The organism is Pseudomonas delhiensis, assembly GCF_900187975.1.
Classification (GTDB): domain Bacteria; phylum Pseudomonadota; class Gammaproteobacteria; order Pseudomonadales; family Pseudomonadaceae; genus Pseudomonas; species Pseudomonas delhiensis.
Genome location: NZ_FZPC01000006.1, coordinates 1 through 222,958, shown reverse-complemented (window position 1 = coordinate 222,958; position 222,958 = coordinate 1). Strand labels below are relative to the sequence as shown.

204 protein-coding genes and 1 rRNA gene (1 of these 205 cut by a window edge) are annotated in these 222,958 nt (G+C 68.5%); 96 read left to right on the top strand and 109 right to left on the bottom strand.

The genetic code is table 11. The features are described from left to right. Positions 1–875: the 3' portion of a carbamate kinase gene (arcC, locus tag CHC02_RS07660; RefSeq protein WP_089390889.1), read on the top strand. Its footprint begins 58 nt before the window's first position; 875 of the gene's 933 nt are visible here — the last part of the coding sequence; its start codon lies beyond the left edge, outside the window; it ends in the stop codon at positions 873–875. A 284-nt stretch (positions 876–1,159) separates the two neighbouring features. Next, on the top strand, positions 1,160–3,064 hold the full coding sequence (locus CHC02_RS07655; protein ID WP_089390888.1) for a beta-ketoacyl synthase: 1,905 nt from the start codon (positions 1,160–1,162) through the stop codon (positions 3,062–3,064). A 449-nt stretch (positions 3,065–3,513) separates the two neighbouring features. Here the strand turns inward: CHC02_RS07655 and CHC02_RS07650 are convergent, their stop codons facing one another. After that, entirely contained in the window at positions 3,514–4,338 is an 825-nt protein-coding gene (locus tag CHC02_RS07650) for an HDOD domain-containing protein (protein ID WP_089390921.1), read from the bottom strand. A gap of 243 nt (positions 4,339–4,581) precedes the next feature. Here CHC02_RS07650 and CHC02_RS07645 point away from each other — a divergent pair, with 243 nt between their 5' ends. After that, complete coding sequence (locus tag CHC02_RS07645) at positions 4,582–5,778, top strand: class I SAM-dependent rRNA methyltransferase (RefSeq protein WP_089390887.1); 1,197 nt, start codon at positions 4,582–4,584, stop codon at positions 5,776–5,778. A 403-nt stretch (positions 5,779–6,181) separates the two neighbouring features. Continuing rightward, on the top strand, positions 6,182–8,020 hold the full coding sequence (ilvD, locus tag CHC02_RS07640) for a dihydroxy-acid dehydratase (RefSeq protein WP_089390886.1): 1,839 nt from the start codon (positions 6,182–6,184) through the stop codon (positions 8,018–8,020). Between the two features lie 169 nt (positions 8,021–8,189). Here the strand turns inward: ilvD and CHC02_RS07635 are convergent, their stop codons facing one another. Continuing rightward, positions 8,190–8,732 carry a pilin gene (locus tag CHC02_RS07635; protein WP_089390885.1) on the bottom strand — a complete coding sequence of 181 codons (543 nt, stop codon included), beginning with the start codon at positions 8,730–8,732 and terminating at the stop codon, positions 8,190–8,192. 298 nt (positions 8,733–9,030) lie between these two features. On the opposite strand from CHC02_RS07635, the gene CHC02_RS07630 reads away from it, so the two are divergent. Together CHC02_RS07630 and CHC02_RS07625 are read left to right on the top strand one after the other, a co-directional pair. After that, entirely contained in the window at positions 9,031–10,419 is a 1,389-nt protein-coding gene (locus CHC02_RS07630; RefSeq protein ID WP_089390884.1) for a nucleobase:cation symporter-2 family protein, read from the top strand. 49 nt (positions 10,420–10,468) lie between these two features. After that, positions 10,469–10,936 carry a metallophosphoesterase family protein gene (locus CHC02_RS07625; protein WP_089390883.1) on the top strand — a complete coding sequence of 156 codons (468 nt, stop codon included), beginning with the start codon at positions 10,469–10,471 and terminating at the stop codon, positions 10,934–10,936. 34 nt (positions 10,937–10,970) lie between these two features. Here CHC02_RS07625 and CHC02_RS07620 read toward each other — a convergent pair whose 3' ends face one another. Then, entirely contained in the window at positions 10,971–12,344 is a 1,374-nt protein-coding gene (locus tag CHC02_RS07620; protein WP_089390882.1) for a GTPase/DUF3482 domain-containing protein, read from the bottom strand. Beyond that, entirely contained in the window at positions 12,337–13,728 is a 1,392-nt protein-coding gene (locus CHC02_RS07615; RefSeq protein WP_089390881.1) for a DUF2868 domain-containing protein, read from the bottom strand. The genes CHC02_RS07620 and CHC02_RS07615 overlap by 8 nt, the downstream gene beginning before the upstream one ends. A gap of 183 nt (positions 13,729–13,911) precedes the next feature. Between CHC02_RS07615 and CHC02_RS07610 the strand changes: the two genes are divergently transcribed. Genes CHC02_RS07610 through CHC02_RS07600 form a run of 3 tightly spaced genes read left to right on the top strand, consistent with a single transcriptional unit; the run spans position 13,912 to position 16,542 of the window. Further along, on the top strand, positions 13,912–14,931 hold the full coding sequence (locus CHC02_RS07610) for a hypothetical protein (protein WP_089390880.1): 1,020 nt from the start codon (positions 13,912–13,914) through the stop codon (positions 14,929–14,931). Continuing rightward, positions 14,928–16,001: a hypothetical protein gene (locus tag CHC02_RS07605; protein WP_089390879.1), complete on the top strand. Its 1,074-nt coding sequence runs from the start codon at positions 14,928–14,930 to the stop codon at positions 15,999–16,001. Before CHC02_RS07610 ends, CHC02_RS07605 begins: the two co-directional genes overlap by 4 nt. 19 nt (positions 16,002–16,020) lie before the next feature. Further along, positions 16,021–16,542, top strand: coding sequence for a dihydrofolate reductase (locus tag CHC02_RS07600; RefSeq protein WP_089390878.1), 522 nt, complete (start codon positions 16,021–16,023; stop codon positions 16,540–16,542). A 212-nt stretch (positions 16,543–16,754) separates the two neighbouring features. On the opposite strand, the gene lgt is transcribed toward CHC02_RS07600, so the two are convergent. Then, entirely contained in the window at positions 16,755–17,588 is an 834-nt protein-coding gene (gene lgt, locus CHC02_RS07595) for a prolipoprotein diacylglyceryl transferase (protein ID WP_089390877.1), read from the bottom strand. A 9-nt stretch (positions 17,589–17,597) separates the two neighbouring features. Then, a complete protein-coding gene (locus CHC02_RS07590; RefSeq protein ID WP_089390876.1) occupies positions 17,598–18,386 on the bottom strand; it encodes a sulfite exporter TauE/SafE family protein in 789 nt (262 codons plus the stop codon). Positions 18,387–18,579: 193 nt separating this feature from the next. Between CHC02_RS07590 and CHC02_RS07585 the strand changes: the two genes are divergently transcribed. Beyond that, positions 18,580–19,332: an NRDE family protein gene (locus CHC02_RS07585; protein ID WP_089390875.1), complete on the top strand. Its 753-nt coding sequence runs from the start codon at positions 18,580–18,582 to the stop codon at positions 19,330–19,332. A gap of 416 nt (positions 19,333–19,748) precedes the next feature. Here the strand turns inward: CHC02_RS07585 and CHC02_RS07580 are convergent, their stop codons facing one another. From CHC02_RS07580 to CHC02_RS07570, 3 genes are all read right to left on the bottom strand, one after another. After that, positions 19,749–20,771: a sensor domain-containing diguanylate cyclase gene (locus CHC02_RS07580; protein WP_089390874.1), complete on the bottom strand. Its 1,023-nt coding sequence runs from the start codon at positions 20,769–20,771 to the stop codon at positions 19,749–19,751. 76 nt (positions 20,772–20,847) lie between these two features. Beyond that, positions 20,848–23,127, bottom strand: a complete 2,280-nt coding sequence (gene ptsP / locus CHC02_RS07575; protein ID WP_089390873.1) for a phosphoenolpyruvate--protein phosphotransferase — start codon at positions 23,125–23,127, stop codon at positions 20,848–20,850. 21 nt (positions 23,128–23,148) lie between these two features. Next, complete coding sequence (locus CHC02_RS07570) at positions 23,149–23,628, bottom strand: RNA pyrophosphohydrolase (RefSeq protein WP_089390872.1); 480 nt, start codon at positions 23,626–23,628, stop codon at positions 23,149–23,151. A gap of 145 nt (positions 23,629–23,773) precedes the next feature. On the opposite strand from CHC02_RS07570, the gene CHC02_RS07565 reads away from it, so the two are divergent. Then, positions 23,774–24,433, top strand: coding sequence for a histidinol-phosphatase (locus tag CHC02_RS07565; RefSeq protein ID WP_089390871.1), 660 nt, complete (start codon positions 23,774–23,776; stop codon positions 24,431–24,433). A gap of 6 nt (positions 24,434–24,439) precedes the next feature. Here CHC02_RS07565 and CHC02_RS07560 read toward each other — a convergent pair whose 3' ends face one another. The 3 genes from CHC02_RS07560 to ilvA all read right to left on the bottom strand — a co-directional run bounded on the left by CHC02_RS07560 (position 24,440) and on the right by ilvA (position 27,058). Beyond that, positions 24,440–24,907, bottom strand: coding sequence for a DUF2269 family protein (locus CHC02_RS07560; protein ID WP_089390870.1), 468 nt, complete (start codon positions 24,905–24,907; stop codon positions 24,440–24,442). A 22-nt stretch (positions 24,908–24,929) separates the two neighbouring features. Continuing rightward, the gene (locus tag CHC02_RS07555) at positions 24,930–25,397 is read right to left on the bottom strand and encodes a DUF2269 domain-containing protein (RefSeq protein WP_089390869.1); all 468 of its coding nucleotides are present in this window, start codon (positions 25,395–25,397) and stop codon (positions 24,930–24,932) included. 116 nt (positions 25,398–25,513) lie between these two features. After that, entirely contained in the window at positions 25,514–27,058 is a 1,545-nt protein-coding gene (gene ilvA, locus CHC02_RS07550) for a threonine ammonia-lyase, biosynthetic (RefSeq protein ID WP_279615521.1), read from the bottom strand. A gap of 106 nt (positions 27,059–27,164) precedes the next feature. Between ilvA and rpiA the strand changes: the two genes are divergently transcribed. Together rpiA and CHC02_RS07540 are read left to right on the top strand one after the other, a co-directional pair. Beyond that, positions 27,165–27,836, top strand: coding sequence for a ribose-5-phosphate isomerase RpiA (gene rpiA / locus CHC02_RS07545; protein WP_089390867.1), 672 nt, complete (start codon positions 27,165–27,167; stop codon positions 27,834–27,836). 125 nt (positions 27,837–27,961) lie between these two features. Continuing rightward, positions 27,962–28,294 carry a YegP family protein gene (locus CHC02_RS07540; protein ID WP_089390866.1) on the top strand — a complete coding sequence of 111 codons (333 nt, stop codon included), beginning with the start codon at positions 27,962–27,964 and terminating at the stop codon, positions 28,292–28,294. A 6-nt stretch (positions 28,295–28,300) separates the two neighbouring features. Here CHC02_RS07540 and CHC02_RS07535 read toward each other — a convergent pair whose 3' ends face one another. Together CHC02_RS07535 and CHC02_RS07530 are read right to left on the bottom strand one after the other, a co-directional pair. Beyond that, positions 28,301–29,029 (bottom strand): CatB-related O-acetyltransferase, encoded by a 729-nt coding sequence (locus tag CHC02_RS07535; protein WP_089390865.1) that lies wholly within the window; start codon positions 29,027–29,029, stop codon positions 28,301–28,303. Between the two features lie 51 nt (positions 29,030–29,080). Further along, on the bottom strand, positions 29,081–30,013 hold the full coding sequence (locus tag CHC02_RS07530) for an SdiA-regulated domain-containing protein (protein ID WP_089390864.1): 933 nt from the start codon (positions 30,011–30,013) through the stop codon (positions 29,081–29,083). A 141-nt stretch (positions 30,014–30,154) separates the two neighbouring features. On the opposite strand from CHC02_RS07530, the gene CHC02_RS07525 reads away from it, so the two are divergent. The 7 genes from CHC02_RS07525 (at position 30,155) to CHC02_RS07495 (ending at position 38,220) form a co-directional block, all read left to right on the top strand. Continuing rightward, positions 30,155–31,171: an AraC family transcriptional regulator gene (locus CHC02_RS07525; RefSeq protein ID WP_089390863.1), complete on the top strand. Its 1,017-nt coding sequence runs from the start codon at positions 30,155–30,157 to the stop codon at positions 31,169–31,171. A 340-nt stretch (positions 31,172–31,511) separates the two neighbouring features. Next, positions 31,512–32,561, top strand: a complete 1,050-nt coding sequence (locus tag CHC02_RS07520) for an ABC transporter ATP-binding protein (RefSeq protein ID WP_089390862.1) — start codon at positions 31,512–31,514, stop codon at positions 32,559–32,561. Beyond that, complete coding sequence (locus CHC02_RS07515) at positions 32,558–33,472, top strand: ABC transporter permease (RefSeq protein WP_089390861.1); 915 nt, start codon at positions 32,558–32,560, stop codon at positions 33,470–33,472. The genes CHC02_RS07520 and CHC02_RS07515 overlap by 4 nt, the downstream gene beginning before the upstream one ends. Next, positions 33,469–34,257 carry an ABC transporter permease gene (locus CHC02_RS07510; protein ID WP_009613945.1) on the top strand — a complete coding sequence of 263 codons (789 nt, stop codon included), beginning with the start codon at positions 33,469–33,471 and terminating at the stop codon, positions 34,255–34,257. Before CHC02_RS07515 ends, CHC02_RS07510 begins: the two co-directional genes overlap by 4 nt. A gap of 40 nt (positions 34,258–34,297) precedes the next feature. Further along, on the top strand, positions 34,298–35,350 hold the full coding sequence (locus tag CHC02_RS07505; RefSeq protein WP_089390860.1) for an ABC transporter substrate-binding protein: 1,053 nt from the start codon (positions 34,298–34,300) through the stop codon (positions 35,348–35,350). A 424-nt stretch (positions 35,351–35,774) separates the two neighbouring features. Further along, the gene (locus CHC02_RS07500) at positions 35,775–37,139 is read left to right on the top strand and encodes an APC family permease (RefSeq protein WP_167364786.1); all 1,365 of its coding nucleotides are present in this window, start codon (positions 35,775–35,777) and stop codon (positions 37,137–37,139) included. A 49-nt stretch (positions 37,140–37,188) separates the two neighbouring features. Beyond that, positions 37,189–38,220, top strand: a complete 1,032-nt coding sequence (locus CHC02_RS07495) for a histone deacetylase family protein (protein WP_089390858.1) — start codon at positions 37,189–37,191, stop codon at positions 38,218–38,220. 339 nt (positions 38,221–38,559) lie between these two features. Here the strand turns inward: CHC02_RS07495 and CHC02_RS07490 are convergent, their stop codons facing one another. The 4 genes from CHC02_RS07490 to CHC02_RS07475 all read right to left on the bottom strand — a co-directional run bounded on the left by CHC02_RS07490 (position 38,560) and on the right by CHC02_RS07475 (position 42,236). Continuing rightward, complete coding sequence (locus CHC02_RS07490) at positions 38,560–38,934, bottom strand: NirD/YgiW/YdeI family stress tolerance protein (RefSeq protein ID WP_089390857.1); 375 nt, start codon at positions 38,932–38,934, stop codon at positions 38,560–38,562. 82 nt (positions 38,935–39,016) lie between these two features. Beyond that, positions 39,017–39,949 carry an SdiA-regulated domain-containing protein gene (locus CHC02_RS07485; protein WP_089390856.1) on the bottom strand — a complete coding sequence of 311 codons (933 nt, stop codon included), beginning with the start codon at positions 39,947–39,949 and terminating at the stop codon, positions 39,017–39,019. 82 nt (positions 39,950–40,031) lie between these two features. Beyond that, positions 40,032–40,697, bottom strand: coding sequence for a fumarylacetoacetate hydrolase family protein (locus CHC02_RS07480; RefSeq protein WP_089390855.1), 666 nt, complete (start codon positions 40,695–40,697; stop codon positions 40,032–40,034). A 144-nt stretch (positions 40,698–40,841) separates the two neighbouring features. Beyond that, positions 40,842–42,236 carry an FAD-binding oxidoreductase gene (locus tag CHC02_RS07475; protein ID WP_089390854.1) on the bottom strand — a complete coding sequence of 465 codons (1,395 nt, stop codon included), beginning with the start codon at positions 42,234–42,236 and terminating at the stop codon, positions 40,842–40,844. 191 nt (positions 42,237–42,427) lie between these two features. Here CHC02_RS07475 and serA point away from each other — a divergent pair, with 191 nt between their 5' ends. Continuing rightward, positions 42,428–43,657, top strand: a complete 1,230-nt coding sequence (serA, locus tag CHC02_RS07470; RefSeq protein WP_089390853.1) for a phosphoglycerate dehydrogenase — start codon at positions 42,428–42,430, stop codon at positions 43,655–43,657. 335 nt (positions 43,658–43,992) lie between these two features. Here the strand turns inward: serA and CHC02_RS07465 are convergent, their stop codons facing one another. Further along, a complete protein-coding gene (locus tag CHC02_RS07465) occupies positions 43,993–44,430 on the bottom strand; it encodes a DUF4399 domain-containing protein (RefSeq protein ID WP_089390852.1) in 438 nt (145 codons plus the stop codon). Between the two features lie 161 nt (positions 44,431–44,591). Then, complete coding sequence (locus tag CHC02_RS07460; RefSeq protein WP_089390851.1) at positions 44,592–45,086, bottom strand: 2-thiouracil desulfurase family protein; 495 nt, start codon at positions 45,084–45,086, stop codon at positions 44,592–44,594. Between the two features lie 192 nt (positions 45,087–45,278). On the opposite strand from CHC02_RS07460, the gene CHC02_RS07455 reads away from it, so the two are divergent. Continuing rightward, positions 45,279–45,836, top strand: a complete 558-nt coding sequence (locus CHC02_RS07455) for a DUF6160 family protein (protein WP_089390850.1) — start codon at positions 45,279–45,281, stop codon at positions 45,834–45,836. Positions 45,837–45,839: 3 nt separating this feature from the next. On the opposite strand, the gene CHC02_RS07450 is transcribed toward CHC02_RS07455, so the two are convergent. Next, positions 45,840–46,463 (bottom strand): 2OG-Fe(II) oxygenase, encoded by a 624-nt coding sequence (locus tag CHC02_RS07450; RefSeq protein WP_089390849.1) that lies wholly within the window; start codon positions 46,461–46,463, stop codon positions 45,840–45,842. Between the two features lie 98 nt (positions 46,464–46,561). Between CHC02_RS07450 and CHC02_RS07445 the strand changes: the two genes are divergently transcribed. Beyond that, on the top strand, positions 46,562–47,290 hold the full coding sequence (locus CHC02_RS07445) for a hypothetical protein (RefSeq protein WP_089390848.1): 729 nt from the start codon (positions 46,562–46,564) through the stop codon (positions 47,288–47,290). Here CHC02_RS07445 and bipL read toward each other — a convergent pair. Further along, on the bottom strand, positions 47,287–48,225 hold the full coding sequence (bipL, locus tag CHC02_RS07440) for a phospholipase BipL (protein WP_089390847.1): 939 nt from the start codon (positions 48,223–48,225) through the stop codon (positions 47,287–47,289). The genes CHC02_RS07445 and bipL overlap by 4 nt on opposite strands. A gap of 76 nt (positions 48,226–48,301) precedes the next feature. Between bipL and CHC02_RS07435 the strand changes: the two genes are divergently transcribed. Together CHC02_RS07435 and CHC02_RS07430 are read left to right on the top strand one after the other, a co-directional pair. Next, a complete protein-coding gene (locus CHC02_RS07435) occupies positions 48,302–48,946 on the top strand; it encodes a DUF6436 domain-containing protein (RefSeq protein WP_425262386.1) in 645 nt (214 codons plus the stop codon). Between the two features lie 31 nt (positions 48,947–48,977). Beyond that, on the top strand, positions 48,978–49,481 hold the full coding sequence (locus CHC02_RS07430) for a transcriptional regulator (protein ID WP_089390845.1): 504 nt from the start codon (positions 48,978–48,980) through the stop codon (positions 49,479–49,481). 18 nt (positions 49,482–49,499) lie between these two features. Here CHC02_RS07430 and CHC02_RS07425 read toward each other — a convergent pair whose 3' ends face one another. Continuing rightward, positions 49,500–50,534 carry an AraC family transcriptional regulator gene (locus CHC02_RS07425; protein WP_089390844.1) on the bottom strand — a complete coding sequence of 345 codons (1,035 nt, stop codon included), beginning with the start codon at positions 50,532–50,534 and terminating at the stop codon, positions 49,500–49,502. Between the two features lie 105 nt (positions 50,535–50,639). Between CHC02_RS07425 and CHC02_RS07420 the strand changes: the two genes are divergently transcribed. Beyond that, positions 50,640–53,030: a penicillin acylase family protein gene (locus CHC02_RS07420; RefSeq protein WP_089390843.1), complete on the top strand. Its 2,391-nt coding sequence runs from the start codon at positions 50,640–50,642 to the stop codon at positions 53,028–53,030. Between the two features lie 409 nt (positions 53,031–53,439). On the opposite strand, the gene CHC02_RS07415 is transcribed toward CHC02_RS07420, so the two are convergent. From CHC02_RS07415 to CHC02_RS07380, 8 genes are all read right to left on the bottom strand, one after another. Next, entirely contained in the window at positions 53,440–54,312 is an 873-nt protein-coding gene (locus CHC02_RS07415) for an ABC transporter permease subunit (protein WP_089390842.1), read from the bottom strand. After that, positions 54,309–55,190, bottom strand: a complete 882-nt coding sequence (locus CHC02_RS07410) for an ABC transporter permease subunit (RefSeq protein ID WP_173427895.1) — start codon at positions 55,188–55,190, stop codon at positions 54,309–54,311. The genes CHC02_RS07415 and CHC02_RS07410 overlap by 4 nt, the downstream gene beginning before the upstream one ends. 26 nt (positions 55,191–55,216) lie before the next feature. Continuing rightward, the gene (locus tag CHC02_RS07405) at positions 55,217–56,371 is read right to left on the bottom strand and encodes an ABC transporter ATP-binding protein (RefSeq protein ID WP_074980346.1); all 1,155 of its coding nucleotides are present in this window, start codon (positions 56,369–56,371) and stop codon (positions 55,217–55,219) included. Between the two features lie 58 nt (positions 56,372–56,429). After that, complete coding sequence (locus CHC02_RS07400; protein WP_089390920.1) at positions 56,430–57,485, bottom strand: polyamine ABC transporter substrate-binding protein; 1,056 nt, start codon at positions 57,483–57,485, stop codon at positions 56,430–56,432. Between the two features lie 270 nt (positions 57,486–57,755). After that, entirely contained in the window at positions 57,756–58,856 is a 1,101-nt protein-coding gene (locus CHC02_RS07395) for a polyamine ABC transporter substrate-binding protein (RefSeq protein ID WP_089390841.1), read from the bottom strand. 116 nt (positions 58,857–58,972) lie between these two features. Further along, positions 58,973–60,337: an aspartate aminotransferase family protein gene (locus CHC02_RS07390; RefSeq protein ID WP_089390840.1), complete on the bottom strand. Its 1,365-nt coding sequence runs from the start codon at positions 60,335–60,337 to the stop codon at positions 58,973–58,975. 62 nt (positions 60,338–60,399) lie between these two features. After that, positions 60,400–61,758, bottom strand: a complete 1,359-nt coding sequence (locus tag CHC02_RS07385; protein WP_089390839.1) for a glutamine synthetase family protein — start codon at positions 61,756–61,758, stop codon at positions 60,400–60,402. Between the two features lie 41 nt (positions 61,759–61,799). After that, a complete protein-coding gene (locus CHC02_RS07380) occupies positions 61,800–62,552 on the bottom strand; it encodes a gamma-glutamyl-gamma-aminobutyrate hydrolase family protein (RefSeq protein ID WP_089390838.1) in 753 nt (250 codons plus the stop codon). 277 nt (positions 62,553–62,829) lie between these two features. On the opposite strand from CHC02_RS07380, the gene CHC02_RS07375 reads away from it, so the two are divergent. The 5 genes from CHC02_RS07375 (at position 62,830) to aguA (ending at position 68,540) form a co-directional block, all read left to right on the top strand. Then, positions 62,830–64,206 carry a glutamine synthetase family protein gene (locus tag CHC02_RS07375; protein ID WP_089390837.1) on the top strand — a complete coding sequence of 459 codons (1,377 nt, stop codon included), beginning with the start codon at positions 62,830–62,832 and terminating at the stop codon, positions 64,204–64,206. A gap of 206 nt (positions 64,207–64,412) precedes the next feature. Then, on the top strand, positions 64,413–65,471 hold the full coding sequence (locus tag CHC02_RS07370) for a polyamine ABC transporter substrate-binding protein (RefSeq protein ID WP_089390836.1): 1,059 nt from the start codon (positions 64,413–64,415) through the stop codon (positions 65,469–65,471). Positions 65,472–65,572: 101 nt separating this feature from the next. Further along, entirely contained in the window at positions 65,573–66,205 is a 633-nt protein-coding gene (locus CHC02_RS07365) for a TetR/AcrR family transcriptional regulator (RefSeq protein WP_089390835.1), read from the top strand. 284 nt (positions 66,206–66,489) lie between these two features. Then, positions 66,490–67,371 (top strand): N-carbamoylputrescine amidase, encoded by an 882-nt coding sequence (gene aguB / locus CHC02_RS07360; RefSeq protein ID WP_089390834.1) that lies wholly within the window; start codon positions 66,490–66,492, stop codon positions 67,369–67,371. Positions 67,372–67,436: 65 nt separating this feature from the next. Continuing rightward, positions 67,437–68,540, top strand: coding sequence for an agmatine deiminase (gene aguA, locus CHC02_RS07355; protein WP_089390833.1), 1,104 nt, complete (start codon positions 67,437–67,439; stop codon positions 68,538–68,540). A 296-nt stretch (positions 68,541–68,836) separates the two neighbouring features. On the opposite strand, the gene CHC02_RS07350 is transcribed toward aguA, so the two are convergent. From CHC02_RS07350 to desA, 3 genes are all read right to left on the bottom strand, one after another. Further along, positions 68,837–70,201 (bottom strand): OprD family porin, encoded by a 1,365-nt coding sequence (locus tag CHC02_RS07350; RefSeq protein WP_089390832.1) that lies wholly within the window; start codon positions 70,199–70,201, stop codon positions 68,837–68,839. A 598-nt stretch (positions 70,202–70,799) separates the two neighbouring features. Continuing rightward, a complete protein-coding gene (locus CHC02_RS07345) occupies positions 70,800–71,771 on the bottom strand; it encodes a GGDEF domain-containing protein (protein WP_089390831.1) in 972 nt (323 codons plus the stop codon). A gap of 126 nt (positions 71,772–71,897) precedes the next feature. Next, positions 71,898–73,079 carry a delta-9 fatty acid desaturase DesA gene (gene desA / locus CHC02_RS07340; RefSeq protein ID WP_089390830.1) on the bottom strand — a complete coding sequence of 394 codons (1,182 nt, stop codon included), beginning with the start codon at positions 73,077–73,079 and terminating at the stop codon, positions 71,898–71,900. A 160-nt stretch (positions 73,080–73,239) separates the two neighbouring features. Here desA and CHC02_RS07335 point away from each other — a divergent pair, with 160 nt between their 5' ends. The 6 genes from CHC02_RS07335 (at position 73,240) to CHC02_RS07310 (ending at position 79,712) form a co-directional block, all read left to right on the top strand. Continuing rightward, positions 73,240–75,516 carry a putative bifunctional diguanylate cyclase/phosphodiesterase gene (locus CHC02_RS07335; protein WP_089390829.1) on the top strand — a complete coding sequence of 759 codons (2,277 nt, stop codon included), beginning with the start codon at positions 73,240–73,242 and terminating at the stop codon, positions 75,514–75,516. A 129-nt stretch (positions 75,517–75,645) separates the two neighbouring features. Further along, the gene (gene oscA, locus CHC02_RS07330) at positions 75,646–75,828 is read left to right on the top strand and encodes a sulfur starvation response protein OscA (RefSeq protein WP_009614015.1); all 183 of its coding nucleotides are present in this window, start codon (positions 75,646–75,648) and stop codon (positions 75,826–75,828) included. 89 nt (positions 75,829–75,917) lie between these two features. Next, positions 75,918–76,928, top strand: coding sequence for a sulfate ABC transporter substrate-binding protein (locus tag CHC02_RS07325; RefSeq protein WP_089390828.1), 1,011 nt, complete (start codon positions 75,918–75,920; stop codon positions 76,926–76,928). An 89-nt stretch (positions 76,929–77,017) separates the two neighbouring features. Then, on the top strand, positions 77,018–77,836 hold the full coding sequence (gene cysT, locus CHC02_RS07320; RefSeq protein WP_089390827.1) for a sulfate ABC transporter permease subunit CysT: 819 nt from the start codon (positions 77,018–77,020) through the stop codon (positions 77,834–77,836). A gap of 10 nt (positions 77,837–77,846) precedes the next feature. Beyond that, positions 77,847–78,719, top strand: a complete 873-nt coding sequence (gene cysW, locus CHC02_RS07315; RefSeq protein ID WP_089390826.1) for a sulfate ABC transporter permease subunit CysW — start codon at positions 77,847–77,849, stop codon at positions 78,717–78,719. Positions 78,720–78,722: 3 nt separating this feature from the next. After that, positions 78,723–79,712, top strand: coding sequence for a sulfate/molybdate ABC transporter ATP-binding protein (locus CHC02_RS07310; protein ID WP_089390825.1), 990 nt, complete (start codon positions 78,723–78,725; stop codon positions 79,710–79,712). 346 nt (positions 79,713–80,058) lie between these two features. On the opposite strand, the gene CHC02_RS07305 is transcribed toward CHC02_RS07310, so the two are convergent. Next, positions 80,059–80,631: a TetR/AcrR family transcriptional regulator gene (locus CHC02_RS07305; protein WP_089390824.1), complete on the bottom strand. Its 573-nt coding sequence runs from the start codon at positions 80,629–80,631 to the stop codon at positions 80,059–80,061. Positions 80,632–80,730: 99 nt separating this feature from the next. On the opposite strand from CHC02_RS07305, the gene CHC02_RS07300 reads away from it, so the two are divergent. Both CHC02_RS07300 and CHC02_RS07295 read left to right on the top strand, forming a co-directional pair. Beyond that, complete coding sequence (locus CHC02_RS07300; protein WP_089390823.1) at positions 80,731–81,474, top strand: SDR family oxidoreductase; 744 nt, start codon at positions 80,731–80,733, stop codon at positions 81,472–81,474. 32 nt (positions 81,475–81,506) lie between these two features. Further along, on the top strand, positions 81,507–82,097 hold the full coding sequence (locus CHC02_RS07295) for a 2-hydroxychromene-2-carboxylate isomerase (RefSeq protein WP_089390822.1): 591 nt from the start codon (positions 81,507–81,509) through the stop codon (positions 82,095–82,097). A 36-nt stretch (positions 82,098–82,133) separates the two neighbouring features. Here CHC02_RS07295 and CHC02_RS07290 read toward each other — a convergent pair whose 3' ends face one another. Continuing rightward, a complete protein-coding gene (locus tag CHC02_RS07290) occupies positions 82,134–82,538 on the bottom strand; it encodes a hypothetical protein (protein ID WP_089390821.1) in 405 nt (134 codons plus the stop codon). A gap of 129 nt (positions 82,539–82,667) precedes the next feature. Between CHC02_RS07290 and CHC02_RS07285 the strand changes: the two genes are divergently transcribed. Continuing rightward, a complete protein-coding gene (locus CHC02_RS07285) occupies positions 82,668–83,456 on the top strand; it encodes an MmyB family transcriptional regulator (protein WP_089390820.1) in 789 nt (262 codons plus the stop codon). Between the two features lie 4 nt (positions 83,457–83,460). On the opposite strand, the gene CHC02_RS07280 is transcribed toward CHC02_RS07285, so the two are convergent. Beyond that, positions 83,461–83,985: an Mpo1 family 2-hydroxy fatty acid dioxygenase gene (locus CHC02_RS07280; protein ID WP_089390819.1), complete on the bottom strand. Its 525-nt coding sequence runs from the start codon at positions 83,983–83,985 to the stop codon at positions 83,461–83,463. A 79-nt stretch (positions 83,986–84,064) separates the two neighbouring features. Between CHC02_RS07280 and CHC02_RS07275 the strand changes: the two genes are divergently transcribed. Further along, the gene (locus CHC02_RS07275; protein WP_089390818.1) at positions 84,065–84,760 is read left to right on the top strand and encodes a Crp/Fnr family transcriptional regulator; all 696 of its coding nucleotides are present in this window, start codon (positions 84,065–84,067) and stop codon (positions 84,758–84,760) included. A gap of 232 nt (positions 84,761–84,992) precedes the next feature. Continuing rightward, on the top strand, positions 84,993–85,757 hold the full coding sequence (locus CHC02_RS07270) for a hypothetical protein (RefSeq protein ID WP_089390817.1): 765 nt from the start codon (positions 84,993–84,995) through the stop codon (positions 85,755–85,757). Positions 85,758–85,782: 25 nt separating this feature from the next. Here CHC02_RS07270 and ppk2 read toward each other — a convergent pair whose 3' ends face one another. Then, positions 85,783–86,673: a polyphosphate kinase 2 gene (gene ppk2 / locus CHC02_RS07265; protein WP_244160905.1), complete on the bottom strand. Its 891-nt coding sequence runs from the start codon at positions 86,671–86,673 to the stop codon at positions 85,783–85,785. A 219-nt stretch (positions 86,674–86,892) separates the two neighbouring features. Beyond that, entirely contained in the window at positions 86,893–87,879 is a 987-nt protein-coding gene (locus tag CHC02_RS07260) for a magnesium transporter CorA family protein (RefSeq protein ID WP_089390815.1), read from the bottom strand. An 89-nt stretch (positions 87,880–87,968) separates the two neighbouring features. Here CHC02_RS07260 and CHC02_RS07255 point away from each other — a divergent pair, with 89 nt between their 5' ends. The 3 genes from CHC02_RS07255 to CHC02_RS07245 all read left to right on the top strand — a co-directional run bounded on the left by CHC02_RS07255 (position 87,969) and on the right by CHC02_RS07245 (position 91,516). Further along, positions 87,969–88,241 carry a hypothetical protein gene (locus CHC02_RS07255; protein ID WP_089390814.1) on the top strand — a complete coding sequence of 91 codons (273 nt, stop codon included), beginning with the start codon at positions 87,969–87,971 and terminating at the stop codon, positions 88,239–88,241. Between the two features lie 61 nt (positions 88,242–88,302). Further along, on the top strand, positions 88,303–88,539 hold the full coding sequence (locus CHC02_RS07250; RefSeq protein WP_089390813.1) for a TIGR02647 family protein: 237 nt from the start codon (positions 88,303–88,305) through the stop codon (positions 88,537–88,539). Positions 88,540–88,672: 133 nt separating this feature from the next. Next, positions 88,673–91,516, top strand: coding sequence for a class I adenylate cyclase (locus CHC02_RS07245; RefSeq protein ID WP_089390812.1), 2,844 nt, complete (start codon positions 88,673–88,675; stop codon positions 91,514–91,516). A 37-nt stretch (positions 91,517–91,553) separates the two neighbouring features. On the opposite strand, the gene rnk is transcribed toward CHC02_RS07245, so the two are convergent. From rnk to CHC02_RS07225, 4 genes are all read right to left on the bottom strand, one after another. Continuing rightward, entirely contained in the window at positions 91,554–91,961 is a 408-nt protein-coding gene (rnk, locus tag CHC02_RS07240) for a nucleoside diphosphate kinase regulator (RefSeq protein WP_089390811.1), read from the bottom strand. Positions 91,962–92,081: 120 nt separating this feature from the next. Then, complete coding sequence (locus tag CHC02_RS07235) at positions 92,082–92,270, bottom strand: DUF1289 domain-containing protein (RefSeq protein WP_089390810.1); 189 nt, start codon at positions 92,268–92,270, stop codon at positions 92,082–92,084. Beyond that, entirely contained in the window at positions 92,248–92,583 is a 336-nt protein-coding gene (cyaY, locus tag CHC02_RS07230) for an iron donor protein CyaY (protein ID WP_089390809.1), read from the bottom strand. Before cyaY ends, CHC02_RS07235 begins: the two co-directional genes overlap by 23 nt. A 9-nt stretch (positions 92,584–92,592) precedes the next feature. Next, on the bottom strand, positions 92,593–93,642 hold the full coding sequence (locus CHC02_RS07225; RefSeq protein ID WP_089390808.1) for an AraC family transcriptional regulator: 1,050 nt from the start codon (positions 93,640–93,642) through the stop codon (positions 92,593–92,595). A gap of 386 nt (positions 93,643–94,028) precedes the next feature. Between CHC02_RS07225 and lptM the strand changes: the two genes are divergently transcribed. The 6 genes from lptM (at position 94,029) to CHC02_RS07190 (ending at position 98,687) form a co-directional block, all read left to right on the top strand. Continuing rightward, positions 94,029–94,169, top strand: coding sequence for an LPS translocon maturation chaperone LptM (lptM, locus tag CHC02_RS07215; RefSeq protein WP_009614052.1), 141 nt, complete (start codon positions 94,029–94,031; stop codon positions 94,167–94,169). An 11-nt stretch (positions 94,170–94,180) separates the two neighbouring features. Continuing rightward, positions 94,181–95,428, top strand: a complete 1,248-nt coding sequence (lysA, locus tag CHC02_RS07210; protein ID WP_089390806.1) for a diaminopimelate decarboxylase — start codon at positions 94,181–94,183, stop codon at positions 95,426–95,428. A gap of 10 nt (positions 95,429–95,438) precedes the next feature. Beyond that, positions 95,439–96,269: a diaminopimelate epimerase gene (gene dapF, locus CHC02_RS07205; protein ID WP_089390805.1), complete on the top strand. Its 831-nt coding sequence runs from the start codon at positions 95,439–95,441 to the stop codon at positions 96,267–96,269. 25 nt (positions 96,270–96,294) lie between these two features. Then, positions 96,295–96,996: a DUF484 family protein gene (locus CHC02_RS07200; protein ID WP_089390804.1), complete on the top strand. Its 702-nt coding sequence runs from the start codon at positions 96,295–96,297 to the stop codon at positions 96,994–96,996. An 81-nt stretch (positions 96,997–97,077) separates the two neighbouring features. Beyond that, on the top strand, positions 97,078–97,998 hold the full coding sequence (gene xerC / locus CHC02_RS07195) for a tyrosine recombinase XerC (RefSeq protein ID WP_089390803.1): 921 nt from the start codon (positions 97,078–97,080) through the stop codon (positions 97,996–97,998). Further along, the gene (locus CHC02_RS07190; RefSeq protein WP_089390802.1) at positions 97,995–98,687 is read left to right on the top strand and encodes an HAD family hydrolase; all 693 of its coding nucleotides are present in this window, start codon (positions 97,995–97,997) and stop codon (positions 98,685–98,687) included. The genes xerC and CHC02_RS07190 overlap by 4 nt, the downstream gene beginning before the upstream one ends. Positions 98,688–98,905: 218 nt before the next feature. Here CHC02_RS07190 and sutA read toward each other — a convergent pair whose 3' ends face one another. The 4 genes from sutA to glnK all read right to left on the bottom strand — a co-directional run bounded on the left by sutA (position 98,906) and on the right by glnK (position 101,537). After that, positions 98,906–99,226, bottom strand: a complete 321-nt coding sequence (gene sutA, locus CHC02_RS07185; protein ID WP_089390801.1) for a transcriptional regulator SutA — start codon at positions 99,224–99,226, stop codon at positions 98,906–98,908. A gap of 77 nt (positions 99,227–99,303) precedes the next feature. Next, positions 99,304–99,729: a secondary thiamine-phosphate synthase enzyme YjbQ gene (locus tag CHC02_RS07180; protein WP_089390800.1), complete on the bottom strand. Its 426-nt coding sequence runs from the start codon at positions 99,727–99,729 to the stop codon at positions 99,304–99,306. A 100-nt stretch (positions 99,730–99,829) separates the two neighbouring features. Beyond that, on the bottom strand, positions 99,830–101,164 hold the full coding sequence (locus CHC02_RS07175) for an ammonium transporter (RefSeq protein ID WP_089390799.1): 1,335 nt from the start codon (positions 101,162–101,164) through the stop codon (positions 99,830–99,832). Positions 101,165–101,198: 34 nt separating this feature from the next. Then, positions 101,199–101,537, bottom strand: a complete 339-nt coding sequence (gene glnK, locus CHC02_RS07170; RefSeq protein ID WP_003457590.1) for a P-II family nitrogen regulator — start codon at positions 101,535–101,537, stop codon at positions 101,199–101,201. Positions 101,538–101,956: 419 nt separating this feature from the next. Here glnK and CHC02_RS07165 point away from each other — a divergent pair, with 419 nt between their 5' ends. Together CHC02_RS07165 and CHC02_RS07160 are read left to right on the top strand one after the other, a co-directional pair. Further along, positions 101,957–102,223 carry an accessory factor UbiK family protein gene (locus CHC02_RS07165; RefSeq protein WP_089390798.1) on the top strand — a complete coding sequence of 89 codons (267 nt, stop codon included), beginning with the start codon at positions 101,957–101,959 and terminating at the stop codon, positions 102,221–102,223. Between the two features lie 178 nt (positions 102,224–102,401). Further along, the gene (locus tag CHC02_RS07160; protein ID WP_089390797.1) at positions 102,402–103,889 is read left to right on the top strand and encodes a YifB family Mg chelatase-like AAA ATPase; all 1,488 of its coding nucleotides are present in this window, start codon (positions 102,402–102,404) and stop codon (positions 103,887–103,889) included. Between the two features lie 3 nt (positions 103,890–103,892). Here the strand turns inward: CHC02_RS07160 and CHC02_RS07155 are convergent, their stop codons facing one another. Next, complete coding sequence (locus tag CHC02_RS07155; RefSeq protein WP_089390796.1) at positions 103,893–104,123, bottom strand: DUF1127 domain-containing protein; 231 nt, start codon at positions 104,121–104,123, stop codon at positions 103,893–103,895. A gap of 174 nt (positions 104,124–104,297) precedes the next feature. On the opposite strand from CHC02_RS07155, the gene CHC02_RS07150 reads away from it, so the two are divergent. Continuing rightward, positions 104,298–105,749: an aminotransferase-like domain-containing protein gene (locus CHC02_RS07150; RefSeq protein ID WP_089390795.1), complete on the top strand. Its 1,452-nt coding sequence runs from the start codon at positions 104,298–104,300 to the stop codon at positions 105,747–105,749. Between the two features lie 341 nt (positions 105,750–106,090). Here the strand turns inward: CHC02_RS07150 and cfaB are convergent, their stop codons facing one another. Next, positions 106,091–107,275 (bottom strand): C17 cyclopropane fatty acid synthase CfaB, encoded by a 1,185-nt coding sequence (cfaB, locus tag CHC02_RS07145; RefSeq protein WP_089390794.1) that lies wholly within the window; start codon positions 107,273–107,275, stop codon positions 106,091–106,093. 279 nt (positions 107,276–107,554) lie between these two features. Here cfaB and CHC02_RS07140 point away from each other — a divergent pair, with 279 nt between their 5' ends. Beyond that, the gene (locus CHC02_RS07140; protein ID WP_089390793.1) at positions 107,555–109,033 is read left to right on the top strand and encodes an MDR family MFS transporter; all 1,479 of its coding nucleotides are present in this window, start codon (positions 107,555–107,557) and stop codon (positions 109,031–109,033) included. Between the two features lie 21 nt (positions 109,034–109,054). Here the strand turns inward: CHC02_RS07140 and CHC02_RS07135 are convergent, their stop codons facing one another. After that, a complete protein-coding gene (locus CHC02_RS07135) occupies positions 109,055–110,356 on the bottom strand; it encodes an MFS family transporter (protein ID WP_089390792.1) in 1,302 nt (433 codons plus the stop codon). 617 nt (positions 110,357–110,973) lie between these two features. Here CHC02_RS07135 and CHC02_RS07130 point away from each other — a divergent pair. After that, complete coding sequence (locus tag CHC02_RS07130) at positions 110,974–112,299, top strand: OprD family porin (protein WP_089390791.1); 1,326 nt, start codon at positions 110,974–110,976, stop codon at positions 112,297–112,299. Positions 112,300–112,759: 460 nt separating this feature from the next. Here CHC02_RS07130 and CHC02_RS07125 read toward each other — a convergent pair whose 3' ends face one another. From CHC02_RS07125 to CHC02_RS07115, 4 genes are read right to left on the bottom strand one after another with little or no spacing between them, the layout of a single operon-like run. Then, positions 112,760–115,891, bottom strand: coding sequence for a CusA/CzcA family heavy metal efflux RND transporter (locus CHC02_RS07125; protein WP_089390790.1), 3,132 nt, complete (start codon positions 115,889–115,891; stop codon positions 112,760–112,762). Between the two features lie 15 nt (positions 115,892–115,906). Further along, on the bottom strand, positions 115,907–117,157 hold the full coding sequence (locus CHC02_RS07120; protein ID WP_089390789.1) for an efflux RND transporter periplasmic adaptor subunit: 1,251 nt from the start codon (positions 117,155–117,157) through the stop codon (positions 115,907–115,909). 25 nt (positions 117,158–117,182) lie between these two features. Continuing rightward, complete coding sequence (locus CHC02_RS30170) at positions 117,183–117,353, bottom strand: hypothetical protein (protein ID WP_167364785.1); 171 nt, start codon at positions 117,351–117,353, stop codon at positions 117,183–117,185. After that, complete coding sequence (locus tag CHC02_RS07115) at positions 117,353–118,615, bottom strand: TolC family protein (protein WP_089390788.1); 1,263 nt, start codon at positions 118,613–118,615, stop codon at positions 117,353–117,355. The genes CHC02_RS30170 and CHC02_RS07115 overlap by 1 nt, the downstream gene beginning before the upstream one ends. A 450-nt stretch (positions 118,616–119,065) precedes the next feature. Here CHC02_RS07115 and CHC02_RS07110 point away from each other — a divergent pair, with 450 nt between their 5' ends. Both CHC02_RS07110 and CHC02_RS07105 read left to right on the top strand, forming a co-directional pair. Beyond that, the gene (locus CHC02_RS07110) at positions 119,066–119,740 is read left to right on the top strand and encodes a heavy metal response regulator transcription factor (protein ID WP_089390787.1); all 675 of its coding nucleotides are present in this window, start codon (positions 119,066–119,068) and stop codon (positions 119,738–119,740) included. Then, entirely contained in the window at positions 119,737–121,122 is a 1,386-nt protein-coding gene (locus CHC02_RS07105; protein WP_089390786.1) for a heavy metal sensor histidine kinase, read from the top strand. The genes CHC02_RS07110 and CHC02_RS07105 overlap by 4 nt, the downstream gene beginning before the upstream one ends. Here the strand turns inward: CHC02_RS07105 and CHC02_RS07100 are convergent, their stop codons facing one another. The 8 genes from CHC02_RS07100 to CHC02_RS07065 form a co-directional block, all read right to left on the bottom strand. Next, complete coding sequence (locus CHC02_RS07100) at positions 121,123–121,443, bottom strand: co-regulatory protein PtrA N-terminal domain-containing protein (protein WP_089390785.1); 321 nt, start codon at positions 121,441–121,443, stop codon at positions 121,123–121,125. A gap of 342 nt (positions 121,444–121,785) precedes the next feature. Beyond that, positions 121,786–123,621 (bottom strand): glutamine--fructose-6-phosphate transaminase (isomerizing), encoded by a 1,836-nt coding sequence (glmS, locus tag CHC02_RS07095; protein ID WP_089390784.1) that lies wholly within the window; start codon positions 123,619–123,621, stop codon positions 121,786–121,788. A gap of 21 nt (positions 123,622–123,642) precedes the next feature. Continuing rightward, on the bottom strand, positions 123,643–124,404 hold the full coding sequence (locus tag CHC02_RS07090; protein ID WP_089390783.1) for a DeoR/GlpR family DNA-binding transcription regulator: 762 nt from the start codon (positions 124,402–124,404) through the stop codon (positions 123,643–123,645). 245 nt (positions 124,405–124,649) lie between these two features. Then, on the bottom strand, positions 124,650–126,500 hold the full coding sequence (locus CHC02_RS07085; RefSeq protein WP_089390782.1) for a GGDEF domain-containing protein: 1,851 nt from the start codon (positions 126,498–126,500) through the stop codon (positions 124,650–124,652). Continuing rightward, positions 126,497–127,360: an endonuclease/exonuclease/phosphatase family protein gene (locus CHC02_RS07080; protein WP_089390781.1), complete on the bottom strand. Its 864-nt coding sequence runs from the start codon at positions 127,358–127,360 to the stop codon at positions 126,497–126,499. The genes CHC02_RS07085 and CHC02_RS07080 overlap by 4 nt, the downstream gene beginning before the upstream one ends. 11 nt (positions 127,361–127,371) lie before the next feature. Continuing rightward, entirely contained in the window at positions 127,372–128,013 is a 642-nt protein-coding gene (gene dsbA, locus CHC02_RS07075; RefSeq protein WP_089390780.1) for a thiol:disulfide interchange protein DsbA, read from the bottom strand. 154 nt (positions 128,014–128,167) lie between these two features. Then, positions 128,168–128,776: a c-type cytochrome gene (locus CHC02_RS07070; protein ID WP_089390779.1), complete on the bottom strand. Its 609-nt coding sequence runs from the start codon at positions 128,774–128,776 to the stop codon at positions 128,168–128,170. A 44-nt stretch (positions 128,777–128,820) separates the two neighbouring features. Further along, positions 128,821–129,111: a c-type cytochrome gene (locus CHC02_RS07065; protein ID WP_089390778.1), complete on the bottom strand. Its 291-nt coding sequence runs from the start codon at positions 129,109–129,111 to the stop codon at positions 128,821–128,823. A gap of 190 nt (positions 129,112–129,301) precedes the next feature. Here CHC02_RS07065 and yihA point away from each other — a divergent pair, with 190 nt between their 5' ends. Further along, the gene (gene yihA / locus CHC02_RS07060) at positions 129,302–129,964 is read left to right on the top strand and encodes a ribosome biogenesis GTP-binding protein YihA/YsxC (protein WP_089390777.1); all 663 of its coding nucleotides are present in this window, start codon (positions 129,302–129,304) and stop codon (positions 129,962–129,964) included. A 303-nt stretch (positions 129,965–130,267) separates the two neighbouring features. Here yihA and polA read toward each other — a convergent pair whose 3' ends face one another. Continuing rightward, complete coding sequence (gene polA, locus CHC02_RS07055) at positions 130,268–133,006, bottom strand: DNA polymerase I (RefSeq protein WP_089390776.1); 2,739 nt, start codon at positions 133,004–133,006, stop codon at positions 130,268–130,270. Between the two features lie 74 nt (positions 133,007–133,080). Between polA and CHC02_RS07050 the strand changes: the two genes are divergently transcribed. The 3 genes from CHC02_RS07050 to CHC02_RS07040 all read left to right on the top strand — a co-directional run bounded on the left by CHC02_RS07050 (position 133,081) and on the right by CHC02_RS07040 (position 135,545). Next, positions 133,081–133,371 carry a DUF2782 domain-containing protein gene (locus CHC02_RS07050; RefSeq protein WP_089390775.1) on the top strand — a complete coding sequence of 97 codons (291 nt, stop codon included), beginning with the start codon at positions 133,081–133,083 and terminating at the stop codon, positions 133,369–133,371. A 34-nt stretch (positions 133,372–133,405) separates the two neighbouring features. Then, complete coding sequence (locus CHC02_RS07045; protein WP_089390774.1) at positions 133,406–134,356, top strand: homoserine kinase; 951 nt, start codon at positions 133,406–133,408, stop codon at positions 134,354–134,356. Positions 134,357–134,732: 376 nt separating this feature from the next. Then, positions 134,733–135,545, top strand: coding sequence for a prolipoprotein diacylglyceryl transferase family protein (locus CHC02_RS07040; protein WP_089390773.1), 813 nt, complete (start codon positions 134,733–134,735; stop codon positions 135,543–135,545). 22 nt (positions 135,546–135,567) lie between these two features. Here the strand turns inward: CHC02_RS07040 and CHC02_RS07035 are convergent, their stop codons facing one another. The 3 genes from CHC02_RS07035 to CHC02_RS07025 form a co-directional block, all read right to left on the bottom strand. Beyond that, complete coding sequence (locus CHC02_RS07035; RefSeq protein ID WP_371921193.1) at positions 135,568–136,620, bottom strand: haloacid dehalogenase-like hydrolase; 1,053 nt, start codon at positions 136,618–136,620, stop codon at positions 135,568–135,570. A gap of 208 nt (positions 136,621–136,828) precedes the next feature. Further along, positions 136,829–137,881 carry an HAD family hydrolase gene (locus tag CHC02_RS07030; protein WP_089390772.1) on the bottom strand — a complete coding sequence of 351 codons (1,053 nt, stop codon included), beginning with the start codon at positions 137,879–137,881 and terminating at the stop codon, positions 136,829–136,831. A gap of 177 nt (positions 137,882–138,058) precedes the next feature. Next, positions 138,059–138,979, bottom strand: a complete 921-nt coding sequence (locus CHC02_RS07025; RefSeq protein WP_089390771.1) for a LysR substrate-binding domain-containing protein — start codon at positions 138,977–138,979, stop codon at positions 138,059–138,061. A gap of 142 nt (positions 138,980–139,121) precedes the next feature. Here CHC02_RS07025 and CHC02_RS07020 point away from each other — a divergent pair, with 142 nt between their 5' ends. Continuing rightward, the gene (locus tag CHC02_RS07020; protein ID WP_089390770.1) at positions 139,122–140,519 is read left to right on the top strand and encodes a NorM family multidrug efflux MATE transporter; all 1,398 of its coding nucleotides are present in this window, start codon (positions 139,122–139,124) and stop codon (positions 140,517–140,519) included. Here CHC02_RS07020 and CHC02_RS07015 read toward each other — a convergent pair. Then, on the bottom strand, positions 140,491–142,215 hold the full coding sequence (locus CHC02_RS07015) for a putative bifunctional diguanylate cyclase/phosphodiesterase (protein ID WP_425262385.1): 1,725 nt from the start codon (positions 142,213–142,215) through the stop codon (positions 140,491–140,493). The two genes, CHC02_RS07020 and CHC02_RS07015, sit on opposite strands and share 29 nt — an antisense overlap. Before the next feature lie 232 nt (positions 142,216–142,447). Here CHC02_RS07015 and rep point away from each other — a divergent pair, with 232 nt between their 5' ends. Together rep and CHC02_RS07005 are read left to right on the top strand one after the other, a co-directional pair. Continuing rightward, positions 142,448–144,457, top strand: a complete 2,010-nt coding sequence (gene rep / locus CHC02_RS07010) for a DNA helicase Rep (protein WP_089390768.1) — start codon at positions 142,448–142,450, stop codon at positions 144,455–144,457. Between the two features lie 268 nt (positions 144,458–144,725). Next, positions 144,726–145,298, top strand: coding sequence for a xanthine phosphoribosyltransferase (locus tag CHC02_RS07005; protein WP_089390767.1), 573 nt, complete (start codon positions 144,726–144,728; stop codon positions 145,296–145,298). A gap of 152 nt (positions 145,299–145,450) precedes the next feature. Here the strand turns inward: CHC02_RS07005 and CHC02_RS07000 are convergent, their stop codons facing one another. From CHC02_RS07000 to CHC02_RS06960, 9 genes are all read right to left on the bottom strand, one after another. Beyond that, a complete protein-coding gene (locus CHC02_RS07000) occupies positions 145,451–147,304 on the bottom strand; it encodes an acetyl-CoA hydrolase/transferase C-terminal domain-containing protein (protein WP_089390918.1) in 1,854 nt (617 codons plus the stop codon). Positions 147,305–147,955: 651 nt separating this feature from the next. Continuing rightward, entirely contained in the window at positions 147,956–148,381 is a 426-nt protein-coding gene (locus tag CHC02_RS06995; protein WP_341845126.1) for a c-type cytochrome, read from the bottom strand. A gap of 158 nt (positions 148,382–148,539) precedes the next feature. Then, entirely contained in the window at positions 148,540–149,088 is a 549-nt protein-coding gene (locus CHC02_RS06990) for a cupin domain-containing protein (RefSeq protein WP_089390766.1), read from the bottom strand. 165 nt (positions 149,089–149,253) lie between these two features. Continuing rightward, on the bottom strand, positions 149,254–150,333 hold the full coding sequence (gene alr, locus CHC02_RS06985) for an alanine racemase (protein WP_089390765.1): 1,080 nt from the start codon (positions 150,331–150,333) through the stop codon (positions 149,254–149,256). A 111-nt stretch (positions 150,334–150,444) separates the two neighbouring features. Next, positions 150,445–150,798 carry a RidA family protein gene (locus CHC02_RS06980; protein ID WP_089390764.1) on the bottom strand — a complete coding sequence of 118 codons (354 nt, stop codon included), beginning with the start codon at positions 150,796–150,798 and terminating at the stop codon, positions 150,445–150,447. Continuing rightward, on the bottom strand, positions 150,773–152,068 hold the full coding sequence (gene dadA / locus CHC02_RS06975) for a D-amino acid dehydrogenase (RefSeq protein ID WP_089390763.1): 1,296 nt from the start codon (positions 152,066–152,068) through the stop codon (positions 150,773–150,775). The genes CHC02_RS06980 and dadA overlap by 26 nt, the downstream gene beginning before the upstream one ends. Before the next feature lie 352 nt (positions 152,069–152,420). After that, positions 152,421–152,765, bottom strand: a complete 345-nt coding sequence (locus CHC02_RS06970; protein WP_089390762.1) for a YdbL family probable chaperone protein — start codon at positions 152,763–152,765, stop codon at positions 152,421–152,423. A gap of 11 nt (positions 152,766–152,776) precedes the next feature. Next, the gene (locus CHC02_RS06965; protein WP_089390761.1) at positions 152,777–152,968 is read right to left on the bottom strand and encodes a YnbE family lipoprotein; all 192 of its coding nucleotides are present in this window, start codon (positions 152,966–152,968) and stop codon (positions 152,777–152,779) included. A 16-nt stretch (positions 152,969–152,984) separates the two neighbouring features. After that, a complete protein-coding gene (locus tag CHC02_RS06960; RefSeq protein ID WP_089390760.1) occupies positions 152,985–155,543 on the bottom strand; it encodes an intermembrane phospholipid transport YdbH family protein in 2,559 nt (852 codons plus the stop codon). Positions 155,544–155,705: 162 nt separating this feature from the next. Between CHC02_RS06960 and dadR the strand changes: the two genes are divergently transcribed. The 3 genes from dadR (at position 155,706) to CHC02_RS06945 (ending at position 159,216) form a co-directional block, all read left to right on the top strand. Then, on the top strand, positions 155,706–156,194 hold the full coding sequence (gene dadR / locus CHC02_RS06955; RefSeq protein WP_009614106.1) for a transcriptional regulator DadR: 489 nt from the start codon (positions 155,706–155,708) through the stop codon (positions 156,192–156,194). Between the two features lie 105 nt (positions 156,195–156,299). Continuing rightward, on the top strand, positions 156,300–157,619 hold the full coding sequence (locus tag CHC02_RS06950) for an NAD(P)/FAD-dependent oxidoreductase (protein WP_089390759.1): 1,320 nt from the start codon (positions 156,300–156,302) through the stop codon (positions 157,617–157,619). A gap of 43 nt (positions 157,620–157,662) precedes the next feature. After that, positions 157,663–159,216, top strand: a complete 1,554-nt coding sequence (locus CHC02_RS06945) for a phospholipase D family protein (RefSeq protein WP_089390758.1) — start codon at positions 157,663–157,665, stop codon at positions 159,214–159,216. 637 nt (positions 159,217–159,853) lie between these two features. Here CHC02_RS06945 and CHC02_RS06940 read toward each other — a convergent pair. Together CHC02_RS06940 and CHC02_RS06935 are read right to left on the bottom strand one after the other, a co-directional pair. Further along, complete coding sequence (locus CHC02_RS06940; protein WP_089390757.1) at positions 159,854–161,023, bottom strand: MFS transporter; 1,170 nt, start codon at positions 161,021–161,023, stop codon at positions 159,854–159,856. Between the two features lie 170 nt (positions 161,024–161,193). After that, on the bottom strand, positions 161,194–162,687 hold the full coding sequence (locus CHC02_RS06935) for an aldehyde dehydrogenase (protein WP_089390756.1): 1,494 nt from the start codon (positions 162,685–162,687) through the stop codon (positions 161,194–161,196). Positions 162,688–162,956: 269 nt separating this feature from the next. On the opposite strand from CHC02_RS06935, the gene CHC02_RS06930 reads away from it, so the two are divergent. Continuing rightward, positions 162,957–163,319 carry a cupin domain-containing protein gene (locus CHC02_RS06930; protein WP_089390755.1) on the top strand — a complete coding sequence of 121 codons (363 nt, stop codon included), beginning with the start codon at positions 162,957–162,959 and terminating at the stop codon, positions 163,317–163,319. A gap of 368 nt (positions 163,320–163,687) precedes the next feature. Here the strand turns inward: CHC02_RS06930 and rpmG are convergent, their stop codons facing one another. Together rpmG and rpmB are read right to left on the bottom strand one after the other, a co-directional pair. Further along, on the bottom strand, positions 163,688–163,843 hold the full coding sequence (gene rpmG / locus CHC02_RS06925; RefSeq protein WP_009614117.1) for a 50S ribosomal protein L33: 156 nt from the start codon (positions 163,841–163,843) through the stop codon (positions 163,688–163,690). 12 nt (positions 163,844–163,855) lie between these two features. Further along, complete coding sequence (rpmB, locus tag CHC02_RS06920) at positions 163,856–164,092, bottom strand: 50S ribosomal protein L28 (RefSeq protein WP_009614118.1); 237 nt, start codon at positions 164,090–164,092, stop codon at positions 163,856–163,858. A 367-nt stretch (positions 164,093–164,459) separates the two neighbouring features. Between rpmB and CHC02_RS06915 the strand changes: the two genes are divergently transcribed. Both CHC02_RS06915 and CHC02_RS06910 read left to right on the top strand, forming a co-directional pair. Further along, on the top strand, positions 164,460–166,031 hold the full coding sequence (locus tag CHC02_RS06915) for an ABC transporter substrate-binding protein (protein WP_089390754.1): 1,572 nt from the start codon (positions 164,460–164,462) through the stop codon (positions 166,029–166,031). Positions 166,032–166,198: 167 nt separating this feature from the next. Beyond that, positions 166,199–166,750 carry a hypothetical protein gene (locus CHC02_RS06910; RefSeq protein ID WP_089390753.1) on the top strand — a complete coding sequence of 184 codons (552 nt, stop codon included), beginning with the start codon at positions 166,199–166,201 and terminating at the stop codon, positions 166,748–166,750. Between the two features lie 3 nt (positions 166,751–166,753). Here CHC02_RS06910 and radC read toward each other — a convergent pair whose 3' ends face one another. Further along, positions 166,754–167,428: a RadC family protein gene (radC, locus tag CHC02_RS06905; RefSeq protein WP_089390752.1), complete on the bottom strand. Its 675-nt coding sequence runs from the start codon at positions 167,426–167,428 to the stop codon at positions 166,754–166,756. A gap of 140 nt (positions 167,429–167,568) precedes the next feature. On the opposite strand from radC, the gene coaBC reads away from it, so the two are divergent. The 5 genes from coaBC to CHC02_RS06880 are packed head-to-tail and all read left to right on the top strand — an operon-like array spanning position 167,569 to position 173,319. Beyond that, complete coding sequence (gene coaBC, locus CHC02_RS06900) at positions 167,569–168,777, top strand: bifunctional phosphopantothenoylcysteine decarboxylase/phosphopantothenate--cysteine ligase CoaBC (RefSeq protein ID WP_089390751.1); 1,209 nt, start codon at positions 167,569–167,571, stop codon at positions 168,775–168,777. 7 nt (positions 168,778–168,784) lie between these two features. After that, positions 168,785–169,240, top strand: coding sequence for a dUTP diphosphatase (gene dut, locus CHC02_RS06895; RefSeq protein WP_089390750.1), 456 nt, complete (start codon positions 168,785–168,787; stop codon positions 169,238–169,240). Between the two features lie 37 nt (positions 169,241–169,277). Next, complete coding sequence (locus CHC02_RS06890; protein ID WP_089390749.1) at positions 169,278–171,884, top strand: phosphomannomutase/phosphoglucomutase; 2,607 nt, start codon at positions 169,278–169,280, stop codon at positions 171,882–171,884. Positions 171,885–171,909: 25 nt separating this feature from the next. Continuing rightward, positions 171,910–172,818, top strand: coding sequence for an acetylglutamate kinase (gene argB, locus CHC02_RS06885; protein ID WP_089390748.1), 909 nt, complete (start codon positions 171,910–171,912; stop codon positions 172,816–172,818). 57 nt (positions 172,819–172,875) lie between these two features. Then, positions 172,876–173,319 carry an acyl-CoA thioesterase gene (locus CHC02_RS06880; protein WP_089390747.1) on the top strand — a complete coding sequence of 148 codons (444 nt, stop codon included), beginning with the start codon at positions 172,876–172,878 and terminating at the stop codon, positions 173,317–173,319. Between the two features lie 4 nt (positions 173,320–173,323). Here CHC02_RS06880 and CHC02_RS06875 read toward each other — a convergent pair whose 3' ends face one another. Further along, positions 173,324–173,962, bottom strand: coding sequence for a DUF4124 domain-containing protein (locus tag CHC02_RS06875; protein ID WP_089390746.1), 639 nt, complete (start codon positions 173,960–173,962; stop codon positions 173,324–173,326). Between the two features lie 18 nt (positions 173,963–173,980). After that, positions 173,981–174,622, bottom strand: a complete 642-nt coding sequence (pyrE, locus tag CHC02_RS06870) for an orotate phosphoribosyltransferase (protein WP_089390745.1) — start codon at positions 174,620–174,622, stop codon at positions 173,981–173,983. An 81-nt stretch (positions 174,623–174,703) separates the two neighbouring features. On the opposite strand from pyrE, the gene CHC02_RS06865 reads away from it, so the two are divergent. Beyond that, positions 174,704–175,483, top strand: coding sequence for an exodeoxyribonuclease III (locus CHC02_RS06865; RefSeq protein ID WP_009614136.1), 780 nt, complete (start codon positions 174,704–174,706; stop codon positions 175,481–175,483). Between the two features lie 90 nt (positions 175,484–175,573). Here CHC02_RS06865 and CHC02_RS06860 read toward each other — a convergent pair whose 3' ends face one another. Both CHC02_RS06860 and rph read right to left on the bottom strand, forming a co-directional pair. Then, positions 175,574–175,936, bottom strand: coding sequence for a DUF4870 domain-containing protein (locus CHC02_RS06860; protein WP_089390744.1), 363 nt, complete (start codon positions 175,934–175,936; stop codon positions 175,574–175,576). 16 nt (positions 175,937–175,952) lie between these two features. Continuing rightward, positions 175,953–176,672 carry a ribonuclease PH gene (gene rph, locus CHC02_RS06855; RefSeq protein ID WP_089390743.1) on the bottom strand — a complete coding sequence of 240 codons (720 nt, stop codon included), beginning with the start codon at positions 176,670–176,672 and terminating at the stop codon, positions 175,953–175,955. A 304-nt stretch (positions 176,673–176,976) separates the two neighbouring features. Here rph and CHC02_RS06850 point away from each other — a divergent pair, with 304 nt between their 5' ends. From CHC02_RS06850 to CHC02_RS06825, 6 genes are all read left to right on the top strand, one after another. After that, on the top strand, positions 176,977–177,840 hold the full coding sequence (locus tag CHC02_RS06850) for a YicC/YloC family endoribonuclease (protein WP_089390742.1): 864 nt from the start codon (positions 176,977–176,979) through the stop codon (positions 177,838–177,840). 41 nt (positions 177,841–177,881) lie between these two features. After that, positions 177,882–178,502, top strand: a complete 621-nt coding sequence (gmk, locus tag CHC02_RS06845) for a guanylate kinase (RefSeq protein ID WP_089390741.1) — start codon at positions 177,882–177,884, stop codon at positions 178,500–178,502. An 89-nt stretch (positions 178,503–178,591) separates the two neighbouring features. Continuing rightward, the gene (rpoZ, locus tag CHC02_RS06840) at positions 178,592–178,858 is read left to right on the top strand and encodes a DNA-directed RNA polymerase subunit omega (RefSeq protein WP_009614145.1); all 267 of its coding nucleotides are present in this window, start codon (positions 178,592–178,594) and stop codon (positions 178,856–178,858) included. Positions 178,859–178,912: 54 nt separating this feature from the next. Beyond that, entirely contained in the window at positions 178,913–181,024 is a 2,112-nt protein-coding gene (gene spoT / locus CHC02_RS06835) for a bifunctional GTP diphosphokinase/guanosine-3',5'-bis pyrophosphate 3'-pyrophosphohydrolase (RefSeq protein ID WP_043268111.1), read from the top strand. A 24-nt stretch (positions 181,025–181,048) separates the two neighbouring features. Continuing rightward, complete coding sequence (locus CHC02_RS06830; protein WP_089390740.1) at positions 181,049–181,429, top strand: RidA family protein; 381 nt, start codon at positions 181,049–181,051, stop codon at positions 181,427–181,429. A gap of 70 nt (positions 181,430–181,499) precedes the next feature. After that, on the top strand, positions 181,500–182,231 hold the full coding sequence (locus tag CHC02_RS06825) for a hypothetical protein (RefSeq protein WP_089390739.1): 732 nt from the start codon (positions 181,500–181,502) through the stop codon (positions 182,229–182,231). Positions 182,232–182,259: 28 nt separating this feature from the next. On the opposite strand, the gene CHC02_RS06820 is transcribed toward CHC02_RS06825, so the two are convergent. From CHC02_RS06820 to CHC02_RS06810, 3 genes are all read right to left on the bottom strand, one after another. Next, the gene (locus CHC02_RS06820; RefSeq protein ID WP_089390738.1) at positions 182,260–182,883 is read right to left on the bottom strand and encodes a LysE family translocator; all 624 of its coding nucleotides are present in this window, start codon (positions 182,881–182,883) and stop codon (positions 182,260–182,262) included. 67 nt (positions 182,884–182,950) lie between these two features. Next, on the bottom strand, positions 182,951–183,751 hold the full coding sequence (locus tag CHC02_RS06815; RefSeq protein WP_089390737.1) for a helix-turn-helix transcriptional regulator: 801 nt from the start codon (positions 183,749–183,751) through the stop codon (positions 182,951–182,953). Position 183,752: 1 nt separating this feature from the next. Continuing rightward, a complete protein-coding gene (locus tag CHC02_RS06810) occupies positions 183,753–184,610 on the bottom strand; it encodes an NAD-dependent epimerase/dehydratase family protein (protein ID WP_089390736.1) in 858 nt (285 codons plus the stop codon). 94 nt (positions 184,611–184,704) lie between these two features. Between CHC02_RS06810 and CHC02_RS06805 the strand changes: the two genes are divergently transcribed. The 3 genes from CHC02_RS06805 to CHC02_RS06795 all read left to right on the top strand — a co-directional run bounded on the left by CHC02_RS06805 (position 184,705) and on the right by CHC02_RS06795 (position 189,203). Then, on the top strand, positions 184,705–185,637 hold the full coding sequence (locus CHC02_RS06805) for a hydrogen peroxide-inducible genes activator (protein WP_089390735.1): 933 nt from the start codon (positions 184,705–184,707) through the stop codon (positions 185,635–185,637). Then, positions 185,634–187,709, top strand: a complete 2,076-nt coding sequence (gene recG, locus CHC02_RS06800; RefSeq protein WP_089390734.1) for an ATP-dependent DNA helicase RecG — start codon at positions 185,634–185,636, stop codon at positions 187,707–187,709. The genes CHC02_RS06805 and recG overlap by 4 nt, the downstream gene beginning before the upstream one ends. Before the next feature lie 93 nt (positions 187,710–187,802). Further along, positions 187,803–189,203, top strand: a complete 1,401-nt coding sequence (locus CHC02_RS06795; RefSeq protein WP_089390733.1) for an aminoacyl-tRNA deacylase and HDOD domain-containing protein — start codon at positions 187,803–187,805, stop codon at positions 189,201–189,203. Positions 189,204–189,412: 209 nt separating this feature from the next. Here CHC02_RS06795 and CHC02_RS06790 read toward each other — a convergent pair whose 3' ends face one another. The 10 genes from CHC02_RS06790 to glcD form a co-directional block, all read right to left on the bottom strand. Continuing rightward, the gene (locus tag CHC02_RS06790; protein WP_089390732.1) at positions 189,413–189,817 is read right to left on the bottom strand and encodes a helicase; all 405 of its coding nucleotides are present in this window, start codon (positions 189,815–189,817) and stop codon (positions 189,413–189,415) included. A 137-nt stretch (positions 189,818–189,954) separates the two neighbouring features. After that, positions 189,955–190,227 carry an HU family DNA-binding protein gene (locus CHC02_RS06785; RefSeq protein ID WP_009614168.1) on the bottom strand — a complete coding sequence of 91 codons (273 nt, stop codon included), beginning with the start codon at positions 190,225–190,227 and terminating at the stop codon, positions 189,955–189,957. Between the two features lie 197 nt (positions 190,228–190,424). Continuing rightward, positions 190,425–191,579 carry an NAD(P)/FAD-dependent oxidoreductase gene (locus CHC02_RS06780; protein WP_089390731.1) on the bottom strand — a complete coding sequence of 385 codons (1,155 nt, stop codon included), beginning with the start codon at positions 191,577–191,579 and terminating at the stop codon, positions 190,425–190,427. A 72-nt stretch (positions 191,580–191,651) separates the two neighbouring features. Further along, positions 191,652–191,819 (bottom strand): rubredoxin, encoded by a 168-nt coding sequence (locus CHC02_RS06775; protein WP_009614171.1) that lies wholly within the window; start codon positions 191,817–191,819, stop codon positions 191,652–191,654. A 174-nt stretch (positions 191,820–191,993) separates the two neighbouring features. Then, a complete protein-coding gene (locus CHC02_RS06770) occupies positions 191,994–192,161 on the bottom strand; it encodes a rubredoxin (protein ID WP_009614173.1) in 168 nt (55 codons plus the stop codon). Positions 192,162–192,626: 465 nt separating this feature from the next. After that, the gene (locus CHC02_RS06765) at positions 192,627–194,804 is read right to left on the bottom strand and encodes a malate synthase G (RefSeq protein ID WP_089390730.1); all 2,178 of its coding nucleotides are present in this window, start codon (positions 194,802–194,804) and stop codon (positions 192,627–192,629) included. 29 nt (positions 194,805–194,833) lie between these two features. Further along, entirely contained in the window at positions 194,834–195,235 is a 402-nt protein-coding gene (locus CHC02_RS06760; protein ID WP_089390729.1) for a heme-binding protein, read from the bottom strand. Positions 195,236–195,239: 4 nt separating this feature from the next. Further along, a complete protein-coding gene (gene glcF, locus CHC02_RS06755; protein WP_089390728.1) occupies positions 195,240–196,466 on the bottom strand; it encodes a glycolate oxidase subunit GlcF in 1,227 nt (408 codons plus the stop codon). 13 nt (positions 196,467–196,479) lie between these two features. Beyond that, entirely contained in the window at positions 196,480–197,559 is a 1,080-nt protein-coding gene (gene glcE, locus CHC02_RS06750; RefSeq protein WP_089390727.1) for a glycolate oxidase subunit GlcE, read from the bottom strand. After that, positions 197,559–199,058 carry a glycolate oxidase subunit GlcD gene (glcD, locus tag CHC02_RS06745; RefSeq protein WP_089390726.1) on the bottom strand — a complete coding sequence of 500 codons (1,500 nt, stop codon included), beginning with the start codon at positions 199,056–199,058 and terminating at the stop codon, positions 197,559–197,561. Before glcD ends, glcE begins: the two co-directional genes overlap by 1 nt. Positions 199,059–199,311: 253 nt before the next feature. Here glcD and glcC point away from each other — a divergent pair, with 253 nt between their 5' ends. The 3 genes from glcC to ubiA all read left to right on the top strand — a co-directional run bounded on the left by glcC (position 199,312) and on the right by ubiA (position 201,637). Continuing rightward, complete coding sequence (gene glcC, locus CHC02_RS06740) at positions 199,312–200,085, top strand: transcriptional regulator GlcC (RefSeq protein ID WP_089390725.1); 774 nt, start codon at positions 199,312–199,314, stop codon at positions 200,083–200,085. 76 nt (positions 200,086–200,161) lie between these two features. Continuing rightward, positions 200,162–200,719 carry a chorismate lyase gene (locus CHC02_RS06735; protein ID WP_371921205.1) on the top strand — a complete coding sequence of 186 codons (558 nt, stop codon included), beginning with the start codon at positions 200,162–200,164 and terminating at the stop codon, positions 200,717–200,719. A gap of 27 nt (positions 200,720–200,746) precedes the next feature. Continuing rightward, positions 200,747–201,637, top strand: a complete 891-nt coding sequence (gene ubiA / locus CHC02_RS06730; RefSeq protein ID WP_089390724.1) for a 4-hydroxybenzoate octaprenyltransferase — start codon at positions 200,747–200,749, stop codon at positions 201,635–201,637. Between the two features lie 805 nt (positions 201,638–202,442). Here ubiA and CHC02_RS06725 read toward each other — a convergent pair. Then, positions 202,443–202,808, bottom strand: coding sequence for a COG4315 family predicted lipoprotein (locus tag CHC02_RS06725; protein ID WP_089390723.1), 366 nt, complete (start codon positions 202,806–202,808; stop codon positions 202,443–202,445). 245 nt (positions 202,809–203,053) lie between these two features. Between CHC02_RS06725 and phoB the strand changes: the two genes are divergently transcribed. The 6 genes from phoB (at position 203,054) to CHC02_RS06695 (ending at position 209,714) form a co-directional block, all read left to right on the top strand. After that, positions 203,054–203,743: a phosphate regulon transcriptional regulator PhoB gene (gene phoB / locus CHC02_RS06720; protein WP_089390722.1), complete on the top strand. Its 690-nt coding sequence runs from the start codon at positions 203,054–203,056 to the stop codon at positions 203,741–203,743. Positions 203,744–203,783: 40 nt separating this feature from the next. Then, positions 203,784–205,079: a phosphate regulon sensor histidine kinase PhoR gene (gene phoR, locus CHC02_RS06715; protein ID WP_089390721.1), complete on the top strand. Its 1,296-nt coding sequence runs from the start codon at positions 203,784–203,786 to the stop codon at positions 205,077–205,079. Positions 205,080–205,149: 70 nt separating this feature from the next. After that, on the top strand, positions 205,150–206,490 hold the full coding sequence (locus CHC02_RS06710; protein ID WP_089390720.1) for a hemolysin family protein: 1,341 nt from the start codon (positions 205,150–205,152) through the stop codon (positions 206,488–206,490). Between the two features lie 420 nt (positions 206,491–206,910). Further along, positions 206,911–208,224: a C4-dicarboxylate transporter DctA gene (locus tag CHC02_RS06705; protein ID WP_089390719.1), complete on the top strand. Its 1,314-nt coding sequence runs from the start codon at positions 206,911–206,913 to the stop codon at positions 208,222–208,224. Positions 208,225–208,314: 90 nt separating this feature from the next. Continuing rightward, on the top strand, positions 208,315–209,016 hold the full coding sequence (locus CHC02_RS06700; RefSeq protein ID WP_089390718.1) for a FadR/GntR family transcriptional regulator: 702 nt from the start codon (positions 208,315–208,317) through the stop codon (positions 209,014–209,016). Continuing rightward, positions 209,013–209,714: a GntR family transcriptional regulator gene (locus CHC02_RS06695; protein ID WP_089390717.1), complete on the top strand. Its 702-nt coding sequence runs from the start codon at positions 209,013–209,015 to the stop codon at positions 209,712–209,714. The genes CHC02_RS06700 and CHC02_RS06695 overlap by 4 nt, the downstream gene beginning before the upstream one ends. Here the strand turns inward: CHC02_RS06695 and CHC02_RS06690 are convergent. The 4 genes from CHC02_RS06690 to CHC02_RS06675 all read right to left on the bottom strand — a co-directional run bounded on the left by CHC02_RS06690 (position 209,704) and on the right by CHC02_RS06675 (position 214,190). Beyond that, entirely contained in the window at positions 209,704–210,600 is an 897-nt protein-coding gene (locus CHC02_RS06690) for a peptidoglycan DD-metalloendopeptidase family protein (protein ID WP_089390716.1), read from the bottom strand. The two genes, CHC02_RS06695 and CHC02_RS06690, sit on opposite strands and share 11 nt — an antisense overlap. Before the next feature lie 92 nt (positions 210,601–210,692). Then, positions 210,693–211,583: a response regulator gene (locus CHC02_RS06685; RefSeq protein ID WP_089390715.1), complete on the bottom strand. Its 891-nt coding sequence runs from the start codon at positions 211,581–211,583 to the stop codon at positions 210,693–210,695. Between the two features lie 89 nt (positions 211,584–211,672). Beyond that, entirely contained in the window at positions 211,673–212,986 is a 1,314-nt protein-coding gene (locus CHC02_RS06680; RefSeq protein ID WP_089390714.1) for an MFS transporter, read from the bottom strand. A 28-nt stretch (positions 212,987–213,014) separates the two neighbouring features. Further along, positions 213,015–214,190: a M20 aminoacylase family protein gene (locus CHC02_RS06675; RefSeq protein ID WP_089390713.1), complete on the bottom strand. Its 1,176-nt coding sequence runs from the start codon at positions 214,188–214,190 to the stop codon at positions 213,015–213,017. A 154-nt stretch (positions 214,191–214,344) separates the two neighbouring features. Here CHC02_RS06675 and CHC02_RS06670 point away from each other — a divergent pair, with 154 nt between their 5' ends. Next, positions 214,345–215,295 (top strand): LysR family transcriptional regulator, encoded by a 951-nt coding sequence (locus CHC02_RS06670; protein ID WP_089390712.1) that lies wholly within the window; start codon positions 214,345–214,347, stop codon positions 215,293–215,295. A 259-nt stretch (positions 215,296–215,554) separates the two neighbouring features. Here the strand turns inward: CHC02_RS06670 and phoU are convergent, their stop codons facing one another. The 6 genes from phoU to rrf all read right to left on the bottom strand — a co-directional run. Beyond that, positions 215,555–216,283, bottom strand: coding sequence for a phosphate signaling complex protein PhoU (gene phoU, locus CHC02_RS06665; RefSeq protein ID WP_009614205.1), 729 nt, complete (start codon positions 216,281–216,283; stop codon positions 215,555–215,557). Between the two features lie 72 nt (positions 216,284–216,355). Continuing rightward, positions 216,356–217,192: a phosphate ABC transporter ATP-binding protein PstB gene (pstB, locus tag CHC02_RS06660; protein WP_089390711.1), complete on the bottom strand. Its 837-nt coding sequence runs from the start codon at positions 217,190–217,192 to the stop codon at positions 216,356–216,358. A gap of 55 nt (positions 217,193–217,247) precedes the next feature. Further along, the gene (pstA, locus tag CHC02_RS06655; protein WP_089390710.1) at positions 217,248–218,924 is read right to left on the bottom strand and encodes a phosphate ABC transporter permease PstA; all 1,677 of its coding nucleotides are present in this window, start codon (positions 218,922–218,924) and stop codon (positions 217,248–217,250) included. A 25-nt stretch (positions 218,925–218,949) separates the two neighbouring features. After that, entirely contained in the window at positions 218,950–220,926 is a 1,977-nt protein-coding gene (locus tag CHC02_RS06650) for an ABC transporter permease subunit (RefSeq protein ID WP_425262425.1), read from the bottom strand. A 441-nt stretch (positions 220,927–221,367) separates the two neighbouring features. Further along, a complete protein-coding gene (locus CHC02_RS06645) occupies positions 221,368–222,339 on the bottom strand; it encodes a phosphate ABC transporter substrate-binding protein PstS (RefSeq protein WP_089390708.1) in 972 nt (323 codons plus the stop codon). A gap of 541 nt (positions 222,340–222,880) precedes the next feature. Further along, positions 222,881–222,958, bottom strand: a 5S ribosomal RNA gene (gene rrf, locus CHC02_RS30925); the annotation flags it as partial.

The window sequence follows — 222,958 nt, the reverse complement described above, 5'->3', positions numbered from 1 at the left end:
CTGCGGACAACCAGCGCGAAAACGTACGGATCGCCGCCGAACAGATCGCCAAAGTGGCACCTGGCAACGAGCTGGTGATCGCCCACGGCAACGGCCCGCAAGTGGGCCTGCTGGCCCTGCAGGGCGCCGCCTACGACAAGGTCACGCCGTACCCGCTGGACGTCCTCGGCGCCGAGACCGAGGGCATGATCGGCTACATGATCGAACAGGAAATGGGCAACCTGCTGCCCTTCGAAGTGCCCTTCGCCACCATCCTCACCCAGGTCGAGGTGGACGCCAAGGACCCGGCCTTCCAGAAGCCGACCAAGCCGATCGGCCCGGTCTACGCCAGGGAAGAAGCCGAAGCCCTGGCCAGGGAAAAAGGCTGGAGCATCGCCCCGGACGGCGACAAGTTCCGCCGCGTGGTGGCAAGCCCCCGGCCCAAGCGCATCTTCGAGATCCGCCCGGTGAAATGGCTGCTGGAGAAAGGCACCATCGTCATCTGCGCCGGCGGCGGCGGCATCCCGACCATGTACGACGAGTCCGGCAAGAAGCTCTCCGGCGTCGAGGCGGTGATCGACAAGGACCTGTGCTCCTCGCTGCTGGCCCAGGAACTGGACGCCGACATCCTGATCATCGCCACCGACGTGGACGCGGCCTACATCGACTGGGGCAAGCCGACGCAGAAGGCCATTGCCCAGGCCCACCCGGACGAGCTGGAACGCCTCGGCTTCGCCGCCGGCTCCATGGGCCCGAAGGTCCAGGCCGCCGCCGAGTTCGCCCGCGCCACCGGCAAGGACGCGGTGATCGGCTCGCTGGAAAACATCGTGGCCATCACCCAGGGCAAGTCCGGCACCCGCGTCAGCACCAGGAAGCCCGGCATCGAGTACCGCTGAGCCCGCACTGCAACCCCGCCCGGGAGCCGTCCTGGCTCCCGGCGTCTTCGCGCAGCCGCGCGAGCGCCCCCATCCATGCAAGTTCGTCGCCTTTCGCCGTCAATCCCTGGCCAAAAGCGTGACTCGGCAGTCATCATCCTCGTCAGCATAAGCATTCCAATCACAGAGCCGCCGCCGGGCTTGTGCCCCCGATCCGTGATGCCGCCTTTCAGCGCCTCGCGTGCAACCTGGTCGCGCCATCCGGTCCTGTACAGGACGGGCCTATATGAAGGAGTTTGCGAGAGATGTCTCGACTACCGGTCATCGTTGGTTTTGGTGGGTATAACGCCGCGGGTCGCAGTTCCTTCCACCACGCGTTCCGCCGCACCGTCCTGGAGTCCCTGGACGCGGCCGCCCGCCAGGAAACCCTCGCCGGCCTGGCGGTGATGATGAAGCTGGTCAGGTTCGAGGACGGCCACTACCTGGACGCCGCCGACGGCGCGCGCCTGGACCTGGCCGCCATCGAGCGGCGGCATGCCGCGCAGATCCTCGGCTCCACCCTGATCCGCCGCATCGAGAAGCAGTACTTCGACGTCGATGCCGCGCACTGGCACAAGAACCTCACCCTGGAAGCCAGCGATGCCCAGCCGCTGAGCTTCACCACCACCCGCAAGCAGTTGCCCGAGCCACTGCCGGCCAACTGGTCGGTGGAAGAGCTGGCCGACAACCAGGTGCGCGTGACCCTCCACGACAGCGTCGAGGTCAAGGTCGACAGCTACCGCGAGATGCCGGTGAAGTCCGCCGGCCAGTTGCCCACCGGCTTCGAGCCGGGCGAGCTGTACGCCTCGCGCTTCCACCCGCGCGGCCTGCAGATGGCCGTGGTGGGCGCCACCGACGCCATCCGCTCCACCGGCATCGACTGGCAGCGCATCGTCGACCGCGTGCAGCCCGACGAAATCGCCGTGTTCTCCAGCAGTATCATGAGCCAGCTCGACGACAACGGCTTCGGTGGCCTGCTGCAGTCGCGCCTGAAGGGCCACCGCGTCAGCGCCAAGCAGCTGCCGCTGGGCTTCAACAGCATGCCCACCGACTTCATCAACGCCTACGTGCTGGGCAGCGTCGGCCTCACCGGCAGCGTCACCGGCGCCTGCGCCACCTTCCTCTACAACCTGCAGAAGGGCATCGAGGCGATCACCTCCGGCCAGGCGCGGGTGGTGGTGGTGGGCAACAGCGAGGCGCCGATAACCTCGGAAATCGTCGAGGGCTACGCGGCCATGAGCGCCCTGGCCACCGAAGAAGGCCTGCGCAACATCGAAGGCCGCCCTGACGTGGACTTCCGCCGCGCCAGCCGCCCGTTCGGCGAGAACTGCGGCTTCACCCTGGCCGAATCCAGCCAGTACGTGGTGCTGATGGACGATGCCCTGGCCCTGGAGCTGGGCGCCGACATCCACGGCGCGGCGACCGACGTCTTCATCAACGCCGACGGCTTCAAGAAATCCATTTCCGCCCCCGGTCCGGGCAACTACCTGACCATGGCCAAGGCCGTGGCCGCCGCCATGCAGATCGTCGGCGAGGAAGGCGTGCGCCGCCACAGCTTCGTCCACGCCCACGGCTCCAGCACCCCGGCCAACCGCGTCACCGAGTCGGAAATCCTCGACCGCGTGGCCAAGGCCTTCGGCATCGCCGACTGGCCGGTGGCGGCGGTCAAGGCCTTCGTCGGCCACTCCCTGGCCACCGCCAGCGCCGACCAGCTGGTCTCCGCCCTGGGTACCTTCAGGTACGGCCTGCTGCCGGGCATCAAGACCGTCGAGACCTTCGCCGACGACGTCCACAAGGACCGCATCGCGCTGTCCACCAGGGACCGCAAGCGCGACGACCTCGACGTCTGCTTCATCAACTCCAAGGGCTTCGGCGGCAACAACGCCACCGGCGTGCTGCTCTCCCCGCGCCTGGCCGAGAAGATGCTGCGCAAGCGCCACGGCGCCGCCGCCTTCGACGCCTACCAGGCACGCCGCGAGCAAACCCGCGCCGCCGCCCGGCGCTACGAGGAGCAGGCGCTCAAGGGCCAGTTCGACATCATCTACAACTTCGGCAACGACATGATCGACGACCGCGACATCCGCATCAGCGCCGAGGAACTGACGGTACCGGGCTTCGCCCAGCCGCTGGTGTACCGGAAGGACGAGCGCTTCGGCGACATGCTCGACTGAGGGCCGCGCCATCCCGTACCTTGGCGCGCTTCGGCCGGTTCTCGTGCACTTGTAGGAGCGCGCCCTGCGCGCGAATCGCGGGCAGGGCCCGCTCCTACGTTTCCAGGAAACACAGCTTTTCGTAGGAGCGAGCTTGCTCGCGAACACAGTCCGCCGCGGGGCTCATTCGCGAGCAAGCTCGCTCCTACGAAGAACACCTCGGCGCAACCGGCAAGACAGTTGCTCCTACGCTGTTCTCTGGGTTCCCGCGTTCGCGGGGGTATGAGGATGGCGCCTGGCTTCGACGCCGCTCAGGACAGCCCCCTCTCCCGCTTGCGGGAGAGGGTTGGGGAGAGGGCGCTCTTGAAGGGCACCTGTGTTCCCCCGCCAACGGCGTATAACCGCGAACGGTTATACGCCCTACGGTTGCGGGGAAGCACGATCGCAGGAGCGGACGCCGTCCGCGGTCCCTAGTAGCTCCCCTGCCCCACACCCAGCTCGAGGATGCTCGACTTCAGGTTCTCGAAGTCGTACTCGGTCAGCCCCACGTAATCCAGTACCAGGGCGCTGATGCTCTGCCACTCGTGGTCTTCCGGCTGGTTGCCCAGCACCCGGTGCGAGCCGCAGATGTGCTCGGCCATCTTGAGGATCGCCAGGAGGTTCTTCAGCTGGGTGTTGCGGCTGCTTTCCTCGCTGAATACCGAGAGCGCGTTGTGGTGGTTGGCGATGGCCTCGCAGACGTGCTCCGGCAGGCGCCAGGAACGCGCGGTGAAGTAGCCGACCACGGCGTGGTTGGTGTTCAGCACGCGGTTCTCGGTATCCACCACGCGGCGTTCGTCGCTGGCGCTGGCGTAGGCCTCCTCCAGCACCGCCATGTAGTGCGGGAAGCGCTTGAGCATCAGCGGGATGCCGCAGTTGTGGAACAGCCCCAGGGCATAGGCCTCGTCCACCGGCTCGTAGCCGATGCGCTTGGCCAGGGTCAGGCAGCTCATGGCCACGTCCTGGGCGGTGTCCCAGAAGCGGTTGAGGGTGACGATGGTGTCGTCGCTCATCTCGCCCTTGATCGACTGGGCGTTGATCAGGTTGATCACCGAGCGGCTGCCGAGCAGGTTGACCGCGCGCTGGATCGAGGTGATGCGGTTGGCCAGGCCGAAGAACGGCGAGTTGACCAGCTTGAGCAAGGCGCCGGACAACCCCGGGTCCTGGCTGATGAGCTTGGCGATGGCCTTCAGGTCAGGGTTGGGCATGACCTGTTCCATCTGCAGGTCGACCATGATCTGCGGTTGCGGCGGCACGCTGATGCCCTGCAGGGTCTGGCGGATCTGTTCGGCGGAGAGTTCTTGGACCATGGGGACGGTCTGGAAAAGTTGACGGGGCGCACAGTTTACCCAGACGGAGCACTTCTGGAACTGCCGATCTAGACAGAACCGTATCGGCAGCCTCGGCGCGAACTTTATGCTCGGCCGCCACGCCTGCGCGGCATCGGCAACCCCGGCGGGCAACGGTTATAATCTCGCTCTTTTTCCCGGAGCACCGCCATGACCCTGCCCAGCTTGCGTCTGAAAGCCAATGCCGAGCGCCGCCTGCGCGCCGGCCACCTGTGGGTCTACAGCAACGAGGTGGACGTCCAGGCCACCCCGCTGAACGCCTTCGCCGCCGGCGACCAGGCGATCCTCGAGATGGCCAACGGCAAGCCGCTGGGCGTGGTGGCGCTGAGCCCGAACAACCTGATCTGCGCACGCCTGGTTTCCCGCGATACCAAGCACGTCCTCGACAAATCGCTGCTGGTTCACCGCCTCAACGTCGCCCTCAGCCTGCGCGATCGTCTCTTCGACAAGCCCTTCTACCGCCTGGTCTACGGTGACTCCGACCTGCTGCCCGGCCTGGTGGTGGACCGCTTCAGCGACGTGCTGGTGGTGCAGCTCGCCTCCGCCGCCATGGAGAAGCACCGTGACGACGTGCTCGCCGCCCTGCTGCAGGTGCTCAAGCCCAGCGCCGTGCTGTGGAAGAACGACTCCAGCGCGCGCGACGCCGAAGGCCTGGAGCGCTACGTGGAAAACGCCTACGGCGAAGTGCCCGAGTGGGTCGCCCTGGAAGAGAACGGCGTGAAGTTCGAAGCACCGGTGCTGGCCGGGCAGAAGACCGGCTGGTTCTACGACCACCGCATGAACCGCGCGCGCCTGGCGCCCTATGTGAAAGGCAGGCGCGTGCTCGATCTGTTCAGCTACATCGGCGGCTGGGGCATCCAGGCCGCGGCCTTCGGCGCCAGCGACGTGATGTGCGTGGATGCCTCCGGCTTCGCCCTCGACGGCGTGGAGCGCAACGCCACCCTCAACGGCCTGGCCGAGAAGGTCGCCTGCGTGGAAGGCGACGTGTTCGACGCCCTGCGCGAGCTGAAGGCCGCCGACGAGCGCTTCGACGTGGTCATCGCCGACCCGCCGGCCTTCATCAAGCGCAAGAAGGACCTGAAGAACGGCGAAGCCGCCTACCGCCGCCTCAACGAACAGGCCATGCGCCTGCTGAACAAGGACGGCATCCTGGTCAGCGCCTCCTGCTCCATGCACCTGCCCGAGGACGACCTGCAGAACATCCTGCTCGGCAGCGCCCGCCACCTGGACCGCAACCTCCAGCTGCTGGAGCGCGGCGGCCAGGGCCCGGACCACCCGGTGCACCCGGCCATCGCCGAGACCCGCTACATCAAGAGCCTGACCGTGCGGCTGCTGCCGAACGGCTGAAGCAAGCTGCAAGCTGCAAGCTGCAAGCTGCAAGCTGCAAGCTGCAAGCTGCAAGCTGCAAGCTGCAAGCTAGGATTGGCGCCCTGGCGCCGTCCACGCAAGCCAGCCCGACCGCCAGCCTTCCCCTGGCGGTCGGGGCGGGCGTAGAATCGCGGGATTCCTGCCATTTATCCCCCGGCGGACCTGTGAGCCCCCGGCCGAGCAGGCGGTGACCCCGCCACGCCCCGCGCCACCAACGCCCATGCAACCTCATCTGCCGTTTGCATCCGGTGCGCCCGACGCTCACGATACGACTTAAAAGAGCCCGTCCGAGGTCTCGCCGGCCCGCGCCACCCGCTGCGTGCCGTCGCCATGACGACCCGGAAGGCTCCCATCGAGACCTGATTAGCCGCAGGAACCCGTCATGCCCGATTACCGCTCGAAAACCTCCACCCACGGCCGCAACATGGCCGGCGCCCGCGCCCTCTGGCGCGCCACCGGGATGAAGGACGAAGACTTCAAGAAGCCGATCATCGCCATCGCCAACTCCTTCACCCAGTTCGTGCCCGGCCACGTGCACCTGAAGGACCTGGGCCAGCTGGTCGCCCGCGAGATCGAGAAGGCCGGCGGCGTGGCCAAGGAATTCAACACCATCGCCGTGGACGACGGCATCGCCATGGGCCACGACGGCATGCTCTATTCGCTGCCCAGCCGCGAGATCATCGCCGACTCGGTGGAATACATGGTCAACGCCCACTGCGCCGACGCCATCGTCTGCATCTCCAACTGCGACAAGATCACCCCCGGCATGCTGATGGCCGCCCTGCGCCTGAACATCCCGGTGGTGTTCGTCTCCGGCGGGCCGATGGAAGCCGGCAAGACCAAGCTGGCCAGCCACGGCCTGGACCTGGTGGACGCCATGGTGGTCGCGGCGGACGACTCCTGCTCCGACGAGAAGGTCGCCGAGTACGAGCGCAGCGCCTGCCCCACCTGCGGTTCCTGCTCCGGCATGTTCACCGCCAACTCGATGAACTGCCTGACCGAGGCCCTGGGCCTGTCGTTGCCGGGCAACGGCTCGACCCTGGCCACCCACGCCGACCGCGAGCAGTTGTTCCTGCGCGCCGGGCGCCTGGCCGTCGAGCTGTGCCAGCGCTACTACGGCGAGGGCGACGATTCCGTGCTGCCGCGCAACGTCGCCAGCTTCAAGGCCTTCGAGAACGCCATGACCCTGGACATCGCCATGGGCGGCTCGACCAACACCATCCTGCACCTGCTGGCCGCTGCGCAAGAGGCGGAGATCGCCTTCGACCTGCGCGACATCGATCGCCTGTCGCGCAAGGTGCCGCAGCTGTGCAAGGTGGCGCCGAACATCCAGAAGTACCACATGGAAGACGTGCATCGCGCCGGCGGCATCTTCTCCATCCTCGGCGAACTGGCCCGCGGCGGCCTGCTGCACACCGACGTGCCGACCGTGCACAGCCCGAGCATGGCCGATGCCATCGCCCAGTGGGACATCACCCAGACCCGCGACGAAGCCGTGCACACCTTCTTCAAGGCAGGCCCGGCCGGCATCCCCACCCAGACCGCGTTCAGCCAGAACACCCGCTGGCCGAGCCTGGACGACGACCGCGCCGAAGGCTGCATCCGCAGCGTCGAGCACGCCTACTCCACCGAGGGCGGCCTGGCCGTGCTCTACGGCAACATCGCCCTGGACGGCTGCGTGGTGAAGACCGCCGGCGTGGACGAATCCATCCACGTGTTCGAAGGCAGCGCGAAGATCTTCGAGAGCCAGGACGCGGCGGTGAAGGGCATCCTCGCCGACGAAGTGAAGCCGGGCGACATCGTGATCATCCGCTACGAAGGCCCGAAAGGCGGCCCGGGTATGCAGGAAATGCTCTACCCCACCAGCTACCTGAAGTCCAAGGGCCTGGGCAAGCAGTGCGCGCTGCTCACCGACGGCCGCTTCTCCGGCGGCACCTCGGGCCTGTCCATCGGCCACGCCTCCCCGGAAGCCGCTGCCGGCGGCGCCATCGGCCTGGTGCAGGACGGCGACAAGGTACTGATCGACATCCCCAACCGCAGCATCAACCTGCTGGTCAGCGACGAGGAACTCGCCGCCCGCCGCATCGAGCAGGACAGGAAGGGCTGGAAGCCGGCGCAGCCGCGTGCCCGTCGCGTCAGTACGGCGCTGAAGGCTTATGCGTTGCTGGCTACCAGTGCTGACAAAGGGGCTGTCCGAAATAAAGCTCTACTGGAGGGCTAAGCAGTTAGCTGTAGAGAAAAACTCCCGACGTCAACAAAGCCCGGCATGATTACCGGGCTTTGTTTTATTAGGAGTAAAACCACGTGAATGCTCACACCGCATCCAAACAGCAACAATTCTCAGAAACTTAGCACATATAAATCCTCGCCAGCCAATAGCTCAAGCCAACTTAAAGCCTGCAATTAGCAGGAACAAAACTATTATTGGCAACGTCATTTACAGCACAGCCCCAAACTATGGGTAAATTTGGATTCAAAGTGCCAGCCGGAACACCTGCAGTAATGGCACCCGTTCCAGGCGTAAGTGTCAAGGTCAAGGGGCTTTGCGGGACAGGGACAACCCCAGTATAGGTAATGGTTATGGCACCATCTCCAGCAGTCGCGGCGCCAGCGCTTACAGCCGCAATCGCTATGCTTGCAACATCACGCGTAGCGGCGAACTGAAACCCAGTATTCACAGTGTTAGCTGCGGCGGCAGTTGGTGCACCGGTGCCAGCATACGCATTGACCGCCAAACCGGCATTGGCTGCATATGTTTCGCTCAGAGCAACTTTCGCTGCCGTGGCCAAATTCAACCCCTCGGTAACACGTGCTCGTATGGTGTAGTTCTGGTACTGCGGAATCGCAATGGCGGCCAAGATACCGATGATAGCCACAACGATCATTAGCTCAATAAGGGTGAAACCTTTCTGTGTAGTATATCGCCTTTTCATTTCAGTCTCCATGATCATGAATTTAGTCCGCCCAAAGAACCATGGGCGAAGTTAATTAAATGACTCATGAATGGGACCGATATGTAGTCCACTTCCGCAAGGAAAAGCTGAAATTTCTGCTGACTTCGATATATCTGGACAATACCCAAACAAGTGACCAATAACGGCAGATAATGCCCTTAAAACTGAAACTGCCTGACAGTTAGTGTCACCTCTCAAAGAAAAATCCCTGCCCCATGGCACTGTCCGATCCCGCTCCCACCCCGTAAAATCCCGCTCTTTTTCCCGGACTGCCGCCATGAGCTCCCTCGAGAACCCCGTCACCGCCGACAAGGCCCAGCGCGACCTGGTCTACGGCCTGGAAGACCGCCCCGCCCTGCCCGTCACGCTGCTCGCCGCGCTGCAGCACCTGCTGGCGATCATCGTGCCCATCGTCACCCCCGGCCTGCTGATCTGCCAGGCGCTGGGCGTTTCCGCGCGGGACACCAACCTGATCGTGTCCATGTCGCTGGTCATCTCCGGCATCGCCACCTTCGTCCAGTGCAAGCGCTTCGGGCCCTTCGGCGCCGGCCTGCTGATCGTCCAGGGCACCAGCTTCAACTTCGTCGGGCCGCTGATCGCCGGCGGCGCGCTGATGGTCAAGCAGGGCACGCCGGTGGAACAGGTGATGGCGGCCATCTTCGGCGTGGTCATGGCCGGCTCCTTCGTGGAGATGGGCGTGTCGCGCATCCTGCCGTTCGTGAAGCGCCTGATCACCCCGCTGGTGACCGGCATCGTGGTGCTGATGATCGGCCTCACCCTGATCAAGGTCGGCCTGATCAGCATGGGCGGCGGCTTCTCGGCGATGGCCAACGGCACCTTCGCCAACGGCGAGAACCTGCTGCTGTCGGGCGTGGTGCTGGCGATCATCGTGGTGCTCAACCGCATCCCGGTGGTGTGGATGCGCAGCGGCGCCATCGTCATCGCCCTGGCCGTGGGCTACGTGCTGGCCGGCTACCTGGGCCGCCTGGACTTCACCGGCATGCACCAGGCCGCGCGGTTCCAGGTGCCGGTTCCGCTGCACTTCGGCCTGAGCTTCTCCTGGAGCCTGTTCATCCCCATGCTGGTGATCTACCTGGTCACCTCGCTGGAGGCCATCGGCGACGTCACCGCCACCAGCAAGGTGTCGAAGCAGCCGGTGGAAGGCCCGCTGTGGATGCAGCGGATCAAGGGCGGGGTGCTGGTCAACGGCGCCAACTCGCTGCTGGCCGGCCTCTTCAACACCTTCCCCAGTTCGGTCTTCGCGCAGAACAACGGGGTGATCCAGCTGACCGGCGTGGCCAGCCGCCACATCGGCCTGTGGATCGCCGCGATGCTCATCCTCCTGGGCCTGTTCCCCAGCGTCGCCGGGGTCATCCAGGCGGTGCCCGAGCCGGTGCTCGGCGGCGCGGCCATGGTGATGTTCGGCGCGGTGGCCGCCTCGGGCATCAACATCCTCGCCAGCGTCCAGCTGGACCGCCGCGCGCTGCTGATCATCGCGGTCAGCCTGGCCCTGGGCCTGGGCGTGTCGCAGGTGCCGGAGTTCCTCGCGCACATGCCGGCGGCGCTGCGCAACGTGCTGGAATCCGGCGTCGCCACCGGCGGCATCTGCGCCCTGCTGCTGAACTGGTTCCTGCCGGAAACGCCGGCGGCCCAGGCCCGGCACTGAGCCCGCCACGACGCCACCTGCCGGTGGCGTCGTCGTTTATGCTGGGGGCATGAGCACTCCCCTGCGCGTCGGCGTGATCGCCGACACCCACAACCTGCTGCGCCCCGAGGCCCTGGATGCCCTGCGGGGTTGCGGGCGCATCCTGCACCTGGGCGACATCGGCAAGCCGGGCATTCTCGATGCGCTACGCCAACTGGCGCCGCTGGACATGGTGCGCGGCAACAACGACACCGAAGCCTGGGCCGAGGCGATCCCCGAGACCCTGGTCCTGGCGTTGGGCGGACTGCGCCTGTATCTGATCCACGACCTCAAGCAACTGGCCGTCGATCCGCGCGCGGAAGGCTTCGACGTGGTGCTAGCCGGGCATTCGCACAAGCCGCTGCAGGAGGTGCGCGACGGCGTGCTCTACCTCAACCCCGGCAGCGCCGGGCCGAGGCGCTTCAAGCTGCCGATCACGCTGGCGATCCTGAGCATCGCGGACGGACAGGCTTCGGTGGAAATGATCACGCTAGGCTGAACGTAGGGCGAATAACCGCTAGCGGTTATTCGCCCTACGGTTCCAATAACTGTCGAGCCAGGGCGTCGACCTGTTCCTGGCGTTCGCTCTTGTCCACCCGCTTGCGGCCATTCAAGGTCGACCACTCCGGGTGCGCCCGCGCCTTGCGCAGCGCCTCGGGCAGCTTGCCTTCGCGCCACTGCTTGTCTTCCGGCGAGTCGACGCGTATCGCCTCCATGGCCGCGTGGCCGCGCGCCTGCAACGCTGCCAGCAGTTGCCGCTGGCGCAGGGCGAGCAGGCGCAGCACGCTGTCGTCCACCGAGAGTTCGCGCTGGCCCTTGAGCTTGCCGAGCAGGCGCTGGCCGTAGTGGCCGACGGTCTGCCAGGCGCCGCCGGCCAGGGCGCCGAGGGCGGTGGCGGCGCCCAGGGTCAGGCCGCCCACCAGCAGGTCGATGCCGGCGCCGGCCGCGGCGCCGGCAGCCACGCCGCCGCCCAGGCGCACGCCGAGCTGGCGCAGGGTCTCGGGGTTGAACAGGTCATCGCCCCAACGCCCGTCCAGCAGCGGCAGGTCGGCGGCGCGGGCATCGTCCTTGCGGAAGGCATGGAGGCGCAGCAGGGCCTGCACGCAGGCTTCCTCGCGCTTGCGCACGCGGTCGCGCAGGGCCTCGGTGGCCTTGCGGATGGCCTCGGCGTCGCCGGGCACCAGGTCGCGGCAGGCGGCGACGTCCACCAGCAGTTCGGCGATCAGCTTGGCGCCGGCCTCGCGCCGCGCCACGGCCTGGACCTCGTGGTCCTGGATCAGCCGCTCCAACTGCGGGCGGGACTTCTCCAGCAGCAGCGCCAGGCTTTCGTAGAGTCGCCGTTCGCCGTCCAGCGGCGGCGCCACGCTGTCGAAGCGCACCAGGGCGTGCAGGCCCAGGCGCGACAGGGCCTCGCGCCACTGCGCCTCGCGGTGGCTGGCGCTGGCGACGAAGTTCAGCACCGGCAGCAGCGGCCGCGCGCAGCCGGCGAGCACCGCCAGTTCGTCGCGGTACTTGGCCAGCACCGGCTCGCGGGCGTCGATCACGTAGAGCCCGGCATCGGAGGCCTGCAACTGGCGCAGCACCTTGGCTTCCTGCTCGAAGCGCCCGCGCGCCTCGCTGCCGTCGAGGAAGCGGCGCAGCTTCTCCGGGCCGTCCAGGCGCTCGCCGGGGCGCTCCAGGGCGTCGAGGTAGTCGCGCAGGGCGATGGCGTCCTCCAGGCCCGGCGTGTCGTACAGCTCCAGCAGCGCCTGGCCGTCCACCGACAGGCGCGCCCCCTCGACGTGGCGGGTGGTGCTGGGGCGGTGCGAGACCTCGCCGAAGCCGACGTCACGGGTCAGGGTGCGCAGCAGCGAGGTCTTGCCGACGTTGGTGTGGCCGACCACGGCCAGCCTGAGGGGCTCAGTCATGTCCGCTCTCCAGCCAGGCCAGGGGCGATGCGCCGCTGTGCGGCAGGTTCAGCCTGTCGATGGCGGCATGCCAGTCGGCCAGGCGGTCGCTGTCCAGGCCGATGCCCGCCGGCGGCTGCAGCAGCCAGACGCGGGTGGCGCCGGCGCAGCGCGACAGCTCGGCGATCAGCGCCAGGGTGCCGCGGTCCGGCGAGCGCCGCGGGTCGCAGGCGATGGCCAGGCGCGCCGGCGGGTAGCGGGTCAGCTGTTCCAGCAGGCGGCGGCGTTGCGCGCCATCGTCCAGCACGCCGGCATCGGCCACGCCGGCCGGCAGCTTCGGCGGCCAGCTCTGGCTGTCGTCCAGTTCGATGGCCACCAGCAAGGCGCCCTCTGCGCTGGCCGCAGGGTTCTGCGCCTGCGGCTCGACCAGGCTGGCCGGCGCGGCATCGTTCACGCCCAGGCGCTCGCTGCCGGGCTGCAGGCGCTCGCGCAGCAGGCTGTAGCCCGGCAGCGAGAGGTCCAGGCGCAACGCCGCGCGGCCGCTGCGCCAGCGCCACAGGCAGAAGGCCCAGAGCAGCAGGCGCGGCAGCAGCCCATAGACCAGCAGGATGCCCACCAGCCAGCCGGCCCAGGCGTGGCGCGCGGCCTCGCTGGCCACCAGGGCGTCGCCGCTGGCGCGCACCAGGTCGCTGTCCGGCAGCGGGAAACCCAGCAGCGAAGGCAATGCGCCCAGCCCCTGGGTAAGGAAGACGAAGGTGTCGCCGCCGAGGATGGTGGTTTCCCAGACGAAGCCGTAGCGCCGCGTCGACAGCAACGCCAGCAGCACCACCAGGGCCGCGCCCAGGGCCAGCAGCCACAGGCCGTGGACCAGCATGCCCAGCGCCCAGCGCGTCAGGCGCTGGCGGCCGAGCAGCACCAGCAGCGACGGCGCCAGCTGCGCGGCGCGGGCGTCGCGCGCCAGCTTGCCGCTCAGCCACAGCCACAGGCGGCCCAGGGCGCCGGCCGCCTCGCCGCCGCCGAGGGCGAAGCCGCAGGCCCAGCCCAGCAGCATCAGCAGGTCCAGGCCGAGCAGGCTGGCCAGGGCCCAGAACACGTTGACCGGGCGCTGGCCGTCACCCAGGGCGGCCAGCGCCAGGCCGGCGCCGCTGAGCAGGGCGAGGACGATCAGCAGATAGAAGGCCAGTTGCGCGCCCTGTTTCCACAGGCGCAGGGCGCTGTCCAACTGGTCGCGCCCGGCCAGCCACAGGGCGCGGTGCTCGATGCGCCGGGGCAGTTCGCCGCCGGCGGCGATGGCGCGGCGGTTGGCTTCGGCATCCTCCAGCGGGCCGGCCTGCTCCTCGCGCAGGCGCACGGCTTCGCACAGCCACAGTCGGTCGAAGGCGGAAGGTGGGGCGGTATCGCTCACGGGGTCTCCGGCGCTGGTTCCTGGGCGCAAGCATAACCGCTGCGCCGCGCCGCGTCCGCCCGCCAGCTCTCCGGGGTAACGGTAACACCGGCGGCCACCGACCGAACCAAGGAAGGGCTTACCCGGCGCGCGCACGGGTATAGGGTGCCAAAGCCAACCAGAACAACAACAACGAGGCCCGCCATGCCGCGCGTCCTGCCCTGCGCCCTGCTCCTGCTGGCCGCCGCCCGCGCGGCGGCCGTGGAAACGCCCCCGCCCCGGCCCTCCGACTGGGGCCCGGACACCCCGCTGATGCAGGCGGTGCCGCCGCGCCAGCTGGACGACAAGGTCGGCCAGCGCGACTCCGACAGCGACGAGTCGAAGCTGTGGATAAGCCACACCGACTTCCGCCTGCACGACGACATCGGCTTCTTCATCCGCCGCATGCTGATCCGCATGAGCTCGGTGGGGCCCAAGGGCACGCCGCTCATGCTCGACGACCCCAGGGCCATGGTGGCGCGCATCCAGGCCGGCGACATCTTCGTCGCCGACGCCACCCTCGCCACCCTGCTCAACGCCGAGCTGCGCAGCGCCGACGCGCCGGTGCGCAACCTGGTGCTGAGCACCCGCAAGGACGGCCAGGAGGTGCGCGGCGAGCTGCTGCGCAAGGGGCGCTGGCGGCCGCTGCGGATGCTCACCGGGATCGAGCAGGCCGGCCCGCTGAAGGTGGCCCTGGTGCCGCAACGCATCTTCGTCGACGGCGTGGACGTCACCCCTTCGCTCAGCGCCGCCTCCATCGAGATGTCCGAGGTGCTGCGGCTGCACACCGCGCACATGCAGCTGCTCGGCAACCGCATCCTGGTCGACCTCGACGGCCTGTTCCCGCCACCGCGCCTGGACTTCGCCGTGCGCAGCCTGAAGCTGGCCGACGGCGGCATGGACCTGCTGCTGGGCGAGGACCTGGCCGGCCTGCAATGGCCGCGGTTGCAGGCGCCGGAGAGCTACATGTTCATCAAGGGCGGCGACATCAAGATGGCCCGCACCATCCTGGTCAAGGCCTACGCCCTATTCACCAGCCTCAGCCCCGGGCAGCCGCTGCTGTTCAACCTCTACGACTACCGCCGCCAGCTGCAGTACGGCGAGATCCGCCTGCGCCAGGACGGCATGGTGCACATCGCGGTGTCGCCGGTGAAGGCGCCGGCGCCGCAGGAGAAAGCCCTATGAAGCGCCTGCTGCCCCTGGTCCTCGCCCTGCCCCTGCTGGCCGCCGTTCCGGCCTGGGCGCAAACCGCCATCGACCGCCAGCAGCAGGAACTGCAGCTGCTGCGCCAGGGCTGGTTCCAGCAGACGCCGCCGGAGGCCGGCCACGCCGCCAGCCGCCCGGGCGGGATTCGCGATTCCGGCCAGGACGGCGTCGGCCTGCTGCTGCATGACGTGGACATGTACTTCGAAGGCGGCATCGGCTTCCACAGCCCGCAGCTCAAGGGCTGGCTGCTGCCGCTGCAGGCCGGCGCGCCGGTGGACTTCGACCGCCCGCAGGACATGCGCATCCAGGTCACCGAGGGCGAGGTGATCCTCGACCCGCAGCAACTGGCCAACCTGTTCAACCAGCGCATCCTGGCTTATCCACAGAGCATGCTGCGCGACTTCGCCATGAGCGTGGACGGCGAGCGCCTGCTGGTCAGCGGCCAGGTGCAGCCCCTGGGCATCGGCCCCTGGCTGCCGCTGCGGCTGTCCGGCAGCGTGCGCCTGGAGGGCGACGAGATCCTCTACCAGCCGGACCAGGTCAAGGTCCTCGGCGTGCCGGCCTACGGCGCCATGAGCCTGGTCGGCCTGCACCTGGATTCGCTGGTCGAGCTGGAGCGCCCCGGCGCCCTGCTGCGCGACAACGCCATGCGCCTGAACTACCACCAGGTGTTCCCGCTGGCGGGCATCGACGGCAAGGTCGACGCCGCCTGGCTCGATGCGCAGGGCCTGCACCTGCGCTTCGCCCGCCCGGCCGGCAGCCCGCCGCCGCGCTTCGAGCCGCCCACCCTGGCCGGCCCCTCGTACATCTGGCTGCAGTCGGGCGACCTGAAGATCTTCGAGATCCTCATCACCTACGCGCAGGTGCTGCTCAAGGCCGAGCAGCCGGACCAGAGGCTGGTGTTCAACCTCAGGGACTACCGCAAGGTGCTGGCCACCGGCATCACCCAGGTCAACGAGGACGGCACCTTCTTCATGCGCGTGCCGCCCTATGCGAACGACGCGCCGGCCCAGCGGCTGGTATCCTCTGCCACCGACGGATCACCCTGAGCACATGACCGGAGCCACGATGTCCCAAGCCCCTTCCCGCCTGCCGCTGGCGATGATCGCCGCCCTCGCCGAGAACCGCGTGATCGGCATCGACAACCGCCTGCCCTGGCACCTGCCGGCCGACCTCAAGCACTTCAAGGCGCTGACCCTCGGCAAGCCGATCATCATGGGCCGCAAGACCTGGGACTCCCTCGGCCGCCCGCTGCCCGGCCGGCTCAACCTGGTGGTCAGCCGCCAGGCCGGCCTGCAGCTGGAAGGCGCGGAAGTCTTCACCTCGCTGGACGCCGCCCTGGCGCGCGCCGACGCCTGGGCCCGGGAGGAGGAAGCCGAGGAGCTGATGCTGATCGGCGGCGCCCAGTTGTACGCCGAAGCCCTGCCCGTAGCCGAGCGCCTGTACCTGACCCGCGTGGCCCTGAGCCCGGCGGGCGACGCGCACTTCCCCGAGCTGGACGAAAGCCGCTGGCGCCTGGCGTCCAGCATCGAGCATGAAGCCGCGGCGGAAACGCCGGCCTATGCCTTCGAGGTCTGGGATCGCGCTTGAGGGGTGTCTGCCGGTGAGCAGTGGGTCCGGGGTTGACTCCGGCCCTCTCCCCAACCCTCTCCCTGAAGGGAGAGGGAGCCGTTCGGAGTGGCTTGTAGGCCAGACACCATCCTTCCACCCCGTCATTCCCGCGAACGCGGGAACCCAGAGACGTTGGGTTCGCGAGCAAGAACCAGGCGTCCCCCTCGCTCCTACGAAAAGCCGCCGTCCCGTCAGTGGGTCGCCGGCTTCGCCGCCGCGCGGCGGTAGGCCCAGACCATCAGCGCGATGCCGCCGAGGATCATCGGCACGCACAGCAGCTGGCCCATGGTCAGCCAGTCCCAGGCCAGGTAGCCCGGGCCGCCGTTGCCGCCGGCGCCCTGGTCGGCATCCGGCAGGCGGAAGAACTCGACGAAGAAGCGGAAGCAGCCGTAGCAGAGGATGAACAGGCCCGATACCGAGGCGGTCGGCCGCGGCTTGCGCGAGAAAATCCAGAGGATGGCGAACAGCACTATGCCTTCCAGGGCGAACTCGTACAGCTGCGAGGGGTGGCGCGGCAGCTGCGCGGGGTCGCTGTAGGGCGGGAAGATCATCGCCCAGGGCACGTCGGTGGGCTTGCCCCACAGCTCGGCGTTGATGAAGTTGCCGATGCGCCCGGCGCCCAGGCCGATCGGCACCAGCGGGGCGATGAAGTCCATCAGCTGGAAGAAGCTCTTGCCGTTGCGCCTGCCGAACCACCAGGTGGCCAGCATCACCCCCAGCAGGCCGCCGTGGAAGGACATGCCGCCCTCCCAGACCTTGAACAGGTTCAGCGGGTTGGCCAGGTAGAAGTCCAGCTTGTAGAACAGCACGTAGCCCAGGCGCCCGCCCAGCACCACGCCGCAGGCGACCCAGAACACCAGGTCGGAGAGCTTCTCCTTGCTCCAGGTCGCATCGAAACGGTTCAGCCGGCGCGAGGCCAGCAGCCAGGCGCCGCCGATGCCGATCAGGTACATAAGCCCGTACCAGTGGATCTTCAGGGGGCCCAGCGACACCGCTACGGGGTCGATCTGTGGATAGGGCAGCATCGCTTACTCCTAGGGTTTGATCAGGAAACTCATGCCGATGCAGAACATCAGCAGAGCGAACAGGCGCTTGAGCACCTTGGCCGGCAGGCGGTGCGCCAGGCGCGCGCCGATGCGGGCGAAGAACATGCTGGTGACGGCGATGCCCACCAGCGCCGGCAGGTAGACGAAGCCGAAGCTCCACTGCGGCAGTTCGGGCCGGTGCCAGCCGACCGCGATGAACGAAACCGCCCCGGCGATGGCGATGGGCAGGCCGCAGGCGGAAGAGGTAGCCACCGCCTGCTGCATGGAGACGCCGCGCCAGGACAGGAAAGGCACGGTCAGCGAGCCGCCGCCGATGCCGAAGATCGCCGAGGCCCAGCCGATGAAGCCGCCCGCCGCGCCCAGCCCGCCCTTGCCCGGCAGGCTGCCGCCGGCCTTGGGTTGCAGGCCCAGGGTCATCTGGATGGAAATGAGCACGGCGAAGACGCCGATGATCTTCTGCAGCACCGGGCCCTTGATGGCCGAGGCGGTCAGGGCGCCCAGGGCGCTGCCGACGACGATGCCCACGGTCATCCACAGGACCACCGGCCAGAGCACCGCGCCGCGGCGGTGGTGCTCGAGGATGGAGTTGACCGAGGTGAAGACGATGGTCGCCAGGGAGGTGCCCACCGCCATCTGCGTCAGCACCTCGACGGGGAAGCCATGGGCGGTGAAGCTGAACACCAGCACCGGGACGATGATCAGGCCGCCGCCGACGCCGAACAGCCCGGCCAGCACCCCCGCGCAGGCACCCAGCACCAGGTAGAGAAGGAACTCCATGGAGACCTCGGGTGGCAAAAGCGGCATGGTACCGAAAATGCGCCGGCGACGGCAGCCGCCCGCGGTGCAACGGGCCTTTCGGTACCGATATGAAGAAAATTTCATCCTGCGCCGCGCGCGGGCAACGGCGGCTATTGAGTTGCCACCGCCAGTTACCTACCCTGCCTGGACCACCACCGCAGGGCCCTGCCCCATGTGCCTGATCGTCCTTGCCTGGCGCCCCGGACACGCCATGCCGCTGATAGTCGCGGCCAACCGCGACGAGTTCTATGCCCGCCCCACCCTGCCGCTGGCGGCCTGGGAGGATGCGCCGGAGGTCTATGCCGGGCGCGACCTGGAGGCCGGCGGCACGTGGATGGGCCTGGGGCCTGGCGGGCGTTTCGCCGCCCTGACCAACGTGCGTGATCCGGGCCAGCCGCTGGGGCCGCGCTCCCGCGGCGAACTGGTGGCCGGCTTCCTGCGCGGCCGCCAGGCGCCGCTGGCCTACCTCGCCGAGGTGCAGCGCCGCGCCAGCGAATATTCCGGGTTCAACCTGCTGGTCGGCGACGCCCGCCAGCTCTGCTACTTCAACCCCCGCGACGGCGCGCCACGGGAACTGCCGGCCGGGCTGCACGGCCTGTCCAATGCCACGCTGGATACGCCCTGGCCCAAGCTGCTGCGCGCCCGCGCCGCCCTTGAGGAACACCTCGACGAAGCCGAGCCCGATACCCTGCTGGGGCTGCTCGGCGACCGCGAGCGCCCCGCCGACGAACGGCTGCCGGAAACCGGCGTCGGCCTGGCCACCGAGCGCCTGCTGTCCAGCGTGTTCATCGCCAGCGCCAACTATGGCACCCGTGCCAGCAGCGTGCTGCGGGTGCATGCCGACGGGCGCCGGGAGTTCATCGAACGCAGCTTCGGTCCGGAAGGGGCCCACCTGGGCGAGGTGCGCCTGGTGCTCGACGCCTAGGGCCCGCTACGGGGGAAAGCTCGCGCCTACGAAAGGCACCCGTAGGGCGAATAACCCCGAAGGGGTTATCCGCCGTTCCGAATGCCAATCCCGCGCAGGGGCCAACGGCGGATAACCGCGAACGGTTATGCGCCCTACGGGATCAGCCGTGAGGCACACGCTTCCAGCAGGCACGGACGATCCCCTCTCCCGCTTGCGGGGGAGGGTTAGGGAGGGGGTTGCGGGTTCGTCCTACAGTTGCCGGGCGGCACGGTATTCCCTCCCGTAGGAGCGGAACTTTTCCGCGATAGCCGGAGGTTCCGGCGCGATTCGCGGATGAGATCCGCTCCTACGCCGCCCCACCCACGCCATCTCCATGTAGGAGCGCGCCCTGCGCGCGATTCGCGGGCAGGGCCCGCTACACCATGCGCTGCGGCCTAGCACACCTCGATGGCATCGCGCAGGCGCTTGGCCCGGTAGAGCGCGTCGTCCAGGCGACGCAGCAGGCCCTCCAGGGATTCGGCGCGGCGCATGCCGGCCAGGGCGAAGCTGGCGGTGAGGGGTTGCTCCAGCTCGCCGCAGGCCTCGCGGATGTGCAGGCGCAAGCGCTCGGCCAGGCGGGTGGCGGAGGCCACCGGGGTGTTGGGCAGCAGCACGATGAATTCCTCGCCGCCCCAGCGGGCGAAGCAGTCTTCCTCGCGCAGGGTCTGGCGCACCGCCTGGGTCACCGCCACCAGTACGCGGTCGCCGACCGGGTGGCCGAAGAGGTCGTTGATGCGCTTGAAGTGGTCGAGGTCGAACATCAGCAGGCTGACCTGCTGGTCGTGGCGCTGGAAGCGCTGCCACTCCTGCTGCAGGCTGCTTTCGAAGCGGCGCCGGTTGAAGATCTGCGTCAGCGGGTCGGTCTCGCTCAGGCGCACCGCCACCGCGGCCTGCTCGGCCAGGGCCAGGTTGGCCTGGCGCAGGGCCTCGGTGCGCTGTTCGACCAGTTGTTCGAGGTTGCGGTTGAGTTCGCGCAGCTCCTCGTTGCGCCGCTTCAGCTCCAGCTCGATCAGCTTGCGCTCGTGGATGTTGTGGTGGGCGCCGATCATCCGCGTGGCACGGCCCTGCTCGTCGAATTCGACGAAGCGGCCATGGTCCCTTATCCACAGGTACTCGCCGTTGGCGCAGAGGCAGCGGTACTCCTCGGCGTAGGCCGCCTGCCGCCCGTCCAGGTAGGCCTGGAAGCTGCGCATGACGCGGGGGAAGTCGTCCGGGTGGATCACCGAGTGCCAGGTGGCGACGTTCTCCGGCAGGCCGTCGATGGGGTAGCCGAGCATGCGGTACCAGCCGGGGCTGCGCTTGACGTCGTCGCTGCGGATGTCCCAGTCCCAGATGCCGTCGCTGACGATCTCCAGGGCATAGCGGAGGGTCTTCTCGATGGCTTCGCGGTCGTCCGCGCACGCTTGTTGCTCATCCATAAGCCTTCTCCCGGCGCTGCCGGCGTGTACGGGGCCCCGGGGACGACTCGGCTCCGGGGAGGGCGGCGCCCCAGGCTCAGCCCTGGATGGTCGCCGCCGGGTTGATCACCCGGCCGAGGCCGAGGTTGCGCAAAGCCAGGTGCAGGGAGCTGTGGATCACCTGCGGGTTGTCGAAGGTCATCAGTTGGCCGAGCAGCTCGCGGGCCTTGCCCAGGGTGATCTGGCGCAACAGCCACTTCACCTTGGGCAGGTTGGTGGCGTTCATCGACAGCGAGTCGAAGCCCATGGCCATGAGCAGCACCGCGGCCGCCGGGTCGCCGGCCATCTCGCCGCAGATGCTCACCGGCTTGCCTTCGGCGTGGGCGTCGTCGACCACCTTCTTCAGCGCCTGCAGCACCGCCGGGTGCAGGTAGTCGTAGAGGTCGGCCACGCGGGGGTTGTTGCGGTCCACCGCCAGCAGGTACTGGGTCAGGTCGTTGGAGCCGACCGAGAGGAAGTCCACCTGGCGCGCCAGCTCGCGGGTCTGGTACACCGCCGCGGGGATCTCCACCATCATGCCGATGGGCGGCATGGGGATGTCCACGCCTTCGTCGCGGATCTCGCCCCAGGCGCGGTGGATCAGGTGCAGCGCCTCTTCCAGCTCGTGGGTGCCGGAGATCATCGGCAGCAGGATGCGCAGGTTGTTCAGGCCCTCGCTGGCCTTGAGCATGGCGCGCGTCTGCACCAGGAAGATTTCCGGGTGGTCTAGGGTGACGCGGATGCCGCGCCAGCCGAGGAAGGGGTTGTCTTCCTTGATCGGGAAGTAGGACAGCGCCTTGTCGCCGCCGATGTCCAGGGTGCGCATGGTCACCGGCAGCGGGTGGAAGGCCGAGAGCTGCTCGCGGTAGATCGCCAGCTGCTCCTTTTCGCTGGGGAAGCGGTCGTTGATCATGAACGGCACTTCCGTGCGGTACAGGCCCACGCCCTCGGCGCCGCGCTCCTGGGCGCGGGCCACGTCGGCCAGCAGGCCGGTGTTGACCCACAGCGGCATGCGGTGGCCGTCGAGGGTCTCGCAGGGCAGCTCGCGCAGCGCGGCCAGGCCCTTGCTCAGCTCCTTCTCCTCGGCGACCACTTCGCCGTACTGCTTGACCAGCTGCGGCGACGGGTTGGTGTAGATCTCGCCGTGGTAGCCGTCGACGATCAGGTCGATGCCGTCGACCTTGGAATACGGCAGGTCGACCGCGCCCATCACCGTGGGGATGCCCATGGCGCGGGCAAGGATCGCCACGTGGGAGTTGCCCGAGCCGAGCACCGAGATCAGGCCCACCAGCTTGCCCTCGGGCACCTCGCCGAGCATCGCCGGGGACAGTTCCTCGCTGACGATGATGGTCTGGTCCGGGTAGGTCAGGTTCTGCTTACGCTCTTCCTGCAGGTAGGCGAGGATGCGCCGGCCGATGTCCTTGACGTCGGAGGCGCGCTCGCGCAGGTAGGCGTCGTCCATCAGCTCGAAGCGCGCCACGTGCTCCATCACCACCTGGCGCAGGGCGCCCTGGGCCCACTGGCCGGAGCGGATGATGCGCTTGACCTCCTGGCCGATGGAGGCGTCGTCGAGCATCATCAGGTAGACGTCGAACAGCGCGCGTTCTTCCTTGCGCAGCTGGGTGGCGAGCTTGCTGGAGAGGTTGCGCATGTCCTCGCGGACCGACTCCAGGGCCTGTTTGAAGCGCTCGACCTCGGCCTCGACGTCGTCGATGGGCTTGTCCGGGACCACTTCCAGGTCGGCCGGCGGCAGCACCACCACGGCCTTGCCCACGGCCACGCCGGGGGCGCCGGGCACGCCGACGAACTTGGCCTCCTGGATGCCCTTGCCGAGCTTGCCCAGGCCACGGATCGAACCGGTGGCCTCGGCGTGGGCGATGACCCCGGCGAGCTGCGCGCTCATGGTCACCAGGAAGGCTTCCTCGCCCTCGTCGAACTGGCGCTTCTCCTTCTGCTGCACCACCAGCACGCCCATCACCCGGCGGTGGTGGATGATCGGGGCGCCGAGGAAGGAAGCGTAGCGTTCCTCGCCGGTCTCGGCGAAGTAGCGGTAGCGCGGGTGCTCGGAGGCGTTCTCCAGGTTCAGCGGCTCCTCGCGGGTGCCCACCAGGCCCACCAGGCCTTCGTTGGGGGCCATGCTGACCTTGCCGATGGAGCGCTTGTTCAGGCCCTCGGTGGCCATCAGGACGAAACGGTTGGTGTCGGCGTCGAGCAGATAGACCGAGCACACCTGGGTGCCCATGGCTTCCTTGACCCGCAGCACGATGATGCCCAGCGCCGCCCTCAGGTCCTTGGCGGCGTTCACTTCCTGGACGATCTTGCGCAGCGTGTTGAGCATGCTCAGGGCCTTATCTCCTATTCAGTCCCGCGCCAGCAGGCGCGGCGCCAGTTCCTTCAGGGCCCGCCGGTAGACCTCGCGCTTGAAGGTCACCACCTGCCCCAGGGGATACCAGTAACTCACCCAGCGCCAGCCATCGAACTCCGGCTTGCCGGTCACATCCATGCGTACCCGGTTCTCGTCGCCGGTCAGGCGCAGCAGGAACCACTTCTGTTTCTGGCCGATGCACAGCGGTTGGCTGTTGGTGCGCACCAGCCGTTGCGGCAGACGATAGCGCAACCAGCCGCGGGTGCAGGCGAGAATGCGCACATCCTGCTCTTCCAGGCCGATCTCTTCGTTCAACTCGCGGAACAGCGCCTCTTCAGGAGTTTCCCGGGCGTTGATGCCGCCTTGCGGGAACTGCCAGGCCTCCTGGTTGATGCGCCGCGCCCACAGAACCTGACCGGCCTCGTTGGAGAGGATGATGCCGACATTGGGGCGAAAACCATCGGGATCGATCACGGCGGTACATCCTCGAAAACGCGTGTGCCCGCATTGTTCCACAAAGCCTGTGACAGCGGCAACGCGAGGCTTGGCGCGCATGGGCAGGGCGGGCAAAAGCCGTTACTCTAGGCGACTTTTCCGCTTTCGCAATCAATGGTGAACCATGGCGCGTCTGGCCCTCTTCGACCTCGACAACACCCTGCTGGCCGGTGACAGCGACCACAGCTGGGGCGAATGGCTGTGCCAGCGCGGCCTGGTCGACGCCGGCGAATACCAGGCGCGCAACGATGCCTTCTATGCCGACTACCAGGCCGGCACCCTGGACGTGTTCGCCTACCAGGCCTTCACCCAGGCGATCCTCGGCCGCAACAGCCTGGAGCAGCTGGCCACCTGGCATCGCCAGTTCATGGAAGAGGTCATCGAGCCGATCATCCTGCCCCGCGGCGAAGCCCTGCTGGCCGAGCACCGCGCCGCCGGCGACCGCCTGGTGATCATCACCGCCACCAACCGCTTCGTCACCGGCCCCATCGCCGAGCGCCTGGGCGTGGAAACGCTGATCGCCACCGAGTGCGAGATGCGCGACGGCCTCTACACCGGCCGCACCTTCGACGTGCCCTGCTTCCAGGGCGGCAAGGTGACGCGCCTGCAGCGCTGGCTGCAGGAAACCGGCATGGGCCTGGAAGACAGCTACTTCTATAGCGACTCGCGCAACGACCTGCCGCTGCTGGAAGTGGTGGCCCACCCGGTGGCGGTCGACCCGGACGAGGTCCTGCGCGCCACCGCCCAGGCGCGCGGCTGGCCGGTGCTCAGCCTGCGCGACTGAGCCGCCTCAGAAGCCCTTGTTGACCATCAGGTGGAAGATCGCCAGGAAGGCCAGGAACGCCGGCCAGCCCAGGGCGAACCACCAGCGCATGTAGAGGAAGGCCCGCGGCGGCAGCGCCGTGCCATCGCGGTGCGCCGCCTCGGCCATGTCGCGCACGCGGATCTGCAGCCACACCACCGGCAGCCAGCAGGCGCCGGCGAAGACGTACAGCGCCAGGCTCCACGACAGCCAGCCCGAGTCCAGCGGCCAACCGGCCAGGTGCGCCATGGCGGCGCCGCTGAGCGGCTGGAACACCGCCGTGGTGGCGATGAACAGCCAGTCGGCGGTGACCAGGTGGCGGAAGGTCGCCCGGATCACCTCCAGGTGGCCGCTGCGCCAGGCCCGCCAGGCGTAGTAGGCCGAGCCCAGGCCGGTGCCGAACAGCAAGGTGGAAGACAGGATGTGCAGGGTCTTGAGCAGCAGGTAGGGGCTCATCGGCGCTCCGTCGCCGTCGATCTCACAGCGGCTTGGCCAGCATCAGCGCGAGTATCGCCAGCCAGCCGAGCAGGGCCAGGGCGAAGAACACCGCGCCGAAGCGCAGCTCGCGCACCGCCGCCTCGGCCAGCGGCTCGCCGCTGTCGCGGGCGCTCACCGCCAGGCGGCGGATGCGCCACAGGCGGCCGGTGAACAGCAGCCAGAAGATCGCCACCAGGATCAGCAGGCAGGCGCTGGCCAGCAGCCAGGTCTGCCCCAGCGGGAAGCCGGCGCGGTGGACCATCTGCCAGCCGGTGAGCGGCAGGCTGGCCACGCAGCCGGCGACCAGTACCCAGGCGGCCAGGCCGATGCGCCGCAGCGCCTTGGCCAGCACGCCGGCATCCCCGCCGCGCCAGCTGCGCCAGCCGTACCAGGCGAGGCCGGCGATGGCCAGCAGCGGCACGGCCACGGCGACGCCGTGGAGGATCTTGAGGGTCTGGTAGGTTTCCATGCGGGCGGTCCCTGTCGCGATTCGGGCTGTTCCCTCAGCCTAGCAGCGCTGCCGGCCGGCGGGTTGAGCTGGGACAGCGCGTGCCGCCCCGGCGTTCCCCACCCGGCCGCCCGGCCTCAGCCGAGGAACAGCTTGTAGGCCGGGTTGTCGGTCTCGTCCCAGTACGGGTAGCCGATTTCCTCCAGCGCCTGCGCCACCTTGTGGCGCTCCTCCTCCGGCACCTGCAGGCCGGCGACCACGCGGCCGTCGGCGGCGCCGTGGTTGCGGTAGTGGAACATGGTGATGTTCCAGCGCCCGCCGAGCTTGTTGAGGAAGTTGAACAGCGCGCCGGGGCGCTCGGGGAACTCGAAGCGGAACACCTGCTCGTCGCTGACCCGCGGCGAGTGGCCGCCGACCATGTGGCGGATGTGCAGCTTGGCCAGCTCGTTGTCGGTCAGGTCCAGCACCGGGAAGCCCTGCTCGCGCAGCTGCTCGACCAGCACGGCGCGCGGGTCGCTGTCCGGGTGGGTCTGCACGCCGACGAAGATGTGCGCCTCGCTGTCGGTGTTGTAGCGGTAGTTGAACTCGGTGATCTGGCGCTTGCCGATGGCCTCGCAGAAGGCCTTGAAGCTGCCCGGGCGCTCGGGGATGGTCACGGCGATGATGGCTTCGCGCTTCTCGCCCAGCTCGGCGCGCTCGGCGACGTGGCGCAGGCGGTCGAAGTTGATGTTGGCGCCGGAGTCGATGGCCACCAGGGTCTGCCCGCGCGCGTCGTCGCGCTCGACGTACTTCTTGATCCCGGCCACCGCCAGGGCGCCGGCCGGCTCGGTGATGGAGCGGGTGTCGTCGTAGATGTCCTTGATCGCCGCGCAGATTTCGTCGGTGCTGACGGTGATGACTTCGTCCACGTAGCGCTTGCAGATGTCGAAGGTGTGCTGGCCGATCTGCGCCACCGCCACGCCGTCGGCGAACAGCCCGACCTGGCCCAGCACCACGCGCTCGCCGGCGGCCATGGCGGCCTGCAGGCAGTTGGAGTCGTCCGGCTCGACGCCGATGACCTTCACCTCCGGGCGCAGGTACTTCACGTAGGCGGCGATGCCGGCGATCAGCCCGCCGCCGCCCACCGGCACGAAGATGGCGTCCAGGCGCCCCGGGTGCTGGCGGAGGATCTCCATGGCCACGGTGCCTTGGCCTGCGATCACGTCCGGGTCGTCGTAGGGGTGGATGTAGACGTAGCCCTTCTCTTCCACCAGCTTCAGCGAATACGCCAGCGCCTCGGGGAAGGCGTCGCCGTGCAGCACCGCCTTGCCGCCGCGGGCGCGCACGCCCTGGACCTTCAGCTCCGGCGTGGTGCGCGGCATGACGATGGTCGCCTTCACCCCCAGCTCCTTCGCCGCCAGGGCCACGCCCTGGGCGTGGTTGCCGGCCGAGGCGGTGACCACGCCGCGCGCCAGTTCCCCGGGGCTCAGCTGCGCCAGCTTGTTGTAGGCGCCGCGGATCTTGAAGGAGAACACCGGCTGCAGGTCCTCGCGCTTGAGCAGCACCTGGTTGTCCAGGCGCTCGGAGAGGCGGCGGGCCGGTTGCAGGGGCGTTTCCCCGGCGACGTCGTAGACGCGCGAGGTGAGGATCTTCTTGACGTACTGTTCGAGCATCGGGGCGGGCTTCGCAGGGACGGGGCACAAAGCCGGCAGTCTACTCCAGTCGGCGGCCGGCGGGAGCGGCGAATCCACATTCGCCCGGCGGCCCCGCTATAATTCGCGCCCCAAGCCCCTTTGCCGGAACCCCCAGATGAACCAGGACCAGCTCAAGCAGGCCGTGGCCCAGGCCGCCGTCGACCACATCCTCCCGCACCTCGACAGCAAGAGCATCGTCGGCGTCGGCACCGGCTCCACCGCCAACTTCTTCATCGACCTGCTGGCCCGCCACAAGGCCGAGTTCGACGGCGCCGTGGCCAGCTCCGAGGCCACCGCCCAGCGCCTGAAGGGCCACGGCATCCCGGTCTACGACCTGAACAGCGTCAGCGAGCTGGAGTTCTACGTCGACGGCGCCGACGAGAGCAACGAGCGCCTGGAGCTGATCAAGGGCGGCGGCGCCGCGCTGACCCGCGAGAAGATCGTCGCGGCCGTGGCCAAGCGGTTCATCTGCATCGCCGACCAGAGCAAGCTGGTGCCGCTGCTCGGCGCCTTCCCGCTGCCGGTGGAAGTCATCCCCATGGCCCGCAGCCACGTGGCCCGCGAGCTGGTCAAGCTGGGCGGCGACCCGGTCTACCGCGACGGCGTGCTGACCGACAACGGCAACATCATCCTCGACGTGCACAACCTGCGCATCGACAGCCCGGTGGCCCTGGAAGAGAAGATCAACAACATCGTCGGCGTGGTCACCGTGGGCCTGTTCGCCGCGCGCCCGGCCGACCTGCTGCTGCTCGGCACCGCCGAGGGCGTGAAGACGCTCAAGGCCTGAGCCCCAGGCGGCCGCCGTGCCGGCGGCCACCCCCGGCCCTCTCAAGGGCCCCTGAAACTTTCCGCCGGCCGGCTGCCGAACGTCTACCCTGGGTCTGGGTAGACGGCTCAGCACAGGAGGCAGCCATGTCCGCGAAATACCATCTGAAGAAGGCCAGCGACGGCCAGTTCCACTTCACCCTGCACGCCAGCAACGGCGAGGTCGTGCTCAGCAGCGAGCTGTACAAGGCCAAGACCTCGGCCACCGAGGGCATCGAGTCGGTGCGCAAGAACTCGCAGCGCGAGGGCGCCTTCGAGGTGAAGGAGGCGAGCAACGGCAAGCACTACTTCGTGCTCAAGGCCACCAACGGCCAGGTGGTCGGGCAAAGCCAGATGTACGCCAGCCGCGCCAACGCCGAGAACGGCGTCGCCGCGGTGAAGCGCTACGCGCCGGACGCCGGTATCAGCGACGATACCTGAGGCGGCTCAGCCGCCGAGCCGCTCGATCCCCCAGGGCCTGGAGCTGACCTGCAGGCGCGGCGGCGTGCCCCGCGCCTGCGGGGCCTCGCGCTCCAGCTGCGCCAGGCAGGCCCGGGGGTCGTCCAGCGGCAATTCCCCGAGGGCCTCCAGCGGCAGTTCCCACCAGCGGCTGGCCAGCAGGCGCTCGACCAGCTCCGGCGGGAAGCGGTAGCGGATCACCCGCGCCGGGCTTCCCGCGACCACCGCGTAGGGCGGCACGTCCTTGTTGACCAGGGACTGCGCGCCTATCACCGCCCCCGTCCCCACCGTCAGGCCGTCGAGGATCAGCACGTCGCGGCCGATCCACACGTCATGGCCGATGGACGAGGGGCGCCGGGGCTCGTCGCGGAGGATCGGGCGGCTGATCAGCCTGGGGTTGGACGGGAAGTTGTGGGTGGTCAGCCAGTCCATCGGGTGCGAATGGCGGCCCTGGCCGATCACCACGCCGGTGGCGATCGAGCAGTAGCGGCCGATGTGCGAGACGTCGAGGAATTCGCAGCCGCTGACCACGTCGGTGTGCGCGCCGATTTCCAGGGAGGGCGAGTAGATCTTCGCCTTGCCGATCTTCACCCCCGGCTCCAGGACCAGCCGCGCGCCGTCGCGCAATGACTTGATCCCGCCGGCCAGGCGGCAGCCGTGCTCGCTCAGCGCCTTGTGCAGGCGGCGGTTGATCAGGGCTTCGCGGATGATGTTCAAGGTCGCTCCAGGGCCGAGTCCGCAGGTGGGGGCGACAATGTAAGCCTTTTGTTACTCGGACTCCACGCCCGGCGCCTTGCGGAACACGTAGAACAGGTTGGGCTCGCTGACCAGGTACAGCGTGCCCGCCTCGTCCATGGCCAGGCCCTCGGCCTGCGGCACGCTGCGCTTGAGCCCCTGCATGCCGCGCAGCAGCGACAGGCTGCTGATGGGCTCGCCGTTGACGTCCAGCTCCAGCACCAGGCGCGACTCGTCCGACAGCGCCAGCAGGTGGCCGCTGCCCTCGTCGTACTGCAGGCTGGAAAGGTCGCGGACGAACAGCCGGCGGTCGCGCTTGAGGTCGTCCAGCACGTGCACGGCGAAGGGCTTGCCGGCCTGGGTGTGGGGGAAACCGCGAATCTCGTAGATGCGCACCGGGTCGCGCTCCTTGGCGACGAACAGGCGCTGGCCGACCGAGTCGTAGGCCAGCCCCTCGAAGCCCTTGTTGCCCATCGGCCCCAGGCCCAGGGACAGCTGCTGCGCCTGGGCGGCGTCCAGCTCGCGGGTGTCGTTCTCCAGGCGCACCTTGAACAGCCGCTGGCGGCGCTCGTCGCTGAGCACGTAGAGGCCGGGGCCGATGTACTCGATGGCCTCGGTGTCGCCGAAATCGTGCAGGGTGATCTTGCGCAGCACGCGGCCGTCCAGGGACAGCTCGACGATCTGCGCCGGCTGGTTGGTGACGGTGAACAGGCTGCGCCGCTCGGGGTCGTAGGTCAGCGCCGAGACGTCGTCGTCCAGGCCCTCGATGGGCTGCGCCTCGATCTCCACGCGGTAGTCGGGCAGCCAGATCGACTGCTCGCGCCAGCTTTCCGCATGGTGCCATTCGCGCACGGCGAACCAGGCGCGTTCGTAGACGCGGAACTGCTGGCCGAGCCAGGCCAGGGCGAGCAGCAGGAGCAGCAGCAGCGCCGCCAGGCAGCGGCGCGGGGTGAGGGAACGGAGCATCGCAGGTCCATGTCGATGGGAGCGCGCAGTAATAGCACAGGGCCGCTGAAGCCAGGCTTAATCGCCGTGCAGGAAATTTCTCCAAGGCTAGAGTCAGGCTAGCGTAATCCCGTGTCCTCGCCGCCCCCGCAAGGAGTTCCGATGAGCGCCGTCCCGCTTCCCGAGCAGCGAACCCTGACCACCCTGCACACGGTGGTGCTGGCCACCGAGGTGCTGAGCCAGGCCGGCATCCCCCGCGGACGGCTGCTGGAAGGCAGCGGCATCGCCGAGGCCGACCTGCTGACGCCGGAGAAATTCATCAGCCACGCCCAGGAACTGCGGGTGTTCGCCAATGCCCTGAACTGCCACCAGGACCCGGCCCTGGGCCTGTACCTCGGCCTGCGCATGCACGTTTCGGCCTACGGCATGCTCGGCTACAGCATGCTGGCCAGCCGCACCCTGCGCGACGCCCTGCAGCTGGCCCTGGCCCACCCGGACCTGCTCGGCACCTACTTCCGCCTGGCCCTGCAGGACCACGGCGACGAGGTCTGGCTGAGCGCCGAGGGCTACCGCTACGCGCCGGAGCTGACGGTGTTCAACACCGAGTTGTGCCTGACCTCGCTGCTCACCGTGGTACGCGACCTGCTCGGCGAATCGGTGCGTCCGCGGCGCCTGCTGCTGGCCTACCGCCCGCCGCTGCACGCCAGCACCTACACCGAGCGCCTGGGCTGCCCGGTGGAGTTCGGCGCCGCCACCAGCGCCCTGTGCCTGGGCCCGGCGCTGCTCGACCGCGCCCTGCCGCTGGCCGACCCGGTCAGCTGCCACAACGGCCTGCAGCAATGCCAGCGCCTGAGCGCGGCCATGAGCGGGCGCGACGACATCCTCGAACTGATCCGCCGCCACCTCGCCAACCACCTGCAGGAAGCCCGCGGCCTGGACGAGGTGGCGCGCCACCTGCACCGCTCCAGCCGCACCCTGCGCCGCCACCTGCAGCAGCACAACACCAGCTACCAGCAGGTGCTGGACGAGGTGCGCTACGACAAGGCCCGGCAGTTGCTCAAGGACACCGACCTGCCGATCTACCTGATCGCCGAGCGGCTCGGCTACAGCGAGACCGCCAGCTTCCGCCACGCCTTCCAGCGCTGGAGCGGGGCGAGCCCGAGCCTGTATCGCGGCTAGGGCCAATCGCGTCCCCACCAGACGGCACAGCTCGCTCTACGAAGAGCAGGACGTAGGGCGAGTAACCGTTCGCGGTTATCCGCCGTTGGCCGATGCACCGAAGCCCGACGACAACGGCGGATAACGCCGTAGGCGTTATGCGCCCTACAGGGGAACGACAGGTTGCCATGGCCGGTGAATATGGCCCTTCAACTTGGCCTGATTTATCCCTTATTGGCCTGTTCTATCGTTCTGCCGCCGCAAAAAGGCGGGCCATTATCAAGCCGCAGCTAGGTGAAGCGGTCGGCAGAACCGCACAACCGCAAACAATAACAACTGCTTGACTGCATGGTATTGAAGCATGACCAGCGCGATTGCCATCGAGCGAATCGGCATGGAATTCGGTACCCCCGGCCAAGGCCTCAAGGCCCTGGACGACGTGTCCCTGGACATCCGCGCCAACGAGTTCTTCACCCTCCTCGGCCCCTCGGGCTGTGGCAAGACCACCCTCCTGCGGCTCATCGCCGGCTTCGAACAACCCACCTCCGGCAGCATCCGCCTCTACGGCGAGCCCATGCAGGGCCTCCCGCCCTTCCGCCGCCCGGTCAACACCGTGTTCCAGAGCTATGCCCTGTTCCCGCACATGACGGTGGCGCAGAACATCGCCTTCGGCCTGGAAATGCAGGGCAAGCCCAAGGCCGAGACCGAGGCCACGGTGAAGGCCATGCTGGAGCTGGTGCGCCTGCCCGACGTCGGCTCGCGGCGCGCCGACCAGCTTTCCGGCGGCCAGCAGCAGCGCATCGCCCTGGCCCGGGCACTGGCCAGCCGGCCCAAGGTGCTGCTGCTGGACGAATCGCTCTCGGCGCTGGACCTGAAGCTGCGCAAGGAAATGCAGATCGAGCTCAAGCGCCTGCAGCACGAGACCGGCATCACCTTCATCTTCGTCACCCACGACCAGGAAGAAGCCCTGACCATGTCCGACCGCATCGCGGTGATGAACAAGGGCCAGGTCCTGCAGATCGGCACCCCCACCGAGATCTACGACGCCCCGGCCAACCGCTGGGTGGCCGACTTCATCGGCGAGACCAACTTCCTCGAGGCCGAGGCCAGTGGCGACGGCGTGGTGCTCGCCGACGGCCAGCGCCTGGCCGCCGCCACCACCCTGCCGGGCAAGGTGACCCTGGCCATCCGCCCGGAACGCACCGAGCTGGCCCAGGACGGCGAGCTGGAAGGCGTGGTGGAGAACGTGGTCTACGTCGGCACCGATACCGTCTACCACCTGAAGGTCGCGGGCCAGCCGGGCTTCCGCGTGCGCCAGCAGAACCGCCAGGGCGCGGTCGGCGCCCATCAGCCCGGCGCGCAGGTGCGCGTGCGGGTGCCCGGCAACGCCATCCGGGTGCTGGCCGAATGAGTACGCTGCGCCTGCAGGCCGAGCGCAAGAGCCTGCGCGCCCGGCTGGCGCTGACCACCCCGGCCATGCTGGTGCTGCTGGTGTTCCTGGTGCTGCCGCTGGGCATCATGTTCGCCGTGTCCATCCAGGCCCCCGGCGACTACGGCGGCGTGAAATGGGGCCAGCACACCCTGGAGGCGTACATCAACTTCCTCTGGGAGCGCGACCTGGACGACGCCCTGGTGTTCAACACCGACTACCTGGGCATCTTCCAGCGCTCCTTCTGGCTGTCCATCCTGACCACCGCAGGCTGCCTGCTGATCGGCTTCCCCACCGCGCTGTACCTGGCGCTGCAGGACGAGCGCCGGCGCAACATGCTGCTGTTCCTGGTCACGGTGCCGTTCTGGACCAACCTGCTGGTGCGCGTCTACGCCTGGATACTGCTGCTGCGCAACGGCGGGCTGATCGACGAGGGCCTGCACAAGCTGGGCTTCAGCGACGCCGCCATCGGCCTGCTCTACACCGACAACGCGGTGATCATCGGCCTGCTCTACACCTACCTGCCGTTCATGGTGCTGCCCATCTACACCAGCCTGGAGAAGATGGACTGGCGCCTGGTGGAAGCCGCCTTCGACCTCGGCGCCAACCGCTGGAAGGCGCTCAGGCGCATCATCATCCCGCTGGCGATGCCTGGCGTTGTGGCCGGCTGCATCCTGGTGTTCATCCCCTCGCTGGGCAACTACATCATTCCCGAGCTGCTCGGCGGCGGTAAGTCGCTGATGATCGGCAACCTGATCCAGCTGCAGTTCGGCACGGCGCACAACTGGCCGTTCGGCGCGGCGCTGTCCTTCGCCCTGCTCGCCTTCGTCCTCGCCGCCATGCTGGTCTACAGCATGCGCTTCAGGCAGGGCGCCGCCGGAGGTCACCCATGAACTCGCTGAACCCGCTGTGGCGCTTCGCCGGCGTGCGCCCGGCCGCCTGGCTGTTCTTCGCCTTCCTCTACGTGCCGATCCTGGTGCTGGTGGTGCTCAGCTTCAACAGCGGCCAGTCGGCGACCCTGTGGGAAAGCTTCAGCTTCAAGTGGTACGCGGTGGTGGCCAACGACCCGGAGATCGTCCGCGCGGCGAAGAACTCGCTGATAGTCGCAAGCCTGGCCACGGTGTTCGCCACCCTGCTCGCCACCCTGGCGGCGCTGGGCATGCGCGGCCGCGCCTTCCGCGGCCAGAGCCTGATGAACGGGGTGCTCGGCCTGCCGCTGCTGGTGCCGGAGATAGTGGTCGCGGTGGCCACGCTGATGTTCTTCGCCTTCATCGGCCTGAAGCTGTCGCTGTTCACCATCCTCATCGCCCACGTGGTGTTCTGCATCCCCTTCGCCTACCTGCCGATCCGCGCCCGCCTGGAGGGCATGGACCCGCGCCTGGCGGAGGCCGCGGCGGACCTCTACGCCTCGCCCTGGAAGGCCTTCTGGAAGGTGACCTGCCCGCTGCTGATGCCCGGCATCCTCTCCGGGGCGATGCTGGCGTTCATCATCTCGATGGACGACTTCGTCATCACCTACTTCGTCGCCGGCGCCGGGGCCACCACCCTGCCGGTGTACATCTTCAGTTCCATAAGAATGGGCATATCGCCGAAGATCAATGCGATCTCCTCGATCATCCTGCTGATTTCCATCGCGTTCGTTGCGTTGTCGTACTACGTCGGCCAGCGCCGGCGTTGACTGCCTCCCGATAAAAACCATTCGCACAGGAGCTTCACCGATGACCATCCGCCGCCTTCCCCTGGCCCTCAAGGCCGCCGCCCTGGCGGGCCTGACCCTGGCCAGCCAGGCTCACGCCGACGGCACCCTGCACTTCGCCAACTGGTCGGACTACTTCCCGCCGGAGCTGCTGAAGAAGTTCGAGAAGGACACCGGCATCCACGCCACCCTCGACTCCTACGACAGCAACGAGACCCTGCTGGCCAAGCTCAAGGCCGGCGGCGGCGCCTACGACGTGGTGGTGCCCTCGGACAGCTTCATCGAGATCTTCGTCAAGGAAGGCCTGCTGCAGAAACTGGACAAGTCGCAGCTGCCGAACCTGGCCAACCTCAAGGACAAGTTCAAGACCCTCTCCTACGACCCCGGCCACGACTACACCGTGCCCTACCTGTGGGGCAGCACCGGCTACAGCTACGACAGCGCCAAGGCCCCGGGCGGCAAGTTCGACGAGAGCTGGAAGCCGTTCTTCGAGCCGCCGGAGGCGTTCAAGGGCAAGGTGGTGGCGCTCAACTCCATCGAGGAGCTGTGGGCCCCGGCGACCTACTACCTCGGCGTGGACGAGTGCACCGAGGACCCGAAACAGGCCGAGAAGGTCCTCGACCTGCTGCTGAAGCAGAAGCCGCTGCTGGCGATGTACAACAGCGACGGCACCATCGAGCGCATGGCCGCCGGCGAGGTGTACATGCACCAGCAGTGGAACGGCGCCTTCCACCGCGCCCACGCCCAGCGCGCCAGCCTGGTCTACGTCTATCCGAAGGAAGGCGTGCGCCTGTTCATCGACAACCTGGCCATCCCCAAGGACGCCACCAACATCAAGGAAGCCCACGTCTTCCTCAACTGGATGATGCAGCCGGAGAACATCGCCGCCGCCTCCAACTTCGCCAAGTACAACAACGCCATCACCGGCTCCGAGAAGTTCATGGACAAGGAGCTGTTCGACGACCCGGCGATCAACACCCCGGAAGACAAGATCGACCGCCTGAAGCCGTTCCAGCTGTGCTCGCCGAAGTCCCTGGCGCTGCGCGCCAAGGTCTGGACCAAGCTGAAGAAATGACCGGTGGGTCCCGCGGCGGGACGGGCGCCCGCCGCAGGGCTGACAGTCAGTTTGGCCACTTCGATCCCTTTTTGACCCTTTACAGGGTTCTGCGGGGCGGCGCGGCGGCCTAAAGTCCGGGTACTCGCCCAGGGAATGGCCGCCAGGGCCGCGACCGCCGCCGCAGCATGCGGCGGCATCCAGGGAGCGCCGCCAGCGAGCATCCACAAGAACAATGCCCCGAGAACGCTCATGAACAGCCCTTGCTCCACCCCGGTTCGCGGCCGTCACCGCGCCCACCCCTTCCTCGCCCGTTCCGTCCGCCGGCAGCGCTGCGGCTGACCGCCCCGCTCCGTCCGCGCGGCCGCCAGCGGCGCCCCGCGCCAGCGCAACAACGACAAGAATTCGCGAGGAAACATCGATGGCCATCGAACAAGGCGCCCGCATGAGCGCCAGCACCGGCAACGCCCCCCAAGCCCAGGCGGACGCCCGCCTCAAACGCATCCTGGGGCTGCCCGCCCTGGTCTTCTTCGGCCTGGTCTACATGGTCCCGCTGACCATGTTCACCACCTACGGCGTGGTCACCGAGATGACCGGCGGGCGCACCGCCAGCGCCTACCTGATCACCCTGCTGGCGATGCTGTTCACCGCCGCCTCCTACAGCTTCATGGTGCGTAAGTACCCGATCGCCGGCTCCGCCTACTCCTACACCAGCCTGAGCTTCGGCCCGGCGGTGGGCTTCCTGTCCGGCTGGTCGCTGCTGCTCGACTACCTGTTCCTGCCGATGATCAACTACCTGCTCATCGGCCTGTTCATGAACATCGCCTTCCCGGAAATCCCCGCGTGGGTCTTCGTGGTCGCCTCCATCGCCCTGGTCACCGTGCTCAACGTGGTGGGCATCAGCCAGGTGGCCGGCATGAGCAACGCCATCGTCGGCGCCCAGCTGGTGTTCATCGTGGTGTTCGTCGGCATGTCGCTGAAGAGCCTGGCCGGCGCCCCGGCCCTGGACCTGGCCGCGCCCTTCGTCGGCGACGGCAGCAAGCCCGGCTTCGCCCCGCTGATGGCCGGCGCCGCGGTGCTGTGCCTGTCGTTCCTGGGCTTCGACGCGGTCTCCACCATGGCCGAGGAAACCCGTGACGCGCGCCGCGACATCCCGCGGGCGATCATCATCACCACGGTGCTGGCCGGCCTGATGTTCACCCTGCTGGCGATCATCAGCCAGCTGGTGTTCCCCGGCAGCGTGTTCCAGAACGCCGACTCGGCGGCCAACGAGGTGATGCTCAAGGCCGGCGGCCAGTTCCTCGGCAACTTCTTCACCGCCGCCTACATCGCCGGCTGCATCGGCTCGGCGCTGGCGTCCCAGGCCTCGGTGTCGCGCATCCTCTTCACCATGGGCCGCGACGGCATCCTCCCGCGCAGCCTGTTCGGCACCCTGCACGCGCGCTTCCAGACGCCGGTGGTGGCGATCCTGGTGGTCTCGGCCATCTCCCTGCTGGCCCTGGTGCTGGACCTGACCACCCTGGCCTCGATGATCAGCTTCGGCGCCCTGGTGGCCTTCTCGGTGGTCAACCTGGCGGTGATCCGCACCTACCTGGGCGTCGAAGGCCGCCGCGCGCCGGCCGACCTGCTGCGCTACGGCCTGGTGCCCTTCGTCGGCCTGTGCCTGACCCTCTGGCTGTGGACCAGCCTGTCGCAGCTGACGCTGATCGTCGGCCTGAGCTGGTTCGCCGTCGGCTTCGTCTACCTGGCGCTGCACACCGGCGGCTTCCGCCGCAAGGCGCCGAGCGTGAACTTCGAGGAAAACGCCTGACACCCCACGGACCCAACCGGGCGCCGCCGGGCGCCCACTGGAGCGCAAGATGCTGACGATCTACACCGACGACCATCGCTTGCACCACGGCCAACATGAGCTGATCGGCGGCCAGTTCACGCCCTGCTTCGAGAAGCCCAGCCGCGCCGACATGGTCCTGGACCGCGTCAAGGCCGTGGGCCTGGGCGAAATCCAGGCCCCGCGCGACTTCGGCCTGGAGCCGATCCGGCGCATCCACACCGAGGGCTTCGTCAACTTCCTCCAGCACGCCTGGCGCGACTGGCTGGCCACCGGCCGCAGCCACGACATGCTGCCCATCGCCTGGCCGACCCGGCGCCTGCGGCAGAAGGAGCCCGACAGCATCGACGGGCGCCTGGGCTACTACAGCTTCGACGCCGGCGCGCCCATCACCGCCGGCACCTGGCAGGCCATCACCAGCTCGGCGAACGTGGCCCTGACCGGCCAGGCCGAACTGGCCAAGGGCGCCCGCTCGGTGTTCAGCCTGTGCCGCCCGCCGGGCCACCACGCCTCGGCCGACTACATGGGCGGCTACTGCTTCCTGAACAACGCCGCCATCGCCGCCCAGGCCATCCTCGACCAGGGCGCGGCGCGGGTGGCCGTCCTCGACGTGGACTACCACCACGGCAACGGCACCCAGGACATCTTCTACGACCGCGCCGACGTGCTCTTCACCTCGATCCACGGCGACCCGCGCTTCGAGTACCCCTACTTCCTCGGCTACGCCGACGAGAAGGGCCTGGGCGTGGGCGAAGGCTTCAACTTCAACTACCCGCTGGCCTCGGGCAGCGACTGGTCGGTCTGGAGCCTGGCGCTGCAGGCGGCGATCCGCCAGATAGCCGCCTACGGGCCGGAAGTGCTGATCGTCTCCCTGGGCGTGGACACCTTCAAGGAAGACCCCATCTCGCAGTTCAAGCTGGACAGCCCGGACTACCTGCGCATGGGGGAGGCCATCGGGAGGCTGGGCCTGCCGACGCTGTTCGTCATGGAGGGGGGGTATGCGGTGGAGGAGATCGGGATCAATGCGGTGAATGTGCTGCAGGGGTTCGAGAGCGTTGGTTGATCGCCATTCCGGGGGCTCGCCGGTGACGCCGGCATGTTGGGTGGACGCCGTACCCTCTCCCCAGCCCTCTCCCTGAAGGGAGAGGGAGCTTGTCCGTGCCAGCGGAAAGCATGGCGTTCGCTGGATATTTCATGATCGCCGGCTGACTCAGGAATACCCATGCGCGCCGAACGGTCCCCTCTCCCTTCAGGGAGAGGGTTAGGGAGAGGGCGCTCTACAGCCCAACCCCCAAAGTCCCGAGCAAGCACCGTTCGCGAGCAAGCTCGCTCCTACGAAAAGCCGAATACGAAAAGGCCGCGCCAGGATCACTCCCGGCGCGGCCTTTTCATATGCATCTCGTTACTGCAGAACGTCCACGCGATCTACATCGATCTCCACGCCCTTGCGGTCATGGTCGACCTCGCCGGTCAGGCGCACCTTGGTCTTGTCGGAGACATCCACGCCCTGCGGCCAGTCCTCGTGGTCGATCTCCACCTGCATGCTGCCGGTGGCGTCCTTGAACTCGTAGTGCTCGCCGTGCAGGCGCTTGGTGATCACACCCTCCAGCACGGCCGGAGCGTCGTCGGCGGCGGCCTGGGCGGCTTTCACGGTGTTCACCGGGCCGGTTGCCGCGGGCTTGGCGGCGTCGCTGCCCGGGCCGGTGTAGCCGGCGGCGAAGGTGGCACCGGAGAACAGGGCGATGGCGGCGATCAGGGGAAGACGGATGGATTTCATGAAGTAGCCTCCTGGCTGTTTTCGTTGAAATCAGATTAGCCAAACAGCCTGAAACCAGCCTGAATCCGCCCTTAATCCAGGCTTAACCGCCCTTGCCGTCGTCCTTGAGCTTGCGGAACACGTAGAACAGCTCCGGCTCGCTGACCATGTAGATGGTGCCCTGCTCGTCGATGGCCACGCCCTCGGCGCGGGGGATCTTGTCGTGCAGGCCGTTGAGCCCGCCCAGCAGGCTGATGAAGCTGACCGGCTCGCCTTTCTCGTCCAGCTCCAGCAGCAGGTGCGACTCCGCCGACAGCACCAGGGTGTGTCCGGTGCGCGGGTCGACGCTGAGCGCCGAGACGTTGCGCATGTACAGCTGTTCGCTGGGCAGCGGCCGCATGCTGCCGGTCAGCCCCGGGCTGCCGTCGCTGGCCCAGCTGAAGAGGGTCATGGGGTCGCGCTCGCGGCCCAGCAGCAGGCGTTTCTGCGCCGGGTCCCAGGCGATGCCCTCGAAGCCCTTGTTGCTCTTCTCCCCGAGGTTGCCCAGGTCGAAGCTGGCCAGCTTGGCGGTGCTCAGCTCGTGGGTCTGCGGGTCCAGGTGGAAGATGGTCAGGGAGTTTTGCCGCTCGTCGGTCACCGCGACGTTGCCGTTGGGCAGCACCGCCACCCCTTCGGGGTTCTCCAGGCCCAGCAGCGGGATCACCCGCAGCACCTCGCCGTCCAGCGACAGCTCGCCGAGCAGCGGCTTCTTGCCGGTCACGGTGAACAACGTGCGGGTCACCGGGTTGTAGGCCAGGTCGGAGGTCTCCTGCCCCTCCAGGCCGCCCTTGAGCGGCTTGCCCTGGATCACCGCGCGGTAGCCGGGCAGCCAGACGCTGCCGGCGCGCTCCTGCGCACTGGTGTTCTCTTCCTGCCACCACAGGCGGGCGCGGTCGTCCCAGTGGAACAGCTTGGCCAGCACCACCAGCACCACGGCGGCGAAGAGCAATGCCAGCAGCAGCCAGCGCAGAAGACGGGAGGATCGGACCTGGGTCATCGAGGGTTCTTGTTGTCTGGGTTTGGCAACGCCCCGCAGAAAGCAAAGGCCGCACGGAGGGCGGCCTTTGGCGGGGTACGGATCAGAGGACGCGGCTTTCGAACCGGCTGGCGCCGGGAAGTTCCAGCACCAGCGCGCTGCCGCGCTTGAGCGGGCCCACGCCCACCGGCGTGCCGGTGGAGACCACGTCGCCCGGCTGCAGCGAGAAGTGCCCGCAGATGTGCTGGATCAGCGGCACGATCGGGTTGAGCATGTCGCGGCTGTTGCCGTCCTGGCGCACTTCGCCGTCGATGCTCAGGCGGATGCCGATGTCGGTCGGGTCGGGGAAGCGGTCGGCGCTGACGAAGGGCGCCAGCACGAAGGCGCCGTCGAAGGACTTGGCCAGCTCCCAGGGCAGGCCCTTTTCCTTGAGCTTGGCCTGCACGTCGCGCAGGGTCAGGTCCAGGGCCGGGGCGTAGCCGGAGATGGCGTCCAGCACCTCTTCCGCGCTGGGCTGGCGCGACAGCGGCTTGCCGATCAGCACGGCGATCTCCGCCTCGTAGTGCACGTCGCCACGGCCCTCGGGGATGACGAAGCCGCCTTCCACCGGCACGGTGCAGGAACCGGGCTTGATGAACAGCAGCGGCTCGGTGGGCACCGGGTTGTTCAGCTCCCTGGCGTGCTCGGCGTAGTTGCGCCCGACGCAGACCACCTTGCCCAGCGGGAAGTGGATGCGGGTGCCGTCGACGTACTGATGCTGGTAACTCATGACCGACTCCTGGACGGATGAATGGGATCGCCCCGCGGCGCTCGTGACGCTGCGCGGTGCCCGCCTCCCGCGGGCGCTGCCGGCCGTTCCGTCGGCCCCGAACATGAGAAGGGCCGGTGAACCGGCCCTTCTGGGATGACTGGCTTACTCGGCGAAGATCTTGCCGGGATTCATGATCCCGTTGGGGTCGAACACCGCCTTGACCGCCTTCATGTAGCCGATCTCGGCCTCGGAGCGAGAGTAACCCAGGTAGTCGCGCTTGGTCATGCCCACGCCGTGCTCGGCGGAAATGGAGCCAGCGTACTTCTGCACGGTCTCGAACACCCACTTGTTGACGGTGGCGCACTTGGCGAAGAACTCGTCCTTGGACAGGTTCTCGGGCTTGAGGATATTCAGGTGCAGGTTGCCGTCGCCGATATGGCCGAACCAGACCACTTCGAAGTCCGGGTAGTTGGCCTCGACGATGGCGTCGATGTCCTTGAGGAAGGCCGGGACCTTGCTGACGGTGACGGAGATGTCGTTCTTGTACGGCGTCCAGTGCGAGATGGTCTCGGAGATGTACTCGCGCAGCTTCCACAGGTTCTGCAGCTGCTGCTCGCTCTGGCTCATCACGCCGTCCAGCACCCAGCCCTGCTCCACGCAGTGCTCGAAGGTGGCCAGGGCCTCGTTGGCCACTTCCTCGGTGCTGGCCTCGAACTCCAGCAGCGCGTAGAACGGGCAGTCGGTCTCGAAGGCCGCCGGCACGTCGCCGCGGGCCAGGACCTTGGCCAGGGCCTTGTCGGAGAAGAATTCGAAGGCGGTCAGGTCGAGCTTGCCCTGGAAGGCGTGCAGCACCGGCATGATCGAGTCGAAGTCGGGGGTGCCCAGGACCATGGCGGTGAGGTTCTTCGGCGTGCGCTCCAGGCGCATGGTGGCCTCGACCACGAAGCCCAGGGTGCCTTCGGCGCCGATGAACAGCTGGCGCAGGTCGTAGCCGGTGGCGTTCTTGATCAGGTCCTTGTTCAGCTCCAGCAGGTCGCCCTTGCCGGTGACGACCTTCATGCCGGCCACCCAGTTGCGCGTCATGCCGTAGCGAATGACCTTGATCCCGCCGGCATTGGTGCCGATGTTGCCGCCGATCTGGCTGGAACCGGAGGAGGCGAAGTCCACCGGGTAGTACAGGCCCTGCTCCTCGGCGAACAGCTGCAGCTGCTTGGTCACCACGCCCGGCTGGCACACCACGGTGCGGTCGAAGGCGTTGAAGTCGAGGATCTTGTTCATGTAGTCGAACGACACCACCACCTCGCCGTTGGCGGCGACGGCGGCGGCGGACAGCCCGGTGCGGCCGCCCGAGGGCACCAGGCCGACCTTGTGCTCGTTGGCCCAGCGCACCACGGCCTGCACCTGCTCGATGCTCTTGGGGAAGGCGATGGCCAGCGGCGCCGGGGCGAAATGCTTGGTCCAGTCCTTGCCATAGGCATCCAGGGAATCGGCATCGGTCAGCAGCTTGCCGGGCTCCAGCAGGGGCTTGAGCGATTCGATCAGGGCTTCGCGGGTCATCGGAGGAACTCTCAAATGGTTCATGGTCGTCCTGAGAACAGCTCAGGTCGCAACCGGACAAGGAAAAGGGAGAACATGCTAGCATACGCACCCCACGCAGTTCGCCACCTGGCGCCGAGCTGCGGCACCGGCCGGTTCGGCCAGAGCTGTTCATTTTCTAGCCATTATCCCGGGACTACAGGTTCAAGCAGATGAGCAAGACTTCTCTCGACAAGAGCAAGATCAAATTCCTTCTCCTGGAAGGCGTGCACCAGAATGCCGTTGATACCCTCAAGGCCGCCGGCTACACCAACATCGAGTACCTCAAGACCGCGCTGTCCGGCGACGAGCTGAAGGAAAAGATCGCCGACGCCCACTTCATCGGCATCCGCTCCCGCACCCAGCTCACCGAGGAAGTCTTCGACTGCGCCAAGAAGCTGATCGCCGTCGGCTGCTTCTGCATCGGCACCAACCAGGTCAACCTGAACGCCGCCCGCGAGCGCGGCATCGCGGTGTTCAACGCGCCCTACTCCAACACCCGCTCGGTGGCCGAGCTGGTGCTGGCCGAGGCCATCCTGCTGCTGCGCGGCATCCCCGAGAAGAACGCTTCCTGCCACCGCGGCGGCTGGATCAAGTCGGCGGCCAACTCCTTCGAGATCCGCGGCAAGAAGCTGGGCATCGTCGGCTACGGCTCCATCGGCACCCAGCTCTCGGTGCTGGCCGAGGCCCTGGGCATGCAGGTGTTCTTCTACGACGTGGTGACCAAGCTGCCGCTGGGCAACGCGCAGCAGATCGGCTCGCTGCACGAGCTGCTGGGCCTGTGCGACATCGTCTCGCTGCACGTCCCGGAGCTGCCGTCCACCCAGTGGATGATCGGCGAGAAGGAAATCCGCGCCATGAAGAAGGGCGGCATCCTGATCAACGCCGCCCGCGGCACCGTGGTCGAGCTGGACCACCTGGCCAACGCCATCAAGGACGAGCACCTGATCGGCGCCGCCATCGACGTGTTCCCGGTCGAGCCCAAGTCCAACGACGAGGAGTTCGCCAGCCCCCTGCGCGGCCTGGACCGCGTGATCCTCACCCCGCACATCGGCGGCTCCACCGCCGAGGCCCAGGCCAACATCGGCCTGGAAGTGGCCGAGAAGCTGGTCAAGTACAGCGACAACGGCACCTCGGTGTCCTCGGTCAACTTCCCCGAGGTGGCCCTGCCGTCGCACCCCGGCAAGCACCGCCTGCTGCACATCCACGCCAACATCCCGGGCGTGATGAGCGAGATCAACAAGGTGTTCGCCGACAACGGCATCAACATCTCCGGCCAGTACCTGCAGACCAACGAGAAGGTCGGCTACGTGGTGATCGACGTCGACGCCGAGTACTCGGACCTGGCGCTGGAGAAGCTGCAGCACGTCAACGGCACCATCCGCAGCCGCGTCCTGTTCTAAGGCGCGCCGGCAATGAAAAAGGGAGGCCTCGGCCTCCCTTTTTCATTTTCTTAGCAGGAGCGACTGTCTTGCCCACCGCGGCGGGGCGCTTTTCGTAGGATGGGTTGAGCCTGCGAAACCCATCCTACGCCGCCCCTTCCAACCCGTAGGGCGCATAACGCCTACGGCGTTATCCGCCAATGGTCCCGGGCACCGCTGTTCCGGCCGGCGGCGGATAACCGCGAACGGTTATTCGCCCTACGGTCGAGCACGGACGTAGGACTCCGTCCGCGATGGGTTATCCGCCGCTCAGGAGCATCGCGGATAAATCCGCTCCTACGACGCTAACCCGACCATCACTTCACGTTGACGGTGATCTGCTTCGATTCCACGTTCGGCTCGAAGGGCACGTGGTTCTTGTCGCCCAGCAGCAGCTGCAGGGTGTGCTTGCCCGGCGGCAGGGTGATCTTCGCCTCCGTCTGGCCCTTGCCGAAGTGGCGGATGTTGTCGGTCATCGGCAGCGGCATGTCCATGGCCGGCTGCTCCTTGAGGTCGACCAGCAGGTGGTGGTGCCCGGTGCTCGGCGCGTCGACGCCGGCCGGCGCCACGCCCATGCCTTCCAGGCCGAACTTGACGGTGAAGGTCTGGCCGACGGTGGCGCCGTCCTGCGGTTCGATGAAATACACCTTGGCCCCCTCGGGCGCCGGGGTACGCGGCATGCCGGCCGCCAGCGCGGCGGTGGAGGCGGCGAGCAGCAGGCCGGCGAGGCCGAGGCAAGGCAACGTGAGCTTCATGGAGTTCTCCTTGTGAGCGGGATGGGGAGGCCCGGCACGCTAAAGCGAGCCTCCAGCGGGACTCTTCAGCATAGGCCGCCACGCCGACGGCTCAAGGGCAAGAGTGCTACAAGGGCTGTCGGGTGGCTCTACGCCGCGCCTTTCAGGCTACCACAGCGCGCTCAGCCGCCGGCTTCCAGGCCGGCCAGGCAGACCGCCGCCGCGTCCAGCTCCTCTTCGCTGAACACCAGCACGCCCATGCGCTTGAGCGCCGCCGCGGTGACGCCCTCGCCAGGCACGCGCAGGCCGGAGAAGCTGCCGTCGTAGTTCTCGCGGTTGCCGCAGGAGGGGCTGCGCGCCTTGAGGATGGCCAGGCGGATGCCGTGGCGGTCGACCAGGGCCATCGCCTGTTCGGCGCCGCGGACGAAGGCGCCGGTGACGTCCGCACCATCCACCGTCACCACCGGCGCCCGGCCTTCCAGCACCAGGGCGCCGCGGCCGCCGGGGATCTCCGCCGGCGCCCGCGGCGTGGGCAGGCCGCCGGCCACTTCCGGGCACAGCGCGACCACCCGGCCCTGCGCCTGCCAGCGTTCCAGCAGGTCGAAGGGGCCGTGGCTGCCACCGTCGTAGCGCACCCGGTGGCCCAGCAGGCAGCGGCTGACGAGAATCTTCTGCATGGGCGAAGCGCTCCCTTTTCGATCGCAACAGACTAGCCCGCACATCCGCCCCGGTCACCTGGCAACCGATGGCGGGCCGCCGACGGCGGCCGGGCCCATCCTTCGGCTGGAACTGCCGCGCCGGCATGGCGGGCCGGCCGCATCGCGCGCAGACTGCCTCGCCATGTCGCCCACCGCGAGGGAACCGCCACCATGGTCAAGTTTCTCGACAGCCTGCCGCACCTGCTCGGCGGCCTGCTGCTGTGCGCCGCCGGCGCCAGCCAGGCCGCGCTCGAACCGCTGGACAACGAAAACCTCGGCCGCATCAGCGGCCAGGAAGGCCTGAGCATCCGCGCCGACGTCATGGCGAGCATCGGCAAGGCCGCCTGGGTCGACGACGGCGGCAGCGTCTCGCTGCGCAACCTGAAGATCGACAACGGCTGCACCAGCGCCGCCGTCTGCCCGGACGGCCGCGGCGGCGCGCTGCCCCTGGGCGCCGCGCAACTAGGCCTGAGCCTGCCGATCTTCGGCGTCGAGCTGCCGACCCTGCAGGTCGACGTGGTCCAGGGCAGCAACGGCCAGCAGCAGCTGGCGCTGACCCTGCCGGACCTGACCACCATCAACAAGCAGCTCAATGCCGGCGGCCTGCCGGCGCAGACCATCCGCGTACGCGTCGCCGGCGACCTCTACGTCGGGGAAAGCCGCCTGGGCAGCCTGGAAGTCCGCGACATCCAGGACATCAGCGGCACCCTCCGCGTCTGGGGCCACTGAGCCCTAGAGCGGGGCATCGCCGCGGCGGCGGAACCAGCCGGTCAGAGACAGGCGCTCGCGGTGGGCCGGCAGCACCTCGTGGGGGAACTCGCCGGAGAGGAACAGCACCAGGCTGCCGCCCAGCGGCGGCACGTCGTCGTGGCTGCCGTCGGCGAAGTACAGGCGCAGCTCGCCGGCATGCTCGGGCAGCCAGCCGTCGTTGAGGTAGAGCACCGCCGACACGCTGCGGCGGTCATCGTCGCGGAAGCGGTCCAGGTGTTTCTGGTAGAAGGCGCCCGGCGGGTACAGGGCGAAGTGGCACTCGAAGTCCTCCAGGCCCAGGAACAGCGCGCGGTTGAGCGCCACGCGCAACTCGTCCATCAGCCCCAGGTAACGATCGCAGGCCACGGCCTGGCCCGGCTCCAGCCACTGGATGCGGTCGCCGCGGATGCCCTCGCGCACCGCCTGGCCGGCACCGCGCCCCACCGAGGCCGAGGCCAGCTCGCCGGCGGCGGCGCGCTTGCGGCACTCCGTGGCCAGGGCGGCGACCAGGTCCGCGGGCAGGAAGTCGCGCTGCAGCGACCAGCCCCGTTCGGCCAGGTCGCCGACGGCGTTTTGCAGGGGGAAGGAATCGGAATGCGGGTTCATGCGCTATTGTAACGCCGGCGACAAGCGCCTCGACAAGCGGGGCCGGGCTTGCCGACAATAGCCGCGGCGGATGGCCACTGTCGCCAGGAGGACCCGATTTGCGTGCACTGTTTGCCCTAGCCCTGCTGATGCTGGGCCTACCCGTCCTGGCCGACGACTACCAGCGCCTGTACCAGGCCGCCGGCTGGCCGGAACAACGCGCGCACTTCAACGATGCCCTGCACGCCGCGCAGAAGCGCTACCAGGCCAACCTGCCGCCGGCGCTGTACCAGGCCCTGGTGAACAACAGCAACCAGCGCTTCGCCCCGGCGCAGATCGATGCCCGGGCGCTGGCCGGGCTGCGCCAGAACCTGGCGGACAGCGGGCCGGCGCTGGCCTTCTTCGAATCGCCCCTGGGGCACAAGATCGCCGCCGCGGAAACCCTCGCCACCCGCAGCGACCAGCTCGCCCAGTACGCCAACGGCCTGCCGCGCCAGCAGGCCACGCCGCAGCGCCAGCAGCTCGCCCAGCGCCTGAGCCGGGCCCTGCCGGCCAGCGAGGCGGGCGCCGAGGTCAGCATGGCGCTGGCCAGCGTGGCCGCCGACAGCCTCAGCCAGATGCTCCCCGGCCTGCTCGGCCAGGGCCAGGGGCTGCTCGAAGGGCAGCGGCAGAACGTCGTGCAGCAGATCGGCGCCGACCTCGACAACACCCTGCTGTACGTCTACCGCAGCCTCTCCGACGCCGAGCTGCAGCAGTTCGCCGACTTCGCCGAGTCGCCGGCCGGCCAGGCCTACTACCAGGCCGCCCTGGCCGCGGTGAAGGCCGGGCTGGCCGCCCCCGCCAACTAGCTCAGGCGCTCGCCGAGGAAGTCGAAGTAGCGCCGGCGCAGCGCCTCGCTCTCGTTGGCCAGGTGGTGCCGCGCGCCGGTGAGCAGCAGGCACTCGATGCGCTCGAACTTCTCCTCCAGCACCCTCAGGTTGTAGCGCCAGTCCACCGTTTCGTCGGCGTCGCCCTGCACCACCAGCAGGTTGCGCGGGCTGGGCGGCGCGCCCTCGATGTGCGGGATCCAGCGCGCCAGCGCGCCCACCCAGGCGGTGGGCAGGATGCGCGGCTGCAGCGGGTCGCGATCGCGGAGGAAGGCGAGGAAGCCGGCGTCGTTGGAGTTGTCGGTGAACTTGCGCGGGATGGAATCGACGAAGGGCCGCAGCAGCTGGTAGCTGAGCTTCGACCAGCCCCAGGCCCGCGGCCGCACCAGCGGCGCCAGCAGCAGGGTGTGGCCCAGCTCCGGGCGCGGCGCGCCGGTGAGCAGGTAGTCCAGCAGGATGGCGCCGCCGGTGCTCTGCCCGAAGAGGTGCCAGGGTTGCGGCAGGTCCAGCTGCGCCGCCGCGTCCAGCAGGCCGGCGAGCACCGCCTGGTATTCGGCGAAGTCGTTGATGCTGGCTGCCGGGCCGTTGGACAGGCCGTGCCCCGGCAGGTCGCAGGCGATCACCGCCAGGCCCAGGCCCAGCGCCCAGTCGACGACATGGCCGTAGAGCCCCATGTGGTCGTAGTAGCCGTGCAGCAACAGCAGGCTGCCGCGGGCCAGGGCCGGGCGCCAGGTCTGCACGGCGATGCGGTAGCCGGCGCACTCGAGGTAGCCCAGGCGGCTGTCCAGGCCCGGGTAGCGGGCCGCCAGGTCGAGCCCGTAGAAGGACTGGTAGGCGGCGACCTGGCCATCGCGCCCGGCTGCGGTCAGGGGTCGCAGGCGCTGGCGCAGCAGATCGGGCTGGAAGGCTTCTGGCATCGGGGTTTTCCGCGTTTACGGTGGCACTGGGGCGAGTGCCCGGCAGCAACCGGGCCGTTCTGCCGCGGGCGGCGGCATGGCACTCTTGGGGGCTATCTTACCGGGATTCGCCATGCCTGCCCGCCGCAAGCTCATCCTCGCCAGCCTGGCCGCGCTGCTCGCCGGCGCCACCCTGCTGGGCGCCTACCACTGGTTCCAGCAGCGCTACATCCGCCCCTTCGACACCCAGCCGACGCTGTTCAGCGGCGCCGGCCTGCAGTTGCCGGCGGGGCTGGCCGGCCCCGGCGCCATCCGCCTGGTGCACTTCTGGGACCCGGCCTGCCCGTGCAACGTCGGCAACCAGCAGCACCTGGCCGAGCTGCTGGCGCGCTTCGCGCCGCTCGGCGTGCAGTTCTTCGCCGTGCAGAAGCCCGCCAGCCAGGGCCGCCTGCCCGCCACCCTCCAGGCCCTGCGGCCGCTGGCCATGCCGCCCGGCGCCGAGGCGCTGCCGGCAAGCCCGGCGGTGGCCATCTGGGACCGCCAGGGCCGCCTGGCCTATTTCGGCCCCTACAGCGAAGGCGCGGTGTGCAGCTCGGCCAACAGCTTCATCGAACCGGTGCTGCAGGCCCTCGTCGACGGCCGCCCGGTGCAGGCCACCCAGACTCTTGCGCAAGGCTGCTATTGCCCCTGGCGGGCGGACAGCCGGGCGCCAGCATCTACACTTGCCGGAGCCGGCCCATGAAGGGCCGGCGCGCGACCACAAGGAGCCTCCCATGCCGCTACGCCCCGCCCTCGCCCTGTGCGCCCTGCTCGCCCTGCCGACACTGGCCGTCGCCGACGACCCGGCGCCCAACCCCGACCAGGTGATGTCCGAGCACAAGGCCGAGATCGACAACCGCCTGGCCGACATCGACTACAAGCGCAAACGCATCGTCGAAGCCAACATGAACCTCACTGACAAGGAAGGCGAGGCGTTCTGGCCGATCTACAACACCTACCGCAGCGAAGCCGAGAAGCTGAGCAAGCAGCACCTGGCGCTGATCCTCGACTACGCCAGGTCCTACAACACCGGCAAGGTCGCCGATGCCGACGCCAGCAAGCTGATCAAGCGCGCCGAGAAGCTCCAGCAGATGCGCCTGGACCTGCGCAACCGCTACATCACGCGCATGGCCAAGGCCGTCTCGCCGACGCGCGCCATGCGTTTCCTGCAGATCGAGACACAGCTCGACGCCATGGCCCTGCTGGACGTGTCCCGCGAGATCCCGCTGGCCGAATGAGCCCGGCGCGGGCACGCCTCAGCGTGCCTGCGCCATCTCCCACAAGCGCCGCCGGTAGGCCTCCGGCGGCACCCCGAACCAGCGCCGGAAGGCGCGGTAGAACGGCGACAGCTCGGCGAAGCCGCAGGTCCGCGCAACCTCGCGGATGGCCACGCCCTCGGCCAGCAGTTCGGTGGCGCGCTGGCGGCGCACTTCCTCGTGCAGCTCGCGGAAGCCGCTGCCCTGCCCGGCCAGGCTGCGCTGCAGGGCCCCGGCCGGCAGCCCCAGCAGCTCGGCGCAGGCCTCCAGGGTACAGGGCTCGCGGCCCAGGCGGTGGGCCAGCAGGTAGCGCAGGCGGTTGAGCAGGTCGTTCTCCTGCAGGCGTTGCAGTTCCTCCTCGGCATGCCGGGTGAGCACGCCGTGCAAGGCAGCGTTGGCCGTGCGCGACGGGCGCCGCAGCAGGGCGCGGGGGAACAGCAGGGCGTCGTGTTCGCAGGCGAAGCGCGGCGTCAGCCCGAACAGCCGGCGGTGCTCGGCCAGGCGCCGGGGCGCGGCGTGGCGGAACTCGATGGCGGAACAGGCGAACTCGTCGTCGGTGACCGCCTTCAGCAGTTTGATGAACAGCAGCAGCAGGCATTCCATCTGCTGGCGCAGCGGCGGGCAGTCGCGGTAGTGGATGTCGAGCACCAGCCGCACCTGCTCGCCCTCCTCGCGCAACTGCGCGGCCAGGCCGCCGGAAAGGATGTGCTGGAAGCGCAGGAAGCTGTGCAGCGCCTGCTCCAGGTCGCGGCTGGCGAGCAGCAGGTAGCCGACCACGTCGAGCAGGCGCGGCTTCATCGCCTCGCCCAGGTGCAGGCCGATGTCCGCGTCGCCGCTCAGCTCCGGCAGCGCCGCCCAGAACAGCGGCACCTCGTCGTGCAGCAGGCGGCCGTCGGCGCTCACCGGCGCCAGGCGCACCCGGCGCAGCGCCTGGCGGTAGATGCGCGCCGGCTCCAGCCCCAGGCTGGCGAGGGCCTCGTAGAGCAGGCGGCGCAGGGTGGCCGAGTGGGTGAGTGGTGCGCGCGCAGCGGGCATGCGGCCTCCTTTTGACCGAAGACTTGCAGCTTGCGGGCGTTTGGTCAATGCAAGCGCCCGGCGCGAATGCGCAGAATCCGCGCAGAACAACAGGGAGAGCCTTGCATGAAACGTACGTTGACCGTTCTTGCCGTGCTGGTGGCGGCGGCCGCCGCCGGGGGCGCCTGGTACCTGCATGGCAAGCAGCCGACCCGCGACGGCCTGGCCGGGCTGCCGGGGCTGCAGGCCGAGGTCGAGGTGCGCTACGACGAGCGTGGCGTGCCGCACATCCGTGCGCAGAACGAAAGCGACCTGTACCGCGCGCTGGGCTACGTGCACGCCCAGGACCGGCTGTTCCAGATGGAGATGCTGCGCCGCCTGGCCAACGGCGAACTGGCCGAGGTGCTGGGGCCCAGGCTGGTGGACACCGACCGCCTGTTCCGCACCCTGCGCCTGCGCAGCCATGCCGCCGAGTACGCCGCCCGCCAGGACCGCCAGTCGCCGGCCTGGAAGGCCCTGGAGGCCTACCTGGACGGCATCAACCAGTACCAGGCCAGCCACCCGAAGCCGCTGGAGTTCGACGTGCTGGGCATTCCCAAGCGGCCGTTCACGGTGGAGGACACCCTCGCCGTGTCCGGCTACCTGGCCTACAGCTTCGCCGTGGCCCTGCGCACCGAGCCGGTGCTCACCTACATCCGCGACGACCTGGGCGCCGACTACCTGAAGGCCTTCGACCTGGCCTGGCACCCGGAGGGCGTGCTGCAGCGGCCCACCGCGCTGGCCGCCGGCGACTGGAAGGACCTCGGCGCCCTGGCGCAGATCAGCCAGCAGGCCCTGGAGGCCGCCGGCCTGCCGCAGTACGAGGGCAGCAACGCCTGGGTGGTCTCCGGCAGCCGCACGCGCAGCGGCAGGCCGCTGCTGGCGGGCGACCCGCACATCCGCTTCGCCGCGCCCTCGGTGTGGTACGAGGCGCAGCTCAGCGCCCCGGGCTTCGAACTCTACGGCCACCACCAGGCCCTGGTGCCCTTCGCCATGCTCGGCCACAACAAGGACTTCGGCTGGAGCCTGACCATGTTCCAGAACGACGACATGGACCTGGTGGCCGAGAAGACCAACCCGGCCAACCCCGAGCAGGTCTGGTACCACGGCCAGTGGGTGGACCTGCAGCGCGAGGAGCAGAGCATCGCGGTCAAGGGCCAGGCGCCGGTCAGGCTGGTGCTGCGCAGCTCGCCCCACGGGCCGATCGTCAACGACGCCCTGGGCGCCGCCTCCGGCAAGACGCCCATCGCCATGTGGTGGGGCTTCCTGCAGACCGAGAACCCGCTGCTGGACGCCTTCTACCACCTCGACCGCGCCGACACCCTGGACAAGGCCCGCGCCGCCGCCGCGCAGATCCACGCGCCGGGGCTCAACGTGGTCTGGGCCAACGCCCGCGGCGACATCGCCTGGTGGGCCTCGGCGCAGCTGCCGCGGCGCCCGGCCGGCGTCGATCCGAACTTCATCCTCGACGGCAGCACCGCCGTGGCGGACAAGGACGGCTTCTACCCCTTCGTCGAGAACCCCCACGAGGAGAACCCGGCGCGCGGCTACATCGTCTCGGCCAACTTCCAGCCGGTGCCCGCCAACGGCCGGCCGATCCCCGGCTACTACAACCTGGCCGACCGCGGCCAGCGCCTGGACCACCGCCTGGCCGACACCTCGGTGAAGTGGGACCTGCAGAACAGCCAGGCGCTGCAGCTGGACACCGGCACCGACTACGGCCCGCGCACCCTGGCCCCGCTGCTGCCGAGCCTGCGCCAGGTGGCGGCCGGCGACCAGGAGAAGGCGCTGGTGGAGCAACTGGCGGCCTGGAAGGGCGACTACCCGCTGGACTCGGTGGCCGCCACCCTGTTCAGCCAGTTCCTCTACCAGTTGGCCTACGCCGCCATGCACGACGAGATGGGCGACGCCTTCTTCAACACCCTGCTGAGCACCCGGGCGATCGACAGCGCCCTGCCGCGGCTGGCCGCCGACGACGCCTCGCCCTGGTGGGACGACCGCGGCACGGCGCAGAAGGAAAGCCGCGCGGACATCGTCAGGGCCGCCTGGCAGGCGAGCCTTGCGCACCTGCGCGACACCTTCGGCCAGGACCCGGCCAAGTGGAAATGGGGCGAGGCGCACACCCTCACCCACGTGCACCCGCTGGGCATGCAGAAGCCGCTGGACCGCCTGTTCAACATCGGCCCCTTCGCCGCCCCCGGCAGCCACGAGGTGCCGAACAACCTCTCGGCGCCCATCGGCCCGGCGCCCTGGGCCGTCACCTACGGGCCCTCGACGCGGCGCCTGGTGGACTTCGCCGACCCGACCCACGCCCTGGGCATCAACCCGGTGGGCCAGAGCGGCGTGCCGTTCGATGCGCACTACAAGGACCAGGCCGAGGACTACGTCGAAGGCCGCTACCACGCCGAGCATTTCCAGCCCGACGAGGTCGCCGCCAACAGCCATGGCCTGCTCAGGCTGGTGCCTCAAGGCCGCTAGCTGGCGCCGGAAACGACGAACCCCGCGCAATGCGGGGTTCGTCGTTTCCGTGAGAAGGGACTGCGGGAGGCGCCGAAGCTCCCTGGCGCGTTATTCCCCCTAGGGATAACTGTCGGGGTGTTGTATTTGCGCGCCACCTCCCGCCTGGGTGCTGTGGTAAGCACTGGCAAGTTGCCCGGGATCACGGAGGCCGACCAAGCTGCGGGGAATAGCCGGCAACCGCCAACGGACACACTGAATAGTAGTTGGCAAATGCGCGGAAGTTGCAGCGATTGACTGTCAGATTCTTCTGAAAAAACAGATTCTTCTTGCCCTTCGGCATATGTCCGCATCCCCAAAAAACATGGGCCACCCGAAGGTGGCCCATGGCTTTCGCAGGCACCGGCTGCAGCCGGCCGACAAGACGACGTCAGGCGGTGGCCGGCGAACCTTTCTGCCAGTCGGTGGCCGTGGCTTCCATGGCCTCCTGGATGGCACGCTTGCGGCGCTCCTCGGCCTGGCGGGTGAAGTACCAGGCGAAGAAGGTGAACAGCGAGACGGTCAGCAGGATCAGGCTGGCCACCGCGTTGATCTCCGGCTTCACACCCAGGCGCACGGCGGAGAACACTTCCATCGGCAGGGTGGTGGAGCCGGGGCCGGACACGAAGCTGGCCAGCACCAGGTCGTCCAGCGACAGGGCGAAGGACATCATGCCGCCGGCCGCCAGCGAAGGCGCGATCATCGGGATGGTGATCAGCAGGAACACTTTCCAGGGCTTGGCGCCCAGGTCCATGGCCGCTTCCTCGATGGACAGGTCCAGTTCACGCAGGCGCGCCGACACCACCACCGCCACGTAGGACGAGCAGAAGCTGGTATGGGCGATCCAGATGGTGACGATGCCGCGCTCCTGCGGCCAGCCGATCAGCTGGGCCATGGCCACGAACAGCAGCAGCAGCGACAGGCCGGTGATCACCTCGGGCATGACCAGCGGCGCGGTGACCATGCCGCCGAACAGCGTGCGCCCGCGGAAACGCGGGATGCGCGTCAGCACGAAGGCCGCCAGGGTGCCCAGGGCCACCGAGGAAATCGCCGTGTACACGGCGATTTCCAGGGAGCGGAACACCGAGCTGATCAGTTGGGTGTTGTCCAGCAGGCCGACGTACCACTTCACCGACCAGCCGCCCCACACCGTCACCAGCTTGGAGCCGTTGAAGGAGTAGATGACCAGGATGACCATCGGCACGTAGATGAACAGCAGGCCCAACACCAGCATGATGTTGGAGAACGACCAGCGCTTGTTCATACCTTGCCCTCCAGTTCCTTCGCTTGGTTCTTGTTGAACAGGATGATGGGCACGATGAGGATCGCCAGCATGACCACCGCCAGGGCGGATGCCACCGGCCAGTCACGGTTGTTGAAGAACTCCTGCCACAGCACCTTGCCGATCATCAGCGTCTCGGGGCCGCCGAGCAGTTCCGGGATGACGAACTCGCCCACCGCCGGGATGAACACCAGCATGCAGCCGGCGATGATGCCGTTCTTCGACAGCGGCACGGTGATCTTCCAGAAGCTGGTGAAGTTGCGCGCCCCCAGGTCGGACGCGGCTTCCAGCAGGCTCATGTCGTGCTTCACCAGGTTGGCGTACAGCGGCATCACCATGAACGGCAGGTACGAGTAGACGATACCGATGTACACCGCCAGGTTGGTGTTGAGGATGGTCAGCGGTTCGTTGATCACCCCCAGCCACATCAGGAAGCCGTTGAGCAGCCCGTTGTTGGACAGGATGCCCATCCAGGCGTACACGCGGATCAGGATCGCCGTCCAGGTCGGCATCATGATCAGCAGCAGCAGGACGGTCTGCATTTCCTTGCTGGCGCGGGCGATGGCGTAGGCCATCGGGTAGCCGATCAGCAGGCACAGGAAGGTGCTGATCGCCGCCATCTTCAGCGAGCCCAGGTAGGCGTCGATGTAGAGCGGGTCGTCCGTCAGCATCAGGTAGTTGCCGAGGTTCAGCACCAGTTGCAGGGTCTGGTCGGCGTACTGGAACACTTCGGTGTACGGCGGAATGGCCACGTCCGCTGCCGCCAGGCTGATTTTCAGCACGATGGCGAAGGGCAGCAGGAAGAACAGGAACAGCCAGATGAACGGCACACCGATCACGGCGTGCCGGCCACGCGGCAGGCGCTTCATGAGCGATTTGCTGATGTTCATGATTGCAGCACCACACCGCTGTCGTCGTACCAGCTGATGTACACCGGCTGGTCCCAGGTCGGGCGTGCCACGTGGCGTTCGGCGTTGGCCATGAAGGCCTGGACGATCATCCCCGAGGCCAGCTTGATGTAGTACACCGAGTGGCCGCCCAGGTAGGCGATGTCGTAGACGGTGCCCTGGGCCCAGTTGAAGCCCTCGTGCTCGAGGTTCTCCGGCTTCTGCGCGCTGACCATGACCTTCTCCGGACGCAGCGCGTAGGTGATGCGCTTGTCTTCGGCACGGGTGCTGATGCCATGGCCGATGTAGATCGGGTTCTCCAGCTGCGGGCAGGCGATCACCGCGTGGTCCTGCACGTCCTCGACCAGTTGGCCGTCGAACATGTTGACGTTGCCGATGAACTCGCAGATCAGGCGGCTGGCCGGGGTCTCGTAGATGTCCATCGGGCTGCCGATCTGCTCGATGCAGCCCAGGTGCATGATGGCGATGCGCTGGGCCATGGTCATGGCCTCTTCCTGGTCGTGGGTCACCATCACGCAGGTCACGCCGACGCGTTCGATGATCTCCACCAGCTCCAGCTGCATCTGCGAACGCAGCTTCTTGTCCAGGGCGCCCATGGGCTCGTCGAGCAGCAGCAGCTTCGGCCGCTTGGCCAGCGAACGGGCCAGGGCCACGCGCTGGCGCTGGCCGCCGGACAGCTGGTGCGGCTTGCGCTTGGCGTACTGGGTCATCTGCACCAGCTTGAGCATCTCCTCGACGATCTTGTCGATCTCGGCCTTGGGCAGGCCGTCCTGCTTCAGGCCGAAGGCGATGTTCTGCGCCACCGACATGTGCGGGAAGAGCGCATAGGACTGGAACATCATGTTGATCGGCCGCTCGTAGGGCGGCAGGTCGGTGATGTCCTGGCCGTCCAGGAAGATGCGACCTTCGGTCGGCCGCTCGAAGCCGGCCAGCATGCGCAACAGGGTGGATTTACCGGAACCGGAACCGCCGAGCAATGCGAAGATCTCGCCCTTCTTGATGGTCAGGGAAACACTGTCCACCGCAAGGGTTTCGTCGAACTGCTTGGTGACCCGGTCGATTTTTACCAACACCTCTTTGGGCTGCTGGTCGCCCGCGAGGGCTTTCTTGTAGGCACCGGAGGCTATAGCCATTACCACAACTCCCAACTTTTAGACGCCCGGCCCCCGCGGCCGGGCGTACTCGGATTGCTTACTTGCCGGACTTGATCTTGGTCCAGGAACGGGTCTCCAGGCGCTGCACCTTGGGCGGCAGAGGGACGGAGACATAGGTGCGGTCCAGCACCTCCTTCGGTGGATAGACCGAAGGGTTGTTGCGCAGCTCCTGGTCCATCACGGAGTCGGCCTTGCTGTTGGGGTTGGCGTACCCCACGTACTCGCTGACCTTGGCGATCACCTCAGGCTGCAGCAGGTAATTGATGAAGGCATGCGCCTGCTTCACGTTGGGCGCATCGGCCGGAATGGCCAGCATGTCGAACCACAGGTTGCCGCCTTCCTTGGGAATGGAGTAGGCGATCTTGACGCCCTTGCCAGCCTCTTCGGCACGGCTGGCGGCCTGGAATACGTCGCCGGAGAAGCCGGCGGCAACGCAGATGTTGCCGTTGGCCAGGTCGGAAATGTACTTCGACGAGTGGAAATAGGTGACGTAGGGACGTACGGCCAGCAGCTTGGCCTCGGCCTTCTCGTAGTCCTTGACGTTGGTGCTGTTGGGGTCCAGCCCCAGGTAGTTCAGGACCGCCGGAAACATTTCATCCGGCGAGTCGAGGAAGGCGACCCCGCACTTGGTCAGCTTCTTCATGTTCTCGGGCTCGAAGAGCATGGCCCAGGAGTCGATCTTGTCGGTGCCCAACACCGCCTTGATCTTCTCGACGTTGTAGCCGATGCCGTTGGTGCCCCACAGGTAGGGAACCGCATGGAGGTTGCCCGGATCGGCCTTCTCCAGGCGTTTCATCAACGCCGGGTCGAGGTTCTGCCAGTTCGGCAGTTGGCTGCGATCCAGCTTCTGGAAGACACCGGCCTTGATCTGCTTGGAGAGGAAATTGTTCGAAGGCACCACCACGTCATAGCCAGTGTGCCCGGCGAGCAGCTTGCCCTCGAGAGTCTCATTGGAGTCGAAGACGTCGTAGACCGGCTTGATGCCGGTAGCCTTCTGGAAATCGGCCAATGTGGTCTCGCCGATGTAGTCGCTCCAGTTGTAGATGTGGACGGTTGGCTCGGCCTGCGCCACGGAAGCGCCAAGGCCCAGCATGCCGACTGCCGCTATCAGGGTTTTGCGGAAGGGAATGCGCACACGTCTGTCCTCTCGTTGTTATGAAGCTTCTTTGTCTGGTTGGCTTTTTTACAGCTTGTTCAGGGCCTTCCGTGGCGCGCACGAGCGCTAAATGCAGCCCGGTCGGAAACGAGAGCGCTGCAACCAACGGTCATCCCACTGCAGATGATCCGTGTGTTGCGGAAGGCGGCGGCGCCGCCGCTTTCCGCAAGGGCCCGGCCGTTCGAGACGAGCAGCCGGGCCATGCCGTCACTTGCCGGACTTGATGGTGGTCCAGCTGCGCGTCATCAGGCGCTGGGTCTTCGCCGGCAGGTCCGGGAAGGCGTACAGCTTCTTCATGACTTCGTCGCTCGGGTAGATGCCCGGGTCGTTACGGATTTCCTCGTTCACCAGCGGGGTGGCCGCGGCGTTGGCGTTGGGGTAGGAAACGGTGTCGGAGATCTCGGCGATCACCTTCGGCTCGAGCAGGAAGTTGATCCACTTCAGCGCGCCTTCGGGGTTCTCGGAGTCCTTCGGAATGGCCACGGTGTCGAAGAAGGCGCCGGCGCCTTCCTTCGGAATGTGGTAGGCCACCTTCACGTTGTTCTTGGCTTCCACCGCGCGGGACTTGGCCTGGTAGATGTCACCCGAGTAGCCGATGGCCACGCAGATGTTGCCGTTGGCCAGGTCCGAAATGTACTTGGAGGAGTGGAAGTAGGTGATGTACGGGCGGATCTTCAGGAACAGGTCCTCGGCGGCCTTGATTTCCTTCGGGTCCTGGCTGTCCGGCTTGTAGCCCAGGTAGTGCAGGGCCGCCGGCAGCATCTCGGTGGGCGAGTCGAGGAAGCTCACGCCGCACTGCTTGAGCTTCTGGATGTTCTCGGGCTTGAACACCAGGTCCCAGGAGTCCACCGGGGCGTTGTCGCCCAGCGCGGCCTTGACCTTGTCCGGGTTGTAGCCGATGCCGATGGTGCCCCACATGTAGGGGATGGCGAACTTGTTGCCCGGGTCGCTGACCTCGAGGGTCTTCATGATGTCCGGGTTGAGGTTCTTCCAGTTCGGCAGCTTGGAACGGTCCAGCGGCTGGTAGACGCCGGCCTTGATCTGCTTGGCCAGGAAGGAGTTCGACGGCACCACCACGTCGTAGCCCGACTTGCCGGCCAGCAGCTTGGCCTCCAGCACTTCGTTGCTGTCGTAGACGTCGTAGACCACCTTGATGCCGGTGGCCTTGGTGAACTCGTCGACCGTGTTCGGGGCGATGTAGTCGGACCAGTTGTAAACGTGCAGTACCTTGTCATCGGCCTGTGCCATGCCGGCCACAGCGCCCGCCAGAGTCATGGCGAGCAGGGTCTTGCCGAAGGTCTTGAACATGCGGGTAGCTCCAATTGTTTTTGATGTTCCGGGTGGCGTCGGCGGCTTTCCGCCTTCACCACCCGGTGAGCCTGGCCAACGCACAGGCGCAGTCTGTCAAAGGTCCGGTCGAAGACTCAAGACAGCGCTACGGCGGCGGTTTGATCGAGGCACTTGCGCGCCAGGGTGATCAACTCGTCGATCTCCGGCTTGGAGATGACCAGCGGCGGCGAAATAATCATAGTGTCTCCCACCGCGCGCATGATCAGGCCGTTGCGGAAGCAGTGCTCGCGGCACAGCATGCCGACGCCGTTCTCGAAGCGCTCGCGGGTCTTCTTGTTCTTCACCAGCTCCAGCGCGGCCACCATGCCGACGCCGCGGGCCTCGCCCACCAGCGGGTGGTCGGCCAGCTCCTGCCAGCGCTTCTGCAAGTAGGGTGCCGTTTCCGCCTTCACGGTCTCGACGATCTTCTCCTCGCGCAGGATGCGGATGTTCTCCAGGGCCACCGCCGCGGCCACGGGGTGACCAGAGTAGGTGAAGCCGTGGTAGAACTCGCCACCCTCATTCAGGGTATCGACGATCTCGTCGCGGACGATTACGCCGCCCATGGGGATGTAGCCGCTGGTCAGGCCCTTGGCGATCGGCATCAGGTCCGGGGCATTGCCGTAGTACTGGCTGCCGAACCACTCGCCGGTACGGCCGAAGCCGCAGATGACTTCGTCGGCGATGAACAGGATCTCGTACTTGGCGAGGATCTCGCGGATCTTCGGCCAGTAGGTTTCCGGCGGCACGATCACGCCACCGGCGCCCTGGATCGGCTCGGCGATGAAGGCGGCGACGTTCTCCTCGCCGACTTCGAGAATCTTCTTCTCCAACTGCTCGGCGGCCCAGACGCCGAACTCTTCCGCCGACATGTCGCCGCCCTCGCCGTACCAGTAGGGCTGGGCGATGTGCACGATGCCCGGGATCGGCAGGTCGCCCTGGCCGTGCAGGGCCTTCATGCCGCCGAGGCTGACGCCGGCGACGGTGGAGCCGTGGTAGCCGTTCCAGCGGCCGATGACCACCTTCTTCTGCGGCTTGCCCTTGATCGACCAGTAGTGGCGGACCATGCGCAGCACGGTGTCGTTGGACTCCGAGCCGGAGCCGGTGAAGAACACGTGGTTCATGCCTTCGGGGGCGATGTCGGCGATGGCCTTGGCCAGCTCCAGCACGGGCGGGTGCGCGGTCTGGAAGAACAGGTTGTAGTAGGGCAGCTCGAGCATCTGCTTGTAGGCGACCTCGGCGAGCTCCTTGCGACCATAGCCGACGTTCATGCACCACAGGCCGGCCATGCCATCGAGGATCTTGTTGCCCTCGCTGTCCCACAGGTACACGCCCTCGGCCTTGGTGATGATGCGCGCACCCTTCTCGTTCAGCTGCTTGTAGTCGGTGAACGGAGCCAGGTGGTGTTCGCGGCTGAGCGCCTGCCAGTGTTGGGTCTGGGCGCTGGTCTGTTTCGTCATTTTGGTAAAACCTCTCTGTAATGAACACGGGGCCCGGCCGGCAGGGCCGGACCCCACGCCGATCAGACGGACAGCAGGAGGAACTCCCGCTCCCAGGAACTGATCACCCGCTTGAAGTTCTCGTGTTCGGCACGTTTCACCGCGACGTAGCCGCGGATGAACTTGCTGCCCAGGTACTGTTCAAGGGTCTTGCTGCCTTCCATGGTTTCCAGTGCCGCCTCGATGGTCAGCGGCAGTCGCAGGTTACGGCGTTCGTAGCCGCGGCCCTTGACCTGGGCACTGGGTTTGATGCCTTCGACCATGCCGATGTAGCCGCACAGCAGGCTGGCGGCCAGGGCCAGGTACGGGTTGGCGTCGGCGCCGGCCAGGCGGTTTTCCACGCGGCGGTTCTCCGGGTTGGAATCCGGCACGCGCAGGCCCACGGTGCGGTTCTCCTCGCCCCACTCGACGTTCACCGGCGCCGAGGTGTCGGGCAGGAAGCGGCGGAACGAGTTGACGTTCGGGGCGAACAGCGGCAGGGCCTCGGGGATGAAGCGCTGCAGGCCGCCGACGTGGTGCAGGAACAGCTCGCTCATGGTGCCGTCGGCATTGGAGAAGATGTTCTTGCCGGTCTTGATGTCGATGATGCTCTGGTGCAGGTGCATGGCGCTGCCCGGCTCGCCGGTCATCGGCTTGGCCATGAAGGTCGCGGCCACGTTGTGCTTGAGCGCGGCCTCGCGCATGGTGCGCTTGAACACCAGGATCTGGTCCGCCAGGTCCAGGGCATCGCCGTGACGGAAGTTGATCTCCATCTGCGCGGTGCCTTCCTCGTGGATCAGGGTATCCAGGTCCAGGCCCTGCGCCTCGCACCAGTCGTACATGTCCTCGAACAGCGGGTCGAATTCGTTCGCCGCGTCGATGGAGAAGGACTGGCGGCCGGTCTCCTGGCGCCCGGAACGGCCCACGGGGGCCTGCAGCGGGTAGTCGGGGTCGTCGCTGCGCTTGGTCAGGTAGAACTCCATCTCCGGCGCCACGATCGGCTTCCAGCCCTTGTCGGCGTAGAGCTTGAGCACGCGCTTGAGAATGTTGCGCGGCGACAGCTCGATGGGGTTGCCGAGCTTGTCGTAGGTATCGTGGATGACCATCGCGGTGGGCTCGATGGCCCAGGGGACGAGGAACACGGCATTCTCGTCCGGGCGGCAGACCATGTCGATATCGGCCGGGTCCAGCAGGTCGTAGTAGATGTCGTCCTCGACGTAATCACCGGTCACGGTCTGCAGGAGCACGGACTCCGGCAGGCGCATGCCCTTCTCGTTGAGGAACTTGTTGGTCGGCGCGATCTTGCCCCGGGCAATCCCGGTCAGGTCGGCGATCATGCATTCCACTTCGGTGATCTTGCGTTCCTTCAGCCAGCCGGTCAGCTGGTCTAGCTTGGTAGTCATAAAGACCTCAGGGTGTGAGAGCCCGGCCCCAACCGCCGGACTCAACGTTGCCCCGCCCTCTTGCTGCAGGCTTTGCCGAATGCCTGGAAGATGGCGAGATAGTTGGGATTGGATCGGACCTGCCACTCCGGGTGCCACTGCACGCCGAGGGCGAAGGCCCTGGCACCCTCCACGGAGAAGGCTTCGACCAACCCGTCAGGCGCCAGTGCTTCTACGCGAAGGCCCGGCGCCAGACGTGCAACGCCTTGGCCATGAATGGAATTGACCTGGATCTGCGCCGGCAAGCCGATGCCGGCGAGAATGCCGCCCGGCTGCACGTCGACGACGTGGCGCGGGGCGTATTGCACCTCGACCGGCTCGTCGTCCGGCTCGCGGTGGTCCATGAGTCCTGAAGTTTCGTGCACCTTCTGGTGCAGCGTGCCGCCGAGTGCCACGTTGATCTCCTGGAAACCGCGGCAGATGCCGAGTACCGGCACGCCAGCGGCGATCGCAGCGCGAATGAGCGGCAGTGTAGTAGCGTCTCGGGCGATGTCATGCAAAGTGCCTGCATCGCTCGCGGGCCCACTATAATGATGAGGCTCGATGTTCGACGGTGATCCGGTGAACAGCAGCCCATCGAGGCTGGAGAGCAAGGTGTCCTGGTCGAGAGCCTCGCCCAGGGCGGGAATGATCAGCGGTAGACCATTGGCCCCGGCCACCACGGCGCGGACGTATTTGTCGCCGACGGTATGGCTGGTTTTATGACCGACTTGCCTGACGCAGGCGGTCACGCCTATTGACGGCAGGCGAGACATGGGACACCCGTGCTTGTAAGTGTTATGGGTTGCGACCGAGCTTAGCGCTGTTCATTTTTTTACACAATAGCCCTGTAAAAAATCGCACACGCCTCGCTGAACATCCCATGACAACACGCTTTCACGGCCCCTGAGACAAGCCGAAATGCCCCAGAAATGGCCACCTTGCACCATAAGCGGGCAGGAAGTGGCGCTATTGACATCAACAGGCCTTTCGGATTGACTCACAGCCTAGCCCCCGCATGATTGATATTTTTAACAATAAAGGTGTTGCACCATGTCGGTACCCCCGAGTGCCGTTCCGCTCTCAGAAGCGACCGAGTTCCTGAAGGAACACCCCGAGGTCCAGTTCGTCGACCTCCTTATTGCAGATATGAATGGCGTGGTTCGCGGCAAGCGCATCGAGCGCACCAACCTGCCGAAAGTCTACGAGAAAGGCATCAATCTCCCCGCCTCGCTGTTTGCCCTCGACATCACTGGCTCCACCGTTGAAAGCACCGGCCTTGGCCTGGACATTGGCGACGCCGACCGTGTCTGCTATCCCATCCCCGACACCATAGCCATGGAACCCTGGCAGAAGCGCCCGACCGCGCAACTGCTGATGACCATGCATGAAATGGAAGGCGCGCCCTTCTTCGCCGACCCGCGTGAAGTCCTGCGCCAGGTCATCCAGAAATTCACCGACATCGGTCTGAGCATAGTCGCGGCCTTCGAACTGGAGTTCTACCTGATCGACCAGGAGAACGTGAACGGCCGCCCGCAGCCGCCGCGTTCGCCCATCTCCGGCAAGCGCCCGCAATCGGTGCAGGTCTACTCCATCGACGACCTCGACGAGTACGCCGACTGCCTGCAGGACATCATCGACGGCGCCCGCGCCCAGGGCATCCCGGCCGACGCCATCGTCAAGGAAAGCGCCCCGGCGCAGTTCGAGGTCAACCTCCACCACGTCAACGACGCGCTCAAGGCCTGCGACTATGCGGTGCTGCTCAAGCGCCTGATCAAGAACGTGGCATACGACCACGAGATGGATTCGACCTTCATGGCCAAGCCCTACCCGGGCCAGGCCGGCAACGGCCTGCACGTCCACGTGTCGCTGCTGGACAAGGACGGCAGGAACATCTTCGCCAGCGAGGATCCCGAGCAGAACGCCGCGTTGCGTCACGCGATCGGCGGTGTGCTCGAGACCCTGCCGGCCTCCATGGCCTTCCTCTGCCCGAACGTCAACTCCTACCGCCGCTTCGGCTCGGCCTTCTTCGTGCCGAACGCGCCGAGCTGGGGCCTGGACAACCGCACCGTGGCCCTGCGCGTGCCCACCGGCGCGCCGGAAGCGGTACGCCTGGAACACCGGGTGGCCGGCGCGGACGCCAACCCCTACCTGCTGCTGGCCGCGGTTCTCGCCGGCGTCCACCACGGCCTGACCAACAAGGTCGAGCCGGGCGCGCCCATCGAGGGCAACGCCTACGAGCAGCTGGAGCAGAGCCTGCCGAACAACCTGCGCGATGCCCTGCGCGAGCTGGACGACAGCGACGTGATGAACAAGTACATCAGCCCCGAGTACATCGACATCTTCGTCGCGTGCAAGGAACACGAGCTGCAGGAGTTCGAGTATTCGATCTCCGACCTCGAGTACAACTGGTACCTGCACACCGTATAAGAAGCACCCCGGACAACGCCGGCCCCGCGCCGGCGTTCGTCCGACCGCCTTGCCCGCCGGGCGGCCGCAGTGCACGACTGCGCCATGCCTTCCCGGCCGGGCGGGTTTACCTCGCCTCACCCTGCTCTGCCGCTCCACGCCGCAACCAAGCCCCGGAATGGCCGCCGGCCGTCCATGCTGTGCCTTGACATACAGGGAGAATGCCAATGCCACGCCTGCTCGCCCCGCTGTTGCTGCTGCTCTGCCCGCTGCTCGCCCAGGCCCAGGACGTCATCCGCGTCTACAACTGGAACGACTACATCGCCCCGGAAGCGCTCAAGGATTTCGAGAAGGCCACCGGCGTGAGTGTCGAGTACCACACCTACAGCACTGCCGAAGAACTGGACAAGGCACTGCGCGCCGGCGAGAAGATCGACGTCGCCGTCCCCTCCCACAACGACCTGCCGCAGCTGATCAAGGACAAGCTGATCCAGCCGCTGGACTTCACCCGCCTGCCCAACCGCAGCCACCTCGACCCGCAACTGATGAGCAAGCTGGCCGCCGTCGACCCCGACAACCGCCATGCCGTGCCCTACCTGTGGGGCGCCGTGGGCCTGGCGGTGAACCAGCCGCAGGCCGAGAAGGCCCTGGGCGGGCCGGTGCCGGACAGCTGGGGCCTGCTGTTCGACCCGCAGTACAGCGCGCGCCTGAAGGGCTGCGGCATGAGCCTGCTGGACGCGCCCGACGAGACCTTCTCGGTGCTGATGAACTACCAGGGGCGCAACTTCGCCCGCAGCGCGCCGACGCAGATCCGCCGCGCCGGCCAGGTGCTCGAGGCGCTGCGCCCGAACCTGCGCTACATCGACAGCGAGCGCTACATCCAGGACCTCAACGACGGCAAGCTGTGCGTGGCCATGGCCTGGGTCGGCGACGCCCTGCACGCGGCCCGCGCCGGGCAGCCGGTGCACTTCGTGGTGCCGCAGGAAGGCTCGGTGCTGTTCATCGACAACCTGGTGGTGCCCAGCAGCGCCCAGCACCCGGACCTGGCCCTGCGCTTCATCGACTTCATGCTGCAGCCGAAGGTCGCCGCCCAGGTCACCGCCGCCACCCTCTACCCGAACGCCAACGTCGACGCCGCGGCCTTCCTCGACGCCGAGCTGCGCCAGCAGCCGGGCCTGTACCCGGACCAGGAGACCAAGCGCCGCCTGTTCGCCCTGGAAACCGCCCCGCAGAAGACCGCCCCGGTGTTCAAGGAAACCTGGGACAAGCTGCTGGCCGAGCACTGACGGCCAGCGGCGCGCCGCCACGCCCCTGCGGCGCCAAGCCTGCGAACTTGCTCCGGGCGCCTGAGCTGAAGTCCAATAGCCGCTCATGCCCGGAGAACCCCATGCCCGCCCCCACCAGCTCCCGCAAGCCCCGCGCCAGCAGCCAGGCGCGCATCGCCAGCATCCTCGACGCCGCCCGCGCCCTGCTCGCCGAAGACGGCACCGCCGGCCTGTCGATCTACGCCGTGGCGGAGCGGGCGGACATACCGCCGTCCTCGGTCTACCACTTCTTCCCCAGCGTGCCGGCGCTGCTGCAGGCGCTGACCGGCGAAGTCCACGCCGCCTTCCGCGCCTGCCTGGCGGCGCCGGTGGACCACGAGGCCCTGCGCGACTGGCGCGACCTCTCGCGGCTGGTGGAAGAGCGCATGCTCGCCGTCTACGCCGCCGACGCCGCGGCGCGCCAGCTGATCCTCGCCAGCCACGGCCTGGCCGAGGTGACCCTCGCCGACCGCCAGCACGACATGGAACTGGGCCGCTCCATGCAGGCGCTGTTCGACCGCCACTTCCACCTGCCCGAACTGCCGGCGGACATCGAAGTGTTCAGCCTGGCCATGGAACTGGGCGACCGCGTCTACGCCCTTTCGATGCAACGCCACGGCCGCATCGAACCGCGCCTGGCCGAGGAAGGCATGCGGGTGTTCGATGCCTATCTGTCGCTGTATCTGCCGCCGTTTTTGCCTAAACGGCAGCTGTAGGAAAACGACAGCTGTAAGCGGCAAGCTTCAAGCTGCAAGCAGGAGCAGGAGCTGCTTTCGCTTGCGGCTTGGGGCTTATCGCTTGTAGCTTTAAGTCCGATATTTATCCGTCTTTCCGTCGGATTCGGTGCCGAGCCAGAAAAATATCGCTTCAAAAGCCGATTTTTATCGGATATAAATCGCCCCAGATCCGCGAAAGGCGCCGACCTCACGCCTTCTTGCGGCACCCGGCGGCCGCCGCCCAACCCGGAAGGCCGATAAGTATCCGAATAAAAAGGTGTTCCATGACCCGTACCGTCACCGTCGCCGCCACCCAGATGGCGTGCTCCTGGGATGTCCAGGCCAATATCGCCAACGCCGAGAAGCTGGTGCGCCAGGCGGCCGCCCAGGGCGCGCAGATCATCCTGATCCAGGAACTGTTCGAGACCCCCTACTTCTGCCAGAAGCCCAACGCCGACTACACCCAGCTGGCCACCCCGGTGGAAGAGAACCCGGCCATCGCGCACTTCCGGAAGGTCGCCGCCGAACTGAAGGTCGTGCTGCCGATCAGCTTCTTCGAGCGCGCCGGCCGCGCGCGCTTCAACAGCATCGCCATCATCGACGCCGACGGCAGCAACCTGGGCGTGTACCGCAAGAGCCACATCCCGGATGGCCCCGGCTACCACGAGAAGTACTACTTCAACCCGGGCGACACCGGCTTCAAGGTCTGGGACACCGCCTACGCGCGCATCGGCGTCGGCATCTGCTGGGACCAGTGGTTCCCCGAATGCGCCCGCAGCATGGCGCTGATGGGCGCCGAAGTGCTGTTCTACCCGACCGCCATCGGCAGCGAGCCGCATGACGCCAGCATCACCTCGCGCGACCACTGGCAGCGCGTGCAGCAGGGCCACGCCGGCGCCAACCTGATGCCGCTGGTGGCGTCCAACCGCATCGGCAAGGAAGAGCAGGACGGCTACGACATCACCTTCTACGGCTCCTCCTTCATCGCCGATCAGTTCGGCAAGAAGGTCCAGGAGCTGGGCGAGACCGAGGAAGGCATCCTGGTGCACAGCTTCGACCTGGACGCCCTGGAGAAAATCCGCACCGCCTGGGGTGTGTTCCGCGACCGCCGTCCGAACCTATACTGGCCGATCGCGACCCTCGACGGAGAGAACCTCTCCGAATGACCCCGCGCGGCGGGAGGCGATCCCTCCCGCCGCTTCGTCCGTAGCTGCCCGCACCTGGTGATCCCATGACCACTCTGACCAGTACCCCCCGCGCCGACGGCTTCCGCATGCCGGCGGAATGGGAACCCCACACCCAGACCTGGATGGTCTGGCCCGAGCGCCCGGACAACTGGCGCCTGGGCGGCAAGCCGGCGCAGGCCGCCTTCAGCGCCGTGGCCGAGGCCATCGCGCGCTTCGAGCCGGTCACCGTCTGCGTTTCCGCCGCCCAGTTCGAGAACGCCCGCGCGCGCCTGAGCGACGCCATCCGGGTGATCGAGATCAGCAACGACGACGCCTGGGTGCGCGACACCGGCCCGACCTTCGTGGTGGACGACCAGGGCGCCGTGCGCGGCGTGGACTGGACCTTCAACGCCTGGGGCGGCCTCGACGGCGGCCTGTACTTCCCCTGGCTGCGCGACGACCAGGTGGCAGCGAAGATCCTCCAGGTCGAACGTTGCGAGCGCTACCGCACCGAAGGCTTCGTGCTCGAGGGCGGCTCCATCCACGTGGATGGCGAAGGCACCGTCATCACCACCGAGGAATGCCTGCTCAACCGCAACCGCAACCCGCACCTGTCCCGCGAGGAGATCGAGCAGGTCCTGCGCGAACACCTGGCGGTGGACAGCGTGATCTGGCTGCCGGACGGCCTGTACAACGACGAGACCAACGGCCACGTCGATAACTTCTGCTGCTACGTGCGCCCGGGCGAAGTGCTGCTGGCCTGGACCGACGACGTCAACGACCCCAACTACCCGCGCTGCCAGGCCGCCATGCGCGTGCTGGAGCAGGCCCGCGACGCCAGGGGCCGCCAGTTGGTGGTGCACAAGATGCCGATCCCCGGCCCGCTGCACGCCACCGAGGAAGAATGCGCCGGCGTCGACCTGGTGGCCGGCAGCCAGGAGCGCGACCCGTCGATCCGCCTGGCCGGCTCCTACGTCAACTTCCTGATCGTCAACGGCGGCATCGTCGCGCCCAGCTTCGACGATCCGAAGGACGCCGAGGCCAGGGCCATCCTCCAGCGCGTGTTCCCCGACCGCGAAGTGGTGATGGTGCCGGGCCGGGAAATCCTCCTGGGCGGCGGCAACATCCACTGCATCACCCAGCAGCAACCGGCGCCGCAGAAACGCTGAGCCGGCAGCCGCCAACGAAAAGGCCGTCGCCCCGCAAGGGACGACGGCCTTTTTCATCACGGTACCCATCGCAAGATCCGCAGGCGAGCATGGCTTCTCGCAGGAGCGGACTCCGTCCGCGATGGACCGACCCCACACACGGTGCTTCCCTGTAGGAGCGCGCCCTGCGCGCGAATCGCGGGCAGGGCCCGCTCCTACAATTCGCCTCGCCGTGAGGCATGGCATCCCCCCCGTAGGAGCGGACCTTGTCCGCGATAGCCGCAACCTCCGGCGCGCTCCTACGGAAAGCCCTGGTTCTAGAACAGCGGCAGGGTGTAGCTGACGATCAGGCGGTTCTCGTCCTGGTCGCGCTGGGCCGGGGTAGCGCCCTGGGCCGGCAGGCCGCTGCGCAGCGAGGCGTTCTTCCAGGTGAAGCCCAGGCCCTTGAAGGTACCGTCCGGGATCACGTAGGCCAGGCTGATGTCGCGCTCCCACTCGCTCTGGTCGCCGCGGGCGGTGTCGATGTTGTCGCCGCGCAGGTACAGGGCCTGGAAGGTCAGGCCCGGCAGGCCTGCCTGGGCGAAGTCGTAGCCGTAGCGGGCCTGCCAGGTACGCTCACCGGCACGCAGGAACTTGCCGATCTGCACGTCGGTGATCAGGTAGGCGGTGGCGCCGTCGCCGTTGTTGATGAACGGGAAGTCGCTGTCGCCGCTGAGCTGCTGGTAGCCGACACCGAAGCTGTGGCCGCTGACGATGTAGGTGAACAGGCCGCTGTAGGCCTTGTTGTCCACTTCGCCCTTGGTCACGCCGTTGCCGTAGTAGCCGGAGGTGTAGTAGCGCGAGTCATGGCTGTTCTTGCCGTCGTCGCTGCTGTTGAAGTAGCGCAGGTCGCTCTTCAGGACGCCCGGGCCGATCGCCCAGTTGTGCTGCAGGCCGAGGAAATGCTGTTTGTAGAAGTCCTGCAGGTTGCCGTAGTAGTACTGCAGGGTCAGGTCCTTGGTCAGCTTGTAGTCGACGCCGCCATAGTAGAACTTGTTGACGAACTCGCCGGTGCGCGCATTGTTGGCGCCGGCGATGGACAGCCCCTCGTTGTTGCTCGAACTGCGCCCCTTGCTGTGCTCCAGCTGGCCGCCGATCAGCGTCAGGTCCTTGAACTCGTTGGAGGTGATCTGGCCGCCCTCGAAGGTCTGCGGCAGCAGGCGGCCGTCGTTGTAGGTCACCACCGGCAGCTTGGGCAGCAGGGTGCCGTAGCGCAGTTCGGTGGAGGAAACCTTCACCTTGGCGGTCGCCCCCAGGTGCGAGAAGTCGTCCACCGCGCGGCCATCGCCATCGGTGGGGAACACGGTGCCGGAGAAGCTGGAACTGGTCGGGTTGTAGTGGGTGCCCTTGCCGCTGTCCAGGCGCACGCCCAGCAGGCCCAGCGCATCGACGCCGAAGCCGACGGTGCCCTCGGTGAAGCCGGAGGTGTAGTTCAGCAGGAAGCCCTGGCCCCACTCCTCCTGCTTGCTCGGCTCGGCCGTGCCATTGCGGTTGTCGCTGTTGATGTAGAAGTTGCGCAGGGTCAGGCTGGCCTTGCTGTCCTCGATGAAGCCGCCGGCGCTGGCCAGCGGAACATGGGCGCCAAGGGCAGCGGCCGCCACGGCGAGCGCCAGGGTGGATTGCGTGATGTTACGACTCTTCATTGGTAATCCCCATTTATTGATCTTGTGTGAAGTCGGCAAGTCGCCAGCGCCGCGCGGCGCAAATCCCTCCGCCGCTCGCGCGGCCGGGTGCGGCCCGGGCCTGCAGGCGAATGGCGGTCGGTCGGTCGGACGCCCCTAGGCGGGGTCTCTACGTGGGCAAGCAGGCAGGAAGGAACTTGCGGAAAGGCATGGCAGCGTCATGGTGAATGCTCGTGTCTTGTTCTTGTGGGCGAAACCTGAGGCTTCACCCCGACATGGCAATCCCCGGGCCAACCGGCCTGGCATGTCCCGACACGTGGACTGGCGCGGGTTGGCGTCCCGTAGCCGGCTCCTTCGCTGCGCGCTGGTCAGCGGAAATCCGCCACCTTCCCCGGCCTGGCTGGCGGTTTGTCGCCATGCTCGCCGGACTTCATTGCCTGGACCCTGCGGCCACGCTGGGGGCAACGATAAGCAATCGGGAATAAATCCAAAAAGAATTAATTATTAAAATGTAATTTCATTTTGGAATAAATAATGCGCCATCGCGCCCTGCCAATCCATTTCCCGATAGGGGTACGGGACGGGGGCGGAAGAGGTAGCGGCGCGGAAAAGCGCCGCCTCAGGCCTGCTCGATACGGTCCTTGCCGTTGCGCTTGGCCTGGTACAGCGCGGCGTCGGCCCGGCCGTAGAGCGCCGAGAGGTTCTCGTCGTGGGGCAGCAGCAGGGTCAGGCCCTGGCTGACGCTGATACCGAAGGTCTGCTCGTCTTCCTTGAAGCGCAGGCGCTGCACCTCGCGCTGCAGGCGCTCGCCGATCTGCCGGGCGGTCACCTGGTCGCAGCCGGGCAGCAGCACGGCGAACTCCTCGCCGCCGATGCGGCCGAACAGGTCGCCGCGGCGCAGCGCGCCGGAGGCGCACTGGGCCACGCGCTGCAGCACGCGGTCGCCGACCTGGTGGCCGTAGCGGTCGTTGACCTTCTTGAAGTCGTCCACGTCCAGCAGCAGGAAGGCCAGGGCCGTGCCGGCCTGCTTGCATTCGCTGAAGGCCTGCTCGGCGTTGTCGAAGAAGTAGCGGCGGTTGCTGCTCTGGGTCAGCACGTCGGTGGTCGCCAGGCGCTGCAGCTCGCTTTCCAGGTGTTTCTTGTCGGTGATGTCCTCGGCGATGCCGACCACCATCAGCGGCAGGCCGGCCTCGCTGTGCTGGCTGATGAAGCACTTGTCGCTGAGCCAGCGTACCTCGCCGTCGGCACGCAGGATGCGGTACTCGCGCTGCTCCACGGCGCCACGCTCGAGCACCTGCAGCAGGCTGCTGGCGGCGTAGTCGAGGTCGTCCGGGTAGATGGCGTTGAGCCATTCGTTGTAGTCGGCCAGCAGCAGCGCCGCCGAACGGCCGAAGATGCGCTCGTAGGCGGGGCTGACGTAGACCATGCGCTGGGCCTGCCAGTCGAAGGCCCAGAGCACCGCGTTGACGCTGGCCAGCAGGGCGCTGAAGAGCTGCTCGCGTTCTTTCAGGCGCTCCACTTCGGCGCGGCTGTGCAGCAATGCCAGCAGCGCTTCGTCGAGATCCTGCGGCGCCCTGTACCTGTCGTCCATGTGTCAGCTTCCTACAACTAATCGAGTGGTCTATGACCGCAAAATTAGCCAAGTGCTCGACAAAAAAAGAAAAAGCCCGCCGAACGGCGGGCTTTTTGTGATAGACCTCTCAGATATCGGCCGGGCTCAGACAGCCGGGCGCAGCGAGTAGGTCTTCAGCTGTTCGGCGAAGTCGCGCAGCGACTGGATGCCGCTGGCCTCGGCCTCCTGCACCCACTGCTTGATGGCGGCCAGCATGTCGTGGCCGTTGGCGCTGGTCTTCACCCAGATCTGCTGCAGCGCCAGGCGCTTCTCGTAGATCACCTGCAGGGCCTGGCTGTGCGCCAGCAGGCGCTCGATGCGCGCGTGGTGGCGCTCTTCCAGCAGGCTGGTCTCGCGGGAGAGCAGGCGCTTGCCGCGGCGGAACAGGTGGCGCACCGAGGCATCGGCCTTGGCCAGCTCCTGCTTGACCAGCGGGCCGATCACCAGCTTGCGGTACTGGGCCATGATCTGGAAGCGGTTGTTGAGGATGGCCATGGCGGTGTCCATGTCCAGGCTGCCCTTGCCTTCCACCCGGTGGGCGATCGGCGCCACCCGCGCCACCCTGGCCAGGCGCAGGAAGCAGAACAGCTTGATCCAGGCCCAGCCCAGGTCGAACTCCCACTTCTTCACCGACAGCTTGGCCGAGTTGGGGTAGGTGTGGTGGTTGTTGTGCAGCTCCTCGCCGCCGATGACGATGCCCCAGGGCACCAGGTTGGTGGCGGCGTCGCGGCACTCGAAGTTGCGGTAGCCCACGGCGTGGCCCAGGCCGTTGATGACGCCGGCGGCCCAGAACGGGATCCAGGCCATCTGCACGGCCCACACGGTCAGGCCGAGGGCGCCGAACAGGGCGACGTCGATCAGCACCATCAGGGCGATGCCGCCCAGCGGGAAGCGGCCGTAGAGGTTGCGCTCCAGCCAGTCGTCCGGGCAGTTCTTGCCGTAGATGCGCAGGGTGTCCGGGTTCTTCGCTTCCTCGCGGTAGAGTTCGGCGCCCTTGCGCAGCACGGTGCCCAGGCCCTTGTACACCGGGCTGTGCGGGTCTTCGGCGGTCTCGCACTTGGCGTGGTGCTTGCGGTGGATGGCGGTCCACTCGCGGGTGTTCATCCCGGTGGTCATCCACAGCCAGAAACGGAAGAAGTGTTGCAGCGCCGGATGCAGTTCGAGGGCGCGGTGGGCGGAATAGCGATGCAGGTAGACAGTCACGCTGACGATGGTGACGTGGGTGAGCGCCAGCGTGACCACGATCAGTTGCCACAGCGGCAGATCAAGGAAACCGTTGTACCACATGAATGATAATGAACCTCGGCAATGGTCGATGAGCCTGGAACCAGGCCAGCTCGCATTATCACCAAGCGCGGCGGGAAAACCATCCGGTCTTTTTGATATGAACAGGGGCCATTGGCCATCCTCTATACTGCGCAGCCAATAACTCGTCCCCCTCGTCGCAATGAACCCACGCCCGAGTGCCCTCCGCATCTGCCTGCTGTACCTGCTGTTCGCCTGCCTGTGGGGGCTGACGAGCGACCGGCTGCTGCGCCTGGCGGTCGGCGAAGGCAACCTGCTGCCCTGGCTGGTGGCGAAAAAGTATCTTTTCTTTGCCATCAGCGCCGGCGTGCTCTTCCTGCTGATGGCCCGGCAGCTGAAGTGGATGCGGCGCGCCCTGGCCGCCCGCGAGCGGAGCGAACGGCGCTTCGAGCGGGCCCTGGACGCCCTGGACGACGGCCTCTGGGAGTGGGATATCGAGCAGCACCGGGTGTTCTACTCGCCCGGCTACGCGCGGATGACCGGCCTGAGCGCGGAAGAACTGGGCGACAGCTTCGGCACCTGGGAGCAGCGGCTGCACCCGGACGACCGCGACAGCGTGCTGGCCCAGCACCGCGACCTCCTGCAGCGGCGCAGCGAGCGCCTGGAATGCACCTACCGCCTGCGCCACGCCGACGGCAGCTACCGCTGGGTGCATGCCCGCGCGCGCCTGAGCGGCGGCCACGGCGGCGAGCCGCTGCGCATGACCGGCGTCAGCCGCGACGTCACCGAGCAGCGCAAGGCCAACGACCACCTGCGCCAGGCCGCGGCGGTGTTCGAGGCGACCCAGGAAGGCCTGCTGGTGACCGACGACAAGGGCGTGATCCTCCACGTCAACCCGTCGTTCCAGCGCATCACCGGCTACAGCGCCGACGAAGTGGTGGGGCGCAACCCCTCGATGCTCAAGTCCGGGCGCCAGGACGACGCCTTCTACCAGCGCATGTGGCAGGCCCTGAACACCGAGGGCCTGTGGTGCGGGGAAATCTGGAACCGGCGCAAGAGCGGCGAGGTATACCCGCAGTGGCAGCACATCTGCGCCGTGCATGACGAGCAGGGGCGCCTGACGCACTACGTCGCGGTGTTCTCCGACCTCAGCAGCATCAAGCGCTCGCAGCACGAGCTGGACTTCCTCGCCCACCACGACCCGCTCACCGGGCTGCCCAACCGCCTGCTGCTGCGCGAGCGCCTCGAACAGGCCCTGGCCCGCGCCGAGCGCGAACAGGGCGGCGGCGCCCTGCTGCTGCTCGACCTGGACCACTTCAAGCACGTCAACGACAGCCTCGGCCACAGCGCCGGCGACCAGTTGGTCAAGACGGTGGCCGAGCGCCTGCGCGGCTGCCTCGACGAGCACGCCTCCCTGGCGCGCCTGGGCGGCGACGAGTTCGCCGTGGTCCTGGAAAGCCAGCAGCCGCACCATGCCAGCAGCCTCGCCCAGCACCTGCTGGAAGCCATGCACGCGCCCTTCGAGGTGCAGGGGCAGCCGGTCTACATCTCCGCCAGCCTGGGCGTCAGCCTGTTCCCCGAGGACGCCCGCGACGTCGACCACCTGCTGCGCCACGCCGACGCCGCGCTGTTCCAGGCCAAGGCCAGCGGGCGCAACCTGTACGCCTTCTACACCCCGGAACTGACCGCCCGCGCCCGCTCCCACGTGCAGGTGGAGGCGGCCCTGCGCCAGGCGCTGGAGCACGACGAGCTGCGCGTGTACTACCAGCCGGTGCACGACCTGGCCAGCGGCCGGGTGGTCGGGGTGGAGTCGCTGGTGCGCTGGCAGCACCCGCAACGCGGCCTGGTGCCGCCCTGCGAATTCATCCCGGTGGCCGAGGAATGCGGGCTGATCGCCGCCATCGACACCTGGGTGCTGGACCAGGCCTGCCGGCAGATGCGCCAGTGGCTGGACGAGGGCGTGGCGCTGGAGTTCGTCGCGGTGAACCTGTCCAGCCGCCTGTTCGGCCGCGACGGCCTGGAGCAGCGGGTGGCCCGCGCCCTGCAGGAAAGCGGCCTGCAGCCGCGGCACCTGGAGCTGGAAGTGACCGAGAGCGCCATCATGCAGAACATCGACCAGTCGGTGGCCCTGCTGCAGCGCCTGCGCGGGCTCGGCGTGCAGCTGGCGATCGACGACTTCGGCACCGGCTATTCCTCGCTGATGCGCCTCAAGCGCATGCCGGTGCAGAAGCTGAAGATCGACCAGGGCTTCGTCGCCGGCCTGCCCGACGACGCCGAGGACGCCGCCATCGCCCGCGCCATCATCGCCCTGGCCCGGAGCATGGGCCTGCACGTGGTGGCCGAGGGCATCGAGCGTCCGGACCAGGCGGCCTTCCTGCTCGACCACGCCTGCGACGCCGGCCAGGGCTACTGGTACGGCCGCCCGCAGCCCGCCGACGAGCTGCCCTGGGCACGGGCCGCGTCGCGCCAGCCAAGTTAAAACCTTGTGGAATATAAAAATTCTTAAATAGTATTTTTAAGAATATTCGACTCCTGCCTAAGATGCGCTCACACCGCACGCGCCGCCCACCCGGGACGGCCCGGCGAAGCCCACCAAGGAGCCCTGATCATGAGCGCAACCCTCCGTAGCCTGGAAGGCCAGGACGAAGCCAACATCCTGCGTGAAGTGCAGAGCGCCCTGCGCGGTCTGCGTTTCGGCGCCGTCGAGATCACCGTGCACAACGGCCAGGTGGTGCAGATCGAGCGCAAGGAGAAGTTCCGCCTGCAGCAGCCCGCCAGCCGCCAGAGCTGATTCCCGGGCCCTGCGGGGCCCGCCGCAACGCCCACGATAAGAACACGCCAACAAGCACAACACCGAAGATTCGTATCCAGGAGCTGCACATGTCCATCCGCCGTTTCGCCCTGGCCGCCCTGGCCAGCGCACTGGTTTCCACGTTGGTCGCCGGCCCCGCGGCCGCGGCCACCCAACTGCTGAACGTGTCCTACGACCCGACCCGCGAGCTGTACCAGGCCTACAACGCGGCCTTCATCAAGCACTGGAAGGCCCAGGGCGGCGACGACCTGACCGTGCAGCAATCCCACGGCGGTTCCGGCAAGCAGGCCCGCGCGGTCATCGACGGCCTGAAGGCCGACGTGGTGACCCTGGCCCTGGCCGGCGACATCGACGAACTGAACAAGCTCGGCAACCTGCTGCCGGCCGACTGGCAGGCGCGCCTGCCGGACAACAGCACCCCCTACACCTCGACCATCGTGTTCCTGGTGCGCAAGGGCAACCCCAAGGGCATCAAGGACTGGGGCGACCTGACCAAGCAGGGCGTCGAGGTCATCACCCCGAACCCGAAGACCTCCGGCGGCGCCCGCTGGAACTTCCTGGCCGCCTGGGCCTGGGCCAAGAAGCAGTACGGCAGTGACGACAAGGCCGAGGCCTACGTCAAGGACCTGTACAAGCACGTGCCCGTGCTGGACACCGGCGCCCGCGGCTCGACCATCACCTTCGTCAACAACAACATCGGCGACGTGCTGCTGGCCTGGGAGAACGAAGCCTTCCTGGCCAAGAAGGAACAGGGCGGCGAGAACTTCGAGATCGTCGTGCCCTCGCTGTCGATCCTGGCCGAGCCGCCGGTGGCGGTGGTCGACAAGACCGTCGACAAGAAGGGCACCCGCAAGGTCGCCGAGGAATACCTGAAGTACCTGTACAGCGAAGAAGGCCAGCGCATCGCCGCGCAGAACTTCTACCGTCCGCGCAACGCCAAGGTCGCCGCCGAGTTCGCCAAGCAGTTCCCGAAACTGGACCTGGTGACCGTCGACAAGGACTTCGGCGGCTGGAAGGTCGCGCAGCCCAAGTTCTTCAACGATGGCGGTATCTTCGACAAGATCTACCAGGCGCAGTGAACCGCGCAGCCACAAGCGGCGAGCCATAAGCTGCAAACAGCTCGCTTGCCGCCTGTGGCTTTCGGCTTGTAGCTAACCGAGAGGTTTCAATGTCACGACGCATCTCCCCGGTCATACCCGGCTTCGGGCTGACTCTGGGCTACACCCTGGTGTATCTCAGCCTGTTGGTGCTGATTCCGCTGGGGGCCCTGTTCCTCAAGACCACCGAGCTCACCTGGGAACAGTTCTGGACCATCATCACCGCCCCGCGCGTGCTCGCCGCGCTCAAGCTGAGCTTCGGCACCGCGCTCATCGCCGCCCTGATCAACGGCGTGATCGGCACCCTGCTGGCCTGGGTGCTGGTGCGCTACGAGTTCCCCGGGCGCAAGATCATCGACGCCATGATCGACCTGCCCTTCGCCCTGCCCACCGCCGTGGCCGGCATCGCCCTGACCGCGCTCTACGCCCCCAACGGCATGATCGGCCGCTTCGCCACCGAGCTGGGCTTCAAGATCGCCTACACCCCGCTGGGCATCACCCTGGCGCTGACCTTCGTGGTGCTGCCCTTCGTGGTGCGCACGGTGCAGCCGGTGCTGGCGGACATCCCCCGCGAGGTCGAGGAAGCCGCCGCCTGCCTGGGCGCCAAGCCGCTGCAGGTGTTCCGCCACGTGCTGCTGCCGGCGCTGCTGCCGGCCTGGCTGACCGGCTTCGCCCTGGCCTTCGCCCGCGGCGTCGGCGAGTACGGCTCGGTGATCTTCATCGCCGGCAACATGCCGATGAAGACCGAGATCCTGCCGCTGCTGATCATGGTCAAGCTGGACCAGTACGACTACACCGGCGCCACCGCCATCGGCGTGCTGATGCTGGTGGTGGCCTTCGTCCTGCTGCTGCTGATCAACCTGCTGCAACGCCGCATCGAGACCCCGTAAGGAGCGCGCCATGAGTTCCGCAACGCTTTCCACCGCACAAGCGGCGAACGCCGCCCGGCGTGGCGCCCCCTGGGGCCGCCGGGCGCTCATCGGCCTGGCCTGGCTGGCCTTCGCCCTGTTCCTGCTGATGCCGCTGTTCGTGGTCCTGAGCGAGGCGCTGAAGCAGGGCTTCGGCACCTTCTTCGAGGCCATCCTCGAGCCCGACGCCCTGGCCGCGCTGAAGCTGACGCTGATCGCCGTGGGCATCTCGGTGCCGCTGAACCTGGTGTTCGGCGTGGCCGCCGCCTGGTGCGTGACCAAGTTCGAGTTCCCCGGCAAGAGCATCCTGGTGACCCTGATCGACCTGCCGTTCTCGGTCTCGCCGGTGATCGCCGGCCTGATCTACGTGCTGCTGTTCGGCGCCCAGGGCTACTTCGGCCCCTGGCTAAGCGACCACGACATCCAGATCGTCTTCGCCGTGCCCGGCATCGTCCTGGCGACCCTCTTCGTCACCTTCCCCTTCGTCGCCCGCGAGCTGATCCCGCTGATGCAGGAACAGGGCACCCAGGAGGAAGAGGCCGCGCGCCTGCTCGGCGCCAACGGCTGGCAGATGTTCTGGCACGTCACCCTGCCGAACATCAAATGGGGCCTGATCTACGGCGTGGTGCTGTGCACCGCGCGGGCGATGGGCGAGTTCGGCGCGGTGTCGGTGGTCTCCGGGCACATCCGCGGCGTCACCAACACCCTGCCGCTGCACGTCGAGATCCTCTACAACGAATACAATCACGTCGCCGCTTTCAGCGTCGCCACCCTGCTGTTGCTGATGGCCCTGGTCATCCTGCTGCTCAAGCAGTGGAGCGAGTCGCGCCTGTCCCGATTGAAAGTCAAAGCTGACGAGGAATAAGCCATGAGTATCGAAATCCGTAACGTCAGCAAGAACTTCAACGCCTTCAAGGCGCTGAACGACATCAACCTGGACATCCACAGCGGCGAGCTGGTGGCCCTGCTCGGCCCCTCCGGCTGCGGCAAGACCACCCTGCTGCGGATCATCGCCGGCCTGGAGACCCCGGACGCCGGCAACATCGTGTTCCACGGCGAGGACGTCTCGCAGCACGACGTGCGCGATCGCAACGTCGGCTTCGTGTTCCAGCACTACGCGCTGTTCCGCCACATGACGGTGTTCGACAACGTCGCCTTCGGCCTGCGCATGAAGTCGAAGAAGGAACGCCCCAGCGAGGCGCGCATCGCCGAGAAGGTCCACGAGCTGCTGAACATGGTGCAGCTGGACTGGCTCGCCGACCGCTACCCGGAACAGCTCTCCGGCGGCCAGCGCCAGCGTATCGCCCTGGCCCGCGCCCTGGCGGTGGAGCCGAAGATCCTGCTGCTGGACGAGCCCTTCGGCGCCCTCGACGCCAAGGTGCGCAAGGAACTGCGCCGCTGGCTGGCGCGCCTGCACGAGGAAATCAACCTCACCTCCGTGTTCGTCACCCACGACCAGGAAGAGGCCATGGAAGTGGCCGACCGCATCGTGGTGATGAACAAGGGCGTGATCGAGCAGATCGGCTCGCCGGGCGAGGTCTACGAGAACCCGGCCAGCGACTTCGTCTACCACTTCCTCGGCGACTCCAACCGCCTGCACCTGGGCAACGACGAGCACGTGCTGTTCCGCCCCCACGAGGTCTCGCTGTCACGCCAGGCGGTGGAAGCCCACCGCGCCGCCGAAGTCCGCGACATCCGTCCGCTGGGCGCCATCACCCGGGTGACGCTGAAGGTGGACGGCCAGGACGAGCTGATCGAGGCCGAGGTGGTCAAGGACCACGACAGCCTGGTGGGCCTGGCCCGCGGCGAGACGCTGTACTTCAAGCCCAAGGCCTACCAGCAGGTGGCGAACATCTGAGCCGCTGCTTCTTCGGGGGGTTGCTTGATGCGGCCTCCAAGGCCCGGGGCTTTTCGTAGGAGCGAGCTTGCTCGCGAATGGCGTGTCCCTCTGGCTACGGTGCTTTGGGTTGACTCCGCCCCTCTCCCCAACCCTCTCCCTGAAGGGAGAGGGGGCCGTTCGGCGTGCTCTGCTATTTCAGCTCTCCCTGATGCTACGCATAAAGCCCGATACCTCCATGAGGCACGGCCTTCGCGCCGGCACGGACTAGCTCCCTCTCCCTTCAGGGAGAGGGCTGGGGAGAGGGAACGGGCTCAAATTCAGCACCCAAGCAACCGGCGAACACCATTCGCGAGCAAGCTCGCTCCTACGAAGAAACCCCATCCTCCAACCGCCGCAGCAGGAACGCTTTACTCGACTCGATGATCGCCCGCTGCGTCTCCTCACTGGCCGTCATCCGCGCCAGCACCAGCGCGCCCACGCACTGGCCGAGCATCGCCCAGGCATCCTCCGCACTCCCCAGCTCCTCCGCCCAGGCCTGCTGCAGCCCGAGCATCGCCGCCTCCACCGTGCCGCGCAACGGCTCGTCGGCGCGGGCGATCTCCGCGCCCAGGGCGGGAATGGCGCAGCCGCCATCGACGTTCTGCACGTGGGCCAGCGTCAGGTAGCGCTGCAGGCAGCGCTCCAGGCGCTCGCGGCCCTGGCCGTCGCCGGCCTTGCCCAGGCGTTCGGCGCTGCGCGTCAGCTCGCGTTCGACGATGGCGGCGAACAGCGCATCCTTGGACGGGAAGTGGTTGTAGAAGGCGCCGCCGCTCAGCCCCACCGCCTTCATCAGCGCGTCCACGCCGACGCTGGCGAAGCCCTCGCGCTTGGCGATGGCGCCGCTGCTCTCCAGCAGGCGCTGGCGGGTTTCTTCCTTGTGGCTGGCTGAGTAACGCATGGCGTGGGCTCCGGAAACGGCTTGACGGCTGACGGAAGCATAACATAACGTTCGTTTACCAAACGATCGTTTACCTATAGCGAAAAGAGGAAACGGACCATGAGCGCTGCCTCCCCCAACGACAAGAAAGTGGTGCTGGTCATCGGCGCCGGCGATGCCACCGGCGGCGCCATCGCCCGCCGCTTCGCCCGCGAGGGCTACGTCGCCTGCGTCACCCGGCGTTCGGCCGACAAGCTGCAGCCGCTGGTCGACGCCATCCGGGCCGAAGGCGGCGAGGCCCACGGCTTCGCCTCGGACGCGCGCAAGGAAGAGCAGGTGGCGGAACTGGTGGAGACCATCGAGCGCGACATCGGCCCCATCGAGGCCTTCGTCTTCAACATCGGCGCCAACGTGCCCTGCGGCATCCTCGACGAGACCGCGCGCAAGTACTTCAAGATCTGGGAAATGGCCTGCTTCGCCGGCTTCCTCACCGGCCAGGCGGTGGCCCGGCGCATGGTCGCGCGCAAGCGCGGCACCCTGCTGTTCACCGGCGCCACCGCCGGGCTGCGCGGCGCCGCCGGGTTCGCCGCCTTCGCCGGGGCCAAGCACGGCATCCGCGCGCTGGCCCAGAGCATGGCCCGGGAACTGGGGCCCATGGGCCTGCACGTGGCCCACGTGGTGGTGGACGGCGCCATCGACACCGACTTCATCCGCGACAACTTCCCGCAGAAGTACGCGCTGAAGGACCAGGACGGCATCCTCGCTCCCGAGCACATCGCCGACAACTACTGGTACCTGCACAGCCAGCCGCGCGACGCCTGGACCTTCGAACTGGATCTGCGCCCCTGGATCGAGCGCTGGTGAATCCCGACTACCACGACAAGAGAGATCGCCCCATGAGCAAGAGCGTCGAGTTCTACTTCGACTTCGGCAGCCCCACCTCCTACCTGGCCTACACCCAGCTGCCAGGCATCTGCGCCGCGGCCGGCGCCGAGCTGGTGTACCGCCCGGTGCTGCTGGGCGGCGTGTTCCAGGCCACCGGCAACGCCTCGCCCATCGCCGTCCCGGCCAAGGGCCGCTACACCCTGATCGACATGCAGCGCTTCGCCCGCCGCTACGGCGTGCCGCTGAAGATGAACCCGCACTTCCCGATCAACACCCTGCTGCTGATGCGCGCCGCCACCGGCGTGCAGCTGCGCCAGCCGGAACGCTTCGAGGCGCTGCTGGCCTGCGTGTTCAAGGGCATGTGGGTGGACGCCCTGAACCTGGGCGATGCGGCGGTGCTGGGCCCGCTGCTGGCCGAGGCCGGCTTCGACCCGCAGGCGCTGCTGGCCCTGGCCGCCGAGCAGGAGGTGAAGGACGCGCTCAAGGCCAACACCGAGGCGGCCATCAAGCGCGGCATGTTCGGCGCGCCGACGATGTTCGTCGGCGACGAGATGTTCTTCGGCCAGGACCGCCTGGACTTCGTCCGCGAGGCGCTGGCCTGAAGCGGCGGGCGGCCCCGCGGGGCCGCCCTTCGCCCGTCACAGGCCATGGGGCACGGCGGAGCGGCGCAGGCCGAAGAACTCCAGTTCGGCGAGCACCCCGACCGCCAGCGCCTGGCCGATGACGAAGGCGCAGCCCAGCACGCTCGGCTGCACCCAGCCGCTGAGCAGCAGGAACAGGCTTTCCAGCACCCACAGCAGGTTGGCGGCGATCACCGCCCAGACGCCGGTGCGCGACAGCAGTTCGCTGTTGGCCATCCAGGCCAGCACCAGGGCGAAGGGCAGCAGCACGATGCCGGCCACCATCAGCAGCGCGGCGGGCAGGCCGAACAGCCCGCTCAGCGGGTTGGCGGCCAGCGCCAGCAGCAGGCCGGTGGCGCCGCTGGCGAGGGCGTCGAGTTGCAGGGAACGGCGGAGCAGCGGGGACGGTTGCAGCAGAGTCATGGCGAATCCTCCTGGACGAAGCGCCGCCGGTCCGCGGCGCCTGGCTGCAGAATCCGCCGCGGCGGGCACAGCGTCGATTACCTGCCAGGTAATGGCCGTGCACCGGCGGCAGGTCTATCGTTCGTTGCCATGGACAGTCAAACCCTCCCCGTCGGCGCCCTGCTGCGCCAGTGGCGCCAGCGCCGCCGCCTCAGCCAGCTCGACCTGGCCTGCGACGCGGACATCTCCACGCGCCACCTGAGCTTCGTCGAGACCGGCCGCGCCCTGCCCAGCCGCGAGATGCTCCTGCACCTGGCCGAGCAGTTGGACATCCCGCTGCGCGAGCGCAACCGCCTGCTCGCCGCCGCCGGTTATGCGCCGGTGTATTCCGAGCGGGCGCTGGACGACCCGGCGCTGACCGTGGCGCGCCAGGCCATCGACCAGTTGCTCAAGGCCCACGAGCCGAACCCGGCGATGGTGGTGGACCGCCACTGGAACCTGCTGGCCTCCAACCACGCGGTGGGCGTCTTCCTCATCGGCGTGGCCCCCGACCTGCTCGCCGCGCCCTGCAACGTGCTGCGCATGAGCCTGCACCCGCGGGGCCTGGCGCCGAACATCCTCAACCTGGGGCCATGGAAGGCCCACGTGATGGCGCGCCTGCAGCGGGACATCGAAGCCAGCGGCGACCCGCAGCTGCAGGCCCTGCGCGACGAACTGGCGCTCTACCCGGCGCCGCCCCACGAGGAGCAGGCCAGCGGCGACATGGTGCTGATACCGGTGGAGCTGCGCACCGAACTGGGGGTGCTCAGCCTGATCGGCACCATCACGGTGTTCGGCACGCCGGTGGACGTGACCCTCTCGGAACTGGCGCTGGAGACCTTCTTCCCCGCCGATGCGCGCAGCGCGGACATCCTGCGCCGGCTCACCGGCGCGGGCTAGGGCCTCAGGCCGCGGCCTTGCGCTCGCGGATGCAGGTCGGCCCGGCGCGTTCCTCGACGGCGCGGCGCACCTCGTCGCGCAGGCCGAGCAGGAAGGCCGCCTCGGCGGCGACGAACAGCGGGCCGACGATCAGCCCCACCAGGTCGTCGACGAAGGCCGGCTTGCGTCCCTCGTACCAGTGGCCGACGAACTGGATCACCCAGCCCACCACGAACAGGCCGATGCCCCAGGCCAGCCAGCTGGCGGTGCTACCCGCGGCCAGCACCGCGCCGGCCCACAGCGACAGCGCCAGGAGCACGCCCATGAGCACGCCGAAGCGCAGGTCCAGGCGCAGGTAGAACACCAGGGAGGCCAGCGCCAGCAGGGTCGCCGGGGCCAGCAACAGGCCGCCGACCTCCAGGCCCGGGCGCGACAGCAGCACGGCGATGGACAGGACGATCATCGGGATGCCGATGAAGTGGCTGAGGATGTTGCGCCGGTCGCGGTGGTAGGCCGCGTACTGCGCCAGGTGATCGACGAGTGTTTTCATTGTTCTGTCGTTCTCGGGCAAGGTACTGGCATCATGGCTTGGACTGCAGTACCACTCTGTCAACTAGCCGACAAAGCCCATGCCCGACACCGCCGACTGCCTGCAACGCATCGCCTCCGGCCGCTGGTTCCAGCACCTGCCCGCCGAACTGCGCGAAGCCCTCGGCCAGGCCGCCATCGTCCGTCGCCTGCCCGCCGGGCAGCGCCTGTTCGCCCGCGGCGACGCCCCCTGCGGGCTGTACTGCGTGGTCGAAGGGCGGATGCGCGTCGGCGCGGTGGGCGCCAGCGGCAAGGAGGCGCTGCTGGCGCTGGTGGAAGCGCCCAACTGGTTCGGCGAGATCTGCCTGTTCGACGGCCAGCCGCGCACCCACGACGCCTACGCAGAAGGCCCCACCACCCTGCTGCAGGTGCCGCTGCCGGCGCTGCAGGCGCTGCTGGCCGAGAAGCCGCAGTACTGGCGCGACTTCGCCCTGCTGATGAGCCACAAGCTGCGCCTGGCCTTCACCGTGCTGGAGGAACAGGCCCTGCTCCCGGCCGCGCAACGCCTGGCGCGGCGCCTGCTGATGCTGGCCGCCAGCTACGGCGAGGCCCAGGCCAGCCAGCGCGAACTGCACCTGCCCCAGGAACAGCTGGCGGCCATGCTCGGGCTGTCGCGGCAGACCACCAACCACCTGCTCAAGGAGCTGGAGGCCCGCGGCGTGCTGCGCCTGAGCTATGCCGGCATCGAGATCCTCGACGCCCACGGCCTGCGCCTGGCCGCCGGCGATCCGGCATGACAGCCTGAAGATGATGGCAAATCACTCTTTCGGATGGTTGCACCGGCCCGCCTAGCCGCTAGCCTGTTGCAAGCCCCGGATCACGGGGCGGGGCGCCGGGGGAGCGCGCCCCGGTTCGGCGCCCCCGCGCAGGGCGCCGGCCGGCCAGGCACGGCCGGCGCAATCCGCGAACCCGCCACGCCCATCTCGGCGTGGCCAGGCGGCCAACAAGAACAACAGGGAAATTCCCGCCATGAACCGCAAGCATCTCCTGCAGTACCTGTTCCTGTGTCTGTTCGCTTTGTTCACCCTGCCCGCCCGGGCCAACCTGCCCAGCGACGAGCTGCAGCTGCAGAGCATGCAGGTCAACGCCTGCCGGGCCCTGGGCAGCCTGTTGCTGCTGCGCGGCGAAGGCTTCCAGGAGGTCCACGCCAACCAGCTGAAGGCCGACCTGGCCGCCCTGGATGCCGCGGTCAAGGGCTACGCCAAGGCCGACGACGGCCTACGCAAGGCCTACCAGGCGCTGCAGGGCCAGGTCCGCGCCGGCACCACCTACGGGCCCAGGGAAGAGGACCTGCCCTGGACCTACCTGGCGGACCTGAGCCGCGCCCTGCGCGACTTCCTCGGCCAGGTCGAGCGCTTCGTGCCGCCGGCCGGCGCCAACGAGCTGCCGCTGTGGCAACTGCCGGTGCGCGTCGAATACCTGACCGCGCAATACCTGGCGCGCGCCTACCTGGGCGTCCTGGAGATCGCCCGCGAGGCGCCGCAGACCTACATCGGCCAGGACGAGAAGACGCTGCTGCCGCTGATCGGCAACAGCCTTTCCCGCCTGCCGCCGGGCACGGCGAGCAGCAAGCTGCAGATGCGCTGGAACTACCTGAGCACGGCCCTGGGCGACATGAACAGCAAGAGCAACGCCCTGGTCAGCGCCTCCGGCCGGCCCTGGGCGCCGATCATCGTCGAGCGCCACGCCCGCGAGCTGACCGACCAGCTCATGCGGCTCAGCCAGGCGCAGTAGCGGCGGGCGCCTTCCCGGCGCCCCCTCAGGCCGCCGGTGCCGGCTCGACCTCGACCTCGGCCTCCCGCGGCGCCGACGGCACGGCATGCGGGCGCGCCAGCTCGTCGCGGTCCAGCTGGGCCGCGCGCCCCACCAGCAGCGGGTCGGGGGCGTGGGCGATGGCCAGGTCCTTGCCGGGGTAGTCCAGCGTGTGCAGGAAGTGGCGCAGGCAGTTCAGCCGCGCACGCTTCTTGTCGTCGGACTTGACCACCACCCAGGGCGCATCGGCGGTGTCGGTGTGGAAGAACATCGCCTCCTTGGCCTGGGTGTAGTCGTCCCAGCGGTCCAGCGACTGGATGTCGATCGGCGACAGCTTCCAGTGCTTGAGCGGGTCGTCGCGGCGCGACACGAAGCGCCGCAGCTGTTCCTCGCGGCTGACCGAGAACCAGTACTTGAACAGCTGGATGCCGTTGCGCACCAGCATGCGCTCCAGTTCCGGCGTCTGCTGCATGAACTCCAGGTACTGGCGCGGCGTGCAGAAGCCCATCACCCGCTCGACGCCGGCGCGGTTGTACCAGGAGCGGTCGAAGAAGACCATTTCCCCCGCGGTGGGCAGGTGCTGGATGTAGCGCTGGAAGTACCACTGGCCGCTTTCCGCGTCGCTGGGCTTCTCCAGGGCCACGACCCGCGCGCCACGCGGGTTCAGGTGCTCCATGAAGCGCTTGATGGTGCCGCCCTTGCCGGCGGCGTCGCGGCCCTCGAAGAGCACCACGATGCGCTGCCCGGTCTCCTTCACCCAGCTCTGCACCTTCAGCAGCTCCACCTGCAACTGCGCCTTGAGCGCCTCGTACTCCTTGCGCTGCAGGCGCTTGCGGTAGGGGTAGGCCGAGGGCAGGCCGGCGGAGCCGGAATCCTCGTTGCTGCCGCGCGGCGCCATGGCCACGGTGAGGGCGACGGGGCCATGGCTCTGGGCGCGGATCTCCTCGCCGCCGCGGGTCGGCGTCGGGGCCTCCAGGGCGGCGAGGACGGGCGGGGTCTTGGGGTCGGGCTGCGGCATGGTCTCCTCCTGTGAGACGGGCGGGTAATCCCTCCACTGTGCTGGCCGCCGGATACGGCGTTCTTGATCGACGTCAACGCCAGGCGCGCCCCGCCGGTGCTACAGCCAGCCGCGGTACTTGAACCAGAGGTAGGGGATGATCGCCGAGACCACCATGCCCACCAGCGCCATGGGGTAGCCGGCCGCCCAGGCCAGCTCCGGCATGTGCTGGAAGTTCATGCCGTACACGCTGGCCACCAGGGTCGGCGGCAGGAACAGCACCGCGGCGATGGAGAACACCTTGATGATGCTGTTCTGCTCGATGTTGATCAGGCCCAGGGTGGCGTCGAGCAGGAAGGTGATCTCCGCGGACATCTTCGACTGGTAGTCGCCCAGCGAACGCACGTCGCGCTCCACCGACTTCATGCCCAGGCGCGCCTCCTCGCTGATCCAGGCGTTGCCGTTGCCGCTCTGGCGGAAGTAGGCCAGCGGCCGGCTGACGCTGAGCAGGCTCTCGTTGAGCTTGGACAGCAGCGAGTTCATCCGCCCCAGGTGCTTGACGATCTGCTGCAGGTCAGTCTTGGGCACGCGGGAGCGGGGCAGCTCGCCGTGGTCGGTGAAGATGTCCCGCGACAGCGTGTCCAGCTGGCCCTGCACCGACTCCAGCACGTCGGCGATGCGGTCGACCACCGCATCCATCAGGCTGACGAACAGCAGGTCGCTGGTGCCCCTGCAGCCGCTGCGCTGCACCCGCGTCTCGAAGGTGCGGAACGACAGCACGTCGGCGTAGCGCACCGTCACCAGCCACTGCGGGGTGAGCACGCAGGTGACTTCCGCGGTGCTCGGCCGGTGCTCGCGGATGCCGCTGACCACCGAGGTGGTCATGTACAGCGCGCCCTTGTTCTCGTAGAAGCGCGAGGAGTCCTCGATCTCGGCCATTTCCTCGCGGGTCGGCACGTCCACTTCGATGAAGGATTCCAGCGCGCGCTCCTCCTCCTCCGTGGGGTGCAGCAGGTCGATCCACAGCGTGCCCGGCGGCATGGCCGCGCCGGCTTCGCCGGTGTGGCGCTGCAGACGGTCGCCGTCGAGGGTGTAATAGGTGATCATGTCGCATCCGCGTCCTTCTGCGGCCATCCAGGTCAGCGCAGGTTGGACAACTTCCCCCGGCTGCACAAGCCCGCACGGAGCCACCCGGCATGAGCGACATCGACGACAGCGAAGAATCCTTCGCCGCAGAGACCCTGATCCAGGCCATCGAGAACCAGATCGAGGGCGGCGAGCCGGCGGCGGCCCGCGCGGTGTTCAACAAGCTGGCCCTGGTCGGCTACGGGCGCGAGGAGGCCCTGGAGATGATGGCCATGGTGCTGGCCCACGAGATCCAGGCGATGCTCGCCGAGGACCGCGCCTTCGACGGAGCCTGGTACGAGCAGGCCCTGCGCGATCTGCCGCAGCTGCCCGGCGAGGAATGAGCTTGCCGAGCGCGGGGTGGCTGTGGCTAAACTGGGGCCACATCGCCACCGAGGAGTCGCCATGGCCTTCACCCAAGAGCTGGTAGCGGAACTGGAATTGCTTGCCCTGTTCGATCTCGAGAACACCCAGGCAGGCCTGAAGATCCACCATGACGCGGCCCCGACGGCCGTGGCGGCAGCCGGGCGGTTGCACGCCAAGGGCCTGATCGACCAGCCCGACGGCGGCTACCTGACCAGCCTGGGGCTGGACGCCGCCGAACACGCCCAGGTGCTGCTGGGCATCCTCAAGCCTGCCTGACCCCTGCGGCCGCCATCCATCGGCGGCCCTCCCCCAATCCCTCAAGGACAGCCCCGCCGCGGTCGATATACAGTGCAGAGCACAGGGTAATGGCATTCAGCCATGCCCGCCCGACAGCTGACCGCGGCAGGCCATGACCTTCACCCACGAGATTCGTCCGGACATCGACGACGGCATCGACCGCAAGGTCCTGGCGCGCCTGCGCAAGCGCTTCCTGGCGGTCAACCAGGGGCGCCTGGAGCGCGCCATGGCCGCGCTGTCGAGCCGTCAGCAGCTGGTGCTGCGCCTGCTGCCGCTGCTGCTGGACGTCAACCACCCGCTGCTGCCCGGCTACGTCTCCGGCGCCGCCCCGGCGGGGCTGTGCGGCTTCGTCCCCGACGAGGCGCTGCTGGCCGAGGCCCAGCGCCTGACCCGCTCGTTCAGCTACAAGCCGCGCCGCGGCGAGGCCGACCTGCCGATCCACGGGCTGTTCCTGATGGGCAGCCTGGGCACGGTGGCCCAGGAGGAGCGGAGCGACCTCGACCTGTGGGTCTGCCATGCCCCGGCGCTTGCGCCCGGCGCGGTGGCCGAACTGCAGCGCAAGTGCGAGCTGCTGGAGCGCTGGGCCGCCAGCCAGGGCGCCGAGGTACACTGCTTCCTCATCGACCCGCGCGGCTTCGTCAGCGGCGCGCGCAACGCCCGGCTGACCTCCGACGACTGCGGCACCAGCCAGCACTACCTGCTGCTCGACGAGTTCTACCGCACCGCCATCTGGCTCGGCGGCCGCACGCCGCTGTGGTGGCTGGTGCCGGTGTACGAGGAAGGCCGCTACCGCGACTACGTCGAGCAGTTGCTGAGCAAGCGCTTCATCCGCCACGAGGAGGTCCTCGACCTCGGCCACCTGGCGCACATCCCGCCCGGCGAGTTCGTCGGCTCGGGCATGTGGCAGCTGTTCAAGGGCATCTCCTCGCCCTACAAGGCAGTGCTCAAGCTGCTGCTCAGCGAGGTCTACGCCAGCGAGCACCCGCAGGTCGCCTGCCTGGCCCTGCGCTTCAAGGCCGAGGTGTACGCCGGGCGCCTGGCGCTGGACGACCTGGACCCGTACATCCTGCTCTACCGGCGCCTGGAGGAATACCTCCTCGCCCGCGGCGAGCAGGAGCGCCTGGAGCTGGTGCGCCGCTGCCTGTACCTGAAGGTCGGCAAGAAGCTCAGCCGCCGCCCGCAGCAGGGCCGCAAGAGCTGGCAGCGCCTGCTGATGGAGCGCCTGGCCGGCGCCTGGGGCTGGGACGAGCGGGTGCTCGGCCTGCTCGACGCGCGCAGCCAGTGGAAGGTGCGCCAGGTCACCCTGGAGCGCCGCGCCCTGGTCAACGAACTGACCTTCAGCTACCGCTTCCTGTCGCGCTTCGCCCGCCAGCAGCAGGCCGCCAGCGGCATCGACCCGCGCGACCTGGGCGTGCTCGGCCGACGGCTGTACGCCGCCTTCGAGCGCAAGGCCGGCAAGATCGAGCACATCAACCCGGGCATCGCCCCGGACCTGGGCGAAGACCTCCTCACCCTCGCCCGCCTGCCCGCCGGCAACCCCGCCGAGGGCGGCTCCTGGGCGCTGTTCCCGGGCAACCTGACCGGCGCCGAGCTGGCCGACTACGCGCCGCTCAAGCGCGCCCGCGAGCTGGTCGAGCTGCTGGCCTGGAGCCACCGCAACGGCGTGATCGACGGCAGCACCCGGCTGTCCCTGCAGCCCGGCGACAGCGACCTGAGCGAGCACGAGCTGGGCAACCTGCTGCTCGGCCTGCAGCAGGCCATGCCCATGCCCCTGGAGGAAGTCGCCGAAAGCGCCCTGCTGCGCCCCAGCGCCCCCGCCAGCGTGCTGATCCTGGTGAACGTCGGCCTCGACCCGCTGCGCCAGCACAGCCAGGCCAACCTGCACATGACCAGCGGGCGCACCGACGCGCTGGGCTACTCCGGCATGCGCGACAACCTGGTGCTGACCCTCGACCAGGTCACCCTGAACAGCTGGAACGAACTGCTGGTCAGCCGCTACGCCGGCCCCGGCGCGCTGCTCGACTGCCTGCGCGACTTCCTCAACGCCCTGCCCGCCGACGCCGCGCCGCCACGCCTGCTGGTGCGCTGCTTCTGCCGCAACCGCGCGGCGGCCATCGCCCAGCGCGTCGAGGCACTGTTCCAGGACGCCTACACCCAGCTGGCCAGCGGCACCGGCGGCCGCTACCTGCTGCAGATCCGCCAGCAGTACCACCTGCTGCGCCTGCAGCCGGGCCAGGTCAGCCACCAGAGCCTGGCCGACCTGCCGGCCCTGCTCGAACACCTGGGCGAGCGCCAGGGCGCCTACAGCCCGCTGCACCTGGACCGCCACGCCCTGGAAGGCGAGGACCTGGCGCTGGTGCTGCCGCTGGGCCGCCCCGGCTGCCTGCAGGTGGTCTACCGCCTGGACGAGGGCCAGGCCGCGCTCTACCTGCTGGATGAACGCAACTCCCTGTGGCACGGCCGCCAGGCCTGCGACGACGAGCAGACGCTGCTGGTGCCGCTGCAGCGCTTCCTCCAGGCCATGCTCTACCGGCGCAGCGCGCAGCTGCCGCTGGGCGAGGCGCAGCCGGTGCAGGAAATTCTTTATTACGAATTGCTACCGGCCGGCCGCGGGCGGGCTCGCCGGGTGGAGCGCCGCAGCGTACCGCCGAGCGCACAGGAGCGGCCCTACTACAACGTCCAGGCGATCGTCGAGCCGGGTACCGGGCAGCGGTCGCGCATCACCCTGTACTGCAACCACCGCGAATTTTCCGAGCTGGAGTACGGCGCCGGGCTGTTCCAGGCCGTGGCCCGGCACATCCTCGCCCAGCGCCGCGGGCAGGAGCGCTACCCCTGCTACATCACCGACCTCGACCTGTCGGCGGTGGCCGCGGAGCCGGCGCTGCAGAGCATCCATTACCTGCGCTACAAGCAGCGCCTGGAAAGCGCGCTGAACCAGGCCCTGGCCGACGCCTGAGGCGCGGCCCCGGGGCCTGCGTCCATCGCGGGGAGGCCTAGCGGTTGTAGTCGCCGGCGGCTTCTGGCTGGTAGGTGATGTCCAGCAGGCTCAGCTTGAGGGTCTTGCCGCCCGGGGCCGGCCAGTCGATGCTCTGGCCGACGGTCAGGCCCAGCAGCGCGGTGCCCACCGGCGCGAGGATGGATACCTTGCCTTCGCCGCCGGCGTCTTCCGGGTAGACCAGGGTCAGCAGGTATTCCTTGCCGCTGCCTTCCTCGCGGCAGCGCACGCTGGAGTTCATGGTCACCACGCCCGGCGGCACCTCGTCGTGGCCGACCACGTTGGCGCGGGACAGCTCGGCTTCCAGCGCTTCGGCGGCGGGACCGTACTCATCCAGGCTGTCGAGCAGGCGCTCCAGACGTTGCAGGTCGAGACGGGTAACGGTGATGGGCGGCGTGGTGGTCATGATGGCCGGCAGACTCCTTGGCAGTGGATCGAAAAAAGAAAAACCCCGCCCAAGGCGGGGTTTTCAGCGGACACTAACACAGTGCCGCGAATAAGCAATACCACCCGGTCAGGGGGCCGGCTACAGCGGTTTGCGGCGCGCCAGGGCGGCCTCGACGATCTGCCGGCGGCGCGCGCCGTCGGCCTGGTTCCATTCGAGAATCTCCGCCAGGCTGCGGCCGCAGCCCAGGCAGACGTCGCCCTCGTCCAGGCAGCAGCGCCGGCAGCAGGGCGAGGGCACCGGCGCCTCAGAGGCCGGGGAACTCGACATCCGTGCCCGCCTGCTCCAGGGTCGCTCGGTTGAGCAGCGCGCCCAGCGGCTCGCGGGCGCTGTCGCTCAGCCACAGGCTGCCGGACGCGTCGTAGTCGAAGTGGAAACCGCCGGAGCGCGCCGCCACCCACAGCTGGCGCAGCGCCGGCTGGCGGCTGAGGATCAGTTGGCTGCCGTTCTCGAAGCGCACGGTCAGCACGCCGCCGGAATTCTCCAGGTCCACGTCCAGGTCACTGTCATCGAAGGCGTCCTCCACCGTGGTCAGCACCTCGTCGACGAGGTCGTGGAAACGGGCTTCGCTCATGCTGCTCATGCATTGTCCTCAGGAATCTGCCAAAGGCTGCAGTGTACGCCGGTATTGCCCAAGACTCTGCCCCGTCCAGCGGCGGAAGGCCCGGGCCAGCGAGCCGGTCTCGCTGAAGCCGACCAGGCTGGCGACGTCGGCCAGCTCCAGCGCCGGGTCGCGCAGGTGGTGCAGCACCAACTGCTGGCGCGTCTCGTCCACCAGGCGGCTGAACGACAGGCCGCTGTCGCGCAGGCGGCGCTGCAGCGTGCGCGGGCTCAGGGCCAGCTCGCCGGCCAGGGCCTCGAGGTCGACCGCCTGCTCCGGCAGGCGCTCGGCCAGGCACTGGCGGGCCCGTTCGAGCACGCCGTCGCCACGGCGGATGCTCTCCAGCAGGCGCCCGGCGTAGGCATCGAGGGTGCGCTGGATCTGGCTGTCGGCCTGCTCCAGGGGCAGCGCCAGCAGGCGCCGGGGGAACACCAGGGCGTTGTCCGCCTGGCCGAACAGCACCGGGCAGCGGAAGATGCGCCGGTGCTCGGCGGTGTCGGCCGGCGCCGGGTGGCGGAAGCGCACCTCCAGCGGCGCCTGGTCGCGGCCGCTGATCCAGTGGCCGAAGCGCAGCCAGCAGGCCAGGGTCTCCTCCGCCAGTTGGCGCTGCTGGCGTGGCAGCAACGGCTCCCAGCGGTGCCGCACCAGCGGCTCGTGGCCGGCGCGCGGCGGCTCGTCGGCCAGCTCGACGCGGCCCAGGCTGCCCACCAGCTCGGCGTAGCGGGCCTGGCGATGCAGGGCGTCGCCGAGGGTCGCGCAGCTCATCAGCAGGTAGCCGAGCACGCCGAAGTGGCCGGGGCGCACCGCCTCGCCCAGGTGCAAGCCGAGGTCGGCGTCGCCGCTCAGCGCCAAGCCCAGCTCCAGCAGGTCGACATAGACGCTGGCGGCGATGCGCGCCTCGCGCTGGTCGAGGACTGCCGGGTCGAGCCGGGCGCCGGCCAGCAGCCGCTGCGGCGCCACGCCGCGACGTTCGAGGTGGTCCACCAGGCCCTGCACGTAGGCGATGGAGATGGAGCCGGCGAGTGGGACGGGGGCTTGCATGGATCCTCCGTTTTTTCCTTCAGATGCTAGGGGCTGGCGGGGGCTGATCGCAAACCGCGTTGCCGCGAAAAATGTCGTCGGGCTAGACGCGGGACGCCGGGAATGGCCGCCCCTTGCCAAGTCCCGCAACGACGCATGGCGACATTTTCCGCGCAACCCGAAGGGACGGGACTGTTCCGGCGCGCAGCCACCTATCCGTCGCATGACCGCGCGAGAGGGTCGAAGCAGGTGCCGTACTCGCGCTGGAACAGGCGCCGTCGCGGCTGCGAGCAGCCCCCGCCGGCCCCTTTGCAAGGCCCGCCGGGCGGGAGTCCGCTCGCATAGGCAAGGCGCCGGGGGGCCGGTATACTCCGGGGCAATTACGCTTTGATCACAAGGATTCCGCCATGAAGCGACTGCTTCTTCCCTTCGTCGCGCTCGCCGTGCTCAGCGCCGCGCTCGCCGGCTGCGGCCAGAAAGGCCCGCTGTACCTGCCGGACGACCAGCAAGCCCAAAGCAAGCACAGCAAGGACCGCTACGGTCTGTAAGGGAGCAGCACATGGAGGCATTCAACGTCCGTGACGGGCAACTGTTCGCGGAAGGCGTGGCGTTGTCGGCCATCGCCGAGCGCTTCGGCACGCCCACCTACGTCTACTCGCGCGCTCACATCGAGCAGCAGTTCCGTTCCTATACCGACGCCCTGCAGGGCTTGCCGCACCTGGTCTGCTTCGCGGTCAAGGCCAACTCCAACCTGGCCGTGCTGAACGTCCTGGCGCGCCTGGGCTCGGGCTTCGACATCGTCTCGCGCGGCGAGCTGGAACGCGTGCTGGCTGCCGGCGGCGACCCGGCCAAGGTGGTGTTCTCCGGCGTCGGCAAGACCCGCGAGGACATGCGCCGCGCCCTGCAAGTGGGCGTGCACTGCTTCAACGTCGAATCCACCATGGAACTGGAGCGCCTGCAGGAAGTGGCCGCGGAACTGGGCGTCAAGGCGCCGGTGTCGCTGCGGGTGAACCCGGACGTGGACGCCCAGACCCACCCCTACATCTCCACCGGGCTGAAAGAGAACAAGTTCGGCGTCGACATCGACGATGCCGAGGCCATCTACGCCCGCGCCGCCGAGCTGCCGAACCTGGACGTGAAGGGCGTGGACTGCCACATCGGCTCGCAGCTGACCCAGCTCGAACCCTTCCTCGACGCCCTCGACCGCCTGCTGGCGCTGGTCGACCGCCTGGCCGCGCGCGGCATCGCCATCCGCCACCTGGACCTGGGCGGTGGCCTGGGCGTGCGCTACCGCGACGAAACCCCGCCGCCGGCCAGCGACTACATCCGCGCCGTCCGCGAGCGCCTGGGCAGCCGCCAGTTGACCCTGGTGTTCGAGCCGGGCCGCTACATCGTGGCCAACGCCGGCCTGCTGCTGACCCGCGTGGAGTACCTCAAGCACACCGCGCACAAGGACTTCGCCATCATCGACGCGGCGATGAACGACCTGATCCGCCCGGCGCTGTACCAGGCCTGGATGGAAGTCAGCCCGGTCGTACCGCGCGCCGGCGAGAAACGCACCTACGACCTGGTCGGCCCCATCTGCGAGACCGGCGACTTCCTCGCCAAGGGCCGCGAGCTGGCCCTGGAGGAAGGCAACCTGCTGGCGGTGCGCTCGGCCGGCGCCTATGGTTTCGTCATGAGTTCCAACTACAACACCCGCGGCCGCGCCGCCGAGGTGCTGGTGGATGGCGAGCGGGCCTTCGAGGTGCGCCGCCGCGAGACCGTCCAGGAGCTTTACGCCGGCGAAAGCCTGCTGCCGGAGTGAGGCCGAGACCATGTTACTGCGCTTCACCAAGATGCACGGGCTGGGCAACGACTTCATGGTCCTCGACCTGGTCAGCCAGCACGCCCACGTGCTGCCCCGCCACGTCAAGACCTGGGGCGACCGCAACACCGGCGTCGGCTTCGACCAGCTGCTGATCGTCGAGCCGCCGGGCACCCCCGACGTCGACTTCCGCTACCGCATCTTCAACGCCGACGGCAGCGAAGTGGAACAGTGCGGCAACGGCGCGCGCTGCTTCGCCCGCTTCGTGCTGGACAAGCGCCTGACCATGAAGAAGACCATCCGCGTCGAGACCAAGGGCGGCATCATCGAGCTCAGCGTCGCCAACGACGGCCAGGTCACCGTGGACATGGGCGCGCCGCGCCTGGCGCCGGAACAGGTGCCCTTCGTCGCCGACGCCGAGGCCGCCAGCTACACCCTGGACGTCGACGGGCAGAGCGTCGAGCTGGCCGCCATCTCCATGGGCAACCCCCACGGCGTGCTGCGGGTGGACAACGTCGACACCGCCCCGGTGCGCACCCTGGGCCCGCAACTGGAGGTGCACCCGCGCTTCCCGGCCAAGGCCAACATCGGCTTCCTCCAGGTGCTCGACGCCAACCATGCGCGCCTGCGCGTGTGGGAACGCGGCGTCGGCGAGACCCTGGCCTGCGGCACCGGCGCCTGCGCCGCCGCGGTGGCCGGCATCCGCCAGGGCTGGCTGCGCTCGCCGGTGCAGATCGACCTGCCGGGCGGCCGCCTGAACATCGAGTGGGCAGGCCCCGGCCAGCCGGTTATGATGACCGGGCCCGCCGTGCGGGTGTACGAAGGCCAGGTCCGCCTGTAACCCGAGACGCCAAGCCGAGACGCCCATGACCGAGAACAGCCCGGAACACCGCCCGCCGCTGGATGCCGAACAGGTCGCCGAGTACCTGCGCCAGCATCCCGAATTCTTCGTCGAGCACGACGAGCTGATCCCGGAGATGCGCATCCCCCACGAGAGCGGCAACGCCGTCTCGCTGGTGGAGCGCCAGGTGCGCCTGCTGCGCGAGCGCAACATCGAGATGCGCCACCGCCTGGCGCAGCTGATGGACGTGGCCCGCGACAACGACCGGCTGTTCGACAAGACCCGCCGCCTGGTGCTCGACCTGCTCGACACCACCAGCCTGGAGGACGTGGTCAGCACCGTGGAAGACAGCCTGCGCCACGAATTCCAGGTGCCCTACGTCAGCTTCATCCTGTTCAGCGACAACAACCTGCCGGTGGGCCGTTCGGTGAGCAGCGCCGAGGCGCACCAGGCCATCGGCGGCCTGCTCTCCGGCGGCAAGACCGTGTGCGGCGTGCTGCGCCCCCACGAGCTGGCCTTCCTGTTCGGCGAAGCCGAGCGCGACGGCGTCGGCTCGGCGGCGGTGGTCTCGCTGAACTACCAGGGCCTGCACGGCGTGCTGGCCATCGGCAGCCCGGACCCGCAGCACTACAAGAGCTCCCTCGGCACCCTGTTCCTCGGCTACGTGGCCGAGGTCCTGGCCCGCGTCCTGCCGCGCTTCTCCACGCCGCTGCGGTCGGTACGCTAGAAAGGCGGCGGCAAGCCTCAAGTTTCAAGCCGCAAGCAGAGCGACGCGGTGGAAGCCGGGCTTTTCACTTGGAGCTTGAGCTTGAAGCTTGTAGCTGACATCGATGCCTTCCTCGAACACCTGCGCAGCGAGCGCCAGGTGTCCGCGCATACCCTCGCCGGCTACCAGCGCGACCTGCTCAAGGTGGTGGCGCTGTGCGAGAAGAACGGCATCGCCGACTGGGCCGACCTGCAGGTGCGCGAGCTGCGCGCGCAGGTCGCCCGCCTGCATGCCCAGGGCCTGGCCAGCCGCAGCCTGGCGCGGCTGCTCTCGGCGGTGCGCGGGCTCTACCAGTACCTGATCCGCGAGGGCCGCTGCCGGCACAACCCCGCCGACGGCCTGGCCGCGCCCAAGGCCGCGCGCAAGCTGCCGCGCACCCTCGATGCCGACCGCGCCGGGCAACTGCTCGACGGCGCCCTGGAGGACGACTTCATCGCCCGCCGCGACCAGGCCATGCTGGAGCTGTTCTACTCCTCCGGCCTGCGCCTGTCCGAGCTGGTCGGCCTGGACCTCGATGGCCTGGACCTGTCCGCCGGACTGGTGCGGGTGCTCGGCAAGGGCAACAAGGTCCGCGAGCTGCCGGTGGGGCGCGCCGCGCGCCGGGCCATCGAGGACTGGCTGCCGCTGCGCGAGCAGGCCCGCCCGGCCGACCGCGCGCTGTTCGTCGGCCACAGCGGCAAGCGCCTGACGCCGCGCGCCGTGCAGCTGCGCGTGCGCCAGGCCGGCGTGCGCGAGCTGGGCCAGCACCTGCACCCGCACATGCTGCGGCATTCCTTCGCCAGCCATATCCTGGAATCCTCCCAGGACCTGCGCGCGGTGCAGGAACTGCTCGGCCACGCCGACATCGCCACCACGCAGATCTACACCCACCTGGACTTCCAGCACCTGGCCAAGGTCTACGACCAGGCCCACCCCCGCGCCCGGCGCGGCAGGAAAGACAGCGATACAGGAGCCGAGGAATGAGTATCCAGCTGGTCACCTTCGACCTCGACGACACCCTCTGGGATGTCGCCCCGGTGATGAACAGCGCCGAGGCCACCCTGCGCGAATGGCTGGCGGCGAACGCCGCGCAGCTCGGCCCGGTGCCCATCGAGCACCTGTGGGCGATCCGCGCGCGGCTGATGCAGCAGGACCCGATGCTCAGGCACCGCCTGAGCGAGCTGCGCCGGCGCATCCTCCTGCACGCCCTGCTCGACGCCGGTTATCCACAGGCGGAAGCGGCGGACCTGGCCGAGGCCGGTTTCCAGGTCTTCCTCCACGCGCGCCACCAGGTCAGCCTGTTCCCCGAGGTGCACCCGACCCTGGAAGCCCTGGCCAACCGCTTCATCCTCGGCGTGCTCACCAACGGCAACGCCGACGTGCGCCGCCTGGGCCTGGCCGACTACTTCCAGTTCGCCCTGTGCGCCGAGGAACTGGGCATCGGCAAGCCCGACCCGAAACCCTTCCGGGAAGCGCTCAAGCGCGCCGGCGTGGCGCCGCAGCAGGCGGTGCACATCGGCGACCACCCCAGCGAGGACATCGCCGGCGCCCGCCGCGCCGGCCTGCAGGCCATCTGGTTCAACCCGGCGCGCAAGGCCTGGGACGGCGAGGAAGCCCCCAGCGCGATCATCCACAGCCTCGCGGAACTGCCCGGGGTGCTGGCGCGGCTGTAGGGCGCATAACCGCAAACGGTCATGCGCCCTACGGCTGGACGGGTAGCGGGGATGCGCTCCCGTAGGAGCGAGCTTGCTCGCGAACCTTTGTTCCACACCTCTCTACCAATCGTCATTCCCGCGAACGCGGGAACCCAAAAAAGATGTCTGGTCTGGGCACAAAGAAAAAGCCCGCCGCTCCCCTGGCGGGGAGGGCGGGCTTCTTCACGACGTCGCCCTCAGATGGGGCGGCTGCCGTATTTGCTGTCCGGTTTCTTCGGCGGATCGGCGACCACGTTGGGCTCGATCTCCTGGACCTTGCCACCACGGGAGAGGAACTCTTCCATGGCCTTGGCCAGGGCGTCGCGCTCTTTCTGCTTGGCCTCGACCGAGGGCAGTTCCTCTTCCTCTACGGCCGCCTTGGCTTTCTTGCCGCCAGAGGAAGCCGGGGCCTCGTCGGCATCGCCTTCGGCGTCGCCATCGTCAGCCGCGGCCAGCTCTTCGCCGTCGTCCTCGTCGCCACCTTCCAGCTCGTCTTGTTCCAGTTCTTCGTCGCTCATTATTCAACCTCGTGGTGCTGCAAAGCAGGTTAGTTATAGCCCAGCCGCGCGCTTTGACGAACGCTGCCGGAAAAAATTCACAGAGCCTCGCCCTGCAGGGTCGCCAGCACCTTGCGCGGCCCGCCGTGATCGCGGTGTTCGCCCAGGTAGATGCCCTGCCAGGTGCCCAGCGCCAGTCTCCCGGCGCTGACCGGCAGGGTCAGCTGGCAGCCCAGCAGGCTGGCCTTGAAGTGCGCGGGCAAGTCGTCCGGCCCTTCGTAATCGTGCTCGTAGCCACGCTCGCCCTGCGGCACCAGGCGATTGAAGAATCGCTCGAAGTCCCGCCGGACCGAGGGGTCGGCATTCTCGTTCAGCGTCAGCGACGCCGAGGTGTGTTGCAACAGCAGGTGCAGCAGGCCGACCCGGCAACGCGCCAGGTCCGGCAATGCCGCCAGTACCTCGTCGGTGACCAGGTGGAAACCGCGCGACCGCGGGCGCAGGGTGATCAGGGTCTGCTGCCACATGGCGGGGCCTCCTGTTGGCTACCGATCGGGGCGCATTCTAGCGAAGCGCAGGAAAAAACAAAGGGCGCCCGAGGGCGCCCTTCGTCGAACCCGAGCGAACCTACAGGTTGTAGCCGCGCTCGTTGTGCAGGGCCAGGTCCAGGCCCACGGTTTCTTCTTCCTCGGTGACGCGCAGGCCGATGACCAGGTCCAGCACCTTGAGGATCACGAAGCTGACGATCCCGGTGTAGACGATGGTGAAGGCCACGCCCTTGAACTGGATGAACAGTTGGGCGCCGATGTCGGTGACGGTGCCGAAGCCACCCAGGGCCGGCGCGGCGAACACGCCGGTCAGCAGGGCGCCGACGATGCCGCCGACGGCGTGCACGCCGAAGGCGTCCAGGGAATCGTCGTAGCCGATGGCGCGCTTGAGGCTGGTGGCGGCGAAGAAGCAGATCACGCCGGCGGCCAGGCCGAGGATGATCGCGCCCATCGGGCCGCAGGTGCCGGCGGCCGGGGTCACGGCCACAAGGCCCGCGACCACGCCCGAGGCGATGCCCAGGGCGCTGGGTTTGCCGTGGGTGATCCACTCGGCGAACATCCAGCCCAGGGCGGCGGCGGCGGTGGCGATCTGGGTCACCAGCATGGCCATGCCGGCGGTGCCGTTGGCGGCGGCGGCGGAACCGGCGTTGAAGCCGAACCAGCCCACCCACAGCAGGGCCGCGCCGACCAGGGTGTAGCCCAGGTTGTGCGGGGCCATGGCGGCGGTCGGGTAGCCCTTGCGCTTGCCCATCACCAGGCAGGCCACCAGGCCGGCGACACCGGCGTTGATGTGCACCACGGTGCCACCGGCGAAGTCCAGCACGCCCCAGTCCCACAGCAGGCCGCCGTCACCGCTCCAGACCATGTGCGCGATGGGGGCATAGACCAGGGTGAACCACAGGCCGGTGAAGATCAGCAGCGCGGAGAACTTCATGCGCTCGGCGAAGGCGCCGACGATCAGCGCCGGGGTGATGATCGCGAAGGTCATCTGGAACATCACGAAGACGCTTTCCGGGAACAGCGCCGCCGCGGAGGTCAGGCCGGTGCTGGTCAGGCCGCTGAGGAAGGCCTTGTCGAAGCCGCCGACGAAGGAGGCGAAGTTGATCACGCCCTTCTCCATGCCGACGGTGTCGAAGGCCAGGCTGTAGCCGTAGACGACCCACAGGATGCTGATCAGCGCGGTGATCGCGAAGCACTGCATCATGATCGACAGGACGTTCTTGGCGCGCACCATGCCGCCGTAGAACAGGGCCAGGCCGGGGATGGTCATCATCAGCACCAGGGCGCTGGAAATCAGCATCCAGGCGGTGTCACCACTGTTCAGGACGGGGGCCGCGGCCTCGTCGGCCATGGCCAGTGCGGGCATTGCGAGGGGCAATAGGGCGCCTAGCCCTGCGAACTTGCGCAGAGTCATTGTTGTTTCTCCTGGGGCGGGGGGTTCGGTTGGCTTAGATGGCGTCGGTACCGGTCTCGCCGGTACGGATGCGGATCGCCTGTTCCAGATTCACGACGAAAATCTTGCCGTCGCCGATCTTGCCGGTGTTGGCGGCCTTGGTGATGGCCTCGATGACGCGGTCCAACTGGTCATCGGCGATGGCCACGTCGATCTTCACCTTGGGCAGGAAGTCGACGACGTATTCCGCACCACGGTACAGCTCGGTGTGCCCCTTCTGCCGGCCGAAGCCCTTGACTTCGGTCACAGTGATGCCCTGCACGCCGATCTCGGACAGCGACTCGCGCACGTCGTCGAGCTTGAACGGCTTGATGATGGCTGTGACTAGCTTCATGAAACTCTCTCCCGTGTTTTGGTGGACTCGCCCCAGGAAAACGAACCCGGGGACAAGTCTAAGCGCAGTGTCTGGCTTTGTAACGCGCCGGCCGCCCTACCTCAGCACCCCGACCTCTTCCAGCCGCTTCCCGCGAAGCGCTCGTCAGCTCCGCCAGCCGCACCGGACCTGCATCGGTGCACGCTATGCCAGCGCCGAAGCAGGAACCTTGCCAGCTCGGCGAAAAGCCCGCCGATTCAGCCTCTTAGCGAAAAACAGCGGCGCCGGGGCGATGGCCGGGTGCCATGTCGCGCACCAGAACCGGGCAGTCATGCCGCCAGGTCTGCGCAAAAATCGTGCAGCGCCCGCCGATCCGTCCGGCAGACGCCAGGGAGCGGCGTGGTAGACTGCCGTCCCTGTCCACCGCGGAAACCACCACCATGCTGCCGCCCAAAGCCTTCCTCGACGCCCTCGGCCAACAGGCCAGCCGCCTCTTCGGCGGTGAATCGCCGCTGCCCCGCGCCGAGCTGGAGGCGCAGTTCAAGGTCCTGCTGCAGAGCGCCTTCGGCAAGCTCGACCTGGTCAGCCGCGACGAGTTCGACAGCCAGATGGTGGTGCTCGCCCGCACCCGCGCCCGCCTGGAGGCGCTGGAAGCCAAGGTCGCCGAACTGGAGGCCAGGCTCGCGCCGCCCGCCGAGGCCGAATGACCCGGCGCCTGGCTGCACGGCATCGACAGGGGGCCTGCTTACGAAAGCGCCCTTCCATTGCCCCTGACCAACGAGAAGTTTCCTACCGGACATTAGCGCCCTTACAGCGGCAGCGAGCATGACCCCGGCATCGGTGACCTCCTAAACTCGGGGTTCGATCCGGAAGAAGCGCCCTGCCATGTCCCTGGCCATCGTCCACAGCCGCGCCCAGGTGGGCGTGGAAGCCCCCGGCGTCACCGTCGAGGCGCACCTGGCCAATGGCCTGCCGTCGCTGACCCTGGTGGGCCTGCCGGAAACCGCGGTCAAGGAAAGCAAGGACCGCGTGCGCAGCGCCATCCTCAACGCCGGCTTCGAATTCCCCGCCCGGCGCATCACCCTCAACCTCGCCCCGGCCGACCTGCCCAAGGACGGCGGGCGCTTCGACCTGGCCATCGCCCTGGGCCTGCTCGCCGCCAACGGCCAGTTGGCCGGCGCCAACCTGGACGGCCTGGAATGCCTCGGTGAACTGGCCCTGTCCGGCGCCCTGCGCCCGGTCCAGGGCGTGCTGCCGGCCGCCCTGGCGGCGCGCGCGGCGGGCCGCGCCCTGGTGGTGCCGAAGGAAAACGCCGAGGAAGCCAGCCTGGCCAGCGGCCTGACCGTCTACGCCGTGGGCCACCTGCTGGAGCTGGCCGCGCACCTGACCGGCCAGGCGCCCCTGGCGCCCTACCAGGCCCGCGGCCTGCTGCGGGAAACCCCGCCCTATCCCGACCTCGCCGAGGTCCAGGGCCAGGCCGCGGCCAAGCGCGCCCTGCTGGTGGCCGCCGCCGGCTCGCACAACCTGCTGCTGAGCGGCCCGCCGGGCACCGGCAAGACGCTATTGGCCAGCCGCCTGCCAGGGCTTCTGCCGCCGCTGAGCGAAGACGAGGCGCTGCAGGTGGCGGCCATCCACTCCGTGTCCGGGCACGGGCCGCTGACGCACTGGCCGCAGCGCCCGTTCCGCCAGCCGCACCACAGCGCCTCGGCCGCCGCGCTGGTGGGCGGCGGCAGCCGGCCGCAACCGGGGGAGATCACCCTGGCCCACGAAGGCGTACTGTTCCTCGACGAGTTGCCGGAGTTCGACCGCAAGGTCCTGGAAGTGCTGCGCGAGCCCCTGGAAGGTGGGGAAATCGTGATCGCCCGGGCCAACGGCCGGGTGCGCTTCCCGGCGCGCTTCCAACTGGTGGCGGCGATGAACCCCTGCCCCTGCGGCTACCTCGGCGACCCCAGCGGCCGCTGCCGCTGCACCCCGGAGCAGATCCAGCGCTACCGCGCCAAGCTGTCCGGCCCGCTGCTGGACCGCATCGACCTGCACCTGACAGTGGGCCGCGAGACCACGCGCCTCGCCCCCCAGGAGGGCAGCCTGGGCAGCGCCGAGGTCGCCGCGCAGGTGGCCCGCGCCCGCGAGCGGCAGCTGGCGCGGCAGGGTTGCGCGAACGCCGTTCTCGACCTCAAGGCGATGCACCAGAATTGTGCACTGGACGGCCAGGACCAGGCCTGGCTGGAAACCGCCGGCGAACGCCTGGACCTGTCCCTGCGCGCCCTGCACCGCATCCTCAAGGTCGCCCGCACCCTGGCCGACCTGGAAAGCGCCGAACACATCGCCCGGGCGCACCTGGCCGAAGCCCTGCAATACCGCGCCGGGCACTGAAGCTCAGCAGCGCCAGAACGGCCGCAGCGCCTCGATGCGCGCCTGCTCGCGGGAAATGCCGATGTCGCGCAGCTGTTCGTCGCTGAGTTCGAGCAGTTGCCTGCGCGTGCGCACCCGCCGCCAGAACTGCCGCCAGCGACTTTCCGCCGGGCCGCGCGGGGCCAGCTTGCCGTCGTCGAGGCCGAGCAGTTCGCGCTGGTGCAGGGTCAAGCGCACATCTGTCATGCCGTTCATGTCGCCCCTCCTTCTCCGAGCCTGTGGATAGGGTGGCGAATGGGCTGGCTTCATTACAGATTCAAAGAAATGGAATTTTTTCCATACAGAAAGCGGAAAAAACCAACTGAATGGCGTATTTTTGCCCGATCTGTACTGGTCTTCGCCGCCATGGCGCGGCACGGGGCAACTGTCATGAAGCGCTACGCACAACTGGCCGGCACCCTGGGCGAACGCATCGAGCAGGGGCTTTACCGCCCCGGCGACCGCCTGCCCTCGGTGCGCGCGCTGAGCGAGGAGCACGGCGTCAGCATCAGCACCGTGCAGCAGGCCTACCGGGTGCTGGAGGATGCGGGGCTGGTCGAGCCGCGGCCCAAGTCCGGCTTCTTCGTCCCCGAACGACGCCCGCAGCCGGCCATGCCGGCGATGACCCGCCCGGCGCAGCGGCCGGTGGACGTCTCGCAGTGGGACCAGGTGCTGGAGCAGGTGCGCCGCGCCCCCGGCGGCGATTTCGTCCAGCTCGGCCGCGGCACCCCGGACATCGCCAGCCCTTCGCTCAAACCGCTGCAGCGCGCCATGGCCAATGCCGCGCGGCGCACCGACCTGCAGGCCCTGGGCTACGAAGGCATCCAGGGCTCGCTGGCCCTGCGCGAACAGATTTCCCGGCTGATGCTGGACTCCGGCTGCCAGGTGCCGCCCAGCGAAATCGTCGTCACCACCGGCTGCCAGGAGGCCCTGGCCATCACCCTGCGCGCCATCTGCCAGCCGGGCGACATCGTCGCCATCGACTCGCCGAGCTTCCACGGCGCCATGCAGGCGCTCAAGGCGTACGGCCTGAAGGCCCTGGAAATCCCCACCGACCCGACCAACGGGGTGAGCCTGGAAGCCCTGGCGCTGGCCATGGAGCAATGGCCGGTGAAGCTGATCCTGCTCACCCCCAACTGCAACAACCCGCTGGGCTACATCATGCCCGACGCGCGCAAGCGCGCCCTGCTCAGCCTGGCCCAGCGCTACGACGTGCCCATCCTCGAGGACGATATCTACGGCGAGCTGGCCTATGCCTACCCGCGGCCGCGCAGCATCAAGTCGTTCGACACAGACGACCGCGTGCTGCTGGCCAGCTCCTTCTCCAAGACGGTGGCGCCGGGCCTGCGCACCGGCTGGGTGGTGCCGGGGCGCTACCTGGACCGCATCCTCCACTTCAAGTACATCGCCAGCGGCACCTGCGCGCCGCAGCCGCAGATGGCCCTGGCCGAGTTCGTCGGCGGCGGCCACTACGAGCCGCACATCCGCCGCATGCGCGCCCAATACCAGCGCCACCGCGACCTGATGACCGACTGGATCGCCCGCTACTTCCCCGAGGGCACCCGCGCCACCCGGCCACAGGGCGGCTTCATGCTCTGGGCGGAACTGCACCCGCAGTTCGACAGCGTGCGGCTGAACCGCGAACTGCAGGCCGAACGCGTGCAGGTGGCGGCCGGCAGCATCTTCTCGGCCTCCGGCAAGTACCGCAATTGCCTGCGCCTGAACTACTCCAACCGCGACCTGCCACGCATCGAAGAAGCCGTGCGCAAGGTCGGCGCCTGCGCCACGCGGCTGGTGGAGGAACTGCACGCCGAGGCCGGGGAAGACACAGCCCTGGCATGAGGAGGCACGGACGTAGGAGCAACTGTCTTGCGACCCGCGCCGAGATGCTCTTCGTAGGATCGAGGGGGGCGCCTGGCTCTTGCTCGCGAATGGGCCCCGCAGTGGAGTGTGTTCGCGAGCAAGCTCGCTCCTACGAGAAGCCATGCTCGCCTGGAGCGTAGGACCTTGTCCGCGATAGCCGGAACCACCGGCGCGATTCGCGGATGAGATCCACGCCTACGCCACCCCACCCGCACCATTCCCCTGTAGGAGCGCGCCCTGCGCGCGATTTCGCGGGCAGGGCCACCGGGAAGCATGGCGTTCCATTGCAGGAGCGACTCCGTCCGCGATCCGCCCAGGCCTCAGGCGTAGATGTCCCCCCGGCTCCACGGCACCTCGTGGCTGCCGTCCGCGTGGGGCTTGCTGGCGAGGATCTGGTGCAGGTTGATCCAGCCCTTCTTGAAGCCGTAGGCGCAGCCGGCCAGGTACAGGCGCCAGATGCGCAGGGCCTGCTCGGGGACCAGCCTGGCCGCCTCGGCCAGCTTCGCTTCCAGGTTGGCGCTCCAGAAATCCAGGGTGCGCGCGTAGTGCAGGCGCAGGCCCTCGACGTCGACCACTTCCAGGCCCGCCTCGCTCATGCGCGCCACCGCCAGGGACAGGTGCGGCAGTTCGCCGTGGGGGAACACGTAGCGGTCGATGAAGTCGCCGGCGCCGCGGCCCACCGGGCGGCCATCGGTGTGCCTGGCGGTGATGCCATGGTTCATCACCAGGCCGCCGGGGCGCACCGCGTCGTACAGCTGCTGGAAGTAGATGCCCAGGTTGGCGTGGCCGACGTGCTCGAACATGCCCACGCTGACCACCTTGTCGAAGCGGCCGTCGCGCGGCAGGTCGCGGTAGTCCAGCAGCTCCAGCGTCACCTTGCCCTCCAGGCCCTCGGCCTTGACCCGTTCGCGGCCGAGCTTGAGCTGCTCCTCGCTGAGGGTGATGCCGTGCACCTGGGCGCCGAACTCCCGCGCCGCCAGGCGGGCCAGGCCGCCCCAGCCGCAGCCGACGTCGAGCAGGCGCTCGCCGGGCTTCAGGCGCAGCTTGCGGCACAGGTGGCGCAGCTTGGCCAACTGGGCCGTGGCCAGGTCCTCGGTGCCGGTCTCGTAGTAGGCGCAGGAATAGACCATCTGCGGGTCCAGCCACAGCCGGTAGAAGTCGTTGGAGAGGTCGTAGTGGTAGTGGATGGCCTCGGCGTCGGTGCGCTTGTCGTGGCTCTCGCGAATGAAGTCGGTGGGGCCGTCGTCGGCGCCCAGGGCCTCGCTCAGGGCATCGCCCATGGCGATCACGTCGCCGATCGGCCCCTCGATGTCCATGCGCTTCTCGACGTAGGCGCGGCCGAGGGCGTCCAGGCTGGGGTGGGTGATCTCGGTCAGCAGCGTGGGATCGCGGACGATCAGCGTCACCTGCGGGTCCGGGCCGAGGTCGAAGGCCTGGGCCTCGCCGATGCGGATGCGCAGCGGCAACTGCAGGGACAACAACTCAGAGGGCAGGTTGGCTTTCATGCATTCCTCCTGGTCACGAACAGAAAAACTATAGAACAGGACTCCCATAGCCTTCCCCTATGAGGATTCCCGCCCTTCGTCTATCGATGGATCCGGCGGCAGGTGCGAACGAAGCGCTGCAAAAGCGTAGCAGGAGATTTCTGACAGTCAGCTTGTCCATATCGAGATAGAGCCTTTCCCGGATTGCAAAAGTGCGACAGCGCGCCACAGGCACAATCCGTTAGACTGCTAAGCATCCAACCCGTCCCAACGAATTTTCCTTACGCCCAAGGGGGGTTCTTGAATACCTTCAGCCAGCCGCGTCCGCCGGTGCGCACCATCCTCATCGGGCTGATGCTGGCGATCTTCCTCGGCGCGCTCGACCAGACCATAGTCGCCGTCTCGCTGCCCGCCATCTCCGCCGGTTTCGCCAACTTCGACCTGCTGGCCTGGGTGATCTCCGGCTACATGGTCGCCATGACCATTTCCATGCCCATCTACGGCAAGCTCGGCGACCTCTACGGGCGCCGCCGGCTGATGCTCTTCGCCACCGCGCTGTTCACCTTCGCCTCGCTGCTCTGCGGCCTGGCGCAGAGCATGGAGCAGCTGGTGCTGGCGCGGGTGCTGCAGGGCGTGGGCGCCGGCGGGCTGATGTCGGTGAGCCAGGCGATCATCGGCGACATAGTCCCGCCGCGCGAGCGCGGCCGCTACCAAGGCTACTTCAGCAGCATGTACGCGGTGGCCAGCATCGCCGGCCCGGTGCTGGGCGGCCTGCTCACCGAGTACCTGTCCTGGCGCTGGGTGTTCCTGATCAACCTGCCGGTGGGCCTGGTGGCCTTCGCGGTGTCGCGGCGCACCCTGGTCGGCCTGCCGGTGCCGGGCCGGCGGCCGCGCATCGACTACCTGGGCACCGCGCTGATGATCGCGGGCCTGGGCAGCCTGCTGCTGGCCATCACCGACGTCGGCCAGGGCGCCGACTGGCGCGATGCCAGGCTGCTCGGCCTGTTCGCCGCGGCCCTGGCGCTGCTGGTGCTGTTCGTCCTGCAGGAGCGCCGCGCCGCCGAGCCGCTGGTGCCCATGCAGCTGTTCGCCATCCGCGCGGCGACGCTGAGCTGGATGGTCGGCTTCTTCGCCAGCTTCCAGATCATCTCGCTGTCGGTGCTGGTGCCGCTGCGCTTCCAGTCGGTGACCGGCGCCGGCGCCGACAGCGCCGCGCTGCACATGCTGCCGCTGGCCATGGGCGTGCCCATCGGCGCCTACTGCTGCGGCCGCCTGACTACCGTGCTGGGCCGCTACAAGCCGCAGATAGTCGCCGGCGCGCTGCTGCTGCCCTGCGCGGTGGCCGGCCTGGCCCTGACCACGCCGTCCAGCTTCTGGCTGTCGGGGCTGTTCATGCTGCTGTGCGGCACCGCCGCCGGCACCCAGTTCCCCACCAGCCTGGTGGCCGCGCAGAGCGCCGTGGAGCATCGCCACCTGGGGGTCGCCACCAGCAACACCACGCTGTTCCGCTCCCTGGGCGGCGCGGTGGGCGTCGCCCTGATGTCGGCGATCCTCCTGGCCATGCTGCAGCCGCTGGCGGCCGGTGAGGGCTTCGGCCACGGGCTGTCGGCCAACGAGCTGCTGGCCAGCCTCGCCGGCCCCGGCCACGAGGACCGCCGCCTGCTGCTGGACGAGGTGTTCCGCCGGCTGTTCCTGGTCAATGCCGGCGTCGGCGTGCTGGCGCTGCTGATCGCCCTGGCGCTGCCCAACAGCCGCCTGCGCGGCAAGGTGGAGGACTGAGCCTCCACCGGCCGGGGGCGGTCAGTCCTCGTCGTTGAGGTAGCTGACCTTGCGCAGGTCCGGCAGCAGCAGGCAGACCACCAGCGCCACGCCGCACATCACCGAGACGTAGATGTAGAAGTACGACTCCACGCCCAGGTTCTTCAGGCCCAGGGCCACGTATTCCGCCGAGCCGCCGAAGATGGCGTTGCCCACCGCGTAGGACAGGCCCACGCCCAGGGCGCGGATCTGCGGCGGGAACATCTCCGCCTTGATCAGCCCGCTGATGGAGGTGTACAGGCTGACGATGGCCATGGCCGCGATGATCAGCGCGAAGGCCAGGTAGGGGCTGGTGGTGGTCTTGAGCGCCGAGAGGATCGGCCAGGTGCAGAGCATGCCCAGCACGCCGAACCAGAGCATCGAGGTCTTGCGCCCGATGCGGTCGGAGAGGGCGCCGAACAGCGGCTGCATGCACATGTAGAGGAACAGCGCGAAGGTCATCACGCCGCTGGCCACCTTGGCGTCCATGCCCACGGTGTTGACCAGGTATTTCTGCATGTAGGTGGTGAAGGTGTAGAAGATCAGCGAGCCGCCGGCGGTGAAGCCGAGCACGGTGAAGAAGGCGCGCTTGTGGTGGGCGAACAGCTCGGTGAGGGTGCCGGACTCCTTGCGGTGCAGGTTCTCGTCCTTGGCCGTCTCGCTGAGCGAGCGGCGCAGGTAGAAGGCGATCACCGCGGTGATGGCGCCGACCACGAAGGGAATCCGCCAGCCCCAGGCGCGCAGCTCGTCGTTGCTCAGCAGCTGCTGCAGGATCACCACCACCAGCACCGCCAGCAACTGGCCGCCGATCAGGGTGACGTACTGGAAGGAGGCGAAGAAGCCGCGCTGGCCCTTGAGCGCCACCTCGCTCATGTAGGTGGCGCTGGTGCCGTACTCGCCGCCCACCGACAGGCCCTGGAACAGCCGCGCCAGCAGCAGGCCGGCCGGCGCCAGCACGCCGACGGTCTCGTAGGTGGGCATCGCCGCGATGGCCAGGGAGCCGCCGCACATCATCAGCACCGAGATCATCATCGCCGTCTTGCGCCCCTTCTTGTCGGCGATGCGGCCGAACATCCAGCCGCCGATCGGGCGCATCAGGAAGCCGGCGGCGAACACCCCGGCGCTGTTGAGCAGCTGCACCGTGGGGTTGTCCGAGGGGAAGAAGGCATGGGCGAAGTAGATGGCGGTGAAGGCGTAGACGTAGAAGTCGAACCACTCCACCAGGTTGCCGGAGGAGGCGCCGACGATGGCGAAGATGCGTCGGGTGCGTTCTTCGGCAGAGTAATGCGGTATGGGTGCGTTCATGCGGGTTCTCTCGTCGATGAAGCTGTTATTGGCGTTGTACGGCGGCCGTCCCTGTCCACCGGACGAGGTGTGGCGGGCCGCGGCCTGCCGACACAATCTGTTACAGGAGTATAGCCCCCTGCCGATAGCCAGCTAACGATGAATCCCGTCCATGGCCGGCGGCCCGGCCATTGAAAGGGCGAATATCGAACGCCCGTTCGGCATTTCCGATTGACCGGCACAAGGCCAGCTTCTATCGTTTCGCCACCCACGCGTGCCTGCCGGGACTACTTGTCAGGTACCCCTCGGTGGGCCGCAGGGTCCGACCTTGTCCACAAGACAAGGTCGATTACCTTCCCCTCGCAGGGCGGCTCCTGCCGCAAAGCCTCGGTGCCCCGTCCACACCCCCGGACGCGCAGGCACCGGGGGGATAATGGTCCCCCCGCCCCCACCTCCCCGTCGTCGCCCTTGTGCCCGTCCGCCGCCGCCCGGCTGACGGAATTGTCATGTCCGCCTCATCTCCGGGTCATTCCGCCGTCATCAGGATGGAGCCTGCCCGCGCGCGGCCCCGCCGCCGCGGGCGCACAACGACAACGCGGCGCGCCCCGCGCAGCCGCCTGCACACCATGGAGCGATCGATGACACAGCGGAACATTCCCCTGGCCCTTTCCCTGCTCGCCGCCGGGCTGGCCAGCCCCCTGGCCGGCGCCGAGGAAAGCGCCGAAGGCTTCCTCGAAGGCAGCCGCCTGGAAATCCTCAACCGCAACTTCTACTTCAACCGCGACGACCGCCACGGCCAGGCCAGCCCCAAGGGCAACGGCTATTCCGAGGCCTGGGCCCAGGGCCTGGTGGGGCGCTACCAGTCCGGCTACACCCAGGGCACGGTGGGTTTCGGCGTCGACGCCTTCGCCATGCTCGGCATCCAGCTGGACAGCGGCGACGGCCGCAACGGCGGGCACAGCTCCTTCGACGTGCTGCCGGTGGACGCCCGCGGCCGCACGCAGAACGAATACGCCAAGGCCGGCGGCGCCGCCAGGCTGCGCCTGTTCGACACCGAGCTGCGGGCCGGCGACGTGTTCCCGCAGACCCCGGTGGTGCACTACGGCGACTCGCGCCTGCTGCCCGAGACCTTCCGCGGCGTGACCCTGAACAACGCCAGCCTCGAGGGCCTGGACCTGCAGGCCGGGCGCCTGCATTCGATGAGCCAGCCCAACGAGCGCAAGATGAGCGAAGGCTTCTCGACCTTCTACGCCGGCCCCGTGGACGCCCCCTGGATCGCCTACCTGGGCGGCGACTACGCGCTCACCGACGAGGTCAGCCTGAGCCTCTACGGCAGCCGCCTGAAGGACGCCTGGAAGCAGTACTACGCCGCCACTTCGGCGACCTACCCGCTGGCCGACGGCCTCGACCTGATCGGCGGCTTCACCTACTACAAGTCGGTGGACGACGGCGGCCGCGAGCTGCTGGGCGAATTCAATACCAACATCTGGAGCGGCAAGCTCGGCGTACGCTTCGGCGCCCACACCCTGGCCCTGAGCCACCAGCGCAACAACGGCAACAACGACTTCGACTACCTGCGCCAGTCGGACTCGATCTACCTGGACAACTCCATCCAGTACACCGACTTCAACTCGCCGAAGGAGCGTTCCTGGATGCTCCGCTACGACCTCGACATGCAGGCCTACGGCGTGCCCGGCCTGAGCTTCATGACCCGCTACGCCCGCGGCAGCGACGCCGACTACAGCCACGCCAACGCGGTGTACATGCGCCGCGACGAAAACGGCGACCCGCTGACCGGCCAGAAGCGCTGGGAGCGCGACATCGAGGCGAAGTACGTGGTGCAGGACGGCAGCCTGAAGAACCTGTCCTTCCGCCTGCGCCAGGCGACGACGCGGGCCACGGCCTTCGAGTCGGACCTGGACGAGGTGCGGCTGATAGTGGAGTACCCGTTGCGGGTGCTTTGAGGTTCGGTTGCGGAGAAGGCCCCTGCGGGGGCTTTTTTCGTTTACGGGGGTTGGCCGTGCCAGCGGATGGGCCGGCGTTGCCGGTGGGTTCAATCGCGGACGGAGTCTCCTACGCCGTCCCACCCGCGCCATTCCCCTTGTAGGAGCGCGCCCTGCGCGCGAATCGCGGGCAGGGCCCGCTCCTACAAGGTGGAGGAGGCCGCATGGGTTTCGCCAAGGCTCAACCCATCCTACGAAGAGCACCTCGGCACATCCAGCGGAACCGGTGGTGAACGCCCCCTGAATTTCCCGCTGTCAGAATCGTCATGTTCTGCTCAGCGTCCTGTTAGTGGCGGCAGGGTCCAATGGTTCCGTCAGCCCCCACTCGTGTGAACTGACGGTCGTCTCGGCAGCGAAAGCTCCTTTGGTGAGAGACGGCCCCTGAGGCGCCCACCTGCGGGCGCCTTTTTTTCGGCCGGGCTCAGGCCGCCTCGTCGCGGCGGTGGGCCCAGCGGTACAGCGCCGGCAGCACCAGCAGGGTGAGCGCAGTGGAAGAGAGGATGCCGCCGATCACCACCGTGGCCAGCGGCCTTTGCACCTCGGCGCCGGTGCCGGTGGCCAGGGCCATGGGCACGAAGCCCAGGGAGGCCACCAGGGCCGTCATCAGCACCGGGCGCAGGCGCGTCAGGGCGCCCTCGCGGATGGCCGCGTCGAGGCCGCGGCCCTCCTCGCGCAGGTCGCGGATGAAGGCGAGCATCACCAGGCCGTTGAGCACCGCCACCCCGGACAGGGCGATGAAGCCCACCCCGGCGGAGATCGACAGCGGGATGTCGCGCAGCCACAGCGCCGCCACCCCGCCGGTGAGGGCGAAGGGGATGCCGGTGAACACCAGCAGGCCGTCGCGGACGTTGCCGAACATCATGAACAGCAGCACGAAGACCAGCAGCAGCGCCACCGGCACCACCACCCGCAGGCGCTCGGCCGCCGACTGCAACTGCTCGAACTGGCCGCCCCAGGCGGTCCAGTAGCCGGCCGGCACCTGCACTTCGCCGGCCAGGCGCCGTTCGGCCTCGGCGACGAAGGAGCCGATGTCGCGGCCACGCACGTTGGCGCTGACCACCACCAGGCGCTTGCCGTTCTCCCGGCTGACCTGGTTCGGCCCCTGCAGCAGTTGCAGTTGCGCCACCAGGCCGAGCGGGATGAAGGCGATGCGCCCGTCGGCACCGGCCGGCAACGGCAACAGCAGGCGCGACAGGCCATCGACGTCGCTGCGCTGCGCCTCGGGCAGGCGTACCAGCAGGTCGAAGCGGCGGTCGCCCTCGAACAGCGTGCCGGCCTGGCGCCCGCCCACGGCGATGGCCACGAAGTCCTGCACGTCGCCCACGGCCAGGCCGTAGCGCGCCGCCCGCTCGCGGTCGATGTCGAGGGTCAGCACCGGCAGGCCGCCGGTCTGCTCCACCTTCACCTCGGAGGCGCCGGGCACCTGGCGCAGGGCCTCGGCGATCTTCCCGGCGGTCTGCTCGAGCACCGCCATGTCGTCGCCGAAGACCTTCACCGCCACGTCGCTGCGCACCCCGGAGATCAGCTCGTTGAAGCGCAGCTGGATCGGCTGCGACAGCTCGTAGTTGCTCCCCGGCACCTCGGCGGCGGCGCGCTGGATTTCCGCCACCAGCTGCGCGCGCGGCTTGCGCGGGTCCGGCCAGTCCTGCTGCGGGCGCAGCATCAGGTAGCTGTCGGAGATGTTCGGCGGCATGGGGTCGGAGGCGATCTCGGCGGTGCCGGTGCGGGCGAACACCCGCTGCACCTCCGGCACCCGGGCGAGGATGTGGCGCTCCAGGCGCGCCTGCAGCTCCACCGACTGCGTCAGGCTGGTGCCCGGCACGCGCAGGGCCTGCAGGGCGAAGTCGCCCTCGCTGAGGCTGGGCACGAACTCGCTGCCCATGCGCGTGGCCAGCAGGCCGGCGCCCAGCACCAGCAGCGCGGCGCCGGCGAACACCCGCGCGCGGTGGCCCATCACCCAGCCCAGCACCGGCTCGTAGCCGCGGCGGGCGCCGCGCATCAGCCAGTTCTCCCGCTCCTGCACCCGGCCGCTGACGAAGATCGCGATGGCCGCCGGCACGAAGGTCACCGACAGCAGCATGGCGCCGAACAGCGCGATGACCACGGTGAAGGCCATGGGGTGGAACATTTTCCCCTCGACGCCGGTGAGGGCGAAGATCGGCAGGTACACCACCATGATGATCAACTGGCCGAAGACCAGCGCGCGGCGCGCCTGCCTCGACGCGGCGAACACCTCGTGCAGGCGCTCGCTGCGCGTCAGCAGGCGGCCGTGGTGCTGCTGGGCGTGGGCCAGGCGGCGGATGGCGTTCTCGACGATGACCACCGCGCCGTCGACGATGATGCCGAAGTCCAGCGCGCCCAGGCTCATCAGGTTGGCGCTGACGCGGTTGGCGAACATGCCGCTGAAGGTGAACAGCATGGCCAGGGGGATGACCATGGCGGTGATCAGCGCCGCGCGCAGGTTGCCGAGGAACAGGAAGAGCACGGCGATGACCAGCACCGCGCCCTCCAGCAGGTTCTTCTTCACCGTGGCGATGGCCTTGTCCACCAGTTGCGTGCGGTCGTACACCGGCACCGCGCGCACCCCCGCCGGCAGGCTGCGGTTGACCTGCTCCAGGCGCTCGGCCACGGCGGCGGCGACGCTGCGGCTGTTCTCGCCGATCAGCATGAACACCGTGCCCAGCACCACCTCGCGGCCGTTCTCGGTGGCCGCGCCGCTGCGCAGCTCGCGGCCGATCTGCACCTGGGCCACGTCGCGCACGCGGATCGGCGTGCCGTCCAGGTTGGCCACCAACACGTTGCCGATGTCCTCCAGCCCGGCCAGTTGCCCCGGCGCGCGCACCAGCAGTTGCTCGCCGTTGCGCTCGATGTAGCCGGCGCCGACGTTGCCGTTGTTGCGCTCCAGGGCCGCCAGCAGATCGGCCAGGGTCAGGCGGTGCGCGGCCAGGCGCTGCAGGTCCGGCGCCACCTGGTACTGCCGGGCCTGGCCGCCGATGGTGTTGATCTCGGCCACGCCGGGCACGTTGCGCAGCTGCGGCTTGACGATCCAGTCCTGGATCACCCGCAGGTCGGTGGGGGTGTAGGGCGTGCCGTCCTCCTTGCGCGCGTCCTCGGCGGCCTCGATGGTCCACAGGAAGATCTCGCCCAGGCCGGTGGAGATCGGCCCCAGCGCCGCCTCGGCGCCTTCGGGCAGTTGCTCGCGGGCCTGCTGCAGGCGCTCGTTGACCAGTTGCCGGGCGAAGTAGATGTCGGTGCCGTCGGCGAAGATCGCCGTCACCTGCGACAGCCCCGAGCGCGAGATCGAGCGCGTCTGCTGCAGGCCCGGCAGGCCGGCCATGGCGGTCTCGATGGGGTAGGTGATGCGCTGCTCGGTCTCCAGCGGCGAATAGCCGGGGGCGGCGGTGTTGACCTGCACCTGGACGTTGGTGATGTCGGGCACCGCGTCGATCGGCAGCTTCTGGTAGCTGGCCACGCCCAGGGCGGCCATGCCCAGCACGGCGAGCAGCACCAGGTAGCGCTGCTCGATGGCGAAACGGAGGATGCGTTCGAACATGGGGGACTCCGGCGGTCAGTGGGCGTGCTCGGCGCTGGCCTTGCCCAGCTCCGACTTGAGGACGAAGCTGCCGGCGGCGGCGACCTGCTCGCCGGCCGCCAGGCCCTGCAGCACCTCCACCCGGCCCTGGGCGCGGGCGCCCAGGCGCACCGGCTGGGCGACGAAGGCGCCGTCGCGGCGGACGAACACCACGTCCCGTTCCTCCAGGCGCTGCACGGCCGCCTCCGCCACGCTGACCGCCGCCGCCCGTGGCGCGGCGGCCAGCGTCACCTGCACCGGCAGGCCCGGCCGCCAGGCGCCGCCGGGGTTCGCCACCACCACCCGGGCGCTGGCCATGCGCGACTGCTCGCCCAGCAGGCTGCCGACCTGGGCGACGCGGCCCTCGGCGCGCATGCCCAGGTCCACCGCCTCGACCTGCGCCGCCTTGCCCAGCTGCACCCAGGCCAGGTCCCGCGGCGCCACGGCGAAGGTGGCCCAGACCCGCGACAGGTCGGAGAGGGTGAAGGCGGCGCTGCTGGCGTCGACCACCTCGCCCTGCACCAGGTGCTTCTCCACCACCACGCCGTCGAAGGGCGCGCGCAGCTCGTAGCGGTCGCCGCCGGCGCCGCCCAGGGCGCCGAGCCGCTGTCGCGCGTTGGCCAGGGCGATCTCGGCTTCCTGGCGGGCCTGGCGCGCCTGCAGGTAGTCCTGCTCGGCGGAGACCTTTTCCCGCCACAGCTGGCGCTCGCGCTCATCGGTCACCCGCGCCAGCTCGAAGCGTCGCTGCGCCGCCGCCAGTTCGCTGCGCAGGTCGGACAACTGCGGGCTGGCGATCACCGCCAGCAGCTCGCCGCGCTTCACCGCCTGGCCCAGCTCGGCCGCCACCTGCTGCACCACCCCGGCCACCCGCGGCACCAGGTGCGCGGTGCGGTCGGCGTCGAAGGCGATCTCGCCGGGCAGCGTCAGGCGCGCGGACAACGCCGCCGGCGCGGCAGGCTCCAGCGCCACGCCGGCCGCATGCAGCTGCTCGTCGCTCAGGCGCAGGCCGGCGTCTTCTTCCTCGCCATGCCCGCCGGCCCCGGCGTGGCGCTCGTCGTCGCCATGGTCCTTGGCGTCAACAGGCGCGGTGGTGGCGGCCTCGCCATGGTGTTCGCCGTCGGCGTGGGCGCCCGCCTCGCCCTGCCCTTCGGGCGCCTGGGCGGCACCGCCCGGCAACAGGGTGGCGGCGCCGCCCAGCGCCAGCAGGAACAGCATGGCGGCGGCGATCTTCGTTTCTCTCGACTTCATGGACTCTCCCGGATGGCCCCGCGCCTCAGGCGCCGATCAGGCTCGACAGCGCGCCCAGGGCGCGGAACAGGTCATGGATGCACCAGTGCCCGGCGGCGGAGCCAGGGGCCTGGTAGGGAAGGTGGCCGCCGGCGGCCAGCGCTACCGCCGCCAGCAGCACCGACGACAGCCGGGCGCACAGGGAGCCCCCGGCCATCAGCGCGGCGCCAGGTCGCCGAAGATGCGCTCGGTGCGCCCGCGGGCCTCGGCGAGGCGCGCCAGCGCCTGCAGGTACTGGTCACGCGCGGCGAGCAGGGTGCGCTGGGCGTCGAGCACTTCCAGGAAGCCGAACTTGCCCATCTCGAAACCGCGGGTGGCGCTGTCCAGGGCCTGGCGCGCAGCCGGCAGCAGGGTGTCGCGCAGGGTCCGCGCCTCGTACCGGGCGGTGCCCCACAGGTCCAGGGCCTGCTGCGTCTCGCGGCGCAGGCGCAGCTCGGTGGCGTTGCGCAGGTCGCGGGCCTGGTCGGCGCGGCGCGCCTCGGCCAGCAGGCGGCCCTGGTTGCGGTCGAACAACGGCAGCGGCAGGGACAGCCCGACCAGGTTCACCCGCTCGCGGGCCTCGTGGTCGTACTGGCTGCCCAGGCTGACGTCGAGGTTGGGCACGCGCTCGGCCCGCGCCAGTTGCACGGCGGCCTCGCGCTGGTCGACCTGCAGCAGCGCCAGGCGCAGCTCGGCAGCCTCGTCCAGGCGCCGCAGCAGCTGCGCGGCCCGGGGCGGCGCCGGCAGATCGGCGTTGCCCGTCACCTCGGCGAAGCCCGGCTCGGCCTGCCCCATGAGCCCGGCCAGCACGCGGTAGGCCTGGTCGCGGCCGATGCGTGCGCGCTGCAGGTCCAGCTCCACCTCGGCCAGTTGCACCTGTGCCCGCGTCGCCTCCAGCGGCGCCGATTTGCCGGCGCGCACCCGCGCCTCGGCGGCACGCAGGGCGCGCTGGCCCAGCGATACCGATTCCTCGCCCAGGCGCAGGCGCTCCTGGGCCTGCTGGGCAGCCTGGAAGGCCTCCAGCACCTCGGCGCGCAGCGCGTTGCGGCGCACTTCCAGCTCCATTTCGGCGATCGCCTCGCCACGCTCGGCCACGGCCAGCCGCGCGCCACGCTTGCCGCCCAGCTCCAGGGGCTGGGTCAGGGAGAGGGTGGTGGTGGAACGGTCGCGGCGGGTGTCTTCCGTCTCCCAGGACAGGCTCGGGTTCGGCAGCAACGCCGCCTGGCGCCGCTCGCCCTCGGCGATGCCCGGGCCACGGGCCACGGCGGCCAGTTCGGGGTTGGCGCCCAACGCGCTGCGCAGGGCCTCGTCGAAGCCCAGGGTACGGGCCTCGGCCGGCCCGCCCAGCAGGCCGAACAGCAGCAGGAACAGCGACAGGGGCGCCGGCCACGGACACAGGCCCGCAGCCGGCCGCCGGAACAGGGCACGACGGTAGGACACGGCACACCTCGGGAAACGACTTCGGATGGAAACCGCGGGCGGCTTCCACGTATGAATCGGCGGCAACTTTCGGAAAGTTGCGCCAAGTGTCGCCAAGGTAATGCCGGCCTTTTATCGGCAAGGTGACCTGCCAATTACAAATATGACAGACAAGGAAAAACCGCCTTATTCCTGTCTACCATTGCCCGTGCCGCTATTCGCGACCGGTTCCTGATTCCCGGCGCCGCTCGGACAAACCCATATGCATCAGCGGCTTATGCATCCAGTAAAGGCGCCTGGGCAATATCCGGAAACATCATTGGACGGGCCTGGATATTGACCCTTTAGCAACTACAGCCCTCAGCCTCGCCCACCGTTAATTACCGGAAAGTTCCGAGCGGATATATCCGTAAATCGCACAACGAATATGAACAGAATTGTCAGATTACTGAATGGAAGGTGACTGCCCATATGCGAATCCTAGTGGTGGAAGACGAGGCCAAGACCGCCGATTACCTGCACCAGGGCCTGAGCGAGAGCGGCTTCGTGGTCGACCGCGCCGGCAATGGCGTCGACGGCCTGCACCTGGCGCGCCAGGGCAGCTACGAACTGATCATCCTCGACGTGAACATGCCGCAGATGGACGGCTGGGAAGTGCTCCGCCAGCTGCGCCGCGAGAGCGACACGCGGGTCATGCTGCTCACCGCCCGCGGCCGCCTGGCCGAGCGCGTGCGCGGCCTGGAGCTGGGCGCCGACGACTACCTGGTGAAGCCCTTCGAGTTCCCCGAGCTGCTCGCCCGGGTGCGCACCCTGCTGCGCCGCAGCGAGCGGGTGAGCGCGCCGCCGGTGCTGCAGGTGGCCGCCCTGGAGCTGGACCCGGCGCGCCACCGCGCCTACCGCGAGGGCCGGCGCATCGACCTGACCACCAAGGAGTTCGCCCTGCTGCACCTGTTGATGAGCCGCAGCGGCGAGGTGCTGACGCGCACCCAGATCATCTCGCTGGTGTGGGACATGAACTTCGACTGCGACACCAACGTGGTGGAGGTCACCATCCGCCGCCTGCGGCTGAAGGTCGACGACCCCTTCGACAGCAAGCTGATCCACACCCTGCGCGGCGTCGGCTACGTGCTCGAGGCCCGCGAATGAAGCCGGCCAGCCTGTCCACCCGCCTGGGCCTGGGCATCGGCCTGCTGTGCGCCGGCCTGGTGGTGGTGCTCGCGCTGCTCGCCTACGGCGCCCTCGACCACGAGTTGCAGAGCCGCGCGCGCAACGAGCTGGCCGACAAGCTCGGCCAGGTGCGCCATGCCCTGGGCGCCGGCCTGGACGACCGCGACCTGGTCCGCGGCCCCCACGAGCTGCTGGACGTGGTGGCCGGCCACGACAACCTGTCGCTGACCCTGCTCGCCCCGCACCCGGGCCAGGCGCCGCTGCTGGACACCGGCCCGCCGCTGCGCCGCGCCAGCCTCGACCGCCTGCTGCCGGGCGCCGGCCTGGGCTACCACGCCTGGGCCGACGCCGGCGGCCAGCGCCTGCTCACCGCCAGCAGCGTGGTGCGCCTGGCCAACGGCGCCAGCGTGCGCGTGCTGCTGACCCTGGAACGCAGCAACGACGACGCCCTGCTCGGCGCCTTCCGCCGCTCGGTGCTGGCCGGCGTGCCCTTCCTGTTGCTGCTGGTGGGCCTGGGCGCCTGGTACGCGGTGCAGCGCGGGCTGTCGCCGCTACGGCGCTTCCGCCGGGTGGCGGCGAACATCTCCACCGAGGACCTCAGCCACCGCATCCCGGTGGAGAAGCTGCCTCTGGAGCTGGGCGAGGTGGCCCAGGCGCTGAACGTGATGCTGCACCGCCTGGACCAGGGCGTGCAGCAGCTCACGCAGTTCTCCGACGACCTCGCCCACGAGCTGCGCTCGCCGATCGGCAACCTGATGGGCAAGGCCCAGGTGACGCTCTCGCGGGAGCGCCCGGCGGAGGAGTACAAGGCCGTGCTGGCCTCGGGCATCGAGGAACTGGAACGGCTGTCGCGCATCGTCAGCGACATGCTGTTCCTGGCCCAGGTCAACCAGGCCCAGGTGCCCTTCGAGCGCCTGTCGCTGGGGGACGAGGCCGCCCGCGTGGCGGAGCTGTTCCTCTACGCCGCGGAGGACAAGCGGGTGGACATCGAGTTGAACGGCGACGCCTGGGTGATGGGCGAGCGCCTGATGGTCCAGCGGGCGATCTCCAACCTGCTGTCCAACGCCATCCGCCACACCCCGGAGGGCAGCCGGGTGCGCATCGACATCGAAAGCGGCCTGGAAGGCGCCACCCTCAGCGTCGCCAACCCCGGCCCGGGGATAGCGCCGCAGCACCTGCCGCGGCTGTTCGAGCGCTTCTACCGCGCCGACGGCGGCCGTTCGCGGGCCGAGGGCGGCACCGGCCTGGGCCTGGCCATCGTCCGCTCGATCATGAGCCTGCACCGCGGCAGCGTCGCGGTGGACAGCCGGCCGGAGGGGCCGACCTGCTTCCACCTGCGCTTCCCCGAGGCGGCCGCCTGATCACTTGCCGCGGTTGCAGCTGACGCGCTCGGCGCGGTACTCCAGGCGCTGCTCGGCGCCGCCCGAATCCAGGTAGCGCATGCGCACCGGCACCACGCCGCAGCCCTTGGCCGGCGAGACCTCCAGGACCTGGGCGATGTCCAGGCGCATGCCGTACTCGTAGCGCCGGTAGTCCGCGGCCGCCGTCTCGGCGGCGCCGCGCATGGCCACCTGGCGGGCCTGCTCCATGCGCGCGAAGGTGCGGTCGCCACCGCTCTCGGCCAGGGCCAGGGACGAAACGCCGAGCAGGCCGGCGAGCAGGAAGGGGCGGATCGGGTTCATGGCAGTCACCTCGTCGGTGGTGGTGGAAACTGCCTTCACCTTAAGCAGCGGGGCCTAACGGGAGCCTGAGGGGCGCATGACGATTCGGTAATCCGCCGGCGGCAACCGCATCCGGCCCGCGGTGTAGGGCGCATAACGCCTATGGCGTTATGCGCCATTACCGTCGGGCACCGGTGTTTCCGGCCAACGGCGGATAACCGCGAACGGGTTGCCCTGGCACCAGGCCATGTAGGAGCGCGCCCTGCGCGCGAATCGCGGGCAGGGCGCGCTCCTACAGGTAGCGCCAGCGGTGGGCGTACCAAGGCCCCTCGCGGGGCCTTTTCATGCATCCGGGCCCGCGGCCTATTCCACGGTCACCGACTTGGCCAGGTTGCGCGGCTGGTCGACGTCGGTGCCCTTGAGCACCGCCACGTGGTAGGACAGCAGCTGCAGCGGCACGGTGTAGAGGATGGGCGCCAGGCAGTCGTGGATCGGCGGCATGCTCACCACGTGGGTGCCCGGGCCGTTGCCGATGCCGCTGTCGGCCTCGGCGAAGACGATCAGCTCGCCGCCGCGGGCGCGGACTTCCTGCAGGTTGGACTTGAGCTTTTCCAGCAGCTCGTTGTTCGGCGCCACCGTGACCACCGGCATGTCGGCGTCCACCAGGGCCAGCGGGCCGTGCTTGAGCTCGCCGGCCGGGTAGGCTTCGGCGTGGATGTAGGAGATTTCCTTGAGCTTCAGCGCCCCCTCCATGGCCACCGGGTACTGGGCGCCGCGGCCGAGGAACAGGGTGTGGTGCTTCTCGGCGAACAGCTCGCCGACCTTCTCCACCACCTTGTCCATCGCCAGGGCTTCTTCCAGGCGCGTCGGCAGGCGGCGCAGGGCTTCCACCAGCTCGGCCTCGACGCCCTCGCCCAGGCGGCCCTGCACCCGGCCGATGGCCAGGGTCAGCAGCAGCAGGGCCACCAGTTGGGTGGTGAAGGCCTTGGTCGAGGCCACGCCGATCTCCGGGCCGGCCAGGGTCAGCAGGGTCATGTCCGACTCGCGCACCAGCGAGCTGGTGGCCACGTTGCAGATCGCCAGGCTGGAAAGGAAGCCCAGCTGCTTGGCATTGCGCAGCGCGGCCAGGGTGTCGGCGGTCTCGCCGGACTGGGAGATGGTGACGAACAGGGCGTCGGGCTGCACCGCCACCTTGCGGTAGCGGAACTCGCTGGCCACTTCCACCTGGCAGGGGATGCCGGTCAGCTCCTCCAGCCAGTAACGCGCCACCAGGCCGGCATGGTAGCTGGTGCCGCAGGCGACGATCTGCACGTTGCGCACCTTGGCGAACAGCTCGGCGGCGTTCGGCCCGAAGTTCTCCACCAGCACCTGGCCGGCGCCCAGGCGGCCTTCCAGGGTGCGCTGCACCACCTTGGGCTGCTCGTGGATTTCCTTGAGCATGAAGTGGCGGTATTCGCCCTTGTCGGCGGCCTCGGCGCCCTCGTGGTACTGCACCGCCTCGCGCTTCACCGGGCGGCCTTCGGCGTCCCACAGCTGCACGCTGTCGCGGCGCAGCTCGACGATGTCGCCTTCTTCCAGGTAGATGAAGCGGTCGGTGACCTGGCGCAGGGCCAACTGGTCGGAGGCCAGGAAGTTCTCGCCCAGGCCCAGGCCGACCACCAGCGGGCTGCCGCTGCGGGCGGCGACGATGCGGTCCGGCTGGTCCAGGCTGATCGCCGCCAGGCCGTAGGCGCCGTGCAATTCCTTGACCGTGGCCTTGAGCGCGCTGGCCAGGTCACCCAGCTCGCGCAGGCGCAGGTGCAGCAGGTGGACGATGACCTCGGTGTCGGTCTGCGAGCTGAACACGTAGCCCTCGCCCTTGAGGTACTCGCGCAGTTCCTCGTGGTTCTCGATGATGCCGTTGTGCACCACCGCCAGGCGGTCGTGGGAGAAGTGCGGGTGGGCGTTGGCCTCGCTGGGCGCGCCGTGGGTGGCCCAGCGGGTGTGGGCGATGCCCAGGTGGCCGGCCAGCGGCTGCTCGGCCAGGGCCTGCTCCAGGCTCGCCACCTTGCCGACGCGGCGGCGGCGCTGCAGTTCGCCGGCGGCGTCCACCAGGGCCAGGCCGGCGCTGTCGTAGCCGCGGTATTCGAGGCGCTTGAGGCCTTCGATCAGGATCGGGGTGACGTTGCGTTCGGCGATGGCGCCTACGATTCCACACATGGGGCGTTCTCCTGGGTTCGTTCAGCGCGCGCGTATGACTTTCACGCCGCGCGCCTCGATCTGGGCACAGGCCTCGTCGCTGAGGCGCTCGTCGGTGATCAGGGTCTGGACGCTGCTCCACGGCAGCTCCAGGTTGGGCATGCGCCGCCCGAGCTTGTCGGCCTCGGCCATGACGATCACCTCGCGGGCGACCTCGGCCATCACCCGGCTGAGCCCGAGCAGTTCGTTGAAGGTGGTGGTGCCGCGCTCGGGGTCGAGGCCGGCGGCGCCGATGAACAACTGGTCGAAGTCGTAGGAACGCAGCACCTGTTCCGCCACCTGGCCCTGGAACGACTCCGAGTGCGGGTCCCAGGTGCCGCCGGTCATCAGCAGCACCGGCTCGCGCTCCAGTTCGCGCAGGGCGTTGGCCACGTTCAGCGAGTTGGTCATCACCACCAGGCCGGGCTTGTGCCCGAGCTCGGGGATCAGCGCGGCGGTGGTGCTGCCGCTGTCGATGATGATCCGCGCGTGCTCGCGGATGCAGGCCGCCGCGGCGCGGGCGATGGCCTGCTTGTAGGGCGACAGCGGCGGGCTCGGCTCGGCCAGCAGTTCCTGCGGCATGGGCACCGCGCCGCCGTAGCGGCGCAGCAGCAGGCCGTTGCTCTCCAGGGCGGCCAGGTCCTTGCGGATGGTCACCTCGGAGGTGGCGAAACGCCGGGCGAGGTCGTCCACGCTGACCTCCCCCTGCTGGTTGAGCAGGGCGAGGATCTCGTGGCGGCGCTGGGGCGTGTTGCGTTTCGACATGAAGGTTTATGTTTCGATTCGAAAGTTACAGGTGCGAATCAAAACCCAAGAGCTTTCATTCGTCAAGCTTGGATGATGAGAGGTCGGGGCTTGGGGCGGCGCGGATCTCATCCGTGAAACGCACCGGGACGTCCGGCTATCGCGGACAAAGCCCGCTCCTCCAGGGATATGCCGTGCCTCGGCAAATTGTAGGAGCGGGCCCTGCCCGCGATTCGCGCGCAGGGCGCGCTCCTACAGGGGGCGGCCTAGCCCATCTCCAGGCGGTTGCGGCCGCCGCGCTTGGCGCGGTACAGGGCCTGGTCGGCGCGTTCGAAGGCCACTTCGTTGCGTTCGCCGGTGCGGAACTGGGTGAGGCCGGCGGAGCAGGTGATGACCAGCGGTTCGCCCTTGAAATGGAAGGGGATGCGCTCCACCGCCGTGCGCAGCGCCTCCAGCAGCTGGCGGCCGCCATCCAGGGGGGTGGAGGGCAGCAGCACGACGAATTCCTCGCCGCCGAAGCGGGCGATGAAGTCGGTCTTGCGCAGGCGCTTGGCCAGTTCGCCGGCGATGATCTTCAGCACCTTGTCGCCGGCCAGGTGGCCGTAGTCGTCGTTGATGCGCTTGAAGTGGTCGACGTCCAGCACCGCCAGCAGCAGCTCGCCACCGAAGCGCTGTACCCGCGCCACTTCCAGTTCCAGGCGCTCGCTCAGGGCGGCGCGGTTGGGCAGGCCGGTGAGGGGGTCGGTCAGGGCCTTCTGCCGCTGGTCCTCGATGCTGGCCTGGAAGGTGCGCGCCTCTTCCTCCATCGAGGAAACCCGCGCCACCAGCGCCTGCAGGCGCTCCCCGGCCTCGCGCTCGCGGGCCTCGCGTTCCTGGCGGTGCCGCTCGATACTGCCGAGCAGGCCTTCCAGGCGCCCTTCCACCGAGCGCTTGAGGCTGTCCAGGTCGGTGGCCTGCTGCACGCTGCTCTGCAGGCCGCTGACCTGGTCGCGCAGGTCGTCGTCCAGGCGCCGGGCGCTGTCGGACACGGCGTCCTGGCCCTGCTGCACGGCGCCGAGGCTGTCGAGGAAGGTGCTCAGGCGGTCGTTGAGCTGGTGCAGGTAGCCCTCGAAGGCTGCCTGGCCGCTATCGTTGAGGGCCAGCACCAGCACCGCCAGGTCGTCCAGCACCGGCACCAGTTCGTACCAGTTCAGGCTGCCGTTGATGCGTTCGCGCAGGGCCTGGGCCTGGGGGCGGTAGGCGGCCGGCAGTTGCAGCTGGTCGAGCAGGTTCAGCAGGCTGGCCTCGATGTGCGGCGCCACGGCGCTGTAGCCGGGCTCGGGCATCGGCGGCAGGGCGTAGTGCTGCTCGCCCTCGCCGTCCAGCAGCACCGGGCGCGGCGCGCTGGGGATGAGGTCGGCGGGCAGCGGCAGGCTGTCCAGCAATGCGGCGGCCGGCGCGGGCGACAGCAGCCCGGGGTCGGCCTGTACTGCCGCCGGGGCCGGCGCCGCGATGGCCACGGCGGCTTCGGCACTCTCTGGCGCCGCCGGCGTTTCGCTGGCCGGCGTGCCAGGGGTGGCGGTTGCCGGCTGGGCGGGGCCGTCCTCGTCCTCTTCGCGGCCGCCGAACAGGCGCTGCAGCAGGCCAGGGCGCGGCGCCTCGGCGTCGGCCAGCTGCTCCAGCACGCGCCGCTGCAGGCTGCCCAGCTCGCCGAGCAGCACCGGCAGCTCGCGGGACTGGCTGGCGCGCGCCTCCAGGTCGCGGGCGAACAGCTTCAGCGGCAGGCGCACGTCCCGCGGCAGGTCCAGGCCCAGCAGCTGCTGGGCGATCTGCTGCAGCGCCGTGACGTTCTGGCGAATGCGCTGCTGGCGGCGCTGCTCGGAGTCCAGCACGGTCTTTTCCAGGCGCGGGATGAGCCGCGCCAGGCCGGCGTCGATGTCGTTGCGGCGCAGCAGCTCGCGCAGTTCCTGCATGCATTGGTCGACCGCCTTGTCGCTGCCCTCGGCGGCCAGGCTGCTGCGCACCAGGCCACGGCGCAACAGGTCGACGCGCGTTTCCCAGCGGCGCTCCAGGCGCTCCTGCTGGTCGATGTTGGCGAGGTACTTTTCCTTCCAGCGCTGGTTGTCGTCGCGGCTCATCGAGCGTCCTTGAGAGAAAGCGCGGAGTCTTGCCGGCAGCCGACCGGCAGGCGGATCTCCACGGCCACCGGCAGGTGGTCGGAGATCGGCTCCGGCAGCACGCTGACCCGCTCCAGGGTCAGCCCGGGGCTGAGCAGGATATGGTCCAGACAGCGCTGCGGGCGCCAGCTGGGAAAGGTCGCCTCGACCTGCGGGGCGATCAGCCCGAGATCGCGCAGCGGCGAGGTCTCCAGCAGGTCGGTGGCGTGGGTGTTCATGTCGCCCATCAGCACCTGGTGGCGGTAGCCCTGCAGCAGCTCGCGGATGTAGGCGAGCTGGCGGGTGCGCGTACGCGGGCCCAGGGCCAGGTGCATCATGATCACGGCCAGGGCGTTGTCGCCTTCGCCGAAGCGCATGAGGATGGCCCCGCGGCCGGGCGGGCCGGGCAGCGGGTGGTCTTCCAGCAGGGTCGGGCGCAGGCGGCTGAGCAGGCCGTTGCTGTGCTGGGCGATGCGCCCGAGGTTGCGGTTGAGTTGCTGGTACCAGTAGGGGAAGGCGCCCAGCTGGGCCAGGTGCTCCACCTGGTTGACGTAGCCGGAGCGCAGGCTGCCGCCGTCGGCCTCCTGCAGGGCCACCAGGTCGTAGCCGGACAGCAGGTCGCCGATGCGCTGCAGGTTGCCGGCGCGCCCGGCGGCGGGCAGCAGGTGCTGCCAGCCGCGGGTCAGGTAGTGGCGGTAGCGCTCGGTGCTGATGCCCACCTGGATGTTGAAGCTGAGCAGGCGCAGGCGGCCGTCGGCGGGATAGCCGGATTCGGCGGCCTGCGAATTGACCTGCGCGGGGCGGGAAGCGACCACCCGCTGCTGGCGGAGCCTGCTCAGCATCGCGGCTTACCTCACTGGGCGGCCTTGGCGGCGTCGCGTTCCTTGGCGATCAGGAAGTCGGCCAGTTCCAGGGCCTTCTCCGGGCCGCCGGCCGAGCCGATGTCGAAGCGGTACTTGCCGTTGACCACCATGGTCGGTACGCCGCTGATCTGGTAGGCCATGGCCAGCTTCTTGTCCTTCTCGATCTGGCCCTTGATGGCGAACGAGTCGAAGGTGCTGAGGAACTTGTCCTTGTCCACGCCCAGCGGGGCGAGGAACTCGGCCATTTCTTCCGGGGTGGCCAGTTTCTTGCCTTCCTTGTGGATGGCCTCGAACACGGCGGTGTGCACCTTGTGCTCCACGCCCATGGCTTCCAGGGTCAGGAACAGTTGGCCGTGGACGTTCCAGATGCCGCCGAACATGGCCGGGATGCGGACGAAGTGCACGTCGGCCGGCAGCTTCTCGACCCACGGGTTGATGGTCGGCTCGAAGGCGTAGCAATGCGGGCAGCCGTACCAGAACAGCTCCACCACCTCGATCTTGCCGGGCTTGGACACCGGGACAGGGGTGCTCAGCTCGGTGTACTGCTTGCCGGATTCGAACTCGGCGGCTTGCGCGCTGAGACCGAACAGGCCGGCAAAGGCCAGTACGGCGGTGAAAATCAGGTTACGCATGGTTCACTCCTTGGCTGGATCGGTGGCGCCGCGGCGCGGCCGTGTTTGGACTTGAGAGGCCGGCGGCGGTTCCAGGCATTGTAGTGGCGCCGGATACGAAAAAGGGTGGCCGAAGCCACCCTTTTTTTTCAAGCCGTGCCGCGCGGCGCAGGCCTCAGTGCAGGCCTTCGATGTAGCTGGAGACGGCGGCGATGTCCTTGTTGGACAGCTTGGCGGCGATGCTGCGCATGATCATGCTGTCGCCGTCGTTGGTGCGGTCGCCTTCGCGGAAGTTGGTCAGCTGCTTGGCCACGTAGGCCGCGTGCTGGCCGCCCAGGTGCGGGAAGGCGGCCGGCTCGTTGCCCACGCCGTCGGGCGAGTGGCAACCGGTGCAGGCGGGCATGCCCTCGGCCAGCTTGCCGCCGCGGTACAGGGCCTCGCCGGCGGCGACCAGCTTGGGATCGGCGGCGCCGACGCTCATCTTCTGGCTGGAGAAGTAGGCGGCGATGTCGGCCAGGTCCTGGTCGCTGAGGTTGGTCAGCAGGCCGGTCATCTCCAGCACGGTACGCTTGCCGTCCTTGATGTCATGCATCTGTTTGAGCAGGTACTTGTCCCCCTGGCCCGCCAGCTTCGGGAAGTTCGGCGCCATGCTGTTGCCATCGGCACCATGGCAGGCGCCGCACACGGCGGCCTTCGCCTGACCGGCCTTGGCGTCGCCGACTTCGGCGTGGGCCATACCGGTCAGTCCCAGGGTCAAGAGCAGACTCACGATTATTTTGTTCATCAGCTAATCCATTACGGCTAAAGGTGAAAGTAGAGAGGCTGGGGTTACTGGGACATCCACTGGATGATCGCCTTGTAGTCCTCGGCACTGCAGTCGGTGCACAGGCCACGCGGGGGCATGGCGTTGAAACCGTTGGTGACGTGCTGCACCAGCGTATCCATGCCTTTGTCCAGGCGCGGTTTCCAGGCTGCGGCGTCGCCCTTCTTCGGGGCCATTGGCAACTGGCCAGCATGACAGGCACCGCAAGCCCGGTTGTATACCGCCTCCGGGTCCTGCGCGGCCTGCACGCCGGTAGCCAGCGCGGCGGCTACGGCTGCGAACAGCAGTTTCTTCATGATCGTCCTCATCGGGAGGGAACGTCCGCGTTCTTAATTGCGCGGCCGGTTGATTATCGCGTTCCCGTGGCGCCCGACCCTGGGGGATAAAGCGCACACAAAATCCGCGGCATTATATACTTCGCCTGCCTGTTCGAAAACGAGACCGGCCCCCGCGACACCGAGTCGCACCCCGCCGCGGAAGCCCCCCATGCCCCCCAAGACACCTGCCAAGAACCCCATCCTCAGCCTTTGCCAGCAAGCAACCTTCCTCATCAGCGCGGCCAAGGTCGAGCAGTGCCCGGAGGACGGCGGCCGCGAAGTCGCCTTCGCCGGCCGTTCCAACGCTGGTAAGTCTAGCGCGCTAAATGCACTCACCCATGCCAATCTGGCGCGAACCTCGAAAACCCCCGGGCGCACCCAGTTGCTGAACTTCTTCCGCCTGGACGACGAGCGCCGCCTGGTCGACCTGCCCGGCTATGGCTACGCCAAGGTGCCGATCCCGCTGAAGCTGCACTGGCAGCAGCACCTGGAGGCCTACCTGAGCAGCCGCGAGAGCCTGGCCGGGGTGGTGTTGCTGATGGACATCCGCCACCCGCTGACCGAGTTCGACCGCCTGATGCTCGACTGGGCCCAGGCCAGCCGGCTGCCGATCCACGTGCTGCTGACCAAGGCCGACAAGCTGGCCTTCGGCGCGGCGAAGAACGCGCTGCTCAAGGTGCGCCGCGAAATCCAGCAGGGCTGGGGCGACGTCGCCAGCGTGCAACTGTTCTCGGCGCCCAGGCGCGAGGGGGTGGAGGAGGCGCAACAGGTCCTGGCGGCCTGGCTGGGCCTGCAGCCGGAAGGGGGCGAGGAAGCGGCCGAACAGGCCTGAAGGCCCGCAGCAGAGGGTGCCGGCTGGCCGCCGGCACTTTTTCGCGGGCAAAAAAAACCCCGAGCTTCGTATGGGGAGGGGGAAGTTCGGGGTTTAAGTCCGGACCGCTAGGGCGGGGTCCAGGATTCTGCCAACACTAAACACTGCAAAGGAGCATCGAAGGGCTTCTCCAGCCATTCACGAGTTCTGACCCGGGCTGCGGTGGGAAAGTTCAGTGGCGGATGAAAAAAATTTCCCCCGGTCCTTTTCAGGGATTCCCGAGCGGTCCCGCAGGGCCCGCCGCACGGGCCCTGCGACCGTTCGTCAGTGGGCTTCGTCCCAGTTCGAACCGCTGCCGGTTTCGACGATGAGCGGTACCGCCAGCTGCGCCGCCGCCCCCATCAGTTCCCGCAGTTTCGCCGCCACTTCCTCGACCAGTCCCTCGCGCACCTCCAGCACCAGTTCGTCATGCACCTGGAGGATGACCCGGGCATCGACGCCGCTGGCCTGCAGCCAGTTGTCCACGTCGACCATGGCGCGCTTCATGATGTCCGCCGCGGTGCCCTGCATGGGCGCGTTGATCGCGGTGCGCTCGGCGGCCTTGCGCATGGCCTGGTTCTTCGAGCCGATTTCCGGCAGGTACAGGCGGCGGCCGAAGAGCGTCTCGACGTAGCCCTGCTCGGCGGCCTGGGCGCGGGTGCGCTCCATGTAGGCCAGCACCCCGGGGTAGCGGGCGAAGTAGCGGTCGATGTAGGCCTGGGCCTCCTTGCGCTCGACGCCGATCTGCTTGGCCAGGCCGAAGGCGCTCATGCCGTAGATCAGGCCGAAGTTGATGGCCTTGGCGCGGCGGCGCTGCTCCGGCGTGACCTCGTCCAGCGCCAGGCCGAAGACCTCGGCGGCGGTGGCGCGGTGCACGTCGCGGTCGTGGCGGAAGGCGTCCAGCAGGCCTTCGTCCTGGGCCAGGTGGGCCATGATGCGCAGCTCGATCTGCGAGTAGTCGGCCGACAGCAGCCGGCAGCCCGCGGGGGCGACGAAGGCCTGGCGGATGCGCCGGCCCTCGGCGGTGCGGATCGGGATGTTCTGCAGGTTCGGATCGGTGGAGGACAACCGCCCGGTGGCCGCCACCGCCTGGTGGTAGCTGGTGTGGATGCGCCCGGTGCGCGGGTTGATCTGTTCCGGCAGCTTGTCGGTGTAGGTGCTCTTGAGCTTGCTCAGGGAGCGGTACTGCATGATCACCTTGGGCAGTTCGTAGTCCTGCTCGGCCAGGTCGGCCAGCACGTTCTCGGCGGTGGACGGCTGGCCGGTGGCGGTCTTGGCCAGCACCGGCAGGCCGAGTTTCTCGTAGAGGATGGCGCCGAGCTGCTTGGGCGAGCCGAGGTTGAACTCCTCGCCGGCCAGCTCGAAGGACTTGCGCTCCAGTTCGACCATTTTCTCTCCCAGTTCGCGGCTCTGCAGCCCCAGGAGGTTGGCATCGACCAGCGCGCCGTTGCGCTCGATGCGCGCCAGCACCGGCACCAGCGGCATCTCGATCCCGGTCAACACCCTGGCCAGCGGCGGGATGGCCTGCAGCTTCTCCCACAGGGCCTGGTGCAGGCGCAGGGTCACGTCGGCGTCCTCGGCGGCGTAGGGGCCGGCCTGCTCCAGGGCGATCTGGTCGAAGGTCAGCTGCTTGGCGCCCTTGCCGGCGATGTCCTCGAAGCGGATGGTGCTGTGGCCCAGGTACTTCAGCGCCAGGCTGTCCATGTCGTGGCGGGTGGCGGTGGAGTTGAGCACGTAGGACTCGAGCATGGTGTCGAAGGCCACGCCCCGCACGGCGATCGGCGTGCTGGCGTTGGCCAGGACGTTGATGTCGTACTTGGCGTGCTGGCCGACCTTGGCCTTGCCCGGGTCTTCCAGCAGCGGCTTGAGGGCCTTGAGCACGGCGTCGCGGTCCAGCTGCTGGGGCACGCCCATGTAGCTGTGGGCCAGGGGCACGTAGGCCGCCTCGCCCGGCTCGACGGCGAAGGAAACGCCCACCAGCTGCGCCTGCTGGGCGTCGATGCTGGTGGTCTCGGTGTCGAAGGCGAACAGATCGGCGGCCTGCAGCTTCTGCAGCCAGGCATCGAAGGCGGCCTGCTCCAGCACCGTTTCATAGCGCGATTCCTGGGCCGGGGCATCCTCGGCGGGGCTCTCGCCGGCCTCCTTGGCCTCGCGCAGCAGGTCGTCCAGCCAGTTCTTGAACTCCAGCTGGCGGTACAGCTCGATCAGCGCCTCGCGGTCCGGCTCGCCCGGGTGCAGCGCATCCAGCTCGACGTCCAGGGCGACGTCGGTCTTGATGGTGGCCAGCTGGTAGGACAGGTAGGCCTGCTCGCGGTTTTCCTCGAGCTTGGCCGGCAGCCCCTTGGCGCCGCGGATCGGCAGCTCGGGCACCTTGTCCAGGCTGGCATAGAGCACGTCGAGGCCGCCGCCGACGCCGGTGAGCAGGCCCAGCGCGGTCTTCTCGCCGACCCCGGGCACGCCGGGGATGTTGTCGACCTTGTCGCCCATCAGCGCCAGGTAGTCGATGATCAGCTCAGGACCGACGCCGAATTTCTCTTTCACGCCATCCACGTCCAGCGTGCTACCGGTCATGGTGTTGACCAGCGTAATGTGCCCGTCGACCAATTGGGCCATGTCCTTGTCGCCGGTGGAGATCACCACCGGGCGCTGCGCCGCGGCGCTGCCGCGGGCCAGGGTGCCGATCACGTCGTCGGCCTCCACCCCCTCCACGCACAGCAGCGGCAGCCCGAGCGCTCGCACCGCCGCGTGCAGCGGCTCGATCTGCACCCGCAGCTCGTCCGGCATCGGCGGGCGGTGCGACTTGTACTCGGCGAACAGCTCGTCGCGGAAGGTCGGGCCCTTGGCATCGAAGACCACCGCGAAGGGGCTGTCGGGGTACTGCTTGCGCAGGCTCTTGAGCATGTTCAGCACCCCCTTCACCGCGCCCGTGGGCATGCCGGTGGAGGTGGTCAGCGGCGGCAGGGCATGGAAGGCGCGGTACAGGTAGGAAGAGCCGTCCACGAGGACGAGGGGTGCTTGACTCATGAGTGGAATCAACCTTTTCCGGAGGCCAGGGGCTAGAATGACCCCAGCCGAATCGACAAAGGAACAAGGTTATCATGCGCAGTCGCAAACGCTGGTTGCTCGCCGCCCTGCTGGCCGTATCCCCCCTGGCCGCCATGGCGGTGGACGAGGAAGCGCCGACGCCCGAACCGGATGTGACCATCCGCCAGGAGGGCGACAAGACCATCCAGGAATACCGGGTCAACGGCTTCCTCTACGCCATCAAGGTCACGCCCAAGCATGGCAAGCCGTACTTCCTGGTGCGCCAGGACGGCAGCGATGGCAATTTCATCCGTTCCGACCAGCCGGACAAGCTGATCCCGCAGTGGCAGATCTTCAGCTGGTAACCCATCAACCCCATGGCGCTCACGAGGCCTGAGCATGTCGGTATTCACCCCTCTTGAGCGTTCCACCCTGGAAGGCTTCCTCGCCCCCTACGGACTGGGGCGCCTCCAGGACTTCCGCGGCATCCCCGAGGGCTCGGAGAACAGCAACTTCTTCATCAGCCTGGAACGCGGCGAATTCGTCCTGACCCTGGTCGAGCGCGGCCCGGTGCAGGACCTGCCGTTCTTCGTCGAACTGCTGGACGTGCTCCACGAGGCCGACCTGCCGGTGCCCTACGCCCTGCGCACCGAGGCCGGCGAGGCCCTGCGCCAGCTGGAAGGCAAGCCGGCGCTGCTGCAGCCGCGCCTGCCCGGCCGCCACGAGCGCCAGCCCAACGCCCACCATTGCGGCGAGGTCGGCGCGCTGCTGGCGCGCCTGCACCTGGCCACCCGCGGGCGCATCATCGAACGCCCCAGCGACCGCGGCCTGAGCTGGATGCTGCACCAGGGCGAGCAGCTCGCCTCGCACCTGGCCCCGGCCCCGCGCGAACTGCTGGAGAACGCCCTGGAGGAAATCGCCCGCCTGCTCGCCGAACAGCCCGAGCTGCCGCGCGCCAACCTGCACGCCGACCTGTTCCGCGACAACGTGCTGTTCGACGGCCCGCACCTGGCCGGGGTGATCGACTTCTACAACGCCTGCTCGGGCTGGATGCTCTACGACCTGGCGATCACCCTGAACGACTGGTGCTCCCACGAAGACGGCGAACTCGACGGCCCCCGCGCCCGCGCCTTGCTGGCCGCCTACGCCAGCCGCCGGCCGTTCACCGCCCTGGAGGCGGAGCTATGGCCGGAGATGTTGCGCGTGGCCTGCGTACGCTTCTGGCTGTCGCGCCTGATCGCCGCCGAGGCCTTCGCCGGCCAGGACGTGCTGATCCACGATCCGGGCGAGTTCGAACGGCGCCTGGCGAAGCGGCAGCAGGTGGAGATTCATTTGCCGTTTGCGTTGTAGGGCGTATAGCCGTTCGCGGTCATACGCCGATACACCTCCCCGCGATTCGCGCCAGAACCTCCGGCTATCGCGGACAAAGTCCTACAGGTTGACACCGAACCTTCCGCCCACGCCGGACGGCTCCCTCTCCCGCTTGCGGGAGAGGGCTGGGGAGAGGGTGCGGAGTCGAGCCGGAATATGGCTGCTGCCGGTAGGCACCGTTCGCGAGCAAGCTCGCTCCTACGAAGAGCATTTCGGCGTGGCCTGCAAGACAGTTGCTCCTACGGGGGAACGCCGTGCCTCGGGACGATATGGGGTCGAAACATTTATCCACAGCGCCGCTCACGCCCGGCAGCACGGGGCTGCGATACTCGCGGCCCGCCTTCCGGAGACCGCCATGACCAGCCTGATCCTCGGCCCGCTCGCCATCCCCATGCCCCAGGCCCTGCTCTACCTGGGCTTCCTCGCCGCGCTGCTGGGCGGCTGGCTGGCCGGACGCAGGCGTGGCGGAAACCCCGAGGGCGCGCTCTTCGCCATGCTCCTGGCCGGCCTGCTGGTGGCGCGCCTGGCCTTCGTCGCGCGCTACGCCGGGCAATACGCGGCGGCGCCCTGGAGCGTGCTGGACATCCGCGACGGCGGCTTCCTGGCCTGGCCGGGCGCCCTCGCCGCGGCATTGCTCGGCACCTGGCTGGCCTGGCGCAACAACGGCCTGCGCCGGCCGCTGGCCATCGCCCTGGTGAGCGGCCTCTGCGTCTGGGGTAGCGGCAAGGCGGTGGTCTCCGCCCTGGACCGCGGCCAGCGACTGCCGGCCCTGGCGCTGAGCGACCTGCAAGGCCGGCCGGTGAATCTCGGCCAGTTGGACGGCCGCCCGCTGGTGGTCAACCTCTGGGCCACCTGGTGCCCGCCCTGCCGACGCGAGATGCCGGTGCTGGAAGCCGCCCAGCAGGCGCGCCCGGACGTGCGCTTCGTGCTGGTCAACCAGGGCGAACCGGCCGAAGCCATCACCAGCTTCCTCGCCAGCCAGAACCTGAAGCCCAGGGAAGTCCTGCTCGACAGCGGCAACCAGTTCGGCCAGGCCACCGGCGCCTACGGCATGCCGACCACCTTCTTCTACGCCGCCGACGGCCGCCTGCGCCACAGCCACATGGGCGAGCTGTCCGCCGCCAGCCTGGAGCATGGCCTGCAGCAGTTGGCCGAGCCCCGGCGCTGAGCCGGGGCCGGCCGAACCCACGCTACTGGATCTGCTCCGGCGTCACTATCACCCAGTTCTTGTCCGCGGTGACCGGCTGGCCCAGCCTGGCCTGGGCCTCGGCGTTCTTCTTGATCATGCCGTCGAGCTGGTCCATGTACTTGGCCTTGCGGTTTATCCACAGGTGGATGCCGTTCTCGGCGGTGCCGTTGAACAGCATGTAGCCGTCGCTGCTGGGGGTGTCGCCGCCGACCAGGATGGGGCGCTTCCACGGGTCGATGTAGGTGAGGATGGCGGCCTGCTTGCCGGCCATCCAGGTCGCCGGGGTCCACAGGTAGGGGGTGATCTCCAGGTCCAGGTTGGCCTTGGGATCGTACTTGCCTTCGCTGATCTGCTTGCGCGCGGTGGTCAGTGCGCCGGTCTTGCGGTCCTTGAGCAGGGTGGTGACGCCGATGACGTTCTCCGGCTTCACGTTGTAGCCGTACTTCGGATCGCTGGCGACCATGCGCACCAGTTCCTCGTGGGCGGCGGTCATCACGTAGACCTCGATGCCGTTCTCCATCAGCTTGTTGTACAGCTCCTGCTGGCCGGTGAAGACTCTGGGCGGCTGGATCTCGATGGTCTTGACCGCGTCGCCCTCGTAGTAGGTGCTGGGAACCGGCTTGCCGTAGGCCATCAGCTCGTCGACGTAGCCCTTGAGTTCCTTGAGGGTGAAGCCGGAGAACACCTGGGCGACCCAGGGGTAGCAGACCAGGTCGTCGACCTCGCAGAGGCGGTAGTAGTAGCTGTTCAGGCTTTCCTTGTGGCCGCCCACGTCCTTGAAGGGGATCAGCTTCAGCGAGGGGTCGAGCTTCTCGCGGGTCAGCACGCCCTTCATTTCCAGGAAGGGCAGCAGCGACTCTTCCAGGTCGTAGCGGTAGCTGGTGTTGTCCATGTCGAAGACGGCGTAGGCGCCCTTGTTGGCGTTGGCCGCGATCAGCGCGTCCAGTTGCTTGGCGGCCGGCGCCGGCCAGTGCGCCAGTTCGGTGGCGGCGAAGGCGGTGCTGGCCAGGCCGCCAAGCAGCAGCGCGGCGAGCAGGGTGCGCATGGGTTTCATCTGGTTTTCCCCCGAGGTGGTCTTGTGGGTGGAAAGACCCGGCGCGGGCCGTTCCCTGGACTAGTCCAGCCTTCACCCTAGCAAAGCCGTGTTGCAGTCCTGCGATGAACGCGACCTCGGGCGTTGCCTGCGCGCCAGGACTTGGCCAGGAGCGACAGGGCATGCCTGGAAGCGGCGGGGCGGCGCAACGGGCCGCCCCGCCGGTGGCTCAGAGAATCTCCTCGGGCGTGACCACCAGCCAGTTCCTGTCGGCGCTGGCCGGCTGGCCGAGGGCGGACTGGGCCTCGGCGTTGGCCTTGATCATGGCGTCGAGCTGGTCCATGTAGCTGGCCTTGCGGTTCACCCACAGGCGCAGGCCGTCGTCCGCGGTGCTGTGGAACAGCATGTGGCCGTCGTTGCTGGGCGAGTCGCCGCCCACCAGGATGGGCTTCTTCCACGGGTCGATGTAGGTCTGGATGGCCGCCGTCTTGCCGGCCATCCAGGTGCCCGGCGTCCACAGGTAGGGGGTGAACTCCAGGTCCAGGTTGGCCTGGGGATCGTACTTGCCTTCGGCGATCTGCCGGCGCGCGGTGGTCACCGCGCCGGTCTTGCGGTCCTTGAGCAGGGTGCTGACGCCGATGACGTTCTCCGGCTTCACGTTGTAGCCGTACTTCGGGTCGCTGGCGACCATGCGCACCAGTTCCTCGTGGGAGGCGGTGAGGATGTAGACCTCGATGCCGTGCTCCATCATCCGGTTGAACAGTTCCTGCTGGCCGCTGAACAACTGTGGCGGCTGCACCTCGACGCTGCGCAGGGTGTCGCCGTCGTAGTAGTCGCTCTTGACCGGCTTGCCGCTCGCCATCATGGCGTCGACGTGGCCCTTGAGCTCGCGCAGGGTCAGGCCGGAAAGCGCCTGGGCGGCCCAGGGGTAGCAGACGCGATGGTCGAACTCGCACAGGCGGGTGTAGTAGCTATTCAGGCTTTCCTTATGGTCCTTGCGGTCCTTGAAGGGAATCAGCGCCAGCGACGGGTCCAGTTTCTCCCGCGTCAGCACGCCGTGGTTCTCCAGGTACGGCAGCAGCGCCTCGGCCACGTCGTAGCGGTAGCTGGTGTTGTCCATGTCGAAGACGGCGTAGGCGCCCTTGTTGGCGTTGGCCGCGATCAGCGCGTCGAGCCGCTTCGCCGCGGGCGCCGGCCAGTGCTGGAGTTCGGTGGTGGCCACGGCATCGTTGGCCAGGCCGCCGAGCAACAGGATGCCGAACAGTAGTCCACAGGTTTTCATCGAATGTTCCCCCGGTTGCGAATGTCGGGGAAGGCGCGGCGATGCGGGTTTGGGCCCATCATTGGCGCCGGGCGTTTTCCCCTCCTGCGCGACCGTAGCAAGGGGGAAAAGGGGCAGACAGGCGGTCGGGCGTCGCATGCGCATTCCGGCCGCAGGGGCCTGGAAACGTCCTACGGCCTACTCCAGAATTTCCACCTGAGGCAGTCGCATTGCACTGACTTCGGCGAGAAGAAAGTCCCTCAGACGGCGCAGGCGCTCCTGCTGCCGGCGCGCCTTTGGCCACACCAGGTAGTAGCTCTCGCCGCTGGCCACAGCGCTGGGCCAGGGCAGGGCCAGGCGGCCGGCGGCGGCGTCCTCGGCGACCATCACCAGGTCGCCGATGGATAGGCCGTAGCCGCGGGTGGCCGCGACTATGCCCAGCTCCAGGGTGTCGAACACCTGGCCGCCCTTGAGCGACACCTGGTCGCACAGCCCCATGCGCTGCAGCCAGCGGCGCCAGTCGCGGCGATCCGGCGTGGGGTGCAGCAGTTCCGCGGCGGCCAGCCGCTCGACGTCCCAGGGGCCGTCGTCGAGCAGTTGCGGGGCGCCGACCGGGATCAGCCACTCGGGGAACAGCAGGCGGCTTTCCCATTCCGCGGGGAAATGCCCATCGCCGAGCAGCACCGCGCAGTCGAAGGGCTCGCGGGCGAAATCCACCGCGTCGACGTCCATCCAGGCGCTGGTCAGCTGCACCTCGATGTCGCTGTTGGCCATGCGGAAGATGCTCAGGCGCGGCAGCAGCCAGCGCATGGTCAGGGTCGAGGGGGCCTTCAGGCGCAGCACGTCCTCGTCGCTGTGCAGGCTGGCGCAGGCGCGCTCCAGGGCGTCGAAGCCATCGCGCAGGCCCGGCTGCAGCAGGCGCGCCGGCTCGGTCAGGCGCAGCTGGCGGCCCTGGCGCTGGAACAGCTGGCAGTCGAAGTGTTCCTCCAGGGTGCGCACGTGGCGGCTCACCGCGCTCTGGGTGATGGCCAGCTCCTCGGCGGCGCGGGTGAAGGAGGCGTGCCGGGCGGCCGCCTCGAAGGCGCGCAGGGCATAGAGCGGTGGCAGGCGGCGGGACATGGCGGGCCTTCATGCATGAGTCTGACTCATGTATTGCATCGCTTTTTTCCTTTTGTGGGAAGGCCCCACGCCCCACCAGAATGGGCCAATCGACGAACCCGGGACGCGCCGGACGCGGTCCAGCCCAAACCAGACTCATGCCATGCACACCCCCTACCACACCGAACTGCGGGCGATCCTGCGCCTGGCCGGGCCGCTGATCGCCGCCCAACTGGCCTATGTCGCCATGGTCTTCACCGACACCCTGATGATGGGCAAGCTCGGCCCCGAGGCCCTGGCCGCCGGTGGCCTGGGCGCCTCCACCTACGCTTTCGTCTCCACCGTGTGCAGCGGCGTGGTGGCGGCCACCGGCAACCTGGTGGCGATCCGGCATGGCGCGCGCGACAGCGCCGGCGCGGCCGCCGCCACCCGCGCCGGGCTGTGGGTCGGCCTGGGCCTGGCGCTGCTGGCCGGCAGCCTGCTGTGGAACCTGGAGGCGCCGCTGCTGGCGCTCGGCCAGGCGCCGGCGACGGTGCACGGCACCATGAGTTTTCTGCACAGCATTCTCTTCGCCCTGCCCGGCTACCTGGCCTTCATGGTGCTGCGCGGCTTCACCTGCGCCATCGAGCGGCCCGGCCCGGTGATGGCCATCAGCGTGCTCGGCGCGCTGGCCAACCTGGGCCTGAACTACGCCTTCCTCGAAGGCTGGTTCGGCCTGCCGCGCCTGGGCCTGGCCGGCATCGGCCTGGTCACCGCCATCGTGATGAACGCCCTGCCGCTGATCCTCGCGCTGTACCTGCGCTGGCACCCGGCCTACGCCGGCTACCCGCTGTTGCGCGGCCTGGGCCGGCCGCAGCGCGGGCAGGTCGCCGAGACCCTGCGCCTGGGCCTGCCGATCGGCGGCACCTACGCGGTGGAGTCGGGGATGTTCGCCGTGGCCACCCTGTGCATGGGCGCCATCGGCACCACGGCGCTGGCCGCGCACCAGATCGCCATCCAGTCGGTGTACCTGGCCTTCATGGTGCCGGTGGGGATTTCCTACGCGGTGACCTTCCGCATCGGCCAGCACTACGGCGCCGGCCGCCTGCCCGAGGCGCGCCGCGCCGGACGGGTGGGCATCGGCTTCGGCGCACTGTGCATGTTCGCCTTCGCCCTGCTGTTCTGGCTGGCGCCGCGCCAGGTCATCGGCCTGTTCCTGGACCTCGACCAGCCAGCCAACCAGGCGGTGGTGCAACTGGCCGCGGGCCTGCTGGCGATCGCCGCCTGGTTCGAGCTGTTCGACGGCCTGCAGAGCATCGCCATGGGCGCCATCCGCGGCCTCAAGGACGCCCGCACCACCTTCCTGGTGGGCCTGGCCGGCTACTGGCTGGCGGGCGTGCCGCTGGCCTGGCTGCTGGCCTTCCCCTTCGGCTGGGGCCCGCACGGCGTCTGGTGGGGGCTGGCGGCGGGGCTGGCATGCACCGCGCTGGGCCTGTGCCTGGCCTTCGAGGCGCGCACCGCGCGCCTGCTGCGCCCGGCCGTGGCGCCGGGCCTCAGTTACCGGCCGGGTCCCGCTGCCTGAGCGCGCGCCCGGCGCCGAACACCAGGAAGCGCGCCAGCTCCGCCAGCGGCAGCGGGCGGCTGATCCAGTAGCCCTGCACCTGGTCGCAGCCGAACTGGCGCAGCAGCTGCCGCTGTTCGGCGCTTTCCACGCCCTCGGCGACCACTTCCAGGTTGAGGTTGTGCGCCAGGTTGATCATGGCCCGCACCAGTTGGCGGTTCTCCGCGCGCTCGGACATGCCGCCGACGAAGCTCTTGTCGATCTTCAGCAGGGTGATCGGCAGGCTGTTGAGGTGGACGAAGGAGGAGAAACCGGTGCCGAAGTCGTCCAGGGAGAAGCGCACCCCCAGTTGCCCCAGCGTCTGCATGGTCTGCAGGACCTGCTCGCTGCGGCGCATCACGGCGGTTTCGGTGAGTTCGAATTCCAGCCAGCGCGCATCCACCCCGCGCTCGGCGATCAGCCGTTGCAGCGTGGGCAGCAACTGGCTGTCCTGGAACTGGCGGAACGACAGGTTGATGGCCATGTGCAGCGGCGGCAGGCCGCGCCCGAGCAGCCACTGCATGTCGCGCAGGGCGCGGGCGATCACCCAGTAGCCCAGCGGCACGATCAGCCCGCTCTCCTCGGCCAGGGGCACGAAGTCCCCCGGGGTGAGCAGCCCGCGGCTGGGGTGGCGCCAGCGCACCAGGGCCTCGAGGCCGACGATGGTGTCGCTCTCCAGGTCCAGGCGCGGCTGGTAGTGCAGCTCCAGTTCGTCGCGGCGCAGGGCCCGGCGCAGCTCGCTCTCCAGCTCGGCCAGGCTGCGCGCGCCGCGGTTGATGCGTTCGTCGAACAGGTGGAAGGTGCAGCCCTGGCCCATCTTGGCCTGCTGCATGGCGATGTGCGCGTGCCACATCAGGGCGTCGGCGCTGTCGCCGGACCGGGCATGGGCCAGGCCCAGGCTGCAGCCCAGCAGCAGGCTCTCGCCCTCCACCCAGTAGGGCTCGCCCAGCACCTCGACGATGCGCTCGGCCAGGCGTTCGGCGCGCCGCGGGTCGCGGCGGGTGTCCAGCAGCAGGGCGAACTCGTCGCTGCCCAGGCGGGCCAGGCGGTCGCCGTGCTCCAGCTGCGAGCGCAGGCGCGCCACCACCTGCAGGATCAGGCGGTCGCCGGCCTGGTGGCCGAGGGCGTCGTTGACGTGGCGGAAGTTGTCCAGGTCGAGGTGGCCGAGGGCCAGGCCGCGGCCCTGGAACTCGTCCAGCTGCGCGGCCAGCAGGGTCTGGAAGCCCTGGCGGTTGGCGATGCCGGTCAGCGGGTCCTGCTCGGCCAGGCGCTGCAGGGTGGCCTCCAGGCCGCTGCGCTCGCGGGCGTAGCGCAGGGAACGGCGCAGCACCTCGGCGCTCAGTTGCGGCGGCGTCAGCCAGTCGGCCACGCCGGCCGGCGCCTGCGCCGGCTCGCGCTCCAGCAGCAGGATGACCGGCAGCCGGCAGTTCTCCCGCGAGGGCAGCCGGCCCGGGGTGGCCAGCACCAGGCCGACCTCGTCCTCGTCGAACAGGCTGCGGGCGGACTCCCAGGAAGGTGCGGTGATCAGCGAATAGGCATTGCCCAGCGCGGCGAGATGCTCGCGCAGCAGCTGGGCCCACTGCGGCGTTTCGGCCAGCAGGAGCAGGCGCGTGGACTCGACCGACGCAGCCAAGCGACCCCCATGAAAAGAAAAGGAATACCCCGGGCGCCATCCCATGCCCCGGCCATCCGGATTGGCGTTCCAGCGCCCGTGCGTTGCCGTCTGTCGGTGCGGAACCAAGGAAACTCTTCAGAGTTTTCTTCAACTAATGCTGCCACAAGCCTAATACAAGTATGAATTTATCCAAAACGACGAAACGCGACGGCGTCACAGATCGCCGTTTTTCCGCAGCCCCGGGCGGGGCTGGTAGAATGGCCGCCCGCTTCGCCATCGATACCCTTCCCGACCCATGTCCCGACTCAACCCCCGGCAGCAAGAGGCCGTGAACTACGTCGGCGGCCCCCTGCTGGTGCTGGCCGGCGCCGGCTCCGGCAAGACCAGCGTGATCACCCGCAAGATCGCCTACCTGGTCCAGCAGTGCGGCATCCGCGCCCAGTACATCGTCGCCGTCACCTTCACCAACAAGGCCGCGCGCGAGATGAAGGAGCGCGTCAGCACCCTGCTGCGCCCCGGCGAGGGCAAGGGCCTGACCGTCTCCACCTTCCACAACCTGGGCCTGAACATCATCCGCAAGGAATACGCCGCCCTGGGCTACAAGCCCGGCTTCTCGATCTTCGACGAGAGCGACGTGAAGGCGCTGATGACGGACATCATGCAGAAGGAGTATTCCGGCGACGACGGCCTGGACGAGATCAAGGGCCTGATCGGTACCTGGAAGAACGACCTGATCCTGCCCGAGGAAGCCCTGGCCAAGGCGCGCAACCCCAAGGAACAGACCGCGGCCATGGTCTACCTGCACTACCAGCGCACCCTGCGCGCGTACAACGCGGTGGACTTCGACGACCTGATCCTGCAGCCGGTGAAGCTGTTCCAGGACAACCCCGACATCCTCGACAAGTGGCGCAACCGCGTGCGCTACATGCTGGTGGACGAATACCAGGACACCAACGCCAGCCAGTACCTGCTGGTGAAGCTGCTGGTGCAGCAGCGCGCGCACTTCACCGTGGTCGGCGACGACGACCAGTCGATCTACGCCTGGCGCGGCGCGCGCCCGGAAAACCTGATGCAGCTGAAGGAAGACTTCCCCTCGCTGAAGGTGGTGATGCTGGAGCAGAACTACCGCTCCACCAGCCGCATCCTCAAGTGCGCCAACGTGCTCATCGCCAACAACCCCCACGTGTTCGAGAAGCAGCTGTGGAGCGAGATGGGCGAAGGCGACCCGATCCGGGTGATCCGCTGCCGCAACGAGGAGGCCGAGGCCGAGCGGGTGGCCATGGAGATCCTCACCATCCACCTGAAGACCGAGCGGCCCTACAGCGAATTCGCCATCCTCTACCGGGGCAACTACCAGGCCAAGCTGATCGAGCTGAAGTTGCAGCACCACCAGATTCCCTATCGCCTGTCCGGCGGCACCAGCTTCTTCGCCCGCCAGGAAGTGAAGGACCTGATGTCCTACTTCCGCCTGCTGGTGAACCCGGACGACGACAACGCCTTCCTCCGGGTGATCAACGTGCCGCGCCGCGAGATCGGCTCGGCGACCCTGGAGAAGCTCGGCAACTACGCCACCGAGCGCGGCTGCTCGATGTTCGCCGCCACCGGCGAGCTGGGCCTGGGCGAGCACCTGGATGCCCGCTACGTCGAGCGCCTGCAGCGCTTCAAGCGCTTCATCGACAAGGTCCGCGAGCAGTGCGCCGGCTCCGACCCGATCGGCGCGCTGCGCAGCATGGTGATGGACATCGACTACGAGAACTGGCTGCGGCAGAACGCCTCCAGCGACAAGGTCGCCGACTTCCGCATGGGCAACGTCTGGTTCCTCATCGAGGCGCTGAAGAACACCCTGGAGCGCGACGAGGACGGCGACATGACCATCGAGCAGGCCATCGCCAAGCTGGTCCTGCGCGACATGCTCGAACGCCAGCAGGAGGAAGAGGAAGGCGCCGACGGCGTGCAGATGATGACCCTGCACGCGTCCAAGGGCCTGGAATTCCCCTACGTGTTCATCCTCGGCGTGGAGGAGGAGATCCTCCCCCACCGCTCCAGCATCGAGGCCGACAGCATCGAGGAAGAGCGGCGCCTGGCCTACGTCGGCATCACCCGGGCGAAGAAGAACCTGGCCATGACCTTCGCCGCCAAGCGCAAGCAGTACGGCGAGATCATCGACTGCTCGCCGAGCCGCTTCCTCGACGAGCTGCCGCCGGAGGACCTGGTCTGGGAAGGTCAGGAGGACGCGCCCCAGGAAGTGAAGGCGGCCAAGGGCAACGCCGCCCTGGCGGACATCCGCGCGCTGCTCAAGCGCTGAGCCCGGCAGGGCCTGCGTCTTCGTAGGAGCAACTATCGCGATGGCCGTCCGGCACGGACGGGAAATGCGCCGCCAACCTATAGGAGCGGGCCCTGCCAGCGATTCGCGCGCAGGGCGCGCTCCTACAAGGGAATGCCACGGCGACGGCCAGCGGAAGCTGTCCACCCGATCAGCTTCTTCTTTTGTCGGAAGGTCGCGCAGGCCGGTGCTTCCGAGGTAGAATTGCGCGCTTCACCCGCGACAGCAGCTTCGCCAGGAAGCACCAAAATTGAACACCCTCAAAGACAAAATCCGTAGCGAAGGCATCGTCCTGTCGGACCAGGTCCTCAAGGTAGACGCCTTCCTCAACCACCAGATCGACCCGCTGCTGATGAAGCAGATCGGCCACGAGTTCGCCGAGCGCTTCAAGGGCCAGGGCATCACCAAGATCGTCACCATCGAGGCCTCGGGCATCGCCCCGGCGGTCATGGCCGGCCTCGAACTGGGCATCCCGGTGATCTTCGCCCGCAAGTTCCAGTCGCTGACGCTGAAGAACGACCTGCTGATCTCCAAGGTGTTCTCCTTCACCAAGCAGACCGAGAGCACCATCGCCATCTCCGCGCGGCACCTGACCGCCGCCGACCACGTGCTGGTGATCGACGACTTCCTCGCCAACGGCCATGCCGCCAAGGCGCTGATCGACCTGATCCAGCAGGCCGGGGCGAGCATCTCCGGCCTGGGCATCGTCATCGAGAAGTCCTTCCAGGACGGCCGCAAGCTGCTGGAAAGCGAAGGCTACCGCGTCGAATCCCTGGCCCGGGTGAAGTCCCTGGCGGGCGGCGAGGTCGAGTTCCTCGACTGATCCGGACCGAGACGTGAAAAAGGCGGGCGCCCGGCCAGGGTTCCCGCCTTTTTTCGTGCCCTTCATGCTCTTCGTAGGAGCGAGCTTGCTCGCGAACCGCTTCGGCGCGCCAGGTCTGTTCGCGAGCAACAACTAGGCGCCCCCCCTCGCTCCTACACAAAGCCGTTCCGGGTGGCCTGCAGGCCGGCGAGGATCAGCCGCTGGTAGAGCTCTTCGCGCAAGCCGTCCGGCTGCTCCAGGCCCATGCGCGCCAGGTGCGCCGGGAAGGCCTCCGGCGCCGGCGCGTCCAGGGTGGCCTTGCCCAGTTCGAGTATCTCGCTGAGCCTGAGCTTGCTCTTCAGCCAGGTCAGCGCCCGCAGCAGGTCGCGTTCCTCCGGGGTGAAATCGCAGCCCAGCGGGTATTCCGGCAATGCCTCGCGGTGCTGCGCGCACACCGCCCGCAGGCGTTCGGGCAGGTTGTCGCGGTAGCGCCGGTCCAGCTCGAAGTCCGCCGGCAGCTTGCCCGCCGCCTTGGCCTCGGCGATCAGGCCGTCCTGGAAGCGCGAGTCGGCGATGGCCAGCAGCGCTTCGATCACCTCGGCGTCGTTCCGGCCGCGCAGGTCGGCGATGCCGTACTCGGTCACCACCATGTCGCGCAGGTGCCGCGGGATGGTGGTGTGGCCGTAGTTCCAGACGATGTTCGAGCTGACCTCGCCGCCGTTCTCGCGCCAGCTGCGCAGCAGCAGGATGGAGCGCCCGCCGTGCAGCTCGTGGGCCTGGGCGACGAAGTTGTACTGCCCGCCGACGCCGCTGACCACGCGGCCGTCCTCCAGTTGGTCGGCCACCCCGGCGCCGAGCAGGGTCACGGTGAAGGCGCTGTTGATGAAGCGCGCGTCGCGGCGCTGCTGGCGCTTGAGTTCCTCGTCGCGGTAGAGGTTGTTGACGAAGCCGATGCCGGTCATGCCGATGCCGGCCAGGCGTTCGGCCGGCAGCTCGCGCAGGCGCTGGTAGAAGGCCCGCGGGCCGAGGAAGAAGCCGCCATGCAGCCAGACGCCGCCGGGCACGGCCTCGCCGGCGTCCGCGCGCCGCTGCTGCGCCCGTGGATGGACCCGCCGCCCCAGCACCCCGGCCTCGGCCAGGTCCAGCAGGCCCGGCACGAACATCTCGCTGCAGCCGTAGAGGCCTTCGCTGAAGGGGCCCAGCCCGCCCTCGCGGTCGATCAGTTGCCCGTGGCGCTGCGGCACCGCCAGGGCCGCCAGCAGCTCGCGGTAGGCGACGTTGTCGCGCTGGCGCAGCAGCAGCGCCGAGGTCACGGCATCGCCCATGGCGCCGATGCCGACCTGCAGGGTGCCGCCGTCGCGCACCAGGGCGCTGGCGTGCAGGCCGATGCAGTGGTCCTGCCAGCCCACCGGCATGTAGGGCGTGGAGAACAGCGTGCTGGTGTCCGCCGGCTGTTCCACCAGCAGGTCGAAGACGTCCTCGTCGACCTCGGCGTCGCCCGGCATGTACGGCAGGTCGCGGTGCACCACGGCGATGCAGAGGATGCGCTCGCCGGCCGCGCGGCGGCGGCGCAGCATGGGCAGCAGGTCGAGGGTGATGTCCGGGTTGCACGACAGGCTAAGCCTGCCGGGGCGCGCCGGGTCGCGGGCGACCAGCTGGGCCACGGCGTTGATGCCCTTGGCGTCGAGGTCGCGGGCGACGTGGCTGTAGTTGCAGCTGATGTAGTTCTGCTGCGCCGGCGCGCTGTCCAGCAGGCTGCCCGGCTGCAGGTAGAACTCCTCGACGCGCACGTTCGGCGGCAGGCTGCCCTGGCGCAGGTCGCGCAGGTAGTCGAGCTCCGGGTAGTCGCCATACAGGCGCTCGACGAAGGGCTCGAGGAAGCGCCGCTGCAGCTCGCTACCGGCCCGGGGCCGGCCCAGCGACAGCGCGGTGTAGAGCGTCAGCTGGCGCGCCGGCTGCTCGCCCAGGCGCCGGTAGAGCTGGTTGACCAGGTGGTTGGGCTTGCCCAGGCCCAGGGGCAGGCCCAGGCGTATCGGGCCATCGAGCCCGGCCAGCAATCGGTCGACGGCTTCGTCGAGGGTGCAGCGGTGCGCCAAGGTGCGGTCCTCCGTGGGTTCCCTGTCCAGTTTGGACCGGAAACCGCCGGGGACGCTCCGGCGTCTTTTCATTCAAGCGATGCGCTGGTTCGGCGAAGGTGCTCAACCTACCTCCGCGCCCTCACCCCAGCCCTCTCCCGGAGGGAGAGGGGGCCGTTCGTGCCACCGGGGTGGCCGGCGTGGCCGGTGAATCCAATCGCGGGCAGTTGCTCCTGCGCCCGTGCTTCCCTGAACCGTAGGGGCAACTGTCTTCTGGGCTCCGTCGTTCGCGGGAATGACTGGATCGAAATTCGCGTCTTCCATCTCGCCCCATTGTAGGAGCGGGCCCTGCCCGCGAATCGCGCGCAGGGCGCGCTCCTACAGGTGGGACAGCGTTGGCGGGGTAGGAGCGGACGCTGTTCACGATGGCGCCGCGTCCCGCGTTCGCGGGAATGACGGGTTGGGGATCGGAGCGCAGTGCCATAACCGCAAACGAAGCCCCCCTATGAAAAATGCCGTTTCCCCAACCAGAGAAACGGCATTCTTTCCTAAGCGGACAGCATCAGCCCGTAAGCGGCTTTTCCTGTCGGGTCAGGCCGTGGATCAGAGGCCGGACATGTGCTTGATGGCGGCCTTCAGCTCGTCGTCCGAGCAGTCGGCGCAGGTGCCTTTCGGCGGCATGGCGTTGATGCCGGAGATAGCCTTGGCCAGCAGGCCATCGAGGCCGCCCTGCTCCTTGGCGCGCTTGCCCCACTCGGCCTTGTCGCCGACCTTGGGCGCACCCAGCAGGCCGGTGCCATGGCAGTTGGTGCAGGTCTTGCCGACGATCTCTTCGCCCGAACGCGGCGCACCGCCACCTCCGGAGGAAGCGACGGCGCCGACGCCCTCGCACTCCTTGCCCTGGACGCAGACCTTGCCCACCGGTTCCAGGCGCTTGGCGATGTCGTCATTGGTCGTGGCTTGGGCGCCAGCGGCCATCAGGGCCAGTACGGCGGCCTGGGCCACCAGGATTTTCTTTATCAGGTTCACCCTTTTACCCTCATCGTGGCTTGTACGCCCGGGCACGGTATCCATCGCAGTCTAGGTAGCGCGGGCGGGCGCAAGTATAACGGAAGACCGCGCGCCTGAAACAATTGCAAGGGCCGCGGAGGCCTTGCGTCATACGGTCGCAGGCGGCTCAGCCGCCTCTAAAAATTTGCCGGAGTCGTCGCGCTGATCAGCCTCGCCGGCGCCTCGAAGGGGTTGCGGAAGCGGTGCGGGCGGGTACTGTCGAAATAGTAGCTGTCGCCGCTTTCGAGGATGTACACCTCATCGCCGACGGTCAGCTCCAGGCGGCCTTCGACCAGCACGCCGGTCTCCTCGCCTTCGTGGGAGTACATGTCGTTGCCGGTATCGGCGCCTGGCGGGTAGGTCTCGTCGAGCAGCGTGATGGCGCGGCTGGGGTAGGCCTTGCCGATCAGCTTCATGACGATGTCGCCGTCGGACAGGTCGCTGAGTTCGTCCGCCTTGTAGACCACCTGGGTGTTGCTGTCCTGCTCGATGTCCAGCGAGAAGAATTCCACCAGGGACATGGGAATGCCGCCCAGCACCTTCTTCAGGGAGCTGATCGACGGGCTGACGCTGTTCTTCTCGATCATCGAGATGGTGCTGTTGGTGACGCCCGCGCGCTTGGCGAGTTCACGCTGGGACAGCCCTTTGAGTTTGCGGATGGCTTGCAGACGAGCGCCAACGTCCAAGGGTGGAGTCCTCCTTAATTTCTTGTTCTGCCAGGCTCTAACGGCCGGAACCCGCCTGCGCCTTGCGGCGAGCGGGTTCCGAAGTGCTCCGTATCATGGCAACACCGTTCAGTATTTACAACAGATCGGTCTCAGATACTGCGCAAACTTTACGCAGTTCGTCGCTCAGTCGCCGCTGTAGACACGCGGTACGCGCTTGAGGTTGCAGAACAATTGGTAGGGGATGCTGCCGCACAGGCTGGCGAGTGCGCTGGCCGGGACGTTCGGCCCCCACAGCTCGACGCGGCTGCCAAGGCCGGCGCCGGGCAGGTCGGTGAGGTCGACGGTGAGCATGTCCATGGACACCCGGCCGATGATGCGGCTGGCCTGGCCGTCGATGAACACCGGGGTGCCGTCCGGCGCGTGGCGCGGGTAGCCGTCGGCGTAGCCCATGGCGACCACGCCGACGCGCACCGGGCGCTCGGCGACGTAGCGCGCGCCATAGCCCACCGGCTCGCCGGCCGGCAGTTCGCGCACGCCGATGACCTGCGACTCGAGGGTCATCACCGGGCGCAGCTGGTCGGCCAGCGGCTGGGCCTGTTCGAAGGGGGTGGCGCCGTAGAGCATGATGCCCGGGCGCACCCAGTCGCTGGGCACGTCCGGCCAGCCGAGTATGCCGGGGGAATTGCGCAGGCTGACCTCGAACGGCTGGCCCAGGCCGGCGCGCACGGCCTCGAAGGCGGCGACCTGCTCCTCGGTGCGCACGCAGTCCAGCTCGTCGGCGCGGGCGAAGTGGCTCATCAGCACCACCTTGGCCACGTGCGGCAGGGCCTGCAGGCGCGCCAGGGCGGCGGCGTAGTCCTGCGGGAAGAAGCCGACGCGGTGCATGCCCGAGTCCATCTTCAGCCAGAGCGTCAGCGGCCTGGCCGGGCGCGCGCGCTCGATGGCCTCCAGTTGCCAGGCCGAGTGCACCACGCACCAGAAGTCATGGCGCTCGATCAGCTCCAGCTCGCTGGCCTCGAAGAAACCTTCCAGCAGCAGGATGGGCGCGCGGATGCCGGCTTCGCGCAGCTCCAGGGCCTCTTCGATGCAAGCCACGGCGAAGCCGTCGGCTTCCGCCTCCAGGGCCCTGGCGCAGCGCACCGCGCCGTGGCCGTAGGCATCGGCCTTGACCACCGCCAGCGCACGCGCGCCACTGACTTCGCGGGCCAGGCGGTAGTTGTGGCGCAGGGCCTGGAGGTCGATCAGGGCACGGGCTGGACGCATGGCGGGAACTCTCTGTTATTCGGGTACGGCGCAGCCGCGGGCGAACCCGCGCCCACGAAGGCCGTGAAGCAAAAAAAGGCCTGGCAATCCGACCAGGCCCCACGCAAAGGTTTACGGCAGCGCCGCGACCACCGACATCTCCACCAGGATCTCCGGCTCGCAGAGCCTGGCCTCCACGGTGGCGCGGGCCGGGGCGGTGCCTTGCGGCAGCCACTGGTCCCAGACGGCGTTCATGCCGGCGAAGTGCGCGTCTATGTCCTTCAGGTAGATGGTCACCGAGAGGATGCGCGTCTTGTCGGTGCCGGCCTCTTCGAGCAGGCGCTCGATGCTGGCCAGGACCTCGCGGGTCTGCCGTTCGATGCCGGCGCCCATGTCGTCGCCCACCTGGCCCGCCAGGTAGACGGTGCCGTTGTGGACGACGACCTGGCTCATGCGGCCATTAGTGTGCAGGCGCTGGATGGCCATTCTGAGCCTCCGAGGCGTTGCTGTAGCGGGAAATGTCCAGGCCGTCGGTGCTGATCTGCGGGCGCTTCTTCGCCATCAGGTCGGCCAGGTAGCGGCCCGAGCCGCAGGCCATGGTCCAGCCCAGGGTGCCGTGGCCGGTGTTCAGGTACAGGTTGCGGTAGCGGGTGCCGCCGACGATCGGGGTGCCGTCCGGGGTGGCCGGGCGCAGGCCGGTCCAGAAGGTCGCCTGGCTGACGTCGCCGCCCTCGGGGTAGAGGTCGGTGGTGATCATTTCCAGGGTTTCGCGGCGGCGCGGGTTCAGCGACAGGTCGAAACCGGCGATCTCGGCCATGCCGCCGACGCGGATGCGCTGGTCGAAGCGGGTGATGGCGACCTTGTAGGTCTCGTCGAGGATGGTCGAGGTCGGCGCCATGTCCGGGTTGGTGATCGGCACGGTCAGCGAGTAGCCCTTGAGCGGGTAGACCGGGGCATTGATGCCCAGCGGCTTGAGCATCTGCGGCGAGTAGCTGCCCAGGGCCAGCACGTAGTGGTCGGCGGTGACCAGCTGGCCATCGATCCAGACGCCGTTGATGCGGTCGCCGGCGAAGTCCAGGCGCTGGATGTTCTGGTTGAAGCGGAACTCCACGCCCAGGCCCTGGGCCAGCTCGGCCAGCCTGGTGGTGAACATCTGGCAGTCGCCGGTCTGGTCGTTGGGCAGGCGCAGGGCGCCGACCAGCTTGTCGGCCACCTTGGCCAGGGCCGGCTCGACGCGGGCGATGCCGGCGCGGTCGAGGACTTCATAGGGCACGCCGGAGCTTTCCAGCACGGCGATGTCCTTGGCGGCGGAGTCGAGCTGGGCCTGGGTGCGGAACAGCTGGGTGGTGCCCAGGGTGCGGCCTTCGTAGGCGATGCCGGTCTCGGCGCGCAGCTCGTCGAGGCAGTCGCGGCTGTACTCGGACAGGCGCACCATGCGCTCCTTGTTCACCGCGTAGCTGGCGGCGTTGCAGTTGCGCAGCATCTGCCACATCCAGGCGTACTGGCTGGGGTCGCCGGTGAGCTTGATGGCCAGCGGCGCATGCTTCTCCAGCAGCCACTTCATGGCCTTGAGCGGGATGCCCGGGGCGGCCCAGGGCGAGGCATAGCCGGGGGAAACCTGGCCGGCGTTGGCGAAGCTGGTTTCCAGGGCCGGGCCGGGTTGGCGGTCGACCACCACCACTTCGAAGCCGGAACGGGCCAGATAGTAAGCACTGGCGGTGCCGATCACACCGCTGCCAAGGACCAGAACGCGCATCGCTGCCTCCTACGTCGCGTGGGGCACGCGACGTTTCTTATTTTGAACGTCAGATGCGCGCAGTATAGGAATTCGACCGCAGAAATAATCACTATTTAACAGGCGTTAATTAAAGAAAATTCTTGGCACAAAGGCCTTCCTTGGAGGCGCATCCACCAGGCAACCCACAAGAACACCTGAAAAACCCATAGCCATGCAACTATGCCGGATTGCGGTTTTCAGCAACTAATTCGGCGGGCTTCGGCGAACACGGGAATTACTCCCGCCGGGGGCGGGGCCGGCAGGAATAAGCGCTGCCGCGACGGCGGGTCGCAGGCGCCGCCCGACAGGCGGCGGCGCCAGGGAAATCCCCTTACTTGCGCACCCACTTGCCGTTGAGCTGGATGTATTGCCCGGCCGGGGTGCGGTCCATGGCCTTCTTCCCGGCTAGGGCCTCCACGTCGCCGAGCTTGGCGCCGCTCTGGCCGGCCACCTTCTGGTACTCGGCGCGGCGCGCGGCGTTGATCTGGGCGGCGATGTCGGCCGCCTGGCCGCTGTTGCTGACCACCCCGAGGTAGCCGTCGGGCTGCTCGCCGACCAGGCCCTGGGCCTTGGCCCCGCCCAGGGCCGACATGGCCTGCTCCAGGCTCATGGCCAGGGCCGGCAGGCTGACGCAAAGGGCCAGCAGGGCGACGCCGAGTTTGCTGCGCAGTGTCATCTAGAAGCTCCTCAGAACAGACCGCTGTTCTCGTTGATGATGCCATCCAGGGCCTTGTCGACCTTGATGTAGATCTCGTGCTCGATCTTCACGTTGAGGTTGATGTTGATCGGCTCCTTGGGCGCCGCCAGCTGTACCGTCGGCGTACAGCCCTGGCTGAGCCCGAGCAGGGCCAGGACGGCGATGAGTGCGCTTGGGCGCATGCGGTTCTCCTTGCGATCAGGGCGCGGCAGGTGGCGGGTTGCGCAGGCGTTCCTGCACGCGCTTGCGGATGGTGTCGCTGACCCGGTCGCTCAGCTGCAGGCTGGTCAGCAGGTCCGGGATGTTCTCCTCCAGGTTGACGTTGAGGTTCACCGGCCGCCCCTGCTCCAGCGCCGGGTTGCGGCCGCTGATGGCCAGGGCCAGGAGCAGGCGGCCGCCCTCAGCATAATCCACGCGGCTGGCCAGGCGCTCGTAGCGGAAGTCGTCGAGCATGGTCGCCACCAGTTGCATGGCCGGGTTGCTCTGGCCGAGGGCACGGATTTTCTCCGAGCGGAACTGCAGGGTGCCCGGCAGCCGCGCGGCGACCTGGCCGCCCTGGATGCGCAGCCCGCCCGGGCCGAGCAGCAGCGGCAGCTCGCCGTCGAGGATGCCGTTGCCGGCCAGGCCCTCGGCGGGGTAGGCCTTGAGGATTTCCTCCAGCAGCACGCCCTGCAGGTGCAGGCTCTGCGCCGGGTTGTCGCGGGCCAGCTGCAGCACGCCGGCGTCCAGCCAGGCGCGGCCGCCGAACAGCTTCAGCTCGGCCTGGCGCCAGTCCAGGCGGCCGGCCAGCGGCTGGTCCAGGCTGGCGCTGTAGCCGCCCTGGAACTGCAGGGGCCCGAGCAGCACGCCGGGGTTGAGCTGCGCCACGCGCAGGCCGGGCAACTGCAGCGTCAGCTGCGAGCCGCGCAGCTGCAGCTTCGCCTCGCCGTCCAGGCCGTGGATTTCGCTGCGGTCGTAGACACCTTCCAGGCCGCGGCCATTCAGCGTCAGGTCCAGTTGCTGGGCGCCCTGCCCCGGCGGCAGGCGCCACTGCGCGCGGGCCTGCAGGCGGCCATCGTTCAGGCTGAGCAGCGCCGGCCAGTCGGCCAGGCTGGCCGCCAGCGGGTTGCCGCTGCGCAGGAAGAATTCCGGCAGCTGCGCCGTCAGCTCCAGGGCGCCATCGGCCTGGTGCCGCAGCTCGACGTCGGCGGCCAGGCCACCGCTGTTCTGCAGCCGGCCCTTGAGCTGCTGCTGCGCCAGGCCGGCGCCGAGCTGCCCCTGGTAGCTCCAGGCGAGCGGCCTGAGGTGCGCCTGGCGCAGCTCGCCGACCGCCAGTTGCACGGCGCCGTCGAAGCCGAGGCTGAAAGGCTGGCCGGCGGCATACCCCAGGGCCAGCGTGGCCTTGTCCGCCGTCGCGCCGAGCTTGCTGGCCTTCAGTCCCTGGGGGCCGGCCAGGCTGCCCAGGCCCAGCTTGGCGCCCTTGCCCAGGCGCAGGCTGGCGGAGGCCTGGCCTATCTCGCCGTCCAGCGGCAGGTCCAGCGCCGCCTTGCCCAGGCGCAGGCCGGGCAGCTGCAGGTCCGGCACCTGGGCCTGCAGGCGTGCCTGGCTCAACGCCAGCGACAGGGGTTCGCCCTCGACCAGCGCCAGCACGCCCTGCAGGCGCAGCTCGCTGGCGCCCTTGCCGCGCAGGTCCAGGCGTACCGCGCCGGGGGCGCTGTCGTCGGGCTGCAGGCCCAGGCGCAGGCTGGCCGGGCGCAGGCCGACCGGCAGCGCCTGCAGCCAGTCGCCATAGAGATCGGCCAGGTAGAGGTCGCCGTCCAGCACCCGCGGCCGCCATTGCCCCGGCTGGGTCGCCGCCGCCTGCAGCAGCAGGTCGCCCTGCAAGGCGCCCAGGCCCGGCAGCGGCCAGGGCTGCGGCAGTTGCATGGCCAGCTCCAGCTCGCCCTGGCTGTCGCGCAGTGCGGGCCAGTCCGGCCAGGGGCCGTCGCCGCCCAGGGTGCTGTCCCAGCTCAGGCGCAGGCGCCCGGCCTCGGGCAGGGAAAGCGGCAGAGTCGGCGTCGGCAGCCAGGGCGCCAGCCAGGCGCGCACGGCATCCAGCGGCGGCACCCCGGGGCTGGCCAGGTTGCCCCGCCAGCGGCGCTCGGTCGGCGCCCAGCTGGCGTCGAGGTCGGCCAGGCGTTCGCCATCCAGATCGGCCTTCAGCGCCAGCCGCCAGGCGTCCTGTTCCGGGCGCAGGGTGCCGTCGAGGACCAGGCGCTGGCCGCCCTGCTGCAGTTCGGCGGCCAGGGACGCGGCATTGCCGGGCAGCTGCTGCCAGTGCAGGCTGCCGACCAGGGTGCAGCGCTGCTGCCCAGCGCAGGGCAGTTCGAACTCGGCGCGCTGCAGGACGGCCCGCTGCGGCAGCAGGCCGAGCCACAGGCCCACCTGGTCGGGCGTCGGCCATTCCCTCGGCGCTTCCGTCGCCGCGGCGGAGGGCCAGGACCCCACGTGCAGCCGCTGCAGCTCCAGGCCACCCAGGCGCCAGCGCCCGTCGATACGCCGCGGCCAGCCCAGGCGCAGCTGGTCGGCCTGGATATCCAGGCGCGAAGCGGATTTTTCCCGCGTCACGGCCAGCTGTTTCAGTGTCAGGCCGTCCAATGAAATCCCCGGCCCCTGCCAGTCCAGGCGGGTGATGCCCTGCTCCGCGAGCAGCCGCTGCCAGGCCTGCCCCGCCCAGACGACGAGCAGCACCACGAGCAGCGCCAGCAACAGCAGGATTCGGGTACGGGTCGAGCGCATGCCAGGCTCCAGCGGCGGAATGGAAGGCCCGCGCATCCGGCGCGGACCTGGGAACAGGCTGGCGGCGTGCCCGCAGAAGATCAAGGGGCAGTGATATCCACTGGCTTAACGTCTATATTTGGCGACAATCACCAACCATAAGCACCGCCCCGAGCAGCCTCCATGAGAACCCAGCACCAAAGCCGCCGCGAACTGGACAAGATCGACCGCAATATCCTGCGTATCCTCCAGGAAGAAGGGCGCATTTCCTTCACCGAGCTGGGCGAGCGCGTCGGCCTCTCCACCACCCCCTGCACCGAGCGCGTGCGGCGCCTGGAGCGCGAAGGGATCATCATGGGCTACAACGCCCGGCTGAACCCGCAGTACCTCAAGGCCAGCCTGCTGGTGTTCGTCGAGATCAGCCTGGACTACAAGTCCGGCGACACCTTCGAGGACTTCCGCCGCGCGGTGCTCAAGCTGCCCCACGTGCTGGAGTGCCACCTGGTGTCCGGCCACTTCGACTACCTGGTGAAGGCGCGCATCTCGGAGATGGCCTCCTACCGCAAGCTGCTCGGCGACATCCTGCTGAAGCTGCCCCACGTGCGCGAGTCGAAGAGCTACATCGTCATGGAAGAGGTCAAGGAAAGCCTGACCCTGCCGATTCCCGACTGATCGCAACAGCCTGTCGAACTTTTGCGGCTTCCCCCCTTGGCGTGGCGGGAAGCCGGCGTTTATCCTGCGTAAAATTTTAACAACACAATAATCAGGATATCGCACATGAACGCCCGCGTTCGCCTCCCGGTGCACACCGACCAGCACGCCCCTTCCTACTACGCCGCGACCGTCAACCGTCGCATCGAGTGCCCTCCCCTGGCCGGCGAGGAAAAGGCTGACGTGTGCATCATCGGCGGCGGCTTCTCCGGGCTGAACACCGCCATCGAGCTGGCCGAGCGCGGCTTCTCGGTGGTCCTGCTGGAGGCCCACAAGCTTGGCTGGGGCGCCAGCGGGCGCAACGGCGGGCAGCTGATCCGCGGCGTCGGCCACGGCGTCGAGCAGTTCGAGCCGGTGATCGGCAGGGACGGCGTGCGCCAGCTCAAGCTGATGGGCCTGGAGGCGGTGCAGATCGTGCGCCAGCGCGTGGAGAAGTACGGCATCGACTGCGACCTGACCTGGGGCTACTGCGACCTGGCCAACAAGGCCTCGGACGTCGAGGGCTTCCGCGAGGACTACGAGGAGCTCAAGGGCCTGGGCTACACCCATGAACTGCGCCTGGTCCCGCAGGAGGAGATGCGCAGCATCGTCGGCGCCGACTGCTACGTCGGCGGCATGGTCGACATGGGCTCGGGCCACCTGCACCCGCTCAACCTCGCCCTGGGCGAGGCGGCCGCCGCGCAGTCCCTGGGCGTGCGCCTGTTCGAGGACTCACAGGTCACCCACATCGACTACGGCGCCGAGGTGCGCGTGCGCACCGCCAAGGGCAGCGTGCGCGCCAAGACCCTGGTGATCGGCTGCAACGCCTACCAGAACGGCCTGAACAACTACCTCGACGGCAAGGTGCTGCCGGCCGGCAGCTACGTCATCGCCACCGAGCCGCTGCCCGCCGACCTGGCCCGCGAGCTGCTGCCGCAGAACATGGCGGTGTGCGACCAGCGCGTGGCCCTGGACTACTACCGCCTCTCGGCCGACAACCGCCTGCTGTTCGGCGGCGCCTGCCACTATTCCGGGCGCGACCCGGCGGACATCGCCGCCTACATGCAGCCGAAGATGCTCAAGGTGTTCCCGCACCTGGCCGGGGTGCGCATCGACTACCAGTGGGGCGGCATGATCGGCATCGGCGCCAACCGCCTGCCGCAGATCGGCCGCCTGCCCGACCAGCCCAACGTGTACTTCGCCCAGGCCTATTCCGGCCACGGGGTGAACGCCACCCACCTGGCCGGCAAGCTGCTCGCCGAGGCGATCGCCGGGCAGCAGGGCAGCGGCTTCGAGCTGTTCGCCAAGGTCCCGCACATCACCTTCCCCGGCGGCAGGCTGCTGCGTTCGCCGCTACTGGCGCTGGGCATGGCCTGGTATCGCTTCAAGGAGGCGCTGAGCGGCTAGAATCTCCGCAGTCCCGCCAACCGGGACGCCAGGAGACTCCCGCTTGCTACAACGCTTCCTGTTGCTGGCGCTGCTGTTGCTCGGCGGCTGCGCCAGCGTTCCCCTGCCCACGCCCTCCCACGCCCTGTCGCCGAGCGGCACGGCCCTCGGCGACGCCGTGCAGCGGCGCGCGGCGGCGCACCCCGGCGCCTCCGGCTTCCGCCTGCTGGCCTCCAGCAGCGACGCCTTCCTCGCCCGCGCCGAGCTGATCCGCGCCGCCCAGCGCAGCCTGGACATCCAGTACTACATCGTCCACGACGGCCTCACCACCCGCGCGCTCATCCACGAGCTGCTCAAGGCCGCCGACCGCGGCGTGCGCGTGCGCGTGCTGATCGACGACACCAGCAGCGACGGCTGGGACTACGAGATCGGCACCCTGGCCGCCCACCCGAACATCCAGGTGCGCCTGTTCAACCCGCTGCACCTGGGCCGCAGCACCGGCATCACGCGCAACCTCGGGCGCCTGTTCAACCTCGCCGAGCAGCACCGGCGCATGCACAACAAGCTGTGGCTGGCCGACAACAGCGTGGCCATCGTCGGCGGGCGCAACCTGGGCGACGAGTACTTCGGCGCCAAGGCGGAAATGAACTTCAGCGACCTCGACCTGCTCGGCGTCGGCCCGGTGGCCGCGGAGCTGGGGCAGAGCTTCGACCAGTACTGGAACAGCGCCATCAGCCGGCCCATCGAGGACTACCTGTGGGGCAAGCCCGAGCGCGCCGACCTCGAACGCGCCCGGCGGCACCTGGACAGCTACCTGGAGAAGAGCCGGGTGCGCCACTCGGCCTACCTGCAGCGCCTGCACCTGCGCGGCGCCTCGACCAACCTCGACAGCTGGCTCGACGATCTGGTCTGGGCCCCCGGCCGGGCCATCTGGGACGACCCGCTGAAGGTCCTGGACCGCGGCCAGAGCCGCCCGCAGCAACAACTGAGCACCCAGCTCGAACCGCTGTTCCGCCAGGTGTCGAAGGAGCTGATCCTGGTCTCGGCCTACTTCGTGCCCACCGACAGCGGCGTCACCTACCTCACCGGCCGCGCCGACCGGGGCGTCAGCGTGCGCCTGCTGACCAACTCCCTGGAGGCCACCGACGTGCCGGCCGTGCACGCCGGCTACGCGCCCTACCGCATGGCCCTGCTGGAGCACGGGGTGAAGCTCCACGAGCTGCGCGCCCAGCCGGACCAGCGCCTGGCCGGCGCGCCCTGGACGGTGCGCGGCTCCAGCAGCGCCAGCCTGCACAGCAAGGCGATCGTCTTCGACCGGCGCCAGGTGTTCATCGGCTCCTTCAACTTCGACCCGCGCTCGATCATCTGGAACACCGAGGTCGGCGTCATCGTCGACAGCCCGGCACTGGCGGAGCAGACGCGCAAGCTGGCGCTGGCCGGGATGTCGCCCAGCGTCAGCTACCAGGTGCGCATCGACCGCAGCGGCAGCCGCCCGCGGCTGACCTGGGTCGACGAGATCGACGGCCACCCACGGGTGCTGCACCACGAGCCGGGCAGCCTGTGGCGCCGCTTCAACGCCTGGATCGCCGGGGCCATCGGGCTGGAGAGGATGCTGTAGGAGCGAGCTTGCTCGCGAACCTTGGTCCTGTGCTCCGACCTCCACTCCGTCATTTCCGCGAACGCGGAAACCCAAGGATGTCGGGCTTGAGTGTAACGCGCCGCTCCGAGTGCGTTGATGTTTCTTGTTTCGCCCCCTCGGGCGAGTCCCTTTTGTCAAACGCCACAAAAGGAACCAAAAAGGCTTGCCCCGACATACGGGCCCGATGAAGCCGGGCTACCCTCGCGAATTCCCCCGCCACGGAGGCCCGCCCCGAGGGTACGTCCCTGTAGCCCGCGCGGGGCTCTCGCGACATCCATGTCGCATGACCTCCTGAGCGCCGGTTTCGCTCGGCCTTCTGAAGGGGCGTTCCGGTGCGCTCGGTTGTTTCTCTGGAAGTCCAAAAGCAAGAGCGGCACGGCTCTTCGTAGGAGCGAGCTTGCTCGCGAACCGCCGTTATTGGACTCCCGCGTTCGCGGAAATGACGGGGGGTGGTTAGGCGTTTCAGGATGACTCAGGATTCTCCCTTCGCTCAGGACAGCCCCCTCTCCCTTCAGGGAGAGGGTTGGGGAGAGGGCGCTCTTGAACCCAGCACCGCAGCCACCGGCAAACGCTGTTCACGAGCAAGTACCAAGCGCCCCTCAAATGAGCTCTGGCCTCAGCGCCCACTCACCTCGGGCAGCTCATCGCCCTGCAGCTCCACCGGCGGCAGGCCCTTGCGCCACACCAGCACGACGAAGCCGAAGGCGCCCAGGGCCATCATCAGCGGCAGCGCATGGCCGCTCACCCACTGGCTGACCGCGCCGGTGGTCAGCGGCCCGATCAGGCAGCCGATGCCCCACAGCTGGGCGATGTGCGCGTTGGCGCGGACCAACGCGTCATCGCGGTAGCGCTCGCCGATGAGGATCAGCGACAGGGTGAACAGCCCGCCGGCGCTCGCGCCGAACAGCACCAGCACCGGCCAGATCGCCGGCCCGTGCAGCAGCAGCGGGATGCCCAGGCTGCTCAGCAGCAGGACGATGCCGCAGCCCTTGAACAGCGCCTGGCGCGACACGCGGTCGGCCAGCCAGCCGATGGGCAGCTGCAGCAGCGCATCGCCGACCACCACCACCGTGACCATGGTCAGCGCCACCGCCTGGGTGAAGCCCTGGCGCACGCCGTAGACCGGCAGCAGGGTGAGGATCATCGCCTCGAAGCCGGCGAACAGCACCACCGCCCAGGCGACGGCCGGCAGCTTGGCGCAGAAGGCGAACAGCCCGCGCCCCGAGGCGCTGTGCGGATCGACCCGGGGCGCGCCGCTGCGGCCTATCAACAGCGACGAGCCGAACACCAGCAGGCCGACGCCGAGCCAGAAGCCACGGTCGTCGGCGGTGCCGATGAAGGTCAGCAGCACCGGCCCGGACAGCTGGCTCAGCGCATAGCCGGTGCCGTACAGGGCCACCAGGCGGCCGCGCCACTTCTCCACGGCCAACTGGTTGATCCAGCTTTCGCCGAGGATGAACACCACGGTCAGTTGCACGCCGATCAGCAGGCGCAACAGCAGCCACACCGGGTAGCTCTGCAGCAGCGCCAGCAGGCCGACGGAAAAGGCCCCGCTGAGCAGGCACCAGCGCATCAGCCGCGGCGTGCCCAGGCGCGCGGCCAGGCGCCCGGAGATCAGCGCGCCGAGCAGCACGCCGGCGGCCGGTGTGGCGGCCATCACGCCGATGGCGAAACTGCCGTAGCCCCAGCCCTCCAGGCGCAGGGACACCAGCGGCATGGTCAGGCCCAGGGCCAGGCCGATGCTGATGACCGACAGGCAGACAGCGGAATAGGCACCCCAACGCATTGTCGTTCTCCCGTTCCATCCGGAGCGCACTCCGGGCCAGATGCCGAGCCCGGTGCGCAATGCAAAGCGGCCGGGCTCCCCATGGGGAAACCCGGCCGCGGGTATGGCTCTTTGTCAGAGCCGGCCCCGGCGAACGCACGGGGCCGACCTGCTTTCAGGCCAGGATCGTCTTACAGTTTGATCCAGGTGGCCTTCAGCTCGGTGTACTTGTCGAAGGCGTGCAGCGACTTGTCACGGCCGTTGCCCGACTGCTTGAAGCCGCCGAAGGGCGCGGTCATGTCGCCGCCGTCGTACTGGTTGATCCACACGCTGCCGGCGCGCAGGGCCTTGCCGATCAGGTGGGCCTTGGACAGGTTGCCGGTCCACACCGCGGCGGCCAGGCCGTACGGGGTGTCGTTGGCGATGCGCACGGCTTCCTCGGCGTCCTCGAACTCGATCACCGACAGCACCGGGCCGAAGATTTCCTCGCGGGCGATGCGCATGGCGTTGGTCACGCCGTCGAAGATGGTCGGCTCGACGTAGGTGCCGCCGGTCTCTTCCAGGGTGCGCTTGCCGCCGGCCACCAGCTTGGCGCCGTCGTCGTGGCCGGCCTGGATGTAGCTCAGCACGTTGTTCATCTGGGTGGTGTCGACCAGCGCGCCGACGTTGGTTTCCGGGTCCAGCGGGTTGCCCGGCTTCCAGGCCTTCAGCGCCTCGACCACCAGCGGCAGGAACTCGGCCTTGATGGATTTCTCCACCAGCAGGCGGGAACCGGCGGTGCAGACTTCGCCCTGGTTGAAGGCAATGGCGCTGGCGGCGGATTCGGCGGCGGCCGCAAGGTCGGGCGCGTCGGCGAAGACGATGTTCGGGCTCTTGCCGCCGGCTTCCAGCCACACGCGCTTCATGTTGGACTCGCCGGCATAGACCATCAGCTGCTTGGCGATCTTGGTCGAACCGGTGAACACCAGGGTGTCGACGTCCATGTGCAGGGCCAGGGCCTTGCCCACGGTGTGGCCGAAGCCCGGCAGGATGTTCAGCACGCCTTTCGGGATGCCGGCCTCGATGGCCAGCTGGGCGACGCGGATGGCGGTCAGCGGCGACTTCTCGGACGGCTTGAGGATCACCGAGTTGCCGGTGGCCAGGGCCGGGCCGAGCTTCCAGCAGGACATCAGCAGGGGGAAGTTCCACGGCACGATGGCGGCGACCACGCCCACGGCTTCGCGGGTGACCAGGCCCAGCTGGTCGTGCGGGGTGGAGGCGACTTCGTCGTAGACCTTGTCGATGGCCTCGGCGTTCCAGCGGATGCTGTTGGCGGCGCTGGCGACGTCGATGTTCAGCGCGTCGCTGATCGGCTTGCCCATGTCCAGGGTTTCCAGCAGGGCCAGCTCCTCGGCGTGCTGCATCATCAGCTCGGCGAAGCGGATCATGACCTTCTTGCGCTTGGCCGGGGCCTGGCGCGACCACACGCCGGACTCGAAGGCGGCACGGGCAACCTGCACGGCGCGCTCGGCGTCGGCGGCGTCGCAGCTGGCGACCTTGGCCAGGAAGCGGCCATCCACCGGGCTGATGCAATCGAAGGTGGCGCCATCGACGGCGTCGACGTACTGGCCATCGACGAAGGCGCGGCCTTCGATCTTCAGGTTCTGGGCGCGAGCTTCCCAGTCGGCGCGAGTGAGGGTACTCATGACAACTTGTCCTCTTATTGAATTACTTATGAAGTCCCGGCGCCCGGGGGAAGGGCGCGCTGTCAGAAATTCTGCAAGGCGGCGCGAGGGCCACGCTGTCCGCCACCCTAAACCGGGATGGGCGAATTTTCAATATTTTTGACATTTTAGGGCCAAAACGCCTTGTCACGTTCGTTTTATTAAACATAGACTCGGTCGATTCCGCCTCCGTCCGGGCCCACCCGCAGGGGCGAAGCACTCGCACAACCCACAATAAAACGAGAGTCAGCATGAACATCGAGCAGATCGTCGACTTCGCCCAGGCCGGCACCGCCGCCGAGCACTACCGCCCGGCGCCGGAGAAGGTCCTCAAGGGCGATCCCGAGCAAAGCGTGCGCAACCACTACGGCAGCCCCTGCGGCCAGTTCAACGTCGGCATCTGGGAAGGCGCGGTCGGCCACTGGACCGTCAGCTACACCGAGCACGAGTACTGCGAGATCCTCCAGGGCGTGTCGGTGATCCGCGACGCCGACGGCGGCGCCAAGACCGTGCGCACCGGCGACCGCTTCGTCATCCCGGCCGGCTTCAAGGGCACCTGGGAGGTGCTGGAGCCCTGCCGCAAGGTCTATGTGATCTTCGAACAGAAGGCCTGATAGCCGTTCGACGAAAAACGCCGCTTTCTCTAAAGCGGCGTTTTTGTTTTTGCCGGGGGCGTATGTATTGGGGGGAAGAGCACCCTCTCCCCAACCCTCGGCTATGCGCCCCGACCCGAAGGAAGAGGGGACTGTCCTGAGTGGTTTGTCGGTGCGCGCGGATATTTCATCGTAGGGCGCATAACGCCTATGGCGTTATCCGCCGAATCGCGGACAGAGTCCGCTCCTACGGTTACAGGGAAGCACAGGCGTAGGAGCGCGATTGGATTCACCGGCCGCGCCGGACACCCCGGTGGCACGAACGACCCCAACGCGCAGGCATGAAAAAACCCGCCAGGTGGCGGGTTTCTTCGCAAGGGCCGGATCAATTACTTGATCTTGGCTTCCTTGTAGATCACGTGCTTGCGAACGACCGGATCGAACTTCTTGATCTCGATCTTCTCAGGCTTGGTGCGCTTGTTCTTGTCGGTGGTGTAGAAGTGGCCGGTACCGGCGCTGGACACCAGACGGATCAGTTCACGCATGATTGCAGCTCCTTAGAATTTTTCGCCGCGGGCGCGCAGGTCGTTCAGGACGGCCTCGATGCCACGCTTGTCGATGATGCGCATGCCCTTGGCGGAAACGCGCAGGCGTACGAAGCGCTTCTCGGACTCGACCCAGAAACGGTGGTGCTGCAGGTTCGGCAGGAAACGGCGGCGGGTTTTGTTGTGTGCGTGGGAAATGTTGTTCCCGGTAACCGGACCCTTACCGGTCACTTGGCAAACTCTCGACATGGCTCAGCCCTCTGTAAACCACATGCCAAACCCGGCATGGGTTGGCTGCTTGAACTCGTTGATACTCGGTTTTCCACCCGGGTCTTACCTGGCCGTCCGCCGCTCGATTCCGAGTCGACGGGGCAGGGCCCCAGAAAAGAGCGCAGCTTTATATCAGAAAGGCACTTAGAGCCGCAAGGGTGCAGGCAGCTTGTCCACATGCCGGCGCCGCGCGGCCGCGGCCCGCCGCCGTTGCCGTTCGTCGCCTTTCACCGTTGTCGGCCGCCGCGGCTTGGTCTAGGGTAGCCGGTTCAAGGCCGACAACGGCCTTGCATGACTGCGCCCAGCCCACGGGACGGGCATTTTCCCACCATCTCCGGAGTCCGTCATGCGTCTGTTTCCCCTCGCCCTGCTGCTCGCCCCCGCCCTGGCCGGCGCCAGCACCCTCAGCGTCTGCACCGAGGCCAGCCCCGATGGTTTCGACGTCGTGCAGTTCAACGCCCTGACCACCACCAACGCCTCGGCCGACGTGCTGATGAACCGCCTGGTGGAGTTCGACGCGGCGCAGGGCAAGGTGGTGCCGAGCCTGGCCGAGAGCTGGACGGTCTCCGCCGACGGCCTGACCTACGACTTCAGGCTGCGCGCCGGGGTGAAGTTCCACCACACCGACTACTTCAGCCCCGGCCGCGAACTGGGCGCCGACGACGTGCTGTTCAGCTTCCAGCGCATGCTCGACCCCGCCAACCCCTGGCACAAGGTGGCGCAGAGCGGCTTCCCCCACGCCCAGTCGCTGCAGCTGCCGGCCCTGATAAAAGGCCTGGAGAAGGTCGACGAACACCAGGTGCGCTTCACCCTCAGCCACCCCGACGCCACCTTCCTGCCCATGCTCAGCATGGGCTTCGCCTCCATCTATTCCGCCGAGTACGCCGACCAGCTGATGAAGGCCGGCACCCCGGAGAAGCTCAACGCCCAGCCCATCGGCAGCGGCCCCTTCGTGTTCAAGCGCTTCCAGAAGGACGCGCAGATCCGCTACACCGCCAACCCGGACTACTTCGCCGGCAAGCCGGCGGTGGACAACCTGCTGTTCGCCATCACCCCCGACGCCAACGTGCGCCTGCAGCGCCTGAAGCGCGGCGAATGCCAGATCGCCCTGTCGCCCAAGCCGCTGGACGTCGAGGCCGCGGCCAAGGACCCGGCCCTGCGCGTCGAGCAGACGCCGGCGTTCATGACCGCCTTCGTCGCCCTGAACAGCCAGCACCCGCCGCTGGACAAGCCCGAGGTGCGCCAGGCGATCAACCTCGCCTTCGACCGCCAGACCTACCTGAAGTCGGTGTTCGAGGGCAGCGCCAGCGCCGCCGAGGGCGTCTACCCGCCGAACACCTGGAGCTACGCCAAGGACATCCCCGGCTACCCCTACGACCCGGCCCGGGCCCGGGCGCTGCTGGAGAAGGCCGGGCTCAAGGACGGCTTCAAGACCACCCTCTGGACGCGCCCCAGCGGCAGCCTGCTCAACCCCAACCCGAGCCTGGGCGCACAGCTGCTGCAGGCCGACCTGGCGAAGATCGGCGTCAAGGCCGAGGTGCGGGTGATCGAATGGGGCGAGCTGATCCGCCGCGCCAAGGCCGGCGAGCACGACCTGCTGTTCATGGGCTGGGCCGGCGACAACGGCGACCCGGACAACTTCCTCACCCCGCAATTCTCCTGCGCCAGCGTGAAGTCCGGGCTGAACTTCGCGCGCTTCTGCGACCCGAAGCTGGACAGCCTGATCAGCCAGGGCAAGGCGCTCAGCGAGCAGGACAAGCGCAGCGCGCTCTACCACGACGCCCAGCGGCTGATCCACGACCAGGCCCTGTGGCTGCCGCTGGCGCACCCCACGGCCTCGGTGCTGCTGCGCAAGGAGGTCAAGGGCTACGCCGTGAACCCCTTCGGCCGCCAGGACTTCTCCCGCGTGAGCCTCTAGAGGCTGCGCCCATTTCCGGCAGAGCCATTTTTACGCGGGGCAAGGCGCGAGGAGAGCGGTTTGGTCATTGCAAATGAACGACGAGTCACGCGGCAACGCACAAAAAAGGCCCGCCCCTTCGGGGTGCGCGGCAACGCGGCTCGCGACGAAACGGGAACGGTCCCTGAATGAATCTGGCCGACCGCTTGCTGCCGTCCTACCAGTTCAGCGAACGTCACCACCTGCGCATAGCCGCGCCACCCGGCGCGCTGCTGGATGCCGTCGCCACGCTGGGCGACGAGGAAGATCCATTGGTGCAGCGCTTTCTGCGGTTGCGCGAGGCGCCGGCACGCCTGGCGTTGCGCCTGGGCCTTGGTAACGCCCTGGCGCAGCGCCCGCGTTTCGGCCTGCACGAGTTCAGCCGGCTGGGACGGGACGGCGACGAAGCTCTGGCCCTGGGCCTGGTCGGACGCTTCTGGCGCGCAGACTTCGGCCTGCGCCCCTGCCCCGACGCCGAGGCCTTCCGCCACTTCGCCGAAGCCGGCTGCGCCCGCCTGCTGCTGTATTTCCACTGCGAAGCGGCAGGCGCCGGCGACACCTGGCTGCACACCGAGACCCGCGTGCATTGCCCTGACCTGCACAGCCGCCTGCTGTTCACGCCCTACTGGCTGGCCATCCGCCCGGTCAGCGGGCTGATCCGCCGGCGCCTGTTGCAAAGCGTGCGCCGGCGCCTGGCCTGAGCCTCACACCCAGCCCATCTCCGCCATCGACAGCGGCTCGCCGTCGCCGACGATGAAGTGGTCGAGCACGCGCACGTCCACCAGCGCCAGGGCGTCCTTCAGGCGCCGCGTCAGCACGCGGTCGGCCTGGCTCGGCTCGGCGATGCCCGACGGATGGTTGTGGGTGAGGATGAGCGCCGCGGCGTTGTGCGCCAGGGCGCGCTTGACCACCTGGCGCGGGTATACGCTGGCGCTGTCGATGGAGCCATGGAACAGCACCTCGAAGGCCAGGGCGCGGTGCCGGCCGTCGAGGAACAGGCAGGCGAACACCTCGTGGGCCTCGTGGCGCAGCCGCGCCTTGAGGAAGTCGCGCACCGCCTGCGGGCTCTCCAGGGCGGAGTCGCGGCGTAGCTGCTCGGCCAGGTGGCGGCGGGCCATTTCCAGCACCGCCTGCAGTTGCGCGTACTTCGCCCGGCCCAGGCCCAGGTGGCTGCTGAAGCTGGCCTGGTCGGCCTCCAGCAGCGCGCGCAGGCTGCCGAACTCCTTCAGCAGGCGCCGGGCCAGGTCCACCGCGCTGCAGCCCGCCACGCCCGTGCGCAGGAAGATCGCCAGCAGCTCCGCATCGCTGAGGCTGCCGGCGCCCTGTTCCAGGAGTTTTTCCCGCGGGCGCTCCGCGGCGGGCCAGTGACGAATGCTCATGCAGCCTCCCTGTCGAGCCGCCCGCTGTGCCGGGGCGGGCGCTGTGCTATCTTAGCCCGTCCCTTTCGCGCGACCGGAGGCCTGGGGAGGCGTCTCCGGCCCAGACGCGCGTCATCCAATTCCGAAGATAAGGCGGGCCTATGCAGCGGCTCTATCGAAAACGCATCGTTCTCGGCGTGGGCGGCGGTATTGCGGCCTACAAGAGTGCCGAACTGGTCCGCCGCCTGCGCGACCAGGGCGCGGAAGTCCGCGTGGTGATGACCCAGGGCGGCCGTGAATTCATCACCCCGCTGACGCTCCAGGCGCTGTCCGGCCACCCGGTGCACCTGGACCTGCTCGACCCCGCCGCCGAAGCGGCCATGGGCCACATCGAGCTGGCCCGCTGGGCCGACCTGGTGCTGATCGCCCCGGCCACCGCGGACGTCATGGCGCGCCTGGCCCAGGGCGTGGCCAACGACCTGCTTACCACCCTGGTGCTGGCCACCGACGCCCAGGTCGCCCTGGCCCCGGCGATGAACCAGGCCATGTGGCGCGACCCGGCCACCCAGGCCAACGCCGAGCTGCTGCGCGGCCGCGGCCTGCGCTTCTTCGGCCCGGCCGCCGGCAGCCAGGCCTGCGGCGACGTCGGCCCGGGGCGCATGCTCGAGGCCGAGGAGCTGGCCCAGCGCGCCGCCGACTGCTTCCAGTTCCTCTCGCTGACCGGCCGGCACGTGCTGATCACCGCCGGCCCGACCCAGGAAAACATCGACCCGGTGCGCTACATCACCAACCACAGCTCCGGGAAGATGGGCTTCGCCCTCGCCGAGGCCGCCGCCGAAGCCGGCGCGCGGGTGACCCTGGTGACCGGCCCGGTGCACCTGCCCACGCCCGACCGGGTGAGCCGAGTCGACGTGGTCAGCGCCCGCGACATGCTCGCCGCCTGCGAGGCCGCGATGCCGGCGGACCTGCTGATCGCCGCCGCCGCGGTGGCCGACTACCGCCCCGAGGTGGTGGCCGCGCAGAAACTGAAGAAGGACCCGACCAAGGGCGACGGCCTGCTGCTGCAGCTGGTGCGCAACCCGGACATCCTCGCCACCCTCGCCCAGCGCGCCGACCGGCCGTTCAGCGTGGGCTTCGCCGCGGAGACCGAGAACCTGCTGGAGTACGCCTCGCGCAAGCTCAAGGACAAGAACCTCGACCTGATCGTGGCCAACGACGTGGCCAATCCCTCGATCGGATTCAACAGCGAAGAGAACGCGATCACCGTGATCGACCGCGAATTGCACGAAACTGCCTTCGCCCAGACCAGCAAGGGCAAGATCGCCCGCCAGCTGATCGCCTTCATCGCCGACCGCCTGAACCAGCACTGAGAACCCGATGCATTCCCTGCAAGCCAAGATCCTCGACCCGCGCCTGGGCGCCGAATTCCCCCTGCCGCAGTACGCCACCCCCGGCTCCGCCGGCCTGGACCTGCGCGCCATGCTCAAGGAGGACACCGTCCTCGAACCGGGCCAGACGCTGCTGATCCCCACCGGCCTGTCCATCTACATCGCCGACCCCGGCCTGGCCGCGCTGGTGCTGCCGCGCTCGGGCCTGGGTCACAAGCACGGCGTGGTGCTGGGCAACCTGGTCGGGCTGATCGACTCGGACTACCAGGGCGAGCTGATGGTCTCCTGCTGGAACCGCGGCAACACCCCCTTCACCATCGCCATTGGCGAGCGCATCGCCCAGCTGGTGCTGGTGCCGGTGGTGCAGGCGCATTTCGAGCTGGTCGACAGCTTCGACGAGAGCCAGCGTGGCGCCGGTGGTTTCGGGCACTCCGGCAGCCACTGACACAATCCTCCAGGACGATTCGCCGAGGAGATGTTGCATGAAACTTTTCCAACGCACTGCCAAGGGAACGGCCGACCTGCCGGAAGTCGCCCCGCCGCCGAAGGTTTCGGCGGGCCCGACGTCCCGGCCGGAACTGAAGTCGCTGCTGCCGGCCCTGGGCGTTGCGACCCTCGGCGTGGCCGCCGCCGGCGCCCTGCTGTGGCTGAGCCTGTTCGGCAGCGCCGAGCAGATGCACCGCCAGCAGCTGGCCGGCGCCTGGGGCGAAAGCCAGTCCGGCGCCCTGCGCCAGGCCCTGCTCCAGCTCGCCGCCGACACCCGTAGCGCGGCGGCCAACCCCGCGCTGCTGCCGGCGCTGGCCGATGCCAACAGCACCCGCGCCCTGGAGGCCACCCTCGCCCACTGGCGCCAGGACGGCCTGGTGGACGTCCACCTCAACGCCAGCGGCCAGGCCAGCCAGGACAACCAGCGCCCCGGCCCGCTGAACTACGCCGCCCTGGACATGCTGCGCCGCGCCGAGAGCGGGCAGAACGTCGCCCCCGAGGCCTACCGCGTCGGCCAGCGCTGGCTGCTGTACAGCGCCACCGCGCTGCGCGGCCCGGACAACGCCATCCAGGGCAGCCTGATGCTGGTCTTCGACCTGCAGCGCCTGCTCAAGGCCCTGCCGGACATGCCCGCCGACACCGGCCAGCTGCAACTGGCCCAGCAGTTCGGCAGCTCGCCGGCGCAGGTCCTGCTGCAACGCGGCGAGGCCGGCGACGGGGCGCCGCTGAACCTGGCCAGCGGCAACCCGAACTGGAAACTCAGCTTCACCCCCGGCCCGGCCCTGACCGCGACCCTGTACTCCCCGGCGCTGCTGGGCTGCGCCGCGCTGCTGGCCCTGGCCGGCGCGCTGCTGGGCGTGTACCTCGCCCAGAGCGCCCTGCAACGGCGCCTGCGCCAGGACACCCAGGCCATCGGTCAGTACTTGCAGGAACTCGGTGGCCCGCGCACTGCCAAAGCACCTGAAGTCGGCCTGGCCGCACTGCAACCGCTGGCCCAGGCGCTGGCGCGGCAGCCCAGGCGCAAGGCCGAGCCCCCGGCCCCCGCCAGCCCCGCACCAGCGCCCGAGCCGCGCCCGGTGGCGGCGAAGATCGACAAGCCGGCCAGCGCCGAGACGCAGCTGGTCGACCCACTGTTCCAGAACACCGACATTCTGGACATCGACATTCTTGATGAAGACCAGGACCTCCTGGGATTGGAGCAACCCCCCGCCATGAGCACGCCCAAAGCACCGCAACTGCCCGCCAGCATCTTCCGCGCCTACGACATCCGCGGCGTGGTCGGCGACACCCTGACCGCCGAAACCGCCTACTGGGTGGGCCGCGCCATCGGTTCCGAGAGCCTGGCCCGTGGCGAGCCCTGCGTCAGCGTCGGCCGCGACGGCCGCCTGTCGGGCCCGGAGCTGGTCCAGCAACTGATCCAGGGCCTGCTCGACTGCGGCTGCCAGGTCACCGACATCGGCATGGTGCCGACCCCGGTGCTGTACTACGCGGCCAACGTCCTGGAAGGCAAGTCGGGCGTGATGCTCACCGGCAGCCACAACCCGCCGAACTACAACGGCTTCAAGATCGTCGTCGCCGGCGAGACGCTGGCCAACGAGCAGATCCAGGCCCTGCGCGAGCGCATCGAGAACAACGACCTCGCCTCCGGCGTGGGCAACGTGCAGCAGTTGGACATCCTGCCGCGCTACTTCCAGCAGATCCGCGACGACATCGCCCTGGCCAAGCCGCTGAAAGTGGTGGTGGACTGCGGCAACGGCGTCGCCGGCGTGATCGCCCCGCAACTGATCGAGGCCCTGGGCTGCACCGTCATCCCGCTGTACTGCGACGTCGACGGCACCTTCCCCAACCACCACCCGGACCCGGGCAAGCCGGAGAACCTGGAAGACCTGATCGCCAAGGTCAGGGAAACCGGCGCCGACCTCGGCCTGGCCTTCGACGGCGACGGCGACCGCGTGGGCGTGGTGACCAACGAAGGCACCATCATCTACCCCGACCGCCTGCTGATGCTGTTCGCCAAGGACGTGGTCTCGCGCAACCCCGGCGCCGACATCATCTTCGACGTCAAGTGCACCCGCCGCCTGATCTCGCTGATCAGCGGCTACGGCGGCCGCCCGGTGATGTGGAAGACCGGCCACTCGCTGATCAAGAAGAAGATGAAGGAGACCGGCGCCCTGCTCGCCGGCGAGATGAGCGGCCACATCTTCTTCAAGGAGCGCTGGTTCGGCTTCGACGACGGCATCTACAGCGCCGCCCGCCTGCTGGAGATCATCAGCCTCGACAAACGCGACAGCGAGCATGTGTTCTCGGCCTTCCCGCTGGACGTCTCAACACCGGAAATCAACATCACCGTCACCGACGAGAGCAAGTTCGCCCTGATCCAGGCGCTGCAGCGCGACGGCCAGTGGGGCGAGGCCAACCTCACCACCCTCGACGGCGTGCGTGTCGATTATCCCAAGGGCTGGGGCCTGGTGCGCGCCTCCAACACCACGCCGGTGCTGGTGCTGCGCTTCGAGGCGGACTCCGAAGCCGAACTGGAACGCATCAAGGACGTGTTCCGCACCCAGCTCAAGGCGGTCGACCCCGCCCTGACCATCCCCTTCTGACCTGACCATGCCGGAGCCCAGCACCATGTCCCAGAGCCGCGATGACGCAGCCCAGGTAGCCCGCGTCCTTGCCGAAGCCCTTCCCTACATCCGCCGCTTCGTCGGCAAGACGCTGGTCATCAAGTACGGCGGCAACGCCATGGAGACCGACGAGCTGAAGAACAGCTTCGCCCGCGACGTGGTGCTGATGAAGGCGGTCGGCATCAACCCGGTGGTGGTGCACGGCGGCGGCCCGCAGATCGGCGACCTGCTCAACCGGCTGTCGATCGAGAGCCACTTCATCGACGGCATGCGCGTCACCGACGCGCAGACCATGGACGTGGTGGAGATGGTCCTCGGCGGCCAGGTGAACAAGGACATCGTCAACCTGATCAACCGCCACGGCGGCAGCGCCATCGGCCTGACCGGCAAGGACGCCGAGCTGATCCGCGCGAAGAAGCTCACCGTCACCCGCCAGACCCCGGAGATGACCAAGCCGGAAATCATCGACATCGGCCACGTCGGCGAGGTCACCGGGGTCAACACCGAGCTGCTGAACATGCTGGTCAAGGGCGACTTCATCCCGGTGATCGCGCCCATCGGCGTCGGCGCCAACGGCGAGTCGTACAACATCAACGCCGACCTGGTGGCCGGCAAGGTGGCCGAGGCGCTGAAGGCCGAGAAGCTGATGCTGCTGACCAACATCGCCGGCCTGATGGACAAGCAGGGCCAGGTGCTGACCGGCCTGACCACCGAGCAGGTGGACAGCCTGATCGCCGACGGCACCATCTACGGCGGCATGCTGCCGAAGATCCGCTGCGCCCTGGAAGCGGTGCAGGGCGGCGTGACCAGCGCGCACATCATCGATGGCCGCGTGCCCAATGCCGTGCTGCTGGAGATCTTCACCGACAGCGGCGTCGGCACCCTGATCAGCAACCGCAAGCCGCGTCACTGAGCACTGCCCGCCACGGCGCCCGCCGTGGCGGTTCCCCTCTTCCTGCCGGAGGCCGCAATGCCTTCAGTCTTCCCCGAACGCCACGAATTCCGCTTCTTCCACGGCCTGCGCGTGCGCTGGTCGGAGGTCGACCCGCAAGGCATCGTCTTCAACGGCAACTACCTGACCTATGCCGACGTGGCGACCACCGAGTACTACCGCAACCTGGAGATCCGCTACCCGGCCGACCTGCTGCGCGGCGGCGGCGACCTGTTCGCGGTGAAGAGCAGCCTGGAGTACTTCGCCCCGGCGCGCTACGACGACTGGCTGGACATGGGCGTGCGCGTCGCGCGCCTGGGGCGCAGCAGCCTGACCTTCCAGGTGGCGATCTGGTGCGAGGAACAGCCGCTGACCCTCGGCGAGCTGATCTACGCCTACGCCAACGACCAGCGGCAGAGCCAGCCCCTGCCGGACTGGCTGCGCGAGCGCATCGCGGCTTTCGAGCGATTGCCCGCCAGCTGACGGGCTAGCGGGAGGCGCCGAGCAACTGCGCCAGGCGCGCGCGGTCGGCATCGAAGGTGGCCTTGGCCTGGGCGCGCAGCTGCTGGTAGTGGGCGATGTCGCGCAGCAGGCGCTGCTCCTCGTCCTTCAGGTTGCCCAGTTGCTCGACCAGTTGCTGCGGCACCTGGCGTCCGGCGCGCTCGGCGTCGGCGGCCTGGGCCTGCAGGTTGCCCTGCTGCGTCTTCACCGACTGCAGGTTGCCCCGGGCCACGCTGCTCAGGCCATCCAGCTCGGCCAGCTTGCGCTCGCGGGCGCGGTCGACGTCCTCGACGCTGGTGTACAGGCGCAGCAGCTGGGCATCCGAACTGGCCTGGGCGGCAGCGGCCTTGCGCTGCTGGATTTCCTCCGCGGTCGGCGCCGGCGGCACCACGCGGACCACCCGGCCCTGCTCGTTGAGCACCTCGTAGCCCTTGCCGATGTACTGCGACGGCACGCCCAGGCGGTCGATGACGGTCACGCCCTTGTCGTTGACGTAGCGGTACATCTCGACGGCGCCGCCGGACGCGGGATTGCCGGCGGCATTCGCCGCCAGCGCCGGCCCGGCCAGCCCGACGGCCAGCAACCCCATCAATGCACCACGGCGAAAAGCACCCTGCTTGGCCATGCCGGACACCCTGTTTGGTTAGATTCCGTACTGCGCGCGATAGGCCTCGACCGCCGGCAGGTGACGCTTGAGCTCGGCGTCGCCGGCCAGGTATTCCAGCACCTGCTCCAGCGACACGATGCTGATCACCGGCATGCCGAAGTCGCGCTCCACTTCCTGGATCGCCGACAGCTCGCCCTGGCCGCGCTCCTGGCGGTTCAGCGCGATCAGCGTGCCGACCGCCCTGGCGCCCTGGGCCTCGATGATCTGCATGACCTCGCGGATCGCGGTACCGGCGGTGATCACGTCGTCGACGATCAGCACCCGGCCGGCCAGCGGCGCGCCCACCAGGGTGCCGCCTTCGCCGTGGTCCTTGGCTTCCTTGCGGTTGAAACACCAGGGCAGGTCGCGGCCGTGCTGTTCGGCCAGGGCCACCGCTGTAGCGGCAGCCAGCGGGATTCCTTTATAGGCCGGGCCGAACAGGACGTCGAAATCGATGCCGCTGTCGACCACCGCGGCGGCGTAGAAGCGCCCCAGCCTGGCCAATGCCAGGCCACTGTTGAACAGGCCGGCATTGAAGAAATAGGGGCTGGTGCGCCCGGACTTGAGGGTGAATTCACCGAAGCGCAGTACACCGCGCTCGATGGCGAAACGAATGAAATCGCGTTGATATGCCTGCATGGGAGAGAACCGGCCGGTATGAATTTAGCTAAACCGTTTGAGCTCGGGTATCATACACACACGTGATTTTGGGGGCCATTTATGCGGATCATCAGTGTGAACGTGAATGGTATTCAGGCTGCAGCCGAGCGGGGATTGCTCAGCTGGCTGCAAGCCCAGAATGCCGACGTGATCTGCTTGCAGGATACCCGCGCCTCCGCTTTCGATCTGGATGACCCGTCTTACCAGCTGGACGGCTACTTCCTGTACGCCTGCGACGCCGAAGTGCCCAGCCAGGGTGGCGTCGCAATCTATAGTCGTCTGCAACCCAAGGCCGTCATAAGCGGGCTGGGTTTCGAGATGGCCGATCGTTACGGGCGCTACCTGCAAGCCGATTTCGATAAGGTGAGTATTGCCAGCATCCTGCTGCCGAGCGGGCAGGAGGGTGACGAGAACCTGAACCAGAAGTTCAAGTTCATGGAAGACTTCGCCGCCTACCTGAACAAGCAGCGCCGCAAGCGCCGCGAGTACATCTATTGTGGGTCGCTGTACCTGGCCCACAACAAGCTGGACGTGAAGAACTGGCGCGAATGCCAGCAGATGCCCGGCTTCCTCGCGCCCGAGCGCGGCTGGATGGACGAGGTGTTCGGCAACATGGGCTACGTCGATGCCCTGCGCGAAGTGAACCGCGAAGGCGACCAGTACAGCTGGTGGCCGGACAGCGAGCAGGCCGAGATGCTGAACCTGGGCTGGCGCTTCGACTACCAGATCCTCACCCCGGGTCTGCGCCGCTTCGTGCGCAGCGCCAAGCTGCCGCGGCAGCCGCGCTTCTCGCGCCATGCGCCGCTGATCATCGACTACGACTGGACGTTGAGCATCTGAGGCGGCAAGCCGCCAGTTGCAAGCCACAAGCCGTAAGCTGCAAGCGGATTCCCCTTGCAGCCTGGCGCTTGCCGCTCGTAGCTGTCTTTCCTATTTCAGCGGCCTCCAGGTGAACGGATAGCGGTAGTCGCGGCCCTCGTTGGCCTTGACCCCCGCTATCACCGTCAGCACCAGGGCGCCGGCGCAGACCAGCGCCAGCAGCAGGAAGCCGATCACCAGCAGGCAGAGGAAGAAGCTCACCAGCATCGCCAGGCTGACGGTGATCTGGAAGTTCAGCGCTTCCTTGCCCTGGCTGTCGACGAAGGGATCGGACTCGCGCTTGATCTGCCAGACGATCAGCGGGCCCAGCAGGTTGCCGAAGGGGAAGACCAGGCCGAGGAAGGCGGAGAAGTGGCAGAACATCGCCCACTGCCGTGCTTCCTGGCTCGGCCGTACCTGCAGTTCGTCGTTCATCCCCGCCCCTCCCGTGTCAGTCGGCCAGCGCAGCGCGCTGCAGCTCGAACAGCTCCTGCATGCCCTGCTGCGCCAGTTCCAGCATGGCGTTCAGCTCGGCCGGGCGGAACGGCTCGCCCTCGGCGGTGCCCTGCACCTCGATGAAGCCGCCGGCGTCGGTCATCACCACGTTCAGGTCGGTCTCGGCGGCGGAGTCCTCCAGGTAGTCCAGGTCCAGCACCGGCACGCCCTGGTAGATGCCCACGGACACCGCGGCGACCATCTGCTTGAGCGGGTTGCCCTTGAGCGAGCCGCGCTTCTTCAGCACCGCCAGGGCGTCGATCAGCGCCACGGTGGCGCCGGTGATGGACGCAGTGCGGGTACCGCCGTCGGCCTGGATCACGTCGCAGTCGATGTACAGGGTGTTCTCGCCCAGCTTGGTCAGGTCCAGCGCGGCGCGCAGCGAGCGGCCGATCAGGCGCTGGATCTCCAGGGTGCGGCCGCCCTGCTTGCCGCGGCTGGCCTCGCGCGCGTTGCGCTCGCCGGTGGAGCGCGGCAGCATCCCGTACTCGGCGGTCAGCCAGCCCTGCCCCTGGCCCTTGAGGAATCGCGGCACGCCGGCCTCGGCGCTGACGGTGCAGATCACCTTGGTGTCGCCGAACTCCACCAGCACCGACCCTTCGGCATGCTTGGTGTAGTGGCGGGTGATGCGGATCGGGCGCAACTGGTCGGCGGCGCGGCCACTGGGACGGTTCATCGAGACTTCCTATGCGAGATTCGAACGGATACTGGCGGCCATTATAGAGGCCCGCGCCCGCCGGCAACCACCGCCGGCGTGCGATGGCCCGCCGCGCTGGGGTACAATTGCCGGTTCACGATGACATTTCATCGCTTCAGGGCCTGTTACGATCTCGCGAGCTAGAGCAGGACAAGGCGAAAGCAGGCGAGGGAGCGCAGTTTAGTCCGCTAAATGAGCATCACTCGCCTGCTTTCAACGCAGTCATGCCGACGCGCAGCAGGTCGTAACCAGGCTCTCAGCCGAATCACTACGAGGTAGCCCCATGGTTCACAGCATGACCGCCTTCGCCCGCGTCGAACGGGCCGCGACCAATGGGACCCTCAGCTGGGAACTGCGCTCGGTGAACCACCGCTACCTGGAGCCGAACCTGCGCCTGCCGGAAAGCTTCCGCGACCTCGAGGGCCCGGTGCGCGAGGCGCTGCGCCAGGGCCTGTCGCGCGGCAAGGTGGAGTGCACCCTGCGCTTCAACGAAGACACCGCCGGCAAGCCGCTGCAGGTCGACCGCGGGCGCGCCGCACAACTGGTGGGCGCCGCCGAGGGCGTGGCCGCGCTGATCAAGCAGCCGGCGCCGATCGACCCGCTGGCCGTGCTGGCCTGGCCGGGCGTGCTGGTGGGCGACGCCGCCGACCCGCAGGCGCTCAACGCCGAGGCCATGGCCGCCTTCAACCAGGCCCTGGACGAACTCAGGGCCGGCCGCGCCCGCGAAGGCGCCGAGCTCGCGCGGATCATCGACGAGCGCCTGGGCGCCATGCAGGAAGAAGTGGCCAACCTGCGCGAACTGGTGCCGCAGATGCTCGGCAACCAGCGCCAGAAGATCCTCGACCGCTTCGCCGAACTGAAGCTGGAGGCCGACCCGCAGCGCCTGGAGCAGGAAATGGTCCTGCTGGCGCAGAAGAGCGACGTCGCCGAGGAGCTCGACCGCCTGAGCACCCACGTCGCCGAGGTGCGCCGCGTGCTCAAGGCCGGCGGCGCCGCCGGCCGCCGCCTGGACTTCCTCATGCAGGAGCTCAACCGCGAGGCCAACACCCTCGGCTCCAAGGCCTTCGACCCGCGCTCGACCCAGGCCGCGGTGAACCTCAAGGTGCTCATCGAACAGATGCGCGAGCAGGTCCAGAATATCGAGTGAGCCGCACGCTCGCTTTCCACCCATAGCCCCAGGATTCAGCCATGTCCGGCACCCTCTACATCGTTTCCGCTCCTTCCGGCGCCGGCAAGACCAGCCTGGTGAAGTCGCTGCTCGAGGCCATGCCCAGCGTGCGCGTCTCGGTCTCCCACACCACCCGCGGCATGCGCCCGGGCGAGGTGGACGGGGTGAACTACCATTTCGTCGGCCGCGACACCTTCACCGCCATGCTCGAGCGCGACGAGTTCCTCGAGCACGCGGAAGTCTTCGGCAACCTCTACGGCACCTCGCAGCGCTGGGTGGAAAAGACCCTCGAGGAAGGCCTCGACCTGATCCTCGAGATCGACTGGCAGGGCGCCCAGCAGGTGCGCCGGCTGATGCCCCACGCGCAGTCGATCTTCATCCTCCCGCCGAGCCAGCACGCCCTGCGCCAGCGCCTGACCAACCGCGGCCAGGACAGCGACGAGGTGATCGAGCGGCGCATGCGCGAGGCCGTCAACGAAATGAGCCACTACGTCGAGTACGATCACCTGGTGATCAACGACGATTTCGCCCATGCTCTGGAAGACCTCAAGTCGATCTTCCGTGCCCGCCAGCTGCGCCAGGACGCCCAGCAGAAGCGCCACGAACGGTTGCTCGGCGAGTTGCTGCGGCCGTCGGCATAACAAACGGCCCTTCCATAAAGATTGGCGATTTTTTAGACTATTCAGTCCGCCCGGAAACCCGGGCTCCATTTTCCGCAACGAGGAACACCATGGCCCGCGTCACCGTCGAAGACTGCCTGGACAACGTCGATAACCGTTTCGAGCTGGTCATGCTCGCCACCAAGCGCGCGCGCCAGCTGGCCACCGGCGGCAAGGAGCCGAAGGTAGCCTGGGAAAACGACAAGCCCACCGTGGTCGCCCTGCGCGAGATCGCTTCCGGCCTGGTCGATGCTGAAGTCGTTCAGCAGGAGGACGTGGTTGAAGAAGAACCGCTGTTCGCCGCCTTCGAGGACGAGGCCAACAACGAGGCCCTGTAATTCGATGACCGGCCGACGACCACAGGCGCCGTCCACTCGGCAGGGGGTGATGCCTTGCCGAGCATAGACGCCTTCGCCGACCGGCTCTCGAGCTACCTCGGCCCGGACCAGGTCAACCTGGTCCGCCGTGCGTACTACTACGCCGAGCAGGCCCATGACGGGCAGCGCCGCCGCAGCGGCGAGGCCTACGTCACCCATCCGCTCGCCGTCGCCAACATCCTCGCCGACATGCACATGGACCATCAGAGCCTGATGGCGGCCATGCTGCACGACGTGATCGAGGACACCGGCATCGCCAAGGAAGCGCTCACCGCGCAGTTCGGCGAGACCGTCTCGGAACTGGTGGACGGGGTCAGCAAGCTGACCCAGATGAACTTCGAGTCCAAGGCCGAGGCCCAGGCCGAGAACTTCCAGAAGATGGCCATGGCCATGGCCCGCGACATCCGCGTGATCCTGGTCAAGCTGGCCGACCGCCTGCACAACATGCGCACCCTGGAAGTGCTGTCCGGCGAGAAGCGCCGGCGCATCGCCAAGGAAACCCTGGAAATCTACGCGCCCATCGCCAACCGCCTGGGCATGCACAGCATGCGCGTGGAATTCGAGGACCTGGGCTTCAAGGCCATGCACCCGATGCGCTCCGAGCGCATCCGCCAGGCGGTCAAGAAGGCCCGCGGCAACCGCCGCGAGATCGTCGGCAAGATCCAGGAATCGCTGGTCAACTGCCTCGCCCGCGAAGGCATGGAAGGCCAGGTGCTGGGCCGCGAGAAGCACCTGTTCAGCATCTACAAGAAGATGCGCGGCAAGCGCAAGGCGTTCAACGAGATCATGGACGTCTACGCCTTCCGCATCATCGTCGACAAGGTCGACACCTGCTACCGCGTGCTCGGCGCCGTGCACAACCTGTACAAGCCGTTCCCCGGCCGCTTCAAGGACTACATCGCGATTCCCAAGGCCAACGGCTACCAGTCGCTGCACACCACCCTGTTCGGCATGCACGGCGTGCCCATCGAGATCCAGATCCGCACCCGCGAGATGGAAGAGATGGCCAACCACGGCATCGCCGCGCACTGGCTGTACAAGTCCAACGAGGACGAGGTGCAGAAAGGCACCCACGCCCGCGCCCGCCAGTGGGTCAAGGGCATCCTCGAACTGCAGCAGCGCGCCGGCAACTCGCTGGAATTCATCGAGAACGTGAAGATCGACCTGTTCCCGGACGAGGTCTACATCTTCACGCCCAAGGGCCGCATCATGGAGCTGCCCAAGGGCTCCACGGCCGTGGACTTCGCCTACGCGGTGCACACAGACGTGGGCAACAGCTGCATCGCCTGCCGCATCAACCGCCGCCTGGCGCCGCTGTCCGAACCGCTGCAGAGCGGCCAGACGGTGGAGATCGTCACCGCGCCGGGCACCCGGCCGAACCCGGCCTGGCTCAACTTCGTGGTCACCGGCAAGGCGCGCACGCACATCCGCCATGCGCTCAAGCAGCAGCGCCGCTCCGAGTCCATCAGCCTCGGCGAGCGCCTGCTGAACAAGACCCTCGCCGGCTTCGACAGCCACCTGGAGAAAATCCCCGCCGAACGCATCCAGGGCGTGCTCAACGAGTACCGCATGGAGGTCTTCGAGGACCTGCTCGAAGAGATCGGCCTGGGCAACCGCATGGCCTACGTGGTCGCCCGCCGCCTGCTCTCCAGCGAAGGCGACGCCGCCGCCACCAACGCCGAGGGGCCGCTGGCGATCCGCGGCACCGAGGGCCTGGTGCTGAGCTACGCCAAGTGCTGCACGCCGATCCCCGGCGACCCCATCGTCGGCCACCTGTCGGCCGGCAAGGGCATGGTGGTGCACCTGGAAAGCTGCAGGAACATCAGCGAAATCCGCAACAACCCGGAAAAATGCATCCAGCTCAGCTGGGCCAAGGATGTCACCGGCGAGTTCAACGTCGAGCTGCGCGTCGAACTGGAACACCAGCGCGGCCTGATCGCCCTGCTTGCGACCAGCGTCAACGCCGCCGACGGAAACATCGAGAAGATCAGCATGGACGAGCGCGACGGTCGCGTCAGCGTGGTCCAGTTGGTGGTCAGCGTGCACGACCGCGTGCACCTGGCCCGCGTCATCAAGAAGCTGCGCGCGCTCAAGGGGGTGGTCCGGATCACCCGCGTGCGCAGCTGATCCCACCCCTCGCAAGGAGTCGACATGACCAAGACCGTTATCCACACCGACAAGGCCCCCGCGGCCATCGGCACCTACTCCCAGGCGATCAAGGCCGGCAACACCGTCTACGTCTCCGGCCAGATCCCGCTGAACCCGCAGACCATGGAACTGGTCGAGGGCTTCGAGGAGCAGACCGTGCAGGTGTTCGAGAACCTCAAGGCGGTGATCGAGGCCTCCGGCGGCTACCTGCACGACGTGGCCAAGCTGAACATCTTCCTCACCGACCTGTCGCACTTCGCCAAGGTCAACGAGATCATGGGCCGCTACTTCACCCAGCCCTACCCGGCGCGCGCCGCCATCGGCGTGGCCGCCCTGCCCAAGGGCGCCCAGGTCGAGATGGACGCCATCGTCGTCCTGGAGTAATTCCCTCCTCCCGAACGGGGCCCTCGCGGCCCCGTTCGTTTTTCCCCGTACGTCCGCAAGGAGCACCCGCATGCGTCGCGCCCTCGTCCTGAGCGCCCTGCTTGGCCTGCTGACCGGCTGCGCCGGCACCCCCGATCCGTCCGGCACCTGGATCAACCAGGCCGCCATCGACGCCGCCAGCAAGAGCGGCAAGCTGCGCGAGGCGCTGCTGGCCTACGGCCCCAACCTGGAATGGCGGCTCGACACCAGGAACCAGCAAGCCACCTACAGCAACGGCTTCGAACAGGGCGAAGGCCAGTTGAGCCAGGACCCGGCGGACAAGAAGCGCTGGCAGGTGGCCTTCTACGGCAGCAAGCAGGAAGCGCTGGCGGTGGACGGCAAGCAACTGGTGCAGGTGGGCAGCGAGAACTGGCCGGAACAGCGCTTCGCCCGCCCCGAACAGCAGGGCCCGGCGCCCATCGGCGCCAGCTTCCAGCGCGCCCTGTACGGCAGCTTCCTCAAGGGCACCTGGGTGATCCAGGAGGGCCAAGGCCAAGGCGCCAAGGTGACCTTCCAGGCCGACGGCCGCGTCGAGGGCATGCCCGGCGCCGACCGCTACGCCCTGTGCCTGGCCGGCGACTGCGCCGCCATGAGCGGCGACAGCGACAGCATCTGGCTGCAGCAGGGCCGCCAGGGCCGCGAGTACCTGTTCCAGCGCGAGGACGACAAGCTGGAACTCTTCGAAGCGGTGAACCGCGCCCAGGCCGACGAGATGCCCGAATACGCCCCGGGCAAGCGCGTCTGGCTGCTGGAGCGCGACTGAACCCACGGCGCCGCCCCGCGCGGCGCCTTCAGCGCACGCCCAGCCACAGCAACCAGCCGCCCAGCGCCAGCAGCAGGGCGCCACAGGCGCGGTCCAGCGTGCGCACCCGGCGCTGCAGCCAGCCGCGCCAGCGCCGCCGGTCGAGCAGGCGCACCAACGCCAGGTCCCAGAGCAGCACCACCGCGCCCATCCACAGCACGCACGCCCCGAGCGCCCAGGCTGGCAGGTGGAAAGGCCCGAGCACGCCGAACAGCCCGGTATAGAAGATCGGCAGCTTGGGGTTCAGGCTGCTGGCCAGGAAGCCCTCGCGCAGGCCACGGAAGAAGCCTCCGGTGCCTTGCCCTGCGGATTCCCCCGGCATCTCCAGTTCGCGCCGGACCAGCACGGCCTGGGCGCCCAGCCAGACGAAGTAGGCCCCGCCCAGCAGCTGCACCGCCCGCAGGCCATGGTTCGCCAGGTCGGGCAACTGGCCGAGGACCAGCAGCACCAGCCCCATGCTCGCCAGGTTGGCCAGGGCGATGCCGCTGGCGCAGCCGTCGGCGTGGCGGCGGCCGCGCAGCAGGGCGGCGCGGATCAGCAGGAAGAAGTCCGGCCCCGGCGACAGCAGGGCGGCGAAGTGGGTGCTAGCGACCAGCGCGAAGGCGGCGAACATGGCGTTCTCCCGGAAGTGGCGGGAGGCCAGTCTGGCCAGGCGTCGCGGCGGCGGTCTTGTAGGAAACTCAGGTGCGCGTGGCGCTGCGGAAACGCCCCGGGGTGACCCCGGTGAAGCGGCGGAAGGTAGTGGAGAAATGCGCCTGGTCGCAGAAGCCCAGCTCCAGCGCCGCCTCGATGGGCGTGGCGCCCTCCACCAGCAGGCGCTTGGCCTCGCGCACCCGGCGCTGCAGCAGGTAGGTGTGCGGCGGCACGCCGTAGGCGCGGCGGAAGCTCTCGATCAGGTGGCGCGGATGGCGCTGCACCAGGGCGGCCAGCTGCTCCAGGCTCACCGCCTCGCGGTAGTGGCCTTCCAGGTAGTCGCGCAGCCGCGCGGTAACGCCGCCGTCGCGGCTCGCCGGTGCCGCCGGGCGCATGCCGCCGTGGCGCACGAAGACCAGCTCCAGCAATGCCAGCAGCTCGCTCTCCAGGCCCAGTGCGTCGTTGCGCTCGAATTCCCCGGCCACCCGCGCCAGGGAGGCGGCGACGCGGCCGTCGTCGCCCGGGTTCAGTTCCTGGAAGCCGCGCGGCAGCTGCTTGCGCCCCAGCAGCGGCAGCAGCCGCGATTCCTCGATGTAGAGCATGCGGTAGACCAGGCGCTCGCTCTCGGCATTGCCGGTGTGCGGCTCCTCCGGGTTCATCAGCGACAGGGTGCCGGCCGGCAGCACGTGGCGCGCGCCGCGGCACTGGTAGCCGCCGGCGCCCTGGAGGATGGCGCCGATGGCGAAGGCGTCGTGGCTGTGGCGGCCGAACGGCTGGCCGGAGAAGTCCGCGTGGAACAGCTCCACCCCGGGCAGCCAGGGGCGCGCCAGCAGCCGGTTGGCGTCCACTTCAGTCCTCGCGCCCGGCGAGGATGGCGGCGTAGCCCTCGCGGTAGCTCGGGTAGCGCGGCACCCAGCCCAGCGCCCTGGCGCGGGCATTGCTGCAGCGCTTGCTGCCGGTGCGGCGCACGCTCTGCTCGTCCGCCCACTGCGCGACGCCCATGAGCCCGCGCAGGTAGTCCACCACCTCGGCCAGCGGCGCGGGCGCATCGTCCACACCGATGTAGCAGTCTTCCAGGGGCTTGCCCGCGGCATCGGCGCGCAGCAGGCAGGCCAGCAGCCCGGCGGCGTCCTCGGCGTGGATGCGGTTGGCGTACAGCGGCGGCTCGACGGCCACCCGGTAGCCTTCGCGCACCTGCCTGAGCAGCCACTCGCGGCCGGGGCCATAGATGCCGGTCAGGCGCACCACGCTGGCGGGGATGTCGCTGTCCAGCGCCACGCGCTCGGCGTCGAGCATGACCCGCCCGGAATACTGCTGCGCCTCGGCCGGCGAGGTCTCGTCGATCCATTCGCCGCCCTGCTGGGCATAGACGCCGCTGCTGGAGACGAACAGCAGCCGTTTCGGCCGCTGCCCGCGCTGGCGCAGCCAGCCCAGGCAGTGGCGCAGGCCCTCGACGTAGGCGGCGCGGTAGCCGGCCTCGTCATGCTGGGTCGCGGCGGCGGCGTACACCAGGTAGTCCAGTTCGCCCTCGGGCCAGGCCGGCGGGCAGTCGACGCCGCCCAGGTCGCCCGGCACCGGCAGGATGCCCGCGGGCAGCGCGGCGGCGTTGCGGCGCAGCCCGTACACGCGCCAGCCATCGGCGGCCAACTGGCGGCCGAGGCGGCTGCCGACGTCGCCGCAACCGGCGATCAGAACATTCGCAGGCATCTTCGCCTCCTAAAGACAGGGCCCCGGAGTTTAGCGCGGTTGGTTCGCAACCGCGCAGCCGCTATGCTTGGCCCAACTCAACGGATTAGTCGCCATGACCCTCACCGAACTGCGCTACATCGTCACGCTCGCCCAGGAGCAGCATTTCGGCCGCGCCGCCGAGCGCTGCCACGTCAGCCAGCCGACCCTGTCGGTCGGCGTGAAGAAGCTCGAGGACGAACTCGGCGTGCTGATCTTCGAGCGCAGCAAGAGCGCGGTGCGCCTCACCCCGGTGGGCGAAGGCATCGTCGCCCAGGCGCAGAAGGTGCTGGAGCAGGCCCAGGGCATCCGCGAACTGGCCCAGGCCGGCAAGAACCAGCTGACCTCGCCGCTGAAGGTCGGCGCCATCTACACCATCGGCCCCTACCTGTTCCCGCACCTGATCCCGCAGCTGCACCGGGTGGCGCCGCAGATGCCGCTGTACATCGAGGAGAACTTCACCCACATCCTGCGCGACAAGCTGCGCACCGGCGAGCTGGACGCGATCATCATCGCCCTGCCGTTCCAGGAGGCCGACGTCCTCACCCTGCCACTGTTCGACGAGCCCTTCTACGTGCTGATGCCGGCCGACCACCCCTGGACCGCCCGGCAGACCATCGACGCCGAGATGCTCAACGACAAGAGCCTGCTGCTGCTCGGCGAGGGCCACTGCTTCCGCGACCAGGTGCTGGAAGCCTGCCCGACCACCCGCAAGGGCGAGGAGAACCGCCACACCACCGTGGAATCCAGCTCGCTGGAGACCATCCGCCACATGGTCGCCTCCGGCCTGGGCGTGTCGGTGCTGCCGTTCTCGGCGGTGGACAGCCACCACTACGCCCCCGGGGTGATCGAGATCCGCCCGTTCACCGCGCCGGCGCCGCTGCGCACCGTGGCCATCGCCTGGCGCGCCAGCTTCCCGCGGCCGCGCGCCATCGAGGTGCTGGCCGACTCCATCCGCCTGTGCTCGGTGGCCCGGCCGACCGCCAAGGGCGACGCCCAACCGGCATGACCGAGCTGGCCAACGTCCCGGTCACGGCGCTCAAGGGCGTCGGCGCCGCGCTGGAGGAAAAGCTGGCGCGGGTGGGCCTGGAGAACCTCCAGGACATCCTCTTCCACCTGCCGCTGCGCTACCAGGACCGCACCCGCGTCACCCCCATAGGCGCGCTGCGCCCGGGCCAGGACGCGGTGGTCGAGGGCGTGGTCTCCGGCGCCGACGTGGTCATGGGCAAGCGCCGCAGCCTGCTGGTGCGCCTGCAGGACGGCAGCGGCACCCTGAGCCTGCGCTTCTACCACTTCAGCCAGGCGCAGAAGGAGGGCCTCAAGCGCGGCACCCACCTGCGCTGCTACGGCGAGGCCCGCCCCGGCGCCTCGGGCCTGGAGATCTACCACCCCGAGTACCGCGCGCTGAACGACGCCACGCCGGCCCCGGTGGAACAGACCCTGACGCCCATCTACCCGACCACCGAGGGCCTCACCCAGCAGCGCCTGCGCACCCTCAGCCAGCAGGCCCTGGCGCGCCTGGGGCCGAACAGCCTGCCCGACTGGCTGCCCGAGGAGCTGGCCCGCGACTACCGCCTGGCGCCCCTCGACGAGGCCATCCGCTACCTGCACCGGCCGCCGCCGGACGCCAACCTGGAAGAACTGGCCGAGGGCCGCCACTGGGCCCAGCACCGCCTGGCCTTCGAGGAACTGCTGACGCACCAGCTGTCGCTGCAGCGCCTGCGCGAGAGCCTGCGCGCCCAGCACGCGCCCGAACTGCCGCCGGCGAAGAAACTGCCGCAGCGCTTCCTGGCCAACCTAGGCTTCGCCCCCACCGGCGCGCAGCAGCGCGTGGGCGCCGAGATCGCCTACGACCTGGCGCAGCCCGAACCCATGCTGCGCCTGGTGCAGGGCGATGTCGGCGCCGGCAAGACGGTGGTCGCCGCCCTGGCCGCGCTGCAGGCCCTGGAGGCCGGCTACCAGGTGGCGCTGATGGCGCCCACGGAAATCCTCGCCGAGCAGCACTACCTCAACTTCAGCAAGTGGATGCAGCCGCTGGGCATCGAGGTCGCCTGGCTGGCCGGCAAGCTCAAGGGCAAGGCGCGCGCCGCCGCGCTGGAGCAGATCGCCGCCGGCGTGCCCATGGTGGTCGGCACCCACGCGCTGTTCCAGGACGAGGTGAAGTTCAGGCGCCTGGCCCTGGTGATCATCGACGAGCAGCACCGCTTCGGCGTGCAGCAGCGCCTGGCCCTGCGCCAGAAGGGCGTCGACGGCCGGCTCTGCCCGCACCAGCTGATCATGACCGCCACGCCCATCCCGCGGACCCTGGCGATGAGCGCCTACGCCGACCTGGACACCTCGATCCTCGACGAGCTGCCGCCCGGGCGCACCCCGGTGAACACCGTGCTGGTCGCCGACAGCCGCCGCATCGAGGTGATCGAGCGCGTCCGCGCCGCCTGCCGCGAAGGCCGCCAGGCCTACTGGGTGTGCACGCTGATCGAGGAATCCGAGGAACTCACCTGCCAGGCCGCCGAGACCACCTACGAGGAGCTCGCCTCGGCCCTCGGCGAGCTGCGCGTGGGCCTGATCCACGGGCGCATGAAGCCGGCGGAGAAGGCCACGGTGATGGAAGCCTTCAAGGAAGGCCTGCTGCAGCTGCTGGTGGCGACCACGGTGATCGAGGTCGGCGTGGACGTGCCCAACGCCAGCCTGATGATCATCGAGAACCCCGAGCGCCTCGGCCTGGCCCAGCTGCACCAGCTGCGCGGGCGCGTCGGCCGGGGCAGCGCGGCGAGCCACTGCGTGCTGCTCTACCACCCGCCGCTGTCGCAGATCGGCCGCGAGCGCCTGGCGATCATGCGCGAGACCTGCGACGGCTTCGTCATCGCCGAGCGCGACCTGGAGCTGCGCGGCCCCGGCGAGATGCTCGGGACGCGGCAGACCGGTCTGCTACAGTTCAAGGTCGCGGACCTGATGCGCGACGCCGACCTGCTGCCGGCGGTGCGCGACGCCGCCCAGGCCCTGCTGGCGCGCTGGCCGCAGCACGTCGGCCCGCTGCTGGAGCGCTGGCTCCGACACGGCCAGCAATACGGCCAAGTGTGACCCGCTTCAATTTCACCGGTCGGATGACTGGCCAGTCACGAACAGCCGCTGGGTATACTCCCGGCAGCAGTTGCTAACCGGATCACAAAGCCCATGAGCGAAGCCGCACTCGCCGAAGCCCTCCCCGCCCCCTCGGTCATCCTCCAGTTGCTCGGCCGCCTCGGCGTGCCCTGCCGCGAGCTGCCCGACAGCGACCCACTGCCGAGCGCGCGCCGCGTGCAGGCGAGCCTGCTGGAAGACTCGGTGGGCACCCTGCTGGTGCTCTTCCCGCAGAACCAGTTGCTGGACCTCAACCGCCTCACCGAACTGACCGGGCGCAAGCTGCTGGCGATCAAGCCCGAGCGCCTGGAACGCATGCTCGGCAAGCACCAGCTCAGCCGCCTGCCGGCGCTGCCGCCGCTGACCAGCTCGCCCTGCCTGTACGACGAGCGCCTGCTGCAGGAGCCGCAGCTGCTGATCGAGTCCGGCAACCCCGGCACCCTGCTGGAGATCGCCACCGGCGACTTCCGCCAGCTGCTGGAGAAGGCCAGCGCGGCGCGCTTCGGCGTGCCCCTGGAGCAGATCCGGCCGAACCTCGACCGCCCCAACGACGACCGCGCCGAGATCACCCAGGCGGTGCAGGCCTTCACCGCGCGGCGCATCCAGCAGCGCCTGGAGGAGACCATCGAGATCCCGCCGCTGCCCAAGACCGCGCAGAAGATCATCAAGCTGCGGGTGGACCCCAACGCCACCGTGGACGACATCACCGGCGTGGTCGAGACCGACCCGGCGCTGGCCGCCCAGGTGGTCAGCTGGGCCGCCTCGCCCTACTACGCCGCGCCGGGCAGGATCCGCTCGGTGGAAGACGCCATCGTCCGCGTGCTGGGCTTCGACCTGGTGATCAACCTGGCCCTCGGCCTGGCCCTGGGCAAGACCCTGAGCCTGCCCAAGGACCAGCCGCAGCACTCCACGCCCTACTGGCAGCAGGCGATCTACACCGCCGCGGTGATCGAGGGCCTGACCCGCGCCGTGCCCCGCGCCGAACGCCCGGAAGCCGGCCTGACCTACCTCGGCGGGCTGCTGCACAGCATCGGCTACCTGGTCCTGGCGCACATCTTCCCGCCGCACTTCTCGCTGATCTGCCGCCACCTGGAGGTCAACCCCCACGTGCCCCACGACCTGGTGGAGCAGCACCTGCTGGGCATCACCCGCGAGCAGATCGGCGCCTGGCTGATGCGCGCCTGGGACATGCCGGAAGAGATCTACACCGCCCTGCGCTTCCAGCACGACCCGGACTACGCCGGCCCCAACGCCGCCTACGCCAACCTGGTGTGCCTGGCCACCCGCCTGCTGCGCCAGAACGGCATCGGCAGCGGCCCGCAGCAGGGCGTGCCGCAGGCCCTGCTCGACCGCCTGGACATCCCCCGGGAAAGGGCCGAGGACGCGGTGCGCAAGGTACTGGACGCCGAAGCCGTGCTGCGCGAGCTGGCCTCGCAGATGAACAGCCCGCACTGATCTGGCTGCGGAAATGAAAAAAGCCGCCTCCTTTCGGGGAAGCGGCTTTTTCGTGTCCGCCATTGGCCATTGCGGACAGACCTGTAGGAGCGGGCCCTGCCCGCGATTTCGCGCGCAGGGCGCGCTCCTACATGGGAGCGGTGTGGGTGGCGCAGCGTAGGATCTCATCCGCGATCCGCGCCGATATGTCCGGCTACAGGGGCATGGCCTCAGGCCGCTTCCTTCTCCACCGCCTTGGCCGCGGCCTTCTTCTTCGGCTTGAGGTACTTCACCAGGCCCTGGAACCAGATCACCAGCGCCGGGTTGCCCTGGATCTGGATGTCCTTGTTCTGGATGCCCTGCATGAAGGCCAGCTGCGGGTTCTTCGAGGTGAGGGTGGCGAAGCCGTAGGCGCTGTCGCGGAAGCCGATGGCGAAGGCCGGCTGCGGGTGCACGCCGCGGCGGGCGCTGACGCGTTGGTCGTGGACGAGGTAGTGGCGGGCGACCTTGCCGTCCAGGCTGTGCAGCTGGAACACCAGGTCCTTGCCTTCGAGCTGCTTGCGGAAGGCCGGGTTGTCGCGCGAGGACCTGGCCATCATACGGCCGAGGAACCACAACAGAAGACGGAATTTCATGCACAGACCTCGACGCGTTCGAGACAGATGGCTGCGCATTGTAGCGGGATCGAGAAAGGACTACATCCGTACTTTCGAAGGGAAATGTAACCGTTTGGTAGCCCGGAGCCGCATGGGCTCCGGGGCTGGGAACAGCCTTAGTTGACAGCGTCCTTCAGGGCCTTGCCCGGCTTGAAGGCGACGGTATTGCTGGCCTTGATCTTCACCGGCTGGCCGGTCTGCGGGTTCTTGCCGGTGCGGGCGCCACGGTGGCGCTGGATGAAGGTGCCGAAACCAACGAGGGTGACGCTGTCTTTGCGGTTCAGCGCGCCGGTGATCTCATCCAGCAGCGCGTTCAGCACCTTGTTGGCTTGTTCTTTGGTGAGGTCGGCCTTTTCGGCGATCGCGGCGGCGAGTTCTGGTTTACGCATAGATGCCTCTTTGACGGTTTGTTGTTTTTGTGTCCGTGCTGTCTTCCCAACAGCGCCTAAGGCACCGCGGCCCAGGCCCTACAGGCTCTAGGCTGCGGCAGACGGGGGGAGGATGGCACGCCGCAAGCGGGTACGCCAGTATCGTCAGACAATTTGCGGATACATTCCCATGACGGAAACGCCATAACCGAGGACTTTCAAGCCAGAAGTGCCGGCAACTCCTTGTTCAGCGAGAGTTTTTCACCGACTGCCGCGCCGGTCAGGGCGTAACCGAGCAAGCGACCGGCGGTATCCCGGCACAGCACCTTGAGGTCCGCGCCAGAGCCTTCCACGAGCCACTGGCCATCGCTGCCGCGCGGCGGCGGCGAGACCACCAGCGGGCACACCGGGGTCTTCACGGTGACCGGCATGGGGCCGTAGGCCACCGCCGTCGGCTTGCCCGCCAGGGTCTGGGCCAGGGCGCGGGCGCAGTTCATCAGCGGCATCACGTAGAGCAGGTTGAGGCCGTCGACCTCGGCGCAGTCGCCCAGGGCGTAGATGTTGGCGTGGGAGGTGCGCAGCTCGCGGTTCACCACCACGCCGCGGTTGACCTCCAGGCCCGCCTCGGCGGCCAGGTCGATGCGCGGGCGCAGGCCGACGGCCGAGACCACCAGGTCGCAGGGGATCACCTGGCCGTCCGACAGGTGCGCCTCCAGGGCTTCGCCGGCGCGCTCCAGGCGGTTGAGCACCGGGCCCAGGTGGAAGCGCACGCCCAGGCCTTCCAGGCCGGCCTGCACGGCCGCCGCGGCGGCGGGATGCAGCAGGCCGGGCATGACCTGCTCGCAGGGCGCGACCACGTCGATCCGGTAGCCGCCGGCGGACAGGTCGTTGGCGAACTCGCAGCCGATCAGGCCGGCGCCCAGCAGCAGCACGCGGCGCTTGCCGGCGGCCGCGGCGCGGAAGCGCGCGTAGTCCTCCAGGTCATTGATCGGGAAGATGGCGTCCAAGGCATCGCCCTGCACCGGCACGCGGATGGTCTCGGCGCCCCAGGCCAGCACCAGGTCGCGGTACTCGACCTGCTCCTCGCCGATCCAGATGCGCTTGTGCCCCGGGTCGATGCCGGTGACGCGGGTGTGGGTGAGGATACGCGCCTTCAGCTGCTCGGCCATGGCGCCCGGCTCGGCCATGGCCAGGCCGTCGGCGTCCTTGTTCTTGGAGAAACCGGTGGAGAGCATCGGCTTGGAGTAGGAGCGGCCGTCGTCGGCGGTGACCAGCAGCAGCGGGGTTTCCGCGTCCAGCTTGCGCCATTCGCGCGCCAGGTTGTAGCCGGCCAGGCCGGTGCCGATGATCACCAGCGGTGCGTTCTCGCTCATTGGATTCTCCACATCGAACGGGACCGAGCGGCCCTGGCCGGCTCGGTGGAATTCAGGGTTTCGCGGGGCCTGTCAGGCGATTTCGATCATCTCGAAGTCGATCTTGCCCACGCCGCAGTCGGGGCAGACCCAGTCGGCGGGAATGTCTTCCCAGCGGGTGCCGGGGGCGATGCCCTCCTCGGGCAGGCCAAGGGCCTCGTCGTAGATGAAGCCACAGACCACGCATTGCCACTTGCGCATCGTCGAACCTCCTGCGGGTTGCCAGGGCAACCTAGCGCACTTTTCCGCCCCCCGCCAAGGGCAGGGTCGCCGCCGCCCGGCGGCAGCGCGGCCAACCGCGCGAAGCGCTCAAGCACGGGGCCGGAGACGAAAACGGCGGCCACTGGCCGCCGCTCGCAGGGATGCCGGGACGGCTCAGCCGATCTCGATCATCTCGAAGTCCAGCTTGCCGACGCCGCAGTCCGGGCACAGCCAGTCCTCGGGCACGTCTTCCCAGCGGGTGCCCGCTGCGATGCCCTCTTCCGGCCAGCCTTGGGATTCGTCGTAGATGAGTCCGCAGACTACGCATTGCCACTTTTTCATTGTCTACCCCTCGGGCGGGTTACCACGGTTGCGGCCGCACGCTAACGCAATTCCCGGCGTGCGCCAAGACGCCGCCGGGCGGTTGGGCGCTCATTCAGGGCCAACCAAAGATGGGTGGTGCGTGGGTGGGGGGTTGGCTTTTCGTAGGAGCAACTGTCTTTTGGGCTCCGTCGTTCGCGGGAGTGACTGGATCGAAATTCGCGTCTCCCATCTCGCCCCATTGTAGGAGCGGGCCCTGCCCGCGAATCGCGCGCAGGGCGCGCTCCTACAGGTGGGACAGCGGTGGCGGGGTAGGGCTTGCTCGCGAACGAGGCTCACCCGAGGCTTCGGTGTTCTGCTGTGACTCCCCAGCCCTCTCCCTGAAGGGAGAGGGCTGGGGAGAGGGGCTCTTCAGGACGCGCACCGATCCCCGCCGGCAAAACTCCGTTCGCGAGCAAGCTCGCTCCTACACCTACAAGGGCAGCTTCAGTGCTGCGCCTTGTACCGCAAACGCCAGGCATGCAGCAGCGGCTCGGTGTAGCCGCTGGGCTGCTCGCGGCCCTTGAAGACCAGGTCGCTGGCCGCCTGGAAGGCCGCCGAACCCTGGTAGTCCGCGGCCATCGGGCGGTAGGCCGGGTCGCCGGCGTTCTGCGCGTCCACCACCCTGGCCATGCGCTCCAGGGTCTCGCGCACCTGGGCCTCGGGCACCACGCCGTGGTGCAGCCAGTTGGCGATGTGCTGGCTGGAGATGCGCAGGGTGGCACGGTCTTCCATCAGCCCCACGTCGTGGATGTCCGGCACCTTGGAGCAGCCCACGCCCTGCTCGACCCAGCGCACCACGTAGCCGAGGATGCCCTGGCAGTTGTTGTCCAGCTCCTCCTGGCGGGCCTCGGCGCTCCAGTCGGCGGACGCGGCCACCGGGACGCTCAGCAGGTCGTTCAGCAGCTCGTCGCGCACGCTGGCCAGGTCGACCTTCTGCAGCTCGCCCTGTACCGCCTGCACGTCCACCTGGTGGTAGTGCAGCGCGTGCAGGGTGGCGGCGGTGGGCGACGGTACCCAGGCGGTGGTGGCGCCGGATTTCGGGTGGCCGATCTTCTGTTCGAGCATGGCCGCCATCAGGTCCGGCATGGCCCACATGCCCTTGCCGATCTGCGCGCGGCCGCGCAGGCCGCAGGCCAGGCCGACCAGCACGTTGTTGCGCTCGTAGGCGGCGATCCATTTGGTGCCCTTCATGTCGCCCTTGCGCAGCATCGGGCCGGCTTCCATGGCGCTGTGCATCTCGTCGCCGGTGCGGTCGAGGAAGCCGGTGTTGATGAACACCACCCGCGCGCTGGCCGCGCCGATGCAGGCCTGGAGGTTGACGCTGGTGCGCCGCTCCTCGTCCATGATGCCCATCTTCAGGGTGTTTCGCGGCAGGCCGAGGACGTCCTCGACGCGGCCGAACAGTTCGTCGGCGAAGGCGACTTCGGCCGGGCCGTGCATCTTCGGCTTGACGATGTAGACGCTGCCGGTGCGCGAGTTGCCCTTGCGCTGCAGGTCGTGGATCGCCACCAGCCCGGTGAGCACCGCATCCATGATGCCCTCGGGGATTTCCGCGCCGCTTTCGTCGAGGATCGCCGGGGTGGTCATCAGGTGGCCGACGTTGCGGATGAACAGCAGCGAGCGGCCGTGCAGGGTAAGGCTGGAACCATCGGCGGCGGTGTACTGGCGGTCGGCGCTCATGCGCCGGACGAAGCTCTGCCCGCCTTTCTCCACCGCTTCGCTGAGGTCGCCCTTCATCAGGCCGAGCAGGTTGCGGTAGACCAGGGTCTTGTCCTCGGCGTCCACCGCGGCGACCGAGTCCTCGCAGTCGAGGATGGTGCTCAGCGCGGCCTCGACCAGCACGTCCTTCACGCCGGCGGCGTCGGTCTGGCCGATGGGGCTGGTGGAGTCGATCTGGATTTCGAAGTGCAGGCCGTTGTTCTTCAGCAGCACGGCCTTGGGCGCCAGCGGCTCGCCCTGGTAGCCGACGAATTTCTGCGGCTGGGCCAGACCGGCGACGCTGCCGTCCTCCAGGGTCACGCGCAGCTGGCCCTGCTCGATGCGGTAGGCGGTGGCGTCGGCGTGGCTGCCCTGGGCCAGCGGCGCGGCCTGGTCAAGGAAGGCGCGGGCGAAGGCGATGACCTTCTCGCCGCGACGCGGGTTGTAGCCCTTGCCCTTCTCGGCGCCGTCGTCCTCACTGATCGCGTCGGTGCCGTAGAGCGCGTCGTACAGCGAGCCCCAGCGGGCGTTGGCGGCGTTCAGCGCATAGCGCGCGTTCATCACCGGCACCACCAGCTGCGGGCCGGATTGCTGGGTGATCTCGGTATCGACGTTGGCGGTGCTGGCCTGCACGGACGCGGGCGTCGGCAGCAGGTAGCCGATGGACTCGAGGAAGGCGCGGTAGGCCGGCATGTCCTGGATCGGGCCGGGGTGGGCGCGGTGCCAGTTGTCCAGCTCGGCCTGCAGGCGGTCGCGCTCGGCGAGCAGCGCGCGGTTCTTCGGCGCCAGCTCGTGGACCAGGGCGTCGAAGCCCTGCCAGAACGCTTCGGCCTGCACGCCGGTGCCCGGCAGGGCCTCGTCCTCGATGAAGCGTTGCAGCACGTCGGCGACCTGCAGGCGCTGGCGGGTGATTCGTTGGGTCATCGCAAGGTTCTCCTGTGTTCGTCGAGTGCTCAGAGCGCAGCCACGCCGGCCTTGGCCACCTGGGCATCCTGCGCGGCCTGCACGCCGGACACGCCGACCGCGCCGACCACCTGGCCCTCGTGGATCACCGGCACGCCGCCTTCTAGGGTGCCCTGCAGCACCGGAGCGGAAAGGAAGGCGGTGCGGCCGTTGTTGATCATTTCCTCGTACAGGCGCGTTTCGCGGCGGCCGAGGGCGGCGCTGCGGGCTTTCTCGGTAGCGATGTAGGCACCGACCGGCGCGCACCCGTCGAGGCGTTCCAGGGCCAGCGGGTGGCCGCCGTCGTCGACCACGACGATGGCCACCGCCCATTGGTTGGCCTGGGCTTCGGCGCGGGCGGCGGCGAGGATGCGGGCGACTTCGCCCTGGGTCAGTACGGCTTTGCTTTGCATGGCGTCAGCTTCCGGTGGTGAGGGCGTGGTCGACCAGCTCGATCCAGTGCCGGACGGGGGTGCGTCCGGCGCCGTCGAGGTGGGTCTGGCAGCCGATGTTGGCGGTAGCGATCAGGTCGGGCCGACCGCTTTCCAGGGCATCCAGCTTGTTGTCGCGCAACTGGTGCGAGAGCTTCGGCTGGGTCAGTGAATAGGTGCCGGCCGAGCCGCAGCAGAGGTGGCTGTCGGGCACCGCGGTGAGGTTGAAACCCAGGCGCTTGAGCACCGCCTCGACGGCGCCGCCGAGCTTCTGGGCGTGCTGCAGGGTGCAGGGGCAGTGGAAGGCCAGGGTCTGGTCGCAGTGCAGGCCGAGGTTTTCCAGGGGTTCGGCGCGGATCACCTCGACCAGGTCCCTGGCCAGTTCGCTGACGCGCTTGGCCTTGGCGGCGTACTGCGGGTCGTCGCGCAGCAGGTAGGCGTATTCCTTGACGAAGGCGCCGCAGCCGCTGGCGGTCTGCACGATGGCCTCGGCGCCGTTCTCGATGGCCGGCCACCAGGCGTCGATGTTGCGCCGGGCGCGGTCCAGGCCGGTGTCCTGGGCGTTGAGGTGGTAGTCCACGGCGCCGCAGCAGCCGGCCTGGGCCGCCGTGGCGATGCTGATGCCGAGGCGGTCCAGCACCCGCGCGGTGGCCGCGTTGGTGTTCGGCGACAGCGCCGGCTGCACGCAGCCTTCGAGCATCAGCACACGGCGCTTGTGACGCTCCGCCGGGCGCACGCCGGCCGGGGCGATGGCCCGCGGCAGGTGGCTGCGCAGGGCCACGGGAAGGATCGGCCGCAGCGCCTCGCCGGTGTTCACCAGCGCCTTGAACAGCGCCGGGCGCGGCACGATGGCGCGCAGGCCGCCGCGCAGCAGGCGCTCGCCCAGCGGCCGTGGCACGCGTACTTCGATGGCGGCGCGGCCGATGTCCAGCAGCTTGTGGTACTCCACGCCCGAGGGGCAGGTGGTTTCGCAGTTGCGGCAGGTCAGGCAGCGGTCCAGGTGTTCCTGGGTTTTCTCGCTGACCTCGTCCTGTTCGAGGAACTGCTTGATCAGGTAGATGCGCCCGCGCGGGCCGTCCAGTTCGTCGCCCAGCTCCTGGTAGGTCGGGCAGGTGGCGTTGCAGAAGCCGCAGTGCACGCAGCTGCGCAGGATGCGTTCGGCTTCCTCGGCGTGGGCCAGGCGTTTGGCCGCTTCGCTCAGGTTGGTCTGCATAGGTCTATCCGCGTCAGAAGTCGGCGTACATGCGCCCGGGGTTGAAGATGCCCTGCGGGTCGAGCTGGCGCTTCAGCGAGCGGTGCAGCTTGAGCAGGGGCGCCGGCAGCGGGTGCAGCGGGTCGTCGACATGGCCTGGGGTGAAGCAGCTGGCATGGCCACCGACGGCGCTCACGGCCTCGCGGATTTGCGTGGCGGAAGCCTCGGACTTCAGCCAGCGCTGCGCGCCGCCCCAGTCCAGCAGTTGCTCGCCGGGCAGCGCCAGCGGCGCGCTGAGCGCCGGCAGCGACAGGCGCCAGAGCGGCCGCGGGTCGCGGAAGAAGTCCAGGCGCTGTTCGCGCAGGTCGTCCCACCAGGCGTCGTCCAGGGGCTCGCCGCCGATGCGGTCGCAGGCGGCGCGCACCGAGCCTTCGTTGCCTTCGAAGCGCAGGTACAGGTGCTTGCCGTCGTGGGCCGCGGCACTCAGCGGCAGCGGCTGCTGGCCCCATTCGCCGAGGCGCAGCAGGGCGCGCTCCAGGGGGATTTCCTGGCGCAGGCTGATGCGGCAGCGCGGCTTGGGCAGGACCTTGAACGAGGCCTCGGTGATCACCCCCAGGCAACCGAAGCTGCCGGCCAGCAGGCGCGACAGGTCGTAGCCGGCGACGTTCTTCATCACCTCGCCGCCGAAGCGCAGGTGGGTGCCCAGGCCGCTGATCAGCCGGGTGCCCAGGACGAAATCGCGCACCGCGCCGGCCCAGGGCCGGCGCGGGCCGGACAGCCCGGCGGCGAGCATGCCGCCGACCGTGGCGTTTTCGGTGAAACAGGGCGCTTCGCAGGCGAGCATCTGCCCGGCGCTGTCCAGCGCGGCGTTCAGCTCGCGCAGCGGGGTGCCGGCGCGGGCGGTGATCACCAGCTCGGTGGGGTCGTAGGAGACGATCCCGGTGTGCCCGGCGACGTCCAACGGGCGGGCCTCCACCTGGCGGCCGAGGAAGCGCTTGCTGGAGCCGCCGCGGATGGCCAGGGCGGTCTTTTCCGCCAGGGCCTGGCGCACCTGTTCGAGCAGCTCGGCGCTGCGGTCGTGGCCGGCCTGGGGGTCGAAGTGCTGTTGCTGCATCAGAAGCGCTCCAGTTCCGGGAACGGCAGTTGGCCGTGGTGGATGTGCATGGCGCCGAACTCGGCGCAGCGGTGCAGAGTCGGGATGTTCTTGCCGGGGTTGAGCAGGCCCTGGGGGTCGAACGCGGCCTTCACCGCGTGGAACAGGGTCAGCTCCTCGGCGTTGAACTGGGCGCACATCTGGTTGATCTTCTCGCGGCCCACGCCGTGCTCGCCGGTGATGCTGCCGCCCACCGCCACGCAGAGTTCGAGGATCTTCCCGCCCAGGGCCTCGGCGCGTTCCAGTTCGCCGGGGACGTTGGCATCGAAGAGGATCAGCGGGTGCATGTTGCCGTCGCCGGCGTGGAACACGTTGGCCACGCGCAGGCCGTGCTCCTCGGACAGTTCGGCGATGCCGTTGAGCACGCGCGGCAGCTCGCGGCGCGGGATGGTGCCGTCCATGCAGTAGTAGTCCGGGGAAATCCGGCCCACCGCCGGGAAGGCGTTCTTGCGCCCGGCCCAGAACCTGGCGCGCTCGTCCTCGTCGCGGGCCAGGCGCACGTCGGTGGCGCCGGCCTTGCGCAGCACCGCGTCGACCAGCTCGCAGTCCTCGTGGACGTCGGATTCCACGCCGTCCAGCTCGCACAGCAGGATGGCCGCGGCGTCCACCGGGTAGCCGGCGTGGATGAAGTCCTCGGCGGCGCGGATCGACAGGTTGTCCATCATCTCCAGGCCGCCGGGGATGATGCCTTCGGCGATGATGTCGCCCACCGCGCGGCCGGCCTTCTCGACGTCGTCGAAGCTGGCCATCAGCACCTTGGCCACCTGCGGCTTGGGCAGCAGCTTGACGGTCACCTCGACCACCACGCCGAGCATGCCCTCGGAGCCGGTGAACAGCGCCAGCAGGTCGAAGCCCGGGCTGTCGAGGGCGTCGGAGCCCAGGGTCAGGCGTTCGCCGTCGACGGTGATGATGTCCACCTTGAGCAGGTTGTGCACCGTCAGGCCGTACTTCAGGCAGTGCACGCCGCCGGCGTTCTCGGCGACGTTGCCGCCGATGGAGCAGGCGATCTGCGAGGACGGGTCCGGCGCGTAGTACAGGCCGTGGGGCGCGGCGGCCAGGGAGATGGCCAGGTTGCGCACGCCGGGCTGCACCCGGGCATAGCGGCCTTCGGGGTTGACCTCGAGGATGCGCTTGAAGCGCGCCATCACCAGCAGCACGCCCTGCTCCAGCGGCAGCGCGCCGCCGGACAGCCCGGTGCCGGCGCCGCGGGCGACCACCGGCACCTGCATGCGGTGGCACAGGCGCAGCAGGGTCTGCACCTGCTCGACGTGTTCGGGCAGCACCACCAGCATCGGCGTGCTGCGGTAGGCGGAGAGGCCGTCGCACTCATAGGGGCGCAGGTCCTCGGCCTCGTGGAGGATCTCCAGGTCCGGCAGCGCGGCGCGCATCTCGGCGAGCAGCGCGGCCTTGTCCACCTTCGGCAGTGCGCCGTCGAGGCGCTCATCGTAGAGGATGTTCATCGGGTCTCACACGGTGGTTTTTCTTATGGGTGGCGCCGCCCCGGCGAACCGAGGCGGCTGCTGGACTGACGGGTCTCAGGTCGGCGCAGACTGGACCGCCGGACGAGCCTGCGTCCAGTTGCCGCAGCACTGGTCCTACCAGTTTAGACACTCGACTTTCGGCCAGGAGGCCGTTCAGCGGCCTTATCAAAGCGCATCGGGTGGTCTAGAGTGGCGCCATGCATTCGAACTGGTAGGACCAGTTGGAGGACGAATGGAAAGCCAAAGCAGCGGCGCCCGCGCGCGGGTCGCCGACCAGGTGGCCGAGCGCATCGAGCGGCTGATCGTCGACGGCGTGCTCAAGGTCGGCCAGGCCCTGCCCTCGGAGCGGCGCCTGGTGGACAAGCTCGGCTGCTCGCGCTCGGCGCTGCGCGAGGGCCTGCGCATCCTGCGCGGGCGCGGCATCATCGATACCGAGCAGGGCCGCGGCTCCTTCGTCGCCGACCTCAGCCGGGCCAACGACGCCACGCCGCTGATGCACCTGTTCGCCTCGCAGCCACGGACCCTCTACGACCTGCTGGAGGTGCGCGCCCTGCTGGAGGGCGAGTCGGCGCGCCTGGCCGCGCTGCGCGCCACCGATGCCGACCTGATCCTGCTCAAGCGCCGCTACGAGGAGATGCTCCTGGCCCAGAGCGAGACGCCGCCGCCGGACCCGCGCGAACACGCCCGCCGCGACCACGCCTTCCACCGGGCGATCAGCGAGGCCTCGCACAACCCGGTGCTGGTGCACACCCTGCAGTCGCTCAGCGAGCTGATGCTCAGCACCGTGTTCGCCTCGGTGAACAACCTCTACCACCGGCCGCTGCAGAAGCGGCAGATCGACCGCCAGCACACGCGCCTGTACAACGCCATCGTCGAGCGCCTGCCGGACCAGGCCCAGCGCGCCGCCCGCGAACATATCCACGGCATCCGCGACAACCTGCGCGAGATCGAGCAGGAGGAGCAGCGCCTGGTCCGCGCCACCATGCGCCTGCAGGGCTGGGAATGAGGCGAGGGGGGCGATAGGTCGCAGGCTAACGATCATCGATCCGTGGTACCCTGCGGCGGTCCTACGTCAGCGTTGAATTCCCGTGTCCGACCTTTCCGTACCTCTGCCGAACTGGCTCAACGAAGACCAGTTGCCGGCGAACGTCGAACCCGCCGTGCACGACTGGCTGTTCGACCAGGGCTCCCTGACCCGCCGCCTCACCGCCCTCGCCGAAGGCGCCTTCAGCGTCGAGCCGCTGCTGGAAGGCTGGCAGGTGCTGCGCAACGACGAGTGCACCGCCCTGGGCGTGCCCAGCCACAGCCAGGGCTGGGTACGCGAGGTCTACCTGCGCGGCCACGGCCAGCCGTGGGTCTTCGCCCGCAGCGTGGCGGCCCGCTCGGCCCTGGAGGCCTCGGGCTTCGACCTGGCGCAGTTGGGCAGGCGCTCGCTCGGCGAGTTGCTGTTCAGCGACAGCGCCTTCCGCCGCGACGTCATCGAGGTGTGCCTGTACCCCGCGCCCTTCCTGCCCCTGGAAGTGCGCCGCGTGCTGCTCTGGGGCCGCCGCTCGTGCTTCCGCCGCGACCGCCTGGGCGTGCTGGTGGCCGAGGTGTTCCTGCCGCGCCTGTGGCGCGCTGCCGGAGTCGAGGCCGTATAATCCTCCGATCGTCCGTCGGAGCCCGCCATGTTCGCCGCCCTGATCAAACCCCTCGCCCGCCTGCACCCCCGCGCCTGGGACTTCATCCAGCTGACGCGCATGGACAAGCCCATCGGCATCTACCTGCTGCTGTGGCCGACGCTGTGGGCGCTGTGGATGGCCAGCGGCGGCCTGCCCAGCCTGAAGAACCTGGTGATCTTCGTCCTCGGCACCGTGCTGATGCGTGCCGCCGGCTGCGTGATCAACGACTTCGCCGACCGCGACTTCGACGGCCACGTGGCGCGCACCAAGGCGCGCCCGCTGGCCACCGGGAAGATCACCACGAGCGAGGCCTGGATCGCCTTCTTCAGCCTGCTGGCCTCCAGCTTCGTGCTGGTGCTGTGCACCAACGAGCAGACCATCTGGCTGTCCTTCGGCGGCGCCGCCATCGCCGCGCTCTACCCCTTCATGAAGCGCTACACCTACTACCCGCAGGTGGTGCTGGGCGCGGCCTTCTCCTGGGGCATCCCCATGGCCTTCACCGCCGCCAGCGGCACGCTGCCGGCCGCGGCCTGGCTGCTGTTCTTCGCCAACGTGCTGTGGACGGTGGCCTACGACACCTACTACGCCATGACCGACCGCGAGGACGACCTGAAGATCGGGGTGAAATCCACCGCCATCCTCTTCGGCGACGCCGACCGGGTGATCAACCTGACGCTGCAGGGCCTGATGCTCCTGCTGCTGGTGCTGGCCGCCGGCAAGCTGCACATGGGCCCGTGGTTCTACGCCGGCCTGGTGGTGGCCGCCGGCTGCTTCGCCTGGGAATTCCACTCCACCCGCGACCGCGATCCGCAGGCCTGCTTCAAGGCCTTCCTGCACAACCACTGGGCGGGCCTGGCGATCTTCGTCGGTACCGTGGTGGACTACGCACTGCGCTGAGCCGGGCGGGCAAGGCACGGCTCCCTGTAGGAGCGCGCCCTGCGCGCGAATCGCGGGCAGGGCCCGCTCCTACGATCGTGCTTCCCTGGCGCCCGTAGGAGCGGACTCCGTCCGCGATTTTTGTCATTGGAAACGGCGGATAACCGCGAACGCGGGAGCCCAGAGATGTCGGGTTTGGGTGTAGCGCGCCGCTCCGAGTGCTCGGATGTCTCTTGTTTCGCCCCCTCGGGCGAGTCACTTTTGTCAGTCGCCACAAAAGTAACCGAAAAGGCTTGCCCCGACATACGGGCCCGATGGAGCCGGGCTACCCTCACGAATTCCCCCACCACGGAGGCCCGCCCCGACAGCACGTCCCTGTGCTGATCGGGGCTCTCGCGACATCCATGTCGCATGACCTCCTGAGCGCCGGTTTCGCTCGGCCTTCTGAAGGGGCGTTCCGGTGTGCTCGGTGGTTTCTCTGGAAGTCCCAAACGCCAGAGCAAAAGCGCTTTTGCTTTTCGTAGGAGCGAGCTTGCTCGCGAACCCTGACTCCGTTCCCCCTCCCTAACCCTCCCCCGCAAGCGGGAGAGGGGACCGTTCGGCGTGAGGCGAAATCACGAAGCTCCCGGGTTCCCCGTAGGGCGCATAACGCCTACGGCGTTATCCGCCAAATCGCGGACAGAGTCCTCCTACGCAGCCCGAGTCATGCCATTCCCCTGTAGGAGCGCGCCCTGCGCGCGAAATCGCGGGCAGGGCCCGCTCCTACAAAGAGCACCCCGGCGCGGACTGTAAGACAGTTGCTCCTACAGGGGTATCCCCCGCCGCATCACGGCTTGGCGATGTGCCAGGCGTTCATCTTGCCGTCGCCCTTCGCCTCGCCGGCGGCCTTGTCCTGGACGAAGGTGTACAGCGGCTTGCCCTTGTAGGCCCACTGCTGGGTGCCGTCGTCGCGGGTGATCACGCTCCAGTCGCCGCTGGCCATGGCGCCGGTCTCGGCGGCCAGGGGCGGCCAGTTCTGCGCGCACTTGTCGTTGCACACCGACTTGCCGCCACTGTCCTTGTCGAAGGTGTACAGCGTCATGCCCTTGGCATCGACCAGCATGCCGTTCTTGGTGGTCGCCGGTTCCGCCGCCTGCGCCGCCACGGCCGGCAGCGCCAGGCACAGGGCCAGCGCCAGGTGTTTGCAATTCATCGTGAATCTCCTCTTCTGAGGTCGGACTCGCAAGACAGGCGCGGCCGGAAACGGCGGCAGGTCGGGCAGGCCGTCACAACGGCCCCGGGAACGCGCGTGGGGCCGCCCGGTGGGGGCGGTCACATCAGCATAGTAGAGCGCCCCGCCACCCGCCGGCATGTGCCTCGGCTAACATGCCCGCGTCACATCGCTGTAATAATTCCGTTATCTAATGCGGCGCAGTACAGAATTCCCGAGGCGAGACCATGGTTGGCAAGACAATCCTCATCGTTGACGACGAAGCGCCGATCCGCGAGATGATCGCCGTGGCCCTGGAGATGGCCGGCTACGAATGCCTGGAGGCGGAGAACGCGCAGCAGGCCCACGCCACCATCGTCGACCGCAAGCCGGACCTGATCCTGCTCGACTGGATGCTGCCGGGCACCTCCGGCATCGAGCTGGCGCGGCGCCTGAAGCGCGACGAGATGACCCAGGACATCCCGATCATCATGCTCACCGCCAAGGGCGAGGAGGACAACAAGATCCAGGGCCTGGAGGTCGGCGCCGACGACTACATCACCAAGCCCTTCTCGCCGCGCGAGCTGGTGGCCCGGCTGAAGGCCGTGCTGCGCCGCACCGGCGCCGGCGACAGCGAGACGCCGATCGAGGTCGGCGGCCTGATGCTCGATCCCATCAGCCACCGCGTCACCATCGACGGCAGGCCGGCCGAGATGGGCCCCACCGAATACCGCCTGCTGCAGTTCTTCATGACCCACCAGGAGCGCGCCTACACCCGCGGCCAGTTGCTCGACCAGGTGTGGGGCGGCAACGTCTACGTCGAGGAGCGCACCGTCGACGTGCACATCCGCCGCCTGCGCAAGGCCCTGGGCGAGGTCTACGAGAACCTGGTGCAGACGGTCCGCGGAACCGGCTATCGTTTCTCCACCAAGAGCTGACCGCGCGCCCCGCGCCTGATATTCACAAGGAAAGGACCTGGTGAACCAAGACTGGCGTGGCGCCCTGATCCGCCATCTGCTGCTGTTGATAGTCGCCGCCGCGCTGATAGGCGCGGTGAGCGGGCAATACGCCTGGGCCCTGGCAGGCTGCCTGGGCATCTACCTCGGCTGGACCCTCTGGCAGGTGCTGCGCCTGCACAAATGGCTGAAGAACCACCGCGAGGACGAACCGCCGCCCGACGGCTACGGCCTGTGGGGCGAGGTGTTCGACAGCATCTACCACCTGCAGCGGCGCAACCAGCGCGCCCGCGGGCGCCTGCAGGCGGTGATCGACCGCATGCAGGAGTCCACCGCGGCGCTGCGCGATGCGGTGGTCATGCTCGACGCCGACGGCAACCTGGAATGGTGGAACCTCGCCGCCGAACGCCTGCTCGGCCTGAAGAGCCCTCAGGACGGCGGCCAGGCGGTGACCAACCTGGTCCGCAACCCGCGCTTCAAGGAATACTTCGCCCGCGGCGACTACCAGGAGCCGCTGGACATGCCCTCGCCGGTGGACGACAAGCTGCTGCTGCAGTTCCAGATCACCCTCTACGGCAACGGCGAGCACCTGATGCTGGTCCGCGACGTCACCCGCGTGCAGCGCCTGGAGCAGATGCGCAAGGACTTCGTCGCCAACGTCTCCCACGAGCTGCGCACGCCGCTGACGGTGATCGCCGGCTACCTGGAGACGCTGCTGGACAACGCCGGCGACATCAACCCGCGCTGGGCCCGCGCCCTGCAGCAGATGCAGCAGCAGGCCGCGCGCATGCAGGCCCTGCTCAACGACCTGCTGCTGCTGGCCAAGCTGGAGGCCACCGACTACCCGGCGGACAACAAGCCGGTGGCGGTGGACCTGATGCTGCTGGCCATCCGCAACGACGCCCAGGCGCTGTCCGGCGCCCGCGGGCACCGCATCAGCCTGGAAACCGACCCGAAGGTGAGGCTCAAGGGCAGCGAGGCGGAGCTGCGCAGCGCCTTCTCCAACCTGGTGTTCAACGCGGTGAAGTACACCCCCGAGGGCGGCGAGATCCGCATCCGCTGGTGGGGCGACGAGCAGGGCGCGCACCTGGCGGTGCAGGACAGCGGCATCGGCATCGACCCCAAGCACCTGCCGCGCCTGACCGAGCGCTTCTACCGCGTGGACTCCAGCCGCAACGCCAGTACCGGCGGCACCGGCCTGGGCCTGGCCATCGTCAAGCACGTGCTGATCCGCCACCGCGCCACCCTGGACATCAGCAGCGTGCCGGGCAAGGGCAGCAGCTTCGTCTGCCACTTCCCCCGGCAGCAGGTCGCCTGAACCAACGTCGTCTTGCCACGGCCGCACGCTGCCGCCATGCTTACCCGCTCATTCATCAGCCAACAGAACCATGGACCCTTCCCCCAGTAGCGAATTGCTGACCTATTTCGCCGATTTCGGCCTCGTACTCTTCGCCCTTCTCCTCGTCCTGCTCAACGGCTTCTTCGTCGCCGCCGAGTTCGCCATGGTCAAGCTGCGCGCCACCCGCGTGGAGACCATCGCCAAGCAGCACGGCTGGCGCGGCAGCATCCTGCGCAAGGTGCACAACCAGCTCGACGCCTACCTCTCCGCCTGCCAGCTGGGCATCACCCTGGCCTCCCTGGGCCTGGGCTGGGTCGGCGAGCCGGCCTTCGCCGAGCTGCTGGAGCCGCTGCTGGCCGCGGTGGGCGTGCATTCCGAGGAAGTCATCCGCGGCGTGTCCTTCTTCAGCGCCTTCTTCATCATCTCCTACCTGCACATCGTGGTCGGCGAGCTGGCCCCCAAGAGCTGGGCGATCCGCAAGCCGGAGCTGCTGTCGCTGTGGACCGCGGTGCCGCTGTACCTGTTCTACTGGCTGATGTATCCGGCCATCTGGCTGCTCAACGCCAGCGCCAACACCATCCTCAAGATCGCCGGCCAGGGCGAGCCGGGCCCGCACCACGAGCACCACTACAGCCGCGAGGAGCTCAAGCTGATCCTGCACTCCAGCCGCGGCCAGGACCCCAGCGACCAGGGCATGCGCGTGCTGGCCTCGGCGGTGGAGCTGGGCGAGCTGGAAGTGGTGGACTGGGCCAACTCCCGCGAGGACCTGGTGTACCTGGAGCGCCATGCGCCGCTGGCCGACGTGCTGGCGACCATCCGCCGGCACAAGTACAGCCGCTACCCGGTGTTCGATACCGAGAAGGGCGAATTCACCGGCCTGCTGCACATCAAGGACCTGCTGCTGGAACTGGCGACCACCGACAGCCAGCCGGACTCCATCGACCTCGACGAGCTGGCCCACCCGCTGGAGCTGGTGACCAAGCACATGCCGCTGTCGCGCCTGCTGGAACAGTTCCGCCAGGGCGGCGCGCACTTCGCCCTGGTGGAGGAGGCCGATCACAAGGTGATCGGCTACCTGACCATGGAAGACGTGCTGGAAGTGCTGGTCGGCGACATCCAGGACGAGCACCGCAAGACCGAGCGCGGCATCCTCGCCTACCAGCCGGGCAAGCTGCTGGTGCGCGGCGACACCCCGCTGTTCAAGGTGGAGCGCCTGCTGGGCATCGACCTCGACCACATCGAGGCGGACACCCTCGCCGGCCTGGTCTACGAGACCCTCAAGCGCGTGCCGGAAGAGGAAGAAGTGCTGGAAGCCGACGGCCTGCGCATCATCGTGAAGAAGATGAAGGGACCGAAGATCGTCTTGGCCAAGGTGGTCAAGTTGGATTGAGGCGGCTGCAAGCTGCAAGCTGCAAGCTGCAAGCTGCAAGCTGCAAGCTGCAAGCTGCAAGCCAGGGCATGGTGCCATGGCGGTGTTTTCGTAGGGCGCATAACGCCTACGGCGTTATCCGCCAATCGCGGACAAAGTCCGCGATTGGACTCGCCGCCCATACCGGTCTGACCAGTTGAATCACCCTGCCGACTTCCCCCGAACAGAATTCCGCCCCCGCAAGACCATCGATCTAGAGCCTAAATCCTCTCTAATTCCCCCTTCCCCGGAACCATTCGTCGCACCATCCCCCACGCCGCACTTGCCGACGGCGGCCCATGGGCATACCCTGAACTGGTCTGACCGGTAATACCAGAACAATAACTGCGCGCCTCAACCACTTCTTGCGATGCGGACGGGCGCAGACAACGGAGACCCCCAATGCTCATCCACCGCTGTTCCCGCTCGATCTTCCTGCAAGTGGTGCTCGGCCTGGCCCTCGGCGTGCTGTTCGGTGTCGGCCTTCCGGACTTCTCGGCCCAGCTCAAGCCGCTGGGCGACGGCTTCATCAAGCTGATCAAGATGCTCATCGCGCTCATCGTGTTCTGCGTGGTGGTCAACGGCATCTCCGGCGCGGGCGACCTGAAGAAGGTCGGGCGCATTGGCCTGAAATCGGTGGTCTATTTCGAGATCCTCACCACCCTCGCCCTCCTCCTCGGCCTGCTGGTGGCCTACGGCAGCGGCCTGGGCAGCGGCGCCAACATCGACCTGAGCGGCCTCTCCGCCGGCGATGCCGCGACCTACACCGCGCACACCAAGGACATCCACGGGCCGGTGGACTTCATCATGGGCCTGATCCCCACCTCGGTGTTCAGCGCCTTCGCCAACAACGACATCCTCCAGGTACTGGTGTTCGCCGTGCTGTTCGGCAGCGCCCTGAACCTGGTGGGCGAACAGGCCAGCGGCGTGGCGCGGCTGATCAACGAGTTCAGCCACGTGGTCTTCCGCATCATGGGCATGATCGTGCGCCTGGCGCCGCTGGGCGTGTTCGGCGCGGTGGCCTTCACCACCAGCCGCTACGGCCTGGAGTCGCTGAGCCACCTGGGCGCCCTGGTGCTGGTGTTCTACCTCACCTGCATCCTCTTCGTGTGCCTGGTGCTGGGCACCGTGCTGCGCCTGAGCGGCGTGCGCCTGCGGCCGTTCCTGCGCTACTTCCGCGAGGAACTGCTGATCGTCCTCGGCACCGCCTCTTCCGATGCCGTGCTGCCGCAGGTGATGCGCAAGCTGGAGAACATGGGCATCCGCAGCTCCACCGTGGGCCTGGTGATCCCCACCGGCTACTCCTTCAACCTCGACGGCTTCTCCATCTACCTGACCCTGGCGGTGGTGTTCATCGCCCACGCCACCGGCACGCCGCTGGCCATCAGCGACCTGCTGACCATCCTGCTGGTGTCGCTGGTAACCTCCAAGGGCGCCCACGGCATCCCCGGCTCGGCCCTGGTGATCCTCGCCGCCACCCTCGCCGCGGTGCCGGCCATCCCCGCCGCCGGCCTGGTGCTGGTGCTCTCGGTGGACTGGTTCATGGGCATCGGCCGGGCGCTGACCAACCTGATCGGCAACTGCGTCGCCACCGTGGTCATCGCCCGCTGGGAAAACGACATCGACCTGCAACGCACCCGGGCGGTACTGACTGGCGAACCCGGCGCCACCCAGAATGTGACGCCCGCCTCGAGCAAGGGCGAACTGCGCGGCTGACCATAGCCGCCACGCGTACCGCATCCATGGGTGCGGCGCGCAATGGTGGGGCCGGATGGGCCCCTCCTACTTACTGCCTCAGGAGTCACCATGTTTTCCTCATCCAAGCTGGTCAATTCAGTGGTTCAGAAACTGCTAGACACCATCGAACAGGGGCGCTGGGCGGCCGGCCAGATGCTGCCGGGCCAGCGCGAACTGGCCGAGCAGCTGGAAATCAGCCGGCCGAGCCTGCGCGAAGCCATCACCGTGCTGGAGACCCTCGGCGTGGTCCGTTCGCTGCCCGGCAAGGGGGTGATGGTGCTGGAACGCGAGGAAGGCGCCCTGCGCGAGATCCGCGCCCCGGCCACCGCCACCCTGGAGGACGTGCTGCAACTGCGCTACGCCCTGGAGCCCTTCATCGCCGGGCTGGTGGCGCAGAGCATCGACAGCGATTCCCTCGGCCGCCTGCGCCTGCTGCTGCTGGACATGCGCGAAGCGGTGGAGGACGGCCGCACCGCCGCCCTGGTCGAGGCCTACAACGCCTTCCACCGCAAGCTGGTGGCGCTGACCTCCAACCCGATCTTCCTCAGCGTCTCGCAGCAGATCGGCGGCGCCCTGGAGCAGAGCGACCACCTCATCCAGCGCAACGCCGCCCACGCCGAGGAACTGCTGGCCGAACACGAGGCCATCGTCCGCGCCATCCGCCAGCACGACAGCGAAGGCGCCAGCCAGGCCATGCGCCAGCACATCCTCAACGAAGGCCTGCGCCTGAACCTGGTGCTGCGCGTGCCGGAAGCGGGGACCGGGCGATGAACGGCGAAACGGGCCCGCGCCGCCGGGGCCAGGCCCAGCGGATCTACGAGGACCTGCACGCGGCCATCCTCTCGCGGCGCCTGCGCCCCGCCGCGCCGCTCAGCCAGGAAACCCTCGGGCGGATCTTCCATGCCGGCCCCAGCAGCGTGCGTCGCGCCCTGCAGCGCCTGGCCCGGGAAGGCGCGGTGGAACTGGCGCCACGGCGCATCGCCAGCGTCGCCCGTCCCGACCCGCAGCACCTGCGGCAACTGCTGGAAACCCGCCTGCTGCTGGAAAGCGACATGCTCCGGCGCCTGGCCGGTAACCTGGACGGCGAGCGCCTGGCGGAACTGCGCGACCTGCTCGCCGCCCAGCGCCGGTGCCTGGCGGCAGGCGACGCGCTGGGCGCGCAGGACCTGGCCCAGCGCCTGCACCTGCGCCTGGCGCAGCTGTCCGCCAACCCCCTGCTGCCCGACCTGCTGGGCCCGCTGCTGGAACGCCTGGCGGTGAGCATCGCCCTCGGCCGCGGCCAGGCTCACACCCTGGACAGCTGCCGGCAACAGGGGGAAATGCTCGAAGCCCTCGGCGAAGGTGACGCGCAGCGCGCCTGCGCCTGCCTGGAGAGTTACCTGCGCGGCATGGGCGAGCGCCTGCGCTTCGCCCCGCCGCCGACCACCGACCTGCGCGCGGCCTTCGCCGGCAAGCTGGCTACTCCTTGACCACCGCGAAGTTCGGCAGGGTGCCCACCGGCTGGGCGAAGTCGTAGGGGATGGATTCCAGCGCCAGGCCGACGTTGCGCTGCACCACGAAGTGCAGGTGCGGGCCGCTGCTGTTGCCGGTGTTGCCCGAGCGCGCCAGGGGCGTGCCGACGCCGACGCGCTGGCCCTCGCTGACCAGCACCGAGCCGCGCATCAGGTGCAGGTAGACGCCCATGGTGCCGTCGTCGTGGAGGATGCGCACGAAGTTGCCGGAGGGGTTGTTGCCACGGCCGCTCTGGGCGTTCTCCACCTTCACCACGGTACCGCCGCGGGCGGCCACGATGGGCGTGCCCTCGGGCATGGCGATGTCCAGCGCGTAGCGGCTCTTGGGGGTGAAGTGGCTGTACTTGCCGTTGGCGCCCTGGCTCAGGCGGAAGGGCCCGCCGCGCCAGGGCAGCGGATAGTCGTAGGGCACCGGCTGCAGGCGCGGGTCGCCCAGGGCGTAGCGCAGCCTGGGCTTGTACTGCATCGGCCGCGACGCATCGCGCGGGCTCAGGGTGGCCAGGCGGATGGCGCTGCGCGGCGCCAGCACCCAGCGGATCGGCCGCTCCGGCGCGCCCACGGCGTTCTGCGCGGCGTTCACGCTCAGCTCCACCTCCACCGGCGCGTAGAGGTCATTGCGCACCTGCAGGGTCTCGAAGCCGTCGTGCCTGAGCGTCTGCAGCTTCACCTGCTGCTCCAGGTGCTCGACCATGCGGTCGCGGAAGACGAACACCTGCGCACCCGCCACGGCCTTGTCCGTGTAGGTGACCACGCCATTGGCGTCGACGTATTTGTAGATGGTCACGGCCGCAGCCGGCCCCGTGGCCATCCATAGGCCACAAAGGAAGAAAAGGCGCCCTAGCATGTCGACTCTGGTTATAGGTATTCGACGCCAGCAAGACTAGCAGCCGCGCCCGGCAGCGGCGAGCCGCCGGCCGTCGGGCTGTGAAGCAGGCCTCAGGCGCCGGGGACGTAGTGTTTCTGGGTGCTGCCGCGGGCGATCAGCCGCGACAGGTAGTCGAGCTTCTGCGGGTCCTGGTCGACGAAGCGCAGCAACAGCAGCAGCCACTCGCTGTCGGGCTTGGGCTCCAGCGCCGCCACCGAGTGCAGGTAGCCGTTCAGGCGCGCCACCTCGTTGTCTTCCTCCAGGTCCAGCACCGCGGTTTCCAGCACCTGCGGCAGCACCTGGCCGCGCTTCACCACCAGTTGCGCCTCCTTGAGGCTGAGCCCGCGGATCACGCAGGGCAGGCTGGCGTTGGGCAGGCGCAACTGGCCCTGGCCCTTGCCCCGCGCAGCGGCGGCCGGGGCGGCGGCAGGCGCCGGGCGTACCGGAGGCGGGGCTGCGGCCGGCGCGGCCGTGGTGCGCACCACCTCGGCCTTGCCGCCGGTGAGGGCGGCGAGGGAGTCGTTCGGCGGGCCGCCGGCCAGGCTCCGCTGCGGCGCCGAGGCCAGCAGCGTGTCGAGCTTGCCGCTGCGGCTCAGGGCCTTGCGCACCTTGCTCACCAACTGGTCGTTGGAGAAGGGCTTGCCGATGTAGTCCGACACCCCGGCCTGGATGGCCTGGACCACGTTCTCCTTGTCGCCGCGGCTGGTCACCATGATGAAGGGCACGTCCTTCAGCGGCGCCTGGGCGCGGCACCAGCCGAGCAGTTCGATGCCGGACATCTCCGGCATCTCCCAGTCGCAGAGGATCAGGTCGACCGCGTGGCGGGCGAGGTGCTGCTGGGCCTTGCGGCCGTTCACCGCCTCCTCGATGCGCAACCCCGGAAAATGGTCGCGCAACCCCTTCTTCACCAGGTCGCGGATGAAGGGTGCATCATCCACCACCAGAACACTGACCTTGCTCATCGTCGACTCCCTGGAACGCCAAGGCGAAGGATAGCCTCGGGCGCTGGCAGGATGCCATGCCGGCGTGACCGGTCGGACACGTCCGTCACTCAATCCAGCGTTCGCCCGGCGGTTTCCGGTGCCATGCGCAACCCGGCCAGGCACAGCAGGATGGCCCCGACCATGTACCAGGCCGGCGCGTTCGGGCTGCCGGTCAGGCCGATCAGCCCGGCGGCGAAGAATTGCGCGAAGCCGCCGAACAGCGCCACGCCCACGCAGTAGGTGACCGAAAGCCCGGTGGCGCGAATCGCCGCCGGGAACAGCTCGGGCAGGATCGCCAGGGAAGCCACCATGCAGTAGGTCAGCGGGATGTTGAGCAGCCCCACGATCAGCAGCAGCGTGGCGAGGCTCGGGGAGTGGTTGAGCAGCAGGAACGCCGGGTAGATCGCCAGCAGCAGGATCGGCAGCGGCCAGAAGATCGAGCGGCGCCGGCCGATGCGGTCGCTCAGGCGCCCGGCATGGGGCGCCAGCAGCAGCGACGGCAGGCAGCTCACCACCGCCGCCCAGGTGGCGACGCCCAGCGGCATGCCGAGTACGCCGATGGCGTGGTTGGCCAGGTAGAACTGGGTGATGTAGACCGGCACCGAGACGCCGGTCACCAGCAGCACGCCGGTGACCAGCTGGCGCGGGTGCCGGCACAGCAGCGCCAGGCCCTGGCTGGCCGGCGCCGGCTGGCGGTCGTCCTGCGCCTGGGCGGGCAGGGTTTCCTCCAGGCGGTGGCGGATGTATTCGCTGATCGGGATGGCCAGGATGCCCACCGCGAAGACCGCCCGCCAGCCCCAGGCGTCCATGGCCTCGGCGCTGAGCAGGTTGCTCAGCGCCAGCACCACCAGTGCGCCCATGAGCACGCCCAGGCTCTGGCTGAACACCTGCCAGCTGCAATAGAAAGCCCGCGAGCCGGCCCCGGCGTACTCCATGAGGATGGTGGTGGCGGTCCCCACCTGGCCGCCGACGGCGAAGCCCTGCAGTAGCCGCGCGAGTATGACCACCAGCGGCCCGAACAGCCCGGCCTGGGCGTAGGTCGGCGCCACTGTGAACAGCAGCGCGCCCAGGGCCATCAGCCACAGCGTCAGGCGCATCGCCGCCTTGCGCCCGACACGGTCGGCGTACAGGCCGATCACCAGGCCGCCCAGCGGGCGCATGACGAAGCCGGTGCCGAACACCGCGAAGGACAGCAGCAGGGACGTCAGCGGGTTTTCCCCGAAGGGGAAGAACAGCCGCGCCATCAGCGTGGCGAGCAGGCTGTAGACGAGGAAGTCGTAGAACTCCAGGGCGTTGCCCAGGCACACCGCGGCGATGGCGCGGGTGCGCCCGGCGCGGGAGGGTTCGGCACTCACGGCGAAGGAAGTCGTTCTTGTTGTCATGTCGGTATTCCCTGCTCGGCTGGAGGGTTCAGGCCAGGAAGCGCTGCGCCAGGCGCACCCAGAGGGTCGCGCCCAGCGGCAGGATGCGGTCGTTGAAGTCGTACCCGGGGTTGTGCACCGCGCAGCCGCCCTCGCCGTCGCCATTGCCGATCATCAGGTAGCAGCCGGGCACCTGCTCCAGCCAGAAGGCGAAGTCCTCGCTGGCATGGATCGGCCGCGGGTCGGGCACCAGGCCGTCCTCGCCGAGCCAGTCGAGGACCAGCTGGCGGACCAGCTCCGCGCATTCGGCATCGTTGACCAGCACCGGGTAGCCGTCCGCCTCGACCTCGATTTCGGCGCGGGCGCCGAAGCTGCCCGCCTGCTGCCGCGCCAGCTCGCCGATGCGCCGCAGCAGCAGTTCGCGCACCTGCGGGCTCAGGGCGCGCACGCTCAGGCGCAGCTCGGCGCTGTCGGGGATCACGTTGCTGGCGTCGCCGGCCAGGAAGGCGCCGACGGTGAGCACCGCCGCCTCGGACGGCGGCACGTTGCGCGACACCAGGCTCTGCAGGGCGGTGACCAGCGCCGCGCCGGCCAGGATCGGGTCCACCGTCTGCTGGGGCATGGCGCCGTGGCCGCCGCGGCCGTGGATGAGGATCGTCAGGCTGTCGGCCGAAGCCATGCACGGCCCCGGCATGACCATGAAGCGCCCCTCGGCCAGGCCGGGCAGGTTGTGCATGGCGAACAGGGCGTCGCAGGGGAAGCGCTGCAGCACGCCCTCGTCGAGCATGCGCTTGGCCCCGGAGCCGCCATGGCCTTCCTCGGCGGGCTGGAAGAACAGGTGCAGGGTGCCGCGCCAGCTGCGCTCGCGGGCCAGCTCGCAGGCCGCGGCCAGGAGCATGGCGGTGTGCCCGTCGTGGCCGCAGGCGTGCATCTTGCCGGGCACCTGGCTGCTCCAGGGCAACCCGCTCTGTTCCTGGATGGGCAGCGCGTCCAGCTCCGCGCGCAGGCCCAGCGCCGGGCCGGGGCCGTTGCGCAGGGTGCCGATCACCGCGGTGCCGGCCATCTCGGCCACCTCGTAGCCCCAGGCGCGCAGCCGCTCGATGACCCGCTCGCGGGTGGAGTACTCTTCGAAACCCAGTTCGGGTTCGGCATGGATGGCCCGGCGCAGTTCGACCATTTCCGGGACGATAGCGGCTATGCCCGGCGCGATGCAGGCTTCGTTCATCGGCTCGCTCCTGTTTTCTTGTGGGATTGGACTGGATCGATGCCTGGACCGGCCGGTGCGCTAGGCGTGAATTACCCTAGCGCTGGCGCCCGCTGTGCATAAGCCAAAAAAATGTTGTCGTGACGATCTCCGGTGTTCGGAGGGGGGACCCACCATGAAACTGCATCAGTTGCAGGCCCTGGTAGCGGTGGCGGACGGCGGCGGCATCCGCGCCGCGGCCCGTGGCCTGGGCCTCAGCCAGGCCGCGGTGACCCGCGCCCTGCGCGAGCTGGAGGAGGAGCAGGGGCTGCCGTTGCTGATGCGGCACGCCGGCGGCGCCCGCCTGACCACCGCCGGGCAGGTGCTGCTGCCCCGCGCCCGGCAGATCGCCACCCAGCTGGAAAGCGCCCGCCAGGAGCTGGCCAGCCTGCGCGGCGAGGGCGCGGCGTCGCTCTGCGTCGGCGTCACCCCCTGGTTCGGCCAGACCCTGCTGGGCGAGGCCCTGCAGGCCTTCCGCAAGGACATGCCGCATGTCCAGCTGGAACTGTACGAGGGCTTGCAGGCGCTGATCCTGCCGCTGCTGCGCACGGGCCGCATGCAGTTCGTCCTGGGCCCGGCGTGCATCCTCCAGGGCGCGGAATTCGTGCACCAGCCCCTGGCGTACTACCGCATGCAGGTGGTGGCCCGCAGCGACCACCCGCTGGCCGCGGCGCGCTCGCTGAAGCAACTGCTGGACCACGACTGGACGATGAACTTCACCGACGACCGCTACGCCGAGACCACCTACGAGCTCTTCGGCCAGCACGGCCTGCAGATCGCCCGCGAGCGCATCGTCTGCGCCCATTCCTCGGGCATGCTCAGCAGCCTGATCGTGGATGCCGGCCTGCTCGGCTACGCCCCGCAGCCGATGCTGCTCTGCGAACCGTTGCGCAGCGGCGCACGGGCCCTGGCGCTGGAGGAGCCATTGCCGGACGGGGACATCAGCATCATCCGCCTGCGCGACCAGGGGCTGGACGCGACCTCGCGGCACTTCATCCACTGCCTGCAGCAGGCGCTGAAGCACAACAGCCGCGCCCGCGATCCGCAGGGGCGGCGGTTGGCGGAGATGCTGACGTTGAATTTCTGAGGGGCCGGCGTCTCGACTGGACTGGGACTGGCCGGGAACAGGTGCTTCGAGGCCGCCCCCGAAGCGCGCATGGGATCAAGGTCAAACGGCGGATAACGCGGAGCGTTATTCGCCCTACGCCCAACCCACCCTCGACGTAGGGCGAATAACCGTTCGCGGTTATCCGCCGATGGTCCTGCTGGGTACGCCCCATCCTACGAAGAGCATTCGGCTCAGGCGGCAAAAGCGAATCCGTATGGGGCTTTTCGCGAAAATCGACTCAGCTATCGGACTTACCCTGCACTTCTTCCTTCATGCGCGTCAGGCCGATGTGGCGGACGTCGGTGCCGCGCACCAGGTAGATCACCAGTTCGGCGATGTTGCGCGCGTGGTCGCCGATGCGCTCCAGCGAGCGCAGGGCCCAGATGACGTTGAGCACGCGGGAGATGGCCCGCGGGTCTTCCATCATGTAGGTCACCAGCTCGCGCAGGGCGGTCTTGTACTCGCGGTCGACGGTCTTGTCGTACTGCGCCACCGACAACGCCAGGTCGGCGTCGAAGCGGGCGAAGGCGTCCAGCGCCTCCTGCACCATCTTGCGCACCTGGCCGCCGATGTGGCGCACCTCGACGTAGCCGCGCGGCGACTCGCCTTCCTCGCACAGCTGGATGGCGCGGCGGGCGATCTTCGAGGCCTCGTCGCCGATGCGCTCGAGGTCGATCACCGACTTGGAGATGCTGATGATCAGGCGCAGGTCGGAGGCCGCCGGCTGGCGGCGGGCGAGGATGCGCAGGCATTCCTCGTCGATGTTGCGCTCCATCTGGTTGATCTGGTCGTCGATTTCGCGCACCTGCTGGGCCAGGCCCGAGTCGGCGTCGATCAGCGCGGTGACCGCGTCGTTGACCTGTTTCTCCACCAGCCCGCCCATGGCGAGCAGGTGGCTGCGCACGTCCTCCAGCTCGGCGTTGAACTGCTGGGAGATGTGATGGCTGAGACTTTCTTTGTTGATCATGTGGTTTCGCTCCGCGAAAGCTGCAGGCTACGCGCCGAAGGTTGCAGATTTATTGCGACCGCCGCCTGGCCCTCAGCCGTAGCGCCCGGTGATGTAGTCCTCGGTCTGCTTCTTCGCCGGGTTGGTGAAGAGCGTGTCGGTGTCGCCGAACTCGATCAGCTTGCCCATGTACATGAACGCCGTGTAGTCGGAGACCCGCGCGGCCTGCTGCATGTTGTGGGTGACTATCACGATGGTGAACCTGGATTTCAGTTCGTAGATCAGTTCCTCGATCTTCAGCGTGGAGATCGGGTCGAGCGCCGAGCAGGGTTCGTCGAGCAGCAGCACTTCCGGCTCCACCGCGATGGTGCGGGCGATCACCAGGCGCTGCTGCTGGCCGCCGGACAGGCCCAGGGCCGACTCGTGCAGGCGGTCCTTCACTTCCTCCCACAGGGCTGCACCCTTGAGCGCCCATTCCACGGCCTCGTCGAGGGTGCGCTTCTTGTTCACGCCCTGGATGCGCAAGCCGTAGACCACGTTCTCGTAGATGGTCTTGGGGAAGGGGTTGGGCTTCTGGAACACCATGCCGACGCGGCGGCGCAGCTCGGCCACGTCCACGCCGCGGGCGAAGATGTCGTGGCCGTCGAGGCGGATCTCGCCTTCCACGCGGCAATCGTCGACCAGGTCGTTCATGCGGTTGAAGCAGCGCAGCAGGGTCGACTTGCCGCAGCCGGACGGGCCGATGAAGGCGGTCACCCGCTGCTTGGGAATCTGCATGGCGATGTCGAACAGCGCCTGCTTCTGGCCGTAGAACAGGTTCAGGCCGGGCACTTCCAGGGCCACGGTTTCCTTGTCCAGGCGCAGGCCCTCGCGGATCGGCCGGCCGAGGGCGGCGAGGTCGATGCCATGGCGATGGGGTTCTCGTTGCATCTCGTCTCTCCCGTTGGAGGCTCGGGCCGCCGCCTGCGCGGGCGGCGGCCGCGGATCAGTTTTCCAGCGCCTTGTACTTCTCGCGCAGGCGGTTGCGGATGGCGATGGCGGAGAAGTTCAGCAGGGCGATCACCAGCACCAGCAGCAGCGCGGTGGCGTACACCAGCGGCCGCGCGGCCTCGACGTTGGGGCTCTGGAAGCCGACGTCGTAGATGTGGAAGCCCAGGTGCATGATCTTCTGGTCCAGGTGCACGTAGGGGTAGTTGCCGTTCACCGGCAGCGACGGCGCCAGCTTGACCACGCCCACCAGCATCAGCGGCGCCACCTCGCCGGCGGCGCGGGCCACGGCGAGGATCAGGCCGGTCATCATGGCCGGGCTGGCCATGGGCAGGACGATCTTCCACAGCGTCTCGGCCTTGGTCGCGCCCAGGGCCAGGGAGCCTTCGCGGATCGCCCGCGGGATGCGCGACAGGCCTTCCTCGGTGGCCACGATCACCACCGGCACGGCGAGGATCGCCAGGGTCAGCGAGGCCCAGAACAACCCCGGGGTGCCGAAGGTCGGCGCCGGCAGGGCCTCGGGGAAGAACAGCCGGTCGATGGAGCCGCCCAGCACGTAGACGAAGAAGCCCAGGCCGAACACGCCGTAGACGATGGCCGGCACCCCGGCGAGGTTGTTCACGGCGATGCGGATCACCCGCGTCAGCAGGCCCTGGCGCGCGTACTCGCGCAGGTAGACCGCGGCGATGACGCCGAACGGGGTGACGATCACCGCCATCACCAGGGTCATCATCACGGTGCCGAAGATCGCCGGGAAGATGCCGCCCTCGGTGTTGGCCTCGCGCGGGTCCTCGCTGAGGAACTCCCAGAGCTTCTTGAAGTAGAACGCCAGCTTGGCGCCCAGGCCCATGGCGTTGGGCTGGTAGGCGTGGACCAGCTTGCCGAGGCTGATCTCCAGCTCGCGGCCGCCGGCGTCGCGCATCACCACGCTGTCGCGGTTGAACTGCTGGCGCAGCGCCGTCAGCTTCCCTTCGTATTCCTGGTAGCGCCCCTGCAGTTCGGCGCGCGCGGCGGCCAGGTCGGCCTGGGCGGCGGCGTCCAGCCCATCGTGCAACTGCAGGCGGCGCTCCTTCAGGCGCAGGCGCTCCAGTTCGTGGTTGACGCCGCCGATGTCCTTCTTCTCCAGCTGGTAGAGCTGGCCGTACAACCCTTCCACCCGCCGCAGGCGGGCCTGCAGCTCGGGCATGGCGTCGGCGCCCCGGGCCAGCACCTGGCCGTCCTGCTTCACGCTGACCAGGTAGCCGTAGAAGTTGCCCCACTCGCGGCGCTCCAGGACCACCAGCTCCCGCGGCCAGCGCCGCTCGGTGAGCCAGTCGCCGATCACCCAGGAGAAGTCGCTGCCGTAGAGGTCGCGGTTGCCCAGCTTGAGCAGTTCGCGGGTCATGAACTCCGGGCCTTCGGCGGGCACCGGCAGGCCGGCGCCGCGCAGGCGCTCGCGCGGCACTTCCTCGACCTGCACTTCTTCGCCGACCAGCACCCTGGCTTCCTGCCCCGGCACGCTGTAGCGGGCCTCCAGCACGTCGGCCGGCCAGAAGTGGCCGAGGCCGCGCACGGCGATGACGGCCAGCAGGCCGAGGGTCATGATCACCGCGATGGAAACCGCGCCGGCGTTCATCCACACCCAGGGAGAACCGCTGGCGAACCAGGCTTTCACCGAATCCTGTTTCTGTTTCACCGAAAAGAGCCTCTTCAGACGCCGGTCAGAGCGACGCGTATTTCTTCCGCAGCCGCTGACGGATCAGCTCGGCCAGGGTGTTCATCACGAAGGTGAAGGTCAGCAGCACCAGCGCCGAGAGGAACAGCACGCGGTAGTGGGTGCTGGCCACCGCCGATTCGGGCATTTCCACCGCCACGTTCGCCGCCAGGGTGCGCATGCCCTGGAAGATGTTCATGTCCATCACCGGGGTGTTGCCGGTGGCCATCAGCACGATCATGGTCTCGCCCACCGCGCGGCCCATGCCGATCATCAGCGCCGAGAAGATGCCCGGGCTGGCGGTCAGGATCACCACGCGGGTGAGCGTCTGCCAGGGCGTGGCGCCCAGGGCCAGGGAGCCGTCGGTGAGGCTGCGGGGCACGCTGAAGATGGCGTCTTCGGCGATGGAGAAGATGTTCGGGATCACCGCGAAGCCCATGGCCAGGCCGACGATCAGGGCGTTGCGCTGGTCGTAGGTGATGCCCAGCTCGTGGCTTATCCACAGGCGCATGTCGCCGCCGAAGAAGACGGTTTCCAGGTGCGGGCTGAGCCACAGGGCGAAGGCGCCGACGCCGAGCACCACGGGGATCAGGATGGCCGCTTCCCAGCCGTCCGGCAGCGCCAGGCGGATGTGTCCGGGCAGGCGGCTCCAGAGCAGGCCGGCAAGCAGGATGCCCAGCGGGGTGAGCAGCAGCAGGCTGAAGATGCCCGGCAGGTGGCCTTCGACGTAGGGTGCGAGGAACAGGCCGGCGAAGAAGCCGAGGATCACCGTCGGCAGCGCTTCCATCAGCTCGATCACCGGCTTGACCTTGCGGCGCATGGCCGGGGCCATGAAGTAGGCGGTGTAGACGGCCGCGGCGATGGCCAGCGGGGCGGCCAGGATCATCGCGTAGAAGGCCGCCTTGAGGGTGCCGAAGGTCAGCGGCGCGAGGCTCAGCTTGGGCTCGAAGTCGGTGGTGGCGGCGGTGGATTGCCAGACGTACTGGGGCTTGTCGTAGTTCTCGTACCAGACCTTGCCCCAGAGCGCGTTCCAGGAGACCTCCGGATGCGGGTTGCTCAGGTCGAAACCGTGCAGTTGGCCGCCCTGCTCCAGCAGCAGGCGGTTGGCCCGCGGCGACAGGGCCAGCACGCCGCTGGCCGGCGCCACCTGCTGTTCCAGCAGAGTGCGGTGCGCGGTGCTGTGGAACACGCCGAGCTCGCCGGCGCTGTCCAGGGCGACGAAGCCCTTGCGGCGCTGCTCGGGGACGATGGCGGTGATCGGCTTGCTGCCCAGCTGGAAGTCGCGCACGTGCGCCAGGCGCGGCTCGCCGTCGGTGTCGCGGGCCATGAACCACTGGCTGATGCCGCCGTCGGAGTTGCCGATCATCAGCGAGATGCCGCCCAGCAGCTGGGCGCTGGCGGTGACCTCGCGGTTGGCATGGTCGAGCAGCTTGTAGCGGCCGTTGAGCTGGCGGGTGCGCAGGTCGAAGACGTCGGCCTGGGCGCGGCCGTTGATGACGTACAGCCACTGCTTGCGCGGGTCGATGTAGATCGCCTTCACCGGGTCGGCGATCTGCGGCAGGTTCACGGCCTCCCGCTCGAGGGTGGTCTCGCCGGTGAGCATGTTCTCCCGGCGGGTCAGGCTCAGCAGCAGCATCTGGCTGCCGGTCGAGGCGGCCAGCAGCAGGCCGTCGTCGTCGGAGGCCAGGGCCACGTGCTCCAGCGCACGGCCCTGGGGGTCGAGGCTGATGGGCGCCTCGCCGTAGGGGTAGTCGACCTGCGGGGTGATGGTCTTGCGGTTGTCCGGGTAGGTGACCTGGTAGCCGTGCTGGAACACCAGGGCCTGGCCGTTGGACAGGCCGAGCGCCACCATCGGGTGCCCCGGCTGGTCCTCGGCGATGGACACCACCTGGCTGCCGGCCGGCAGCTTGAGCGCCTGGCGGCCGAGTTCGGCGCCGCTGTCCAGGTCGAAGAACAGCACCTGGCCGTCGGCGGCCACGCGCATGGCGACCCGGTTCTGCTCCTCGATGCTCAGCAGCAGGGGCGCCTGCACGTCCTTCAGCCAGGCCGGGGCCAGGGGGGCGCGGGCATCCAGCTCGGCGCCGCGGAACAGCGGCAGCACCACGTAGGCCAGGTAGAAGAAGATGAGGGTGATGGCCACCAGCACCGACAGCCCGCCGACCAGCACGTACCAGCGCGTCAGGCGGTCCTTGAGGGCGCGCATGCGGCGCTTGCGGCGCAGGGTCGGGGTATTGAAGTCGATCCGCTCGGGGGAAGAGTTGCTCATTGCTGAAGTGGCCAGGTCGTTCATGGGGCGACACGCTTGCGGCAGTCTATGACAGAAACATGACACTGAGATGACGAGACGAAGCCCGTCGGCAGTCGCCTGCCAACGGGCCGGATCACCTACCGCTCAGCCCAGGGACGGCTGGCGGGCCGGCGCTACCTAGAGTCCCAGTTCCTTGACCGCCTTCGCCGCGACCTTGGCCGGCAGCGGGATGTAGCCGTCCTTGACGACGACCTCCTGGCCGCTCCTGGACAGCACCATCTTCAGGAACTGCGCCTCCAGCGGGTCCAGCGGCTTGTTCGGCGCCTTGTTCACGTAGACGTAGAGGAAGCGGGCCAGCGGGTAGGTGCCGTTCAGCGCGTTCTGCTCGTTGTCCTCGACGTAGGGGTCGCCCTGCTTCTTGGCCAGGGCCACGGTCTTCACGCTGGCGGTCTTGTAGCCGATGCCGGAGTAGCCGATGCCGTTGAGCGACTGGCTGATGGATTGCACCACCGAGGCGGAGCCCGGCTGCTCGTTGACGTTGGGCTTGAAGTCGCCCTTGCACAGGGCCTCTTCCTTGAAATAGCCGTAGGTGCCGGACACCGAGTTGCGGCCGAACAGCTGTACCGGCTTGTTGGCCCAGTCGCCGCCCAGGCCCAGGTCGCTCCAGGTCTTCACGTCCTGCTTGGCGCCGCACAGGCGGGTGGCGGAGAAAATGGCGTCGACCTGCTGCATGGTCAGGCCCTTGATGGGGTTGTCCTTGTGCACGAAGACGGCCAGGGCATCGACGGCGACGGGCACGGCGGTGGGCTTGTAGCCGTACTTCTGCTCGAAGGCCTGCAGTTCGACGTCCTTCATCTTGCGGCTCATGGGACCGAGGTTGGCGGTGCCCTCGGTGAGCGCCGGCGGGGCGGTGGAGGAGCCAGCGGCCTGGATCTGCACGTTCACGCTCGGGTACAGGCGCTTGTACTCCTCGGCCCAGAGGGTCATGAGGTTGGCCAGGGTATCCGAGCCCACGCTGGACAGGTTGCCAGAGACGCCGCTGGTCTTCTGGTAGTCCGGCAGCGCCGGGTCGATCGCCGCGAAAGCGCTGGCAGCGCCCACGCCGGCGGCGGCGAAGGTCAGCGCCGCCATCAAACGCTTGAGTTTCATGCCTTGCTCCTTGGGGAAAGGCCGACTGGCTGGAATTCGGCGCCACGCGTTGGGGCGCGAGCAGACTCTATGAAAGCAATGTGACAGCCAGATGAAAACCGACGGGCTCGAAGAAGAAATGTGACGATACTTATTACGAAATATTTCAGGCGTAGGGACTGGTGTGGGCCGACGGCGGATAACGCCTGGGGCGTTATGCGCCCTACGATTGCGTATTCGAACCGATGTTCCAGGCTGACACCGAACGCCCCGGCAACGCCGAACGGCCCCCTCTCCCGCTTGCGGGAGAGGGCTGGGGAGAGGGAACGGTATCAACCCGAAACACAGCTGCCGCCGTAATAGCGCGCTGGGAAAACCGCCGACCTGCCGGCCGGATCGCGGATGAGATCCGCTCCTACGGGTACATGGCGCACAGGGTAACTGTAGGAGCGGGCCCTGCCCGCGATTCGCGCGCAGGGCGCGCTCCTACAGGGGAAGGGTTTTCCCCGCGTCAAAGCAAAACCCCCGACCAGCCAGGCTGATCGGGGGTTTTGGGATAGGTGCTTGACGATGACCTACTCTCACATGGGGAAACCCCACACTACCATCGGCGATGCGTCGTTTCACTGCTGAGTTCGGG

What these genes read in the sequence shown, in the direction of transcription:
- CHC02_RS06670 (WP_089390712.1), top strand. Translation starts at nt 214,345, where the DNA reads ATGAAACTGCATCAGTTGCAGGCCCTGGTAGCGGTGGCGGACGGCGGC.
- CHC02_RS07580 (WP_089390874.1), bottom strand. Translation starts at nt 20,771, where the DNA reads ATGGATGAGCAACAAGCGTGCGCGGACGACCGCGAAGCCATCGAGAAG.
- CHC02_RS07310 (WP_089390825.1), top strand. Translation starts at nt 78,723, where the DNA reads ATGAGTATCGAAATCCGTAACGTCAGCAAGAACTTCAACGCCTTCAAG.
- dadA (WP_089390763.1), bottom strand. Translation starts at nt 152,068, where the DNA reads ATGCGCGTTCTGGTCCTTGGCAGCGGTGTGATCGGCACCGCCAGTGCT.
- ptsP (WP_089390873.1), bottom strand. Translation starts at nt 23,127, where the DNA reads ATGCTCAACACGCTGCGCAAGATCGTCCAGGAAGTGAACGCCGCCAAG.
- bipL (WP_089390847.1), bottom strand. Translation starts at nt 48,225, where the DNA reads ATGCCAGAAGCCTTCCAGCCCGATCTGCTGCGCCAGCGCCTGCGACCC.
- CHC02_RS07120 (WP_089390789.1), bottom strand. Translation starts at nt 117,157, where the DNA reads ATGAAGTCGAGAGAAACGAAGATCGCCGCCGCCATGCTGTTCCTGCTG.
- CHC02_RS07560 (WP_089390870.1), bottom strand. Translation starts at nt 24,907, where the DNA reads ATGAGCCCCTACCTGCTGCTCAAGACCCTGCACATCCTGTCTTCCACC.
- CHC02_RS07270 (WP_089390817.1), top strand. Translation starts at nt 84,993, where the DNA reads ATGAACCGCAAGCATCTCCTGCAGTACCTGTTCCTGTGTCTGTTCGCT.
- CHC02_RS06890 (WP_089390749.1), top strand. Translation starts at nt 169,278, where the DNA reads ATGAAACTTTTCCAACGCACTGCCAAGGGAACGGCCGACCTGCCGGAA.
- CHC02_RS06705 (WP_089390719.1), top strand. Translation starts at nt 206,911, where the DNA reads ATGCTCATCCACCGCTGTTCCCGCTCGATCTTCCTGCAAGTGGTGCTC.
- CHC02_RS07540 (WP_089390866.1), top strand. Translation starts at nt 27,962, where the DNA reads ATGTCCGCGAAATACCATCTGAAGAAGGCCAGCGACGGCCAGTTCCAC.
- CHC02_RS07035 (WP_371921193.1), bottom strand. Translation starts at nt 136,620, where the DNA reads ATGAAACCCATGCGCACCCTGCTCGCCGCGCTGCTGCTTGGCGGCCTG.
- CHC02_RS06950 (WP_089390759.1), top strand. Translation starts at nt 156,300, where the DNA reads ATGAACGCCCGCGTTCGCCTCCCGGTGCACACCGACCAGCACGCCCCT.
- aguB (WP_089390834.1), top strand. Translation starts at nt 66,490, where the DNA reads ATGACCCGTACCGTCACCGTCGCCGCCACCCAGATGGCGTGCTCCTGG.
- CHC02_RS07530 (WP_089390864.1), bottom strand. Translation starts at nt 30,013, where the DNA reads ATGCTCCGTTCCCTCACCCCGCGCCGCTGCCTGGCGGCGCTGCTGCTG.
- CHC02_RS07520 (WP_089390862.1), top strand. Translation starts at nt 31,512, where the DNA reads ATGACCAGCGCGATTGCCATCGAGCGAATCGGCATGGAATTCGGTACC.
- CHC02_RS07555 (WP_089390869.1), bottom strand. Translation starts at nt 25,397, where the DNA reads ATGGAAACCTACCAGACCCTCAAGATCCTCCACGGCGTCGCCGTGGCC.
- CHC02_RS07235 (WP_089390810.1), bottom strand. Translation starts at nt 92,270, where the DNA reads ATGTCGAGTTCCCCGGCCTCTGAGGCGCCGGTGCCCTCGCCCTGCTGC.
- CHC02_RS07325 (WP_089390828.1), top strand. Translation starts at nt 75,918, where the DNA reads ATGTCCATCCGCCGTTTCGCCCTGGCCGCCCTGGCCAGCGCACTGGTT.
- CHC02_RS06675 (WP_089390713.1), bottom strand. Translation starts at nt 214,190, where the DNA reads ATGAACGAAGCCTGCATCGCGCCGGGCATAGCCGCTATCGTCCCGGAA.
- CHC02_RS07605 (WP_089390879.1), top strand. Translation starts at nt 14,928, where the DNA reads ATGAAGCGCCTGCTGCCCCTGGTCCTCGCCCTGCCCCTGCTGGCCGCC.
- radC (WP_089390752.1), bottom strand. Translation starts at nt 167,428, where the DNA reads ATGAGCATTCGTCACTGGCCCGCCGCGGAGCGCCCGCGGGAAAAACTC.
- CHC02_RS06775 (WP_009614171.1), bottom strand. Translation starts at nt 191,819, where the DNA reads ATGCGCAAGTGGCAATGCGTGGTCTGTGGCTTCATCTACGACGAGGCC.
- yihA (WP_089390777.1), top strand. Translation starts at nt 129,302, where the DNA reads ATGCCCCCCAAGACACCTGCCAAGAACCCCATCCTCAGCCTTTGCCAG.
- CHC02_RS07255 (WP_089390814.1), top strand. Translation starts at nt 87,969, where the DNA reads ATGAGCGACATCGACGACAGCGAAGAATCCTTCGCCGCAGAGACCCTG.
- CHC02_RS06770 (WP_009614173.1), bottom strand. Translation starts at nt 192,161, where the DNA reads ATGAAAAAGTGGCAATGCGTAGTCTGCGGACTCATCTACGACGAATCC.
- glcC (WP_089390725.1), top strand. Translation starts at nt 199,312, where the DNA reads ATGGAAAGCCAAAGCAGCGGCGCCCGCGCGCGGGTCGCCGACCAGGTG.
- CHC02_RS06915 (WP_089390754.1), top strand. Translation starts at nt 164,460, where the DNA reads ATGCGTCTGTTTCCCCTCGCCCTGCTGCTCGCCCCCGCCCTGGCCGGC.
- argB (WP_089390748.1), top strand. Translation starts at nt 171,910, where the DNA reads ATGTCCCAGAGCCGCGATGACGCAGCCCAGGTAGCCCGCGTCCTTGCC.
- CHC02_RS07175 (WP_089390799.1), bottom strand. Translation starts at nt 101,164, where the DNA reads ATGACTCTGCGCAAGTTCGCAGGGCTAGGCGCCCTATTGCCCCTCGCA.
- CHC02_RS07515 (WP_089390861.1), top strand. Translation starts at nt 32,558, where the DNA reads ATGAGTACGCTGCGCCTGCAGGCCGAGCGCAAGAGCCTGCGCGCCCGG.
- CHC02_RS06820 (WP_089390738.1), bottom strand. Translation starts at nt 182,883, where the DNA reads ATGTTCGCCGCCTTCGCGCTGGTCGCTAGCACCCACTTCGCCGCCCTG.
- CHC02_RS06760 (WP_089390729.1), bottom strand. Translation starts at nt 195,235, where the DNA reads ATGCAAAGCAAAGCCGTACTGACCCAGGGCGAAGTCGCCCGCATCCTC.
- CHC02_RS06865 (WP_009614136.1), top strand. Translation starts at nt 174,704, where the DNA reads ATGCGGATCATCAGTGTGAACGTGAATGGTATTCAGGCTGCAGCCGAG.
- CHC02_RS07430 (WP_089390845.1), top strand. Translation starts at nt 48,978, where the DNA reads ATGCCGCTACGCCCCGCCCTCGCCCTGTGCGCCCTGCTCGCCCTGCCG.
- CHC02_RS07105 (WP_089390786.1), top strand. Translation starts at nt 119,737, where the DNA reads ATGAAGCCGGCCAGCCTGTCCACCCGCCTGGGCCTGGGCATCGGCCTG.
- glmS (WP_089390784.1), bottom strand. Translation starts at nt 123,621, where the DNA reads ATGTGTGGAATCGTAGGCGCCATCGCCGAACGCAACGTCACCCCGATC.
- CHC02_RS06725 (WP_089390723.1), bottom strand. Translation starts at nt 202,808, where the DNA reads ATGAATTGCAAACACCTGGCGCTGGCCCTGTGCCTGGCGCTGCCGGCC.
- aguA (WP_089390833.1), top strand. Translation starts at nt 67,437, where the DNA reads ATGACCACTCTGACCAGTACCCCCCGCGCCGACGGCTTCCGCATGCCG.
- serA (WP_089390853.1), top strand. Translation starts at nt 42,428, where the DNA reads ATGAGCAAGACTTCTCTCGACAAGAGCAAGATCAAATTCCTTCTCCTG.
- CHC02_RS07030 (WP_089390772.1), bottom strand. Translation starts at nt 137,881, where the DNA reads ATGAAAACCTGTGGACTACTGTTCGGCATCCTGTTGCTCGGCGGCCTG.
- rph (WP_089390743.1), bottom strand. Translation starts at nt 176,672, where the DNA reads ATGAACCGTCCCAGTGGCCGCGCCGCCGACCAGTTGCGCCCGATCCGC.
- dut (WP_089390750.1), top strand. Translation starts at nt 168,785, where the DNA reads ATGCATTCCCTGCAAGCCAAGATCCTCGACCCGCGCCTGGGCGCCGAA.
- dapF (WP_089390805.1), top strand. Translation starts at nt 95,439, where the DNA reads ATGTTACTGCGCTTCACCAAGATGCACGGGCTGGGCAACGACTTCATG.
- CHC02_RS07295 (WP_089390822.1), top strand. Translation starts at nt 81,507, where the DNA reads ATGAGCAAGAGCGTCGAGTTCTACTTCGACTTCGGCAGCCCCACCTCC.
- CHC02_RS06935 (WP_089390756.1), bottom strand. Translation starts at nt 162,687, where the DNA reads ATGAGTACCCTCACTCGCGCCGACTGGGAAGCTCGCGCCCAGAACCTG.
- CHC02_RS07200 (WP_089390804.1), top strand. Translation starts at nt 96,295, where the DNA reads ATGACCGAGAACAGCCCGGAACACCGCCCGCCGCTGGATGCCGAACAG.
- CHC02_RS07365 (WP_089390835.1), top strand. Translation starts at nt 65,573, where the DNA reads ATGCCCGCCCCCACCAGCTCCCGCAAGCCCCGCGCCAGCAGCCAGGCG.
- CHC02_RS07405 (WP_074980346.1), bottom strand. Translation starts at nt 56,371, where the DNA reads ATGGCTATAGCCTCCGGTGCCTACAAGAAAGCCCTCGCGGGCGACCAG.
- gmk (WP_089390741.1), top strand. Translation starts at nt 177,882, where the DNA reads ATGTCCGGCACCCTCTACATCGTTTCCGCTCCTTCCGGCGCCGGCAAG.
- CHC02_RS07040 (WP_089390773.1), top strand. Translation starts at nt 134,733, where the DNA reads ATGACCAGCCTGATCCTCGGCCCGCTCGCCATCCCCATGCCCCAGGCC.
- CHC02_RS07500 (WP_167364786.1), top strand. Translation starts at nt 35,775, where the DNA reads ATGAGCGCCAGCACCGGCAACGCCCCCCAAGCCCAGGCGGACGCCCGC.
- rpmB (WP_009614118.1), bottom strand. Translation starts at nt 164,092, where the DNA reads ATGTCGAGAGTTTGCCAAGTGACCGGTAAGGGTCCGGTTACCGGGAAC.
- ubiA (WP_089390724.1), top strand. Translation starts at nt 200,747, where the DNA reads ATGTTCGCCGCCCTGATCAAACCCCTCGCCCGCCTGCACCCCCGCGCC.
- CHC02_RS07285 (WP_089390820.1), top strand. Translation starts at nt 82,668, where the DNA reads ATGGACAGTCAAACCCTCCCCGTCGGCGCCCTGCTGCGCCAGTGGCGC.
- CHC02_RS07565 (WP_089390871.1), top strand. Translation starts at nt 23,774, where the DNA reads ATGGCGCGTCTGGCCCTCTTCGACCTCGACAACACCCTGCTGGCCGGT.
- CHC02_RS06980 (WP_089390764.1), bottom strand. Translation starts at nt 150,798, where the DNA reads ATGGCCATCCAGCGCCTGCACACTAATGGCCGCATGAGCCAGGTCGTC.
- CHC02_RS07590 (WP_089390876.1), bottom strand. Translation starts at nt 18,386, where the DNA reads ATGGAGTTCCTTCTCTACCTGGTGCTGGGTGCCTGCGCGGGGGTGCTG.
- pyrE (WP_089390745.1), bottom strand. Translation starts at nt 174,622, where the DNA reads ATGCAGGCATATCAACGCGATTTCATTCGTTTCGCCATCGAGCGCGGT.
- CHC02_RS07435 (WP_425262386.1), top strand. Translation starts at nt 48,302, where the DNA reads ATGGCACTCTTGGGGGCTATCTTACCGGGATTCGCCATGCCTGCCCGC.
- CHC02_RS07090 (WP_089390783.1), bottom strand. Translation starts at nt 124,404, where the DNA reads ATGTCGAAACGCAACACGCCCCAGCGCCGCCACGAGATCCTCGCCCTG.
- CHC02_RS07065 (WP_089390778.1), bottom strand. Translation starts at nt 129,111, where the DNA reads ATGAAGAAACTGCTGTTCGCAGCCGTAGCCGCCGCGCTGGCTACCGGC.
- CHC02_RS06875 (WP_089390746.1), bottom strand. Translation starts at nt 173,962, where the DNA reads ATGGCCAAGCAGGGTGCTTTTCGCCGTGGTGCATTGATGGGGTTGCTG.
- CHC02_RS07630 (WP_089390884.1), top strand. Translation starts at nt 9,031, where the DNA reads ATGAGCTCCCTCGAGAACCCCGTCACCGCCGACAAGGCCCAGCGCGAC.
- CHC02_RS06780 (WP_089390731.1), bottom strand. Translation starts at nt 191,579, where the DNA reads ATGAGCGAGAACGCACCGCTGGTGATCATCGGCACCGGCCTGGCCGGC.
- CHC02_RS07385 (WP_089390839.1), bottom strand. Translation starts at nt 61,758, where the DNA reads ATGACTACCAAGCTAGACCAGCTGACCGGCTGGCTGAAGGAACGCAAG.
- CHC02_RS06965 (WP_089390761.1), bottom strand. Translation starts at nt 152,968, where the DNA reads ATGCGCCCAAGCGCACTCATCGCCGTCCTGGCCCTGCTCGGGCTCAGC.
- CHC02_RS07225 (WP_089390808.1), bottom strand. Translation starts at nt 93,642, where the DNA reads ATGCAAGCCCCCGTCCCACTCGCCGGCTCCATCTCCATCGCCTACGTG.
- CHC02_RS07380 (WP_089390838.1), bottom strand. Translation starts at nt 62,552, where the DNA reads ATGTCTCGCCTGCCGTCAATAGGCGTGACCGCCTGCGTCAGGCAAGTC.
- CHC02_RS07275 (WP_089390818.1), top strand. Translation starts at nt 84,065, where the DNA reads ATGCCCGACACCGCCGACTGCCTGCAACGCATCGCCTCCGGCCGCTGG.
- CHC02_RS06880 (WP_089390747.1), top strand. Translation starts at nt 172,876, where the DNA reads ATGCCTTCAGTCTTCCCCGAACGCCACGAATTCCGCTTCTTCCACGGC.
- CHC02_RS06795 (WP_089390733.1), top strand. Translation starts at nt 187,803, where the DNA reads ATGAGCGAAGCCGCACTCGCCGAAGCCCTCCCCGCCCCCTCGGTCATC.
- alr (WP_089390765.1), bottom strand. Translation starts at nt 150,333, where the DNA reads ATGCGTCCAGCCCGTGCCCTGATCGACCTCCAGGCCCTGCGCCACAAC.
- CHC02_RS07415 (WP_089390842.1), bottom strand. Translation starts at nt 54,312, where the DNA reads ATGAACAAGCGCTGGTCGTTCTCCAACATCATGCTGGTGTTGGGCCTG.
- sutA (WP_089390801.1), bottom strand. Translation starts at nt 99,226, where the DNA reads ATGAGCGACGAAGAACTGGAACAAGACGAGCTGGAAGGTGGCGACGAG.
- glnK (WP_003457590.1), bottom strand. Translation starts at nt 101,537, where the DNA reads ATGAAGCTAGTCACAGCCATCATCAAGCCGTTCAAGCTCGACGACGTG.
- CHC02_RS07160 (WP_089390797.1), top strand. Translation starts at nt 102,402, where the DNA reads ATGTCCCTGGCCATCGTCCACAGCCGCGCCCAGGTGGGCGTGGAAGCC.
- CHC02_RS07480 (WP_089390855.1), bottom strand. Translation starts at nt 40,697, where the DNA reads ATGAGTTACCAGCATCAGTACGTCGACGGCACCCGCATCCACTTCCCG.
- glcD (WP_089390726.1), bottom strand. Translation starts at nt 199,058, where the DNA reads ATGAACATCCTCTACGATGAGCGCCTCGACGGCGCACTGCCGAAGGTG.
- rnk (WP_089390811.1), bottom strand. Translation starts at nt 91,961, where the DNA reads ATGACCACCACGCCGCCCATCACCGTTACCCGTCTCGACCTGCAACGT.
- CHC02_RS06650 (WP_425262425.1), bottom strand. Translation starts at nt 220,926, where the DNA reads ATGCGCGTGGCCGCCGACGGCCAGGTGCTGTTCTTCGACCTGGACAGC.
- CHC02_RS07130 (WP_089390791.1), top strand. Translation starts at nt 110,974, where the DNA reads ATGACACAGCGGAACATTCCCCTGGCCCTTTCCCTGCTCGCCGCCGGG.
- dadR (WP_009614106.1), top strand. Translation starts at nt 155,706, where the DNA reads ATGAGAACCCAGCACCAAAGCCGCCGCGAACTGGACAAGATCGACCGC.
- CHC02_RS06765 (WP_089390730.1), bottom strand. Translation starts at nt 194,804, where the DNA reads ATGACCCAACGAATCACCCGCCAGCGCCTGCAGGTCGCCGACGTGCTG.
- CHC02_RS07100 (WP_089390785.1), bottom strand. Translation starts at nt 121,443, where the DNA reads ATGAACCCGATCCGCCCCTTCCTGCTCGCCGGCCTGCTCGGCGTTTCG.
- lptM (WP_009614052.1), top strand. Translation starts at nt 94,029, where the DNA reads ATGAAGCGACTGCTTCTTCCCTTCGTCGCGCTCGCCGTGCTCAGCGCC.
- CHC02_RS07460 (WP_089390851.1), bottom strand. Translation starts at nt 45,086, where the DNA reads ATGCAGAAGATTCTCGTCAGCCGCTGCCTGCTGGGCCACCGGGTGCGC.
- cfaB (WP_089390794.1), bottom strand. Translation starts at nt 107,275, where the DNA reads ATGAAAGCCAACCTGCCCTCTGAGTTGTTGTCCCTGCAGTTGCCGCTG.
- CHC02_RS07150 (WP_089390795.1), top strand. Translation starts at nt 104,298, where the DNA reads ATGAAGCGCTACGCACAACTGGCCGGCACCCTGGGCGAACGCATCGAG.
- CHC02_RS06960 (WP_089390760.1), bottom strand. Translation starts at nt 155,543, where the DNA reads ATGCGCTCGACCCGTACCCGAATCCTGCTGTTGCTGGCGCTGCTCGTG.
- CHC02_RS07390 (WP_089390840.1), bottom strand. Translation starts at nt 60,337, where the DNA reads ATGACGAAACAGACCAGCGCCCAGACCCAACACTGGCAGGCGCTCAGC.
- desA (WP_089390830.1), bottom strand. Translation starts at nt 73,079, where the DNA reads ATGTGGTACAACGGTTTCCTTGATCTGCCGCTGTGGCAACTGATCGTG.
- rpiA (WP_089390867.1), top strand. Translation starts at nt 27,165, where the DNA reads ATGAACCAGGACCAGCTCAAGCAGGCCGTGGCCCAGGCCGCCGTCGAC.
- CHC02_RS07080 (WP_089390781.1), bottom strand. Translation starts at nt 127,360, where the DNA reads ATGCTGAGCAGGCTCCGCCAGCAGCGGGTGGTCGCTTCCCGCCCCGCG.
- pstB (WP_089390711.1), bottom strand. Translation starts at nt 217,192, where the DNA reads ATGCAACGAGAACCCCATCGCCATGGCATCGACCTCGCCGCCCTCGGC.
- CHC02_RS07020 (WP_089390770.1), top strand. Translation starts at nt 139,122, where the DNA reads ATGCACACCCCCTACCACACCGAACTGCGGGCGATCCTGCGCCTGGCC.
- CHC02_RS07345 (WP_089390831.1), bottom strand. Translation starts at nt 71,771, where the DNA reads ATGGACGACAGGTACAGGGCGCCGCAGGATCTCGACGAAGCGCTGCTG.
- glcE (WP_089390727.1), bottom strand. Translation starts at nt 197,559, where the DNA reads ATGCAGCAACAGCACTTCGACCCCCAGGCCGGCCACGACCGCAGCGCC.
- CHC02_RS07180 (WP_089390800.1), bottom strand. Translation starts at nt 99,729, where the DNA reads ATGTGGCAGCAGACCCTGATCACCCTGCGCCCGCGGTCGCGCGGTTTC.
- recG (WP_089390734.1), top strand. Translation starts at nt 185,634, where the DNA reads ATGACCGAGCTGGCCAACGTCCCGGTCACGGCGCTCAAGGGCGTCGGC.
- CHC02_RS07465 (WP_089390852.1), bottom strand. Translation starts at nt 44,430, where the DNA reads ATGAAGCTCACGTTGCCTTGCCTCGGCCTCGCCGGCCTGCTGCTCGCC.
- CHC02_RS07280 (WP_089390819.1), bottom strand. Translation starts at nt 83,985, where the DNA reads ATGAAAACACTCGTCGATCACCTGGCGCAGTACGCGGCCTACCACCGC.
- CHC02_RS07350 (WP_089390832.1), bottom strand. Translation starts at nt 70,201, where the DNA reads ATGAAGAGTCGTAACATCACGCAATCCACCCTGGCGCTCGCCGTGGCG.
- CHC02_RS07420 (WP_089390843.1), top strand. Translation starts at nt 50,640, where the DNA reads ATGAAACGTACGTTGACCGTTCTTGCCGTGCTGGTGGCGGCGGCCGCC.
- dsbA (WP_089390780.1), bottom strand. Translation starts at nt 128,013, where the DNA reads ATGCGTAACCTGATTTTCACCGCCGTACTGGCCTTTGCCGGCCTGTTC.
- CHC02_RS07300 (WP_089390823.1), top strand. Translation starts at nt 80,731, where the DNA reads ATGAGCGCTGCCTCCCCCAACGACAAGAAAGTGGTGCTGGTCATCGGC.
- glcF (WP_089390728.1), bottom strand. Translation starts at nt 196,466, where the DNA reads ATGCAGACCAACCTGAGCGAAGCGGCCAAACGCCTGGCCCACGCCGAG.
- CHC02_RS06680 (WP_089390714.1), bottom strand. Translation starts at nt 212,986, where the DNA reads ATGACAACAAGAACGACTTCCTTCGCCGTGAGTGCCGAACCCTCCCGC.
- CHC02_RS07370 (WP_089390836.1), top strand. Translation starts at nt 64,413, where the DNA reads ATGCCACGCCTGCTCGCCCCGCTGTTGCTGCTGCTCTGCCCGCTGCTC.
- coaBC (WP_089390751.1), top strand. Translation starts at nt 167,569, where the DNA reads ATGCAGCGGCTCTATCGAAAACGCATCGTTCTCGGCGTGGGCGGCGGT.
- CHC02_RS06690 (WP_089390716.1), bottom strand. Translation starts at nt 210,600, where the DNA reads ATGCTAGGGCGCCTTTTCTTCCTTTGTGGCCTATGGATGGCCACGGGG.
- CHC02_RS06860 (WP_089390744.1), bottom strand. Translation starts at nt 175,936, where the DNA reads ATGAACGACGAACTGCAGGTACGGCCGAGCCAGGAAGCACGGCAGTGG.
- CHC02_RS07025 (WP_089390771.1), bottom strand. Translation starts at nt 138,979, where the DNA reads ATGTCCCGCCGCCTGCCACCGCTCTATGCCCTGCGCGCCTTCGAGGCG.
- CHC02_RS07625 (WP_089390883.1), top strand. Translation starts at nt 10,469, where the DNA reads ATGAGCACTCCCCTGCGCGTCGGCGTGATCGCCGACACCCACAACCTG.
- CHC02_RS07525 (WP_089390863.1), top strand. Translation starts at nt 30,155, where the DNA reads ATGAGCGCCGTCCCGCTTCCCGAGCAGCGAACCCTGACCACCCTGCAC.
- CHC02_RS07015 (WP_425262385.1), bottom strand. Translation starts at nt 142,215, where the DNA reads ATGGGATGGCGCCCGGGGTATTCCTTTTCTTTTCATGGGGGTCGCTTG.
- CHC02_RS06810 (WP_089390736.1), bottom strand. Translation starts at nt 184,610, where the DNA reads ATGCCTGCGAATGTTCTGATCGCCGGTTGCGGCGACGTCGGCAGCCGC.
- CHC02_RS06695 (WP_089390717.1), top strand. Translation starts at nt 209,013, where the DNA reads ATGAACGGCGAAACGGGCCCGCGCCGCCGGGGCCAGGCCCAGCGGATC.
- CHC02_RS07335 (WP_089390829.1), top strand. Translation starts at nt 73,240, where the DNA reads ATGAACCCACGCCCGAGTGCCCTCCGCATCTGCCTGCTGTACCTGCTG.
- CHC02_RS07450 (WP_089390849.1), bottom strand. Translation starts at nt 46,463, where the DNA reads ATGAACCCGCATTCCGATTCCTTCCCCCTGCAAAACGCCGTCGGCGAC.
- oscA (WP_009614015.1), top strand. Translation starts at nt 75,646, where the DNA reads ATGAGCGCAACCCTCCGTAGCCTGGAAGGCCAGGACGAAGCCAACATC.
- ppk2 (WP_244160905.1), bottom strand. Translation starts at nt 86,673, where the DNA reads ATGGCGCCGCGCGGCAGCAACGAGGATTCCGGCTCCGCCGGCCTGCCC.
- CHC02_RS06710 (WP_089390720.1), top strand. Translation starts at nt 205,150, where the DNA reads ATGGACCCTTCCCCCAGTAGCGAATTGCTGACCTATTTCGCCGATTTC.
- CHC02_RS07425 (WP_089390844.1), bottom strand. Translation starts at nt 50,534, where the DNA reads ATGCCCGCTGCGCGCGCACCACTCACCCACTCGGCCACCCTGCGCCGC.
- CHC02_RS07600 (WP_089390878.1), top strand. Translation starts at nt 16,021, where the DNA reads ATGTCCCAAGCCCCTTCCCGCCTGCCGCTGGCGATGATCGCCGCCCTC.
- CHC02_RS07375 (WP_089390837.1), top strand. Translation starts at nt 62,830, where the DNA reads ATGTCGGTACCCCCGAGTGCCGTTCCGCTCTCAGAAGCGACCGAGTTC.
- CHC02_RS06830 (WP_089390740.1), top strand. Translation starts at nt 181,049, where the DNA reads ATGACCAAGACCGTTATCCACACCGACAAGGCCCCCGCGGCCATCGGC.
- CHC02_RS07655 (WP_089390888.1), top strand. Translation starts at nt 1,160, where the DNA reads ATGTCTCGACTACCGGTCATCGTTGGTTTTGGTGGGTATAACGCCGCG.
- CHC02_RS07645 (WP_089390887.1), top strand. Translation starts at nt 4,582, where the DNA reads ATGACCCTGCCCAGCTTGCGTCTGAAAGCCAATGCCGAGCGCCGCCTG.
- CHC02_RS07620 (WP_089390882.1), bottom strand. Translation starts at nt 12,344, where the DNA reads ATGACTGAGCCCCTCAGGCTGGCCGTGGTCGGCCACACCAACGTCGGC.
- CHC02_RS06970 (WP_089390762.1), bottom strand. Translation starts at nt 152,765, where the DNA reads ATGACACTGCGCAGCAAACTCGGCGTCGCCCTGCTGGCCCTTTGCGTC.
- CHC02_RS07490 (WP_089390857.1), bottom strand. Translation starts at nt 38,934, where the DNA reads ATGAAATCCATCCGTCTTCCCCTGATCGCCGCCATCGCCCTGTTCTCC.
- CHC02_RS07070 (WP_089390779.1), bottom strand. Translation starts at nt 128,776, where the DNA reads ATGAACAAAATAATCGTGAGTCTGCTCTTGACCCTGGGACTGACCGGT.
- CHC02_RS07110 (WP_089390787.1), top strand. Translation starts at nt 119,066, where the DNA reads ATGCGAATCCTAGTGGTGGAAGACGAGGCCAAGACCGCCGATTACCTG.
- CHC02_RS07135 (WP_089390792.1), bottom strand. Translation starts at nt 110,356, where the DNA reads ATGAACGCACCCATACCGCATTACTCTGCCGAAGAACGCACCCGACGC.
- ilvD (WP_089390886.1), top strand. Translation starts at nt 6,182, where the DNA reads ATGCCCGATTACCGCTCGAAAACCTCCACCCACGGCCGCAACATGGCC.
- CHC02_RS07085 (WP_089390782.1), bottom strand. Translation starts at nt 126,500, where the DNA reads ATGAGCCGCGACGACAACCAGCGCTGGAAGGAAAAGTACCTCGCCAAC.
- CHC02_RS07505 (WP_089390860.1), top strand. Translation starts at nt 34,298, where the DNA reads ATGACCATCCGCCGCCTTCCCCTGGCCCTCAAGGCCGCCGCCCTGGCG.
- CHC02_RS07455 (WP_089390850.1), top strand. Translation starts at nt 45,279, where the DNA reads ATGGTCAAGTTTCTCGACAGCCTGCCGCACCTGCTCGGCGGCCTGCTG.
- CHC02_RS07125 (WP_089390790.1), bottom strand. Translation starts at nt 115,891, where the DNA reads ATGTTCGAACGCATCCTCCGTTTCGCCATCGAGCAGCGCTACCTGGTG.
- CHC02_RS07045 (WP_089390774.1), top strand. Translation starts at nt 133,406, where the DNA reads ATGTCGGTATTCACCCCTCTTGAGCGTTCCACCCTGGAAGGCTTCCTC.
- CHC02_RS07510 (WP_009613945.1), top strand. Translation starts at nt 33,469, where the DNA reads ATGAACTCGCTGAACCCGCTGTGGCGCTTCGCCGGCGTGCGCCCGGCC.
- CHC02_RS30170 (WP_167364785.1), bottom strand. Translation starts at nt 117,353, where the DNA reads ATGGCCGGGGGCTCCCTGTGCGCCCGGCTGTCGTCGGTGCTGCTGGCG.
- CHC02_RS06910 (WP_089390753.1), top strand. Translation starts at nt 166,199, where the DNA reads ATGAATCTGGCCGACCGCTTGCTGCCGTCCTACCAGTTCAGCGAACGT.
- CHC02_RS07485 (WP_089390856.1), bottom strand. Translation starts at nt 39,949, where the DNA reads ATGACCCAGGTCCGATCCTCCCGTCTTCTGCGCTGGCTGCTGCTGGCA.
- CHC02_RS06825 (WP_089390739.1), top strand. Translation starts at nt 181,500, where the DNA reads ATGCGTCGCGCCCTCGTCCTGAGCGCCCTGCTTGGCCTGCTGACCGGC.
- lysA (WP_089390806.1), top strand. Translation starts at nt 94,181, where the DNA reads ATGGAGGCATTCAACGTCCGTGACGGGCAACTGTTCGCGGAAGGCGTG.
- CHC02_RS07635 (WP_089390885.1), bottom strand. Translation starts at nt 8,732, where the DNA reads ATGAAAAGGCGATATACTACACAGAAAGGTTTCACCCTTATTGAGCTA.
- CHC02_RS07305 (WP_089390824.1), bottom strand. Translation starts at nt 80,631, where the DNA reads ATGCGTTACTCAGCCAGCCACAAGGAAGAAACCCGCCAGCGCCTGCTG.
- CHC02_RS06785 (WP_009614168.1), bottom strand. Translation starts at nt 190,227, where the DNA reads ATGCGTAAACCAGAACTCGCCGCCGCGATCGCCGAAAAGGCCGACCTC.
- CHC02_RS07400 (WP_089390920.1), bottom strand. Translation starts at nt 57,485, where the DNA reads ATGCTGGGCCTTGGCGCTTCCGTGGCGCAGGCCGAGCCAACCGTCCAC.
- CHC02_RS07585 (WP_089390875.1), top strand. Translation starts at nt 18,580, where the DNA reads ATGTGCCTGATCGTCCTTGCCTGGCGCCCCGGACACGCCATGCCGCTG.
- CHC02_RS06850 (WP_089390742.1), top strand. Translation starts at nt 176,977, where the DNA reads ATGGTTCACAGCATGACCGCCTTCGCCCGCGTCGAACGGGCCGCGACC.
- phoU (WP_009614205.1), bottom strand. Translation starts at nt 216,283, where the DNA reads ATGATCAACAAAGAAAGTCTCAGCCATCACATCTCCCAGCAGTTCAAC.
- CHC02_RS07155 (WP_089390796.1), bottom strand. Translation starts at nt 104,123, where the DNA reads ATGAACGGCATGACAGATGTGCGCTTGACCCTGCACCAGCGCGAACTG.
- cysT (WP_089390827.1), top strand. Translation starts at nt 77,018, where the DNA reads ATGTCACGACGCATCTCCCCGGTCATACCCGGCTTCGGGCTGACTCTG.
- cysW (WP_089390826.1), top strand. Translation starts at nt 77,847, where the DNA reads ATGAGTTCCGCAACGCTTTCCACCGCACAAGCGGCGAACGCCGCCCGG.
- CHC02_RS07475 (WP_089390854.1), bottom strand. Translation starts at nt 42,236, where the DNA reads ATGACCCGCGAAGCCCTGATCGAATCGCTCAAGCCCCTGCTGGAGCCC.
- CHC02_RS07165 (WP_089390798.1), top strand. Translation starts at nt 101,957, where the DNA reads ATGCTGCCGCCCAAAGCCTTCCTCGACGCCCTCGGCCAACAGGCCAGC.
- CHC02_RS07495 (WP_089390858.1), top strand. Translation starts at nt 37,189, where the DNA reads ATGCTGACGATCTACACCGACGACCATCGCTTGCACCACGGCCAACAT.
- CHC02_RS07610 (WP_089390880.1), top strand. Translation starts at nt 13,912, where the DNA reads ATGCCGCGCGTCCTGCCCTGCGCCCTGCTCCTGCTGGCCGCCGCCCGC.
- CHC02_RS07395 (WP_089390841.1), bottom strand. Translation starts at nt 58,856, where the DNA reads ATGTTCAAGACCTTCGGCAAGACCCTGCTCGCCATGACTCTGGCGGGC.
- rep (WP_089390768.1), top strand. Translation starts at nt 142,448, where the DNA reads ATGTCCCGACTCAACCCCCGGCAGCAAGAGGCCGTGAACTACGTCGGC.
- rpoZ (WP_009614145.1), top strand. Translation starts at nt 178,592, where the DNA reads ATGGCCCGCGTCACCGTCGAAGACTGCCTGGACAACGTCGATAACCGT.
- phoB (WP_089390722.1), top strand. Translation starts at nt 203,054, where the DNA reads ATGGTTGGCAAGACAATCCTCATCGTTGACGACGAAGCGCCGATCCGC.
- polA (WP_089390776.1), bottom strand. Translation starts at nt 133,006, where the DNA reads ATGAGTCAAGCACCCCTCGTCCTCGTGGACGGCTCTTCCTACCTGTAC.
- CHC02_RS07050 (WP_089390775.1), top strand. Translation starts at nt 133,081, where the DNA reads ATGCGCAGTCGCAAACGCTGGTTGCTCGCCGCCCTGCTGGCCGTATCC.
- CHC02_RS07245 (WP_089390812.1), top strand. Translation starts at nt 88,673, where the DNA reads ATGACCTTCACCCACGAGATTCGTCCGGACATCGACGACGGCATCGAC.
- rpmG (WP_009614117.1), bottom strand. Translation starts at nt 163,843, where the DNA reads ATGCGTGAACTGATCCGTCTGGTGTCCAGCGCCGGTACCGGCCACTTC.
- CHC02_RS06790 (WP_089390732.1), bottom strand. Translation starts at nt 189,817, where the DNA reads ATGAAATTCCGTCTTCTGTTGTGGTTCCTCGGCCGTATGATGGCCAGG.
- CHC02_RS06700 (WP_089390718.1), top strand. Translation starts at nt 208,315, where the DNA reads ATGTTTTCCTCATCCAAGCTGGTCAATTCAGTGGTTCAGAAACTGCTA.
- CHC02_RS06805 (WP_089390735.1), top strand. Translation starts at nt 184,705, where the DNA reads ATGACCCTCACCGAACTGCGCTACATCGTCACGCTCGCCCAGGAGCAG.
- lgt (WP_089390877.1), bottom strand. Translation starts at nt 17,588, where the DNA reads ATGCTGCCCTATCCACAGATCGACCCCGTAGCGGTGTCGCTGGGCCCC.
- cyaY (WP_089390809.1), bottom strand. Translation starts at nt 92,583, where the DNA reads ATGAGCAGCATGAGCGAAGCCCGTTTCCACGACCTCGTCGACGAGGTG.
- CHC02_RS07260 (WP_089390815.1), bottom strand. Translation starts at nt 87,879, where the DNA reads ATGATCACCTATTACACCCTCGACGGCGACCGTCTGCAGCGCCACACC.
- CHC02_RS06685 (WP_089390715.1), bottom strand. Translation starts at nt 211,583, where the DNA reads ATGAGCAAGGTCAGTGTTCTGGTGGTGGATGATGCACCCTTCATCCGC.
- CHC02_RS06930 (WP_089390755.1), top strand. Translation starts at nt 162,957, where the DNA reads ATGAACATCGAGCAGATCGTCGACTTCGCCCAGGCCGGCACCGCCGCC.
- CHC02_RS07250 (WP_089390813.1), top strand. Translation starts at nt 88,303, where the DNA reads ATGGCCTTCACCCAAGAGCTGGTAGCGGAACTGGAATTGCTTGCCCTG.
- CHC02_RS07290 (WP_089390821.1), bottom strand. Translation starts at nt 82,538, where the DNA reads ATGACTCTGCTGCAACCGTCCCCGCTGCTCCGCCGTTCCCTGCAACTC.
- CHC02_RS06645 (WP_089390708.1), bottom strand. Translation starts at nt 222,339, where the DNA reads ATGAAACTCAAGCGTTTGATGGCGGCGCTGACCTTCGCCGCCGCCGGC.
- CHC02_RS06940 (WP_089390757.1), bottom strand. Translation starts at nt 161,023, where the DNA reads ATGCGTTGGGGTGCCTATTCCGCTGTCTGCCTGTCGGTCATCAGCATC.
- CHC02_RS07190 (WP_089390802.1), top strand. Translation starts at nt 97,995, where the DNA reads ATGAGTATCCAGCTGGTCACCTTCGACCTCGACGACACCCTCTGGGAT.